This is a genomic window from Streptomyces sp. NEAU-174 (assembly GCF_052665095.1).
Genome location: NZ_JBQTCE010000012.1, coordinates 245,755 through 413,543 on the forward strand (window position 1 = coordinate 245,755; position 167,789 = coordinate 413,543).

The 167,789-nt window shown below is 71.8% G+C and carries 141 protein-coding genes, 2 tRNA genes and 1 pseudogene (1 of these 144 running past the window's edge); 71 read left to right on the top strand and 73 right to left on the bottom strand.

Features of this window, described 5'->3' with window-relative positions:
* The 3 genes from ACT2CW_RS31950 to ACT2CW_RS31960 form a co-directional block, all read right to left on the bottom strand.
* Window positions 1-14 carry the start of a sensor histidine kinase gene (locus ACT2CW_RS31950; RefSeq protein ID WP_233361809.1) on the bottom strand. Its footprint begins 1,207 nt before the window's first position, so only the first 14 of its 1,221 coding nucleotides appear in the window; it begins with the start codon at window positions 12-14; its stop codon lies beyond the left edge, outside the window.
* 138 nt (window positions 15-152) lie between these two features.
* The gene (locus ACT2CW_RS31955) at window positions 153-2,558 is read right to left on the bottom strand and encodes a TOMM precursor leader peptide-binding protein (RefSeq protein WP_445519128.1); all 2,406 of its coding nucleotides are present in this window, start codon (window positions 2,556-2,558) and stop codon (window positions 153-155) included.
* Between the two features lie 7 nt (window positions 2,559-2,565).
* A complete protein-coding gene (locus ACT2CW_RS31960; protein ID WP_164435935.1) occupies window positions 2,566-2,766 on the bottom strand; it encodes a hypothetical protein in 201 nt (66 codons plus the stop codon).
* 183 nt (window positions 2,767-2,949) lie between these two features.
* On the opposite strand from ACT2CW_RS31960, the gene ACT2CW_RS31965 reads away from it, so the two are divergent.
* From ACT2CW_RS31965 to ACT2CW_RS31985, 5 genes are all read left to right on the top strand, one after another.
* Window positions 2,950-3,774 (top strand): AfsR/SARP family transcriptional regulator, encoded by an 825-nt coding sequence (locus ACT2CW_RS31965; protein ID WP_037953152.1) that lies wholly within the window; start codon window positions 2,950-2,952, stop codon window positions 3,772-3,774.
* 298 nt (window positions 3,775-4,072) lie between these two features.
* Window positions 4,073-5,308: an FAD-dependent monooxygenase gene (locus tag ACT2CW_RS31970; protein ID WP_445519129.1), complete on the top strand. Its 1,236-nt coding sequence runs from the start codon at window positions 4,073-4,075 to the stop codon at window positions 5,306-5,308.
* A 92-nt stretch (window positions 5,309-5,400) separates the two neighbouring features.
* On the top strand, window positions 5,401-6,351 hold the full coding sequence (locus ACT2CW_RS31975; RefSeq protein ID WP_164435939.1) for a GlxA family transcriptional regulator: 951 nt from the start codon (window positions 5,401-5,403) through the stop codon (window positions 6,349-6,351).
* A gap of 103 nt (window positions 6,352-6,454) precedes the next feature.
* A complete protein-coding gene (locus ACT2CW_RS31980; RefSeq protein WP_445519130.1) occupies window positions 6,455-7,213 on the top strand; it encodes an SDR family NAD(P)-dependent oxidoreductase in 759 nt (252 codons plus the stop codon).
* 91 nt (window positions 7,214-7,304) lie between these two features.
* Window positions 7,305-8,633: a nucleotide disphospho-sugar-binding domain-containing protein gene (locus ACT2CW_RS31985; protein WP_445519131.1), complete on the top strand. Its 1,329-nt coding sequence runs from the start codon at window positions 7,305-7,307 to the stop codon at window positions 8,631-8,633.
* Between the two features lie 129 nt (window positions 8,634-8,762).
* Here the strand turns inward: ACT2CW_RS31985 and ACT2CW_RS31990 are convergent.
* From ACT2CW_RS31990 to ACT2CW_RS32020, 7 genes are all read right to left on the bottom strand, one after another.
* Window positions 8,763-8,836, bottom strand: a tRNA-Lys gene (locus ACT2CW_RS31990).
* A gap of 56 nt (window positions 8,837-8,892) precedes the next feature.
* Complete coding sequence (locus tag ACT2CW_RS31995; RefSeq protein ID WP_445519132.1) at window positions 8,893-9,510, bottom strand: bifunctional DNA primase/polymerase; 618 nt, start codon at window positions 9,508-9,510, stop codon at window positions 8,893-8,895.
* A 114-nt stretch (window positions 9,511-9,624) separates the two neighbouring features.
* Window positions 9,625-9,990, bottom strand: coding sequence for a hypothetical protein (locus ACT2CW_RS32000; RefSeq protein ID WP_020871076.1), 366 nt, complete (start codon window positions 9,988-9,990; stop codon window positions 9,625-9,627).
* Window positions 9,991-10,202: 212 nt separating this feature from the next.
* Window positions 10,203-11,585, bottom strand: a complete 1,383-nt coding sequence (locus ACT2CW_RS32005) for an AAA family ATPase (RefSeq protein ID WP_445519210.1) — start codon at window positions 11,583-11,585, stop codon at window positions 10,203-10,205.
* A complete protein-coding gene (locus ACT2CW_RS32010; RefSeq protein WP_445519133.1) occupies window positions 11,585-13,282 on the bottom strand; it encodes a hypothetical protein in 1,698 nt (565 codons plus the stop codon). The genes ACT2CW_RS32005 and ACT2CW_RS32010 overlap by 1 nt, the downstream gene beginning before the upstream one ends.
* Window positions 13,273-14,589, bottom strand: coding sequence for a hypothetical protein (locus tag ACT2CW_RS32015; RefSeq protein ID WP_445519134.1), 1,317 nt, complete (start codon window positions 14,587-14,589; stop codon window positions 13,273-13,275). Before ACT2CW_RS32015 ends, ACT2CW_RS32010 begins: the two co-directional genes overlap by 10 nt.
* Before the next feature lie 31 nt (window positions 14,590-14,620).
* The gene (locus tag ACT2CW_RS32020; RefSeq protein ID WP_445519135.1) at window positions 14,621-15,637 is read right to left on the bottom strand and encodes a phosphatase PAP2 family protein; all 1,017 of its coding nucleotides are present in this window, start codon (window positions 15,635-15,637) and stop codon (window positions 14,621-14,623) included.
* 310 nt (window positions 15,638-15,947) lie between these two features.
* On the opposite strand from ACT2CW_RS32020, the gene ACT2CW_RS32025 reads away from it, so the two are divergent.
* A complete protein-coding gene (locus ACT2CW_RS32025) occupies window positions 15,948-16,541 on the top strand; it encodes a histidine phosphatase family protein (protein WP_445519136.1) in 594 nt (197 codons plus the stop codon).
* Between the two features lie 69 nt (window positions 16,542-16,610).
* Here the strand turns inward: ACT2CW_RS32025 and ACT2CW_RS32030 are convergent, their stop codons facing one another.
* On the bottom strand, window positions 16,611-18,056 hold the full coding sequence (locus ACT2CW_RS32030) for a tetratricopeptide repeat protein (RefSeq protein ID WP_445519137.1): 1,446 nt from the start codon (window positions 18,054-18,056) through the stop codon (window positions 16,611-16,613).
* A 204-nt stretch (window positions 18,057-18,260) separates the two neighbouring features.
* Here ACT2CW_RS32030 and ACT2CW_RS32035 point away from each other — a divergent pair, with 204 nt between their 5' ends.
* Both ACT2CW_RS32035 and ACT2CW_RS32040 read left to right on the top strand, forming a co-directional pair.
* Entirely contained in the window at window positions 18,261-18,857 is a 597-nt protein-coding gene (locus tag ACT2CW_RS32035) for a hypothetical protein (RefSeq protein WP_445519138.1), read from the top strand.
* 40 nt (window positions 18,858-18,897) lie between these two features.
* On the top strand, window positions 18,898-19,788 hold the full coding sequence (locus ACT2CW_RS32040) for a spermidine synthase (protein ID WP_445519139.1): 891 nt from the start codon (window positions 18,898-18,900) through the stop codon (window positions 19,786-19,788).
* A 355-nt stretch (window positions 19,789-20,143) separates the two neighbouring features.
* On the opposite strand, the gene ACT2CW_RS32045 is transcribed toward ACT2CW_RS32040, so the two are convergent.
* On the bottom strand, window positions 20,144-20,728 hold the full coding sequence (locus tag ACT2CW_RS32045; RefSeq protein WP_182471204.1) for a hypothetical protein: 585 nt from the start codon (window positions 20,726-20,728) through the stop codon (window positions 20,144-20,146).
* Between the two features lie 42 nt (window positions 20,729-20,770).
* Between ACT2CW_RS32045 and ACT2CW_RS32050 the strand changes: the two genes are divergently transcribed.
* The 3 genes from ACT2CW_RS32050 (at window position 20,771) to ACT2CW_RS32060 (ending at window position 24,067) form a co-directional block, all read left to right on the top strand.
* Entirely contained in the window at window positions 20,771-21,484 is a 714-nt protein-coding gene (locus tag ACT2CW_RS32050; protein ID WP_166484232.1) for a response regulator transcription factor, read from the top strand.
* Entirely contained in the window at window positions 21,481-22,875 is a 1,395-nt protein-coding gene (locus tag ACT2CW_RS32055) for a sensor histidine kinase (protein ID WP_445519140.1), read from the top strand. The genes ACT2CW_RS32050 and ACT2CW_RS32055 overlap by 4 nt, the downstream gene beginning before the upstream one ends.
* A 139-nt stretch (window positions 22,876-23,014) precedes the next feature.
* Window positions 23,015-24,067: a chitinase gene (locus tag ACT2CW_RS32060; protein ID WP_182471203.1), complete on the top strand. Its 1,053-nt coding sequence runs from the start codon at window positions 23,015-23,017 to the stop codon at window positions 24,065-24,067.
* 378 nt (window positions 24,068-24,445) lie between these two features.
* On the opposite strand, the gene qcrB is transcribed toward ACT2CW_RS32060, so the two are convergent.
* The 5 genes from qcrB to ACT2CW_RS32085 all read right to left on the bottom strand — a co-directional run bounded on the left by qcrB (window position 24,446) and on the right by ACT2CW_RS32085 (window position 31,097).
* A complete protein-coding gene (gene qcrB / locus ACT2CW_RS32065; protein WP_164435004.1) occupies window positions 24,446-26,128 on the bottom strand; it encodes a cytochrome bc1 complex cytochrome b subunit in 1,683 nt (560 codons plus the stop codon).
* 181 nt (window positions 26,129-26,309) lie between these two features.
* Window positions 26,310-27,716 (bottom strand): GH1 family beta-glucosidase, encoded by a 1,407-nt coding sequence (locus ACT2CW_RS32070; protein WP_138915512.1) that lies wholly within the window; start codon window positions 27,714-27,716, stop codon window positions 26,310-26,312.
* A gap of 81 nt (window positions 27,717-27,797) precedes the next feature.
* Window positions 27,798-28,712: a carbohydrate ABC transporter permease gene (locus ACT2CW_RS32075; RefSeq protein WP_445519141.1), complete on the bottom strand. Its 915-nt coding sequence runs from the start codon at window positions 28,710-28,712 to the stop codon at window positions 27,798-27,800.
* Window positions 28,713-28,729: 17 nt separating this feature from the next.
* Entirely contained in the window at window positions 28,730-29,755 is a 1,026-nt protein-coding gene (locus tag ACT2CW_RS32080; RefSeq protein WP_037953127.1) for a carbohydrate ABC transporter permease, read from the bottom strand.
* Between the two features lie 7 nt (window positions 29,756-29,762).
* The gene (locus ACT2CW_RS32085) at window positions 29,763-31,097 is read right to left on the bottom strand and encodes an ABC transporter substrate-binding protein (protein ID WP_164434999.1); all 1,335 of its coding nucleotides are present in this window, start codon (window positions 31,095-31,097) and stop codon (window positions 29,763-29,765) included.
* Between the two features lie 279 nt (window positions 31,098-31,376).
* Between ACT2CW_RS32085 and ACT2CW_RS32090 the strand changes: the two genes are divergently transcribed.
* Window positions 31,377-32,423 carry a LacI family DNA-binding transcriptional regulator gene (locus ACT2CW_RS32090; protein WP_445519142.1) on the top strand — a complete coding sequence of 349 codons (1,047 nt, stop codon included), beginning with the start codon at window positions 31,377-31,379 and terminating at the stop codon, window positions 32,421-32,423.
* A 132-nt stretch (window positions 32,424-32,555) separates the two neighbouring features.
* Here the strand turns inward: ACT2CW_RS32090 and ACT2CW_RS32095 are convergent, their stop codons facing one another.
* The 3 genes from ACT2CW_RS32095 to ACT2CW_RS32105 form a co-directional block, all read right to left on the bottom strand.
* Window positions 32,556-32,921, bottom strand: coding sequence for a hypothetical protein (locus tag ACT2CW_RS32095; protein WP_445519143.1), 366 nt, complete (start codon window positions 32,919-32,921; stop codon window positions 32,556-32,558).
* 145 nt (window positions 32,922-33,066) lie between these two features.
* Window positions 33,067-34,434: a glycoside hydrolase family 6 protein gene (locus tag ACT2CW_RS32100; protein WP_445519144.1), complete on the bottom strand. Its 1,368-nt coding sequence runs from the start codon at window positions 34,432-34,434 to the stop codon at window positions 33,067-33,069.
* A complete protein-coding gene (locus ACT2CW_RS32105; RefSeq protein ID WP_445519145.1) occupies window positions 34,431-35,612 on the bottom strand; it encodes a glycoside hydrolase family 5 protein in 1,182 nt (393 codons plus the stop codon). The genes ACT2CW_RS32100 and ACT2CW_RS32105 overlap by 4 nt, the downstream gene beginning before the upstream one ends.
* A gap of 330 nt (window positions 35,613-35,942) precedes the next feature.
* Between ACT2CW_RS32105 and ACT2CW_RS32110 the strand changes: the two genes are divergently transcribed.
* The 3 genes from ACT2CW_RS32110 (at window position 35,943) to ACT2CW_RS32120 (ending at window position 40,073) form a co-directional block, all read left to right on the top strand.
* On the top strand, window positions 35,943-38,834 hold the full coding sequence (locus ACT2CW_RS32110) for a glycoside hydrolase family 48 protein (RefSeq protein ID WP_445519146.1): 2,892 nt from the start codon (window positions 35,943-35,945) through the stop codon (window positions 38,832-38,834).
* Between the two features lie 162 nt (window positions 38,835-38,996).
* Window positions 38,997-39,269, top strand: coding sequence for a hypothetical protein (locus ACT2CW_RS32115; RefSeq protein WP_445519147.1), 273 nt, complete (start codon window positions 38,997-38,999; stop codon window positions 39,267-39,269).
* A gap of 54 nt (window positions 39,270-39,323) precedes the next feature.
* Complete coding sequence (locus ACT2CW_RS32120; protein ID WP_445519148.1) at window positions 39,324-40,073, top strand: Clp protease N-terminal domain-containing protein; 750 nt, start codon at window positions 39,324-39,326, stop codon at window positions 40,071-40,073.
* On the opposite strand, the gene ACT2CW_RS32125 is transcribed toward ACT2CW_RS32120, so the two are convergent.
* Entirely contained in the window at window positions 40,051-40,512 is a 462-nt protein-coding gene (locus ACT2CW_RS32125; RefSeq protein WP_445519149.1) for an STAS domain-containing protein, read from the bottom strand. The genes ACT2CW_RS32120 and ACT2CW_RS32125 overlap by 23 nt on opposite strands.
* Window positions 40,513-40,620: 108 nt before the next feature.
* Here ACT2CW_RS32125 and ACT2CW_RS32130 point away from each other — a divergent pair, with 108 nt between their 5' ends.
* Window positions 40,621-41,022 (top strand): helix-turn-helix transcriptional regulator, encoded by a 402-nt coding sequence (locus ACT2CW_RS32130; RefSeq protein ID WP_445519150.1) that lies wholly within the window; start codon window positions 40,621-40,623, stop codon window positions 41,020-41,022.
* 36 nt (window positions 41,023-41,058) lie between these two features.
* The gene (locus ACT2CW_RS32135; protein WP_445519151.1) at window positions 41,059-41,436 is read left to right on the top strand and encodes a MerR family transcriptional regulator; all 378 of its coding nucleotides are present in this window, start codon (window positions 41,059-41,061) and stop codon (window positions 41,434-41,436) included.
* A 65-nt stretch (window positions 41,437-41,501) separates the two neighbouring features.
* Here ACT2CW_RS32135 and ACT2CW_RS32140 read toward each other — a convergent pair whose 3' ends face one another.
* Complete coding sequence (locus ACT2CW_RS32140) at window positions 41,502-41,702, bottom strand: SCO3870 family protein (RefSeq protein ID WP_037953114.1); 201 nt, start codon at window positions 41,700-41,702, stop codon at window positions 41,502-41,504.
* A gap of 1,165 nt (window positions 41,703-42,867) precedes the next feature.
* On the opposite strand from ACT2CW_RS32140, the gene ACT2CW_RS32145 reads away from it, so the two are divergent.
* The 4 genes from ACT2CW_RS32145 (at window position 42,868) to ACT2CW_RS32160 (ending at window position 44,308) form a co-directional block, all read left to right on the top strand.
* Window positions 42,868-43,200 (top strand): hypothetical protein, encoded by a 333-nt coding sequence (locus ACT2CW_RS32145; RefSeq protein ID WP_445519152.1) that lies wholly within the window; start codon window positions 42,868-42,870, stop codon window positions 43,198-43,200.
* 4 nt (window positions 43,201-43,204) lie between these two features.
* Entirely contained in the window at window positions 43,205-43,486 is a 282-nt protein-coding gene (locus ACT2CW_RS32150) for a hypothetical protein (protein WP_445519153.1), read from the top strand.
* Window positions 43,487-43,542: 56 nt separating this feature from the next.
* The gene (locus tag ACT2CW_RS32155) at window positions 43,543-43,686 is read left to right on the top strand and encodes a hypothetical protein (protein ID WP_445519154.1); all 144 of its coding nucleotides are present in this window, start codon (window positions 43,543-43,545) and stop codon (window positions 43,684-43,686) included.
* Window positions 43,687-44,095: 409 nt separating this feature from the next.
* The gene (locus tag ACT2CW_RS32160; protein WP_445519155.1) at window positions 44,096-44,308 is read left to right on the top strand and encodes a hypothetical protein; all 213 of its coding nucleotides are present in this window, start codon (window positions 44,096-44,098) and stop codon (window positions 44,306-44,308) included.
* A gap of 82 nt (window positions 44,309-44,390) precedes the next feature.
* Here ACT2CW_RS32160 and ACT2CW_RS32165 read toward each other — a convergent pair whose 3' ends face one another.
* From ACT2CW_RS32165 to ACT2CW_RS32200, 8 genes are all read right to left on the bottom strand, one after another.
* Window positions 44,391-44,846: a hypothetical protein gene (locus tag ACT2CW_RS32165; protein ID WP_445519156.1), complete on the bottom strand. Its 456-nt coding sequence runs from the start codon at window positions 44,844-44,846 to the stop codon at window positions 44,391-44,393.
* Between the two features lie 83 nt (window positions 44,847-44,929).
* Window positions 44,930-45,286, bottom strand: a complete 357-nt coding sequence (locus tag ACT2CW_RS32170; RefSeq protein ID WP_445519157.1) for a hypothetical protein — start codon at window positions 45,284-45,286, stop codon at window positions 44,930-44,932.
* Window positions 45,287-45,886: 600 nt separating this feature from the next.
* Window positions 45,887-46,429, bottom strand: coding sequence for a hypothetical protein (locus ACT2CW_RS32175; RefSeq protein WP_445519158.1), 543 nt, complete (start codon window positions 46,427-46,429; stop codon window positions 45,887-45,889).
* 99 nt (window positions 46,430-46,528) lie between these two features.
* On the bottom strand, window positions 46,529-46,702 hold the full coding sequence (locus ACT2CW_RS32180; RefSeq protein ID WP_445519159.1) for a hypothetical protein: 174 nt from the start codon (window positions 46,700-46,702) through the stop codon (window positions 46,529-46,531).
* Window positions 46,703-46,827: 125 nt separating this feature from the next.
* A tRNA-His gene (locus tag ACT2CW_RS32185) sits at window positions 46,828-46,900 on the bottom strand.
* A 108-nt stretch (window positions 46,901-47,008) separates the two neighbouring features.
* Window positions 47,009-47,617: an oligoribonuclease gene (gene orn, locus ACT2CW_RS32190; protein WP_164434981.1), complete on the bottom strand. Its 609-nt coding sequence runs from the start codon at window positions 47,615-47,617 to the stop codon at window positions 47,009-47,011.
* A 5-nt stretch (window positions 47,618-47,622) separates the two neighbouring features.
* Entirely contained in the window at window positions 47,623-48,954 is a 1,332-nt protein-coding gene (locus ACT2CW_RS32195; protein ID WP_037953112.1) for a helix-turn-helix domain-containing protein, read from the bottom strand.
* Between the two features lie 520 nt (window positions 48,955-49,474).
* A complete protein-coding gene (locus ACT2CW_RS32200) occupies window positions 49,475-49,849 on the bottom strand; it encodes a hypothetical protein (RefSeq protein ID WP_311767011.1) in 375 nt (124 codons plus the stop codon).
* 499 nt (window positions 49,850-50,348) lie between these two features.
* Between ACT2CW_RS32200 and ACT2CW_RS32205 the strand changes: the two genes are divergently transcribed.
* Window positions 50,349-50,870 (top strand): universal stress protein, encoded by a 522-nt coding sequence (locus ACT2CW_RS32205; RefSeq protein ID WP_020871124.1) that lies wholly within the window; start codon window positions 50,349-50,351, stop codon window positions 50,868-50,870.
* Window positions 50,871-51,444: 574 nt separating this feature from the next.
* Here ACT2CW_RS32205 and glmS read toward each other — a convergent pair.
* The 3 genes from glmS to ACT2CW_RS32220 form a co-directional block, all read right to left on the bottom strand.
* A complete protein-coding gene (gene glmS / locus ACT2CW_RS32210; RefSeq protein WP_445519160.1) occupies window positions 51,445-53,277 on the bottom strand; it encodes a glutamine--fructose-6-phosphate transaminase (isomerizing) in 1,833 nt (610 codons plus the stop codon).
* 120 nt (window positions 53,278-53,397) lie between these two features.
* Complete coding sequence (locus ACT2CW_RS32215) at window positions 53,398-53,673, bottom strand: hypothetical protein (protein ID WP_037953108.1); 276 nt, start codon at window positions 53,671-53,673, stop codon at window positions 53,398-53,400.
* Window positions 53,674-53,783: 110 nt separating this feature from the next.
* On the bottom strand, window positions 53,784-54,710 hold the full coding sequence (locus tag ACT2CW_RS32220; RefSeq protein WP_445519161.1) for a DUF4429 domain-containing protein: 927 nt from the start codon (window positions 54,708-54,710) through the stop codon (window positions 53,784-53,786).
* A 103-nt stretch (window positions 54,711-54,813) separates the two neighbouring features.
* On the opposite strand from ACT2CW_RS32220, the gene ACT2CW_RS32225 reads away from it, so the two are divergent.
* Window positions 54,814-56,478 carry a beta-N-acetylhexosaminidase gene (locus tag ACT2CW_RS32225; RefSeq protein WP_445519162.1) on the top strand — a complete coding sequence of 555 codons (1,665 nt, stop codon included), beginning with the start codon at window positions 54,814-54,816 and terminating at the stop codon, window positions 56,476-56,478.
* Window positions 56,479-56,577: 99 nt separating this feature from the next.
* Here ACT2CW_RS32225 and ACT2CW_RS32230 read toward each other — a convergent pair whose 3' ends face one another.
* Genes ACT2CW_RS32230 through ACT2CW_RS32245 form a run of 4 tightly spaced genes read right to left on the bottom strand, consistent with a single transcriptional unit; the run spans window position 56,578 to window position 62,539 of the window.
* Window positions 56,578-57,744, bottom strand: a complete 1,167-nt coding sequence (locus tag ACT2CW_RS32230) for an acyl-CoA dehydrogenase family protein (RefSeq protein WP_171072702.1) — start codon at window positions 57,742-57,744, stop codon at window positions 56,578-56,580.
* Window positions 57,745-57,747: 3 nt separating this feature from the next.
* Window positions 57,748-58,680 (bottom strand): hydroxymethylglutaryl-CoA lyase, encoded by a 933-nt coding sequence (locus ACT2CW_RS32235; protein WP_445519163.1) that lies wholly within the window; start codon window positions 58,678-58,680, stop codon window positions 57,748-57,750.
* Window positions 58,680-60,827 (bottom strand): acetyl/propionyl/methylcrotonyl-CoA carboxylase subunit alpha, encoded by a 2,148-nt coding sequence (locus tag ACT2CW_RS32240; RefSeq protein WP_445519211.1) that lies wholly within the window; start codon window positions 60,825-60,827, stop codon window positions 58,680-58,682. The genes ACT2CW_RS32235 and ACT2CW_RS32240 overlap by 1 nt, the downstream gene beginning before the upstream one ends.
* 59 nt (window positions 60,828-60,886) lie before the next feature.
* Window positions 60,887-62,539, bottom strand: a complete 1,653-nt coding sequence (locus ACT2CW_RS32245; protein WP_445519164.1) for a carboxyl transferase domain-containing protein — start codon at window positions 62,537-62,539, stop codon at window positions 60,887-60,889.
* Window positions 62,540-62,641: 102 nt separating this feature from the next.
* Between ACT2CW_RS32245 and ACT2CW_RS32250 the strand changes: the two genes are divergently transcribed.
* The 3 genes from ACT2CW_RS32250 (at window position 62,642) to ACT2CW_RS32260 (ending at window position 65,506) form a co-directional block, all read left to right on the top strand.
* Entirely contained in the window at window positions 62,642-63,265 is a 624-nt protein-coding gene (locus tag ACT2CW_RS32250) for an SACE_7040 family transcriptional regulator (RefSeq protein WP_445519165.1), read from the top strand.
* A 130-nt stretch (window positions 63,266-63,395) separates the two neighbouring features.
* Window positions 63,396-64,553: an acyl-CoA dehydrogenase family protein gene (locus tag ACT2CW_RS32255; protein ID WP_086884053.1), complete on the top strand. Its 1,158-nt coding sequence runs from the start codon at window positions 63,396-63,398 to the stop codon at window positions 64,551-64,553.
* 59 nt (window positions 64,554-64,612) lie between these two features.
* Entirely contained in the window at window positions 64,613-65,506 is an 894-nt protein-coding gene (locus tag ACT2CW_RS32260) for an acyl-CoA thioesterase (protein ID WP_164436606.1), read from the top strand.
* A 55-nt stretch (window positions 65,507-65,561) separates the two neighbouring features.
* On the opposite strand, the gene ACT2CW_RS32265 is transcribed toward ACT2CW_RS32260, so the two are convergent.
* The 3 genes from ACT2CW_RS32265 to ACT2CW_RS32275 all read right to left on the bottom strand — a co-directional run bounded on the left by ACT2CW_RS32265 (window position 65,562) and on the right by ACT2CW_RS32275 (window position 68,392).
* Entirely contained in the window at window positions 65,562-66,371 is an 810-nt protein-coding gene (locus ACT2CW_RS32265) for a phosphatase (protein ID WP_375792364.1), read from the bottom strand.
* A 310-nt stretch (window positions 66,372-66,681) separates the two neighbouring features.
* Complete coding sequence (locus ACT2CW_RS32270; protein WP_445519166.1) at window positions 66,682-68,091, bottom strand: DEAD/DEAH box helicase; 1,410 nt, start codon at window positions 68,089-68,091, stop codon at window positions 66,682-66,684.
* Between the two features lie 97 nt (window positions 68,092-68,188).
* The gene (locus ACT2CW_RS32275; protein ID WP_020871138.1) at window positions 68,189-68,392 is read right to left on the bottom strand and encodes a cold-shock protein; all 204 of its coding nucleotides are present in this window, start codon (window positions 68,390-68,392) and stop codon (window positions 68,189-68,191) included.
* Window positions 68,393-68,688: 296 nt separating this feature from the next.
* Between ACT2CW_RS32275 and ACT2CW_RS32280 the strand changes: the two genes are divergently transcribed.
* From ACT2CW_RS32280 to ACT2CW_RS32315, 8 genes are all read left to right on the top strand, one after another.
* On the top strand, window positions 68,689-68,988 hold the full coding sequence (locus ACT2CW_RS32280; RefSeq protein WP_445519167.1) for an SCO5918 family protein: 300 nt from the start codon (window positions 68,689-68,691) through the stop codon (window positions 68,986-68,988).
* Between the two features lie 147 nt (window positions 68,989-69,135).
* Window positions 69,136-69,507: an ArsR/SmtB family transcription factor gene (locus ACT2CW_RS32285; RefSeq protein WP_037953097.1), complete on the top strand. Its 372-nt coding sequence runs from the start codon at window positions 69,136-69,138 to the stop codon at window positions 69,505-69,507.
* Window positions 69,508-69,510: 3 nt separating this feature from the next.
* Entirely contained in the window at window positions 69,511-70,143 is a 633-nt protein-coding gene (locus tag ACT2CW_RS32290; RefSeq protein WP_414081485.1) for an SRPBCC family protein, read from the top strand.
* Window positions 70,144-70,333: 190 nt separating this feature from the next.
* Complete coding sequence (locus ACT2CW_RS32295) at window positions 70,334-71,266, top strand: alpha/beta hydrolase (RefSeq protein ID WP_445519168.1); 933 nt, start codon at window positions 70,334-70,336, stop codon at window positions 71,264-71,266.
* Window positions 71,259-72,617 (top strand): acyltransferase family protein, encoded by a 1,359-nt coding sequence (locus ACT2CW_RS32300; RefSeq protein WP_445519169.1) that lies wholly within the window; start codon window positions 71,259-71,261, stop codon window positions 72,615-72,617. Before ACT2CW_RS32295 ends, ACT2CW_RS32300 begins: the two co-directional genes overlap by 8 nt.
* A gap of 10 nt (window positions 72,618-72,627) precedes the next feature.
* Window positions 72,628-73,983: a sensor histidine kinase gene (locus ACT2CW_RS32305; RefSeq protein WP_445519170.1), complete on the top strand. Its 1,356-nt coding sequence runs from the start codon at window positions 72,628-72,630 to the stop codon at window positions 73,981-73,983.
* Window positions 73,980-74,657: a response regulator gene (locus ACT2CW_RS32310; RefSeq protein WP_445519171.1), complete on the top strand. Its 678-nt coding sequence runs from the start codon at window positions 73,980-73,982 to the stop codon at window positions 74,655-74,657. Before ACT2CW_RS32305 ends, ACT2CW_RS32310 begins: the two co-directional genes overlap by 4 nt.
* A gap of 518 nt (window positions 74,658-75,175) precedes the next feature.
* Window positions 75,176-77,944: a glycosyl hydrolase family 65 protein gene (locus ACT2CW_RS32315; RefSeq protein WP_445519172.1), complete on the top strand. Its 2,769-nt coding sequence runs from the start codon at window positions 75,176-75,178 to the stop codon at window positions 77,942-77,944.
* Window positions 77,945-78,141: 197 nt separating this feature from the next.
* On the opposite strand, the gene ACT2CW_RS32320 is transcribed toward ACT2CW_RS32315, so the two are convergent.
* Together ACT2CW_RS32320 and map are read right to left on the bottom strand one after the other, a co-directional pair.
* Entirely contained in the window at window positions 78,142-79,173 is a 1,032-nt protein-coding gene (locus ACT2CW_RS32320) for a helix-turn-helix domain-containing protein (protein WP_445519212.1), read from the bottom strand.
* A 181-nt stretch (window positions 79,174-79,354) separates the two neighbouring features.
* Complete coding sequence (map, locus tag ACT2CW_RS32325) at window positions 79,355-80,122, bottom strand: type I methionyl aminopeptidase (protein WP_138915541.1); 768 nt, start codon at window positions 80,120-80,122, stop codon at window positions 79,355-79,357.
* 75 nt (window positions 80,123-80,197) lie between these two features.
* Here map and ACT2CW_RS32330 point away from each other — a divergent pair, with 75 nt between their 5' ends.
* The gene (locus ACT2CW_RS32330; RefSeq protein ID WP_445519173.1) at window positions 80,198-80,485 is read left to right on the top strand and encodes a helix-turn-helix domain-containing protein; all 288 of its coding nucleotides are present in this window, start codon (window positions 80,198-80,200) and stop codon (window positions 80,483-80,485) included.
* Between the two features lie 922 nt (window positions 80,486-81,407).
* Window positions 81,408-85,616: an ABC transporter transmembrane domain-containing protein gene (locus ACT2CW_RS32335; protein WP_445519213.1), complete on the top strand. Its 4,209-nt coding sequence runs from the start codon at window positions 81,408-81,410 to the stop codon at window positions 85,614-85,616.
* A 181-nt stretch (window positions 85,617-85,797) separates the two neighbouring features.
* Here ACT2CW_RS32335 and ACT2CW_RS32340 read toward each other — a convergent pair whose 3' ends face one another.
* Window positions 85,798-86,241 carry a hypothetical protein gene (locus ACT2CW_RS32340; protein ID WP_020871152.1) on the bottom strand — a complete coding sequence of 148 codons (444 nt, stop codon included), beginning with the start codon at window positions 86,239-86,241 and terminating at the stop codon, window positions 85,798-85,800.
* Between the two features lie 183 nt (window positions 86,242-86,424).
* Between ACT2CW_RS32340 and ACT2CW_RS32345 the strand changes: the two genes are divergently transcribed.
* Entirely contained in the window at window positions 86,425-87,831 is a 1,407-nt protein-coding gene (locus ACT2CW_RS32345; protein ID WP_182471174.1) for a S28 family serine protease, read from the top strand.
* Between the two features lie 369 nt (window positions 87,832-88,200).
* Here ACT2CW_RS32345 and ACT2CW_RS32350 read toward each other — a convergent pair whose 3' ends face one another.
* Window positions 88,201-90,135 (bottom strand): glycoside hydrolase family 3 protein, encoded by a 1,935-nt coding sequence (locus ACT2CW_RS32350; protein WP_445519174.1) that lies wholly within the window; start codon window positions 90,133-90,135, stop codon window positions 88,201-88,203.
* 257 nt (window positions 90,136-90,392) lie between these two features.
* Here ACT2CW_RS32350 and ACT2CW_RS32355 point away from each other — a divergent pair, with 257 nt between their 5' ends.
* Complete coding sequence (locus tag ACT2CW_RS32355; protein WP_445519175.1) at window positions 90,393-91,664, top strand: macrolide family glycosyltransferase; 1,272 nt, start codon at window positions 90,393-90,395, stop codon at window positions 91,662-91,664.
* Between the two features lie 153 nt (window positions 91,665-91,817).
* On the opposite strand, the gene ACT2CW_RS32360 is transcribed toward ACT2CW_RS32355, so the two are convergent.
* Window positions 91,818-92,732 carry a LysR family transcriptional regulator gene (locus ACT2CW_RS32360; RefSeq protein WP_037953081.1) on the bottom strand — a complete coding sequence of 305 codons (915 nt, stop codon included), beginning with the start codon at window positions 92,730-92,732 and terminating at the stop codon, window positions 91,818-91,820.
* 113 nt (window positions 92,733-92,845) lie between these two features.
* Here ACT2CW_RS32360 and ACT2CW_RS32365 point away from each other — a divergent pair.
* Window positions 92,846-93,751 (top strand): annotated as a pseudogene (locus ACT2CW_RS32365) (EamA family transporter); the annotation flags it as partial.
* Between the two features lie 112 nt (window positions 93,752-93,863).
* Here ACT2CW_RS32365 and ACT2CW_RS32370 read toward each other — a convergent pair.
* The 7 genes from ACT2CW_RS32370 to ACT2CW_RS32400 form a co-directional block, all read right to left on the bottom strand.
* Window positions 93,864-94,661, bottom strand: a complete 798-nt coding sequence (locus ACT2CW_RS32370; RefSeq protein ID WP_037953080.1) for a sugar phosphate isomerase/epimerase family protein — start codon at window positions 94,659-94,661, stop codon at window positions 93,864-93,866.
* Between the two features lie 392 nt (window positions 94,662-95,053).
* Window positions 95,054-96,196 (bottom strand): methyltransferase, encoded by a 1,143-nt coding sequence (locus ACT2CW_RS32375; protein WP_414081504.1) that lies wholly within the window; start codon window positions 96,194-96,196, stop codon window positions 95,054-95,056.
* Window positions 96,197-96,437: 241 nt separating this feature from the next.
* A complete protein-coding gene (locus tag ACT2CW_RS32380) occupies window positions 96,438-97,502 on the bottom strand; it encodes a CU044_5270 family protein (RefSeq protein WP_445519176.1) in 1,065 nt (354 codons plus the stop codon).
* Window positions 97,499-98,185 (bottom strand): RNA polymerase sigma factor, encoded by a 687-nt coding sequence (locus ACT2CW_RS32385; RefSeq protein ID WP_445519177.1) that lies wholly within the window; start codon window positions 98,183-98,185, stop codon window positions 97,499-97,501. Before ACT2CW_RS32385 ends, ACT2CW_RS32380 begins: the two co-directional genes overlap by 4 nt.
* A 71-nt stretch (window positions 98,186-98,256) precedes the next feature.
* The gene (locus ACT2CW_RS32390) at window positions 98,257-99,207 is read right to left on the bottom strand and encodes a bifunctional helix-turn-helix transcriptional regulator/GNAT family N-acetyltransferase (RefSeq protein WP_445519178.1); all 951 of its coding nucleotides are present in this window, start codon (window positions 99,205-99,207) and stop codon (window positions 98,257-98,259) included.
* A 61-nt stretch (window positions 99,208-99,268) separates the two neighbouring features.
* Entirely contained in the window at window positions 99,269-99,808 is a 540-nt protein-coding gene (locus tag ACT2CW_RS32395) for a cupin domain-containing protein (protein ID WP_445519179.1), read from the bottom strand.
* Window positions 99,809-99,902: 94 nt separating this feature from the next.
* Window positions 99,903-100,910 carry a LysR family transcriptional regulator gene (locus ACT2CW_RS32400; RefSeq protein ID WP_445519180.1) on the bottom strand — a complete coding sequence of 336 codons (1,008 nt, stop codon included), beginning with the start codon at window positions 100,908-100,910 and terminating at the stop codon, window positions 99,903-99,905.
* 115 nt (window positions 100,911-101,025) lie between these two features.
* On the opposite strand from ACT2CW_RS32400, the gene ACT2CW_RS32405 reads away from it, so the two are divergent.
* Genes ACT2CW_RS32405 through ACT2CW_RS32415 form a run of 3 tightly spaced genes read left to right on the top strand, consistent with a single transcriptional unit; the run spans window position 101,026 to window position 103,047 of the window.
* Entirely contained in the window at window positions 101,026-101,220 is a 195-nt protein-coding gene (locus ACT2CW_RS32405) for a ferredoxin (RefSeq protein WP_182471168.1), read from the top strand.
* Window positions 101,202-102,458 (top strand): NAD(P)/FAD-dependent oxidoreductase, encoded by a 1,257-nt coding sequence (locus tag ACT2CW_RS32410; protein WP_445519181.1) that lies wholly within the window; start codon window positions 101,202-101,204, stop codon window positions 102,456-102,458. Before ACT2CW_RS32405 ends, ACT2CW_RS32410 begins: the two co-directional genes overlap by 19 nt.
* Window positions 102,459-102,504: 46 nt before the next feature.
* Window positions 102,505-103,047 (top strand): VOC family protein, encoded by a 543-nt coding sequence (locus ACT2CW_RS32415; RefSeq protein WP_414081472.1) that lies wholly within the window; start codon window positions 102,505-102,507, stop codon window positions 103,045-103,047.
* A 60-nt stretch (window positions 103,048-103,107) separates the two neighbouring features.
* Here the strand turns inward: ACT2CW_RS32415 and ACT2CW_RS32420 are convergent, their stop codons facing one another.
* Window positions 103,108-104,157 carry a LacI family DNA-binding transcriptional regulator gene (locus ACT2CW_RS32420; protein ID WP_432047204.1) on the bottom strand — a complete coding sequence of 350 codons (1,050 nt, stop codon included), beginning with the start codon at window positions 104,155-104,157 and terminating at the stop codon, window positions 103,108-103,110.
* Between the two features lie 180 nt (window positions 104,158-104,337).
* Between ACT2CW_RS32420 and ACT2CW_RS32425 the strand changes: the two genes are divergently transcribed.
* The 11 genes from ACT2CW_RS32425 to ACT2CW_RS32475 all read left to right on the top strand — a co-directional run bounded on the left by ACT2CW_RS32425 (window position 104,338) and on the right by ACT2CW_RS32475 (window position 116,139).
* A complete protein-coding gene (locus tag ACT2CW_RS32425) occupies window positions 104,338-105,495 on the top strand; it encodes a Gfo/Idh/MocA family protein (protein ID WP_164427526.1) in 1,158 nt (385 codons plus the stop codon).
* A 7-nt stretch (window positions 105,496-105,502) separates the two neighbouring features.
* Window positions 105,503-106,450, top strand: coding sequence for a DUF6807 domain-containing protein (locus tag ACT2CW_RS32430; protein ID WP_445519182.1), 948 nt, complete (start codon window positions 105,503-105,505; stop codon window positions 106,448-106,450).
* A gap of 5 nt (window positions 106,451-106,455) precedes the next feature.
* Window positions 106,456-107,205, top strand: a complete 750-nt coding sequence (locus ACT2CW_RS32435) for a cupin (protein ID WP_138916125.1) — start codon at window positions 106,456-106,458, stop codon at window positions 107,203-107,205.
* A 59-nt stretch (window positions 107,206-107,264) separates the two neighbouring features.
* A complete protein-coding gene (locus tag ACT2CW_RS32440; RefSeq protein WP_445519183.1) occupies window positions 107,265-108,554 on the top strand; it encodes an ABC transporter substrate-binding protein in 1,290 nt (429 codons plus the stop codon).
* Window positions 108,551-109,513, top strand: coding sequence for a carbohydrate ABC transporter permease (locus ACT2CW_RS32445; protein ID WP_020871169.1), 963 nt, complete (start codon window positions 108,551-108,553; stop codon window positions 109,511-109,513). Before ACT2CW_RS32440 ends, ACT2CW_RS32445 begins: the two co-directional genes overlap by 4 nt.
* A complete protein-coding gene (locus ACT2CW_RS32450) occupies window positions 109,510-110,382 on the top strand; it encodes a carbohydrate ABC transporter permease (protein WP_445519184.1) in 873 nt (290 codons plus the stop codon). The genes ACT2CW_RS32445 and ACT2CW_RS32450 overlap by 4 nt, the downstream gene beginning before the upstream one ends.
* A 10-nt stretch (window positions 110,383-110,392) precedes the next feature.
* Window positions 110,393-110,977, top strand: a complete 585-nt coding sequence (locus ACT2CW_RS32455; RefSeq protein WP_445519185.1) for a hypothetical protein — start codon at window positions 110,393-110,395, stop codon at window positions 110,975-110,977.
* A complete protein-coding gene (locus tag ACT2CW_RS32460; protein WP_445519186.1) occupies window positions 110,974-112,791 on the top strand; it encodes a hypothetical protein in 1,818 nt (605 codons plus the stop codon). The genes ACT2CW_RS32455 and ACT2CW_RS32460 overlap by 4 nt, the downstream gene beginning before the upstream one ends.
* Before the next feature lie 114 nt (window positions 112,792-112,905).
* On the top strand, window positions 112,906-114,066 hold the full coding sequence (locus ACT2CW_RS32465) for a Gfo/Idh/MocA family protein (protein WP_037955119.1): 1,161 nt from the start codon (window positions 112,906-112,908) through the stop codon (window positions 114,064-114,066).
* 73 nt (window positions 114,067-114,139) lie between these two features.
* Complete coding sequence (locus ACT2CW_RS32470; RefSeq protein ID WP_445519187.1) at window positions 114,140-115,309, top strand: dihydrodipicolinate synthase family protein; 1,170 nt, start codon at window positions 114,140-114,142, stop codon at window positions 115,307-115,309.
* Window positions 115,306-116,139 (top strand): sugar phosphate isomerase/epimerase family protein, encoded by an 834-nt coding sequence (locus tag ACT2CW_RS32475; protein ID WP_445519188.1) that lies wholly within the window; start codon window positions 115,306-115,308, stop codon window positions 116,137-116,139. The genes ACT2CW_RS32470 and ACT2CW_RS32475 overlap by 4 nt, the downstream gene beginning before the upstream one ends.
* A gap of 108 nt (window positions 116,140-116,247) precedes the next feature.
* On the opposite strand, the gene ACT2CW_RS32480 is transcribed toward ACT2CW_RS32475, so the two are convergent.
* Window positions 116,248-116,511 carry a hypothetical protein gene (locus tag ACT2CW_RS32480; RefSeq protein WP_445519189.1) on the bottom strand — a complete coding sequence of 88 codons (264 nt, stop codon included), beginning with the start codon at window positions 116,509-116,511 and terminating at the stop codon, window positions 116,248-116,250.
* 246 nt (window positions 116,512-116,757) lie between these two features.
* Between ACT2CW_RS32480 and ACT2CW_RS32485 the strand changes: the two genes are divergently transcribed.
* The gene (locus ACT2CW_RS32485; RefSeq protein WP_445519190.1) at window positions 116,758-117,231 is read left to right on the top strand and encodes a hypothetical protein; all 474 of its coding nucleotides are present in this window, start codon (window positions 116,758-116,760) and stop codon (window positions 117,229-117,231) included.
* 36 nt (window positions 117,232-117,267) lie between these two features.
* Here ACT2CW_RS32485 and ACT2CW_RS32490 read toward each other — a convergent pair whose 3' ends face one another.
* The 8 genes from ACT2CW_RS32490 to ACT2CW_RS32525 form a co-directional block, all read right to left on the bottom strand.
* Window positions 117,268-117,627 (bottom strand): hypothetical protein, encoded by a 360-nt coding sequence (locus ACT2CW_RS32490; RefSeq protein ID WP_445519191.1) that lies wholly within the window; start codon window positions 117,625-117,627, stop codon window positions 117,268-117,270.
* Window positions 117,624-118,274, bottom strand: a complete 651-nt coding sequence (locus tag ACT2CW_RS32495; protein WP_138915562.1) for a SigE family RNA polymerase sigma factor — start codon at window positions 118,272-118,274, stop codon at window positions 117,624-117,626. The genes ACT2CW_RS32490 and ACT2CW_RS32495 overlap by 4 nt, the downstream gene beginning before the upstream one ends.
* 69 nt (window positions 118,275-118,343) lie before the next feature.
* Complete coding sequence (locus tag ACT2CW_RS32500; protein ID WP_445519192.1) at window positions 118,344-118,757, bottom strand: hypothetical protein; 414 nt, start codon at window positions 118,755-118,757, stop codon at window positions 118,344-118,346.
* A gap of 363 nt (window positions 118,758-119,120) precedes the next feature.
* Window positions 119,121-119,516, bottom strand: a complete 396-nt coding sequence (gene rbsD / locus ACT2CW_RS32505) for a D-ribose pyranase (RefSeq protein ID WP_445519193.1) — start codon at window positions 119,514-119,516, stop codon at window positions 119,121-119,123.
* On the bottom strand, window positions 119,513-120,439 hold the full coding sequence (rbsK, locus tag ACT2CW_RS32510; RefSeq protein ID WP_445519194.1) for a ribokinase: 927 nt from the start codon (window positions 120,437-120,439) through the stop codon (window positions 119,513-119,515). Before rbsK ends, rbsD begins: the two co-directional genes overlap by 4 nt.
* A gap of 19 nt (window positions 120,440-120,458) precedes the next feature.
* The gene (locus ACT2CW_RS32515; RefSeq protein WP_164427579.1) at window positions 120,459-122,408 is read right to left on the bottom strand and encodes an ABC transporter permease/substrate-binding protein; all 1,950 of its coding nucleotides are present in this window, start codon (window positions 122,406-122,408) and stop codon (window positions 120,459-120,461) included.
* Window positions 122,398-123,915 carry a sugar ABC transporter ATP-binding protein gene (locus tag ACT2CW_RS32520; protein WP_164427683.1) on the bottom strand — a complete coding sequence of 506 codons (1,518 nt, stop codon included), beginning with the start codon at window positions 123,913-123,915 and terminating at the stop codon, window positions 122,398-122,400. The genes ACT2CW_RS32515 and ACT2CW_RS32520 overlap by 11 nt, the downstream gene beginning before the upstream one ends.
* 146 nt (window positions 123,916-124,061) lie before the next feature.
* A complete protein-coding gene (locus ACT2CW_RS32525) occupies window positions 124,062-125,078 on the bottom strand; it encodes a LacI family DNA-binding transcriptional regulator (protein ID WP_164427581.1) in 1,017 nt (338 codons plus the stop codon).
* 199 nt (window positions 125,079-125,277) lie between these two features.
* Here ACT2CW_RS32525 and recD2 point away from each other — a divergent pair, with 199 nt between their 5' ends.
* The gene (gene recD2 / locus ACT2CW_RS32530) at window positions 125,278-127,521 is read left to right on the top strand and encodes an SF1B family DNA helicase RecD2 (RefSeq protein ID WP_164427583.1); all 2,244 of its coding nucleotides are present in this window, start codon (window positions 125,278-125,280) and stop codon (window positions 127,519-127,521) included.
* Between the two features lie 151 nt (window positions 127,522-127,672).
* Entirely contained in the window at window positions 127,673-128,962 is a 1,290-nt protein-coding gene (locus ACT2CW_RS32535; RefSeq protein ID WP_164427593.1) for a citrate synthase, read from the top strand.
* 575 nt (window positions 128,963-129,537) lie between these two features.
* Here the strand turns inward: ACT2CW_RS32535 and ACT2CW_RS32540 are convergent.
* The 3 genes from ACT2CW_RS32540 to ACT2CW_RS32550 form a co-directional block, all read right to left on the bottom strand.
* Window positions 129,538-131,847: a heavy metal translocating P-type ATPase gene (locus ACT2CW_RS32540; protein WP_445519195.1), complete on the bottom strand. Its 2,310-nt coding sequence runs from the start codon at window positions 131,845-131,847 to the stop codon at window positions 129,538-129,540.
* Window positions 131,848-131,934: 87 nt separating this feature from the next.
* Complete coding sequence (locus ACT2CW_RS32545; RefSeq protein WP_445519214.1) at window positions 131,935-132,201, bottom strand: heavy-metal-associated domain-containing protein; 267 nt, start codon at window positions 132,199-132,201, stop codon at window positions 131,935-131,937.
* A gap of 167 nt (window positions 132,202-132,368) precedes the next feature.
* Complete coding sequence (locus ACT2CW_RS32550) at window positions 132,369-133,028, bottom strand: TetR family transcriptional regulator (RefSeq protein ID WP_445519196.1); 660 nt, start codon at window positions 133,026-133,028, stop codon at window positions 132,369-132,371.
* Window positions 133,029-133,195: 167 nt separating this feature from the next.
* Here ACT2CW_RS32550 and ACT2CW_RS32555 point away from each other — a divergent pair, with 167 nt between their 5' ends.
* Window positions 133,196-135,583 (top strand): MMPL family transporter, encoded by a 2,388-nt coding sequence (locus tag ACT2CW_RS32555; RefSeq protein ID WP_445519197.1) that lies wholly within the window; start codon window positions 133,196-133,198, stop codon window positions 135,581-135,583.
* Between the two features lie 187 nt (window positions 135,584-135,770).
* Here the strand turns inward: ACT2CW_RS32555 and ACT2CW_RS32560 are convergent, their stop codons facing one another.
* The 6 genes from ACT2CW_RS32560 to ACT2CW_RS32585 form a co-directional block, all read right to left on the bottom strand.
* Window positions 135,771-135,980 (bottom strand): helix-turn-helix transcriptional regulator, encoded by a 210-nt coding sequence (locus ACT2CW_RS32560; protein WP_164427603.1) that lies wholly within the window; start codon window positions 135,978-135,980, stop codon window positions 135,771-135,773.
* 293 nt (window positions 135,981-136,273) lie between these two features.
* Window positions 136,274-137,293: a Gfo/Idh/MocA family protein gene (locus tag ACT2CW_RS32565; protein WP_020871201.1), complete on the bottom strand. Its 1,020-nt coding sequence runs from the start codon at window positions 137,291-137,293 to the stop codon at window positions 136,274-136,276.
* A 103-nt stretch (window positions 137,294-137,396) separates the two neighbouring features.
* The gene (locus tag ACT2CW_RS32570; RefSeq protein ID WP_164427607.1) at window positions 137,397-138,317 is read right to left on the bottom strand and encodes a sugar phosphate isomerase/epimerase family protein; all 921 of its coding nucleotides are present in this window, start codon (window positions 138,315-138,317) and stop codon (window positions 137,397-137,399) included.
* A 165-nt stretch (window positions 138,318-138,482) separates the two neighbouring features.
* A complete protein-coding gene (locus ACT2CW_RS32575) occupies window positions 138,483-139,358 on the bottom strand; it encodes an ATP-binding cassette domain-containing protein (protein WP_445519198.1) in 876 nt (291 codons plus the stop codon).
* A 5-nt stretch (window positions 139,359-139,363) separates the two neighbouring features.
* The gene (locus ACT2CW_RS32580) at window positions 139,364-140,434 is read right to left on the bottom strand and encodes an ABC transporter permease (RefSeq protein WP_164427611.1); all 1,071 of its coding nucleotides are present in this window, start codon (window positions 140,432-140,434) and stop codon (window positions 139,364-139,366) included.
* A 7-nt stretch (window positions 140,435-140,441) separates the two neighbouring features.
* The gene (locus tag ACT2CW_RS32585) at window positions 140,442-141,452 is read right to left on the bottom strand and encodes a substrate-binding domain-containing protein (protein ID WP_445519199.1); all 1,011 of its coding nucleotides are present in this window, start codon (window positions 141,450-141,452) and stop codon (window positions 140,442-140,444) included.
* Window positions 141,453-141,734: 282 nt separating this feature from the next.
* On the opposite strand from ACT2CW_RS32585, the gene iolC reads away from it, so the two are divergent.
* The 10 genes from iolC to ACT2CW_RS32635 all read left to right on the top strand — a co-directional run bounded on the left by iolC (window position 141,735) and on the right by ACT2CW_RS32635 (window position 157,567).
* Window positions 141,735-142,682 carry a 5-dehydro-2-deoxygluconokinase gene (gene iolC, locus ACT2CW_RS32590; RefSeq protein ID WP_138915578.1) on the top strand — a complete coding sequence of 316 codons (948 nt, stop codon included), beginning with the start codon at window positions 141,735-141,737 and terminating at the stop codon, window positions 142,680-142,682.
* A gap of 87 nt (window positions 142,683-142,769) precedes the next feature.
* Entirely contained in the window at window positions 142,770-143,657 is an 888-nt protein-coding gene (locus ACT2CW_RS32595) for a Cgl0159 family (beta/alpha)8-fold protein (protein WP_037955149.1), read from the top strand.
* 29 nt (window positions 143,658-143,686) lie between these two features.
* Window positions 143,687-144,592 (top strand): 5-deoxy-glucuronate isomerase, encoded by a 906-nt coding sequence (gene iolB, locus ACT2CW_RS32600; protein WP_414081443.1) that lies wholly within the window; start codon window positions 143,687-143,689, stop codon window positions 144,590-144,592.
* Window positions 144,589-146,475, top strand: a complete 1,887-nt coding sequence (gene iolD / locus ACT2CW_RS32605) for a 3D-(3,5/4)-trihydroxycyclohexane-1,2-dione acylhydrolase (decyclizing) (RefSeq protein ID WP_445519200.1) — start codon at window positions 144,589-144,591, stop codon at window positions 146,473-146,475. The genes iolB and iolD overlap by 4 nt, the downstream gene beginning before the upstream one ends.
* A 28-nt stretch (window positions 146,476-146,503) precedes the next feature.
* Window positions 146,504-148,000, top strand: a complete 1,497-nt coding sequence (locus ACT2CW_RS32610; RefSeq protein ID WP_445519201.1) for a CoA-acylating methylmalonate-semialdehyde dehydrogenase — start codon at window positions 146,504-146,506, stop codon at window positions 147,998-148,000.
* 190 nt (window positions 148,001-148,190) lie between these two features.
* Entirely contained in the window at window positions 148,191-150,989 is a 2,799-nt protein-coding gene (locus ACT2CW_RS32615) for a hypothetical protein (RefSeq protein WP_445519202.1), read from the top strand.
* Between the two features lie 94 nt (window positions 150,990-151,083).
* Window positions 151,084-151,548 carry a hypothetical protein gene (locus ACT2CW_RS32620; RefSeq protein WP_182471137.1) on the top strand — a complete coding sequence of 155 codons (465 nt, stop codon included), beginning with the start codon at window positions 151,084-151,086 and terminating at the stop codon, window positions 151,546-151,548.
* 84 nt (window positions 151,549-151,632) lie between these two features.
* Window positions 151,633-153,747, top strand: a complete 2,115-nt coding sequence (locus tag ACT2CW_RS32625; protein ID WP_445519203.1) for an FUSC family protein — start codon at window positions 151,633-151,635, stop codon at window positions 153,745-153,747.
* Between the two features lie 140 nt (window positions 153,748-153,887).
* Window positions 153,888-154,649: a thioesterase II family protein gene (locus tag ACT2CW_RS32630; protein ID WP_164427631.1), complete on the top strand. Its 762-nt coding sequence runs from the start codon at window positions 153,888-153,890 to the stop codon at window positions 154,647-154,649.
* A 101-nt stretch (window positions 154,650-154,750) separates the two neighbouring features.
* On the top strand, window positions 154,751-157,567 hold the full coding sequence (locus tag ACT2CW_RS32635; RefSeq protein ID WP_445519204.1) for an AAA family ATPase: 2,817 nt from the start codon (window positions 154,751-154,753) through the stop codon (window positions 157,565-157,567).
* Between the two features lie 30 nt (window positions 157,568-157,597).
* Here the strand turns inward: ACT2CW_RS32635 and ACT2CW_RS32640 are convergent, their stop codons facing one another.
* On the bottom strand, window positions 157,598-158,245 hold the full coding sequence (locus ACT2CW_RS32640; protein ID WP_445519205.1) for a response regulator: 648 nt from the start codon (window positions 158,243-158,245) through the stop codon (window positions 157,598-157,600).
* Entirely contained in the window at window positions 158,238-159,482 is a 1,245-nt protein-coding gene (locus tag ACT2CW_RS32645) for a sensor histidine kinase (protein WP_182471133.1), read from the bottom strand. The genes ACT2CW_RS32640 and ACT2CW_RS32645 overlap by 8 nt, the downstream gene beginning before the upstream one ends.
* A gap of 188 nt (window positions 159,483-159,670) precedes the next feature.
* On the opposite strand from ACT2CW_RS32645, the gene ACT2CW_RS32650 reads away from it, so the two are divergent.
* From ACT2CW_RS32650 to ACT2CW_RS32665, 4 genes are all read left to right on the top strand, one after another.
* Complete coding sequence (locus tag ACT2CW_RS32650; RefSeq protein ID WP_233361805.1) at window positions 159,671-160,216, top strand: hypothetical protein; 546 nt, start codon at window positions 159,671-159,673, stop codon at window positions 160,214-160,216.
* Window positions 160,217-160,293: 77 nt separating this feature from the next.
* On the top strand, window positions 160,294-160,794 hold the full coding sequence (locus ACT2CW_RS32655) for a PH domain-containing protein (RefSeq protein WP_086881339.1): 501 nt from the start codon (window positions 160,294-160,296) through the stop codon (window positions 160,792-160,794).
* Complete coding sequence (locus tag ACT2CW_RS32660; RefSeq protein WP_164427648.1) at window positions 160,791-162,338, top strand: PH domain-containing protein; 1,548 nt, start codon at window positions 160,791-160,793, stop codon at window positions 162,336-162,338. Before ACT2CW_RS32655 ends, ACT2CW_RS32660 begins: the two co-directional genes overlap by 4 nt.
* Window positions 162,339-162,656: 318 nt before the next feature.
* Window positions 162,657-167,789, top strand: a 5,133-nt coding sequence (locus tag ACT2CW_RS32665; protein WP_445519215.1) for a type I polyketide synthase, incomplete at its 3' end; no start/stop codon positions are given.

Genomic DNA, 167,789 nt, shown 5'->3' on the forward strand with positions numbered 1-167,789 from the left:
GCATCGTCGGGCAAGAGGCTCCCCTGCACTCGTCCTCCGGATGGTCGGGCCGGATTGGGTGGCTTGCCCGAGAGTATCCGATCTTCACCTGGGGTGGAGAGGCCCTGTGGAAGGCTCATGGTGTACGCGGAGTTACCGGATATCACGGGGGATCACAGGAAAAACGGAATCGGGTTGAGGTCCGCGTAGGGCGTGGGCCCCGGCAGCCGACCGAGCGACACGGGGGCGTCGAAGAGCCGGCCGGGCGCGAACCGGGCCCAGTGCGGGCGCATTCCGGGCACCAGCACCTTGGCCACCGGCAGCCCCACATCCGGCCGGGTCTGGTCCAGCACCAGCAGTTCCATCCCGTGTCCGCGCACCAACTCCCGCACGGTGGCCAGCGCATCGCCCTCCGGGGGCGGCGGCGGGCCGGATGTTCCCGTGGGCGGCGGGGCGGCCGGATCGGGGGTCAGATACGGGTGGTCGGCGAGGGTCGCGGTACGGAACCAGCGCAGCGCCTCGGGCTCGGCGGCGCCGTAACCCCCGCCGTCGGCGCAAGCCTCGACCACCGCCGGAAGCATCTGGTTCAGCTCGGCGAGGGCGTGGCACAGCGCGGTGTGCCGGTCGAAGTGGGCGCCGAAGCCGAAGGTGATGTCCTCGGCGGGCTTGTCGAGGCGCCGGGAGAGCGCGGCGACCACCGGGATGCCGAAGTCCGTGGTGAGGTCCAGGGCCCACACCTCGCGCCGCACGCCCCGGTGGGCGGCGCGCACTTCGGCCGGCCACGGGTCGTCGAAGGCGTCCAGGGCCACGGCGGGCTGCCGGGTGCGGTTGTACCACCACAGGGCGACCGCGTCCCGCTCCACGAGCTCCAGGAAGCCCCGTACGACGGCGTCGGCCAGGGTGCCGCCCGCTGCCGCGCCGTTGGAGTCCGCCCGGCAGCAGCGGTGGCCCGGGGGCTGCGGGGCGCCGTAGTACAGCAGCGCGGTGGGCAGCAGCCGGTGGCGTTCGGCGGTGAGCGACCACACCGGGGTCCAGTCCAGCTCCGCGCCCTCGTCGAACGGATCCTGGACGCGGTGGCGCGCGGGGAGGGCGGGGTCGAGGAACTGGCGCGGGTCGAAGAGCTGGACGGCGTCCGGGTGCACCGCGTCCTCAGGGCGCAGATCGCGGTAGCGGGCGCGCTGACGCGGCTCGTCCCCCTGGAAGTGGCCGCTGTAGTGCTCCAGGGCCTCGCACAGCGCGCTGGCCCGCGCCTGTTCGGCCGTGCGGCCCTTACCGTGGGCGGCGGCCCGCAGCCCGGCCCTTACGGCGTCCAGGCCGCTGTGGGGGCCCGCCCCGGCGTACGAAGGGTGGCGGGCGTGGAAGCAGTTGAGGACGGCGGGGCCGCGCGGATCGCGCCGGATCTCGGTGACCAGCCCGGTGACGGGGTCCACCAGATGTCCGTAGCGCTCCATGATCCCGCGCGGGGAGGTGTCGGCGGCGTCGGTGGCGGTACCGGTCGCGGCAAGTGGCTCCCGTGGCTCCCGTGGCGAGGGCAGCGACAGGGGCGCCCGTATCCGGGCCGCGACCAGCGCCGGATCGCCGCAGCCGGCGCACTGCGGGCGGCGGGAGAGCGGATGGCGGTCCACGGTGGCGGTGAGGCTGTCCAGGGTGCGCAGCTCCCGCTGGCCCGAGTGCCGGTACCCGGCCAGCCACTTGGCGGCCTCCAGGGCGGCGAGCTGGAGCGCGGCGGCGCGGCTCGCGGGCAGCGACGCGGGCGGCCGCGGCACCGGTCCGGGGCGGCCGAGCCGGCGCTGGAGATAGGCCTCGGCCTGCCGTCCGCGCCACAGCCGGTCGGCCATGCAGACCCAGCACGGATCGTCGGGGGCGCCGAGGAACGGGCCCAGCCACGCCTGGGTGCCCACCGGTTTGACGGGCAGCCAGCGACGGCCGGTGGCGCGGTGCGCGGCGTCCACGGCGGCGAGCCGGGGATCGAGGTAGTCATCGCACACCACAAGGGTGAGTTCTGCGGTGTCATGTTGACGGAAGGCGATTTGACATATCTCTCGCCGGGGGCTATTGGCCCCCGGGCCCGTCGGATCGCCGTCCACCGCCTCCGCGTTCACGGGCCTCGGATCCGCCGGTTCGCCGTCCACGGTCCTCAGCCCCGCGACGCGCAGCGCCCGGACTACCTCGTCCGGGTCGGTCGAGCCGAGGACCAGCGGGGCCACGGCGGGGCGGGGGGACGCGGGCGTGGGGGGCGCGGCGGGGCCGCCCGTGCCCAGCCCGGCCAGCTCCCAGTACGCCTCCTCGGGGGTCCAGGCGTGCTCCCGCTCGGAGACCAGCCCGGCCGCGCGGAGACGGGCGATGACGCGCTCGGCCTGCCCGGCCGGGACCGCGCCGGGCGGGCCCGCGGCGCGGCCGGGCGCGGCGGCCTCGGTGAGGATGTGGGCGAGGTCCCGCGACCCGTCGAGCAGCGGCGCCAGCGCGGCGATCGCCCGCCCGTGCAGCGCCGTGACGCCGTGCTCGGAGACGAGGTAGACGGCCTCGCCGGGCACCGGCTCGACCCGCAGATGTGGTGTGAAGCCCAGTTCGCCGGTCATGGCCCGGTCATTCGGCGCCGACGGTGCAGATGCAGATGCCGGGTGCGGGGATGGGCCAGGCGGCGTCGGAGAGGTCCTCGATGACCAGGTCGTCGTCCTCGGCGGGCGGGCGGACGGCCTCGGCGGTCTTGCCTGGCTTGGCCGGTTTGGCGGGATGAGCCAGGGCGGCGGGGCTCGGGGGCTCATGGGGGATGGGCGTATCGGTCATCGCGGACTCTCTCATCGCCAGGGTGTGAATTTGTCATGGTGCGGGGGCTCTGGAACTCATATCGAGCTCGTTACTCCGGCACTGGCCGCACAGGCCGCCCACAAGCGAGGCTCTTAGATGCCTCGGTGGCAGGGCCGCGCGGCCAGGAGGCACTTGACGGACCGTTGACGGAGGTACACGACCATGGACATCAAGGTGTTGGGGCCGCTGAGCGTCGAGGCGTGCGGTCAGTCGATCGTGCCCAGCGCGGGCAAGCCGCGCCAGATCCTTGCACTGCTTTCCGTCTACGCCAACCAGATGCTCCCGGTGCCCACTCTTATGGAGGAAATCTGGGGCACGCAGATGCCGCGCAGCGCGCTCACCACTTTGCAGACCTACATCCTCCAGCTGCGCCGCAGGCTGGCCGCGGCCTATGGCCCACAGGCCCCGCAGGCTTCCAAGGACGTGCTGGCCACGCGCTACGGCGGATATGTGCTGGAGGCCCAGCCGGGCGCGGTGGACATCCATGAGTACGACCGGCTGGTGGCCGCGGGGCGGGACGCGCTGGACGCCGGGGACGATGTCCAGGCGTCCCTGCTGCTGCGCGAGGCGCTGGCCGTCTGGCGCGGTCCCGCGCTGGTGGATGTGAAGGTCGGCCCGGTCCTGGAGATCGAGCTGGCCCGCCTGGAGGAGAGCCGGCTCGGCGTCCTGGAGCGCCGTATCGAGGCCGATCTGCGGCTGGGCCGCCATGCCGAGCTGCTCACGGAGCTCACCGAGCTGACCGCCCGTCATCCGCTGCACGAGGGGTTGCACGCCCAGTGCATGGCCGCGCTCTACCGCGCGGGCCGCCCCTGGCAGGCGCTGGAGGTCTACCAGGGGCTGCGCGCCAGACTGGTCGAGGACCTCGGGCTGGAGCCGTCGCCGCGGCTTCAGAAGCTCCAGCAGGCGGTGCTCGCCTCCGACCCGGCGCTCGATCTGGACCTCGACGGCCACTGGCGCCGCCCGGTGCTCGACCTGTTCGCCGCATAGCCCCCGGCCACTGCCCCCCCGGCCACCAACCCCAGCCCCCAGCCCCCGGCCCTCCAGCCCGCAGTCTCGACCCCCAGCCCCCGTACCAGCCGTCCCCGTCCGGCGAACCATCCCCCCAATACGCCCGGCGCCGCCCTTCAGCCGGGCCTGCTACGGCTCCGCTGCCCGATCCCCCCGCGCGGGCAAGCGGAGCCGTAGCGCGTCCAGGGGCTGTCACAGGCGCCCGATGCCCGATGCCCGATGCCCATGGCCTGAGCCCTTGAGCCCTGGACCCTGAGCCCGACCAGCAGGAGGCGCGATGATGCGCGAGATCGACACCGATGTGTGCGTGGTCGGGGGCGGCCCGGCCGGTCTGGTGCTGGCGCTGCTGATGCTGCGGTCGGGGGCTCGGGTGACCGTGGTGGAGTGCGCCCGCGCGCATCAGCGCGTGGTCCGCGGCGAAATACTCCAGCCCGGCGCGATGGAGCTGTTGGACGCGCTCGATGTGCTCGCCGGCGCCCGCGCCCGCGGCGCCCATGAGCACCACCGGTTCCTGGTGATCGAGGGCGAGCGGGTGCTGCTGGAGGCCGACTACCGGCTGCTTCCGGCCCCGTACGACCACCTGCTGAGCGTGCCGCGCCCCCATCTGCTGGACGAGCTCCTCGCCCGCTGCCGCCGCTCGCCCGGCTTCCGCTATCTGCCCGGGCGGCGGGCCGGGGCGCTACTGCGGCGGGAGGGGCGGATCGCCGGGGTCGTCGCCGAAGGCCCGCCGGGCCGCTGTGCCGTCCGGGCCCGGGTCGTGGTCGGCGCGGACGGCCGGTTCTCGCGGATCCGGCGGCTGGCCGGCATCGGGGCGGGCCGCGCCGACGCGTTCGCCCAGGATGTGCTGTGGTGCACCCTCAGCACGCCCCCGGAAGAGCCGCCGGTCCGCGATGTGCGGGTGTACCGCACCGGCGGCGGCCCGGTGCTGGTCTACGGCTCCTGGCCGAACCGGATCCAGATCGGCTGGACCCTGCCGCACCGGCGCTACGGCCATATCGCCGCCCTTGGCCTCGACCACGTCAAGGAGCGGCTGGTGCGTGCCGTGCCGCGGTACGCCACGCTGATCCGCGATCAGATCCGCACCCCCGCCGACCTCGGTGTGCTCGATGTCTTCTCCGCACGTGCCGAGCGCTGGGTGGCCGACGGGCTGGTGCTGATCGGCGACGCCGCCCACACCCACAGCCCGATCGGCGCCCAGGGCATCAACCTCGCCGTGCAGGACGCGGTGGTGCTGCATCCCCTGCTGGCCCGCGCCCTGGCCGAGGGCGACACCAGCGCCGAGCGGCTGGCGGAGTTCGAGCGGCGGCGCGGGCCCGATATCGCGGCGGTGATGCGGATGCAGACCCTCCAGAGCCGGGCGATCCTCTCGCAGGGCGCGTTCACCACCCGGGTGCGCCCCCGTCTCGCGCGGGCGCTGCGTCATACGCCGATCTATCGCAAGATCCTCCAGCGCATGGCCTACGGCAACCCCTCGATCCGTATCGCCGACGCCGGGGTGTGCGGCCGTACATGACACCGCCGGGCCGATGGCTGGAAACAAGCTCCACACCGACTTCTCGCCACCCCGGCATTGGCGCAAAACCCCATACGGCCTAGGTTGAGGCCATGCACACTGTCGTGATCCTGGCGCTGGACCAGGTCATCGCCTTCGATCTGGCCACCCCGATCGAGGTGTTCACCCGCACCCGGCTGCCGGACGGCCGGGAGCCCTACCGGGTCCGGGTCTGTGCCCCCGCGCCCACCGTCGACGCCGGGGTGTTCGCCCTCCAGGCTCCGTACGGGCTCGAGGCGCTAGCCGAGGCCGACACCATCGTCGTGCCCGGCCGCGCCGACCCCCTGCTCCCGCTCCCCGACGAGGTGATCGAGGCGCTGCGGGACGCGGCCGCGCGGGGCACCCGTATCGCCTCGATCTGCTCCGGGGCCTTCGTCCTCGCCGCCACCGGGCTGCTCGACGGACTCCGGGCCACCACGCACTGGCTCGGCGGCGCGCTGCTCGCCGAGCTCCATCCGAAGATCCAGGTCGACCCGGATGTGCTCTATGTGGACAACGGCCAGTTCCTCACCTCGGCGGGCGCCGCGGCCGGGCTCGATCTGTGTCTGCACATCATCCGGCGCGACCATGGCTCCGCCGTGGCCGCCGACGCCGCCCGGCTGTCCGTGATGCCCCTGGAACGGGAGGGCGGACAGGCCCAGTTCATCGTCCATGACCAGCCGCCCGTACCGCGCGGCTCGCTGTTCGAACCCCTGCTGCGGTGGATGGAGGACAACGCCGGACGGGACCTCACCCTCAACGAGATCGCCGCCCACGTCGGCATGAGCACCCGCACCCTCAACCGCCGCTTCCGGGAGCACACCGGGACCACCCCGCTCCAGTGGCTGCACCGCGCCCGGATCCGCCAGGCGCAGTATCTGCTGGAGGCCACCACCCACCCCGTGGAGCGCATCGCCGCCCAGGTGGGGTTCGGCTCGCCCACCTCCTTCCGGGACCGCTTCAAGCGCGTCGTCGGCACCAGCCCGCACAGCTATCGCTCCGCCTTCCAGCGAAACGCCGGATAGCCGCCGAGCGAGGCACCGGACGGGGTCGGGCGCGGGTCGAGGCGGGCTCGAGTCACGGCGGCGACCATGGCCTTCTCAGTGGGAACGACCGCGAGGAGCGCCCATGTTGGACCTCGGCCTTGAGGGGCGCACGGTCCTGGTCACCGGGGCCACCGGCGCCATCGGCAGCGCCGCCGCCCGCGCCTTCGCGGAGCAGGGCGCCCGGGTCGCGCTCGCCTTCCGGCACCGCCGCGAGGCCGCCGAGGAGCTGGCCGTCGAGCTGTCAGGACCGGATCGGGGCCGGGCCTTCGCCGTGCCGTACGCGCTGGACGACGCCGCGTCGCCGCGCTGGGTCGTGGCCGCCGTGGAGGAGCACTGGGGCGGGCTGGACGTGCTGGTGGCGGCCGCCCGGCGAAGGGGCGCGCGGCGTGAGCCGCACGCCCGGTTCGAGGACGTCCCGGAAGAGCACTGGCGGCCGCTGGTCGCCGACGCCTTCGCGCCCGCGATCCGCACCGTCCAGTGGGCCGTGGCCGGGATGCGGAAGCGCGGCTGGGGCCGGATCGCGCTGGTGACCCCGCCGCATGTGCCGGACGGCGACCCGGGCGGGGAGTTCCACGCGATCGCGCGGGCCGGGCTGGGGGGTCTGGTCCGCGGGCTGGTGGGCGAGGTGGGCGGGGATGGCGTGCTGATCAACGCCGTATGCCCCGGGCCCACCCCGCCCGACCGGCCGCCCACCGCCCCCGAGGGTTTCACCACGTGTTTCACCACGCCCGAGTCCTCCGCGACCGGCCCCGAGGACATCGCCCGCGCTCTCGTCTTCCTGTGCTCGGCGGCCAACGGCGCCATCACCGGCGAGACGCTGACGCTCGCGGGGCGCCGCTGAGCCCGCCGGCGGGTGTGAGGGGTCGGCTCGGTGTCATGTCCATCGTCCGGACGGGTCGGTCCGGCCCGCTCGACCTCCGCGGGAGGTGACCATGCGCGTCCTGTTCACGACCTGGGCCTCGGGCGCCCATCTCGTCCCCATGGTGCCGCTGGCCCGCGCCCTGCTCGAGGCCGGGCACCAGGTGCGGGTCGCGGTGCCGTCCGAGTGCGCGGCGGCCGTCGCCCGGACCGGCCTGGTGCCGGTGCAGATCGGCGCCCTGCCCATGGCGGTGGTCAGACCGCCGGACGCGGCGCGCCGACCGCGCGGCAGCTGGCCCACGGAATGGCCGGTGCGGCCCGCCGCGCTCACACCGGAGCAGCACGGCGTGCTGCGCGCGTGCGGCGACCGGCAGGTGCGGATCGCCGAGGCGATGGCCCAGGGCCTGGTGGCCTTCGCCCGCTGCTGGCAGCCGGAGCTGGTGGTGCATGACGCGGGCGCGTACGCGGGCACGGTGGCCGCGGGGGCGCTGGGCGTGCCCGCGGTCGGCCAGCTGTGGGGGAGCGCGGCCGTCCTGCGGCTGGACCGGCAGCGGCTCGAAGGCCCGCCGCTGCCCGGCTACGCCCGGCTGATGCGGCGTTACGGCGCCGATCCGGCGCGCGAGCCCGACCTGTGGCTCGACCCCTGCCCGCCGAGCCTCGCGCTGCCCTCGCGGGCGCGGCGGCTGCCGGTGCGCTTCGTGCCGCACGACGGGACGTCGCCGGACGAGACGCCGTCGCCGTACGAGGCCCGCCGCGCCTGGGCGCGCCCCGGGCACCAGGAGCAGCCCGGGCATCCCGGGCACCCTGGCCACCCCGGGCACCCCGGGCACCCAGGCCACTGGCGCCACACCGCCGCGTCGAACGGGCGGCGCGGATCGGACGGTGGCCCCAGGCGCTCCGGGCCGGTGCGGGTGTGCGCGGCGTGGGACGACGCCGGTGGCCCGCCGGACGCCGTACGGGCCGCGCTGTGGGCCGCCGAGGCACGGGGCGTGGAGGTCGTCCGGGTCGGAAGCGCCGCCGAGGGGCGGCCGCCCGCCGGGCCGCTGCACCGGGTGCTGCCGGGCTGCCGGGCACTGCTCCACCAGGGCGGGGGCGCGGCGATGCTGGCCGCCGCCATGGCCGGGGTGCCGCAGCTGGTCGTCGCGCCCCGCCTGGAGCACCAGCTGAACGGGGCGCGGCTGGCCCGGGCGGGCGCCGGGATGTATCTGCCCGCCGACGCGCTCGATGCCACCCGGCCCGGGGCGCGGGCGGCGGGCGCCCGGCTGGCCCTGGATCTGTTCACGCTGCTGGAGCAGCCCTCGTACGCCGTGGCGGCGCATGTCCTGCGCCGGGAGGCGCTCGCGATGCCCGGCCCGGACAGGGCGGTGAAGGCGGTCACCCGGCTCGTGGGCCCGGCGGTGTGAGTTCGCCGTCAGGCGCGTTCCGTGTCGCCGGGGTATGCGAAAGCCCCCGGTACGTGAAAGGCCCCGGTAGATGAAAGGTCCCGGTATGCGAAAGGCCCCCCACCGAGGTGAGGGGCCGTTCACTGTCTGTGCGCCGCCAGGGACTCGAACCCCGGACCCGCTGATTAAGAGTCAGCTGCTCTAACCAACTGAGCTAGCGGCGCCTGCTGACGTAGGAGACCTTAGCACCCGGACGCCACGGAGTGAAAATCGATAAGTTTCAGCCCGGAAATGCGGCGGGTGCGCAGGTCACGGCCGTGCTGACAAGATCACCACCGGCGGCGCGGGCCGCTCGCACACACGCCCACAGCAGCACCTCGGGGCCGGGCAGCCAGGGGCCGCGGACATCGGGCGCGACCAGCCAGCGCGGCGGCGGCATCGGGGCGACGCCGGATTCCGGGGCGTCGTGCTCCAGGGGCGCCGCCTCCTGCGGACCGGGGTCCGGCGGGAACAGCGGCGGCACGGTCACCGCGTCGCCCCGGCCGTAGCAGAGCAGCGGGGGAGCGGCCGCGCCCCACTCCTCCCAGCCGAGCAGTGCGGGCAGCCGCTGGGCGGTCCCCGGGGTGGCGAAGAGCATGACCCGGCCGCCCTGGGCCGCGACCGGTCCGGTGCCGGGCCCGTCGGTCCATAACCGGCCCACCACCCGGCGGCCGAAGAGCGCATCCATGCTGATCACGTCGAACGCCGTGCCGCACGGCAGGGTCACCGGGGCGGTCGGGGCAGCGGCCCACAGGGCCTGCACACCGCGCGGGGAGGCGCTGGCCGAGGCGAGCCAGTCCGCGCCCGCCGGGGTGACGAAGGCGGCGGTGTGAAGTGAGTCCTGCGGCGATCTGCTCATGTTTCCACCTTTACCGTCAGCGCGGACGGTGTAGAGAGATGAGACGAAACCGGGACATCGGATGGCGGTATCGGGTACCTTCCGCTCGCATATGCCCCGGGCTCACGCCTGCCGTCAGTCCAGCACCTCGCCGCCCCGCATCAGCTCACGACCGAATTCGACCATCTTCTTGGCGTAGTCCTCGGTCCACTCGGCACGCTCGGCGATCACGGCGGGGGTCAGCCGATCGAACCGCCTCGGGTCGGCGAGCTGCGCGGCCGCCATCGCCTGGAACTCCATGGCCCGGTCCGTCGCCGCGCGGAACGCCAGCACCAGCTCCGTCGAGCGGGACAGCAGCTCACGCGGGTCTTCGATCGACTCCAGGTCGAAGAAGTGCGCCTCGTCCGACGCGGCGGCGGCCGGTTCGAAGAGCAGGGGCGCGGGCTTCAGCCGCCGGGGCGCGGAGCCGTGCCGGCCGTGAGCCGAATCCGGCTCGGGCATGTGATCTCTCCTCCTGGCTCGTGAGACACGTACGGTTCGCGGGTCTTGCCGTCTCCATTGTCGCGCGTAGGGCAAGGGCGCCCCCGCCGTACGCCGCCGACCTGGGGTCTCTCCCCACCCCACCGCCCCCTGAACCATGGCCGCACCTCTCACCCCGATGACGCACCGTATGGCCAGGTCCTTATGACACCTGGGACGCCTCCCTCACGCCCTTACGGCTGCCATGCCACCCGGTGCTCGGCCAGGTGCGCCAGCACCGCGTGGTTGGCCTCCCAGCCGTCCGGGAACTTCACCGTGACGCCCAGCTGCACCGGCTCCGTGGACGGATGCTCGTCCAGCAGCTCGGCCACCCCCGCCCGGCACACCACCACACACGCCTGCCGGTGCCGCGACGCCAGTACGCACAGCCGCCCCGTCTCCAGGTGGAAGGCCGTGGCGTCCGGCCGCCCCGACAGCGGGTGCAGCACGACCGTGACATCGAACTCACGCCCTTGGAGGCGATTGGCGGTGTCGACGGTGACGCCGGAGACCCCGAGCCCCGCCAGCGCCGCTCGGATCGCCGCCGCCTGGTCCCGGTGCGCCGTGCCCACCGCGATCCGGTCCGCCGCGACCGGCTGCGGCTCGTCGGACCGCTCGCTGACCGCCACCGCGCCGCGGTCCAGCAGCCGCCGCACCACCTGGGCCACGGCCGCCACCGCCTCCGGGTCGGTGCGCGGGGTGCGCCGGGCGGGCAGCTCAAGCAGCCCCCAACCGGACGCGGCGGCCTCGTCCAGCACCCGGTCCGGGCCCGAGCCGTCGGAGGCCACCCCGAAGCTCAGCCGCCGCTCGCCGTGTCCGGTGCCGCTGCGGAAGGGGGTGTACGGATAAAACGCGTGCGAGACCAGCGGCGCGGCCGAGGCCGGGAGCCGCCAGGAGACCGGCAGCCGGTGCTGCGGAAGCCGCGGATTGTGGGCGAGCAGGGTGGTGACCGCGCTCGCCGACGGGTCGTACGAAAGCCCCGCCCACTGGTCGGCGCCGACCACGCTGAACGGGTCCAGCTGCCCGGGGTCGCCCACGAACAGCGCCCGCTCGAACAGCCCGGCGACCGCCAGCAGCGCGTCGGAGCGCATCTGGTACGCCTCGTCCACGATCGCGTGCCGCCACGGCTCGACGTGTTTGATGTGCGCCCACTTCGCGGCCGTGGAGACCACGATGTCGAGCCCGGCGAGGTCGGCGATCTTCGCGGAGGCGCGGACCGACTCATGGCCGTCGAGCACCGGGTCGTACGGATGCGGATCGCTGCTGTGCAGCCGTCCCACCGGGAGATCGGGGTCCGCCGTGGCCAGCCGGTCCACCAGATCGTCCACCTGGGCGTTGGTCTGCGCGACCACCATCAGCGGCCGCCCGGCGGCGGCCAGCTCCCGCGCCGCCCGCACCACCAGGGTCGACTTGCCCGCACCGGGCGGGGAGTCCACGACGACGCCGCGGTCCGCTCCGTGCAGCGTGTCGTGCAGGATCGCCTCGGTGGCGCGCGCCGCGGCGGCCGACGGGTCGAACGGCTCGCCCGCGCGGGCACGGCCCGGGTGGGCCGCGGCGGCGGCCGGGTCCGCGCCGATCACAGATAGTCCTCCTCGGTCATCGGGTCGGGCTGGGGGCCCTGGGCCGGGGCGGCGGCGTCCGGCGGGCCGCCGTGGGTCCATGGGGTGCTCTCCGCGTCGGGCAGCTCGGGGCCGCCGCGCGGGGCGTGCTCGAACAGCGTCCAGCACACCCGGTCGCCCTTCTCGGGCACCGTGCCCGGCTCGGGCTGCTTGCCCCGGCCCATCCCGCCGGTCAGCCGCACCACCAGGGCACGACCCGGGGCGTGCGCGTCGCCCGAGGCGTGCGCGTCGCCCGGGCCGCCCGTATCGCCCGGACCGCCCACGACATCGGCTCCGGCGGCCTCGCCGGGCCCGTCGGCACCGTCCAGGTCCGCGAGACCGGCGAACTCCCCGCTCTGCGCCCTGCCGTCGGCCGTGACCCGGTGCAGCTTGACCCGCTCGGCCAGGTGCGGACGGTCCTCGGTGCGGATCGTGACCAGCGGGCGCGGGCGCGGCACCTTCGCGTCCGACCAGGCCATCTCCACATCGATCACCTCGCCCGCGAACGCCTCGCCGGCCAGCCGCCGCTCCGCCATGACCAGCGGATCGTCCAGCGCCTCATGGGCGTCCAGCTGGGCCTGCGCGGTCTCGCGCGCGGCGAGCTTCTGCGCCGCCGTCACCGCGTCGTCCAGCTTGGGCTGCGGTGGCTCCCCGGCCCGGACCCGGTCCCGGTGGCCGGTGTACGACCAGCGGTCCCGCTTCCAGCGGTCGGCCACCCGCGCGCCCTCCGGGAGGGCGCGCAGCAGATCCACCCCGTGCCACAGCGCGTCCCAGGTGGGCCGCAGCTGCGACTCGATCAGCCCGCGCAGCTCCGCCTCGGCGAGCCGCAGCCGTGCCGCGCCCCCGGCCACGCCCTGTGACGCCTCGGCACGGGCCGCGTCATAGCGGGACATCGCCGGGGCCAGCAGCTTGGCGTCGAAGGCGGGGTCGGTGGACGGTCCGGCGGGCGGGCAGCGCAACTGGCCCCCCTCGTCCCGCTCCGACTCCGCCCGCAGCGCCGCCTCCGCGCCCGGCACGCCCTCCGGCGGGTCGATCCAGGCCAGCAGCGAGCCCAGGTGCTGATCCTCGAGATTGCTCTGCCCGGTCGCCCAGTGACGGCTCAGCAGCTCGGTGAGCGACAGCAGCAGACAGGAGCCGGGCACCCGGGCCCGCTCCCCGTAGTGGGTCAGCCAGCGGCCCAGCAGCGGAACGCGCGCGGGCGCGGGGAACGGCGTCTCCGGGTCCTGCTCGGCGGTCCGCCGGAACCGCATCGACCGGCCCAGCAGCCGTACGAACGCCACGCCCGCGGCGCTGGGCACCAGCAGCTGCGGCGCGTCCTGGCAGAGCTCGACCTGGACCGGCACCTTCTTACCGGTCTCCGGATCGGTCTCCTTGCGCTCCTCCAACTCGACCTCGTCCCCGTACGAGTCCAGATACGGCTGGATCTCCTCGGCGAGCTCGGCGAGGAACGCGAACCGCAGGTCGCGGTCGCGCGGCTGGGCCACGATCAGCAGCCGCGGCGCGTCCCGGTCGGTGCCCACCAGCGCCCCGAGCGGCGCCCCCGCCTCGCCGGCGGTGGTGAGCGGGACGAACGCCAGCGGACGCTGCGACAGATGGCGGTGGCGCACGGTGGTCAGGGGCTGGGCCCGCCCCTCCCGGATCGCCTCCATCCGGGCCAGGGTGGTGATCAGCGACATGCCACCGCCTCGGGGCGGGACGCGAGCGCCTCGGCGCGCAGGGCCGCCGCGCGGCGCAGGGCGTCCACGGCGGGGTCACCGGTGGGCGCCTCGTCGGCGGGGCCGTTCATGGCGGCCGTAAGGACGGCGTCCACGGTGGTGAGCCCGCCCAGCTCGCCCCGGACGCCACGGCCCAGCGCCTCGACCTGTCCCGCCGCGCGGGACCGCGTCCGGCAGTGGGCGGCCAGCTCGCACGTGGACAGGCACTCCGGCGCGTACGCCGCGTCCACCGCGTCCACGGCGGCCGTGAGCTCCTCGACCGGCCGGGTCGGGTTCCGGCCGTCGTCGGTGAGCCGGAGGTCGAAGGTGGTGCCCTCGGGGAGGGCGGCGGCGATCTCCTCGATCCGGGTCAGCCGGTCCAGCTGCCGCCGGGTGACCGCCAGCTGCTTGCGCACATCGACCAGTTCGGCGGTCGGCAGGTTGGAGAAGTCCTTGGGGCAGACGAGCAGCACCTGATGCCGCACCCGGGCCCGTACGGAAGCGGCCTCCGCCGGGGCCACCGAGCCCTCCCGCGCCGCCGTTTCGGCCGGGTCCGCCGAGGTTGCCGCCTCCCTCGTCCCAGCCGGGGCCGCCGCGTCCGCCGTCATCGCCGCGCTCGCCGTCTCCGCGACATCCACGGCCTCCACCGCCTCCGCGGCCTCCACCGCATCCACGGCCTCCACCGCCTCCGCGGTGTCGCTGCCGCCCTCCGGCGGCCGGCCGATCATCGACGCCACCCGCTCCAGCGCCAGCGTGTAGACCGCCGACTGCCGGGCGGCCGCGCCCACCTTGGCCGGGTCGGCGGAGCCGTCCACCATCGGGAAGGACTTGATCTCGATGACCGTCCACGACCCGTCGGGGTGCACCACGACCGCGTCCGGCTCCAGGAAGGCGGGTGAGCCCGCGACGTCCAGGCTCACCATCGGATGGTCCAGCAGCGCCCAGCGCCCCGCCTCCGTGGCCTCCCGCAGCGCGAGCGCCGTACGGGCCGTGCGGCCCTGCGGCCCGGGCGCGGTCAGATCGGGGGTCGCGACGGCGCCGGGGCCGGGCGGCTCCGAGCCGTCGCGCAGCCGCTCGTGCAGCAGCCGCACCAGATCCGCGCCGCCGTCGGCCTTGACCCGGGCCTCGAAGGAATTGCCGCGCTGATGCGCGAACTGCGACTGGCCGAAGTTCGCGGGAGCCCCCAGGGCCTGCGCCAGCGCGCCCTTGTCGACCCCGGCCCCGTCCAGCAGCGCGCGGCGGCGGCAGCCCGGATTGGCGGCCAGCGCCGCCAGCGCTCGGGCGTCCATCGGACGGGGAGCGGTGGCCGGGCCGCGCAGCTCAGCGAGCCGCTGCCGGAGCCCCGTCGTCTGCCGTGGAGGTCGCGCCGCCCCGGCCGCCGCTACCGGCACCGGCACCGGCTCCCCGGCCGCCGTCGTCCGCGGCACCGTCGGTGCGTTGCCTGTCCGCGCCCCTGCCCTGCTGTCGGGGGATCCGTTCCCGTTCACGCGCCGAAGTCTCGCACTTGTCACCGACATTCGCGGGCACACCCGCGTTTCGGGAGGTGACGGGGGCCTCCTGGACCGGGCGCAGCCTGGCGCGCAAGGTCTCCGTGAGGCGCAGCGCCGGGCCCGCCAGCAGCGCCCCGAGCCCCATGGTGGCCACGCCGGCGGCTGCGTCCAGGAAGTAGTGGTTGGCGGTGCCCATCACCACGAGCGTGATCGCCAGCGGATAGCCGACCGCGAGGACCTTGGTCCACATCGAGCGCCCGTGCCGCCACAGGGCGACGCCGCACCACAGCGCCCACCCCACATGGAGGCTGGGCATCGCCGCGTACTGGTTGGTCAGCCCGCCGAGCCCGCGCGGTGCGCTGGCGTCGCCGCCCCACCAGCCGTACGAGCCGTACTGCGCCATGGTGTCCACGAAGCCGTGGCTCGCGTCCAGGAGCCGTGGCGGGCACGTCGGCAGCAGGGTGAAGCCGATGAGTCCGATGACCGTGGAGACCAGCAGCCAGGTGCGCAGAAAGCGGTAGTCCGACGCCTTACGGCGCTTCCACAGCCACATCAGGATGACCGGGGTGAGGACGTAGTGCAGCGAGGCGTAGGCGAAGTCCGCCGGTATGCCTATGACCGCGTTGGTGGTGAAGAGGTCGTTCAGCGGCGACTCGAAGTCGATGTTCAGACGCTGTTCGAAATGGAGGATCGCCAGACCGTGGTCGACGGCGGTGGACACATCGCCGCGGGCCAGGAGCCGACCGGCCGAGTACGCGGCGTACACCACCGCTATGAGCGGCAGTTCGGTCCACCAACGGGGCCGACTGCCCGGTGCTGCTCCGGCACGGGGCACGGTGTGGGGCATTCGGACGCTCTCCAAAGTTCAGGCGGCCAGAAAAAGGCGCGCGGTCAACCGTACGGTGTAGGCGAAGCGACCCACGCACCGCCCCCGTCCGCGAGCGCGCCCACTGTCGGGACCCCCCTGGCGGACTCGCGCGCAGCCTGGAAGACGCCAGGACTGACCCGGAGGTTGCCTGCCGATCACGTGCGCGATGATGGAGGGATGGTGATCGGCCATGTGCCGGTCCCGTGATGTGCACGAAACCGCAGGCAGCGACGTGTAATGGCGCACGGCGGCGCGGCGGTGCGGAACCGGTGAAAGAAGGCGCTGCCCCATGGCCCCACGCATCCTCCTGGCCCGGCACGGACAGACGCGGTGGTCGCTGGCCGGGAAGCACACCGGCCGTACGGACATCCCGCTGCTGGACGAGGGGCGGCGCGGCGCCGAACTGCTCGGCGGGCGGCTGCGCCACGGCCCCTGGGCGGGCCTCCCGGACGCCGAGGTGCGCACCAGCCCGCTGGTGCGGGCGAAGGAGACCTGCGCGCTGGCGGGCTTCGGCGACCGGGCGCGGGAGTGGGACGCGCTCCTGGAGTGGGACTACGGCGCGTACGAGGGGATGACCCCCGCCGAGATCAAGGCCATCCGGCCGGACTGGCTCATCTGGCGCGACGGGGTGCCCGAGGGCGAGTCGATCGCCTCGATCGGGGCGCGGGCCGACGAGGTCGTGGAGTGGGCGCGCTCGGCCGACCGCGATGTGCTGGTCTTCGCGCACGGCCACATCCTGCGGACGCTGGGCGCCCGTTGGCTCGGCCATGAGGTCTCCTTCGCCGCCCGTATCCGGCTCGATCCCACGTCCCTGTCGGTGCTCGGCTGGGCGTACGGCGAGCCCGCCATCGAGCGCTGGAACGACACCGGCCATCTCGACTGAACCGGCCATTGCACCGGCCACTGAACCGCCCATCGAACCGGTCATCCCGACCGAGGGCCCGAACCGGCGTCAGACCGGGCTGGTGAGGCCGGTCGGCTCGGGACGGGCGGCGGCCTCGGGGCGCGCGGCCGTCTCATAGCGGGCGAGGAAGTCCGCGACCGCCGCATCGCGACCGTAAGGACGAAGTATCCGGGCCGTGTCGTCGAGCATCCGGCGGATCCGCGACGACTTCACCTGGTCCAGCAGGCCGAGCGCCCGGCCGGCCGAGGCGGCGGCCGCGTCCGGTGCGCCGTCCGCCACCAGATCGCTGGCCAGCTCCGTGGTGAACAGCGCGATATTGCGGGTGAAGTGGGGGTTCTGGAGGGCCACCGCGCGCCGCGCGTGCTCCACGGCGCGTTTCCAGTCGCCGAGCGCCGACCAGCACTGCGCCTCAAGACCCTCCAGTTCGGCCTCCCCGAAGAAGCTCATCCACTCGGGGTCGGCGTCGCAGGGCCCGCGCCCGAACAGCGTCCGGGCGCGCAGCAGCGCCCGCTCACAGCCGCCCCGGTCGGTCAGCCAGGCGAGCCCCCCGGCCTCGCGCAGCGCGAGCAGCGACAGCAGCCGTGGCGAGGCGAGCCGCTCGGCGACCCGCTGGGCCGCCTGTGCCGCCCTTACGGCCTCGCGGGGGTGTCCGGCGTCGCGGGCGAGGAAGGCGGTGTTGCAGAACGCGTGCGCTTCCAGGGCGGCGTCGCCGGAGACCCGCGCGGTGGCCAGGGCCTCGGCGTAGTGGGACCGCGCGTCGGACAGCCGCCCGGAGTCATGGGCCAGCCAGCCCACCGAGATGGCCAGTTCGCCCGCGCCCGCGAAGAGCCGCTCGGCGATCGAGCGGCTGTAGCCGCCCGCGTCGAGCAGCGCGTAGGCGGCGCTCAGCGGTTTGGCGGTGTGTGCGTAGAGGGGGTCGGCGCCGTGCCGGTCGTCCAGCACCCGGATCCGCCGTACGGCCTCCTCCACGGCGGCGGCCTCGGCCTCGCCCACCCGCCGCCCGGTCCGCCGGGGCGGCGTCCCGGCCCGGGGCGCGGCGGCCACGGCGGCGGCCGCCGCCCCACCGGCCACCGCCGCCCCGCCGGCCATGAACGAGCGGCGCAGCAGTTCGCTCTCCTCGAAGATGTCGACGGACCCCTTGCCCTGGGGCTCCCAGGGCCCGGGGCGCGGGCCGGGTAAGGGGACGGGGACGGGAGGGCCCGCGGGGCCGCGCGCCTGGTGGCCGCGTACCGACTCACGGGAGGCGAAGCCGAGATCCGTAAGGGTGCGGCCGGGGAACATATGGCGGAAGACCCGCTCGTACGCGTAGTTGGGGCAGCGGATCGCCCCCGACTCGACACGGCCGATATAGCGGGCGTCGCAGGAGACCTGCTCGCCGATCTCACGGGCGGCACGACGCACGGACGCCGCGAACTCGGAGGGCGAGAGCTGTCCGCGCAGTCGGCGGAACGCGGTGTTCGGCCGGGGCGGCGGGGGCTCTGGAAGCGGCGTCATCTGAGCCTCTCCCTTGGTGATGCCAGGTGGGCGGGGGAGAACCGTACCGGCTGTGAGATCCACGACACTCGGAGATTTCCGGCAAATGTGACGTCTCGCCCACGATCTGCCATGAACTGCCATCCTTTACGGCGGCATTCGGCCGTAGCCGTTGACACCGCCGCGCGTTGAACCAGGTGCTACCCGATGAAGAGGGAGGTCGGAGTGGATACCAGCCGCTCACGGACGACTGCCCAGCACCCCCAGCACCCCCAGCGCCAGGACTGCGATCTCGTCACCGTGCCCGCCCGCCAGGGGCTGGAGGCGGTGGACATCCTGCGCCGTGCGTGCGACGGCCTCGGTCCGGTCCTGCATGACAACGCCTGCGACACCCTCGGCTTCCTGGTCCCGCCCGGTACGGCGGACGGCTGGGACCTGCCGGGCTCGGCGTGTACCCAGACATCCGGGCGCGGGATCCGGATAAATATCGGCTCCGGCACCGGCGCCCCCGCCGAGGCCGGAGACACCCGAACCGGAGACTCCGCGTCCGGAGACCTCCCCCACGGAAACAACGGACCCGGAGCCCCCGAATCCGAAGACACCGCGTCCGCAGACGGTGACTCCGGAGACGGTGACTCCGTAGGCACCGCATCCGGAGACGGCGCGTCCGGCGCGGCCGAGAACGAGGCCCCGCCGGGCATCGGCACCGGCTGGCTGGTGCCGCCCCACGCGGCGTACACGGTGGCGACCGACCCCGCCGAGCTCCGGGCGGCACTCGGTGAGGCGGCCCGCACGATCGAGGCCGTCGACCGCTGCCAGTGAGCCCCGGGGGCTGTCAGTGGTCGGCCCCATACTGGGACACATGGCGAAAGGCACGAACAAGCGAGCCGCGCGCGGGCGCGGAGCGGCGCGGGGACGCAGCCCCGAGCCGGTCACCGCATCCGTCGACGGGGGGCTCGCCGAGCTCGTGCCGGACCGGGACCGGCCGCGCGGCTGGACGCTGCTGCTCGACGGCAAGCCGCAGTCGCATGTGGACCTCGACGACCCCGCGTATCTCGACTTCGAGTACCAGCGCAGATTCGGCCATGTCGCCGATCTCGCCGCCCCTCCCGGCCGTCCCCTGCACGCGGTCCATCTGGGCGGCGGCGCCTTCACTCTCGCCCGCTATATAGCGGCCACACGCCCCCGCTCCACCCAGCAGGTCATCGAGATCGACGCCCCGCTCGTCCAGTTCGTCCGGCGTGAGCTGCCGCTGGACCCCGGCGACCGGATACGGGTGCGCGGCGCCGACGCCCGCGCCGGGCTCGCCAAGGTGCCCGACGGCTGGGCGGATCTGATCATCGCGGATGTCTTCAGCGGGGCCCGTACGCCCGCCCATCTCACCAGCGTGGAGTTCCTCGCCGAGGTGCGCCGCGCCCTGCGCCCGGACGGGTGCTACGCCGCGAATCTCGCCGACGGCCCGCCGCTGGCCCATCTGAAGGCCCAGATCGCCACCGCCCGCGCCGCCTTCGCCGAGGTGTGTCTGACCGCCGACCCCGCCCTGCTGCGCGGCCGCCGCTTCGGCAACGCCGTGCTGCTGGCCGCCGACCGCGAGCTGCCGCTGGCCGAGCTCACCCGCCGCGCCGCGAGCGATCCGCACCCCGCCCGAGTCGAACACGGCCGCGCCCTGGCGGACTTCACCGGCGGCGCACCCCCCGTCACCGACACCACCGCCGCCCCCTCCCCGCCCCCGCCACCCGCAGTCTTCGCCTGACCGTCCCGGCGGGTCTTTCCCCTCCCCGCCCCTTCCCGCAACCATGGGCTCCGCCCCTGGACCCCGGGATCTGGGGCGAAGCCCCGCCTTCCAGCCCCCTCCGGGGGCACCTCCCAGCGGTTGCTGGGGAAGTTCGAGGAGCGGGGCCCGGGGCGGAGCCCCACCATCCACCCCCTCCGGCGTTTGGCCTTCCAGCCCCTCCAGGGGGCACCTCCCAGCGGTAGCTGGGGGAGTTTGAGGAGCGGGGTCTGGGGCGGAGCCCCCCACGCGGCGGAGCCGCATATCGTCAGGTGTCGGGAAGGGGCGGGGAGGGGAAAGCAGCCCGCCGCAGGCGTACGCGTACCGACAGACACCCCTAGTGCTCGTCGATGCGAACCTGTGGCGGCCCGTCATGCCACGTGCAGAAGATGGTCGTCGTGTCGGCCCCCGAGACGAAGTCCACCCGGATCCACTCACTCTGCTTCCACACCTGCATCTGCCACCCGCCATCCGGCGTCGCCGACACCAGATCCGCCGACGCCGCCCGGATGTCGAAAACCGCCCGCCCGCCCTTGGCCGGATAGCTGCGCACCTCCCCGCTCTCCTCCGGCCGCGCCGACTCCTTCCGGGACGGCGTCTGCGTCGGCTTCCGGGTGCGCCCGGCCGAACCGGACTCCTTGCCTTTGTCCCCGCCGGACCCCGCGTCCGTCCCGGGAGGCGAGGCCGAGGACGGCGAGGACGGCGAGGACGGTGAAGTGGCCGAGGGGGACGGCGGTTTGGGCCGATGCGTGGAGGAGGACCAGGCCCCGTTCGCCGACCCCGAGCCGTCCGTGATCGGCAGCGCGCGCGGCGGGTCGTAGGCCGTACCGGTCAGCACCGTTCGCACGCCGTACCACGACAGCGTGACCGCGGCGCCGGTCGCCAGCACCCAGGCCAGACATTGGACCAGACCTCTTTGCATCTTCCTCATCTTGCCTCACCCGAATGGCGTACGGTGCCGCTCATGGCAAGTGTGCTTGTGGTCGAGGACGACCAGTTCGTGCGCTCAGCCCTCATACGGCAGTTGACCGAGGCGTCCCATACCGTGCGCAGCGTCGGCACCGCCCTGGAGGCGTTGCGCGAGGTGGCGCAGATCGGATTCGACGTCGTCATCCTGGACCTCGGCCTGCCCGACCTGGACGGGGCGGAGGCGCTCAAGATGCTGCGTGGCATCACCGATGTGCCGGTCATCGTGGCCACCGCCCGCGACGACGAGGGTGAGATCGTCCGCCTGCTCAACGACGGCGCCGACGACTACCTGGTCAAACCGTTCTCCGTGGCCCATCTCTCCGCCCGGATGACCGCCGTCCTGCGCCGCGCTCGCGGCGGCGGGCCGGGCGAGCCGGGCGGCGCGGCGGCGCCCCCGGCGGTGCTCCGGGTCGGCGGGTTGGCCGTCGATCCGCTGCGCCGCCAGGCCCAGTTGGACGGGGTGACGCTCGATCTGACCCGGCGCGAGTTCGACCTGCTGGCCTATCTCGCCGGGCGGCCCGGTGTCGTGGTGCCGCGCCGGGAGCTTCTCGCCGAGGTCTGGCGGCAGGCGTACGGGGACGACCAGACCATAGACGTCCATCTCTCCTGGCTGCGCCGCAAGCTGGGCGAGACCGCCGCCCGGCCGCGCTATCTCCACACGCTGCGCGGGGTCGGCGTCAAACTGGAGCCCCCGGCGGAGCACACGTGAGATGGGCCCTGGTCAAGGTCTGTCTGGCGGTCACGGCGATGGTCGTGGTCGCCTTCGCCGTACCGCTCGGACTCGTCGTCAAGGAGCTGGCCCGGGACCGGGCGTTCGCCGACGCCGAGCGGCAGGCCGCCACCATCGGCCCGGCGCTCGCCATCACCACCGAGCGGGCGCGGCTCCAGCGCGCTGTCGCCAGCACCCAGGCGGGCGGGGACGGCCGGATGGCGGTGCATGTCCCCGATGAGCCGGGGGACCGGGGGAGCGGCTACGACCTGGGCAAGAGCCATGCGCCCAAGGGCGAGCTGGCCATCGCGCGGCGGCTCGGCCGCGCCTCGGTGTCCGGCGCCCCCGGGGGCTACGCACTGCTCCAGCCGACCGCGCTGAGCAGCGGTCAGGTCGCGGTCGTCGAGGTGTATGTCCCGCGTGGCGTGGTCACCAGCGGGGTCACCACGTCCTGGCTGGTGCTCGCGGCTGTCGGCCTGGCGCTGATCGTCGGCGCGGTGGCCATCGCCGACCGGCTCGGCACCCGGCTGGTGCGCCCCGCGGGGCGGCTCGCGGAGGCCGCGCACGACCTGGGCCGGGGCGAGCTCGGGGTGCGCGTCCCTGAGGACGGCCCGGCCGAACTCCGGGCGGCCGCCGCCGCGTTCAACTCCATGGCCGACCAGGTGGTCCAGCTCCTGGCCGGCGAGCGCGAGCTGGCCGCCGACCTCTCCCACCGGCTCCGCACCCCCCTCACCGTGCTGCGCCTCAACGCCGCCTCGCTGGGCGAGGGACCGGCGGCCGACCAGACCCGCGCCGCCGTCGCCCAACTGGAGGGCGAGGTCGACCAGATCATCCGCACCGCGCGCCAGCAGAAGACCCACACCCCCTCCGGCTGTGACGCCTCCGAGGTGATCCGGGAGCGGATGGAGTTCTGGTCCGCGCTCGCCGAGGACGAGGACCGTACGGTGCGGCTGGCCGGGGTCGAGCGCACCGTAAGGGTGCCGGTCGCCCGCCCCGAACTGGGCGCCGCGCTGGACGCCCTGCTCGGCAATGTCTTCCGGCACACGCCCGAGGGCACGGCGCTCGCGGTCGATGTCCACAACGGCGAGGACAGCGTGATCATCCTGGTCTCGGACGCGGGCCCGGGCATCGCGGACCCGGACGCGGCGCTGCGCCGGGGTCATGGCGACGGCGGCCCCGGCTCGACCGGCCTCGGCCTGGACATCGTGCGCCGGGTCGCGGAGTCCACGGGCGGCGATCTGCGGATCGGGCGGTCCGTGCTGGGCGGCACCGAGGTACGGGTGTGGCTCTCGCTGAACGGCGCCGGCTCCGCCGACCCGGGGCAGCGGCGGCGCGGCCGTAAGAAGAGGACCCGGGGCCGCGGCAGGGCCAAGGAGGCCGCGGAGCATTAATCGCCGCCGATGGGTTCCTTAAGACAGCCATAAGATCCGTGGCCCGTGCACGGATCCTGCCGTTTGTCCGACTTCCCCTCGCTAGCGTGTCGCCCGCACCACCAACCCCCCACATCCGTACAGCGAAGGCAGGCACCTGATGAGCAGTACGCACCGTCGCAAGGCGAGCCGGACCACCAAGGTGATCGGCGCGACCGCCGCCGCCATCGTGGCCGGCGGCACGGCGTTCGCGCTCAGCGGGGCGGCGAACGCGGGAACCGTCTCCGAGAAGACCTCCGCCTCCGAGAAGCCCGCCGCGGCGGCGGGCGGCTTCGCCCCGTACATCGACACCTCGCTCTACCCCGCCTACGACATGGTGGGCACCGCCGACAAGACCGGCGTCAAGGAGTTCAACCTCGCCTTCATCACCTCCGGCGGCGGCTGTACCCCCAAGTGGGGCGGCGTCACCGAGGTCGGTGACAACGAGGTGGCCAAGCAGACCGAGGCGCTGCGCGCGAAGGGCGGCGACGTCCGGGTCTCCTTCGGCGGCGCCTCCGGCTCCGAGCTGGGCCTGGCCTGCACCTCGGCGGACGAGCTCGCCGCGGCCTACGGCAAGGTCGTGGACGCCCTCAAGCTCACCAAGGTCGACTTCGACATCGAGGGCAGCGCGCTCCCGAACAAGGAGGCCAACACCCGCCGCGCCCAGGCGATAGCCAAGCTCCAGCAGCAGCATTCGGACCTGGACGTCTCCTTCACCCTGCCGGTGCTGCCGACCGGCCTCACCCAGGACGGTGTCGACCTCGTCGCCGACGCCAAGAAGAACGGCGTGAAGGTCTCCGCCGTCAACATCATGGCGATGGACTACGGCGCGTCCTTCGACGACGACATGGGCCAGTACGCGATCGACGCCGCCACCGCGACGCAGGGCCAGATCAAGGACGCGCTCGGGCTGAGCGACGACGAGGCGTGGAAGACCGTGGCGGTCACCCCGATGATCGGCGTCAACGACGTCAAGAACGAGATATTCAAGGTCGACGACGCCTCCCAGCTGGTGGAGTTCGCCAAGTCCAAGGGCCTGGCGTGGCTGTCGATGTGGTCCGCGACCCGCGACAAGCAGTGCCCCAGCCCGCAGGACACCGCGTCGCCGACCTGTAGCTCGATCGACCAGGAAGAGCTCGCGTTCACCAAGGCATTCGGCGCCTTCAACGGCTGACGGCGACGCAGCCGCGTAAAGCCCCGCATTCGCCACCCCCCACGGAAACCCCCCACACGGCGGGGCGCGGAAGGAATCCCCCACCCACCGCGCCCCGCCGTTTCCGCCGCCTTGGCGCTCTGCGGGATGTCCGGCGGCCCGATGCTTTCCCCTACCCGCCCCTTCCCGCAACTGGGGCTCCGCCCCAGACCCCGCTCCTCAATCTCCCCCAGCTACCGCTGGGAGGTGCCCCCTGGAGGGGCTGATTTCAGCCCGTCCGGCGATTGAGGACACGCCCGAAGGGCGTCCCGGGGTCCAGGGGCGAAGCCCCTGGTAACGGGAAGGGGCGGGTAGGGGAAAGCAGCCCGCCGCAGGCGTACGCGTACCGTCGGACACCCCCTACGGCCGCTGCGGTTCCTCCGCCCGCTCCTCCGCCCCATGCGCCTCGTGCTCCGCCACCTGCTCCTCCGTAACCTTGGCAACCTGCCCATCGCGCCCGAAGTAGCTCCGGGACAGCGAGACCCGCAGCCGCTCCTTGAAGGAGAGCTTCCGGGCGACCCCGGCCTCGTCGACCGACGGCGGCAGCTCCAGCGGCAGATACTGCTCATACGCGGTCAGCGTGTACTTCTCCCCGGGCGAGAGCGGTTCGTGCACCTCGACGTACTCGCCGTGCGGCAGCCGCTGAATGGTGCCGGTCTCGCGCCCGTGCAACAGCTTCTGCCGGTCCTTGTGCTGGAGGCCCAGACAGATCCGCTTGGTGATCACGAAGACCACGACCGGCACCACGAAGAAGCCGATCCGGCAGGTCCAGGTGATCGCGTTGATCGACAGCTGGAAGTGGGTGGCGATGAGGTCATTGCCGCCACCCGCCAGCAGCACCGCGTAGAGGGCGGCCCAGGCCGCACCGAAGGCGGTGCGGGTCGGGGCGTTGCGTGGGCGCTCGTTGAAATGGTGCTCGCGCCGGTCCCCGGTGATCCACGCCTCCAGGAACGGATAGAGCCAGATGACCAGCAGCACCGTGGGGAAGACCAGGAACGGGATCAGCACCCCGAGCACCAGCGTGTGGCCCCAGAGATTGATCTCCCAGCCCGGCATCAGCCGGATCAGCCCTTCGGAATAGCCCATGTACCAGTCGGGCTGGGCGTCGGTGGACACCTGGTCGGGCCGGTAGGGGCCGTAGGACCACACCGGATTGATCTGGGCGATGGCCGACATCAGCGTGGTGACGGCGAAGACCAGGAAGAAGAAGCCGCCCGACTTGGCCACATAGACCGGCCAAAAGGGCGGCCCCACGATATTCATGTTCTTCTTTCCGGGCCCCGGGTGATGGGTGTGCTTGTGATAAACGAGCAGGATCATATGGAGCGCCAGCAGCCCGAGCATGATGCCCGGAATGAGCAGCACATGCACGGTGAACAGCCGTGGCACGACCGCCGTTCCCGGGAATTGGCCGTCGAAGAAGAAGAACGACAAATAGGTGCCGACGATCGGGATGGACAGGATCGCGCCCTCCACGAAGCGCAGACCGGTGCCCGACAGCAGATCGTCGGGCAGCGAATAGCCCATGAAGCCGTCGAACATCCCGAGAATCAGCAGACCGGCGCCGGACAGCCAGTTGATCTCGCGCGGTTTGCGGAAGACCCCGTTGAAGAACGTCCGCATCATATGGACGATCATGCTGGCGATGAAGACGATCGCCGCCCAGTGGTGTACCTGCCGCATCAGCAGTCCGCCGCGCACATCGAAGCTGATGTCCAGCGTGGACGCGTATGCCTGCGACATGCGGATGCCGTTCAGCGGCGTCCACCGGCCGTCGTAGACCACCTCATTCATCGCCGGTTTGAAGAACAGGGTCAGATAGACGCCGGTCAGAATGATGATGACGAACGTATAGAGGGCGATCTCACCGATCAGAAAGGACCAGTGGTCGGGGAAGACCTTACGCAGATTGGCCTTGGCCATCGTGAAGAGGCCCACCCGGCCGTCGAACCAGCCGGCGAGGGCCTCGCCTTTTCCGGCGGGCGCGCGCCGACCGGATGGCTCATCGCGGAACCTCTGCCGGCGCTCCGGAAATGCTCTCATGTCTCAATGGGTTTACCAGGCATTCTCACGCGGTGACGGTGTCCTTCCGCCGGGTGGATCAGGGCGTAACCCCATTGAAGGAAGAACGCCCCGGCCGGCTTGCGCCCGGCTGCCCGCCTCCGCCGCCATCCCCGGCGCCGCCCGCCCCCCAGCGGGCGGTGCCGTGGACTTAAGGCCCCGGTCAGGCCGCCGGAAGCTCTCCGGTGCGGGCCACCCGGGCGTACCAGCGGGCGCTGGACTTCGGTACCCGCGCCTGCGTCGGATAGTCGACGTAGACCGCGCCGAAGCGCTTGCTGTAGCCGTACGCCCATTCGAAGTTGTCCATCAGCGACCAGAGGAAGTAGCCGCGCAGATCGGCGCCGTCCGCGATGGCCTGGTGGGCCACGGCCAGATGGGCCTGGAGGTAGTCGATCCGCCGCGGGTCGTGGACCGCGCCCTCCGCGTCCGGTTTGTCGTCGAACGCGGCGCCGTTCTCGGTGATGTACAGCGGTACGCCCGGCGCCTCACGGCTGTAGCGCATCAGCAGGTCGTGCAGCCCGGTCGGGTCGATGGTCCAGCCCATCTCGGTGCGCTCGCCCGGGGTCTGGTGGAACGCCACCCGCTCCGAGCCCGGCCACGGGGAGTGGGCGCTGGCTCCGTGGCCGTCGTGGCGGGCGGGCGAGCCGTCGTTGTCGGTGGCGGCTGATACCAATGACGGTGTGTAGTAATTGATGCCCAGCGCGTCCAGGGGGTGCTTGATGACGGCCAGATCGCCATCGCGGACGAACGACCAGTCGGTGATCGAGGCGGTGTCCTTGATCAGGTCGCTGGGGTACGCACCGCGCAGCAGCGGCCCGGTGAAGACGCGATTGGCCAGCGCGTCGATACGCCGCGCCGCGTCCTGGTCCTCGGGCTTGTCGCTGAGCGGCCGGACCACGGCCGGGTTGAGGCTGATGGCGAGCTGGGCGCGGGCGGGGAGCGCGGCGCGCAGCGCCTGGGCGCCCAGGCCATGGGCGAGGTTCAGATGGTGAGCGGCGCGCAGCGGGGCCAGCCGCTCGGTGCGGCCCGGGGCGTGCACCCCCGAGCCATAGCCCAGGAAGGCGCTGCACCACGGCTCGTTGAGGGTGGTCCAGAACTCGACGCGGTCGCCCAGCGCCCCCGCCACGATGCCCGCGTACTCGGCGAACCGCTCGGCGGTCTCGCGCTCCGGCCATCCGCCCGCGTTCTCCAGCTCCTGGGGCAGGTCCCAGTGGTAGAGGGTGACCACCGGCTGGATGCCCGCGCCCAGCAGCTCGTCCACCAGCGAGCGGTAGAAGTCGAGCCCGCGCTGCACGGCCGGCCCCCGGCCGGTCGGCTGCACCCGTGACCAGGACACCGAGAAGCGGTACGCCCCCAGGTTCAGCTCCGCCATCAGCCGGACGTCCTCGCGGAAGCGGTGGTAGTGGTCCACCGCCACATCACCGGTGTCACCGGCGAGCACCTTGCCGGGGGTGTGGCTGAAGGTGTCCCAGATGGAGGGGGTGCGGCCGTCCTCCTGGGCGGCGCCCTCGACCTGATAGGCGGCCGAGGCCGCGCCCCACAGGAATCCGGGCGGGAAGGTAAGAGTCATGGAAGCGCTCCCATTCGAGGTCGTGGGGAGGGGAAACGGGGCGGAACGGGGAGGGAGGACGGAGTGGTGGTGGCGGGCCGCTCAGCCCTTGACCGCGCCCTGCATGATGCCGCCCACGATCTGCTTGCCGAAGAGGACGAAGGCGATCAGCAGCGGCAGGGTGCCCAGCAGCGCCCCCGCCATGATCAGAGATTGATCCGGGGTGTATCCCCGGCTCAGACCGGTCAGTCCCACCTGCATGGTCGGGTTGCCGTTCTGGGTGAGCGCGATGAACGGCCAGAAGAAGTCGTTCCACGATTGGACGAAGGTGAGCATCCCCAGCACCGCCATCGCCGGACGCGCTGCCGGGAAGACCACATGCCAGATGATCCGCAGGCTGCTGGCGCCGTCCATCCGCGCCGCCTCGATCAGCTCGGTCGGCAGCGCCTGGGAGAGGTACTGCCGCATGAAGAAGACCCCGAAGGCGCTGACGAGCGTCGGCACGATGACCGCCTGGAGCTGGTCGGTCCACTCCAGCTTGGCCACCATCATGTACAGCGGCACCACGCTGAGCTGGGGCGGCACCATCATCGTCCCGATGGTGAGCATCAGCAGGATGTTCTTGAAACGGAAGCGCAGCTTGGCGAAGGCGAAGCCCGCGATGGTCGAGAACAGCACGGTCGACGCCGCGACCGTGCCCGCCACCACCGTCGTGTTGAGCAGCGCGGTGCCCATGTTGGCGCCGTTCCACGCCTTGTCCAGGTTGTTGAAGAGGTTGCCGCCGAACCACAGGGGAGGGGGTGTCTGGGCCAGCCGGGTGTTGGTGCGGGAGGCGGCGATGGCGGTCCACACCAGCGGGAAGAGCGAGCCGATGGTGAACAGGATCAGCACGGCGTAGGTGATCTTGCCCCCGTGCAGCTGCCTGCCCGCTCGGCCGCGGCCCTTCTCACCCCGCGGAGTGGTGGGCGCGGGAGCTGCCGGATCGAGTGGCTGCCGGGAAGAGACAGTGACGCTCATGGTTCTCCTCGTCTCCCTCACTGGCTCTTTCGCAGCCGCCGCGCGAACAGCGCGTTGGCCGCGGCGATCAGCAGCAGGATCAGGAACATCGTCCAGGCGATGGCGGAGGCCCGGCCGAGGTGCAGGTTCACCCAGCCCTGCTCGTACATGTACAGGCCGAGCGTCTGGTACTGGTGATCGGCGCCGCCGGTGGCCGTCCCCGCGGTGTTGAACAGCAGCGGCTCACCGAAGAGCTGGGTGGCCCCGATCGTGGAGACGACGACCGTGAAGAGGATGGTGGGCCGCAGCGACGGGACGGTGACATGCAGGAACTGCTTCCAGCGCGAGGCCCCGTCCAGCGCCGCCGACTCGTACAGATCGTTCGGCACGGCCTGCATGGCGGCCAGGTAGATCAGCGCGTTGTAGCCGGTCCACCGCCAGATGACGATCGTGGAGACCGCGATCTGCGAGGTCCAGGTGCCGTTCTGCCAGTCGATGCCGTCCAGTCCGACCAGCCCAAGGGACCAGTTGACCATGCCGTAGTCATGCCCGAAGAGCAGCGCGAACACCAGCGTGGCGGCGGCGACGGAGGTGGCGTACGGGGTGAGGATCGCCACCCGGAAGAACATCGAGGCGCGCAGCCGGTAGTTGAGCAGATGCGCGATCCCGAGGGCCATCATCAGCTGGGGAACGGTGGAGATCACCCCGATGGTGAAGGTGTTCCGCAGCGCTTTCCAGAAGAACTCGTCTTCCCACAGCCGGGAGTAGTTGTGCCACCCCGCCCACTCCATATGGGTGGGGCTGGTGAGCTCCACCTGGTGCAGCGAGGCCCACCCGGTGTAGAGCAGCGGGAAGAGACCGAAGGCGGCGAAGAAGACGAAGAAGGGGGCGACGAAGGCGTACGGGCTCCATCGCACATCCCAGCGGTAGCGGCGGCTGCGCCGGTCGCGACGCCGCTGCTCGGCCGGGTCGGGCGCCGGCGCGGTCGCGGCGCGCGGGGCCGCGCCCCCCTGCCCTGCGGGGGGCGCGGCCGTATCAGGGGTAAAACCGGAAGGTGCGGTCATGTCCGGGTCACTGATCCAGCGCGTTGTCGTTCGTCTTGATCGCGGCCTTCCAGCCTTCGGCGGCGGACTTGCCCTGCTGCTCGACCTGGAGCAGGCCGACATCGGTGAAGTTCTGCTTGATGATGGCGTCCTTCGGGCCCAGGACCTGCGTCGGACTGTCCTTCGCGGCCTGGGAGAAGATCTTGCCGATGGGCGCGTTGTTGAAGTAGGGGAGCTTGGCGTCGGCCACCTGGGGAAGGCTGTACGCGGCCTGGGCGCTGGGGAAGCTCGCCTGCTTCTCGAAGAGCTTGGCCTGCTGCTCGGGCGCGGTCAGCCAGGTGGCGAGCTTGACCGCCTCGTCCTTGTTCTTCGCCGCCTGCGGCACGGAGAGGAAGGAGCCGCCCCAGTTGGCGGGCTGGGGGGCGGCCGCGACGTCCCACTTGCCCTTGTACTTGTCCCCGGCGTACTCCTTGATCTGGCCGAGCATCCAGGCCGGGCAGGAGACGGTGGCGAACTTGCCGTTGGCGAGCGCCTGCTGCCAGGGCTTGGTGAACTCCTGGAGCTTGGCCGAGAGTTTGGACGCGGACGCGTCGGTCGCCAGCTTCCACGCCTTCTTGACGGCCGGACCGTCCTTGTAGATGGGCTTCCCGCTCTTGTCGTAGTAGACCTCCGAGCCGCCGGAGACCGCCGCGTTGAACAGTCCGCCGGCCGAGTCCAGGAACGCGGCTCCGCCCGGCGCCTTCTTCGCGTAGTCCTTGCCGGCCTCGAGGTACTTCTGCCAGTCGCCCGCCCAGAGCTTGGAGACCGCGTCCCGGTCGGCCGGGAGCCCGGCCTGCTGGAAGAGGTCCTTGCGGTAGCAGATCGCCATCGGGCCCACGTCCGTGCCGAGGCCGATCGTCTTTCCGTCCTTGGCGGTGGCCTGCGCCCACTTCCAGTCGAGGAAGTTTTCTTTTTTGACGCCGTCCGCCTTCGAAAGATCAACGAACTTGTCGGCCTGGGTGGTGGTGACCTCATTGATGTTGCCCACCTCGACCGCCTGGATGTCGGCGAGCCCGCTGCCCGAGCCGAGGTGGGTGAGCAGCTGTGGGTAGTAGTTCGAGGCCGGATCGATCACATTCTCTTCGATCTTGATATCGGGGTGCAGCTTTGTGTATTCGTCATAGAGCCCGGCCTGCTTGAAACCCATGACGCCGTACGTGCCGACGGTCACGACCGTCTTGCCCTTGCTGTCGCCGCCGCCGGACGAGCCGGCGGATCCGTCGTCGCCGTCATCGGCGCACCCGCTGAGCACCCCGGCTCCTAAAGCGGCGACGGCCGCGAGGACCACGGCTCTGCTGCGGTGACTACCAGTGTTCCTGCGCATTCCGTCCTCCTAGCGCCCCGCCCAACGGCTTCCGGCCAAAAGTGGTGATACATGGCTCTTTGAGATGCATCGAGTCGGGTGGGCATCGTGCGGGTTGTGTATGGCTCAGGTACGGTGGGAGCGCTCCCAGCTGTGATGTGTTGAAGGGTCGCGGCTCCCCGCTGGGGTGTCAAGGGAGTGCGCGAAACAACTTCCCGAAACCACACTGCTGTTGAATGTCCCCGCAGCCGCCCATTTGGGGGGTTGGAGCTGCTGGGCATGGACGGCTGGAGGCGCGATATGGCAGGAACGCGGCGGCATGGCGCGGGACGGGGACGGCCGACCCTCGAGGAGGTGGCGGCCCGCGCCGGAGTCGGCCGCGGCACCGTGTCCCGGGTGATCAACGGTTCGCCCCGGGTCAGCGACCGCACCCGCACGGCCGTCGAGCAGGCCGTCGCCGAACTCGGCTATGTGCCGAACCGGGTGGCCCGCGCCCTCGCCGCCAACCGTGCCGACGCCGTCGCCCTGGTCATCCCCGAGCCCGAGACCCGGGTCTTCGCCGAACCGTACTTCTCCGACATCATCCGCGGTGTCGGCGCCGAGCTCGCCGACACCGATCTCCAGCTGCTGCTCACCCTCATCCGCACCCCGAAGGAGCGGCAGCGGCTCGCGGACTACCTCTCCGCGCACCGGGTCGACGGGGTGCTGCTGGTCTCCGTCCACGCGGACGACCCGCTGCCGGATCTGCTGGAGCGGATCGAGATGCCCGCGGTGCTCAGCGGCCGCCGTTCGGCACATGAATCGGTCCCGTACGTCGACTCGGACAACACCGGCGGCGCCCAGTCCGCCGTGGAGCACCTCATCGGCCGCGGCCGCGAGACGGTCGCCACCATCACCGGCCCGCTGGACATGTATGTCGCGCAGTGCCGACTGGAGGGCTACCACGCCGCGGTCCGGGCGGCGGGCCGGGAGGTGGCGGCGGAGCTGGTGGCGTCCGCGGACTTCACCGAGGAGGGCGGCCGCCGGGCGATGCGTCAGCTGCTCGGCCAGCGCCCGGACCTGGACGGGGTCTTCGCCGCCTCGGACGTGATGGCCGCGGGCGCCCGTCAGGTGCTCCGCGAGAACGGGCGCCGCGTCCCGGACGATGTGGCGCTGGTCGGCTTCGAGGACTCGGCCGTCGCCCGCCATATGGACCCTCCGCTCACGAGCGTCCGGCAGGCCACGGAGGAGATGGGCCGGGCGATGGTGCGGGTGCTGCTGGAGGAGATCGCGGGACGCTCGGACCGCACGGCCAAGCGGCCACAGATGGTGCTGCCGACGCAGCTGGTGCGCAGGGAGTCCTCCTGAAGCGGCAATGGGTGTGGGGCCGGTGGACAGTGTCCACCGGCGCTTGCGGCGCTACCGGCGCCAACGCTGGCGTACAGGAGGCCAGGCCGATGCCCAGTTCCTGGCGTTGAGCATGGACCGCACCAAGACGCTCTACATACCGCTGAGGGCAATCATCAGAGCAACGACTGACAGCAGCGTGCCGACGACGTAACCGACGCCACCGGCCACCACCGCCTGGATACCCGTCAGGTGTCGGCGCATGACCAGATAGACCGCCAGCCCGACCACGCAACCGACCAGCACATGGAAAAGCGCCAACACCCAGCCGACGCACACGGCCACGGCAAGACACCCGGTGGCCAACAGCGCTGCCCTCGGGCTGAGGTCACGTCGAACAAGTGGATACACCACTGCGCCGGTGACCACCGCTATGACCGCGGTGACGATGTAAAACGTGATCACGACGAATGTCCCGTTCCCCGAGGGCAATTGGTTTACCGGCAACGACATCGGCATGTCTACACCAAGTGGCGCATTGGCGGCCCGCCGTCTCCAGACGCGCGGCTTGATACGCCGACGGGGCCGGCGGAGCGCGCGTGCGCGTCCACCGGCCCCGCATTTCAGGGGACGGGTCGTGCGGTTGCAGCGCCGGGTAGGCGGATTACAGCGCCGGGTAGGCGTTCTTCAGCAGCTCCTGGAACTGGGCCGAGAACCAGTGGCCCGACAGCGGAGCGTTCGGCAGCGCACCCGACATGTTGTTGCCGTTGCGCGGGTTGCCGGTGTACGTCGGGTCGCACATCCGGTCGAAGCCCTTGCCCTCGTCGTTCGGGATCTCGGAACTCGCCCCGTCCGACTCGCCCGGGGGCTTCATCCACACGTACGCGTCGATCCCGGCCGCGGGTGCCGCCTTGGGCCGCTCACCGAGCCCGGCTCCGGACTGGTTGCACCAGTTGCCGACGTGGATCCGGCGGTCGTAGCGCCCGCCGTTGACGTATGTGTCCACGTCCGTCTTCGCGCCGGGGCCGCTGGGCCGGGCTGAGCCGCCCCATCCGTTGCGGGAGGTGTCGATCAGCGCGCCGATGTTGCTCGGGAAGCCGACGTTGACCAGCTCCTGGCGGAACGCCTGGGCGTAGGAGAGCTCGTCCACGTACCGGTTCCAGTCCACCCACTTCGACTGGCGCACGGTGGTGCCGTTGACCGAGTCGTTGATGGTGAAGTTGTTCTCCTTCAGCGCGCTGAAGTTGGCCGTGTTGGTGATGATGCCGGCCACCTTGTCGACCGTGCTGCCCTCGGCCGTCGCCGCCTGCTTGATCACCTGTGCGGTGGGGTTGAAGTTGTCGTCCCAGCCGATCCAGCCGTGGTGCCCGGCGTCGATGTAGTTGTAGACGTTGCCGATCGAGCCCAGCTTGTTCAGGGCGTAGCCGACGCCCTTCACATAGTTGCCGTTCGCCTTCATCGTGTCGCACTCGGGCGTCGCGGTGGGCTTGCCGCCGGTGTTGGTGACCAGGTTGGGCAGCGAGTCGACCTCGATCGTGTTGACGATCCGCAGACTCGAGTTGGCGTACTTGGACTCGGAGAGGATCGCCGCGATCGGGTCGATGAACTGCGTCTTGTACTTGTCGATCTCGGTCGGGCCGAGCTCGCCGTTGGACGCCAGTGCCGAGCAGTCACGGCCGGGCAGGTCGTAGACCACCAACTGGACGACGGTCGGGCTGCCGCCCGACTGCTGGAGCGCCCGGTCGAGGTGGGCGCGCAGCCCCATCGCGCCGCCCGTGCCGTTGATCGCGGCGATCCGGTCCAGCCAGATGCCGGTCGGCTGGTTGGAGATCTTGCTGCCGCCGGGCTCGGCGGCGGCCTTCGCCGACCAGTCGGGGTTGACGTACACCTTGGCGCCCGAGTACGGGTTGTCGACCTTCGCGGCGGCCGCCCTGCCGCTGTCCACCTGGGCGGACGCCACGCCGGTCAGCGCCCCCATGGTCAGCGCGGAGGCGGCGAGCAGGGTGCCCGCCATTCGGATTCTGCGGCTCATTGCATTCCTTTCAAGTGATCGCGGAGTCCCACGCCGTAGTTGGTCGGCGTGCCGTTGTAATCGCTGATCAGGGACGGGCCCGAGGAACAGTCCCAGGTGTTCCAGGTCCACCCCAGATACGAGGCGCCCTTGGCGTCCAGCCAGGCCATGACCCGGTCGACATAGCCGTGGGAGCAGGTGTTCTCGCCGATCTCGCCCGCCACGAACGGGACCTGGGCGATGACCGGGGCCAGCTGTTCGTTGAAACAGCTCTCGCCGGCGCAGGTGTTGAAGTTGTAGGTGTGCCAGGCGGCGGCGAGATTGCCCGCCGGGTCGTTCGGCTTGTACGTCAGCCACTGGCGCAGATCGTTGGAGTAGGCGACCCCGGGGATCAGCACCAGGTTCCTGGCGCCGGTGGTCCGTACGGCGTTCAGCAGGGTCTGCATCCCGGCGACCTGGAAGTCGATCCCGGGGCAGCTCCCGCCGTCGCGCCAGCACTTCCACGCCGCCGTGAGGTCGGAGGTGGCGCGGTCCGGGAACGGCTCGTTGAACAGGTCGAAGACCACGGCCTGGTCGCCCTTGAAGGTCTGGGCGACCGAGGTCCAGAAGGCCGGGGTGTACTGCGCGTCCGGCATCGGCTTCTGGCAGGTGGCGTACTCGGTGTCGGCGCAGTGGCTGTCCCCGCCGGTGTATCTGCCGTGGCTCCAGTGGAGTTCGACGATGGGCGTGATGCCACGGGCCTCCAGCCGGGCGACGAGTGCCTTGACGGCCGCGATGTAGTTGGCCCCTCCGTAGGCCGCGTTGATATGGGAAAGGCCCAGCCAGCACTCCTCGTTGAGCGGGATCCGGACCGCGTTGACCTTCCAGTCGGCGATGGCCTTGACGGCCGCGTCGTCCACGGGGCCGTCGAAGATGCCACGCCCCTGGACGCACATGAACTCACCGCCGGAGCGGTTGACGCCCAGCAGCCGCCGGGTGGCTCCGTTCTCGTCGACGAGCTTGTTGCCGGCGGCGCGGAGCTTCGGTGGTGCCGCGTTGGGCACGGTCACCGCTGGGGCGGTCGCGGCCGAAGCGCTCGCGGCCGAAGCGGTCGTGGCCGGGCCGCTCGCCGCCGAGGCGGTGGCAGGCACCAAGGCGGTGCCTGCCACGGATAACACCGCGGAGGCCACCAAGGCATAAAGGCGCGGGGGTGCTCGCATGGAGCGACTCCTCGTGGTCCAAGCGCCGTTCGACGCGGCGCAGACTGCTGGAACCGCTCCCACTGGTTGAAGTGAAGGTAGCGCTCGACGGGCGCATGTCAACAGACCCCGTTCACGAATTATCGGTCGAGGGTGCCTGGCGACCCGCTGTTGTTCAAAGACTTGACACTTCTTCGGGCTGACACGAACCTTGGGAGCGCTCCCACTGGTTCGCACACATGGTTCGCACATCCCCCACCACCCGCACGAACCGCGAGGAGGTCCCCCCAGATGCGCGTACAGCGTGGCTCGCCCTTATCCGGTCCACGACGATCAGGGGCACGACGACGAATGAGACGACTGGTGACCGCCCTCGCCGCCGCCCTCTCGCTCCCCGTGGCCATGACCGCGGCGGGCGGCGCCGCCCCTGCGCACGCCGCGGCGGTCCAGTGCGGGGTCGACTACAAGACCAATGACTGGGGCTCCGGCTTCACCGCCGATCTCACCATCACCAACCCCGGCACCGACGCCATCGACGGCTGGACCCTCACGTACGACTACGCGGGCAACCAGAAGCTCGGCAACGGCTGGAACGGCAGCTGGTCGCAGTCCGGCAAGACCGTCACCGTCACCAACGCCGGGCACAACGCGAAGATCGCGGCCGGGGGCAATGTCACCACCGGCGCCCAGTTCACCTACAGCGGCACCAACGCCGCCCCCACCTCCTTCGCCGTCAACGGCGTGGCCTGCCGGGGCGCCCATCAGCCGCCCATTACGGTGCTGAGCAGCCCGTCCCCCGGCGCCGTCTTCACCTCCGGCGACACCGTCCCGATGACGGCCACGGCCGCGGCGGCCGACGGGGCGACGATCAGCAAGGTGGAGTTCTACAGTGACACCAAGCTTCTCGGCACCGACACCACCTCCCCGTACGCCTTCGACTACCGGGACGTCCCGGCCGGCGACTACTCGCTCTACGCCAAGGCGTACGACAGCCAGGGCGCAGCCGCCGAGTCCACCCCCGTCGGCATCCATGTGGCGGCCGGGCCCGCGCTGGTGGCCAGCCCCGGGCAGCTCGGGGTGCAGCAGGGCAAGACCGGGACCTTCGGCGTCAAGCTGTCCACCAAGCCGTCCGGAGACGTCACCGTCTCCGTCGCCCGCACCTCGGGCAACACCGGCCTGACGATCTCCTCGGGCGCCACCCTCACCTTCACCCCCGCCAACTGGGACACCGCCCAGCAGGTGACCGTCGCCGCCGCGAACTCCGGCACCGGCGCCGCGACCTTCACCGCGACCGCCGCCGGCCACACCAAGGCCGAGGTCACCGTCACCCAGCTGGCCGCCGCGAAGGACTACGACGCCCGCTTCCTGGACCTCTACAACAAGATCACCGCACCCTCGGCGGGCTACTTCTCGCCCGAGGGCGTTCCGTACCACTCGGTGGAGACCCTGATCGTCGAGGCCCCCGACCACGGCCATGAGACGACCTCCGAGGCGTACAGCTATCTGATCTGGCTCCAGGCGATGTACGGCAAGGTCACCGGCGACTGGTCCAAGTTCAACTCCGCGTGGGACACCATGGAGAAGTACATGATCCCCACCCACGCCGACCAGCCCACCAACAGCTTCTACAACGCCTCCAAGCCGGCCACCTACGCCCCCGAGTGGGACCAGCCCTCCCAGTACCCCTCGCAGCTCAACGGCAATGTCCCGGTCGGCAACGACCCCATCGCCGCCGAGCTGAAGAGCGCGTACGGCACCGATGACATCTACGGCATGCACTGGATCCAGGACGTCGACAACGTCTACGGCTACGGCAACGCACCCGGCAAGTGCGAGGCGGGGCCGTCCGACACCGGCCCGTCCTACGTCAATACCTTCCAGCGCGGCCCGCAGGAGTCCGTCTGGGAGACCGTGACCCAGCCGACCTGTGACGGCTTCAAGTACGGCGGCAAGAACGGCTACCTGGACCTGTTCACCGGCGACGCCTCGTACGCCAAGCAGTGGAAGTTCACCAACGCCCCCGACGCCGACGCCCGGGTCGTCCAGGCCGCCTACTGGGCCTCGGAGTGGGCCAAGGCGCAGGGCAAGGGCGGCCAGATCTCCGGGAACATCGCCAAGGCCGCCAAGATGGGCGACTATCTGCGCTACGCGATGTACGACAAGTACTTCAAGAAGATCGGCAACTGTGTCGGGGAGACCGGCTGCCCGGCCGGAAGCGGCAAGAACAGCTCCCACTACCTGTTGTCCTGGTACTACGCCTGGGGCGGCGCCACCGACACCTCCGCGGGCTGGTCGTGGCGCATCGGCTCCAGCCACGCCCACGGCGGCTACCAGAACCCCATGGCGGCCTGGGCCCTGAGCTCGTACGCCGACCTCAAGCCCAAGTCCGCGACGGGCGCGAGCGACTGGTCCACCAGCCTCAAGCGCCAGCTGGAGTTCTACCGCTGGCTCCAGTCCAGCGAGGGCGCCATCGCGGGCGGTGCCACCAACAGCTGGCAGGGCCGCTACGCCACGCCGCCGTCGGGCACGTCCACCTTCTACGGCATGTACTACGACGAGAAGCCGGTCTACCACGACCCGCCGTCCAACCAGTGGTTCGGCTTCCAGGCGTGGTCCATGGAGCGCGTCGCGGAGTACTACAACCGCACCGGTGACGCCTCCGCGAAGACGGTCCTGGACAAGTGGGTGAAGTGGGCGCTGTCCAAGACCACCGTCAACGCCAACGGCACGTACCAGATCCCGTCCACCCTCCAGTGGTCCGGCCAGCCCGACACCTGGAACGCCTCCAGCCCCGGCGCCAACGCGAACCTGCACGTCACCGTCGCCGACTACACCAACGACGTCGGCGTGGCGGCCGCGTACGCCAAGACCCTGTCCTACTACGCCGCCAAGTCCGGCGACACCAAGGCCAGGGACACCGCGAAGGCGCTGCTGGACGGCATGTGGAACAACTACCAGGACGCCCTCGGCATCGCGGTCCCCGAGACCCGCGCCGACTACAACCGCTTCGACGACCCGGTGTACGTGCCCAGCGGCTGGACCGGGACCATGCCGAACGGTGACAAGATCGATTCCAGCTCCACGTTCATGTCGATCCGCTCCTTCTACAAGAACGACCCGGCCTGGTCGAAGGTCGAGGCGTATCTGAAGGGCGGCGCGGTGCCCAGCTTTACGTACCACCGGTTCTGGGCCCAGGCGGATATCGCGCTGGCGATGGGGTCGTACGCGGACCTCTTCGAATAGCCGGTTTCAGCGTCTGAGAGGCGGGGCTCCCGGAGCGGGGGCCCCGCCGCACGTGCGGGGGAGGGCGGCCTCCGGGGACGGGGCGGCCTCCGGGGATGGCGGCCTCACGCCTCCGGCGCCTCCGAGGTGCGACGGGAGGGCGCCGGGCGCAGCCTGGGACATATGACCGAATCCCAGGCGCCGCGCATCCACCGGCCTCCGATCGTGGTGCTCGGCGTCCAGCAGAACGACCCCCCGTTCCGTCTGGTCGAGATCGGCGGTGAGCTGGTGGGCAAGGCGCACTCGGTGCTGGACGTCATCGAGATCGCGCGGGAGGTCGGCCTGGACGACGTCGATCTGGACGATCCGGATGTGGTCCGGTGGGTGGGCGGCGACAAGTTCACCTGGACGTCGTTCTGGCCCCCGAACCGGCCGCACCGCGAGCACCGGGGATAGATGTGCTGTCAACCCGCCGTTGACACCTAGGGGGCGTCAACCTATGGTTGACACATGACGAAACCAGTCGGACTCACCCATCCCGTGCGCCTCGACGACCTGATCGAGGCCATCAAGAAGGTCCACCCCGACGCCCTCGACCAGCTCACCGACGCGGTGATCGCCGCCGAGCACCTCGGCGACGTGGCCGACCACCTCATCGGCCACTTCGTGGACCAGGCCCGCCGCTCCGGCGCCTCCTGGACCGACATCGGCAAGAGCATGGGGGTGACGCGGCAGGCGGCCCAGAAGCGCTTCGTCCCCAAGGCGTCCGGTGAGCCGTCGGACCTCGACCCGAGCCAGGGCTTCGGCCGCTACACGCCGCGCGCCCGGAGCGTCGTGGTCGCCTCCCAGAACGAGGCCCGCGCCGCCGCCAACGCCGAGATCCGCCCGGAGCACCTCATCCTGGGCCTGCTGGCCGAGCCCGAGGGTCTGGCCGCCAAGGCGATCGTCGCCCAGGATGTCCCCCTGGACGCCGTCCGCCAGGCCGCCACCGCCGCCCTCCCGGCCGCATCCGACTCCATGCCCGCGCTGGTCCCCTTCGACGCCGACGCGCGCAAGGTCCTCGAACTCACCTTCCGCGAGGCCCTGCGGCTGGGCCACAACTACGTCGGCACCGAGCACATCCTCCTCGCCCTCCTCGAACACGAGGACGGCGCGGGCCTGTTGACCGGCCTCGGCATCGACAAGGCCGCCACGGTGGACATCATCACCAAGACGCTGACCCGGATCGCCGAGGCCATCAAGGACGAGATGGAGGCGTGACCGCGCGGCCCTCGAGGGCCGAGGGCCGGAACAGCCGTGCGGTGCCGGTCAGGTCGAGGACCCGCCTGGCCGTGCGGCTCGGGGAGCGGACGATGACCGTCTTGCCGTGGGCGAGCGCCTCCCGGCGGAGCCTCAGCAGCGTGTTGAGCGCCGCGCAGTCCCAGAACCGCACCGCGCTCAGGTCCACGTCAACGCCCTCGGCGGAATCGCGGAGGGCGTTGCGCAGGGCGGCGGACATGACGGGGGCGGTCTCGTAGTCCACCTCTCCGTTGACCACGACAACCTTCCGGGGTCCCTCCGGGTAGCTGTCGGTGAGGAGGATGGACGAGGGGCTCCGCGGCGTCGAGCTGTCCGGTATCCCCGGTGCCGCCATGCCGATCACGGGCCTGTACGGCGAGCGATGTCCAGGCTCGGGCACGGAGATGTCTCGTGCGTGCACCTGTCTGTCTCCCCTCGAGGTCGCCTCGCTGGCGTCACACGGCCTGCTATATACGAAGTCGGATTCATGTTTCCAGATGCGCTATTGTTTCGGCAATATCATGAGGCCATGGGAGGAGTGCCTGAATCGCACACCGGATGGACGTTCTTGACCAACCACGCTCGCGTGCTGGCCGCGATCGCCGATGATCCGAACGTACGGATCCGCGACATCGCCGCGCATTGCAGGCTGACCGAGCGTGCCGTCCAGAAGATCATCGGTGACCTGGAGCAGGACGGATATCTGTCCCACACCCGTGAGGGGCGGACGAACACGTACCGCATCGAGCCGGGGAAGGTCCTGCGCCACCCCGCCGAGGCCGGACTCCCTGTGGCCTCGCTCCTCTCCCTGCTCGTCGAGGACGAGGACCGGCGCAAACACGTCGACGGCCCCCTCGGCGACGGGGGGCCGGCAGCGGACGAGGCTCCCGCCCAACCGACCTCCGCCTCCCGCGCGCCTCGACTACGCTGAAGCGCATCCCTGACGTCAGAGCCAGGAGGAGTCACGGTGCGCATCGGCGAACTCGCCGCCAAGACCGGCGTCAGCGTACGAGCGCTGCGCTACTACGAGGAGCAGGGCCTGCTCGCCTCGGAACGCAGCCCCAGCGGCCAGCGCCACTACGCGGACACCGCGGTCGACCGCGTGCTGTGGATCCAGTGCCTCTACGCCGCGGGCCTGTCGAGCAAGACCCTCCGCGAATTCCTCCCCTGCACGTACACCGGCGTCGTCACCCCCGCCATCATCGACCGCCTGACCACCGAACGCGACCGCATCAACGCCCAGATGGCCGACCTGGCCATCACCCGCGACCGCCTCGACGCCGTCATCGCGTCGGCCAGTGGCACGGTCGCGGACGACGTGTGCTGCGTCGCGCAGAGCGCCTGACCAGGCAACCACGCCCAGCGGTATCGCCGTTGGGCCAGGGCCTTCGGGCAGCTGACCCCCGTGACTCAGTTCGCGTGCGGCCGGCCGTCTCGGACCCACGTCACCATGACCAGGGCCGCGGTGACGTACATCAAGACGCTGAAGGTGGCCACGGATTCGACGTACTGCTCGTAGCCGTCCGCGCGCAGCTGGAGCGCAAGGGAACCGAGCGCGGTCCCAAGCGCCGCGGTAGCGGCGGACATGGCGACGAACGGGGCCTTGGTCATGAGTGCTTCCTCCAAGCCGCGAGATGACTGAACAGTGCCGAGAGTACATGGATGGCGATGTCACCCTCGGAATCGGCTGTGGACGGTCGGCCAAGCGCCAAATCCCGCGCCGCGGCTGGGCGTTGCACGAGGCACTGTATTGACGCCTGGCGCGGCAAAAGCCCCCGGACCGGAGCGGATCCAGGGAGTGACGCACGGGCGGGGCTCGGCGCGGTCCTCACGCGGGGAAGCCCAGGGGCAGGCACCGGCACCACACAGGCACCGGCACCTGAGTGTCCAGGATCGACCGACTGCGGTCATTCAGGATGCATAGGGCTGTATGGGCGATCCGGGCCGACCCCCGCTCGCCGGGTTGGGCGCAGGGGCGGAGCGCATCCTCATGCCGAAGGGCCTGATCCGCGGTGCTGCCGTCCTCGGGACAAACGGGCGAGATGCGATGCCACTCGGTGACGCTGGATGACGGTGCGAGCGGGTGTGTGGGGCGTTGTGTTCCCGTGGGAACAGGCCGTCCGGCGTTGATCCACGATCCCAAGAGGTGAGTGGAAAAAGGCCCAACCGCAACAGGTGAGCCCCCGACTGGTGGCCGGGGGCTCGGAGCCCTCCCCTGCGCCTGGGGAGCGATGAGGGGGAGGGCCGATCGGGTGACCCGCGTGGGCGGGTGTACGCGCGCCAGGGGTGTCGCACCTGCGCGCCTACCGCTCGGTAGAGGCTGCCGCACATCTGCGGCAGACAAGATGATCACGACCCGTCGAGCGTTGACGGGTGCCGACCGATCCTCTCCCCACCTGGGTGCCACGCGGCGCAGGCGGCCTCCAACTCGGCAGCGCGGTCCCACGAACCCCCGATGACTCCGCCCGACCACTTGGGCTCACCAAAGTTGTGGAAGTGGCCGGCGCCGATCTCGCTCAACTGCTGTGCAATACGGGAAGCGTCGGGTCGGGCTTGTCGTGCAACGCCCGCACCGTGCCGAGTTGATGGGCGGTCTAGTGGGCGATGAAATGCCCGGGGCGGCCGCTTTGCGACTCCATACCGCCATGATGCGACGTTGTGCAGATCGGGCATTGCAGGGCTTCGAGTGCCCTCCACAGGGGTGGTTTGGCTTATACGTCTTTCGTATGCGGCCGATCGGGTGAGTGTCAGTTTCTCTTCTCTCGTGGAGGCATCCATGAAGTCCCGTGTAGTGCTCGCTTTCAGTGCGGCGGCGGTGGCGTTGACGACAGTGCTGGCTGCCCCAGCGGCCCTGGCCGCCACGGCTGACCCGGCGGGTAAAGGTCGGGCCGCTGTCCCGACTGCTCAGGCTGCACTGCCGGAGTACCGGTGTCAGGGGATCGATGACAGGCAGGCGCCGAGCCAGGTCATTGGCGTCGGCTGCACGCCCAACAACTGGCCTGAGGGGCACTTCGTCATGCAGGGACGCGAGCGCACCTACGTGTGCTATTCCGGGTACTACGCCTACGACGGAAACCTGGTGGGGAACAACTGCATCAGGCTCTACTAGTGAGATGGTCCGGGGCGGTCTGGTGCTGGCAGGCGCGGCCGCCCCGGGAGTCCGTGGGCTACCGCTTCGTCAGTTCGTCCGCGCAGCAGGTGCCGAGGCGGCCGTCGCCGTCCTCCTGGATCTGGACCAGGTCGACCGGTGCGCCACCGACGACGGTGGTTTTGGTGTCGACGACGGCGCCGGTCTCTCCGCCCTGGTGGCCGGTGGGCTGGACGGGGTTGGTGACGGTGACGTCGGGTGCGCTGTGGCGGCGGCGAAGATCAGCGCTGCGAGGGCTGCGGTGTAGAGCCAGGGCACTGGCCAGCGCATCATTCGCGCCTTCGCGAGATCAGGCAGAAGCGCGTGAACGCTCTGAAGGACCAGGGCAAAACCTGGCAGGAGATCGGGGTCATCCTCGGCGGGGTCTCTGCCGCACGCGCTCAGCAGATCGGTGCCGGGCTGCGCGGCACCAAGCGCCCCCCGAAGAAGACCGAGGCGGCCGAGTAGCCGCATGGCAGAGAAGCCCCACCCGATCCGATCTCGGGTGGGGCTCCGTCGTACGCGCGCCCGTGCGGGCGCGGAGATTTGAACCCGCGTCTCTACCGGGCATGACCCCGGCTGCTCTGAGCTGGCTGAGCTACCCAACGGGCACGCACTCCGCCCAGTACGGCCGTGACCCCGATACCCGTACGGCGGTTGGTCAGCGCATGGACGAAGTGCACCTATGGGCGCTGATCGAAACACCCCGGCGAGCGGCGGCCGCTGCTCACGATCGGCGAGGCGCGGGCCGTGGTGCAGCTGCTGCGCCGCGAGGGCTCGCCCGTCGCCGACGAGCTGGCTGCCAGCTCGCCCGCCGCCTGCCCGCCGAGGAGTAGCCCCGCATGCGCCCGGCCCCGCCCCGGCGGACGCTGGACGCATGGCCCGCCGCCCGCCGCGCATCGTCGTCCAGCCGCCCTCACCGGGCGGCGGCCGGCGGGTGCGCGTGGACGGGGTGATCCTCGGCGTCGCGTACGGGGTAACCGACTTCTTGGAGTTCCTCCGTAGGGCCGGCCTGGAGGACGTGGAGTCCCTGGATCTGGAGACGTCGCCGCTGATCGAGTGGCGGGGCGGCGGCCCCACCGTCTGGTGATCTGTAGAACGCAAAAAGCAGCCCCGCTCGGTGGGGTACCGAGCGGGCCGCTTTTACATGCCTTGGCGATCAAAGACCGAGGTTAGACGTACCTCTGGTCAGAGCACCAGTCCCAACCGATTGTGTCCTCACAGACCTGGATGGCGGTCACTGCGCCGAGTACATATGCCTGGTCGCCGCACCCGGAGGCGGAGCCGTTGCCGTCTCCAAACTCGTCGTAACCGTCCCTTAGCCAGACCTTGACGTAGACGCCGTTACCGTCCCTCTCCCTGTCACATACTTGGACGTAATCTTCGAATCCACCATCGTTGGTCCACGAGGCGTAGTCGTCCCCTTGGAAAACTTCGGCGGTGGCCGCCTGCGCGGGTGACGCCAAGCCGCCAAGGGCCAACGCCGAGCCGATGCCAACGGCCGCGATGGCATTACGGATACGCATCTGTTCCCCCTGTGGTACTCGCTTTTCGGTGGTGGAACGACCGTGCACGACCGGGCTTGCCGAAACCTGCAACGAACCTTGAATCAGCTGATGGCGGGCCATGCGTACCCGATCGCTACCACGATCGGACCAGCTTTGGACACGGCTCGGCGGCGGCCCCGACGTGTGGTGACTCCGGCCCTCGGTCAGCCGGTGCCGCTGGGATTGTCGATCTGGTCCTGGAGCTTCTTCTGCTTGGCCTCGTTGACCTGCCGGGTGGCCTCCCGGATGGCGTCGGCGTACTCGGCGTCGGACAGCGGTTCACACACCTTGGGCAGGGTGGCGCCGACTGTGCCGGACGGGTCGTCGGCGGCCTTGTCGAAGAGGGCGTCCGCGCAGCGGCTGGTGGCCTCGGCCTTGTTGAGCTTCGCGGGGGCCTTGGTGGGCGCGACCGTGGGCGTCGGCTTACCGGGCTCGTCCTTGCTGTCGTCGCCGCTGGAGCAGCCGGTGAGTAGGAGAGCGGCGGTGATGACGGCTGCGGCGGCGGTGATGCGGACGTGCATGATTCCCCCAAGGACGTAGGGGTGCATCATGAAGGATGCAGCGGGCGGCGTGGGGATGTTGTGACTGAACGGTGACAGGGCAGACGTGCAGGTGAGCCGGCTCCGTACACCGCTCCGGAGCGGGCCGCAGACTGCCGTCGGGCTGCGGTGGGCTCCGGCTCGTGCCAGGTGCGTCCGCAGCGCCCGCACCACACCATCGGCCGCGCCCCGCCCCCGGCCTCGATGACCAGCTCGCCTCGGCAGTCTGGGCAAGGGTGGGCGAGCGCGACCTTGTGGTCGGTCATGTCCAGCGCGGTCTCGACGCGGCGCGCGGCTCGGCCGGCCACGGTCGCGGTGCGCAGCAGCTGCTCGTCGGTGAGCCGCTCGAACGGGCCCGGCCGGTGCTCGACGCGGGCGAGGAGCCAGGCCGCGGCGTGCCGGCCGGTGCGGGTGCCGACGTATCGCCAGCGGCGCGGGTCGGCGGCGTCCTCGTGGGCGAGCTGGTCGCGGCGGGCGCGGTCGGCGGGCGGCCATCCGCGGGGGCGTGGCTCATGGGTGAGCGCTGGACGGCGGCGGCGATGTGGTCGGCCAGCTCGATGAGGTCGGCCTCGACTGCGGTCGTCACGTCCAACAGCTGGAGCCGGGTCGGGGCGCGGGTCTCGCCGATCTGGTCCGGGCTGCGCTCGAGGTCGAGGAGCGCCCGGGCCTGCCATACGGAGGCTTCGACCTCCTCGCCTCGGGAAGCTGGCCGGCCGTCAGGCGCCGCGCGAGATCGGCCTGCGCAGGGGCCAGGGCGACGAGCCGCCGGGCCTTACGGGTCTTGGGCGGCCCGAGGTAGTACGCGCCGCCCTCGGCGCCCTTCTTGGCCTTCTTCCACGCCCGCTGGACGCTCGCCGTCGGGACGGTGGCGGCCAGGTTGATGTCCTTCACGCGGAGCGCGGTGGCCTCGCCCCAGCGCATGCCCGTGCCGACGAGCCAGTCGGCGAGGTCGCGCGCGTCCGAGTCGGTGATCTCGGCGGCGACGCGCTGGTATTCGTCGTGCTCGAGGAAGCACATTTCCTCGTCCACGTGGTCATCGACCTGGGGGAGACTGGTGCCTTTGCAGGGGTTGTCGGTGCGCAGCTGCGGCTTGGCCTCCATGGCGGCCTGGAAGACGCAGAACATCAGGCCGTGCCTGTTCGCGATCGACTTCGGGTCAGCCTTCCGCCGGAGCCACCTGCCGGCACCGTCGGGGTCCGGTTCGCCTTTCTCCTCGAGGCGCACTCAGTCGGTGATGTCGTCGGACTCCACGTTGCAGATGGTCGCCGGGACGACGCGCCCGGTCGGCTCGGCGTGCTGCAAGAGGGATAGGTGGATCCGGATCTCGCGGTGGTAGTCCTCGCGGGTGCGGTCGTCGATGCCGGTGAGTCGATCAACGTACCGCTCGGCGTACTTCACACACGATGCTCGCCATGTCCTGAATGTAGGACTGGTCAGGGGTGTTGTGTTCCCGTCGTGTTCCCACAATCTCGGGAACGACGAAGGGCCGACCTGTTTTCGCAGGTCGGCCCTTGATCATTAAGGGTGAGTAACGGGACTCGAACCCGCGACATCCTGGACCACAACCAGGTGCTCTACCAGCTGAGCTATACCCACCATGACCGGCGCTTTCCGCACCGGCCGAGAAAAAGTGTACAGGGTCCGGAGGGGTGCTCGCTCCCGGCTTTCGGGGAGTCGGGAGCGAGCACCGGGATGGCGGTGGGGTCAGGCGGGCCGGGCGGGCAGGACGTGCTTGGTCGCGATGGCCTTCGCCGTGTCCGAGTCCGGGCCGGGAGCGGGTACGAAGATCGCTTCCCGGTAGTAGCGCAGCTCGGCGATGGACTCGTGGATGTCCGCGAGCGCGCGGTGGTTGCCGTTCTTCTTGGGGCTGTTGAAGTAGGCCCGCGGGTACCAGCGGCGGGCCAGCTCCTTGATCGAGGAGACGTCGACGATCCGGTAGTGGAGGTAGCTCTCGAGCGTCGGCATGTCCCGGAGGAGGAAGCCGCGGTCGGTGCCGACCGAGTTTCCGCACAGCGGGGCCTTGCCGGCCTCGGGGACGTGCTCGCGGATGTAGGCCAGGACCTGGTCCTGGGCGTCCTCGAGCGTGGTCCCGCCCTCGAGCTCGGCGAGCAGGCCGGAGGTGGTGTGCATCTCGCGCACCACCTCGGGCATGGTGACCAGCGCTTCCGCGGGGGGCCGGACAACGATGTCCACTCCGTCGCCCTGGATGTTCAGCTCGGAGTCCGTGACCAGCGCGGCCACCTCGATAAGCGCGTCGTTCGCCAGCGAGAGCCCGGTCATCTCGCAGTCGATCCACACCATGCGATCGTTCATACGTCTCACCCTACGGGGCGTTCCCGCTGGCCGGGCAGGGACGGACGGCCCGGGGCCCGGCCGGCTGCCTGTTCGGGCAGGCGTGGGGCGTAGGCGTCCGACTCCGGTTTGCCAGGTTCCGGATGCGGAGCGTGATGGTGGTGCGGAGGGTGCCCCGAGTGGCCGGTGGAGGCGCCGGGCGGGCCCGGCCGCCGCAGCGGCAGGGAGTGGTCGCCGGCCCGGGGTTCGATCACCTCGGCGCGGTCGGGCCGGTCGGCCCGCTCCAGCCGCTCCAGCCGCTCCAGGCGGTCGGGGCGGTCCGGGCGCTCCGCGGGCCCGCCCTGGGGCCTGCGGGCGCGGTACGCGGCCCGGTAGGCGGCCGGGGAGGACCCCAGCTGCCGCCGGAAGTGCCCGCGCAGCGCGACCGGCGAGCGGAAGCCACAGCGCCCCGCGACCTCGTCGACCGAGTAGTCGGAGGTCTCCAGGAGCCGCTGCGCCTGTAGCACCCGCTGGGTGATCAGCCACTGGAGTGGAGCGCTCCCAGTGAGCGAGCGGAACCTGCGGTCGAAGGTCCTGCGGCTCATATAGGCGCGGGCCGCCAGGGCCTCGACGTCGAACTGCTCGTGCAGATGCTCGAGCGCCCACGCCACCACCTCGGCGAGCGGATCCGCCCCGATTTCCTCTGGTAACGACCTGTCCAGATAGCGCTCCTGCCCTCCGCTGCGGCGTGGCGGGACGACCAGGCGCCTGGCGAGTGCGCCGGCGGCGTCCGCGCCGTGGTCGGTGCGCACGATGTGCAGGCACAGGTCGATCCCGGCGGCGGTGCCCGCCGAGGTCAGTACGTCGCCGTCGTCCACGAAGAGCTCGCGGGGGTCCACATGGACCGACGGATAGCGCTTGGCGAGCGTCGGCGCGTACATCCAGTGGGTGGTCGCCGGGCGGCCGTCCAGCAGCCCGGCGGCGGCCAGTACGAAGGCCCCGGTGCACAGGCCCACGATCCGCGCGCCCTCCTCGTGCGCGCGGCGCAGCGCGTCGAGCGCGGCGGCCGGTGGCGGCTGGGTTATCGACCGCCAGGCCGGTACGACGACGGTGCCGGCCCGGGAGAGTGCCTCCAGGCCGTATGGTGCGGTCAGTTCCAGTCCGCCAGTCGTTCGCAGTGGCACATCTTCGCCCGCGCACACCAGAAGTCGGTACCGAGGAACTCCGGCGTCCTGCCGGTCGATACCGAAGACGGAGAGCGGGATGGAGCTTTCGAAGATGGGGCCGCCGCTGAACAGCAGCACCGCGACGATTTCTCGTCGCCGGCGTCCGGAGAGCTTGCGCGAGGTCTCCGGTACGGTCGTGGAGTCCTGGCTCATGGCACTAAGCCCCCCTCGGTGGTCGCGTCCTCTCGGTCCTGCACGTTTCCCCTCGGTCCTGAACGGTTCCCCCGCCGGTCATGGCCAAGATCGAATCTACTGTGTCGCGTGTGGTCGCCGTGACCAGTTCACCACCCGCCACTATGTCGACATGACAACTTGGCGCGAAGCATTCGATCACGAAGCGTTGCACTCGTAGCCCTCGCTGTGAAGTACGCCTTGTGCGGACACCCACTTCCCGTAGGGGGTACGTGCGCCCCGGACCCCTTTCCACGCTGGCCGGACGGGGGTTGAGCACGGCGTTTGCCAAGGAAAGAAGTGTGGCCGGAAGTTGGCTGAAAACAAGCGGGCGCAGACGTACGGATGCGTCATACGACCGGCGTACGTCCCCCTCGTACTTCTTCAGGGGGCGAGCGGCCGTCTTCCGGGCTTGAGCGGTGCTATAGCGACGCTCCATCGGCGCTGAGTGCGCGGAGCACTACGCACCGCTTCCCCGGCTCCGATCCTTTCCGGTCGGCCCTCAGACGCGGCGGCCGCCACGGTGCGCGCCGATCCCCGTACGGCCGTGGCGGCCCCGGTGCGGGGAGACGCCGTCCGCGTCCAGCCGGGCCGCGATGCGCTCGGAGTGGCGCAGCAGGGCGCGGCTGGCGGCCGTCACGGCGGCGAGGCCCGCGGCGGCCCCCAGGGCTGCGCCGAAGGGCGATCCGCACAGGAGCAGGACGACGGGGACCACGGCGCAGCTGAAGGCCGCCCAGCGGATCACCTCGCTCACCGCGTCGCTAGCGGGGGTCTGGACCTGGGCTCGAGGGGGGCTCGGAAGGTGGGGCCGTCCGGGTGTCCCGGCCCCGCCGCCGGGGGTGGAGCCGGGGGCGTCGTACTCGGGGGCGACGGGCACGGGCGGGGCTCCTCTCGAGCGGCCGGCGAGGTGCCGGCGCGGGGCTCGGCGCGGGGGTGGCGAGGGTGCGGCGGGCGGGGGATCCGGGCAGGTGAGCCGGGCGGGCCGGGACCGCCGCACCCGGTGCCGCTACTACAACGCCCGGCCCGCGCCCAGGTCACTGCCGGGCGGCCGCACGGCGTACCGCGGCGGCCCCGCCGGGCCGGTCCGCCGCCCGGGGCCCGGGCCGACGGGGGACCACTTGGGGCATTGCGTTACGGGCCGCCCTCCGGCATGCTCCGGGGAACGCTTCGGGCGCTCCGCTCCCGTGGCGACCTCTGGGCAGGTGGTGAATGCCGCCGTACCCTTGGGGGTAAGGGCTTGGAAAGATGAATCCCGGACGGATTTCGACTCCTCGAGACCGCCCCCCGAGCTCCAGCGGAGCTCACGTCCCCCGACAGCCCTCTACCTGAGCCCCCGCCGATCCCTCCGCACGAGGACATCCTTCGCCGAGACACCGATGGCCGGTCACGAAATCCCCGAACCCGCGGACCGCAAGCGGGTCGCCGATCACATGGCGCACCCCGAAGCGGCGGAAGAAACACGTCATTCCTGCGATCCAGCGTTCCAGCACGGCGTCGTGGTGGGATTCGACGGCTCCATGTCGAGCGAACGCGCCCTCGCCTATGCGATCGGCATGGCCCGGCGCTCCGGCTCCGGGCTGATCATCGTCCATGTGGCCAACCGGCTGCCGACGACGGTCTGGGCGGGCTGTGAGCCGCCGGTCTTCGTCGACGTCCCCGATCACCGCACCGAGGTGCTGGGGCTCGAGCTGGCCTGCGCCGATCATCTCTCCGAGGTGCCCTGGATCCTCGTCGAACGGGGCGGGGACATCTGCCATGAGCTGGAGGAGGTCGGCCGGGAGTACGCGGCCGACGCCATCGTGGTGGGCTCCACGCACGGCTTGGTAGGGCGGATCTTCGGCTCGGTCGCGGGGCGGCTCGCACGGCGGGCGCAGCGGCCCGTCGTCGTCATCCCCTGAGCGTCCGTCCGTCGTCATGCGCTGAGCGCCCGCCCGGCGTCATCCCCTGAGCGCCCGTCCGTCGTCATCCTCTGGGCATCTCCCGAGCGCCCTCGGCCCCGTTCTCGCGGGCCGTCGTGCCCGCCGTCGTGCCCGTCCTCGTGGGCCCTCCTGGCCGCTTCCCGGGCCCGTTCGGCCCTTCTTGGCTCTGCCGGGTTCCTGGGACTCTGGACGCACCGTGCCCGGTGTGCCTCCTCGTCAAGTGACGTTGTTCAGTCTGAAACCTTTTGTGTCGGCGCGACGTGGCGCGGGCGCCTGGAACCGGACACCCTCAACTCCCCTTGACCGCAGGTGAGATGGCGTCAGTCCATCTTGACAACGGACAAACCTACCCGTGCGTAGAGGTGGATTGTGCGTTTGTGAGGGGTACAAACCGTTCAATCGTGCTGTCGCGCGGGAAGTGACGGTTCCCGCGCGACGGCCAGCCGCCGGCGTGTTTAGGGCGACGTCGGCGTAGGGGAGGCGGCCCCCGCGTGCGTGGTGGCACACGCGGGGGACCGCCGAAGGATGTGCCCAGGTCGCGGGCGGTGCGGGCCTACTCGACGGTCACCGACTTGGCGAGGTTGCGGGGCTTGTCGATGTCCCGGCCGAGCGCCAGCGCCGTGTGGTAGGCGAGCAGTTGGAGCGGAATGCCCATCAGGATCGGGTCGAGCTCCACCTCATTGCGGGGGACCAGGATCGTGTGGTCCGCCTTCTCCTGCTCCCGGTGGGCCACGGCCAGGATCCGGCCGCTGCGGGCCTTGATCTCCTCCAGCGTCGCCCGGTTCTTCTCCAGCAGGTCGTCGTCGGGCAGGACCGCCACGGTGGGCACCTCGGGCTCGATCAGCGCGAGCGGCCCGTGCTTCAGCTCGGAGGCCGGGTACGCCTCGGCGTGGACGTAGGAGACCTCCTTCAGCTTCAGGGACGCCTCGCGCGCGACCGGGTAGCCGCGGACCCGTCCGACGAACATCATGCTCTTTGCGTTCGCATATTCCGCGGCCAGCTTTTTGATCTCCTCCTCGCCGCGCAGCACCTCCGCGATCTGCTCGGGCAGCTTGCGCAGCCCGGCGATGATCCGCTTGCCGTCGGCGACCGAGAGATCGCGGATCCGGCCCAGGTGCAGGGCGAGCAGCGCGAAGGCGACGGCGGTGTTGGTGAAGCACTTGGTGGAGACGACACACACCTCAGGACCGGCGTGGACGTACACCCCGCCGTCCGTCTCCCGGGCGATCGCGCTGCCCACGACGTTGACGACGCCCAGCACCCGCGCGCCCTTGCGCTTGAGCTCCTGGACGGCCGCCAGGGTGTCGTAGGTCTCGCCGGACTGGCTGACCGCGATGTAGAGGGTGTCCGGGTCCACCACCGGGTTGCGGTAGCGGAACTCGCTCGCGGGCTCCGCGTCCGCCGGGATCCGGGCCAGCTCCTCGATCAGCTGGGCGCCGATCAGACCCGTGTGGTACGCCGAACCACAGCCGAGGATCTTGACCCGGCGCACCCCGCGCGCCTCGCGGGCGTCCAGGTTGAGCCCGCCCAGGTGGACGGTGGAGAAGCGGTCGTCGATCCGGCCGCGCAGCACCCGGTCCACGGCGTCGACCTGCTCGTGGATCTCCTTGTGCATATATGTGTCGTGGCCGCCCATGTCGTACGACTCGGCCTCCCACTCCACGGTGGTGGGGGAGGTGGAGGTGCGGCTGCCCTCGGTGGTGTAGGTGCGGTAGTCGTCGGCCTTGAGGGTGGCCATCTCGCCGTCGTCCAGGGTGACCACCTGGCGGGTGTGGCGGACCAGCGCGGCGACGTCCGAGGCGACGAACATCTCCTTCTCGCCGATCCCCAGCACCACCGGCGAGCCGTTGCGGGCGACGACGATGCGGTCGGTGAAGTCCGCGTGCAGCACGGCGATGCCGTAGGTGCCCTCGACCATCGCCAGCGCGTGGCGGACCTTCTCCTCCAGGGTGGGCGCCTGGGAGCGGCCGATGAGGTGGGCGAGCGCCTCGGAGTCGGTGTCGGAGGCCAGCTCCACGCCGTCGGCGGCCAGCTTGGCGCGCAGATCGGCGGCGTTGTCGATGATGCCGTTGTGGACGACGGCGACCTTGCCGTCCGCGTCCTGATGCGGATGGGCGTTGACGTCGTTGGGCGCGCCGTGGGTGGCCCAGCGGGTGTGGGCGATGCCGGTGGTGCCCGCGAACCGCTTGGGCAGCTTGGCCTCGAGGTCCCGGACCCGGCCCTTGGCCTTGGCGGTCTTCAGCCCGGCGCTCTGGGCGCCCTTGGCGGGCTTGCCCTGGATCGCGATGCCCGCAGAGTCATAGCCGCGGTACTCCAGCCGCTGCAACCCCTCCAGCAGCAGCGGTGCCACATCGCGTTTCCCGATGTATCCGACGATTCCGCACATGGTGTTCAGGCCCTCCCATTGGATCGCTCGTGCATGCTCGTGCTCGTGTCCGGCGGTGGCGGCCGCCGTCGTGACCGGCGTTGTGGACCGGCGTCGTGGACCGGCGCGGCGCCGGCGTCGTCAGCCGTAGACGATGCGGCGCAGCTGGCGCAGCGAGAGTTCGGGCGGGGCCACCGCGCGGTACGGCAGCTCGGCCGTGATCCGCTCGAAGATGTCCGCGTTGGTCAGCCCGCCGGACTGGAGCTCGCGGTGGCGGCGCCGGACGAACTCCTCCGTCGTCTCGTCGAAGTACGCCAGGACGTCCAGCACCACCCGGCCCGCCTCGCCGCGGCTGAGCGGCGTACTGCGGACCAGGTGGTCGATGAGGTCATCGTGGGACATGCGGCGGTCGAGCATCCGTAGATACTGCGATGCGGCGCGGTGTTTCGCAACATTCCTGCCCGATATCGGGCAGGGTTGGGTCTCGGTGACGGAAATCCTGTCCTCGGTGGCGGGGAAGCCGTCCCTCAGGCGTCGGAGAAGCGGCGGAGCACGGCCTGTTTGGCGATGGTGAACTCCTCCTCCGTGAGGATCCCGCTCTGGTGAAGATCGCCGAGTTCGCGCAGCCGTCGCAGCAGAACGTCGTGATCCACCTCACCCTCGTCACCCCTGGCGGGCTGGGCGTCCGCGGGCACCGGCTCGGGGGCGGGTGGCTGGGTGGCGGGCGACTGGGCGGGGAGCGCCTTCGCCGGGGCGCCCGGATGCGGCATCCGCGCCATGACGGCCGCCGCGACCAGCGCCATCAGCGGATCCTTCTTGAATCCGTACAGCACCACGGCATGCGGGTCGTACTTGGGCGCGGCCGTCGCCGTGGCCTTCGCCGTGATGAAGCGGAGGTAGCCGTTCTCCAGCCCGGCGGCCGGGACCCACTCCACCATCTCCAGGTCCGGCAGGAGGATCGTGCGGGGGCCGCCGGACTTCTTCGACTCCTCGGTCTTCCAGTTCCAGTCCAGCCGGACCCGCTCCCCGTCGAAGGACGCCGTGGCGTCGCCCGCCGACGCCGAGATCGGCACCGAGGGGCCGGGCAGTACATAGCGGTCGCAGGGGCCCGCCGGCACCTGCTCCAGGATCAGCGCCTGGCGGACCTCGTCGACCAGATACTCGGCGAGGTCCCTGCGGTCCGGCTCCACCGGGAGCTGATACGGATCGGCGGCGTCCGGCAGCTTGCCGCCGGTGGCCTGCGACAGCGGGTCCGCCCCCTCGCGCAGCCGCAGCCGCAGCCGGCCCGACTTCCGCCCCGGCTCGTAGGCCACCCCGGCCAAGGCCACCAGGGGGACGGTCAGTTCGCCGAGCGCCTGCCGTACGACATGCACATTGCGGTCCCGCCCCGGGACGATCCGGATCGCTTCCCCGTCAAAGCTCCAGGCGCCATCGCGCTGGGTGATTTCCGCCATGCGGTGAATTCTGACAGGCAGACAGCGACACATTGGTCTACACCTTGACCGCAACTGACCCTCGCGGTACCCAAGATGCCACGTTTCGTTGAAGGGATCCCCTGTGAGACGACGCCGTGCTCGACTTCTGTGTTCCCTGCTGCTGACCGTGGTGGCCGGGGCGGGGACCGCGGCCTCCTCCGCCTCCGCTTCTCCAGCTTCCCCCTGGTCCGCTCGCTCGTCCTCCGCTTCCGCTCAGGGCGCCGCCGCGGCCGCCCCGACCCCGCTGGACCGGGTCGTGCCCGCGCCCGCGTCCGTACGGCCCGCGGCGGGCTCGTACGCGATCCGCCCGGACACCCGCGTCCGGGTGTCCGGCTCCGACGGCTCGGCGCGTTCGGCGCGTTCGGCGCGCCGGGTGGGCGACTATCTGGCGAAGGTGCTGCGCCCCTCCACGGGCTTTGCGCTGCCCGTCACCACGCGATCGGGTGACGATGGCATCCGGCTGCGGCTGACGCCCAAGGCGGCCGGGGTGCGGACGCTGGGCGAGGAGGGGTATCGGCTCCAGGTCACCGGCCGCGCGATCACCCTCACCGCACGCGGCTCCGCCGGGCTGTTCCACGGCGTCCAGACGCTGCGGCAGCTGCTGCCCGCGTCCGTCGAGCGCACCACCCGGCAGCCGGGCCCCTGGCGGGTCTCCGGCGGCACCATCACCGATGTGCCGCGCTACGCCTGGCGGGGCGCGATGCTCGATGTCTCCCGGCACTTCTTCGGGGTGGACCAGGTCAAGCGCTATATCGACCAGCTGGCCCTCTACAAGATCAACAAGCTGCATCTGCATCTCTCGGACGACCAGGGGTGGCGGATCGCGATCGACTCCTGGCCGAACCTGGCCAGGCACGGCGGCTCCACACAGGTCGGGGGCGGGCCCGGCGGCTACTACACCAAGGACGACTACCGCGAGATCGTGGCTTACGCGGCGAGCCGTGAGCTGACCGTCGTCCCCGAGATCGACATGCCGGGCCACACCAACGCGGCGCTCGCCTCCTACGCGGACCTCAACTGCGATGGCGTCGCCCCGCCGCTCTACACCGGCACCGAGGTCGGTTTCAGCTCGCTGTGCGTGCCGAAGGAGGTGACGTACGACTTCGTGGACGACGTCATCCGCGAGCTCGCCGCGCTCACCCCCGGCCCCTACCTCCACATCGGCGGCGACGAGGCCCACTCCACCAGCCATGAGGACTATGTGGCCTTCATGGACCGGGTGCAGCCGGTGGTCGCCAAGTACGGCAAGACGGTGGTCGGCTGGCACCAGCTGACGGGCGCGCACCCCGCCAAGGGTGCGATCGCCCAGTACTGGGGGACGGACGGGAGCGAGAAGGAGGTCGCGGACGCGGCCAAGGCGGGCACCCGGCTGATCCTCTCCCCGGCCAACCGCGCCTATCTGGACATGAAGTACAACGCGGATACTCCGCTGGGCCAGAGCTGGGCCGGATACGTCGAGGCGAAGCAGTCCTACGACTGGGACCCGGGCACCTACATCAAGGACGCCCCGGCGTCCTCGGTGCTCGGTGTCGAGGCGCCGCTGTGGTCGGAGACCCTCCAGACCAGCCCGCAGATCGAGTACATGGCCTTCCCCCGGCTCCCCGGCATCGCCGAGCTCGGCTGGTCGCCCGCGAGTGCGCACGACTGGGACGACTACAGGGTGCGGGTGGCGGCGCAGGGGCCCCGCTGGGACGCGATGCGCATCGCGTACTACCACTCCCCGCAGATCCCCTGGCCCACGAGCTGAGGCCTCCTCCGCTCGGCCGAGGCCCGGGGCTCCCGCCCCGGGCCGCGTTGCCGGGGGCTCCGCCCCTGGCAACGGGAAGGGGCGGGCCCCATTGGGGGCTCAGCTCGCGAAGCCCAGCTCTCGGGCGATCAGGGTGCGCTGGACCTCGCTGGTGCCCTCGCCGATCTCCAGGATCTTGGAGTCCCGCCACATGCGGGCCACCGGATACTCGTTCATAAAGCCATAGCCACCGTGGATCTGGGTGGCCTCGCGGGCGTTGTCCACCGCGACCTCGGAGGAGTAGAGCTTCGCGATCGACGCCTCCTTCTTGAACGGCTCGCCGAGCACCAGCCGGGACGCCGCGTCGCGCCAGGCCACCCGGGCCATATGGGCGCGCATCTCCATGTCGGCCAGCTTGAATTGGATGGCCTGGTTGGCGCCGATGGGGCGGCCGAACGCCTCGCGGGTCCTGGCGTACGCCACCGACTCGTCCACACAGCCCTGGGCGAGCCCCGTGGCCAGGGCGGAGATCGCGATCCGGCCCTCGTCCAGTATCCGCAGGAACTGGGCGTAGCCCCGGCCCTCCGCGCCCAGCAGGTTCGCGGCCGGGACCCGGCAGTCGGCGAAGGACAGCTCGCGGGTGTCCGACGCGTTCCACCCCACCTTGGAGTAGGGGGCGGCCACGCTGAAGCCGGGGGTGCCGGACGGCACGATGATCGAGGAGATCTCGGGGCGGCCGTCCTCCTTGCGGCCGGTGACGGCGGTGACGGTAACCAGCGCGGTGATGTCCGTACCGGAGTTGGTGATGAAGCACTTGGTGCCGTTGATCACCCACTCGCCGGTGGCCTCGTCCAGCCGGGCCGTGGTGCGGGTGGCGCCCGCGTCCGAGCCGCCGCCGGGCTCGGTCAGGCCGAACGCGCCCAGGGTCTCCCCGGAGCAGAGCCCCGGCAGCCAGGTGCGCTTCTGCTCCTCCGTGCCGTAGAGGAAGATCGGCATCGCGCCGAGCGAGACCCCCGCCTCGAGCGTGATCGCCACCGAGGAGTCCACCCGGGCCAGCTCCTCCAGGGCGAGACAGAGCGCGAAGTAGTCCCCGCCCATACCGCCGTACTCCTCCGGGAAGGGCAGGCCGAACAGGCCCATCCGGCCCATCTCGCGGATGATCTCGTACGGGAACTCATGGTGCTCCCAGTACTCCCCGATCTTGGGGGCGACCACATCGTGCGCGAACGCCTCGACGGTGCGGCGCAGTTCCTCGTGTTCGGGGCTGAGTCGGTGGTCGATCGGCATGGCTCAGATCTCCTTCTGGGAGAGGGCGCGGACGGTGCGGGACGGGCTGGGCCGGCCCAGATGCCGGGCCATCCACACGCTGGTGGCGGTGAGACGGCCGATGTCGACCCCGGTCTCGATGCCGAGGCCGTCGAGCATCCACACGAGGTCTTCGGTGGCGAGGTTGCCGGTGGCGCTCTTGGCGTACGGGCAGCCGCCGAGGCCCCCGGCGGAGGCGTCGACGGTGGTCACGCCGTGCTCGAGCGCGGCGAGGGTGTTGGCGAGTGCCTGGCCGTAGGTGTCGTGGAAGTGCACGGCCAGCCGGGCGTCGGCGACGCCCGCCTCGTTGAGCGTGTCCAGCAGCTCCCGCACATGGCCCGGGGTGGCCACGCCGATGGTGTCGCCGAGGCTGATCTCGTCGCATCCCATGTCCATCAGGCGGCGGCTGACCGAGACGGTCTGGGAGATCGGGACCTGGCCCTCCCACGGGTCGCCGAAGCACATGGACAGATAGCCCCGCACGGCCGCGCCCGCGTCCTTGGCCTTGGTGACGACCGGCTCGAACATCTCCAGCGCGCCGTCCACCGTGCGATTGAGATTGGCCTTGGCGAAGGACTCCGTGGCGCTGGCGAAGACGGCGATCTCGCGCGCGCCCAGCGCGAGGGCGCGGTCCAGCCCCCGCTCATTGGGCACGAGCACGGGGAGCCGGGCGTCCACGTCGTCGATGAGCGGCATCAGCTCCTCGGCGTCGGCCAGTTGGGGCACCCACTTGGGGTGGACGAAGCTGGTGGCCTCGATGGTGGTGAGACCGGCCTCGGCGAGCCGGTGGATGAACTCAGCCTTGACCGGCGCCGGGACCAGCGCCTTCTCGTTCTGGAGTCCGTCCCGGGGGCCCACCTCGTGGATCCGGACCCGGGTGGGCAGCCCGGGGGCGGGGACGGTCATGGGGAGGGTCATCACTCACGCTCCTCGCTCTGCTGCGGCTCATGCGGGGTGACGACCGCCAGCAGCTGATCCATGGCGACCGTGCTGCCGGGGGTCACCTCGAGCTCGGTGACGGTGCCGTCGTGCGGGGCGGAGATGAGGTGCTCCATCTTCATCGCCTCGACCACCAGCAGGCCCTGACCCGCGGTGACCTCGTCGCCGACGGCCGCCTTCACGACGGTGACGGTGCCGGGCATGGGCGCGGTGAGCTCCCCGGCGTGCGCCGTCGCGGCCCCGCCGCGCAGCGCCTCCTCCACGGGGTCGTGCCCGACCACACGCCAGGCGTCCCCGTCCCGCCCCAGCCAGTGGCTCGCGCCGTGCCCGGCATGCCGGAAGCGGTGGGTGACCCCGCCGAGGTCCAGCAACACGGAGCCCTCTTCGAGGGCAATGAGCCGCGCCCGCACGGCGGTGGTCCCGGCCGCTGCCGGGCTGCCGTCAGCGTGCTCGATGCGGAGCTCCGCGTCGTGGGCGCGGCCGCGCACGCGGACCGTGACCGGGGGGTGGCCCGCCACGCGGAGGCGGTGGACCGTCCAGGCGGGGGCGCCGCCGAGGCGCCAGCCGGTGGGCACCGAGAACGGGTCGACCCAGACGTCCGGGGCCGGGCCGCCGAGGCCGGGGCCGGCGGGCTCCGGGCGCCCGCCGGAGCCGCCGCCGCGCGGGGCGGCGGGCTCCAGGGCCGCCTGGCGCAGCAGGGCCGCCGTCGCGTAGACCTCCTCCGGTATGGCCGCCGGGATCAGCTGGGCCGCCGCGCGGTCGACCAGGCCCGTGTCGAGCTCGCCCGAGGCGACCGCGGGGTGGGCGGCCAGCCGGCGCAGAAAGCCGGTGTTGGTGTCCACGCCGAGGACGGTCAGGGAGCCGAGGGCGGCGCGCAGCCGGCGCAGGGCGGTGGGGCGGTCGGGGCCATGGGCGATGACCTTGGCGAGCATCGGGTCGTAGACCGTGCCGACCTCGGTGCCCTGGCTCAGCCCGGAGTCGACCCGCACCCCCTCGCCCGCCGGTTCGTCCAGCGCCAGCACGGCCCCGGCCGAGGGCAGGAAGTCCACCCGGCCGTCGGCCGCCGCGCGGGCGGTCTCGGCGCAGATACGGGCCTCCACGGCGTGGCCCGCGAAGGCGATCTCGTCCTGTCCGAACGGCAGCGGCTCGCCCGCGGCGACGCGCAGCTGCCACTCCACCAGGTCCAGACCGGGCCGCCCGCCGACCGACACCGTCAGCTCGGTCACCGGATGCTCCACCTGGAGCCGGGTGTTCATCTCCATGAAGCAGTACGCCGACGGATCGGCACCCGGGACGATGAACTCGACCGTCCCCGCGCCCACATAGCCGCAGGACCGGGCCGCCGCCACCGCGGCCTCGCCCATCCGCGCCCGGGTGGCCTCGTCCAGCAGCGGGCTGGGCGCCTCCTCGATGATCTTCTGATGGCGGCGCTGCAAGGAGCACTCGCGCTCCCCGAGGTGGACCACGTGTCCCCGACCGTCCGCCAGCACCTGGATCTCGATGTGCCGGGGCCGGTCGATCCAGCGCTCCACCAGCAGCGTGTCATCGCCGAAGGCGCCGCGCGCCTCCCGCCGGGCGGCCGCGATCTCGTCGGCGAGCAGCGCCTCGTCGCGGACGAGCCGCATGCCCTTGCCGCCGCCGCCCGCCGAGGGCTTCAGCAGCACCGGCATCCCGATCTCCCGGGCGGCGGCGGTGAGCTGCTCGTCCGTCAGCCCGCTGCCCGAGGAGCCCGGCACCACCGGCACCCCGGCCGCGCGCACGGTCTCCTTGGCGCGGATCTTGTCGCCCATCAGCTCGATGGCCCCGGCGGGCGGGCCGATGAAGGCGAGCCCGGCGTCGGCGCAGGCGCGGGCGAACGCCCCGTTCTCCGCGAGGAAGCCGTAGCCGGGGTGGACGGCCTGGGCGCCGGTGCGCGCCGCGGCCTCCAGCAGGCGCTCGATGGACAGATAGCTCTCCGCGGCCGGCGCGGGGCCGATCCGCACCGCCGTGTCCGCCTCGCGCACATGGCGGGCGTCCGCGTCGGCGTCGCTGTAGACGGCGACCGAGCGGACCCCGAGCCGCCGCAGGGTGCGGATGACGCGCACGGCGATCTCACCGCGGTTGGCCACCAGGACGGTGTCGAACATCGCGGGCGACGGGCCGGTCGCCTTCGTACCGCTCATGCCACTCATCGGGTGCATCCCCCTCACATCCGGAAGACGCCGTAGCCGGGCGCCGCGGGCTCGGTGGCCGTACGGCCGGGCAGCGGTGCGTTGGCGCAGGCCGTAAGAGCGAGGCCGAGCACCGTGCGGGTCTCCAGGGGGTCGATCACACCGTCGTCCCACAGCCGGGCGGTGGCGTAATAGGCGTTTCCCTGCGTCTCGTACTGCTCGCGGACCGGGGCCCGGAACGCCTCCTCGTCCTCGGCGCTCCACTCCTCACCGCGCGCCTCCATCTGGTCGCGCTTGACGGTGGCGAGCACGGAGGCGGCCTGCTCACCGCCCATCACCGAGATCTTGGCGTTGGGCCACATCCACAGGAAGCGCGGCGAATAGGCCCGGCCGCACATCGAGTAGTTGCCCGCGCCGTAGGAACCGCCGATGACGACCGTGAGCTTGGGGACGCGGGTGCAGGCCACGGCGGTGACCATCTTGGCGCCGTGCTTGGCGATACCGCCCGCCTCATAGCTGCGGCCCACCATGAACCCCGAGATGTTCTGGAGGAAGACCAGGGGGATGCCGCGCTGGTCGCACAGCTCGATGAAGTGGGCGCCCTTCTGGGCCGATTCGGAGAACAGGATGCCGTTGTTGGCGACGATGCCCACCGGGTGGCCCATGATCCGCGCGAAGCCCGTGACCAGCGTGGTGCCGAACTCGGCCTTGAACTCGGCGAACCGCGAGCCGTCCACCACCCGCGCGATGACCTCCCGCACGTCGTACGGCGTGCGCGAGTCGACCGGGACCGCCCCGTAGAGCCCCGCCGGGTCCACCGCGGGCTCCTCGGAGGGCTCCAGCGGCCACGGCGGCGACCCCTGCCGCATCGGGGACGGCGGCAGGGTGGCGACGATGGAGCGGACGATACGCAGCGCGTGGGGGTCGTCCTCGGCGAGGTGGTCGGTCACGCCCGAGACCCGGGAGTGGACCTCGCCACCGCCCAGCTCCTCCGCCGAGACCACCTCACCGGTGGCCGCCTTCACCAGCGGCGGCCCGCCCAGGAAGATCGTGCCCTGCCCGCGCACGATCACGGCCTCGTCGCTCATCGCCGGGACATACGCCCCGCCCGCCGTGCAGGACCCCATCACGGCCGCGACCTGCGGAATCCCGGAGCCGGACAGCCGGGCCTGGTTGTAGAAGATCCGCCCGAAGTGGTCGCGGTCCGGGAAGACCTCGTCCTGCATGGGGAGGAAGGCGCCGCCGGAGTCGACCAGATAGACGCACGGCAGGTCGTTCTCCAGCGCGACCTCCTGGGCGCGCAGATGCTTCTTCACCGTCATTGGGTAGTACGTGCCGCCCTTGACCGTGGCGTCATTGGCGACCACGACCACCTCGCGGCCCGACACCCGCCCGATCCCGGCGATCACCCCCGCCGCCGGGGCCTGGCCCTCGTACATCCCCTCGGCCGCGAGCGGTGCCAGCTCCAGGAACGGTGAGCCCGGATCCAGCAGGGTGTCCACCCGGTCGCGCGGCAGCAGCTTGCCGCGCGCGGTGTGCCGCGCCCGCGCCTTCTCCCCGCCGCCCAGCCGCGCCACGGCCAGCCGCTCGCGCAGCCGCGCGGCCAGCTCGCGGTGCCCGGCCTCATTGGCCTTCCAGGCGTCGGACCCCGGGTCGGCGCCGCTGCGCAGCGCCGGTGCCTGCTCCATGGCTACGAGCCCCCTCGCTCGGTCCCGCTCGGTACCGTTAGTGAACGTTAACTCTCTCCACCAGGTTAACGACCACTAACCCCGCTGTCTAGAATTGATTTCATGAGCACGCAAGCACCCGCCCCGAGCCGCCGCGAGCAGATCCTCAAGGAGGCCGCCCGCCTCTTCGCCGAGCGCGGCTTCCATGGCGTCGGCGTCGATGAGATAGGCGCCGCGGTCGGCATCAGCGGCCCCGGTCTCTACCGCCACTTCCCCGGCAAGGAGGCGATGCTGGCCGAGCTGCTCGTCGGGATCAGCGGCCGGCTGCTGACGGGCGGCAAGCGGCGGGCCGCGGAGGGGGAGGGGGCCGGGCGCGCCCCCGCGGAGGTGCTGGATTCGCTGATCGAGGGGCATATCGACTTCGCCCTCGACGACCGTCCGCTGATCATCCTCCACGACCGCGAGCTCGACCGGCTCCGGGACACCGACCGCAAGCTGGTGCGCTCCCTCCAGCGGCAGTACGTGGAGCTGTGGGTCGAGGTGGTGCGCAAGGTCTACCCCCGGCTCGCCGAGGCCGAGGCCCGCGCGTGTGTCCACGCCGTCTTCGGGCTGCTCAACTCCACGCCCCACCTCGGCCGCCCCGGAGCCCTCCCGGGGCGCGCGGCCACCGCCGCCCTGCTGCACCGGCTGGCCCTGGGCGCCTTCGACGGCGCCCATAGCGCGGACGGCTCTGGACAGGCTGGGTAACTGGCGGGTAGCTTTCACTGAGCAAGCGCTTAGGTGAGCGTTGCCAAGTCATCATCGAGGAATTCACGACGGCGGCCGGGCGGATCCGCGAGAACGGCGGCGGCTTAGCCGCGAGGAGGGCCGCGCCAATATGCGCCGTACGGTGTTCAACGAGGACCACGAGGCGTTCCGGGAGACCATCCGCGACTTCATCGCGGCCGAGGTCGTGCCGTACTACGACGAGTGGCGGGAGGCCGGCCAGGCCCCGCGCGAGTTCTACAAGAAGCTGGGCGAGCTCGGTGTCTTCGGCATCGAGGTGCCCGAGGAGTACGGCGGCGCCGGCGAGACCAGCTTCAAGTTCAACGCCGTGATCACCGAGGAGACCGCCCGCGCCGGGGTCAGCTTCGGTGGCAGCAGTGTCCACACCGCGCTGTGCCTGCCGTACCTCCTCAAGTACGCCAACGAGGAGCAGAAGCGGCGCTGGCTGCCCTCCTTCGTCACCGGCGACATGATGACCGCCATCGCCATGACCGAGCCCGGCACCGGCTCCGACCTGGCGGGCATGAAGACCACCGCCAAGCTCTCCGAGGACGGCACCCACTACGTCCTCAACGGCGCCAAGACCTTCATCACCGGCGGCGTCCTGGCCGACCGGGTGCTGGTCTGCGCCCGCACCGCCCCGCCCACCCCCGAGGACCGCCGCGGCGGCATATCCATCCTCGTGGTGGACACCAAGAGCGAGGGCTACGCGGTCGGCCGCAAGCTGGAGAAGCTGGGCCTGAAGACCTCCGACACCGCCGAGCTCTCCTTCACCGACGTCAAGGTGCCGGTGGAGGACCTGCTGGGCGAGGAGGGCAAGGCGTTCGGCTACCTCGCCCACAATCTGCCGCAGGAGCGCCTGGGGATCGCCGTCGGGGCGTACGCACAGGCCGCGGCCGCCGTACGGTTCGCCACCGAGTACGTCCGGGACCGCACCGTCTTCGGCCAGCCGGTGGCGTCGTTCCAGAACACCAAGTTCGTGCTGGCCGACTGCAAGTCCGAGGTGGACGCGATGCAGGCGGTCGTGGACCGGGCCCTGGACGCGCATGACGCCGGTGAGCTGACCGCCGCCGACGCCGCCTCCGCCAAGCTCTTCACCACCGAGCGCGCCGCCGTCGTCATCGACCGGTGCCTCCAGCTCCACGGTGGCTACGGCTACATGATGGAGTACCCCATCGCCCGGCTGTACGCGGACACCCGCGTCAACCGGATCTACGGCGGCACCAGCGAGGTCATGCGGTCCATCGTCGCGAAGTCCATGGGTCTGTGACGACCGTCATGACCAGTGGCAACAGGGCCGCAATCCGGGTCTGCAAGACTGCTTGAATCATGAATGACGCACTTCAGGGCCTTCTCGATCTGCTCGACCTCGAGCAGATCGAGGAGGACATCTTCCGCGGCACCAGCGACGCCGCACCCCTCGTCCCCAGGGTCTTCGGCGGTCAGGTCGCCGCCCAGGCCCTGGTCGCCGCGGGCCGTACCGTTCCCGCTGACCGCTTGGCGCATTCGCTGCACGCGTACTTCCTGCGGCCCGGCGACCCCGGGGCGCCCATCGTCTACACCGTCGACCGGATCCGGGACGGCCACTCCTTCACCACCCGCCGGGTGGTCGCCGTCCAGCACGGACAGCCGATCTTCCATCTCTCGGCCTCCTTCCAGCTGCACGAGGACGGCCTCGAGCACCAGGAGCGGATGCCGGACGTCCCCGACCCGCTCTCCCTGCCCACCGCCGAGGAGCTGCTGCCCCGCTACGAGCACCTCTTCCTCGGCCCCGGGGTGACCGAGCGGATGCTCCAGGCGCGGGCCGCGGTCGATGTGCGGTACGTGGACGAGCCGCCCTTCGGCAGCGTCGGACGGCCGCGCGAGCCCAAGTCGCAGGTTTGGTTCCGGACCAACGGCAAACTGGACGGCACCGCCGACCACCCCCTGCTCCACGTCTGCCTGGCGACCTATGTCTCCGACATGACGCTGCTGGACTCCATCCTGCTCGCCCATGGGCGCGGCGGCTGGGCGGTCGGCGACATCGTCGGCGCCAGCCTGGATCACGCCATGTGGTTCCACCGGCCGTTCCGGGTGGACGACTGGCTGCTGTACGACCAGGAGAGCCCCTCCGCGTCCGGCGGCCGCGGGCTCGCCAAGGGCCGTATCTTCACCGCCGACGGGCGGCTGGCCGTCTCCGTGATCCAGGAAGGGGTCATGCGGGTGCCGCGCGGGAAGAAATGAGCGCGGCGGGCGGCGGCCCGGAGCCGTCCGAAACCGGGCCGTCGGGACCAGGCCGTCAGAACTGGGCCGTCAGCCCCGCCGCGTCCAGCAGGTACGCCGTCATCGCGTCGTAGAACCTCGGGTTGGTGACGTGGTCGTCCAGCGGGACCACCACCGACAGCGTGCCCTCGGACTCGCCGAGGAAGAGCGCCGGGTCGTTGCAGTCCGCGTAGCCCACCGCGTCAATGCCCCGCTGCCCCGCGCACCCCGCCCAGCCGTGGTCGGCGACCACCAGATCGGGCAGCGGCCGCCCCTCGTGGGCCAGCCCGTCGAGGATCGCCGCCATGGGCGCGGGGGAGTGGGTGTGCCATAGCGTGGCGCCCCGCTCCAGCATCGCGACATCGCAGAACTGGAAGACATACCCCTCGTCCGCCTGTAGCCCGCCCGGGATCTCCACGATCTCGCATCCGGCTGCCCGCAGCGCCGCCGCCGTGGCCCGGTGGACCTCCAGCAGCCCGCCCGGGTGCCCGGTGGCGAACAGCACCCGCTCGCTCGCCTCCGCCGCCTTCCGCAGCACTGACGCCATCCGGTCCAGCGCGCCGATCGTCAGCTCCGGGTCGATGGTGTCCTGCCCCGAGCGGTGCTGCGGGTCGTCCACCACACCGCAGCGCTCGGCCATGACCGCCAGCACATCCTGCTCATCGGTCCAGCGGTCGCCCAGCTCCAGGCCGAGCCAGTAGTGGCGGTCGCCGTTCGCGAGCTTGCGGTAATGGGAGAGGTTGTTCTCACGAGGGGTGGCGACATCGCCCGCGATGCGCGTACGGACGAGATGGTCGATCAGTTCGGCACGGCTGGGCACGGCGCTGGGTATCGGCATGTGGCCCATTGTCGCCTCTCCGACGGGGGAATGGGGACATCCACCGCCGGTCGGGCGTGACACGCTCATGGCGAAATGCCGGACGTCCCCCCGGACCGCCACCGCCCGGGCCACGCGGCGGAGCCGCGCCATCCAGCCTCTCCAGGGCCCCTCCCGGCGGTAGCTGGGGGAGCTTGAGGAGCGGGGTCTGGGGGCGGAGCCCCCCATCCAGCCCCTCCGGCGCTTGAGGAGCGGGGTCTGGGGCGGAGCCCCAGTTTCGGGAAGGGGCGGGGAGGGGAGCAGCCCGCCGCAGGCGCCACGCCCCGCCGGAGGACGCCCCTCAACGGCGAGGCCGACGGCTCCTGGCGGGGCGACGGGCAGCCTTGCCCGCCCGGTGCGGCTGCGGCGGCACAGGCGCGCTGATGGTCACGGGCACACCGGACGGGTCCTGCGCGCCGGTAATACGGGCGAGTTCGGGGTCGGCGGAGTGGACCCGCGCGGTCCGGGGCGTAATGCCCGCGTCGGCCATCAGACGGACCATGTCCCGGCGCTGGTCCGGAGTGACCAGCGTGATGACGCTGCCGGATCCGCCCGCACGGGCGGTACGCCCGCCACGGTGCAGATAGTCCTTGTGGTCGGCGGGCGGGTCGACATTGACGACGAGATCGAGATCGTCCACATGGATGCCCCGGGCGGCAACGTTCGTGGCCACCAGCACCGTGACATGGCCGGACTTGAAGTGGTCCAGGGTCCGGGTGCGCTGCGGCTGCGACTTGCCGCCGTGCAGCGCGGCCGCCCGTACGCCGCTGGTCAGCAGATGACGGGTCAGCCGGTCGACGCCGCGCTTGGTGTCCAGGAACAGGATGACGCGCCCGTCCCTGGCGGCGACCCGGGTGACGACGGACCGCTTGTCGGTGTCCGCGATGTGCAGCACATGGTGCTCCATCGTGGTGACCGCACCGGCGGACGGGTCGAGCGAGTGCACGGCCGGGTCGTGGAGGAACTGGCGCACCAACTGGCTGATGTTGCGGTCGAGGGTCGCGGAGAACAGCAGGCGCTGGCCGTCGGCGGGGACCAGTCGCAGCAGCCGGGTCACCTGGGGCAGGAAGCCCATGTCGGCCATTTGGTCGGCCTCGTCGAGGACCGTGATGTCCACCTGGTCCAGCCGGCAGTCGCCGCGTTCGATCAGGTCCTGGAGGCGCCCGGGGGTCGCGATGACCACTTCCGCGCCGCCGCGCAGGGCCTCGGCCTGGCGGTTGATCGACATCCCGCCGACCACGGTGGCCGGACGCAGCCGCAACCGCCGGGCATAGGGGGTGAGCGCGTCGGTGACCTGCTGGGCCAGCTCCCGGGTGGGGACCAGCACCAGCGCGAGGGGACGGCCGGGCTCCGCGCGCCGCCCGGCGGTGCGGGCCAGCAGGGCGAGGCCGAAGGCGAGGGTCTTGCCGGAGCCGGTTCGGCCACGGCCCAGGACGTCCCGGCCGGTGAGGGCGTTGGGGAGGGTGGCCGCCTGGATCGGGAAGGGCACGGTGACGCCCTGCTGGGCCAGCTCCTTGTGCAGCTCCTCCGGCATGTCGAGCTCGGAGAACGACGCGACGGCGGGCAGCACCGGGGCGGAGCCGGGCGGCAGGGCGAATTCGTTTCCGCCCTCGTTTCCGCCGTTGTTTCCGCCGGTGGAGCGGGGGCGGCGGGGGCCGGCGGAACGGGAGGGCGCGGGTTTTTTGCGGTACGAGCGGGCTGAACGGCTCAATGCGGTGCCTTCTGCTGGGCGCGGTGTGCGGAAACGCGCACGAGCCGAGGCCCGCACCCCTTCAGGTACGGGCCCCGGCTCGTGACAGGGGCTGCGATCAGGCGGGAACGATGTTCTCGGCCTGGGGGCCCTTCTGGCCCTGGGTGACATCGAAGGTCACCTTCTGGCCTTCCTGGAGCTCACGGAAGCCGCTGGTGGCGATGTTCGAGTAGTGGGCGAAGACGTCGGCGCCGCCGCCGTCCTGCTCGATGAAGCCGAAGCCCTTTTCCGCGTTGAACCACTTCACGGTGCCAGTAGCCATGTCTTTCTCCTTCATATGGGGATCGGTCCGGAATGCGTGGGTAATGCATCCCGAGTCGCCGAAATGACCCCATCCGGAAATGACCGGCAAAAACAAGAAATGCGCCTGCGGCTACATACCGCCAGGCGCACACAAAGTCCATGGGTACCAAAACTGCAACTGAAGGAGAGCCTATCACGTACGGCTCCGGAACGGCGGGAGTCGGGTGGACGATTTTCCCGCCGGGGCTGTGCCCTCCCGCTTCGAGGTGTGACACGCTGGCGTTTCCGACACCCTTCTCTCCCCGTGGGGGCGCCATGCGCTGCATCATCGCCAACTTCGCCTTCAACCTGACCGCGCGCGAGGTGACGGACGCGATGAGTGGCGTCAGCCCCGAACCGATTACCGGCCCCTCGGTCCAGATCGGCGGCCAGCTCTACCCGGCCAAGCAGGTCGGAGCGGTGGTCACGCGCCAGGACCGCCGTGACTTCACGGCGGGAGAGGTGACCCGGGCCATGACGCGCCTCGGCTTCACCTGCCATCCGGCGCCCCCGGTCGCGGCGTCCGGCGTCGTCGAGACCGCCTCCGAGCTTCTGGGGAAGCCGACGGAGGGCTGACCCCCGCCGGGCCGCGCGGGCGCGAGGGCTCCGGGGCCGTGTGGGCGCGAGGACTCGGGGGTCGCGCGGGTGCGAGGGCTCCGGGGGCGCGCGGGGAAGTCATGTTAAGCGTTGACTTATATAAGCGGGGGCTGGCATAGTCCGGGCGTGCACGCACTCGATGTCCTCGGAGACCCCGTCCGGCGCCGGATATTGGAGCTGCTCGCCGAGGGGGAACGGTCCTCCGGCGAGGTCAGCTCCGTCGTCCGGGCAGAGTTCGGCATCTCGCAGCCGGCCGTCTCGCAGCATCTGCGGGTGTTGCGGGAGGCCGGATTCGCCTCCGTACGGGCCGAGGGCACACGGCGGTTGTACGCCGTCGAGGCCGCGCCCCTGCGGGAGGTCGACCGGTGGCTCGACCGGTTCCGGGGCTTCTGGGAGCAGCGGCTGGACGCGCTGGGGACGGAACTGGCGCGGGGCAAGCGGCAGCGGCGGCTCGATCAGGAGCGCGGCGGCGGCAGCGGAACCGATGCGGAGACATGACTCATGAGCGAGATCGTCGACCAGATCAACCACGTCCATCGCCAGGTCGGCACCCGTGAGGTGCCCGACGGCGAGGCCCGTACCGTCCTGCTGCGGCGCACCTACGACGCCGCGATCGAAGACGTCTGGGACGCGTGCACCGACCCGGAGCGGATCGGCCGCTGGTTCCTGCCGGTGAGCGGCGACCTGAAGCTCGGCGGCCACTACCAGCTGACGGGCAACGCGGGCGGCGAGATCCTGCGCTGCGAACCGCCGCGGCTGCTCGCGGTGAGCTGGCTGTTCGGCGAGAACCCCGGCTTCAGCGAGGTCGAGGTCCGGCTGACCGCCGAGGGCGAGGAGCGGACCGTCTTCGAGCTGGAGCACGTCGCCGTCGTACCGCCCGAGATGTGGGACCAGTTCGGCCCCGGCGCGGTCGGCGTCGGCTGGGACGGCGCACTGCTCGGCCTCACCCTGCACCTGACGGGCGAGGGCGCGCCCGCCGATCCGGAGGCATGGCAGGCGTCGGACGAGGCGCGGGAGTTCATGACCCGCAGCAGTGAGCGCTGGGGCGCGGCGTACGAGGCTTCGGGGGCCCCGGCGGAGGTGGTGGCGGCGACGACGCGCGCCACGACGGAGTTCTATGTGCCCGCGCGCTGAACTCTGTCCGTAAGGGCCGTAAGGTCGGCGGCGCTGTCCGTAAGAACGACGGCCGCCGTGAGCGCGGCCACCCCCTACCCGTCATACCTGGGAGCTACCCCGGAGATGCACTCCCCGGTGGGACGCCAACCACACGGCCCGCTCCATACCTTCCGTATTCACGACATCCGTTGGTACGGAAGGAACAGCCATGGCGTCCCGTCTTCGCCGCGCCCTGCTCGCGGCGCTCGTCACCGCCTCGGTGGTGGCGCCCCTGGTGGGGGCCGCCGGTCCCAGCGAGGTGCCCGCGCCGACGCCGGTGGCGCTCGGGCCGGTGCGCGTCGCAGGCCTTGAACACCGGTACGCGGCCAACCGGGAGGGGATCCGGGCGGCCGAGGTGATGGCCGCCCGGCACGGGGACCGCAAGCGGGCGCGGGCGCTGCGGAAGATGCGGGGGACGTCGCGGCACTTCCTGTCCTTCGACGGGCGGAACGGGGGCCGTGCCGTCGAGGTCTACGGGGATCTGGGCCGCGCCGCGCATATCGCCGTGCTGGTGCCGGGGTCGGACACCAACCTGGAGACATACGGCCGGTTCCGGGACGGGGCGCTCGCGCTGAGCCGTCAACTCGGGCGCCGTACGGCTGTCATCGGCTGGCTCGGGTACAAGACGCCCGGCACCGTGGCGCCGGAGGTGCTGACTACCGGCCGGGCCGCCGGCGCGGCTCCCCGACTGGCCGCGTTCGTACGGGAGTTGAACGCGGCCACGCCCCGGGCCCGGATCTCGCTCCTGTGCCACTCCTACGGCTCGGTGGTCTGTGCCCGGGCCGCCCGGGGGCTGAACGCCGCGGACATCGTCCTGTACGGCAGCCCCGGGACGGGGTACGACGACGCCCGGCAGCTGCACACCCGGGCCACCGTCTGGGCCGGGCGGGGCGGGAACGACTGGATCGGCGGGGTGCCGCATGTCCGGATCCCGCTGCTGGGCACGACCATCGGCTTCGGGACCGACCCGGTCTCCCGGCGGTTCGGCGCGCGGACCTTCGACGCGGGGGACGTCGGGCACAGCGACTACCTCAAGCCCGGGTCCGCCGCCCTGGTGAGCATGGGACGGATCGTGGAGGGCCTGGAGGGCCGCGATGCGTGAGTCGGCCCGGTTGAGTGAGACGTCCCGGCTGGGTGGTGACAAGACGCGGCTGAGTGACACGGCCCGGCCGCGTGGGACGGTCCGCGTACGTGACCTCGTCCGGCGGATCGAGGCCGCCACCCCGCCCGGTCGTGACCGCGCCGTGGACGGCCTGCGGGCCGTCGCCATCCTCGGCGTGGTGCTCGGTCACTGGCTGGTGACCGCTCTCGTGGCCGACAGCGGCACCCTGCGCGCGGCCAGCCCGCTGCTGTACCAGCCCGGACTCACCCCCGTCTCCTGGGTGTTCCAGACCCTCGCGGTGTTCTTCCTGGTCGGCGGGCAGATGGGCGCCAAGAGCCACGACAGCGCCCGCGCCCGGGGCATCACCTACCGGCGGTGGCTGCGCGCCCGGCTGGCGCGGCTGTTCCGGCCCGTGGCCGCCGTGCTGACCGTATGGGTCGTGGCGGCGGGGGCGCTGCTCGGCGCCGGGGTGAGCCTGCTGACCGTGTACACGCTGCTCAAACTCGCCCTGTCCCCGCTGTGGTTCCTGCTGGTCTACGCCGTGCTCACGGCCGTAACCCCGCTGGTGGCGCGGCTGCATCCGCTGTGGCCGCTCGCCGTCGTGCTCCATGTCGACCTGATCCGCTTCGGCTTCGACGGCCCCGCCTGGCTCGGCTGGGTCAACCTGGCGGCGGGCTGGCTGGTGCCGTACTGCCTGGGCGCCGCCTGGGGCCGCGGCAGGCTGCGCGGGCGGACGGCCGGGTGGGTGCTGCTGAGCGGCGGCGCGGCGGTCACCGCCGGGCTCGTCCTGCTCGGCGGCTATCCGGCGGCGATGGTCGGCGTGCCCGGCGCCCCGGTCTCCAACCTCAACCCGCCCACCCTGGCGGCCGTCACCTTCGGGCTCGCCCAGTGCGGCGCGGCCCTGCTGCTGCGCGGTCCACTGCGCCGGGTGCTGACGCGCCCCGCCGCGTGGGCGGTGGTGGCGCTGGTCAACCTCGCCGCGATGACCGTCTTCCTGTGGCACCAGACCGCGATGATGGCGGTCAGCGTGACCACGCTGCGGCTCGCCGGACCGCAGCCCGGGCTGCACACCGTGCCCGAAGGACCCGGCTGGGTGCTCGCCCGGCTGTGCTGGCTGCCGGTGTTCGCGGGGGCGCTGCTGATCTGCTGGGCGGCGTTCCACGCGTACGAGGCGGGGCGGCCACGGAAGGGCGGTGGCGGGGCCGTCCGCGGTGACGGCCCTGGAGTGGGCGGTGGCAGCCGGGTCGTTCGCGAGGGACGTCCCGGGAAGCGGGCGCAGCAACAGGCACATCAGGCACAGCTGGCGCAGCAGGCAGGTCAAGCCCGGAACGGGGAGCGGCGGAGTGTCTAGAGTCAAGGGCATGACAGGCGACAAGGTCGCGGACCGGCTGGCGAGCGGCCTGCGCGCCCTGCCGCGCACGGTGGGCGAGGCCCTGCGCGCGGTGCCGGGCATCCTGCGCGAGGACCTGTGGACGGTGGCGCGCGACCCGCTGCCGCGCATGCGCTGGCTGGGGCGGCTGCCCCATGGCCATGTGGTGTTGTTCGCGGTGCTCATGGCCTGGCTCGGCATGGCGCAGTTCCAGGAGCCCGCCCGCCCGGGGACGGCCCAGGACCCGCTGCCGATCCTCTGGTTCGTCGTGCTCGAAGCGCTGGCCGTCCAACTGGCGCTGACCCGCCCGATACCGGCGTGGTGGCTCTCGACCGCCATGCTGGCGGTGACGGCAACGGCCGTGGACGACCGCGTCCCCGCATATGTGCTCTACCCCTGGAACTACGGCCAGATCGCGCTGCACACCACCGTCCTGTTCCTCCTCGCGCTGCGGGTCCGCCCGCGGATCGCCGCCGAGGCGCTGGTGCTGACCCTGCTGGTGGGCGCGGTCACCTCGGCCCTCGCCTCCCAGCCCCACGACGACGGCCTCGATGACGCCATTACGGTCTTCACCACCGCCGTGGTGGTGGGCGCCGCGCTGCGCGGCCGCCGGGTGGCGCGGACCCGGCTGGTCGAGCAGGAGGAGCTCACCGCGGAGGAACGGGCCCGGCGCACCCTGCTGGAGGAGCGCAACCGCATCGCCCGCGAGCTGCACGACGTGGTCGCCCACCACATGTCGGTGATCTCCATCCAGGCCCAGGTCGCCCCGCACCTCGCCGAGAACCCCTCGGACGAGCTCAAGGAGAACCTCGCGGGCATCCGGCAGAACGCGGTCGAGGCGCTGGCCGAACTGCGCCGTGTGCTGGGCGTGCTGCGTTCCGAGGATGCCCTGGCCGACGGCGCCCGGCACGCCCCGCAGCCCACCCTGGACCGGCTGGACGAGCTGGTGGGCACGGTGCGGGGGACCGGGATCGCGATCCTTACCGATGTCACCGGGGAGCGGCGGGCGCTGCCGCCGGGCGTGGAACTGTCGGCGTTCCGCATCGTCCAGGAGGCGCTGAGCAATGTGATGCGGCACGCGCCGGGCGCCGAGGCGCGGGTCGAGTTGGGGTACCGGCGGCACGGGCTGACCGTCCGGGTCGTCAACACCGCGCCGGACCGGCCCGCTCCGCCCTCGCCGGGCGCCGGGCACGGGCTGCTCGGGATGCGGGAGCGCGCTGCGATGCTAGGGGGCGAGCTGACCACCGGCCCGACGCCGGACGGCGGTTACGAGGTGATCGCCGTACTGCCCACGGACCACCCTGCCCCGTCCGCCGCCGCGCCCGAGACCGCCGAGGACCCCGTATGACGACGACCATCCGCGTTCTGATCGCCGACGACCAGATGATGGTCCGCCAGGGCTTCACGGTGCTGCTCAACGCCGAACCGGACATGGAGGTCGTCGGCCAGGCCGTGGACGGGGCCGACGCCATCGCCCAGGTCGCCCAACTGGCGCCGGACGTGGTCCTGATGGACATACGGATGCCCGGGGTCGGCGGTATCGAGGCCACCCGCCGGCTCACCGAACCCGCCGACGCCACCGTCAAGATCCTCGTCCTCACCACCTTCGACCTGGACGAATATGTCTACGAGGCGCTGCGCGCGGGCGCGTCCGGGTTTCTGCTGAAGGACGCCTCGGCGGATGAACTGGCCCATGCGGTACGGGTGGTGGCGGCCGGTGACGCGCTGCTGGCGCCGAACATCACCAAGCGCCTGATCGGCGAGTTCTCCCGGGTGACCGCCGCCGCCCCGCGCGGGCCCCTCCAGGCCCGGGTGGGCGATCTGACGGAGCGCGAGACCGAGGTGCTCACGCTGATCGCCCAGGGGCTGTCGAACGCGGAGATCGCGGCGCGGCTGGTGGTGGCCGAGCAGACCGTGAAGACCCATGTGAGCCGGATCCTGTTCAAACTGGGGCTGCGCGACCGGACCCAGGCGGCGGTCTTCGCGTACGAGTCGGGGCTGGTACGCCCGTCGGCGTCCTGACGTGGTTCTCCCAGGGGAGGGGTGTCCGGCGGACCTTTCCCCTCCCCGCCCCTTCCCGAAACTGGGGCCCTGCCCCAGACCCTGGAGGACCGGGGCTGTGCCCCAGGCCCCGGAGACCGGGGCTGTGCCTCAGGGCCCGGATGGGTCGGGGTTGTGTCTCAGGGCCCGGGCGGGTCGGGGTTGTGTCTCAGGGCCCGGGCGGGTCGGGGTTGTGTCTCAGGGCCCGGGCGGGTCGGGGTTGTGTCTCAGGGCCCGGGCGGGACGGGGTTGTGCCTCAGGGCCCGGGCGGGACGGGGTTGTGCCTCAGGCTCCGGGGTCCAGGGGCGGAGCCCCTGGTATCGGGAAGGGGCGGGGAGGGGAGCAGCCCGCCGCAGGCGTCACTATTCGTCGGGCCGTGCGGGCGTTCTCGCATAGGGACTCGTGTTCAGGTATTGAAGGCATCGCGCCATCCATTGACCCGCCGCGTTCACCTCTTTATGGTCACTGCGACCGTCACCGGCGAACCACGACGGAGAACAATGACGTACTCCCCCCTCCGGCCGCCCCGGCCCGCCCGGCTGATCGCCCCGCTCCTCGTCTGCGGGCTGATCGCCGCCGTGCCCCCGGCGTCCGCCGCTCCCGAATCCGATCCCTCCGCGGCGGCCGACGCCACCGCCGGAGGGGACTGCACGCGCGGGCCGTCCGACGGCTGGGCGCTCTCCTCCAGCCGTATCGACCCCAAGGACAGCTCCCACGCGTATGTGGGCAACGGCTATCTGGGGCAGCGGGTGCCGCCCCAGGGGACCGGGTACTCCGGAGGGGGTGACAAGACCGGTTGGCCGCTGTTCACCCCCCGCTACGACGGCGCCTTCGTCTCCGGCCTCTACGCGCACAACGCGAAGACGACCGAGAACCGGCAGGTGGCCGCCGCCATCCCCACCTGGTCCACGCTGAACGTGGCCACCGGGGGCGACCGTTCGGAGACCTTCGGCTCCCAAACCTCCGCCGGGCGGATCTCCCACTACCGGCAGACGGTCTTCATGCGCTGCGGTCTGGTGCGGACCTCCCTCACCTGGACCGCGTCCGACGGGCGTGCCACCGACCTCACCTATGACATCGTCGCCGACCGCGCCAACGCGCACGTGGGCGCCGTAAGGATGCGGATGACCCCGCACTGGGGCGGGGACGCGACCGTCACCGATCTGCTCGACGGGCGTGGTGCGCGGCGGATGAGCGGGACCGGCGGTGGCGCCCATAAGGGCGGCACGGTCGATGTCGCCTTCCGTACGGATGGCACGAAGACCGACGGAGCCGTGGCCTCCACGCTGCGCCCCGGCCCGGGCGTCCGGGCGGCCGGGACGAAGCCGGACGGTACGAAGTCCGGCGGCACGGAAGCCGGTGGTGGTACGGACGCGGCGCGCGACCTGTCCGCGCGCCAGGGTCTCCGCTTCCCCGTACGCCCCGGCCGTTCCTATGAGTTCACCAAGTACGTGGGCGTGGACACCGCGCTGACCTCCCACGCCCCGCGCGCCGACGCCCTCGCCGCCTCCCGCCGCGCGGCGGACCAGGGCTGGGACGGGCTGTTCGCCGCGCACAGCGCCGCCTGGAAGCGGCTGTGGCGCTCCGACATCGAGGTGGCCGGGCGCCGTCAGCGCGACCTCCAGGACTGGGTGCGCTCCGCGCAGTACGGCCTGCTGTCCGCCACCCGCGCCGGCTCCCGGAACAGCATCTCCCCGACCGGGCTGAGCAGCGACAACTATGGCGGGCTGATCTTCTGGGACGCCGAGACCTGGATGTACCCCGGGCTGCTGGCCACCCATCCCGAACTCGCCAAGTCGGTGGTGGAGTACCGCTACAAGACCCGCGCCGGCGCCCGCGCCAACGCCCGCAAGCTGGGCTACCCCGGACTGTTCTACCCCTGGACCAGCGCGAGCAAGGGCGGGCTGTGGACCGAGTGCCACAGCTGGGACCCGCCGCACTGCCGCACCCAGAACCACCTCCAGAGCGATATCGCCGTCGCGGCCTGGCAGTACTACCAGTCGACGGGCGACACCCGGTGGCTGCGCGGACGCGGCTGGCCGGTGCTCAAGGGGATCGCCGAGTTCTGGGCCGGGCGCGCCACGCACAACGCCGACGGCAGCTACTCCATCAAGAACGTGGCCGGTCCCGACGAGTACAGCAACGGTGTGGACGACGCGGTCTTCACCAACGCCGGGGCCGCCACCGCCCTGCGCGACGCCGCCCGCGCCGCCCGCCTCCTCGGTGAGCCGGTGCCCGCCGCCTGGAACCGGATCGCCGACCGGCTGCGCATCCCGTACGACAAGAAGAGCCAGGTCTTCCAGCAGTACGACGGCTACAAGGGCTCGCTGATCAAGCAGGCCGACACGGTGCTGCTGATGTACCCGCTGGAGTGGCCGATGTCCGGTCAGGCGGCCGCCAGGACGCTGGACTACTACGCGGCCCGCACCGACCCGGACGGCCCGGCCATGACGGACTCGGTGCACGCCATCGACGCCGCCGCCATCGGCGAGCCCGGCTGCTCCACGTACACCTATCTCCAGCGCGCCATCAGGCCGTTCGTCCGCGGCCCCTTCGACACCTTCTCGGAGGCGCGGGGCGAGAAGGCGGGTGCGCAGGACCCCCTGTCCGGCTCCCCGGCGCAGGACTTCCTCACCGGTAAGGGCGGCTTCCTCCAGGTCTTCACCCACGGTCTGACCGGGATGCGGATGGACGAGGACGGTGTGCGGCTCGACCCGACGCTGCCGCCGCAGCTCCACGACGGTGTCACCCTGCGCGGGCTGCACTGGCGGGGCCGCACTTACGACGTGGCCATCGGCCCGCACGATACGACCGTAAGGCTGACGGCGGGCGCGCCGATGCGGATCGAGACCCCGCACGGTGGCGAGCGGGTCGTGAGCCGGGGCGCGCCCGCGGTGCTCAAGACCCGCCGCCCCGACCTCGAGCCGACCGACAACGTCGCGCGCTGCGGTAAGGCAACGGCGAGCACGGAGGAGCCCGGGATGTACGCGGGCGCCGCCGTGGACGGCAACGCGGCCACCGCCTGGGTGCCCGACGCGGCCGAGGGCACTCTTACGGCCGACCTCGGGCGCGCCGTGCGGCTGGCGAAGGTCAGCCCGGAGTGGACCCGTACCCGCCCCGCCTCCCACGAGGTGCGGACCTCGCTCGACGGCCGCCACTGGCGCGAGGGGACGACCGGCCCGGCCCGTTTCGTACGGGTCACCGTGCGGTCGGCGGACGACAAGAAGCGCGCGGGGATCGAGGAGTTGCGGGTGACGCGCGCCAAGTGAACCCGTGGGGGCCGGGACGCGCGGTCCGTGCACAGCGGGCGTGGTCCATGCACCGCGGACGTGGTCCATGCATAGTGGACGTGGTCCATGCACGCAGGATCAAGACAGTGTGCACAGGAGGCCAACGACATCCCGGCCCCGGCGGGCCCATGCTGATCAGTGACGGGTGAGCAGGGTTGCTACGGGGGGAGCCCCGCTCACCTGTTAGCCGCATGCGCCCTATGGCGGAAGTCCCGCGGGGGCACGCCATAGGCGCTGCGGAAGGCACGGCTGAAGTCCGCGGCGTGGCTGAAGCCCCAACGGGCGGCGATGACATGGATGGGGGTGTCGCCCAGAGCGGGATCGGCGAGGTCGCGGCGGCAGCGTTCCAGGCGCTGGGCGCGGATCCACGCGGAGACGGTGTGCCCCTGCTCCTCGAAGAGGCGGTAGAGGTACCGGAGCGAGATGTGATGGGCCGCGGCGATCGAGGCCGGGGTGAGCCCCGGGCGGTCCAGGTTCTGCCGGACGAATTCCTGGATGCGTAACCGCAGAGTACGCCGACGGCTCTCGGGGGTGAGCCGGTCCTCGGCGCGCGCCTCGGCACCGTCGAGCTCATGCGCTTGTTTTGGGGAGTGTGCTTGGAAACGGGGGGGCAAGGGAGAGAGCAGCGCGTTGAGCAGATCGACGGCGACGGTGCCGAGGCGCGGTGCGTCGGCCGGGCCGTAGGCGTCGGACTCGGTGGCCAGCCGGGTGAGGAAGTCGGCGAGCATGGCCCCGATCCCGGACCGTCCGGACAGCCGCCGCCCGAGCAGCAGTTGGAGCTGGGCGGGCGGGAACGGCAGCAGTGAGGGGCGGAGGGTGACCGTCATCCCGTCGACCCTGCCGCGTTCGCACACCGCCAGATACGGCGTGGAGGTGGAGGTGAGCATGAACTGCCGGGCGCCGACCGTGGTTTCGGCGCCCCCGTGGCATACGTCGCTCTCCCCGCTCAGGGTGAGCCGCAGATGGTAGAGCTCCGGGTCGGAGCGCCGGATGTGGGCCGCCGTCCGCTCGTTCCGCAGTGACGGTACGGAGGTGTAGGTCAGCATCACCTCGCCGATGTCCACTCCGCCCCGTACGTTCGCGCGGAAGTCGTGCTCATGGTCGCTGCGCAGCTCCATGGGGATCGACGTCAGCTCGCACAGGGCGCGCCATGCGGCGAACCGTTCCGCGGGCGGGATGTCGTCGATCTGGGGCACCGTCACGATCATCATCCTTTCGCCTGGCCAGTGGTGCGCATTTCGATGGGCGCGACCTTAGACAGCCCTGCTAAGTGTTTGATGAACGGTCCGGTATTGAACAGTCCGCTTTTGGGCGATTCCGCGAGCGTGTGTCCGGACGGGGTGATGTGTCTTCTCGGAGTGATGTGTCTTCTCAGGATGATGCGTCTTCTCAGAGCGCGGTCAGGATCCGTGGGCCGTCGTCCGTGATCGCCACGGTGTGCTCGCTGTGGGCGGCGCGGCTGCCGTCCGTCGTCCGCAGCGTCCAGCCGTCGGCGTCGGTGGTGTACGCGTCCAGGCCGCCCGCCAGGAACATCGGCTCGATGGCCAGCACCAGCCCGTGCCGCAGCGGAAAGCCGCGGCCGGGCCGCCCCTCGTTGGGGACCGGCGGGTCCTCGTGCATCCGCCGGCCGATGCCGTGGCCGCCGTAGTCCTCCATGATGCCGTAGCCAGCGGCGCGCCCCACCGTGCCCACGGCATGGGAGATGTCGCCCATCCGGCCTCCTGCGACGGCCGCCGCGATCCCCGCCTCCAGCGCCTGCCGGGTGGTCTCGATCAGCCGCACGTCGGCCGGGCGCGGGGTGCCGACGGTGAAGCTGACCGCGGCGTCGCCGCTCCAGCCGTCCAGCGTCGCACCGCAGTCGACGGTCACCAGATCGCCGTCGCGCAGCCGGTAGTCGCCCGGGATGCCGTGGACGATGGCGTCGTTGACCGAGGCGCAGATGACCGCGGGGAAGGGGGTGGGCGCGAACTGCGGCCGATAGCCGAGGAACGGGGAGCTCGCCCCGGCCTCGCGCAGCACCTCCCGCGCCGCCTCGTCCAGCTCGCGCAGCGAGACGCCGACGGCCGCCGCCCGCTGTGCGGCGTCGAGCGCCGAGGCGACGACGCGGCCCGCCTCGCGCATGGCGTCCAGGGACGCGTCGGTCTTGATTTCCACCATGGGTGAGCCCCTTCGCATGACCGAACCGCCGGTTCGGTGTGCACCAATTACTATACCGGTATTAGTATCACGGTCATGGTGCGCACCCCTCTCACCCCGCTGGAACGTGAACGCGGCCGCTTCCTCGGCGCTCTGCTGCGGCAGGCCCGTGGCGAACGGAGCATGGCCGATGTCGCCGCCGGGGCCGGGATCTCCGCCGAGACCCTCCGGAAGATCGAGACCGGCCGGGCCCCGACCCCCGCCTTCTTCACCATCGCGGCCCTCGCCGCGACCCTCGGACTGACCCTGGGCGAGATCGCGGAGCGCTGCGCCGCGGTGACCGCTCCGGAGCGGGGGGAGGGGGCGACGGAGGAAGCGGCCTAAGCGCTCCGCTGGAAGTGTCGCGATGGGTCGTCGGCCGACTGCGGCGCCGTCGTGGCTGGTCGCGCAGTTCCCCGCGCCCCTTCGGGGCGCTGCCCGAACCGTAGCGGACTTCCTCCGACCTGCTTAGCCGGGACCGCCCGGCTCGCGCCGCCTGCGGCGGGCTGCCTCCCCTCCCCGCCCCTTCCCGAAACTGGGACTCCGCCCCAGCCCCCGAAACCGGGGCTCCGCCCCGGGCCCCGGAGCGGGCGCTCCGTCCCGGGCCCCGGAGCGGGCGCTTCGCCTCAGGTCCCGGGGCGGGTGCTTTGCCTCGGGCTCTGGAACAGGTGCCTTGCCCCAGGCCTCGGAACGGGGCTTCGCCTCAGGTTCCGGAACGGGTGGTCCCCTCCAGGCTCCGGGATGGGTGCTTCGCCCCGGGCCCCGGAGCGGGTGCTCCCGTCCAGGCTCCGGAACGGGCGCTCCGCCCCAGCTCTCGGAGCAGGCGCTTCGCTCCGGGCGTCGGAACGGGTGCTTCGCTCCGGGCCCCGGAACAGGGGCCTCGCCTCCCTGGGTCCCCAGCCCCCTGGGCCTCCAGCCCCCCGGGCCCCGGGCTTCCCGGACCCCCGGGCCCCCGGACCCCCGGACCCCCCGGACCCCCGGGCTTCCCGGGCCCCCGGGGTTCCAGGGGCGGAGCCCCTGGTATCGGGAAGGGGCGGGGAGGGGAAAGATGCCCCGGGCGACCCACGGCCGGCCGCGCCCCGATCCATTTGTTGCGACAGGATGAAATCCGCACATCAGTGTGTTGGTGCCTTCCGGAAGCGTGTGCGGATCGGGAGGTTCACGGGTGGCGGACGTAGCGGCGGGCGCATCGGGTGAAACGGGCAATGGGGGTGCCGGGGGGACGGGCGCGGATGGTCCGGACGTCGGGCAGGGCTGGGTAAGGCGGCTGTTCGGCTACTGCTGGCAGTACCGCAGCGACGTGCTGCTCGCCCTCGGCGCCTCGCTCGCCGGAATGGCCGTCATGGCCCTCGTCCCGCTGGTGCCGAAGCTGATCATCGACGATGTGATCGTCTCGCACGACCGGTCCCTCGCCCCCTGGGCCACCCTGCTGATCGTCGCCGCCCTCGTGGTGTACGTCCTCACCTACATCCGCCGCTTCTACGGCGGACGGCTCGCCCTCGACGTCCAGCACGCCCTGCGCACCGAGATGTTCGCGGCCATCGCCCGCTTCGACGGCAGACGGCAGGACAAGCTCTCCACCGGCCAGATCATCGGCCGCGCCACCAGCGACCTCCAGCTGATCCAGGGCGTGCTCTTCATGGTGCCGATGATGATCGGCAACATTCTGCTCTTCCTGGTCTCGCTCGTCGTGATGGCCGTGCTCTCGCCGCTGCTCACCGTCGTCGCCCTCGCCGTCGCCCCCGCCCTGTGGATCCTCGCCTCGCGCAGCCGCATCCGCCTCTTCCCCGCCACCTGGTACGCCCAGGGGCAGGCGGCCGCCGTCGCGGGCGTGGTCGACGGGGCCGTGACCGGTGTCCGGGTGGTCAAGGGGTTCGGGCAGGAGGCGCAGGAGACCGACAAGCTGCGCGAGGTCGGCCGGCGGCTGTTCGCCGCCCGGCTGCGGACCGTACGGCTGAACTCCCGCTACACCCCGGCCCTCCAGGCCGTCCCCGCCCTCGGTCAGGTCGCCATGCTGGCGCTCGGCGGCTGGATGGCCACGCGGGGCCAGATCACCCTCGGCACCTTCGTGGCGTTCTCGACCTACCTCGCCCAGCTCGTGGGCCCGGTGCGGATGCTCACCATGCTGCTGACCATCGGGCAGCAGGCGCGGGCCGGGGTCGAGCGCGTCTTCGAGCTCATCGACACCGAGCCCGTCATCGACGAGCGCCCCGACGCCCGGGAGCTTCCCGAGGACGCCCCGGCGACGGTCGAGTTCGACCGGGTGAGCTTCGGCTACGACCCCGAGCGGCCCGTGCTCTCCGAGGTGTCCCTGCGCATCGAGCCGGGCGAGACCCTGGCCGTCGTGGGCGCCTCCGGAAGCGGCAAGTCGACGCTGTCCATGCTGCTGCCGCGCTTCTACGACGTGTCGTCGGGCGCGGTGCGGATCGGCGGCCACGACGTGCGGGAGCTGACGTACGACTCGCTGCGCGGGGCGGTCGGGCTGGTGCCGGAGGACAGCTTTCTCTTCTCCGACACCGTGCGCGCCAACCTCGCCTACGGGCAGCCGGACGCGAGCGAGGAGCGGATCCTGGCCGCCGCCCGCGCCGCGCAGGCCGACGGCTTCATCTCCGAGCTGCCCGACGGCTATGACACCGAGGTCGGCGAGCAGGGGCTGACCCTCTCCGGCGGCCAGCGCCAGCGGCTGGCCCTGGCCCGCGCGATCCTCACCGACCCCCGGCTGCTCGTCCTGGACGACGCCACCTCGGCGGTGGACGCGCGCGTCGAGCACGAGATCCACGAGGCGCTCCGGGGCGTCATGGCAGGCCGCACCACCCTGCTGATCGCCCACCGCCCCTCCACCCTCGCCCTCGCCGACCGCATCGCGGTGATGGACCGGGGCCGGGTCGCGGACGTGGGCACGGACGAGGAGCTGAGGGCCCGGAGCGAGCTGTACCGGCGGCTGCTGACGGATGACGCCGAGGGCGTCGCCGCCCCGGGCGGCGGTCCGACCGGGAACGGCCACCGGCCATCGGCCGGGGCCGACGGCCCGGCTCCGGACCATGCCGAGCCGCGTGGCGGCGGCGCCACGCACGCGTCGGGGTTCGCCGCCGCGTTCGGCGGGGAGGCCGCCGTGACGGGGTTGGCCGAGCCGTGTCTCGACGGTGAGCCGTCCACGGACGGCGACCGCCCGGCGGAGGGCCGGGCCGAGCCGCGTGGCGCGGCGGCGGATCCGTCCGCGCGCTTGTGGCCGCGCGGCGGGGATGACCCGGCGCACGCCGTCGGCGAAACGCGCCGGGGCGGGCTGACGCCCGAGCCCTGGGCACCGTCTGCCGCGGACGGGAGCGGGGACGCCGGTGCCGCGGCCACGGAGAGGGTGCGGGGGCGCTCCCACGGTGGGGACGACCCCGACCACGCCGGCGCCGGGGACCGGGCGGGGGCGACGGGGTTCGCCGGGGCGTCCGGCGGTGAGCCGGGCGCTGAGGGCCCGAGCGAGCCGTGTCTCGCGAGGGGAGCCCGGCCCGACGGGGCCGGGGCGGGCCGCGAGCTTCGGGTGACCCCGGAGCTATGGGTGCGGCCCGATGGTAACGGCCGTAAGGGCGACACGGCGGCGGGCGCGGGGGCCGGTGCCGTGGCCGGGCCGGGGCTCGCGGGGGCGCTGTCCGGGATGCCCGCCACCCCCGAGCTGCTCGCCAAGGTCGCCGCCCTGCCGCCCGCCACCGACACCCCCGACATCGACGAGGAGCGGGCCGCCCGCCCCGAGGAGGCGTACGGGCTGCGGCGGCTGCTGCGCGGTTTCGGGGCACCGCTCCTGGTCGCGCTGGCGCTCGTGGCCGTGGACGCGATCGCCGGGCTGCTGCTGCCCGTGCTCATCCGGCACGGGATCGACCAGGGCGTCCAGCGGCTCTCGCTCGGCGCGGTGTGGGCCGCCTCCGGGCTCGCGCTCCTCGTCGTCCTCGCGCAGTGGGCCGCCCAGATCGGCGAGACCCGGATGACCGGGCGGACCGGTGAACGGGTGCTCTACGCACTCCGCGTGAAGATCTTCGCCCAGCTCCAGCGGCTCGGTCTCGACTACTACGAGCGCGAGCTGAGCGGCAAGATCATGACGCGGATGACCACCGACGTCGACGCGCTGTCCACGTTCCTCCAGACCGGCCTCGTCACCGCCGTGGTCAGCCTGCTGACCTTCTTCGGCATCCTGGTGGCGCTGCTCATCATCGACGTGGAGCTCGCGCTGGTGGTCTTCCTGACCCTGCCGCCGCTCATCCTCGGCACGGTGGTCTTCCGGCGCCGCAGCGTCAAGGCGTACGAACTGGCCCGCGAGCGCGTGAGCGTGGTCAACGCGGACCTCCAGGAGAGCGTGGCGGGGCTGCGGATCGTGCAGGCGTTCCGGCGCGAGCGGTCCGGCCGGGAGCGGTTCGCGGCGCGCAGCGACTCCTACCGCCAGGCGCGGATCCGTGGCCAGCGGCTGATCTCGGTGTACTTCCCGTTCGTCCAGCTGCTGTCGTCCGTGGCCTCCGCGCTGGTGCTCATCGTGGGCGCCGGGCGGGTCGGTGACGGCACGCTGACGGCGGGCGCGCTGGTGGCCTATCTCCTCTACATCGACCTGTTCTTCGCCCCCGTCCAGCAGCTCTCCCAGGTCTTCGACGGCTATCAGCAGGCCACCGTTTCGCTGGGCCGCATCCAGGAGTTGCTGCGCGAGCCCACCACCACACCGGTGGCCGAGGCCCCGCGCGAGGTGCGCGCGATGCGTGGCGAGATCGCCTTCGACGATGTGCGGTTCCGGTACGGGGACGGCGAGGAGGCGCTGGCGGGCATCTCGCTCACGATCCCCTCGGGGCAGACCGTGGCGTTCGTCGGGGAGACCGGGGCCGGTAAGTCCACTCTGGTCAAGCTGGTGGCGCGGTTCTACGACCCGACGGAGGGCGCCGTGCGGGTGGACGGTGTGGATCTGCGCGAACTCGACCTCACCGGATACCGCGGCCACCTCGGGGTGGTCCCGCAGGAGCCGTATCTCTTCCCCGGGACGGTGCGCGACGCCATCGCCTACGGACGGCCCGGCGCGAGCGACGCGGAGGTTGAGGCCGCCGCGCGGGCGGTCGGCGCCCATGCCATGGTGGCGTCGCTCGACGGTGGCTATCTGCACGAGGTCTCCGAGCGCGGGCGCAATCTCTCCGCCGGTCAGCGGCAGTTGATCGCGCTGGCGCGCGCCGAGCTGGTGAACCCGGACATCCTGCTGCTCGACGAGGCCACGGCCGCGCTCGATCTGGCCACCGAGGCCCTGGTCAACCAGGCCACGGATCGTCTGACCGGACGGCGCACCACATTGGTCGTCGCCCACCGGCTGACCACCGCCGCCCGTGCGGACCGGGTGGTGGTCCTGGACCACGGCCGGGTCGTCGAGGACGGCACCCATGAGGAGCTGGTGGCGCGGGATGGGCGGTACGCCGCGCTGTGGCGCACCTTTTCGGGTGAGACGGCTCCCGCCGTGGCGTAACCGGTGCTTGGCCGTCTGCGGCTCCGTCGTGGCTGGTCGCGCCCGCGCGGCGGAGCCGCACATCGACACAGCCCCGCGCCCCTTCGGGGCGCTGTCGAACCGCAGCGGACTTCTTCCGCACCGGTCATCCGGCTTACGACCGGTAACGCTCAGCGTTCGCCCGTTGTTACGTACGGTAACGTCACGGTTCCATGCCGCTGGCCCTCGCTATGCCCTCCACCTCCCGCCGGTCCCGCTCGCGCTGCTCCGCCTCGGCCGCCACCCGCTGCTTGTGGCGGTGCAGGAAGTCGGGGTCCCCGGCCCGCTCCTGAGGCACCAGCACCTTCATGCCCTTGGCGTGCGGACTGTCGCCGAGGTCGACCACCACACGCTCGTCCTGGGAGGTGAGCAGGCCGAACAACACCAGCAGCTCAGCCTGGAGAGCGGGGGTGAAGAGCTCCTTCTCCTCCGGTCCCATCCCGAGCTCGTACGTCCCCCCGCGGACGGCCGGTGAGGTGCTCAACTCGCGCAGCAGCCGCATCAGCAGCTCGAGCGAGCGAGGATCGATCCGTTCCTGCAATTCGTTCAGATACCGCGTCAGCCGCTCGGCCCGTTCACTCCGGTCGTGCCGTTCGTCTCGGTCCATACAGGCAGCATGAGCCATCACAGCCCGCTACGAAAGAGGGCGGGGGTAACAACTCTCCGTATTCGGCCTCGGGTTGGAGCGTTGACGGCATCTGGCGACGCGAGTGTGTGCCCGGATAGGTTCTCGGCGACCTGTGCGAATTCACGGGGCAAAGGGTCTACACGGCAACAATGGGGAGGGTGCATGCGCAAGATGCTCAGATGGCTGTTGTCGCTCGCGATACTGGTGGGGGCGGTCGGCGCGGGCGCCGGAAGCGCGTCCGCGGCACCGGCCGCCCCCGCCCAGCCGGACATCAAGGAGCGTGTCCTGGCGATTCCCGGAATGCGTTTCGTGGAGGAGCAGCCCTACGAGGGCTATCGGTTCCTCGTCTTCAGCTACGCCCAGCCGGTGGACCACCGGCATCCCTCCAAGGGCACCTTCCAGCAGCGGTTCACGCTGCTGCACAAGGCCACCGACCGGCCCACGGTCTTCTACACCTCGGGCTACAACGTCACCACCGCACCGCGCCGCAGTGAGCCCACGCAGCTGGTGGACGGCAATCAGGTGTCCATGGAGTACCGATTCTTCACTCCCTCCCGGCCGCAGCCCGCCGACTGGTCCAAGCTGGACATCTGGCAGGCCGCGAGCGACCAGCACCGCCTCTTCCGGGCCCTGAAGCCCATCTACGGCAAGAAGTGGCTGGCCACCGGCGGCAGCAAGGGCGGGATGACGGCCACCTACTACCGGCGCTTCTACCCGAACGACATGGCGGGCACCGTCGCCTATGTCGCGCCCAATGACGTCGTCAACGACGAGGACTCCGCCTACGACCGCTTCTTCGCGGGCGTCGGCACCGCCGAATGCCGCACCAAGCTCAACGCGGTGCAGCGCGAGGCGCTGGTGCGGCGCGACGAGATCGTGAAGCGCTACCAGAAGTGGGCGGACGACAAGAAGCAGACCTTCACCGTCGTCGGCAGCGCCGACAAGGCGTACGAGAACGTGGTCCTGGACCTGGTGTGGGCCTTCTGGCAGTACCACCTGCTGAAGGACTGCGCGGACGTCCCGGCCCCGACCGCGTCCACCGACGAGCTGTACGGCTTCATCGACGAGATCTCGGGCTTCTCCGCCTACACCGACCAGGGCCTGGAGACCTACACGCCGTACTACTACCAGGCGGGCACCGAGCTCGGCTCGCCCACCTTCGAGACCCCGCACCTGGCCGGGCTGCTGCGCTACCCCGGCATCTACGCCCCGCGCAACTATGTGCCGCGTGACATCCCGATGCGCTTCAAGCAGGGCGTGATGCGGGACATCGACCGCTGGGTCCGGCACGACGCCCACCGGATGCTCTTCGTCTACGGCCAGAACGACCCGTGGGGCGCCGAGCGCTTCCAGGTCGGCAAGGGCGCCAAGGACGCGTACGTCTACACGGTGGCCGGCGGCAACCACGGCTCCAGCATCGCCCAGCTGGCGGGCGACCAGAAGGCCAAGGCCACCGCGGAGGTGCAGCGCTGGGCGGGCGTCAGCCCGACGAGCAAGCCCCTCGCCCGGCACAACGCGAAGCTCGACCGCCGCGAGACCGAGCGCGAGCCGGTGACGCTGCGCCCGTAGGGCGCGTCCGCGGGGCCCCGGTCGGGCCCGGGCGCCAGGGGGTGCCCTGCGGGCGATGCTTTCCCCTCCCCGCCCCTTCCCGTACCAGGGGCTTTGCCCCTGGACCCCGGGGTCTGGGGCGGAGCCCCCACGCGGCGGAGCCGCACATCGACGCCGCGTGGGAAGGGGCGGGTAGGGGACCAAGCCCGCCGCAGGCGTACGCGTACCGTCGGAGACCGTTAAGCAGGTCGGAGGAAGTCCGCTACGGGTTCGGGCAGCGCCCCGAAGGGGTGCGGGGCTGTGTCGATATGCGGCTCCGCCGCGTGGGCGACCAGCCACGATGCGGCCGCAGACGCACGACGGCATCTCGTGGCACTTCCCGCGGAGCGCTCAGTAGCTCAGCCCGTGTCCGATCGGGTACAGAACCCGGGACGGGTCGTCGGCGTGCCGGATCGCCACCGGCAGTTTGCCGTGCGGGGTGGTCCGGCCCGCGATGACGCGGGCGGCGGCGCGCAGTTCCACATCCGTCCAGCAGTAGGCGGCCAGCGAGGCGCCGGGGGCCGTGTCGCGGCCGTTCAGGCGCGCGATGTCGTAGGGGTTGCGCAGGGCCAGGTGCACCACCGGCACGCCGGTGGCCACCAGCCGTGCCACCAGGGCGCGCTGGGCGGAGCCGGCGGCGATGTCGTACGTCGTCACGATCACCGCGTCCCGTTCCCGCGCCGCGGCGACCGCCGCCTCGATGCGCTGCGGGGAGGGGCCGGGGGAGCTGGCGGTGCCCGTGGTCAGCGCCTCCGTGCGGAAGCCGAGGCCGGACAGGGCGCGGGCCAGGACGGACGTCGGCGGGCCGCCGGTGCCGGAGGGCGCCGCCGCGTCCACGCCCACCACCAGCAGATCGCGGTGGCGGCGCGGCGACAGCGGCAGCAGCCCGCCGCGGTTGGTGATCAGGGTGGTGGTGCGCTCGGCGATGCGGTCGGCGGTGGCGCGGTGCTCCCGGGTGCCCACGGTGCGGTTGACCGCGCGGTCGCTGGTGTACGGCTCTTCGAACAGGCCTCGGCGCACCTTGAGTTCGAGGACGCGCCGCAGCGAGCGGTCGATCCGGTCCTCGCTGAGCTCGCCCGCCTTGACGGCCTTGCGCACGCCCTCGAAGGCGAGGGACAGGCTCGGCGGGTTGAGCAGCTGGTCCACGCCCGCCTTGAGCGCCAGCACCGGCACCCGGTCGTCGCCGTACTTCTTCCGCACCCCCGCCATGCCGAGCGAGTCGGTGACCACGACCCCGTCGTAACCCAGCTCCTCGCGGAGCACACCGGTGAGGATGGGGCGCGAGAGGGTTGCGGGGTCGTCGGCCGGGTCGAGCGCGGGGAAGAGCAGATGGGCCGTCATGATCGAGTCGATCCCGGCCTCGATCGCGGCCCGGAACGGCGGCGCGTCCAGCCGCTCCCACTCCTTCCGGGAGTGGGTGATCCGCGGCAGGCCCACATGGCTGTCCACGCTGGTGTCGCCGTGGCCGGGGAAGTGCTTGGCGGTGGCCGCGACCCCGGCGCTCTGATAGCCCTCCACCTGCGCCGCCACCATCCGGGCCACGGCCTTCGGATCGGCGCCGAAGGAGCGCACGCCGATCACCGGGTTGGCGGGGTCGACGTTGACGTCCGCGATCGGGGCGTAGTCCTGCCGGATGCCGAGCGCGGCCAGCTCCGCTCCGGCGGTGCGGGCCGCCGTACGGGCATCGGCCGCGCTGCCGCCCGCGCCGAGCGCCATGGCGCCCGGGAACAGCGTGGCGGGCGCGCCGACCCGGGCCACGGTGCCGTACTCCTGGTCGGTGGAGAGCAGGACGGGGACCGGCACGGAAGTGGCCAGCGCGGCCTTCTGGATGCCGTTGGAGAGCGCGGCCACCTGGTGGGGATCGCGGATGTTGTGTGCCCATCCGATGTACATCACCCCGCCCACGTGATACTTCGCGATCAACTCGGCGGCGTTGTCGACCCCGATCTCCTTGCGGTTGGCCGCGACATCGGCCGGGTCGGGGCGGGTGGCCGAATGGCCGTACACCCGCATCACGAAGAGCTGGCCGATCTTCTGGTCCAGCGTCATCCGCCCGATGAGCTCGTCGATCCGCCGGCGGTCGCGCTCGTGGTCCCGGCCGGGCTCCGTGGTGGGCCGGGAGGCGGTCGCGGAGGGGCTGCCGGAACCGGCGGCGGTGCGGCGCGCGGGGGCCGCGGGCGCGGGGGAGCTGTTCGTCGGTCCGCTGCATCCACCGGCCGCCGCGGCGGCCAGGGTGGCGGTGAGCAGGGCGCGGCGAGACGTCGTGTGCACCCGCACTCCTTCCATGGTGACGTTCGGAGGGGGCGGCCATAGGTGTGCAGGACACGCTGGGACACAAACCGCGGCCGGGTCAAGGAAAGTTGGCCTTTCCCACAGCATCGCGGCAGCGGCGGAATGCGGCTCCGCCGCGTGGCCCGGAAGCCTAAAGGAAAAGACTGGTTAAAGACCGTGATCTGGTGCCTGCACGAAACCGGTACTAAACTCTCGACCGGGTATGCGCGATATTTGTATGAGGCATCCGTTCTCGCTTATGTTCCGTTTTCATGACCCCACCGACGGGTGCCAAGCCCCCCACACACATCGCCATGTTCGGCATCGCGGCACACGGGCACGTCAACCCGAGCCTGGAGGTGATCCGCGAGCTGGTGACCCGCGGCCACCGGGTTACCTACGCCATCCCCGAGTCGTTCGCCGAGAAGGTGGCCGAAACCGGGGCCGAGCCGAAGACCTACACCTCGATCCTCCACGGCGAGAATGTGCCGGGTGCCAGAGGCTCCGATCTGATCGACTACATCGAGCCGTTTCTCACTGAGGCGGAGCAGGCACTTCCGCAGCATCTGGCGGCCTACGAGGGCGATGAGCCGGATCTGGTGATGTACGACGTCACCGCCTACCCGGCGCATGTCCTCGCCCATCGGTGGGGCGTGTCCGCCGTCGAGCTCGCGCCCAGCTTCGTGCCCTGGGACGGCTACCGCGAAGAGGTCTTCGAGCCGATGTACGCCCATATGCGGCGGTCGGAGCGCGGCCGGGCCTACTACGCGCGCTACCGCGCCTGGCTCGAGGACAACGGCCTGGCCGGCACCGACCCCGACCGGCTCATCGGCCGCCCCAGCCGCTGTGTCGCCCTCATCCCCGAACTGCTCCAGCCCAACGCCGACCGCGTCGACACCTCCGTCTACAGCTTCGTCGGCGGCTGCCAGAGCGCCCGCCGCGACGTGGCGGAGTGGCGCCGCCCGGAGCGGGCCGCCGGGACCGACCGGATCCTGCTGATCTCGCTCGGCTCCACCTGGACCAGGGAGCCCGGCTTCTACCGGGAGTGCGTCGCGGCGTTCGGTGAGCTGCCGGGCTGGTACGTGGTGCTCCAGATCGGCGAGTTCGTCGACCCGGACGAGCTCGGCGAGATCCCGCGCAATGTCGAAGTGCACACGTGGATACCTCAGTTGAGCGTGTTGCGGCAGGCCGACGCGTTCGTCACCCACGCGGGGGCGGGCGGCGCCCAGGAGGGGCTGGCCTGCGGGGTGCCGATGGTCGCCGTACCGCAGGCCGTCGACCAGTTCCGCAACGCGGACACGCTCGAAGGGCTCGGGGTCGGCCGCCATCTGCCCAAGGAGGAGGCCACGGCACCGGCGCTGCGGAAGGCGGTGCTCGATCTGGTGGACGACCCCGAGGTGGCCGCCCGGTGCGCCGCGCTCAAGGCGCGGATGGCCGCGGAGGGCGGACCGGACCGGGCGGCGGACCTGATCGAGGCGGAGCTGCCGGTCCGGCACCCCGCGCGGAACCGGCGCGGGTCGCGATGCGTCGAAGCGGCGTGCTGATGGGGAGTCTCCGCACGGCGGTACCCGGCCTCGCCGCTGGCTGCGTCGCCGACCACCCTCTCCGCCGCCCGCGGCCAGCAGCACCCCGCCGCCGACGCGACACCCCTCCCAGAGCGTCGGCGGCGCGCAGGGGGCTCGCGGCTCGTGGTGTGCTCAGCCCGTGCGGCGCGGCCAGAGGTCGCCCAGGAGCCGCACCGTCTCGGTGATGGCGGGGCGGCGGGCCGCGCCCGGCCGCCACAGGGCGTACAGCCGCCGTACCGGGACCGGCTCCAGGGGCAGCGCCAGCACCCCGTCCGGCAGCGGACCGCGCCCCAGACGGGGCATGAGCGCGACGCCGAGACCGGCCGCCACCAGGGCGATCTGGGTGTGGTTCTCCGCCGCCTGGTACGCCAGGTCCGGCTCATGGCCCGAGGCGCGCAGCGTACGGACCAGCCAGTCGTGGCACACCGACCCCGGCGGCTGGCAGATCCACCGCCGGCCCGGCAGATCCTCGCGGCGCAGCGGGCGCCGTGCGGCCACCCGGGCCAGCGGATGTCCGGCCGGGACGAGCAGATCGCACAGATCCTCCCCGATGACCGCCCGTTCCTGCCCCTCCGGGGCGGGCAGCGGGGCGATGTCCCAGTCATGGGCCACCGCCAGGTCGATGACCCCCTGCGCCACCAGGTCCACCGACAGATGCGGGTCCACTTCGAGCAACCGGGCGTCCAGGGAGGGGTGTTCGGCCCTGAGCGCGGCCAGCACCACGGGCATCAGCCCGCGCGCCGCCGAGGCGAAGGCGCCGATCACCAGTCGGCCGGTCGGCTGTCCGCGCCGCTCCTCCAGCGTGGTCTCGGCCTCCTCGACGATGGCGAGCAGCTGCTGGGCGGTGGCGGCCAGATGCCGGGCCGCGTCGGTCAGCGCGATGCCCCGGCCCTGCCGCTCCAGCAGGGTCGTCCGGGTCTCCCGCTCCAACTTGGCGATCTGCTGCGACACGGCGGACGGGGTGTAGCCGAGCGCGATCGCCGCGGCGCTGACCGAGCCGTGCACGGACACCGCGTGCAGAGCCCGCAGTCGACCCAGATCCAGCACTTCGGCCTCCTCCTGGCACCTTTAACCGTTACTGCATCCAAGCATGAAGACATCCGCGCTGGTGCTACAAGGTCCGGGCGGCCGATCCTCGACGCATGCGATCGACGCAACCCATGCGACCTGTGCACATAGCCCTCGCCGTGCTGGTCACGGCCTTGTGGGGGGTCAACTTCGTGGTCATCGAGGTGGGCCTCGACCACTTCCCGCCCTTGCTCTTCTGCGCCCTGCGGTTCCTGGTGGCCGCGCTGCCCGCCGTCTTCCTGGTCGGCCCGCCGAGGGTCGCCTGGCGATGGGTCCTGGGGGTGGGGCTGGCCCTGGGCGTGGCGAAGTTCGGGCTGCTGTTCATCGGGATGCACGAGGGGATGCCCGCCGGGCTGTCCTCGCTGGTGCTCCAGATCCAGGCGGTGTTCACGGCGCTGTTCGCGGCCGTCTTCCTCGCCGAACGCCCCGGTCGGCGGCGGCTGCTGGGCATGGCCGTCGCCCTCGCCGGGATCGCGGTGGCCGCCGTGGACGAGGGCACCTCGGGGCCGCTCCTCGGCTTCGTCCTCGTCATCGCGGCGGCGGCCTTCTGGGGCGTCTCCAACGTCCTCACCCGCAAGGCGGCGCCGCCCGACGCCCTGAACTTCATGGTGTGGGTGAGCCTGGTGCCGGTGCTGCCGCTGCTCCTGCTCTCGCTGCTGTTCGAGGGCGCGCGGCCGGATGTCGAGGCGCTGAGCCGGCTCGACTGGGCCGGGGTGGGCGCGATCGTCTATGTCGCCTGGGTCACCACGGTGTTCGGCTTCGGGGTCTGGGGCTTTCTGCTGCGTACGTACGACGCCTCGGCGGTCGCCCCGTTCTCGCTGCTGGTACCGGTCTTCGGGATGTCCTCGGCGGCGCTGGTGCTGGGGGAGGGGATCAGCGCGGCGCGCTGGCTGGCGGCGGCGCTGCTGGTGGGTGGCGTGGCGCTGACGTCGCTTCCGGCGGGGAGGCTGAGCCGGATGCGCTTGGGGGCGCGCCGCCACCCCGAGTCGCCCGAGCCGTCCGAGTCGCCCGAGCGGACCGAGTCGCACGAGTCGCACGAGCTGACCGGGTCGCCCGAGCCGCCGGAGCCGAACGGTCACGACGGGCCGAGGGAGACCCCGGGCCCCGGGCTCAGGCCGCGTCGGCGAGCAGCCGCAGCAGATGTTCCCGGCCCGGCGCCAGCAGCTCCGGGAACGCTCGTGCCTGCGGATACCACCGCTTCTCGTACTCCCAGCACAGCCAGCCGTCCCAGCCCTCGCGGCTGAGCAGCTCCACGCACTCGGTCAGCGGCAGCACCCCCTCGCCCAGCGGCAGCGGGGTGGTGTCCTCGGCCGAGGCGATGTCCTTGACCTGGACGTACCCCAGATGCGCGAAGAGCGCCGGATAGCTGGTGGCCGGGTCCTCGCCGCCCAGCCAGGTGTGCATCACATCCCAGATCGCCCCCACGCTGCCATGGCCCACGAGCCCGAGGACCCGGGCCGCGTCCGCGCCGGTCCGGTGCGAGTCGTGGGTCTCGAGCAGCAGCCGTACGCCGAGGTCGGCGGCGCGGGGCGCGGCCGCGGCGAGCCGCCGGGCGGCCGTGGCGTCGGCCTCCTCGGCGCTCTGCTCCCCGCCGCCGGGGAAGACCCGGACATTGCGGGCGCCCAGGTCGTGGGCGAGCTCCAGCAGCTCCCCGAGCCCGGTCAGCACCGGCTCGTCCGGCCCGGCCTGGGCGGCGCGCACATATCCGGCGACGGTGAGGATCTCGACCCCGGCGTCCCGGAACTCCGCCGCCACCCGGGCCCGTTCGTCCGCCCCGATCCCCGGGTGCACCGGCTCCTCGGGGTGGGCGCGCAACTCGACGCCGTGATACCCGGCCCCGGCGGCGAGCCGGGCCACGTCGGGCACGGGCATACCGGGGACGCCGAGGGTGGAGAAGGCGAGCTTCATACGGGCTCCCTTGGTGGGGGTCGTGCGGGATGTGGGGATCTTCTTGCCCTTCATCGGGGACGCTAAGCAGGGGTGGGGGCCGAATCAATCCTGCCGTGCCGATCACGCCTGCGGCGTGTCTTGTCGGACGGGGCCGGCCGTCGTGCGCCTACGAGGCGTCCGGCGGTACGCGCACGCCTGCGGCGGGCTGCTTTCCCCTCCCCGCCCCTTCCCGAAACTGGGGCTCCGCCCCAGACCCCGCTCCTCAATCGCCGGAGGGGCTGGAAGACCAATCGCCGGAGGGGCTGGAAGACCAAACGCCGGAGGGGCTGGAAGACCAAACGCCGGAGGGGCTGGAAGGCGAGCCGCCGGTGCGCCCGTCCGGGGGACGTCCTCTGGTGGCTGAGGGGCGCTCACTCCGCCGTCAGGCGCCACAGTGACGTCACCTCCGCCGCGCGGGCCGAGTGGAGGGGGTCGGTGGGGTCGAAGGCGCGGGGGTGGACGGGGCGGACGTCCAGGCGGTCCAGGACCGTCAGGCCCGCCGAGTCGAAGGCGGTCAGGAGTTCGGCGCGCGGCCGCAACCCGAGGTGTTCGGCGAGGTCGGAGAGGATCAGCCAGCCCTCGCCGCCGGGGGTCAGATGCCCGGCCAGCCCGTTCAGAAAGCCGTGCAGCATACGGCCGGACGGGTCGTAGACGGCGTATTCGAGGGGTGAGGAGGGCCGGGCCGGGACCCAGGGCGGGTTGCAGACCACCAGCGGGGCGCGGCCCGGCGGGAAGAGGTCGGCCTCGACCACCTCGACCCGCTCGGCCAGGCCCAGCCGGGCCACGTTCTCCCGGGCGCACACCAGCGCCCGCGCGTCCTGGTCGGTGGCCACCACCCGCTCGATGCCGCGCCGGGCGAGGACGGCGGCCAGGACGCCGGTTCCGGTGCCGATGTCGAAGGCCAGCTCGTGCGAGGGCAGCGGGGCCTCGGCCACCAGATCGACATACTCGCCGCGCACCGGCGAGAAGACCCCGTAGTGCGGATGGACGCGGTCCCCGCCCAGCGCCCGCACCTTGACGCCCTTCTCCCGCCATTCATGCGCGCCGATCAGCCCGAGCAACTCGCGGAGCGAGACCACCGAGGGGCCTTGCGCCGGGCCGTACGCCTCGGTGCACGCCTGCCGTACGTCCGGCGCCCGGCGCAGCGGAACGCCGAAGTCCGCGTCCAGCGGCACCAGCACCATCCCCAGCAGCCGGGCCCGCCGGGACTGGGCCTGGCGGTGCCGGTGGAACGCCTCGGCCGGGGACGCCGCCGGTGGCCGCCGCTCCTTGGCCCGGCGCGGGCCCCGGTCGATCCGGCGCGCCAGCGCCGTCAGCAGTTGGCGGGCGCCCTGGTAGTCGCCGCGCCACAGCAGCGCGGTGCCCTCGCAGACGAGGCGGTGGGCGGTGTCGGCGGGCATCCGGTCGTCCGCGGTCGCGACCCGGCGGGGCGGCGGCGTGCCGCTCTCGGAGCGCCACTGGGCGGTGCGGGTCCGGCCGTCCTCGGTCCACTCGATGACCTGCTGGGTACTCAGGGGTACGCCCTTTGCTCTTGTGCCGTTCCGACGCGCGCCGCGAGCACGCTGCACGGATGCGTCGTCCGTACGGCGCCCGTGCGATGCCCGGGCGCGGTACGGGCCGGTGTGTGTGCGCCGATCCTTCCGGTACCGGGCCTTCCGCGCGAGCGGTTTTCCGGTCGGGGTGACGCCGCGTCACCTGCTCGGCGGAGCAGGGCGCCCGCCGGAGCGGGCGCCCTGTGACCGCTGGACGGCCGGCTCAGGACGCGCCGGCCGCCGTCTCCTTCCCCTTGTCATCGGTGACGGCGACGTCGAGGAGCGCGCTCCGGTCCGTCCCGAGGTAGGCCAGGCTCTTCGCGTCGAAGACCCAATAGCCGTGCGTGGTCTTCGAGGGGTTCCTACGGTTGGTGTATGTCAGGCCGATCCCGGTCCGGCCCGCGCCGTCCTTGACGTTCTTCACGACGCGCACGTCCGGCAGCTTGGCCACGGCGCGGTAGAGCGCGGCGCTGAGATCGGGCAGCAGGGTGGCCTGATCGAGGATGGCTCCGACGTTCTCGAAGACGGTCTCCGTCAGCCGGGACGTCACCACCCCGTTGCCGCTCTCGAGCTTCCTCAGCAACGCGTCGGGGTCGGTGGGGAGGGCCTGGAGCTGCCGGAAGGTCAGATATCCGGTGCCCGGCGCCATGGTGATGTCCTGCTTCCGGGAGGGGTCGAATCCGTCGTCCGGGGTGAGCGCGGTGAGGCGCCGGAGCCCGTCCCGCTCACCGGTCACGGGCCGCCACTCGTCGCTCTGGACGTTCCCCTTATAGGTCTTGGTGCCGATGATGTTCCCCTTGGCGTCCCGTACGGGCTTCGTGGGGCCGCCCCATACGGCCGAGGACCCCCGGGACTTGGTGTGGATGAACTGGTCGTCGCGGACCGTGACCGCCGGGCGGTCGGCCGCCACCACGGCGATCCGGCCCAGCAGCTGCGCGGCTTGCCGGTGCTCGGCCGTGGTGCCGCCGACGCCGGTGGCGGTGGTGCCGCTCTTGCCGTCGTCCCGTACGGCGTCGACCGCCACCGCTCCCACGCCCACGACGGCGGCCAGCGCCAGCGGCGCCGCGATGAGGACGAGGCGGCGGCGTGCGGGGGGTGCGGGGGAGGTGCTCGTCGTACCGGACCGCTCGTGGACGGTCTCGTCGCTGTTGCCGATGTGCTCCATCAGATGTTCCCTCAGGACGCGGTGGCGGTCCCGCCGGAGCACCGGACGGCCCGGTGCGGGCAGCAACGTGGCCAGCTCCTGGTGGTCGACCGGCTGATCGGGTCGTCGCGGGTCGGTGTTCATCGCTTCTTCTCCTGCGTGGACCGAGCCGCCTGCCGGCGGCTGACCGGTAACTGTCCGACCGTGGCCGCGCGTTGCATCGCGGCTTGGCTGCCGTCCGCGTCCTGGTTGCCGTCCGCGCGCTGGTCGCCGTCCGCGCCGCCGATGAGCTCGAGCTCGGTGAGCTTGCGCAGGCGCTTTCGCGCGCGCGAGAGCCGGGCCCGTACGGTGCCGACGGCCACACCCAGGGCCTCGGCCACCGTGGCGGCGTCCAGGCCCTCCCACACACAGAGCGTGAACACCTCCCGCTCCCCGCGCCGCATCCCGCGCAGCGCCCGCTGCGCGGCGGCCAGCTCCTCGGTGTCGGCCAGGCGCTGGGTCACCTCGTCGGCGAAGTCAGGCACCGGGTCCGGGGGCGGGAGTTTGGCGAGCGCCGCCTGGTGTCTTCGGGCCGCCCGCGCGGTGTTGCGCGTGACGTTCGTCGCGATCCCCAGCAGCCACGGGCGCAGGCCGCCGTCGCCCGGAAGCAGCCGCTCGCGCAGCCGCCACGCCTCCAGGAAGGTCAGCGACACGATGTCGTCGGCCATGACCCAGTCGCCGGTCAGCCGGACGGCGTGCCGGTAGATCACCGAGGCGTGCTCGTCGAAGAGCTGCCCGAAGGCATCCGGATCTCCGGACCGCACACGTGCGCGCAGTGAAGTCTCCACACTCCTCCCTGTCCGCCGCGCGCACCGCGCTGCCGGTGATCCGCGTCACACCGGGCCGCGCCCACAGGCTCTCAGCCCCGCGCGGGCTCCCGCAGCGCCAGCCGCCAGTCCTGGCCGACCAGCGGCGACCCGTAGCCCCCGTGCCGCTTCTCGGCGACCAGCTCGAATCCGGCCCGCTCATAGATCCGGCGGGCGGAGGTCAGGACATCGTTGGTCCACAGCACCAGCTCGCGGTAGCCCGCCTCGCGCGCGAAGTCGATACACGTGCCCACCAGCCGCTCGCCGAGCCGCCGCCCGCGCGCCTCCGGCTCCACGAGCAGCAGCCGCAGCCGGGCCGTATCGGGCCGCTCGTCCCGTACGCACATCACCGATCCGACGGGGCGGCCGTCGAGCTCCGCGATCCACGCCCGCTCACGGGCCGGGTCATGGCTCGCCCCGAACTCCCCGACGATCCGGGCCACCAGGGCCTCGAACTCGGCGTTCCACCCGAACTCCCGGGCGTACACGGCGCCGTGGCGCTGCACGATCCAGCCCAGGTCCCCCGGCTCCAATCCGCGCAGCCGCACCTCGGGTTCGGCCGGGCCGGTGAACACGCCACGGGCGGTGGCCAGCGCCTCCCGCAGCCGCCCCAGCTCGTTCCGGGGGACCTTGGCCAGCAGCCCGGTCACCGCCTCCCGCGAGCGCCGGTCCAGGTCCTCCGCCGCCGCCCGGCCCTCCGCGGTGAGCAGCACCTCCTGGAAGCGGGCATCGCGGTGGTGGCGCTCGCGCGTCACCAGCCCGCGCTCCTCGAACCGGCTCAGCGTCCGGCTCAGATGCGCGGCGGTGACCCCCAGGTGCTCCCGGAGCGCCGAGACATGGGTGCGCTCGCGCTGGGCCAGCTCGTAGAGGATGCGGGCCTCGCCGAGCGTGTACGGGGTGTTGAGCTGCCCGGGGTAGTCGAGGACGCCGATCAGGCGGGTGTACATCCGGTTGAAGCCGCGGACCTCGTCCACGGCCAGGTCGAGATCGTCGCGCGGCTCCATCCGGCGTCCCTCCGTGCCTCTGTGGTCGATGCGATTTGCTTGACCACATAGTTGCGCCGGATCAAGTATTTGGGAAGGGGGAGGGCCCACCCCCACCGCGCAGCGGGGTGAGCTGCTCTATGTCGTAGCGGCGGCGCAGCTCGGCGATGTCCTCGGGGTCCGGCCGGTCACCGGCGCGCAGCAGCGCGGCCAGCTCCTCGAAGTAGTTCTCGTGCCCGGACGGAGCGGACTGGAACAGCATCGTCGCCGGTCTCCCCGTGGGGTTGGCGAACGCGTGGGGGCAGCCCGCCGGAACGAACATCAACGAGCCCGGACCACCGCGCATATAGCGCCGGCCCGAAGCGGTCTCCCAGGTGTGCCAGTCGCCCTCGGTACGGGCGACGGGCTCGAAGGCGAGGAGGTCCAGCTCGCCGTCGACGACGTAGAACAGCTCCTCACCGGTGGTGTGGACGTGGGCGCCCACGTCGTACCCCGGGGGCACGACGACCTCGAACGTCGAGGTCAGCGCGCCGGCACCGCCGGGGACCTTCAAGGTGGCTTGCAGGGCTCCGCCGGCGATCTTCCGGCCGGCGCCCGGCTCCAGCATCGCTGCCGTCGACATCGTCACACTCCTCCATCGCGTTTCTCGGGGAGTGTGCGGTCCGCCGGGCCCCACGTCCAACAGGCTTCGGATGTGCCCTGACAGATCGTCGCTGTCACCGCCGCGGCCGGGTGTCGTCGGCCGGGGCGGCCGTACGGGGAAGCCCGCTCGGCACGGACAGGGAGCCGCGCCGGTCGGCGGTCGGCAGCCACCAGTCGTCCCGCGGCGGCACCAGCCAGCCGTGTTCGGTGGCGATGTCGTAGATGGTGGTGATGGCGTGGCGAAGCGGGATGGACTTGCTCCCGGCCCGCCAGAACACCGAGAACGGGTAGAGGGGCACGGGGTCGACCACGGGTCTGACCACCACGCCGTCCGGCATGGGCGCCTCCAGCGGCCCGAACGAGGGAGCCCGGTAGGCCAGTACGGCCGCGTTGGCCGCGCCCCGGCCGTGGCCGTGCAGGCTCCGTCCGACGCGCAGGCCGAACGCGGTGGCGAGCTCCTGGTTCCAGTCCAGCCATTCGGCCGCCTCCTGCGCGGTGTGCAGAAGGAGCGGGTACGCGGCGAGCTCCGCCATCGGCACCCGCGCCCGGTGGGCCAGTTCATGCCCGGCGGGGAGAACGACCCCCATGGGCTCCAGGCGCACCAGCTGGTACCGCAGTGACCTGGGCAGCGGCTCCCCCGTGCCGTTGATCCGGCCGAACGCGAGATCCACCACCCCTTCGACCAGGGCCGAGACCGTTCCCGCGAACCCCTGTCCCTGGATGACCTCCAAGGTCACATCGGTCAGCCGCGGCCGGAGCTCTCGCGCGATGACACCCGAGGTGAGCCCCTCGGTGATCACATCGACGCGCAGCGGAGGCGCGCTGCGCCTCAACTCACCCAGCAGGTCGGACGCGTCCGCGAGCAGTTCCCGGCCGCGGCGGACGAACAGCTCGCCCTCGCGGGTCAGCTCGACATGACGCCGGTCCCGGAGGAACAGCGTGACGCCGAGCCGGCTCTCCAACCGGCTGATCTGCGACGAGAGGGTCTGCTGCGCGATCAGCAGCCGCGCGGCCGCGCGGGCGAAGTGCAGCTCGTCGGCCAGGACGACCGCGTACCGCACAAGTCGTAAGTCCAAGTCCACGAGTCGGTAACAGTAGATGACTGTCACCGGCCGCTCAAGAGTGTTGGACCGCCCGGTCCCGGCGGGCCTCGAATGGAGACATGACGAGGCACGACACCGCACAAGGAGCGTCACGATGAAGCTGCACCTGGACCGCGAAGCCTGTCAGGTCACCGGAATGTGCACCGGGCTCGCGCCCGAAGTCCTCGAACTCGACGAGCGGGGCGAACTGGTCGTACTCGACCCGACACCGCCGCCCGAGCTGCTGGACGATGTGCGCCAAGCGGTGCGCGGCTGCCCGGTGCAGGCCCTGTGGATCACGGAGGACTGAGCGTGGTGGCCCGGGACCGGCTCCGGCATGTGACCGTCGTCGGTGGCTCCGCGGCCGGTCTGGCCGCCGCGCACGGCCTGCGGCGGCGCGGCTTCGACGGGCCGATCACGGTGTTCGGCGACGAGCCGCGCGCCGCCTACCAGCGGCCCGCGCTGTCCAAACGCTTCCTGACCTCGCCGGACATCGGACCCGACGACATCCTGCTCCGGGCCGACGCCGAGGACGTGACCCTGGAGCCGGGCGTCCGCGCGACCGGTCTCGACCTCGGCACCCGCCGGCTGCGCCTGCGCGACACCCACGGCGGCGTCGAGCGCCACCACACCGTCGACGGCCTGGTCATCGCCACCGGCGCCACGGCCCGGAGGCTGCCGGTGGATACCCCCGAGGGGGTGCATGTCCTGCGCACTCTCGCCGATGCCGCCGCCTTCCGCGCGGATCTGGCGGGCAGCCCCCGGGTGGCCGTCGTCGGGGCCGGTTTCGTGGGCAGCGAGGTCGCCTCGTCCTGCCGCGCGCTCGGCCTCGATGTCACGCTCGTCGAAGCGGGTACGGCTCCCCTGGCACGGGCCCTCGGCGATGTCGTGGGCGCGGAACTGGCCGCGCTGCACCGGGAGCACGGTACCCGGCTGCGACTGGGCGCCGGTGTCGCCGGATTCACCGGCGACGGGCGCGTCACCGGGGTACGCCTGACCGACGGCCATGTGGTGCCCGCCGATGTCGTCCTGGTCGGCGTCGGCGCCCGGCCCGCCACAGGCTGGCTGGAGGGAAGCGGACTGCCGCTGGAGGACGGTGTGGTGTGCGGGCCGGATCTGGCCGTCGCCGACCGGATCGTGGCCGCCGGGGACGTGGCCCGCTGGCCGCACCACCGCGGTGGCGCCCTCATCCGCGTCGAGCACTGGGACAACGCGCTGCGCCAGGCCGACGCCGCAGCGGCGACGCTGCTCGCACCCGCCGGGGCCGCGTCGCCGTTCACCGCGGCCACGATGTTCTGGTCCGACCAGTACGACTGCAAACTCCAGCTGGTCGGCCATCCGCTGCCCGGCGACGAGGCGACCGTCGTCGAGGGCGAGCTGGGGGAACGCCGCTGCGTCATCGCCTACCGACGGGCCGGGGAGCTCACGGCCGCGCTGCTGTGCAACAGCCCGCACCGGCTGCGCGCCTATCGGCAGGCCGTCGCGACCGGCCACGCCGCGTCCGGGGCCGCCGACGCCCCACCGCCCGTACCGCAAGCCGCGCCCTGAGGCGCGGCACAACACATCACGCAATGCTCACGAGGAGAGACGGACCATGCCCGGCATCACCCACCGTTCCACCAAGCCGCCGCTGCTGATGACCCGCTTCCTGTCCCACGGCACCCTGGAGTGCCGGGACATCGCCGCCACCCGGCGCTTCTACGAGGAGGTGCTCGGCCTCGAAGTGGCGCAGCAGGCGCCCATGGCGCTGTTCGTACGGCTGGGCGGCAACCATTGCTACGCGGTCGTCGAGACCCCCGGCTCCGGCCAGGACATGCCGCTGATGAACCACAACGGGCTCGACCTGGCGAGCGAGGAGGAGGTCCGGGAGGCGTACGAGACGCTCCAGCGGGTCAAGGACGAGTACGGGATCAAGAAGCTGACCAAGCCCGTCCGCCAGCACGGCACCTACTCCTTCTACCTCCAGGACCTGGACGGCAACTGGTGGGAGATCTGCCACCTGCCCAAGGGCGGCTACGCGTTCCGCTTCGAGCACCCCGAGGTGGACCTCACGGGCCGGGAGGACCTGTCCCCGCAGGAGATCCGCTCCCGGTACCAGCGGCCGCTGGACCATGTGCCGCCCGAGGCCGCGCGGTAGGGGCCAGCGGCCGGGCGGCGGTCCGGAAGGGGCAGTGGTCGGGCGGCGGTCCGGCAGGGCTCAGCCGCGCGGCGGCGCCGTGGAGGCGCGGGCCATCAGCTCGGCCCGGACCATCGCCACCCCGCCCGGCGGCTGCGGCTCGCGGCCCAGGGCCAGCCGTCCGGCTCGCGCGCCCGCCTCGTGCAGCGGCAGCCGCATCGTGGTGAGGGCCGGGACCGCGTCCGCGCTGAACGGGAGGTCGTCGAAGCCCGCCACCGAGACGTCCTCGGGGATCCGCAGCCCCTGGTCGCGCAGGGCCGCGCAGACGCCGAGCGCGATGGTGTCGTTGGCGGCGACTATGGCGGTCAGGTTCCGGTCGCGGCGCAGCAGTTCGAGGGTCGCGTCATAGCCGGAGGCGCGGTCGTACAGGCCGTGGACGGTCAGCCGCTCCGCGTCCTGGTCCACCCCGGCGGCGGCCAGCGCCGCCCGGTGGCCCTCCAGCCGGTGGCGGGTCGTGGTGCGCTCGGCGGGGCCCGCCACATAGCCGATCCGGCGGTGGCCGAGGGTCAGCAGATGCTCGGTGAGCCGACGGGCGCCGCCGCGGTTGTCGAAGGCGAGAGTGGTGGCGTCCTCGATCGGCGGGCGGCCGCACAGCACCACCCGGGTGCCGGACGCGGCCAGCCGGGACGCCTTGGTGGCCACGGCGGCGGCGTGGTCGGGGTGCTCGACCGCGCCGCCGGTGAGCACGACGGCGGCCGCGCGCTGCCGCTGGAGCAGGGTGAGGTAGTTGAGCTCGCGCTCGGGCGAGCCACCGGTGTTGCAGATGACCGCGAGCTTCTCGCCGCCCCGGCCCGACTCCCCGGCCGGGGTGACCATTTCGGCTTGGACGGCGCCCGCGATGATCCCGAAGAAGGGGTCCGCGATGTCGTTGACGAGCACCCCGACCAGATCGGACGTGGCGGCGGCGAGAGCGCTTGCCGGGCCGTTGACCACGTACTCCAGCTCGTCGACCGCACGCAGCACCCGGGTCCGGGTCGACTCCGCGACCGGGTAGTTGCCGCTCAGGACGCGCGACACGGTGGCCGCCGAGACCCGAGCCCGTGCCGCCACATCGGCCAGGGTCACTGCCATATTTCCTCCGTTGGGTGGTCACCTTCTGGGACACCGTGCGCGCTGGTTGGGCGCCTCCATGCTCTCACTCCATGAGCGGCGCGATTCTGCACTCCAAGGTCTTGTCCTGTCATCCGGACCATGCCTAGGGTCCTCTCCAGCAAGCGCTTACCCCTGGCGACGGCGAGGAGACCTCAGCCCATGGCCGCAGCAGCCACCGCCCGTATCCGTGCCGCAGTGGTCGGCACCGGAGGAATCGTCAGCGGCAGCCATCTGCCCGCACTGCGTGATCACGCCGACCGTGTCGACCTCGTCGCCGCCGTCGACGTGGCCGCGGACCGGCTCGACGCCTTCCGCGCCGCGGCGGCCGAGGGCGGCACCTTCGACGTCACCGGCTACTCCGATGTGGCCGCCATGCTGGAGGCCGAGCGCCCCGATCTGGTCCTCATCGGCACCCCGCCCTCCCTGCACCGCGAGCAGACGGTGGCCGCCCTCGAGGCCGGCGCCTGGGTGCTGTGCGAGAAGCCGCTGTGCCTCACGCTCGCCGAGTACGACGAGATAGCCGGGGCCGAGAAGGAGGCGGGCGGCCCGTACGCCTCGGTGGTCTTCCAGCACCGCTACGGCTCGGGCGCCGTCCACGCCCGGGAGCTGCTGGCCGAGGGCGCCCTGGGCCGGCCGCTGGTGGCCCACTGCCAGACCACCTGGCACCGCGACACCGCCTACTACGCGGTGCCGTGGCGCGGCCGCTGGGAGACCGAGGGTGGGGGCCCCTCCATGGGCCACGGCATCCACCAGATGGATCTGCTGCTCCACCTCCTCGGCGACTGGACCGAGATCCGCGGCATGGCCGGACGGCTGGTCCACGCCGTGGAGAGCGAGGACGTCTCCACCGCGCTGGTGCGGTTCGAGAGCGGCGCCATGGCCACCGTCGTCAACAGCGTGCTCTCGCCCGACGAGGTCAGCCGGATCCGCATCGACTGCGCCGACGCCACCGTCGAGCTGACCCACCTCTACGGCCACCGCAACGACGACTGGGTCTACACCCCCGCCCCGCACGTCCGCGACGAGCCCGACCGGCAGCGCCGCTGGCGCACCCCGGCCGCCGATCTGCCCAGCTCCCACGGGGCCCAGCTGACCGGACTGCTGGACGCGATGCGCGACGGCGTACGGCCGCCCGGCAGCGGACAGGACGCCCGCCGCACCCTCGAGTTCATCGCCGCGCTCTACAAGGCGGCCTTCACCGGACGGCCCGTGCGCGCGGGCGAGATCGTGCCCGGGGACCCGTACTACGACGCCATGCACGGCGACCACCCCGCATGGGCGCCGAAGGCAGCGACCGCCACCACGAAGGAGAGCTGAGGCCGCCATGACCCAGCGCATCACCGTCACCCACACCCACGGGACACGGATCTCGGTCGCCGCCGCCGGCGTCGAGCTGATGGCCTACGTCTACCGGCCCGACCCGGACGCCTTCGAGGCCCGTAAGCCCTACGCCCACCCGCTGCGCACCCTCGCCGGGAACCCGGTCTCCGGCTACCGGCCGAACGACCACCGCTGGCACAAGGGCCTCCAGATGACCTCCAGCCATCTGTCCGGCCAGAACTTCTGGGGCGGCAACTCCTACCTCGGCCCCGACCAGGGCTACCAGCGGGTCGAGGAGCGCGTCGGCTCGATGCGCCACGACGGCTTCGAGGAGTTCACCGTCGCAGACGACCGGCTGCGCTTCATCGAGAAGCTGACGTGGGTAGAGAACGGCGGCCAGGAGTGGGCGCGGGAGCGGCGCACCATCGAACTCCACTCGGTGGAGCCGGAGGAGGGCACCTGGGCCCTGGACTGGTCCATCCACCTCACCAACATCCGCGGCGAGGCCCTGCACTTCGGCTCCCCGACCACCGCGGGCCGGGAGATGGCCGGGTACACTGGGCTCAACTGGCGCGGCCCGCGCGACTTCACCGGCGGCGATGTCATCGGCCCGGACGGGCGCGGCGGCGACGGCGAGAAGGGCGCGTCGGACCTGATGGGCACCCCGGCCGCCGACGCCCCCTGGGTCGCCTTCATCGGTGAGCACGACGACGTGGACGGGCACTCCACGCTGCTGTTCGCCCACGCCCCGGAGAACGCCGAGTCCATCCACGCCTCCCACTGGTTCGTGCGCTCCGAGCCGATCCCGTCGGTGGCCCCCTCCTGGGCGTTCTTCGAGGAGTTCGAGCTTCCGCCGGGTGAGTCCTTCGGCTACCGCTACCGGGTGGTGGTCGCGGACGGCGCCTGGGACCGGGCGCGGGCGGAGCACTACCTCAAGAACCACGGCTGGTGAGCGCGATGACCGCGATGTCCGCCCCGCTGCCGGGTGGTGTGGGGCTCTCCCACATCAGCGCGTACGAGTGGGAGGCCGCCGACGGGGTGTGCGGCGGCAGCCCCCATCTCCATCTCGCCTGCACCGAGGCGTATGTGGTCACCGCAGGACGCGGCGCCGTGCAGACCCTGACCCTCGCGGACGGCTTCACCGAGACCCCGCTGGAGCCGGGTTCGGTGGTGTGGTTCACCCCTGGCACCATCCACCGCATGGTGCAGGGCGGCGGCCTCAAGGTGACCGTGCTGATGCAGAACAGCGGGCTGCCGGAGGCCGGGGACGCCGTCTTCACCTTCCCGCCCGAGGTGCTGGCCGACCCCGAGCGCTACGCGGCCGCCGCCGCGCTCCCCGCCAAGGAGGGGCCGGAGGCCGACGCGGCCGCCCGGCGCCGCCGGGACCTCGCGATCGAGGGCTATCTGACGCTGCGGGCCGCCGCCGAGAAGGGCGACGACGCACCGCTGCGCGCCTTCCACGAGGCGGCGGCGCGGATCGTGGCGCCCAAGGTGAAGGAGTGGGAGCCGCGCTGGCGGGACGGGGCGCTCGCCGCCGCGCGGCGCACCGGTGAGCAGCTCACCGCGCTCGCCGCGGGCGACCCCGCGCACCTCGCCGAGGCGCGGGTCACCGCGACCGGGCCCAGCCGCCGGGGCGGCTACGGCATGTGCGGCCGCCGGGACGAGTACGAACTGCCCGGTGTCACGCTCCCGTACTACGGCGAATAGCCGCCGTAGACACCCACGCACGCTCAACGAAATGATCATGGAGGGAGGTCGGCTCCGGTATGCGCGGAAACAGGACAACGACGTCCTGCGCCCTGGCCCTTGTGCTCACGCTCGCAGGGACCCTCACGGGCTGCGGCGGCGATGGCGGCGGCGGCTCGGGCGGCAAGGTCAGCCTGCGGTTCACCTGGTGGGGAAATCCCGACCGGGCCGCCCGCACGGAGGAGGCCGTCAAGCTCTTCGAGCGGCGCCACCCCGACATCGACATCGCGACGTCCTTCGCGGGCTTCGACACCTACAAGGCGAAGCTGGCCACCCAGGCGGCGGGCGGTGACGCCCCCGATGTGATGCAGCTGGACTACCGGCAGATCAACCAGTACGCGACCTCCGGCATCCTGCTGGACCTCGGCGAACACCCCGAGCTGCGCACCTCGGAGATCGACAAGGGGCTGCTGGCCACCGGGGTGGTCGACGGCAGGCAGTACGCGCTGCCGGTGGCCCGCGGCACCGAGACGGTGGCGTACGACGCCGCGCTGTGGCGCGAGGCGGGCGTCCCCGCGCCCACTCTGACCTGGACCTGGAACGACTGGGCCGACGCCATGCGCAAGCTCTCGGCGTCCAAGGCGACACAGGGGCGGGCGGGCTCCACCGACCCGGGCCAGAGCGAGGACGTCTTCGAGATCTGGCTGCGGAGCCGGGGCAAGTCCCTCTACGCCAAGGACGAGAAGCTCGGCTTCACCGCCGACGACCTGACCCGCTACTGGGAGTGGTGCACCAAGCTCCGCAAGGAGGGCGCGGTCGTGCCCGCCGAGCAGACCACCCAGATGGACGGCACGGTGGAGAACACCCCGCTGGGCCGGCTCAAGTCCGTATCCGACTTCAACTGGGACGCCCCCTCCAGCGGCTTCGCGCCCATCGTCGGCGAGGGGCTGAAGCTGGCGCCACTGCCGGTGGGCGAGGACGGCACCCCCGGGCAGTACTTCAAACCGTCGATGTTCTTCGGCGCCTCGGCCGAGACCGCACACCCCAAGCAGGCGGCCCAGTTCATCGACTTCCTGCTCAACGACAAGAAGGCGGGCGCCATTCTCGGCGCCACCCGCGGCATCCCGGCCAACGACGCCATCCGGCAGGACGTACTGCCCAAGCTGGAGGGCTTCGACCAGGTGATCTCCACCTACCAGAAGCAGTTCGAGGGCAAGCTCGAGGACCCGCCGCCCGCGCCGCCCAAGGGGGACGCCTCGCTTCAGTCCACCTTCTCGCGCGACTACGACCAGGTCGCTTACGAGCGCATGTCGCCGCGTGAGGCGGCGGAGAACTACATCACCGAGGCGAAGGCGGAGCTGAGGCAATGACCGCGACCGCGACCCGCCCCCCGGACGCCGCGCCCCCCGCCACCGGCGGCAAGCGGGCGCCCAAACGCGAACGGCAGGGGGCCGCCTGGGTGTTCCTGTCCCCATGGGTGCTCGGCGCCGCCGTGCTGACGCTGCTGCCCATGGCCGTATCCCTGTATCTGTCGTTCACCGACTACGACATGTTCGACGCGCCCCGGTGGATCGGCTTCCGCAACTACACCCAGATGTTCACCGAGGACCCCCGCTACTGGCGGTCGGTCATCACCACCCTGACCTACGTCGTGATCGCGGTACCGCTCCAGCTCCTGCTGGCGCTGGCCGTCGCGATCGCGCTGAAGTCGGTCAAGCGCGGCAAGGGCTTCTACCGCTCGGCGTTCTACGCCCCCTCGCTGCTCGGCGCGTCGATGTCCATCGCCCTGGTCTGGCGGGCGATCTTCAACGACGGCGGCTCGGTCGACAACCTGCTCTCCGGCATGGGCATCGACATCGGCGGCTGGATCAACAAACCGGGCTGGGCCATCCTGTCGGTCGCGCTGCTCACCATCTGGCAGTTCGGCGCCCCCATGGTGATCTTCCTGGCCGGGCTCCAGCAGATACCCGCCGAGCTCTACGAGGCGGCGGCGGTGGACGGGGCCTCCTGGTGGCGGCAGTTCCGCTCGATCACCATCCCGATGCTCTCCCCGGTGCTCTTCTTCAACCTGGTGCTCCAGATGATCCAGGCGTTCCAGGTCTTCACCCCCGCCTTCGCGGTCAGCGCGGGCAAGGGCGGACCCGCCGACTCCACACTCGTCTACACGCTCTACCTCTACGACCGCGGCTTCACCGCGTCCCACATGGGCTACGCCTCCGCCATGGCGTGGGCGCTGCTGCTGGCCATCGGGGTCGTCACCGCGGTGCTCTTCCGCACCTCCCGGGCCTGGGTCTTCTACGCCAACGACAACAACGAGGGGGCCCGATGACCACCGCCCCGATCACCACCGCCCCGGCGGCGCGGCGGCGTCCCACCGGCCGGATCGTGCTGCACATCTGCCTGATCGCCGTGCTGCTGGTGATGCTCTATCCGCTGGCCTGGCTGCTGGCCACCTCGTTCAAACCCGCAGACGAGGTCATCGCCAGCCTCAAGCTGCTGCCCAGCCACTTCGAATGGGGCAACTACTCCACCGCGCTGGACGGGGTCAACGAGGTCAGCGTCGGACGGCTGCTGTGGAACTCGCTGCTCATCGCGTGCGGCGCGGTGCTCGGCAACGTCATCAGCTGCTCGCTCGCCGCGTACGCCTTCGCACGGCTGCGGTTCCGGATGCGCGGTCCGCTCTTCGCGTTCATGATCGCGACGATCATGCTGCCGCACCACGCCATCCTCATTCCGCAGTACATCATCTTCAACCAGCTCAGCATGGTGAACACCTACTGGCCGATGATCCTGCCGAAGTTCCTGGCCACCGACGCCTTCTTCGTCTTCCTCATCGTGCAGTTCATGCGCGGACTGCCGCGTGAGCTGGAGGAGGCGGCGCGGATCGACGGCTGCGGGCCGTTCCGCTCGTTCTTCAGCGTCATCCTGCCGCTGACCCGGCCCGCCCTGATCACCACCGCGATCTTCACCTTCATCTGGACCTGGAACGACTTCTTCACCCAGCTCATCTACCTCTTCGAGCCGGAGAAGTTCACCCTGACCCTGGCCCTGCGGTCCTTCGTGGACGCCTCCAGCCAGTCGGCCTTCGGCCCGATGTTCGCGATGTCGGTCTTCGCGCTGCTGCCCATCGTGCTCTTCTTCCTCGCCTTCCAGCGCTTCCTGGTCGAGGGCATGGCGAGCTCCGGATTGAAGGGGTGACCGACTGACCATGGATACCGCCACCAAACGCGAACCCGGTGAGCTGTTCGGCCCGCGCTTCGCGCTCTTCGCCGACGTCCTGGCCGTGGGCCTGGCCACCGCCGCCGCCGCGCTGCCGCTCCTCACCGCCCCGGCCGCGATGTCCACGGCCTGCGCCGTCCTGGACCGGCGGGTGCGGGAGGACGTGCCCACCACGGCGGGCGGCTACCTCCGCGCGCTGCGGGACCGGCTGCGCACCGGCGATCTGCTGACCGGTGCGGGGCTGCTGGCCGGCGGCGCCCTGCTGCTGTTCAACGCGCTCGCGGCGGGGGCGGGGCTGCCGGGCGCGGTGGTCTTCCGGCCCGTCCTGCTGATCGCGGGCGGGCTGCTCGCCGTCGTGCTGCTGCGGGCCTGCGCCCGCCCCGAGTCGGCCACGAGCTGGCGGTTGGCGCTGCGCTCGGCGGCGTACGACAGCGTGCGCGGGCCACGGGCGAGCGGTGTGCTGTTGCTGGCCGTGGCCACCGCCGCCGTCTGCGCCTGGGCCTATCCACCGCTCGCCTTCCTCGTCCCCGGCCCCCTCGCCCTGGCGGCCCGAGCCACGGAGCACCACCTATGACACCCCTGCCCCGCCGTCATCTGCTCGCCGGGACCGCCGCGGCGGGCGGACTGCTGGCCGTCGGCGCCCCGGGCGGCGCCTCGGCCGAGGCGGCCCCGGGTGCGGCCGGGGGCCGGGTCGACGAGCCGTTCCTGGCCCTGCTCACCGAGGCGGCCGACGCCCGGGTGGCCGAGGTGGTGGACGGGCTGGATACGGTCCTGGGCCAGCTGAACAACCTCGGCCAGGCCCGCCCCGCCGCCCGTGGCCTGCGGCTGCTCACCTCCGTCCACGCGTGGGGCGACGCCGCCCACCACCACGACGGCGCGCTGATCGCGCCGATGACCCGGCTCGTGGACGCGCTCGCCGCCGCCCAGTTCGACGACGGCCTCTACGACCAGGGCGCGGTCCACTCGCCCCCGGACACCGCCTTCTCGATCGTCGATCTGGGGCTGGTGTACGGCCTGCTGGACGCGGACGGCCACTCCGGCACCCGGGCGATCCGCGCCACCCTGAAGAAGATCCTGCTCAAGGCGGGCAAGGGCCTGGCCGCCGGCGGGGTGCACACCCCCAACCACCGCTGGAAGGTGTGCGCCGCGCTGGCCCGGATCAACTCCTTCTGGCCCGACGCCCGCTACACCCGCCGTATCGACGCCTGGCTGGCCGAGGGCGTCGACCAGTACGACAGCGGCCAGTACAGCGAGCGCAGCGCCACCTACGCGCCCATCGTCACCAATCCCTCGCTGCTGACCCTGGCCCGGCTCACCGAGCGCCCGGCCCTCTACGCGCACGTACGCCGCAACCTGGACGCCACCCTCCACCTCCTGGAGCCCGACGGGGAGGTGGAGACGGTGCACTCGCGCCGCCAGGACCAGAAGACGGTCAAGCATCTGTCCGAGTACTGGATGCAGTTCCGGGCCCTGGCGCTCCGGGAGCGGGACGGCCGGTTCGCGGACGTGGCCGCCACCATCCAGCGGCGCGGCGCGGATCAGACCTTCGACGAGACCCCGCTCGGGGACTTCCTCGCCGAGGTGCTGGACCATCCGGAGCTGGCCGCGCCGCTGCCCGAGGCCACGGCGGTTCCGGACGAGTTCACCTGGCGCGACAAGGACTGCGGGCTGGTCCGGATCGCGAAGGGGAGGACACGGACCACGATCTTCGGTGGCACCGACTTCCCCGACGTCCACGCGATCTCCTCTGGCCTGTCCACCAACCCGACGTTCTTCAAGTGGCGCAAGGGCGCGGCCGTCCTCGACTCGCTCCGGCTGTCCCCGCAGTTCTTCTCGCTCGGCCACTTCCGGGCCGAGGACGTGGAGCGCACGGCGGACGGCTGGCGGCTGTGGGCCGAGGTGCGGGCCGGATTCCACCTCCCACTGCCGCCGCAGCACCGCCGCCCCGACGGTCGGTATCCGCTGACCGACGACGGCCGGTTCTGGTCCGCGATGGACTTTCCGCACCGCCCCAAGGAGTGGCGCACCCTGCGCACCGAGGTGCGGATCGAGGAGGCGGACGGCGGCTGGAACCTGGACCTCGAGATCGGCGAGTCCGAGGTCCCGCTCGCCCTCGAACTGTGCTTCCGCGGCGGCGGAAAGCTGACCGGGGTCGACCCCGTGCCCGGCCAGAAGGACACGTATCAGCTGGTCACGGGGTACGGGACCTATACGTCCGGCGATGACGTGATCACCTTCGGGCCCGGCAACGGCAGCGGCCCGCGCCAGCCCGCCGTCGTGGAATCCGGCGAGCGCTACAGCTGGATGGGCGGCGATCTGACCCCGGCGGGGCAGCGGGTCCTGATCACCGGGCGTTCGCCGCTGCGCTACCGGCTGACCCTGCGCTGAAGCGCTGACCGGCCCCGCCCCTCTGTTCGGTCCTCTGTACAGGGATGGGGCGGGGCGGTTAGCGTGGAGCTTAGAAAGCGCTTACTATCACTCGCGGTGAGGAGAAGAACCCACGTGACACGCAAGACAGTGCGGATCGCCATGAACGGTGTGACCGGCCGGATGGGCTACCGCCAGCACCTCGTCCGCTCTCTCCTCGCCCTTCGCGAACAGGGCGGCCTCGACCTCGGCGACGGCACCGTGCTCTGGCCCGAGCCGCTGCTCGTCGGCCGCCGGGAGCACGCGCTCAAGGAGATCGCCGAGCGCCACGGCCTCGACCCGGTCGCGGACGTCTCGACCGACCTGGACGCCGTGCTCGCGGACGACGGCGTCGACATCTACTTCGACGCGCAGGTCACCGCCGCCCGCGAGGAGGCCATCAAGAAGGCCGTCGCGGCGGGCAAGCACATCTACACCGAGAAGCCGACCGCCACCGGTCTGGAGGGCGCCCTGGAGCTGGCCCGGCTCGCCGAGGCGGCGGGCGTCAAGCACGGGGTGGTCCAGGACAAGATCTTCCTGCCGGGGCTGCTGAAGCTGAAGCGCCTCATCGACGGCGGCTTCTTCGGCAGAATCCTTTCCGTACGCGGGGAGTTCGGCTACTGGGTCTTCGAGGGCGACTGGCAGGCCGCCCAGCGGCCCTCCTGGAACTACCGCGCCGAGGACGGCGGCGGCATCGTCTCCGACATGTTCCCGCACTGGGAGTATGTGCTGCACGAGCTGTTCGGCCCCGTGCGCACCGTCCAGGCGCAGGCCGCCACCCACATCCCGACCCGCTGGGACGAGCGCGGCAAGCCGTACGAGGCCACCGCCGACGACTCGGCCTACGGCGTCTTCCAGCTCGAGGGCGGCGTCATCGCCCAGATCAACTCCTCCTGGGCGGTCCGGGTGAACCGCGACGAGCTGGTGGAGTTCCAGGTGGACGGCACCGAGGGCTCGGCCGTCGCGGGCCTGCGCAACTGCCGCGTCCAGCACCGCTCGCACACCCCCAAGCCGGTCTGGAACCCCGATCTGCCCGCCACCGAGGCGTTCCGCGACCAGTGGCAGCAGGTGCCGGACAACGAGGAGTTCGACAATGGCTTCAAGGCGCAGTGGGAGCTCTTCCTGCGCCATGTCGCGCTCGACGAGCCCTGGCGCTGGGACCTGCTGGCCGGCGCGCGCGGCGTCCAGCTCGCCGAGCTGGGCCTGAAGTCGTCGGCGGAGGGCCGCCGGCTGGACGTACCGGAGCTGAGCCTTTGAACCCTCCACCGCCTGGACGTACCGGAGCCGAGCCTGTGACCATCCATCGCCTGGACGCACCGGAGCCGAGCCTGTGACCATCCACCTTCCCGCGCCGGGCGGTACGACCCGCCCCTACGAACCTCGCACCGAGCCGCTGTCGCCGGCCCCCGGGGCCCCCTTCACTTCCCGCGTCGTGTTCTCGGCCGCCCATGTCGTGGCCGACCCGTACGCCGACGTCAGCCCCGACAGCCCCGCGGCCGTCGACTGGGACGCCACCCTGGCCTTCCGCCGCCACCTGTGGTCCCACGGGCTGGGCGTGGCCGAGGCCATGGACACCGCCCAGCGCGGTATGGGCCTGGACTGGGCGGGCGCCGCCGAGCTGATCCGCCGCTCGGCGGCCGAGGCGAAGGCGGTCGGCGGCCGGATCGCCTGCGGCGTCGGCACCGACCAGCTGTCCGCCACCGAGATCGGCTATCCGTACGGCCTGGACGAGGTCCGGGCGGCGTACGAGGAGCAGCTGGCCGTCTGCGAGGAGTCCGGCGCCCAGGCCATCCTGATGGCCTCGCGCGCCCTGTGCGCCGTGGCCAAGGGCCCCGAGGACTACCTCGAGGTCTACGGCCATCTGCTGCGCCAGTCCGCCGAGCCGGTGATCCTGCACTGGCTGGGCCCGATGTTCGACCCGGCCCTGGAGGGCTACTGGGGCAGCACCGACCTGGACGCCGCCACCCGCACCTTCCTCGACGTCATCGCCGCCCACCCCGACAAGGTCGACGGCATCAAGGTCTCCCTCCTCGACGCCCAGCGCGAGATCGACCTGCGCCGCAAGCTGCCGGACGGGGTGCGCTGCTACACGGGCGACGACTTCAACTACCCCGAGCTGATCGCGGGCGACGACCGGGGCTTCAGCCACGCCCTGCTCGGCATCTTCGACCCGCTGGGCCCGCTGGCGGCGGAGGCCGTGCGCAGGCTGGACACCGGCGATGTGGCCGCCTTCCGCGCCCTGCTGGACCCGACGGTGGAACTCTCCCGTCACCTCTTCCAGACCCCGACCCGCTACTACAAGACGGGTGTCGTGCTGCTGGCATGGCTGGCGGGCCACCAGTCGCACTTCACCATGGTCGGCGGCCTCCAGTCGGCCCGTTCGCTGCCGCATCTGGCGCGGGCGTACGAACTGGCGGACGGGCTGGGCCTGTTCCCGGACCCGGTGCTGGCGGAGTCCCGTATGAAGCACCTGCTGTCCGTGTACGGAGTCACCCAATGAGCCCCGTTGTGCCCCGCCTGAGCCTCAACCAGGAAACGATCAAGCAGTGGTCGCTGCCCGAGCTGGCGGAGGGCTGCGCCAAGGCGGGCGTCACCGGTGTGGGCCTGTGGCGCGAGCCGGTCCAGAAGTACGGCGTGGAGGAGGCCGCCGAGCTGGTGCGGAACGCGGGCCTGACCGTCACCAGCCTGTGCCGGGGCGGCTTCTTCACCGCGAGCGAGCCCGAGGCGCGCGCCACGGCCCTGGCCGACAACCGCCGGGCCATCGAGGAGGCCGCCGCCCTGGGCACCGACACCCTGGTCCTGGTCTCCGGCGGCCTCCCGCCCGGCAGCCGCGACCTCTTCGCCGCCCGCGAGCGCATCGCCGACGCGCTGGGAGAGCTCGCCCCGTACGCCGCCGACCACGGCGTCCGCCTGGCCATCGAGCCCCTGCACCCCATGTACGCGTCCGACCGCTGCGTGGTCTCCACCCTCGCCCAGGCCCTGGACCTGGCGACACGCTTCCCGGCGGACCAGGTGGGCGTGGTCGTGGACACCTACCACCTGTGGTGGGACGACACGGTCGCGGACCAGATCGCCCGCGCGGGCGCGACCGGCCGCATCGCCGCCTTCCAACTCGCCGACTGGGTCACCCCGCTCCCGGAGGGCGTCCTGCTGGGCCGGGGCCAACTCGGCGACGGCGCGGTGGACTTCCGCTGGTTCCGCGAGCGGGTCGACGCGACGGGCTACACCGGCCCGATCGAGGTGGAGATCTTCAACCCGGCCCTGTGGGCCCGGGACGGCGCGGAGGTCCTGGCGGAGGTCGCCGAGCGGTACCGGACGCTGGTGCTGTAGGGATCGCTTCCGGGTGCGTTGGGCAGGCGTACGTCCATCCAGCCGAACGCACCCCGGCGCGGGGAGCCCTGAGGGCCGCTGAACCATGCCCGGCGCCGCTTGGCGGCGTCATGCGAGGGCGCCGACGCGCTGAGCGAACCCACGTACGCCGGGAAGGGCACGGTCGTGCCGCATCAGCCCGGCGGCCATCGTGCGCACGGAGCCGCGGCGGATCTCCTGCGGTGCGGCGTGCTCCGCGGCCAGCAGCGCGCGGTAGGCACCGGAGGTCGCCCCGGCGCAGCGGCCCGGCTCACTTGCGGCGCACGGCTCGGCCTCCCTGGGTGGGTGGCCGCCTCCCAGGACGCAGCAGCGGCGGCTCTCACATCGAGCCATGAGAAGCAGCGTGCGCTTCTCATGCTCGACCTGGCCGCCGCGCAACTGGCGACTGGTCGGCTGGATGGTGCGTTCGCTCTGGCCGGGCGGGCACTTGAGACAGGGGCACGGTATCGGTCAGCCCGGATCACCGAGCGCGCCCGTGCGCTCCGACGGTCCTACACTTCGACGACTCCGCCCAGGGTTGTCCGCGAGTTCGACGACCGACTGCACGGCATCTACTTGTGATCACGAAAGGAGCGGCCCATGCGCCTCGGCATCACCGGCCACCGCGGCTTGCCCGCAGAGACTGAGCAGTTGGTCCGCCGGGCCCTTCAAGCGGAAGTCGCGCGCCACGGGCCTGATCTGGTCGGGGTCTCGTGTCTCGCCGACGGCCCGGACGCCTGGTTCGCTGAGCTGGTGCTGGAGGCTGGCGGTCGCCTTGAAGTGGTGGTTCCTGCGGAGAAGTACCGCGAGGGCCTGCCGGAAGAGCACCACCAGACCTACGACCGCCTCATCCAGCAGGCCGCCGACATCCACCGCACGGGCATGGCGGAGTCGGACTCCCAGGCGCACATGGCCGGAAGCGAGATCCTGGTGGGTCTGGTGGATGAGTTGGTCGCTGTGTGGGACGGGCAGCCGGCCCGCGGGTACGGCGGCACGGCCGATGTCGTGGCCTACGCCGAGCGCACCGGTGTTCGTTCTCGGGTGATCTGGCCGGAGGGTGCTACCCGGGACTGACCGAGAGCGCGGCTGGCAGGGGGCGAGGCGGCCGGATCAGGGCTGGGTGGCCGTGGAGGTCGGGGGCGGGGTGTCGGGCGGAGAGGTCGGGGAGGGCTCGGACGTGGGTGAGCCGTGCGTCGACGGGGCCGAGGTGGTCGGTGGGGAGGTGCGGGGGTCCCGTGCGGGCGGTGTCGGATGCGGGCGATCCGGGGAGCCGGACAGCAGCAGGAAGGCGACGGCCGCCGCTGCCGCCACCGTCACCGCGACGGCGGACACGACCCGCCGGATCCGCCGCGTGCCCCAGGCCGGGCCGGTGGGAGGCCGGTACGGGGACAGATCGTGGGCGTCGATGAGCCGCGCCCGGGCGTCGAGCGCGGCGCGCAGCCGTTCCTCGGTGGGGGAGGGAGTGCTCATCGGGCCGCCTCCAGCAGCTTCTCCAGGGTGACGAGCGCACGGCTCGCGGTCGACTTCACGGTGCCTCGGGAGACGCCCAGCGCCTCGGCTATCTGGGCCTCGGTCAGCTCCGACCAGTAGCGCAGCACCAGCACCTCGCGCTGGCGCGGGGTGAGCCGCGCCAGCGCGTCGAGGACCTGGCGGTGCTCCTCGGCGAGCAGCAGCGGCTCGTCCACGGGTGCCCCCGGCCCCTGGTACGGCGGGGTGTACGCGCGCGCCGTACGCCGTCGGCGCAGCACCGAGCGGGCGGCGTTGACCACGGCGGTGTGCAGATAGGCGTGGGCGTCCTGGAGGCTGTCCAGCCGTGAGCCGTGCCGGCGGCAGACGGCGGCGAAGGCGTCCTGGACGACGTCCTCGGCGGTGTGCAGGTCGTCCACCAGGAAGACCGCCAGCCGGATCATGTCCAGCCGCCGGGCCCGGTACAGATCGTCCAGGGTCGGGCCGGGCTCCCCGTCGCCCCGGCCGCCCACCGGCCGCAGCGCCCGCAGCCGCCGCCCGGCGCGCGGTGTCTCCACCGGTGGCGTCGAGGCGGTCGTCCGGGCACGGCGGAGCAGCCGGGCCCACCAGGGCGACCGGGCCCACCAGGGCAGGACAAGAGTGAGCTGCATCGTCCTCGTTCACCTCATCGGTGCGGCGGGACCGGCTCCGGATCCGGTCCCGCCCCACCCCTGGTCGGGCTAGCGGCTGGCCTTGGTGGGCGCGGGCTTGGTGGTGGGCGGCTTCGTGGGCTCGGGCACGCTGGTGGGCGGCAGGGTTGGGGCGGGCTTGGTGGGCTCCGGCACGCTGGTGGGCGGAAGCGTGGGCTCGGGCTTGCTCGTGGGCGGCAGCGTGGGCTCGGGCCTGCTCGTGGGGGGCTTGGTGGGCTCGGGCTTGCCGGTCGGCGGCTTCGTGGGCTCCGGCTTGCTGGTGGGCGGCTTGGTCGGCTCCGGCTTCGAGGTCGCCGTCGGGGCCGGCTTGGCCGGGCGGGAGTGGTCGGAGGTGGCCGCCTGGGCGGCGATGCCCCCGCCCACGATCAGGGCGACTCCGGCGGCCGACCCCACGATCCAGGGGCGCAGACGGCGGTTCGGCTTCTTGGCGCGGACGTGCTGCATACGGAACGACTCCCGAAAGGATTGAGCGAACGCTGATGGGCGAGGCGTGCGCCGAGGATCCGAGGACCACGAGGTCCACGAAGACCCGAGGACCACGAGGGCCCGAGGACCCGTTCCGGAACCCGCCTTCACCCCACCAGACGTGCGGCCCCACCCGAGGTTGTCGCGCCCCGGAAAAATCTTTCGCCGATCGCCGTGCAACCGTTCCGCCCCTTGGCGGGTCGTACCTGGCATCGGGCTTCCGGGGGGATCCGGGGGGATTCGAGAGGAAGCCCTGGGAGGGGAAAACGAGGGGCCCGGACCACGGCCGGGCCCCTCGAAATATCACACCGCGCCCCCGGGGGCGCCCGCGCGTCGTACGCCTCAGAACGGCACCCCGCACCGCAGCAGCACATTCGCGTACGGCCGCGCCTCACCCGTACGCACCACCAGCCGCGCCCCCGCCGTCAGCGTCTTCAGCTCCTCATGCGGGACCAGACCCAGCGCGGGGGCCGGGAAGAGGCGGTCGAGCAGGGCGGTCGCCCCGGGGTTGTGGTCGCGCACCTCGCGCGCCGCCGTGGCCCCTTCGACCACCAGCTCGTCCAGCAGCCCGATGAGCACCCGCTCGAAGGACGGCACCCCGGCCGTGAAGGCGAGGTCCACCACGAACGGCCCGTCCGGTATCGGCAGGCCCGCGTCGCACACCATCACCGTGTCGGTGTGGCCCAACAGGGCGATGCCCGCGCTCAGATGGCGGTTGAGGATCCCGGACCGCTTCACAGGGCCGCCACCTCCTCGGCGCTCGGGAAGGACGCCTGCGCCCCGGCCCGGGTCACCGCGGCCGCGCCCACGCGCACCGCGAACCGCACCGCCGTCACCAGGTCGTCGCCCACGCCGAGGCGCCAGGCGAGCGCGCCGGTGAAGGCGTCCCCGGCGCCCGTGGTGTCCACGGCGGTCACCGCGGGGCTGGGCACGAGCACCGTACGGTCGCCGTCGGCGACCAGCGCGCCCTCGCCGCCCAGGGTCACCACGACCGAGCGCGGACCGCGCGAGAGCAGGGCGTCGGCCCACTCCTCGGGGTCGTCGGAGGAGCCCACCTGATCGTCGCTCAGCAGGAACCGCGCCTCGTGCTCGTTGACCACCAGGGGGTCACAGACGGTCAGCACATCGGTGGGCAGCGGCGCGACCGGCGAGGGGTTGAGCACCACCCGCGGCCCGGGGCGGCCGCCGAAGCCCGCGGCCGCCGTACGGACCACCTCGGCGACCGACTCGAGGGGGATCTCCAGCTGCACCGAGACCACCCGTGCCGCGGCCAGCAGGCTCGCCGCGGCCCGGACGTCGCCGGGGGTCAGCCGGGCGTTGGCCCCCTGGGAGACCACGATGCTGTTGTCGCCCGAGGGGTCCACCGTGATCAGCGCGACCCCGGTGGGCGCGCCGCCGACCAGCACACCCACCGTGTCGACCCCGGCCGATCGCTGCGAGTCCAGCAGCAGCCGGCCGTAGTCGTCGTCGCCGACCCGGGCCAGCAGGGCCGTCCGGGCCCCCAGCCGGGCGGCGGCGACGGCCTGGTTGGCGCCCTTGCCCCCCGGGTGGACCACCAGGTCGGACCCGAGGACCGTCTCCCCGGCCTCGGGGCGGCGGTCGACTCCGATCACCAGATCGGCATTGGCCGACCCCACGACCAGCAGGTCGTAGTCGTGCATCCGCACGTCCTTTCGTTTGTCACTTCGCAGTGACGACCTTCACCGGCACCTTCACCGTGCCGTCGATCTTCTGCCCCTTGGCGGCCTTGACGGCGTTCTGCACCACCATCCGGCCCAACTCCTTCGGCTGCTGGGCGACGGTCGCGGCGAGGGTGCCGTTCTCGACGGCCTTGAGCCCGTCCGGGGTGCCGTCGAAGCCGACGACCGCGACGGACTTGCCCGCCTTGGACCCGAGCGCCTTGACCGCGCCGAGCGCCATCTCGTCGTTCTCGGCGAAGATCCCGTCGATGCCCGGGTGGCCCTGGAGCAGATTGGTGGTCACATCCAGTCCCTTGGCCCGGTCGAAGTCGGCGCTCTGCTTGCCGACGACCTTGATGTCCGGGTACGCCTCGAGGCCCTCCGCGAAGCCCTTACCGCGCTCACGCGAGGCCGAGGTGCCGGGGGTGCCCTGGAGCACCAGGATCGTGCCCTTCTTTCCGAGCCGCTCGGCGAGCGTCTTCGCGGCCAGCTTGCCGCCCGTGATGTTGTCGGAGGCCACCAGGGTCGAGATCTTCGCCTTGTTGACGCCGCGGTCGGCGGCGAGCACCGGGATGCCCGCCTTGTCGGCGGCCCGGACGGACGGGCCCGCGGCGTCGGAGTCGACCGGGTTGATGATGATCGACTTCATGTTCTGGCTGGTGAAGTTCTGGATTTGATTGGCCTGCTGGGAGGCGTCGTTCTGGGCGTCGGTGACCGTAAGGCTGACACCGGCGCGCTTGGCCTCCTCCTGGGCGCCCGCCTTCAGCTGTACGAAGAAGGGGTTGTTCAGGGTGGAGACCGAAAGACCGACCTTGGTGGACGCGCCCCCGGAGGAGCCGGAGCGCCAGACGGAGGCGCCGAGGGCGATGGCGGCGACGACCACGGCGGCCAGCGCGAACTTGCCCGCGTTGACGGCCTTCTTACGGCCGCCACCGGACGGTCCGCCCGCCGCGGCCCCGGGCGCGCCCGGCCCGGCCCCGGCGCGTCGGCGCACCGTGTCCAGCAGCACCGCGAGCGCGATGACGACACCGATGACGACCTGCTGCCAGAAGGCGGACACCTCCAGCAGGTTGAGCCCGTTGCGCAGTACGGCGAGGATCAGCGCGCCGATGAGCGTGCCGGACGCCTTACCGACGCCACCGGACAGGCTCGCGCCGCCGATGACCACCGCGGCGATCGCGTCGAGCTCGTAGCCGACCGCCGCCTGGGGCTGTGCGGAGGACAGCCGGGAGGCGAGCACGATGCCCGCGACGGCCGCGAAACCGCCGGAGAGCGCGTAGACGACCAGCTTCTGACGGGTCACCCGGATCCCGGAGAGCCGGGCGGCCTCCTCGTTGCCGCCGATGGCGTACATCGCCCGGCCCGGGTACGTACGGCCCAGCACACCCGCGGTGATCAGGCCCATCACGACCATCACGATCACCGGCACCGGCAGCCAGCCGCCGAGGGTGTCGCCGAGCCCTGACACCGAGTCGGGCACGGCTATCGGGCTGCCCTGGGAGATCACCAGGGCCAGGCCGCGGCCGATCGACAGCATCGCGAGCGTGGCGATGAACGGCGGCAGCTTCCCGAAGGAGACCAGCGCCCCGCTGACCAGACCGCAGGCGACACCGGTGGTGAGCGCCAGGAGCGCCGCGAACCAGACCGGCAGCCCCTGTGAGCTGGCGGACCAGGCGAGCACGGTGGCGGACAGCGCGGCCACCGAGCCGACCGAGAGGTCGATGCCCGCGGAGACGATGACGAAGGTGACGCCGAAGGCGAGGATCGCGGTGACCGCCGCCTGGACGCCGACGTTGAGGAGATTGTCGGTGGTGAGGAAGTCGCCGGACAGCAGCGCCATGGCGGCCACCAGCAGCACCAGGGCGCTCAGCGCGCCGTTGTCGAGCAGCACGCGGCGCAGCGCCGTCGGGCTCCCGGGGTCCTTCGTGGCGTCAATCGTGTCAGTGGCCACGGGAGCCCTCCTTTTCCTTGCCGCCGACCCCTTCGTCGGCGTCCTTGACGTCCTTCACTGCCAGGGCCATCACGGCGTCCTGGGTCGCTTCCCGCGCGGTCAGCTCGCCCGCGATCCGGCCCTGGGCCATGACCAGGACCCGGTCGCTCATCCCCAGTACCTCGGGCAGATCGCTGGAGATCATCAGCACGGCGTGGCCGGACGCGGTGAGTTCGTTGATGAGCTGGTAGATCTCGACCTTGGCGCCCACGTCGATGCCGCGGGTCGGCTCGTCGAGGATCAGCACCTTGCTGTCGGCGAGCAGCCACTTGCCGATGACGACCTTCTGCTGGTTGCCGCCGGAGAGGGTGCGCACCCGCTGGTCGAGACCGGCCATCCGGACGGCCAGCCGCTCGGCGACACCGGCCGCCGAGCGCCGCTGGGCGGCCCGGTCGACCAGCCCGGCGCGGGTGGCGGCGCGCAGTGTGACCAGGCCCAGGTTCTCCTGTACAGAGCCGTCCAGGACCAGGCCCTGGCCCTTGCGGTCCTCGGGGACGAGGCCGATCCCGGCCCGCATGGCGGCCACCACGTCATGGCCGGGCAGCGGGCGGCCGAGCACCTCGACGGAGCCGGAGTCGTACGGGTCGGCGCCGAACAGCGCCCGGACGACCTCCGTACGGCCCGCGCCGACCAGCCCGGCCAGGCCCACCACCTCCCCGGCCCGCACCTCGAAGCCGATGTCCTGGAAGCTGCCGTTCCGGCTGAGCCCCCGGACCTTCAGCAGCGGCTCACCGGCGTCCCCGCGCTCGCGCGGGTACTGCTGCTCGATGGAGCGGCCCACCATCAGCCGCACCAGCTCGTCCTGGTCGGTGCTCGCCGGGACCTGGGTGACGCTGCGGCCGTCGCGCAGCACGGTGACCCGGTCGCCCAGGGCGGCGATCTCCTCCAGGTGGTGGGTGATGAAGACGACGCCCACACCGTCCGCGCGCAGGGTGCGCACGATCCGGAAGAGCTTGTCGACCTCCTCCGTGGTGAGCACGGCGGTCGGCTCGTCCATGATCAGGACGCGGGCCTCCAGGCTCAGCGCCTTGGCGATCTCCACCATCTGGAGCCGGGCGATGCCGAGGTCGCGGACGCGGGTCCGGGGCGAGACGTCCACCCCGACGCGGGCCAGCAACTCGGCGGCCCGCGCGTCCATGGCCTTGCGGTCGATCATGCCGAAGCGGCGCGGCTGTCGGCCCAGGAAGATGTTCTCGGCCACGGTGAGGTCCGGGACGAGGTTGAACTCCTGGTAGATGGTGGCGATCCCGAGCCGCTCGGCGTCCTGCGCGCTGTTGATCCGTACCGGCTCGCCGTCGACCAGGATCCGCCCGCCGTCGGGGCGGTGGGCGCCGGAGACCATTTTGATCAGCGTGGACTTGCCCGCGCCGTTCTCGCCCAGGAGGACGTGCACTTCGCCCCGGCGCAGCTCGAAGTCCACCCCGTCCAGCGCGACCACCCCGGGGAAGGTCTTACGGACCCCCTCCATGCGCAGCAGCTCCGCCCCGGAGACCGGGGTTGACGCGCCCCCGCGGGAGGGCGCGGACGGGGCGCCCGGGGGCGTGGGGTCCGCGTTCTGCGCCGCCGACGCGCCCGCGTCGGCGGGGCCGGGGGAGGACCGCTCGGACTCGGCACTCATGGCTTGCTCCCTTCGGGCTCGCCGCACGAGCGGCGGGTGACCAGACGGGCGGACAGGGTCACCGACTCGGCGGGCCGCCCCTCGACGAGATCGATCAGCGCCGTCACGGCGGCACGGCCGAGCGCCCCGGTCGGCTGGGCGATGGCGGTGATCGGCGGATCGGTGTGGACGAACCAGGGGATGTCGTCGAACGCGGCGAGCGCCACGTCGTCCGGCACCCGCAGCCCCCGCGCGCGGATCTCGTCCATCGCGCCGAGCGCCATCAGGTTGTCCGCGGCGAAGATCGCGTCCGGGGGGTGCGGCAGATCGAGGAAGCGGGCGGTCACCCGGCGGCCGCTGTCCGCCTGGAAGTCGCCCTGGCCGATGTGGTCCTCGCGCAGCTCCAGGCCGAACTCGCGCAGCGCGGAGCGGAAGGCGTCCACCCGCTCGCGGCCGGTCGTGGTGGCCGCCGGGCCCGCGATGATCGCGACCCGGCGGTGGCCGAGAGCGCACAGATGGGCCACCAGAGCGCGGATGGCTCCCCGTCCGTCGGTGCGGATCACCGGCACCCGGTCCAGGCCCGCGCCCTCGATCCAGCGGTCGACGAAGACCATGGGGGTGCCGGCGCGGGCGGCGGCCAGCATCATCGGGGAGCCACCGTCGGTGGGGCTGACCAGCAGTCCGTCTATGCGGCGGTCCATGAGGGTCCGCACATGGTGGTCCTGGAGGTCGGGCCGCTCGTCGGCGTTGCCGATGACCACGCTGTAGTCCAGCTCGCGGGCGGCGTCCTCGACCGAACGGGCCAGCTCGGTGAAGAACGGATTCAGCACGTCGCTGATGACCAGCCCCAGGGTCCGGGTCTGGTCGGTGCGCAGCGAGCGGGCCACCGCGTTGGGGCGATAGCCGAGGTCGGCGACCGCGGCGAGCACCCGTTCGCGGGTGTCCGCGCGGACGGAGGGGTGGTCATTGAGCACCCGTGAGACCGTCGCCACGGAGACCCCGGCACGCCGCGCCACATCCTTGATGGCCGGCATCGTCCACCTCCTTGTGGAATCGATTACATGAGATTGGAATCGATTACATGGAGAGAGGCAAGGGGTCGGCCCCCGGCGAAACCGGATCGTGATATTCCGCGGCCGGACGCATCCCCGCGTTCCTTCCCCGCGCTCCTTCCCCACGGGCGTTGTCCACAGGCCCGAACCGCCTGTCGGCTCCCGGCGGTACGGTCGGGGCATGCTCAAACTCGCGGTGGTGGAAGGGGTCCTGGAGCGGATCACGTACGCCAATGAGGAGAACGGCTACACGGTCGCGCGGGTCGACACCGGCCGTGGCTCCGGCGATCTGCTCACCGTCGTCGGCTCGCTGCTGGGCGCCCAGCCGGGCGAGTCGCTGCGGATGGAGGGCCGCTGGGGTTCCCATCCGCAATATGGCAAACAGTTCACGGTCGAGAACTACCAGACCGTCCTCCCCGCCACCGTCCAGGGCATCCGGCGCTATCTCGGCTCCGGGCTGATCAAGGGCATCGGCCCCCGGATCGCCGACCGCATCACCGAGCACTTCGGCGTCGACACCCTCGACGTCATCGAACAGGAGCCCAAGCGGCTGGTCGAGGTCCCAGGGCTCGGCCCCAAGCGCACCAAGATGATCGCCGCCGCCTGGGAGGAGCAGAAGGCCATCAAGGAGGTGATGGTCTTCCTCCAAGGGGTCGGCGTCTCCACCTCCATCGCGGTGCGGATCTACAAGAAGTACGGGGACGCCTCGATTTCGGTCGTGAAGAACGAGCCGTACCGGCTGGCGGCCGACGTCTGGGGCATCGGCTTCCTCACCGCCGACAAGATCGCCCAGTCGGTCGGCATCCCCCATGACAGCCCCGACCGGGTGAAGGCCGGCCTTCAGTACGCGCTGTCCCAGTCCGCCGACCAGGGCCACTGCTATCTCCCCGAGGAGCAACTCATCGCGGACGCGGTCAAGTTGCTCCAGGTGGACACCGGCCTGGTCATCGACTGCCTGGGCGAGCTCGCGGCCGAGGACGAGGGCGTGGTGCGCGAGCCGGTCCCGGGCCCGGAGGGCGGCGAGCCGGTCTCCGCCGTCTATCTGGTGCCCTTCCACCGTGCCGAGATCTCCCTCGCGGGCCAGGTGCTGCGGCTGCTGCGCACCGAGGAGGACCGGCTGCCCGCCTTCCGGGGCGTGGACTGGGACAAGGCGCTGGGCTGGCTGGCCGGCCGCACCGGCGCCGATCTGGCGCCCGAGCAGAGCGAGGCGGTGCGGCTGGCGCTGACCGAGAAGGTCGCGGTGCTCACCGGCGGGCCGGGCTGCGGCAAGTCCTTCACCGTGCGGTCGGTGGTGGAGCTGGCCCGCGCCAAGAAGGCCAAGGTGGTGCTCGCGGCGCCCACCGGCCGGGCCGCCAAGCGGCTGTCCGAGCTGACCGGCGCCGAGGCGTCCACCGTCCACCGGCTGCTGGAGCTCAAGCCCGGCGGGGACGCGGCGTACGACAGGGACCGCCCGCTCGACGCGGATCTGGTGGTGGTCGACGAGGCGTCCATGCTCGATCTGCTGCTGGCCAACAAGCTGGTCAAGGCCGTCCCGCCCGGTGCCCATCTGCTCTTCGTCGGCGATGTGGACCAGCTGCCCAGCGTGGGCGCAGGGGAGGTGCTGCGCGATCTGCTGGCCCCCGGCAGCCCCGTCCCGGCGGTGCGGCTGACCCGGATCTTCCGCCAGGCCCAGCAGTCCGGAGTGGTCACCAACGCCCACCGGATCAACGAGGGGGTGCCGCCGGTCACCCAGGGCCTGTCGGACTTCTTCCTCTTCGTGGAGGACGACACCGAGGAGGCCGGGCGGCTCACGGTCGATGTCGCGGCCCGCCGCATCCCCGCGAAGTTCGGCCTCGACCCCCGCCGTGACGTGCAGGTTCTGGCCCCGATGCACCGCGGCCCGGCGGGCGCAGGCACGCTCAACGGACTGCTTCAGCAGGCCATCACCCCGGCCCGCCCGGACCTCCCGGAGCGCCGCTTCGGCGGCCGGGTCTTCCGCGTCGGCGACAAGGTGACCCAGATCCGTAACAATTATGAGAAAGGGGCCAACGGGGTCTTCAACGGCACGGTTGGCGTCGTCACCTCACTCGACACCGATGAGCAGCGGCTGACCGTGCGGACGGACGAGGACGAGGAGGTACCGTACGACTTCGACGAGCTGGACGAGCTGGCTCATGCCTATGCGGTGACCATCCACCGGTCACAGGGCAGTGAGTACCCGGCCGTCGTGATCCCGGTGACCACCGGGGCCTGGATGATGTTGCAGCGCAACCTCCTGTACACGGCCGTGACCCGTGCCAAGCGCCTTGTGGTGCTGGTCGGCTCGCGCCGCGCGCTGGGGCAGGCGGTGCGCACCGTCTCGGCGGGCAGGCGCTGCACCGCGCTGGATCACCGACTCGGCGGCGATGTGACAGTCGAGCGTGTCAGATGGGTTTCCGAACGATGACGAACGGGGCAGGATGGCCGTGAAGGCGGCACTGAGTGCCGCCAAAAGGCTCTTCGGCCGACCCCGAGTGCACGTTCGCTACCCGAGTAGGGGAAGGTGGGGGGAGTCAGGGCACCTCGAAGAAGAGAACCAGACGTCGGTGAGGGATGACGTGAGCGACAACTCTGTAGTACTGCGGTACGGGGACGGCGAGTACACCTACCCGGTGGTCGACAGCACCGTCGGCGACAAGGGCTTTGATATCGGCAAGCTGCGCGCCCAGACCGGTCTGGTGACCCTGGACTCCGGTTACGGCAACACCGCCGCGTACAAATCCGCGATCACCTATCTGGACGGTGAGCAGGGCATCCTGCGTTACCGCGGCTACCCCATCGAGCAGCTGGCGGAGCGCGCCTCCTTCCTGGAGACCGCCTTCCTGCTGATCAACGGGGAGCTGCCGACCGTCGATGAACTGGCGGCATTCCGTGAGGACATCACCCGCCACACGCTGCTCCATGAGGACGTCAAGCGGTTCTACGACGGCTTCCCGCGTGACGCCCATCCGATGGCGATGCTGTCCTCCGTGGTCAGCGCGCTGTCGACCTTCTACCAGGACAGCCACAACCCCTTCGACGAGAAGCAGCGCAACCTCTCGACGACCCGGCTGCTGGCCAAGCTGCCGACCATTGCCGCGTATGCGTACAAGAAGTCGGTCGGCCACCCCTTTGTCTACCCGCGTAACGACCTCGGCTATGTCGAGAACTTCCTCCGGATGACCTTCTCGGTCCCCGCGCAGGAGTACGACCTCGACCCGATCGTGGTCTCCGCGCTCGACAAGCTGCTGATTCTGCATGCCGACCACGAGCAGAACTGTTCGACCTCCACGGTCCGGCTGGTCGGCTCCTCGCAGGCCAATATGTTCGCCTCCATCTCGGCGGGCATCAACGCCCTGTGGGGCCCCCTGCACGGCGGCGCCAACCAGTCCGTGCTGGAGATGCTCGAGGGCATCCAGGCTTCGGGCAGCGACGTCGACACCTTCATCCGCAAGGTGAAGAACAAGGAAGACGGCGTGAAGCTCATGGGCTTCGGGCACCGCGTCTACAAGAACTTCGACCCCCGGGCGAAGATCATCAAGTCGGCGGCGCACGATGTCCTCTCCGCGCTCGGCAAGTCCGACGAGCTGCTCGACATCGCGCTCAAGCTTGAGGAGCACGCGCTCGCGGACGACTACTTCGTGGAGCGCAAGCTCTACCCGAACGTGGACTTCTACACCGGTCTGATCTACCGGGCGATGGGCTTCCCGACCGAGATGTTCACCGTGCTGTTCGCGCTCGGCCGGCTGCCGGGCTGGATCGCCCAGTGGCACGAGATGATCAAAGAGCCGGGCTCCCGCATCGGCCGCCCCCGCCAGATCTACACGGGTGTGGTGGAGCGCGACTTCGTCCCGGTCGAGGAGCGCTAGAGCAACCCTTGCGCCCCCGGGTGCCCCCGCCCTGCTTGGGCCGGGGGCACTTCGCGTATGTGGGTGCTGGGACCCCGGTCGGGTGCCCCTCTGAGAGGGCCGGGCACCTTCGCGTATCCGGCCCCTTGGGTCTTCCGGCTGGGGGCACCTCCCAGCGGTAGCCGGGGGAGAACCGAGCCTCAAAAAGAAGGTGCGAGAAGCGCCCCGCTGCCGATCCCCCCACGGGTCGGAGCGGGGCGCTTCCCTTGCCCCGGAGCGGATTCCCCCCACGGGATCCGGCCGGGCGTCTACGGGCCCTTGCGGGCCGTATGGTGACGCGATCTGCCGGGACGCGTACCTACGGGAGGGCCGCTCAAAGCTCCCCGAGTACGTCGTCCCGGCTACGCGTAGCAGGATCCGTCCCCCAAGACGTATCCCCACCGTCCCATTAGACTCGCGACCCCCCTCGATGGTTACGTTGGGTTGTCTGTGATCTGCGTCTCTTGCCATAAGGGCCATAAAAGGGCAAGAGCCTCGATTTGAAGATCGAGGCTCTGCCGTATGGGTGTTGTGCGGCTTATGGGGACTTGGTGAATCTATGGAGATGCCGTGAAGGTCCGCAGTCGCAGGCTGTTCGTCACGACGAACACGGACGAGAACGCCATCGCCGCTCCCGCGATCATCGGGTTCAGCAGTCCGGCCGCCGCGAGCGGCAGCGCGGCGACGTTGTAGCCGAAGGCCCAGAAGAGATTGCCCTTGATGGTGCCGAGGGTTCTGCGCGCCAGCCGGATCGCGTCCGCCGCCACCCGCAGATCGCCCCGGACCAGGGTCAGATCCCCGGATTCGATGGCCGCGTCCGTGCCCGTGCCCATCGCGAGCCCGAGGTCGGCGGTGGCGAGGGCGGCCGCGTCGTTGACCCCGTCGCCCACCATGGCGACCGTACGGCCCTCGTCCCGCAGCCGCTTCACCACGTCCACCTTGTCCTGCGGCAGCACCTCGGCGATGACGTCGTCGATGCCGACCTCGCGGGCCACCGCCTCGGCGACCAGCCGGTTGTCGCCGGTCAGCAGGATCGGGGTGAGGCCGAGCGCCCGCAGCTGGGCGACCGCCTCGGCGCTGGTCTCCTTGACGGCGTCGGCCACCAGGAGGACGCCGCGCGCCGCGCCGTCCCAGGCCACCGCGACCGCCGTCTGGCCCTCGGACTCGGCCGCGGCCTTGGCGGCCGCCAGGTCCTCGGGCAGCTCGATGGCCCAGGCGCCGAGCAGCTTCTCGCGGCCGACCAGCACCGCGTGGCCGTCCACCATGCCCTGGACGCCGAGGCCGGGCTCGGAGCGGAAGTCCGCGGGCGCCGGGAGGTCGCCGATCCGCTCGGCCGCGCCGTCCGCGATGGCCCGCGCGATCGGGTGCTCCGAGGCGTGCTCCAGGGCGCCCGCGAGCCGCAGCAGCTCCCGCTCGTCCACCCCGGGCGCCGTGACGGCTCCGCGCAGCCGCATCTGCCCGGCCGTCACCGTGCCGGTCTTGTCCAGGACGACGGTGTCCACCCGGCGGGTGGACTCCAGCACCTCGGGCCCCTTGATCAGGATGCCCAGCTGGGCGCCGCGGCCGGTGCCGACCATGAGCGCGGTCGGGGTGGCCAGGCCCAGGGCGCAGGGGCAGGCGATGATCAGGACGGCGACGGCCGCGGTGAAGGCGGCGGCCGCGTCGCCCGTGGTGAGCAGCCAGCCCAGCAGGGTGCCGACGGCGATCAGCAGCACGATCGGTACGAAGATCCCCGAGACCCGGTCGGCGAGCCGCTGCACCTCGGCCTTGCCGTTCTGCGCGTCCTCGACCAGCTTGGCCATACGGGACAGCTGGGTGTCCGCGCCGACCCGGGTGGCCTCGACCACGATCCGGCCAGAGGCGTTGACGGTCGCGCCCGCCACCGCGTCGCCGACCCCCACGTCCACGGGCACCGACTCGCCGGTCAGCATCGAGGCGTCCACGGCGGAGGAGCCCTCGACCACCGTGCCGTCGGTGGCGATCTTCTCGCCGGGGCGCACCACGAAGCGGTCGCCGACGGCCAGCTCGCCGACGGGGATCCGTACCTCGCGGCCTCCGCGCAGCACGGCCACGTCCTTGGCGCCGAGCTCGAGCAGCGCGCGCAGCGCCGCGCCCGCCCGCCGCTTGGACTTCGCCTCCAGGTAGCGGCCGAGGAGGATCAGCGCGGTCACTCCGGCCGCCGCCTCCAGGTAGATCGAGGACGATCCGTCGGTGCGGGAGACGGTGAGGTCGAAGCCGTGCCGCATCCCGGGCATGCCCGCGTGGCCGAAGAACAGCGCCCAGGCGGACCAGCCGAGGGCCGCCAGGGTGCCGATGGAGACGAGGGTGTCCATGGTGGCCGCGCCGTGCCGGGCGTTCGTCCAGGCGGCCTTGTGGAAGGGCGCGCCGCCCCAGACGACGACCGGCGCGGCGAGGGTGAGCGAGAGCCACTGCCAGTTGTCGAACTGGAGGGACGGCACCATCGCCAGCACCACGACGGGCAGGGACAGCGCGAGGGAGACGAGCATGCGGTGGCGCAGGGGGTCCGGCGCGGCCTCGCCGCGCGGGTCGGCCTCCGGTGCGGCGGCGCCCTCGGGGGTGCGGGGCTCGGGCACGGTGGGGCGCGGTTCCTCGGCGGTGTACCCGGTTTTGACGACGGTGGCGATCAGGTCGGCGACCTCGATCCCCGCGCCGTAGGACACCTTGGCCTTCTCGGTGGCGAAGTTCACCGTGGCGGTGACGCCGTCGAGGCGGTTGAGCTTCTTCTCGACACGGGCGGCGCAGGACGCACAGGTCATTCCGCCGATGGCGAGCTCGACCTGCGAGGGCCCGTCGGCCGTCGCCGTGGTGTCGGCGGCGGACCCGGCGGGGGGTGCCGTGCTGGTCATGTCTGGTCTCCTGGGAGGAGGGCCGGGCCGTGCGGCGACTGTATGAGCAGGGCGGCACGGTCCGGCGGGGGTTTGGTGAGGGCTCGCTCAGGCCCGGCCGGCGAGCTCGTAGCCCGCCTCGTTCACGGCGGCGCGGACGGTCTCGTCGTCCAGCGGGGCGGCCGAGACCACGGTGACCTGGCCGGTGGAGGCCACGGCCTTGACGGAGGTGACGCCGTCGAGGGCGCCGACCTCCTCGGTGACCGCGCCTTCGCAGTGGCCGCAGGTCATACCGGTCACCTTGTAGACGGTGGTGACTGCCTCGGAGCTCATGGGGTTCTCCTGTGTGGGGTGAGCGTGACGGTCGGTGCGCAGGAGGCACCGGAATGCCTCAGCGTCTCCTGGCAATCCCCACTCTATACCCCTAGGGGGTATGGATGGAAGCCGGTGGTGCGCCGGTCGGTGACGGGCGCGGTGCGCCCGCGCGCACCCCTCCGCGGGCCGGGGCGGGGGAGGGGTGCGCGGCGAGGTGTGGCCCGGGGTCAGGGCCGGGCGGGGACTCCCTCGGTGCCCAGCACCGGGGCGAGATAGCCGTACAGGGCGGTCTTCAACTCCGCTACGTACGCCTCCCGTTCCGCGCCCTCATGGCCGAGGATCAGTCCAAGACCGGCCTTGAACAGGGCGAACGCCATGTTCGCGGTCTGGGTGCGACGCTCGGGGGAGAGGTCGGGGCTGCGGGCGCCGATCAGTTCGCTGATGCGGTCCTGGATCGAGTCGTGCAGGGTGGCGTGCTCCTCGAGGAAGTGGCCCGGGGCGTCGGAGGACTGGAGCAGGGTCAGGAAGGCGGGGTTCGCGCAGTTGAACTCGATCATCGGATCGAGGACCGCGTCGAGCAGTTCGCGCAGTGGCAGCGCGGCGTTCTCGAGGGTGAAGGCCACCCCGTGGGTCTCCAGCATCCGGCGGTTGAGGCGGTCGCCGAGCTCGACGGCGATGGCCTCCTTGTTCGGGAAGAACTGGTACAGCGTGCCGGGGGAGACCCCGGCCTCGCGGGCGATGGCGTTGGTGCTCGCCGAGGTGTAGCCGGTGCGGCAGAAGACGCTGGCGGCGGCGTCGAGCAGCTGCTGGATCCGGCGCTCGCCGCGCGCCTGTCTGCGGCGCGGCTTCGCCGTCTCGTCGGGCTGGTCCGCCTTGCTCTCGCTCACCTGTTTTCCCCGGCTCTCCGTGTTCGATTGACAAACACGAGCGCCCGCTCGCATTCTTGAAAAACGCGAGCGGTCGCTCGTGTTTACCGTCCATGGTAATCAGCGACCCGTGCTGCCTACGGACATTTGGTGGCGGCATGGGGCACAGGTGAAGGGGACACCGCGCCATGACCGATGTCAACCGCCCACCCGAGGACCGGATCGGAGGGTGGACCCGCCTGGTCACGGCGCGTCCTCGGCTGTCTCTGCTGATCGCTTTGATCTTCACCGCGCTGGCCGTCGTAGCCGGCAGTGGGGTCGCCGACCGGATGGGAAGCGGCGGCTGGGAGGACCCCGCGTCCGAGTCCGCGTATGCCACCAAGGCGCTCGAGAAGCGCTTCCCCGCCTCGCAACCCAATCTGATCCTGCTCGTCGACAGCGGTAAGAAGACCGTGGACGATCCGGCCGTCGCCGCCGAGGCCCGGACACTGGCCAAGAAGCTCTCGGGCGAGAAGGCGGTCACCGGGGTCACCTCGTACTGGACCACCGGCGCACCCTCGCTGCGCGCCCATGACCGGGGCGAGGCGATCATCGCCGCGCGGATCCTGGGCGATGAGTCGGCCGCGGGCAAGGCGCTGGAGCGCATAGCGCCCCACTACCGGGGTGCCCACGGCCCGGTCGAGGTGCGGGTCGGCGGGATGGTCGCGGTCCGCCATGAGCTCCAGTCCACCATCCAGGAGGATCTGCTGCGGGCCGAGATGATCGCCCTGCCCATCACCCTGGTGCTGCTCGTGATGGTCTTCGGCAGCGCCGTGGCCGCCCTGCTGCCGCTCGGGGTCGGCATCATCGCGATCCTCGGCACCGACGCGGTGCTGCGCGGGCTCACCGAGTTCACCGATGTCTCGGTCTTCGCGCAGAACCTGACCACCGCGCTCGGCCTCGGACTCGCCATCGACTATGCCCTGTTCATCGTGCGCCGCTTCCGCGAGGAGCTGGGCCGGGGCGCGGAGAAGCTGCCCGCCGTCGCGGCCACGCTGCGCACCGCCGGGCGCACCGTGCTCTTCTCGGCGCTGACCGTCGCCGCCTCGCTCGCCGCCATGCTGGTCTTCCCGCAGTACTTCCTGCGCTCCTTCGCCTATGCGGGGATCGCGGTGGTGCTGATCGCCGCCACCGCCGCCCTGGTGGTGCTGCCCGCGGCGCTCATCCTCCTGGGCGACCGGGTCAACGCACTGGATCTCACCCGGCTGCTGCGCCGCGGCCGCCCGGCCCGCGGCGGTGAGCCCGGGGCGGGCTGGGCGCGGCTCGCCCGGCTGGTGATGCGGCGCGCCCCGGTGTTCGCGCTGGCCACCGTCGCTGGTCTGGTCGCGCTGGGACTGCCGTTCCTGAGGGTGGAGTTCGGCACCGCGGACGACCGTCAGCTGCCGTCGAGCGCCGAGTCCCATGTGGTGCAGCAGCACATCCGGGAGGGGTTCCCCGGTGGTCCCGGGGGCGCGGTGGAGGTCCTCGCCGAGGGCGGCTCCATCGGCACCAAGGCCCTCGCCGACTACAGCGCCAAGGTCTCCGCCCTCCCCCAGGTGCTGCGGGTGGACAGCCCGGCGGGCCGGTTCGCCGACGGGCGGCAGGTGGCCGAGCCGGGGCCGACGGAGGCGGCGCGGCTGTCGGATGGCTCGGCGGAGATCACCGTGCAGCCCAGGGGCGAGGCCGTGGACACTGCCAGCCAGGAGCTGGTGCGGACGATCCGCGCTCAGGAGCCGTCGTTCACCACCTCGGCGACCGGCACCGCCGCCGTTCTGGTGGACACCAAGGACTCCATAGCCGACCGACTGCCCTGGGCCGCGGCCATCATCGTCGCCGTCACCCTGCTGCTGGTCTTCCTGCTCACCGGAAGCGTGCTGATACCGATTCAGGCCGTGCTGCTCAACGCGCTCAGTCTGACCGCGATGTTCGGCGCGGTGGTGTGGGTCTTCCAGGACGGGCATCTGTCCGGCCCGCTCGCCTTCACCACCTCCGGCGATATCGAGACCACCCTGCCCGTCCTGATGTTCTGCGTCGCCTTCGGGCTCTCCATGGACTACGGGGTCTTCCTGCTCTCCCGGATCAAGGAGGAGTACGACCGCACCGGGGACCATCAGGCGGCGGTGGAGTTCGGACTGCGGCGCACCGGCGGCCTGATCACGGCGGCGGCGCTGATCCTCGCCGTGGTGATGGTGGGCATCGGCACCTCGCGGGTCACCAACACCAAGATGCTGGGGCTGGGCATCGCCCTGGCCGTGCTGATGGACGCGATGGTGGTGCGCGGGCTGCTGGTGCCGGCGGTGATGAAGCTGACCGGCCGGGCCACCTGGTGGGCCCCGGGCCCGCTGCGGCGGGTGCATACCCGGTTCGGGCTGAGCGAGGGGGAGTCCACGGATGCCGCCACCGGCGGCGAGGCCGACGGTCGCCGGTGCGCCCGCAAGGGCGGCGGGCCTGACGGCAAGAGCGGGCCGCACGGTGAGGACAGGCCTCACGGTGAGGACGGGGTTCGGGGAGAGGGGGAGAAGGCGCGGGACCGGGACCGGGTGAGCACGGGCCGCTAATGGCTCACGCGGGCGTGGCGGCACCGCTAAGCAAGCGGCACCGCTAAGCAAGCGGCACCGCTAAGCAAGTCGCAGGAAGTCCGCTACGGCTCGGGCAGCGCCCCGAAGGGGCGCGGGGAACTGCGCGACCAGCCACGACGGCGCCGCAGTCGGCCGACGACCCATCGCCACACTTCCAGCGACGCGCTTAGTCCTTGCCGTCACGCCGGGCGCGGCGGTTGCCGGGTCTGCGGACCACCCAGGAGCGGATCGTATCCGCGTACCAATACGGTTTGCTGCCCTCCACATGATCGGGGGGCGGCAGCAGACCGTGCTTGCGATAGGACCGTACGGTGTCGGTCTGCACACCGATATGCGCGGCGATCTCCTTGTACGACCACAGCCTCCGGTCGGTCATCTCTTCTGCCCTTCCGCAGGGCGTCGCGGTCACGGCCCGGTGGGGCCGTCGGGGGAGCCACGGCGCGCCTGCTCACATTCCATCAGCCTGTGCACGGTCAACGACGCTGAGTGAAGGGGGGTCCGGGGCTGTTGAACAGCTGTGACGGAGGCGTGTGGAGATGTGACCGCTGTGACGCACGGGTGACGCACCGGACCAGACCCGGACGCCATGACCACAGCGGGCCGGCCGTGAGGTCACGGCCGGCCCGCTGGGCCTCAGCTGGAGGCAAGGCGTCAGCTGGAGGCGGGGCGTCAGCTGTAGAGGGCGGGGCGCTCGATCATCTCGACCGCCGTGCGCTGCCCCGTGGCCTGGGCCCGGACCCCCGCCTCGCTGACGGCGGTCGCGGCATAGCCGTCCCAGGTGCTGGGGCCCTCGACCTCGCCGCGCCGGGTGGCGTTGACCCAGCTCTGCACCTCGCGGTCGTACGCCTCCTCGAAGCGGGCCACGAAGTCGGGGGCGATCTCCCCGCCCCAGGTGCCGGGCCGGTTGACCAGCATCCCGTGGGCATCGCCGACGCGGGCGGTGCCCCGCTCGCAGACCGCCTCCGCCTGCACCTGGTAGCCGAAGCCGCAGGTGGCGAAGATCTCCACATTGACGATCGCCCCGCCGGTGGTCTCGAAGACCACCAGCTGGGGGTCGCTGAGCGGTTCGGGCGACAGCGAGCTGGGGGTCGGCTTGAGCACGGTGACCGCGGCGATCTCCTGCTCCAGCAGCCAGCGCGACTGGTCCATCTCATGCACCACCGAGTCGGTGATCATCATCTCGTTGGTGAAGTACGAGTGCACCGAGGCATTGCGGTGGCGGCAGTGCAGCAGCAGCGGGCGGCCCAGCTCACCCCCGGCCAGCAGCGCCTTGAGCTTCATGAACTCGGTGTCGTAGCGGCGCATGAAGCCCACCTGCACCCGGCGGTGGCCCAGCCGCTGCTCGGCCTCCAGCACCCGCAGCGCGGACGCGGAGTCCGGGGTGAGCGGCTTCTCGCACAGCACCGGCAGATCGCGTTCGAACGCGCTGAGCAGCGCGGCCTCGTGCGCGGGCCCCGGCGAGGCGATCAGCACCGCGTCCACGCCGGGCGCGGCCATCGCGGCGGCCGGATCGGTGAACGCCTGACAGCCGTCGGCGGTGTCGGCGACCGCCTTGGCCCGCGCCTCGTCGATGTCGACCACGGCGGCCACCCGGGCGCCGCTGATCACGTCGTTGATGCGGCGGACATGGTCGGCGCCCATCTTGCCGGTCCCGATGACGGCGACCCCGAGCGTTCCCTGCTGGGTCATAAACTGCTCTCTCTTCTCTCTCTGCTCTCTGGACGGTTCGAAGGCCCGTGGGGGCGAAGACCTGTGGGGGGCCAGGGCCCGTGGGGGCCGGGAGGGGGAGGCGTCAGGCGCCGCAGGAGCGCAGGAAGCGCCGGGTGCGCTCGGCGATGGGGAAGGGCTGGCTTGGCGGGCAGGGGTACATGTCCTGCTCGACGATGGCGAACAGATCCACATCCAGGTTCTGGGCCGCGGTCAGGACCGGACCCAGCTCCGGAACGCCGTTCGGCGGTTCGCACATCACACCGCGCTGGACGGCGGGGCCGAACGGCACCCCGTTCTTCACCACATCGGCGAGGATCTCCGGGTCGACCTGCTTGAGGTGGAGATAGCCGATGCGCTCGCCGTAGGTCTCGATCAGCTTGACGCTGTCGCCGCCGCAGTAGGCGTAGTGGCCCGTATCCAGGCAGAGGTTGACCAGGTCCGCGTCGGTGGCGTCCAGGAAGCGGGCCACGTTCTCCTCGGTGTCGATATGGGTGTCGGCATGCGGGTGGACGACGATGTCGAGCCCGAAGCGCTCCCGCACCTCGCGGCCGAGCCGCTCCATCCCGGTGGACAGATGGCGCCACTGCTCGGCGGTGAGCTTCGGGGGCTCGATCAGCTCGGCGGTCTTGTCGTCCCGCCAGAAGGAGGGGATGACCACGAGGTGCTTGGCGTTCATCGCCCGGGTCAGCTCGGCCACCTGGGAGACATGCTCCCAGGTGGCGTCCCAGACCTCGGGGCCGCGGTGCAGCGAGGTGAAGACGGTCCCCGCGGAGACCGTGAGACCGCGCCGGCCGGTCTCCTCGGTGAGCCGGGCCGGGTCCGTGGGCAGATAGCCGTACGGACCCAGCTCGATCCACTCGTAACCGGCCTCGGTGACCTCGTCGAGGAAGCGCTGCCAGGGGACCTGCTGATCGTCGTCGGGGAACCACACCCCCCAGGAGTCGGGGGCCGAGCCGACCCGGATGCGGTCCAGGGCGGGTACGGGGGAGGCGTCGGCAGTCATGGCAGAGGGTCTCCTCGGTGTGCTGGGGTGCCCGCGTCGTACTGTTTTGGGCAGCTTCACCGGCCGGGCGGGCGGCCGTCAAGGCTTCGTCAGGACATTCGGACGTCTTGTCAGGGAAAGGGGAGGGAAAGACGTCGGAGGATGGCGTCCGTCAGGTGGTGTCCGTCAGGAGGAAGGAGCGGTCACCTCCTCCGGCAGCTCGTCCACATCGACCCCGCGGACCTGGGCCAGCTCATGCTTGAGCGCGGCCAGTTCGGCACCGCCGGCCATATGGTTGGTGAGCTCTTCGAGGCTGACGTCCTCGCGCGCCGCGTTCAGCTCCAGGGCGCCGAGCCGGAGCACCGCGAAGTGGTCGCCGACCATATAGGCGTGGTGCGGGTTGTGGGTGATGAAGATGACGCCGAGCCCGCGCTCACGCGCCGCCGCGATGTACTTGAGCACCACACCGGACTGCTTGACGCCGAGCGCCGCGGTCGGCTCGTCCAGGATCAGCACCCGGGCGCCGAAGTGGACCGCCCGGGCGATGGCCACGGACTGCCGCTGGCCGCCGGAGAGGGTGCCGATGGGCTGCTCCAGGTTGTCGAGGTGGATGCCCATGGCGGACAGCTCCTCGCCGGTGATCTGCTTCATCCGCTGGATGTCCAGCCGGCGCACCGGCCAGGGGCCGCGGGTCAGCTCGGAGCCGAGGAAGAAGTTCCGCCACACCGGCATCAGCGGCACGGTGGCCAGGTCCTGGTAGACGGTGGCGATGCCCAGGTTCAGGGCGTCGCGCGGAGTGTTCAGCCGTACCGGCTTCCCGTCCACGAGGTATTCGCCCTCGTCATGCTGGTGCAGCCCCGAAATGATCTTGATCAGGGTGGACTTGCCGGCGCCGTTGTCGCCGAGCACACAGGTCACCCGGCCCGGCCGGACGGCCAGGTCGATGCCCTCCAGGGCGCGGATGTTCCCGTAGAGCTTGCCCACGCCGCGCAGCCGGATCACCGGCTCTTCGTCCGGCGCGGCACCCTGTGCGGCGCTGTCCTTGGTGACGTTCGTTGCCATTCCGATCACCTCCTGGCGGCCTGACGGCGCACCCACAGATTGACGAGGGTCGCGAGCAGCAGCATCACGCCGACGAAGAACTTGAACCAGTCGGGGTTCCAGTTGGCGTAGACGATGCCCTGGTTGACCATGCCGAAGATGAAGGCGCCGAGGACCGCGCCGATCGCGGAGCCATAGCCGCCGGTGAGCAGACAGCCGCCGATCACGGCCGCGATGATGTAGTAGAACTCGTTGCCCACGCCCTCGCCGGCCTGCACGGTGTTGTACTCGAAGAGCAGATGCATGCCCACGAACCAGGCCGCGAAGCCCACCGTCATAAAGAGGGCGATCTTGGTGAGGTTCACGGGCACGCCCACGGCCCGGGCGCTCTCCTTCGAGCCACCGGCCGCGAAGATCCAGTTGCCGAACTTGGTGCGCAGCAGCACCCAGGTGGCGATGGCGGCGAAGAGCAGCCACCACAGCACGGTGATCTTCACATCGACGCCGAAGATGTCGATCTCGGAGGCGAAGAGCGACTTGGCCTGGTCGAAGCCGTCCATGTCGCTGATGGTGTCGGTGGCGACATTGCCGGTCAGCAGCTTGGTGATGGCCAGGTTGGCGCCCTGGAGCATCAGGAAGCTGGCGAGGCTGACCAGGAAGCTGGGCAGCCCGGTCTTGATCAGCAGCAGTCCGTTGATCAGCCCCACGGTGAGCGAGACCAGCAGGGCGACGAGCACCCCCACCCAGACATTGGTGGTGAGCTGGAAGCTGAGCATGCTTGCGGCCAGCGCCGAGGAGGTGACGGCGACTCCGGCCGACAGGTCGAACTCGCCGCCGATCATCAGCAGGGAGACGGCGAGCGCCATGATGCCCATGGTGGACGCCTGGTAGAGGACGGTGGCGAAGGAGTCGGCCTGCCGGAAGGTGGGGGCCACGGCGAAGAAGAAGAGATAGACGCCGACGGCCGCGACCAGCGCCCCGATCTCGGGGCGGGCCAGCGCCCGCCGGGCCAGCGAGCGCTCGGCGGTGCGGCTCTTGGGCGGGGCCGCGGGGGAGGCCGGCGGTGTGGCCGCCGCCGGGGTGGCGGTATGGGTCATGACCGGCTCACCGCGTTCCCTTCTGGGCGAACTTGGCGATGGTGTCCACGTTGTCCTTGGTGACGAACGCGGGCCCGGTCAGCACCGGCTTCTCGCCGCCGCCGCTGAAGTTGCCGTTGTTCTTGTAGAGCCACAGGGAGTCGATGGACAGATAGCCCTGGAGATACGGCTGCTGGTCCACGGCGAACTGGACATCGCCGCTCTGCACGGCCGAGACCAGGTCCTTGTTGAGGTCGAAGGTGGCCACCTTGGCCTTGTCGCCCGCGTCCTTCGCGGACTGCACGGCGGTCAGGGCGAACGGGGCGCCCAGGGTGACGACATAGTCGATGCTCGAATCCTGCTTGAGCTTCGCGGAGATCGTCGACTTGACCGACGGCATATCGGTTCCGTTGACGTACAGGATGTCGGTCTTGCCCTTGAAGGTCTTCTTCACGCCGGCGCAGCGGGCCTCGAGGGCGACATGGCCCTGCTCCTGGATCACACAGATGTTGTGCTTGGCGCCGACCTCGTTGAGGTGCTTGCCGAACGCCTGGCCCGCGATGTTCTCGTCCTGGCCGAAGTACTCCAGCAGACCCATGTCCTTCCACTGGTCGAGTCCGGCGTTGAAGGCGACGACCGGGATCCCGGCCTTCTTCGCCTTGGCTATCGCGCCCTTCATGGCGTCGGGCTTGGCGAGGGTGACGGCGATGCCGTCGACCTTCTGGTTGATCGCGTTCTGGATCAGGTTGGCCTGGTCGGCTCCGTTGGGGTTGCTGGAGTAGACGAGGTCGACGTTGTCCTTGGCCGCCGCGGCCTTGGCGCCCTTGCGCACCGTGTCCCAGAAGGTGTCGCCCGGGGCCGCGTGAGTGATCATCGCGATCCTCATCCGCGGGGTGTCGGCCTTCCCGGCCGCGAGGCCGGCGTCGGCTTCCTGGGCCTTCTTGCCGCCTTGACTGCTGCACCCCACCGCCAGGAGGGCGGCTGCGGTGGCGAGTGCGGCGAGGCCCGCTCTGCGGTGTCGATTGAGTCTGAGGTCCATCCGTTCCAGCACCTCTCAAAGCCAGGTCCGTCGAATTGCACGGCCGTTGCAGAACGGGAGCCTCTTCCCCGTGGGTGGCCACTGTCAAGGTTTTGTCATGACAACATTTCATCCGGACGTAACGAGGCGATAACACGCCCCATGGGCTTGGATGATGACGTCCGTATGTAAGGACAAAGTCTTGACAGTGGGTGGGGCACACGTCTAGACCTGAAGGGCCGGGGTGGATCCCGGAGTTCTGAGCACCAGACCCTGAGCTGCGTCTTTCCCGAAGGGGCAGGCATGAGTGAGCCGTACGACCTGATCACGATGGGCCGCATCGGAGTGGACCTCTATCCGCTCCAGACCGGTGTGCCGCTGCCGCAGGTTGAATCGTTCGGAAAGTTTCTCGGCGGCTCGGCGACCAATGTCGCGGTCTCCGCGGCCCGCCTCGGCCACCGCTCCGCGGTGATCAGCCGCACCGGGGCGGATCCGTTCGGCGACTACATCCACCAGGAGCTGCGGGCCTTCGGGGTGGACGACCGCTTCGTCACTCCGGTCGAGGAGTACCCCACCCCGATCACCTTCTGCGAGATCTTCCCGCCGGACGACTTCCCGCTGTACTTCTACCGCCGCCCCAAGGCGCCCGATCTGGAGATCCACGCCGATGAGCTGGACCTCGACGCCATCCGTGCCGCCCGGATCTTCTGGATGACCGGCACCGGGCTCAGCGAGGAGCCCAGCCGCACCAGCACCCTCGCCGCGCTCGCCGCCCGCGCCAAGAGCGGCACCACCGTCTTCGACCTCGACTGGCGGCCGATGTTCTGGGCCGACCCGGAGACCGCCCGCCCCTTCTACGCCGAGGCGCTGCGCCACGCCACCGTCGCCGTCGGCAACGTGGACGAGTGCGAGATCGCCACGGGTGCGCGCGAGCCCAAGGCGTGCGCGCAGGCGCTGCTGGACGCGGGGGTGGAGATCGCCGTCGTCAAACAGGGTCCGCGCGGGGTGCTCGCCGTGCACCGCGACGGCACCACCGCGGAGGTCCCGCCGGTCCCGGTCGAGGTGGTCAACGGGCTCGGCGCGGGCGACGCGTTCGGCGGCGCCCTGTGCCACGGGCTGCTCTCGGACTGGCCCCTGGAGCGCGTCATGCGGTACGCCAACGCGGCGGGCGCCATCGTCGCGTCCCGCCTCGCCTGCTCCTCCGCGATGCCCACGGAAGCGGAGGTCGAGGCTCTGCTGGCGGGGGACTGACCGCCGACGTCAGGCCCTTCCCCTCGTCGGCACGCGGTCCCCGCGCTCCGTGTGCCCTTCAAGAATCGCGAATGCGAGGAAAAACCCTTGAGCATCAGCATTTCGGACCTCGTGACGGTGCGCAGCCGCCATCCGGAGGCCATCGCCGAGGCGGCCGCCCGCCGGGTCCGCCGCCCCCTCATCGGCGACAGCGGCCGTCTGATGATCGTGGCCGCCGATCACCCGGCGCGCGGCGCCCTCGCCGTCGGTGGCCACAAGCTGGCCATGGCCAACCGGGGCGATCTGCTGGAGCGGCTGTGTGTGGCGCTGTCCCGGCCCGGGGTCGACGGGGTGCTCGCCACCGCCGACATCCTCGAGGACCTGCTGCTGCTCGGCGCCCTCGACGGCAAGGTCGTCATGGGCTCGATGAACCGCGGCGGTCTCGCCGGGGCCTCGTTCGAGCTCGACGACCGGTTCACCGGACACCGCCCCCAGGACATCGAGCGCCTCCGCTTCGACGCCGGCAAGCTGCTGCTGCGCATCGACTACGAGGACGCCGGTTCGCTCACCACCATGGTCACCACGGCCCGCGCCATCGACGACATGGCCGAGCGGCGGCTGCCCGTCTTCGTCGAGCCGTTCATCTCCCGGCGGACCGGCGGAAAGGTCGTCAACGACCTGTCCGCCGAGGCCGTCACCAAGTCCATAGCCATCGCCTCCGGCCTCGCCGGAACCTCCGCCTACACCTGGCTGAAGGTGCCGGTCACCGACGACGCCGACGAGATGGCGGCAGTGATGGAGACGAGCACCCTTCCGGCGGTGTTGCTCGGCGGCGACGTGGGCAAGTCTCCGCAGGACCAGGAGGAGGCGTACGAGAAGTGGCGCAAGGCGCTGGGCCTGCCCACCGTGCAGGGGCTGGTCGTCGGCCGCTCCCTGCTGTATCCGGCGGAGGGCAGTGTCGAGACCGCCGTGGACACCGCCGTCGGCCTGCTGTGACGCTGTAAGAAAGGCAGAGACTTCACGCCATGACCACCACCGATCCGTTCCCCGGCTTCCATGTGCAGGCCGGCAAGGCGGCCGCCGGGCCCTACGCCGTGGACATCGACCCCGAGCGGGCCGGCTGGGGCTACTCCAGCCTGCGGGTCCTCGATCTGCCGCCCGGCGGTTCGCATTCGCTGGCCACCGGCGACAGCGAGTGGATCGTGCTGCCGCTGAGCGGCGGCTGCACCGTGATCGCCGAGGGCGAGACGTTCGAACTGCACGGCCGGGAGAGCGTGTTCAGCGGGGTGAGCGACTTCGTCTATCTGCCGCGCGACTCCCACGCCCAGATCGCGAGCGGCGCGGGCGGCCGCTTCGCGCTCACCGGAGCCCGCTGCGAGCGCCGGCTGCCCGCGCGCTACGGACCGGCCTCCGCCGTCCCCGTCGAACTGCGCGGCAGCGGCAACTGCTCGCGCCAGGTGAACAACTTCGGTGCGGCAGGCGTCTTCGCATGCGACAAGCTCATCGCCGTCGAGGTGCTCACCCCGGGCGGCAACTGGTCCTCGTACCCGCCGCACAAGCACGACCAGTGCCGCCCCGGCGAGGAGAGCGAGCTCGAGGAGATCTACTACTTCGAGATCGCCGAGGCCCACGGCAACGAGGGCATCGGCTATCAGCGGGTCTCCCCGTCCGGCCACGGCCGCGGCACCGACGTGCTCGCCGAGGTCCGCTCCGGTGACACCGTCCTGATCCCCGACGGCTGGCACGGCCCCTCGATCGCCGCCCCCGGCCACGACATGTACTACCTCAACGTCATGGCGGGCCCGGAGGCGGAGCGCGCCTGGCTCATCTGCGACCACCCCGACCACGCCTGGATCCGCTCCACCTGGCCCGACCAGGCCGTCGACCCCCGTCTGCCCCTCTATCAAGCACCCGCTGGAGACCCACGATGAACGGTTCGGCAGTGCGTCGCCTCACCGTCGCCCAGGCGCTGGTGGAGTTCCTGGCCCACCAGTACACCGAGCGGGACGGGCGGCGGCATCGTCTGATCAACGCCACCTGGGGGATCTTCGGCCATGGCAATGTGGCCGGGCTCGGCCAGGCGCTGCTGGAGTCCGGGCCGGACACCATGCCGTACCTCCAGGGCCGTAACGAGCAGGCGATGGTGCACGCAGCGGTCGGCTACGCCCGGCAGAACAACCGGCTCGCCGCCCAGGCCGTCACCACCTCCATCGGCCCCGGCGCCACCAACCTGGTGACCGGTGCCGCGCTCGCCACCGTCAACCGGCTGCCGGTGCTGCTGCTGCCCGGCGACATCTTCGCCACCCGGCCCGCCGACCCGGTGCTCCAACAGCTCGAAGTGCCCTACGCGGGCGACATCTCGGTGAACGACGCGCTGCGCCCGGTCTGCCGCTACTTCGACCGGGTGACGCGCCCCGAGGCGCTGATCCCGGCCGCGCTCCAGGCCATGCGGGTGCTGGCGGACCCGGCCGAGACCGGCGCCGTCACCCTGGCCCTGCCGCAGGACGTCCAGGCCGAGGCGTTCGACTGGCCCGAGGAGTTCTTCGCCGACCGGGTCTGGCACGTCCGCCGCCCCGCCCCCGAGGCGGCCGAGGTGGCCGCCGCCGCGCGCGCCGTCCGCGCCGCCCGCCGGCCCCTGATCGTCGCGGGCGGCGGGGTCCACCACAGCGAGGCCGAGGACAGCTTGCGCGCCCTCGTGGACGCGACCGGCATCCCGGTGGCCTCCACCCAGGCGGGCAAGGGCTCGCTGCGCTACGACCACCCCGCCGACATCGGCGGCATCGGCCACACCGGCACCGCCGTCGCGGACGACCTGGCCCGCACCGCCGACCTGGTCATCGGCGTGGGCACCCGCTACAGCGACTTCACCACCGCCTCCGCGACCCTCTTCGCGGACCCGGCGGTCCGCTTCCTCAACCTCAACATCACGCCGTTCGACGCCCACAAGCTCGGCGCCACCACCGTGGTCGCCGACGCCCGCGCCGCGCTCGAAACGCTCACCGCCGAGCTGGCGGGCCACCGGGTGGACGAGACGTACGAGGCCGAGTACCGCACCGGGAAGACCGCGTGGGAGCGCCGGGTGGACGCCGCGTACGCCGCCGAGGACGAGACCGCCCGCCCGTCCCAGACCCAGGTCCTGGGCGCGCTGGACGCGGTCGTCGGCGACGAGGACGTGGTGATCAACGCGGCGGGCTCGCTGCCGGGCGACCTCCACAAGCTGTGGCGCGCCCGCTCCCCGCGCCAGTACCACCTCGAGTACGGCTACTCCTGCATGGGGTACGAGATCCCAGGCGCCATCGGCGTACGGCTCGCGGCGCCCGCCACCCCGGTCTGGGCGCTGGTCGGGGACGGTACGTATCTGATGATGCCCACCGAGATCGTCACTGCGGTCCAGGAGGGCATCAACATCAACGTCGTGCTGCTCCAGAACCACGGCTACGCCTCGATCGGCGGTCTGTCGGAGACCACCGGCGCCGAGCGCTTCGGCACCGCCTACCGCTTCCGGGCGGCCGACGGGCAGTACACCGGCGATCCGCTCCCGGTCGACCTGGCCGCCAACGCCGCCTCGCTGGGCATGGATGTGCTCCGCGCGAAGAGCGTGGGCGAGCTGCGGGCGGCGCTCGCCGAGGCCCGCGCCTCGGATCGGCCCACATGTGTCTATGTGGAGACCGAAACGGCCGACACAGTGTCCGGCGCACCCGAGGCACAGGCGTGGTGGGATGTGCCTGTCGCCCAGATCGCGACCCGTCCGGCCGCCGTGAAGGCCCGCGAGGACTACGACCGGCAGGCCGCCGCACGCCGCCGCCACCTCTGACGTTTTTCGAGAGAAAGGCTCCGCACCCATGAAGACCGTCAACCACTGGATCGGCGGAAAGACCGTCGAGGGCGCGACCGGCGCGTACGGGCCGGTCTACAACCCCGCCACCGGCGCCCAGGACACCCAGGTCGCCCTGGCCTCCGTGGACGAGGTCGACGCGGCCGTGGCCGCGGCCAAGGAGGCGTACCGCTCCTGGGGCACTATTTCGCTCTCCAGGCGCACCGCGATCCTCTACAAGTACCGCGAGCTGCTGGACGCCCACCGCGACGAGATCGCCGAGCTGATCACCGCCGAGCACGGCAAGGTCCACTCGGACGCGCTCGGTGAGGTGGCCCGCGGTCTGGAGATCGTGGAGCTGGCCTGCGGGATCGCCGAGAAGCTGAAGGGCGAGCTGTCCACGCAGGTCTCCACCGGGGTCGACGTCTCCTCGATCCGCCAGCCGCTGGGCGTGGTCGCGGGCATCACTCCGTTCAACTTCCCGGCGATGGTGCCGCTGTGGATGTTCCCGGTGGCCATCGCCTGCGGTAACACCTTCGTCCTCAAGCCCAGCGAGAAGGACCCCTCGGCCTCCCGCCGGCTGGCCGAGCTGGCCGCCGAGGCGGGGCTGCCGGACGGGGTGCTCAACGTGGTCAACGGCGACAAGGTGGCCGTCGACCGGCTGCTGGAGCACCCGGACGTCGCGGCCGTCAGCTTCGTGGGCTCCACGCCGATCGCGAAGTACATCCAGTCCAGGGCCGTCGAGCACGGCAAGCGGGTGCAGGCGCTCGGCGGCGCCAAGAACCACATGCTGGTGCTGCCCGACGCCGATCTGGACTTCGCGGCGGACAACGCCATCAACGCGGCCTACGGCTCGGCCGGTGAGCGCTGCATGGCGGTCTCGGTCGTGGTCGCGGTCGGCGACGCGGGCGACGACCTGGTGAAGAAGATCGCCGACCGGGCCACCAAGTTGCGGATCGGCCCCGGGAACGACCCGGCCTCCGAGATGGGCCCGCTCATCACCAAGGAGCACCGCGACAAGGTCGCCTCCTATGTGCACGGGGCCGCGGCCCAGGGCGCCGAGGTGGTCGTGGACGGCACGGGTTACACCGTGGAGGGCCATGAGAACGGCTTCTTCATCGGCGTCTCGCTGCTGGACAGGGTCCCGCCGACGGCCGACGCCTACCGTGACGAGATCTTCGGCCCGGTGCTGTGCGTGGTGCGCGCCGAGACCTACGACGAGGCCATCGCGCTGATCAACAGCTCGCGGTGGGGCAACGGCACGGCCATCTTCACCCGCGACGGCGGCGCCGCCCGCCGCTTCCAGCTGGAGGTGGAGGCGGGCATGGTCGGCGTCAACGTGCCGATCCCGGTGCCGGTGGGCTACCACTCCTTCGGCGGCTGGAAGGACTCGCTCTTCGGCGACCACCACATCTACGGCAACGACGGGGTGCACTTCTACACCCGCGGCAAGGTCGTCACCACCCGCTGGCCGGAGCCGTCGGAGGAGGTCGGCATCAACCTCGGCTTCCCGAAGAACCACTGAGGCGTCTCCGAAGAACCTCTGAGGACGCAGATGAAGAACCACTGAGGCGTATGTGACGTGTGATTCGCACGTTTGAGTGGTTTCCCCGCCCCCTGCCGGACCCGGTCCGGCAGGGGGTTTCGCCGTTGTGGCGGGCGGGGATCCCAGGCGCAACAAGCACGGGAAGCCGGGGGAAAGCGGGGGAGCCGACGTGCCTGGGTTCACGGAGGGGGAGGGGACCGAGGAGTTCATCGAGGCGTTCAAGGGCGCCGTGGTGCCTCGGGACCGAAAGGCCACGGCGCGGGATCTGCTGCCGCCCGTGCTGCTGCTCGCGAGCGGCGAGGGGGCGCCGGGCCGCGCCCACCGGGCGATGCGGGGGCTGCGCCGGATGCTCTATCCGGACGGCGCCAAGCGGGTGCCGTACGCGGCGCTGGGCCCCGATGAGATCCGCGCGGCCGCCGGGCGGCGGCCGCTGACGCTGGACCTCGGCCGTGAGCTGTGCGTCGATGTGCCCCGCCGCACCGGCGGCCTGCGGCTCACCGACTTCTGGCTGATGCGGGACATCGTCGAGCAGGCGCTGGACCCCAGGGCCGCCGAGCCGGACGGCGGCGCGCTGCGCGACCACGCCTACGCACAGCGGCTCAGACGAGGGCCGCTGCTGCGGGCGTTGTGGACGCTCGGCGGCGAAGCCGGTGACGGCGCGGCGGGCGGCACGACGGGGCCGGGCTGGATCGCGGAGCTGCGCCGGCTGCTGGTGCGCCCCCTCTTCCAGCTGCTGCCGCGCTGGTGGTGGGGGCGGCGCAGGACCCGTCACCTGCTGCGCTCCACCCGGCGCGGCTGGTACGCGGACTGGCGGCGCATCAGCCATGGCCGCACCGCCGAGGAGTTCTTCGACAACGCCGCGCGGCTGGTGCGCGCCGAGCGCGCGCGGGACGCGGAGGCGGCGGTCGGCCGCTGGGAGGAGCTGCTGCTGCGCGCGCTGCTGGCGGATCTGCGGCGCGCGGCGCGGCCGGGCCGGATCTCGCCCTGGCGGCGCCGGCGGCGCACCCGGTGTGTCTTTCTGCTGGAGCTGCCGGAGGACGCCGCCGGTGCGGCGGCCGGGGAGCGCTTCCTGGAGCGGTACGGGGAGGCCGCCCGGGACACCCGGTGCGCGGCGGTCGTGGTGGTGGCGGTGGCTCCGGCGTCCTCGGTGTCCCCCGCGTCCCCCGCGTCCCCCGCGTCCCCCGCGTCCCCCGCGTCCCCCGCGTCCTCGGCGGGCGAGCCCCCGGAGGGCGCGTCCCGGGCCGGCGGGGTGACCGAGGGGGAGGGCGGCGGGCTGGGCCGGGCGGCCGCCCGGCTGCGCGGTGCGAGCGGGATGCCGTCGCGGGCGCCGAGGCCGCTGCGGGCCGCGCTGCCCGGGCCCATGCCGGATGCGGAGGCGCTGGACCTGGACCCCGTCTCGCCGCGCGCCTTCCGGCTCGGCCCGGCCGCCGAGCTGGCCCTGACCGGGGCCGTGGTGGCGTCCCTGCTGAGCGCGCTGGGCGTATGGCTGGTCGGCCGGATCACGGACGAGCCGGACCGCGGCTGTCTGGGCGGGGCGTCCAGCGAGGTCGTCGCGGGCCGCCCCGAGCTGAGCGCGGACTCGCCGCGGAAGCAGTACGAGGACGCCCGGCGGCTGATCCGCGAGGAGAACGCACGGGTGGACCGCGAGGTCGCGGACCACGGCGGCACCGCCCGTACGGTGGTGCACATCGGCTCCGACGTGGCCGCCGACCAGGAGGGCCAGCGGTACAACGCGGCCGTGCCCGAGCTGCGCGGTATCGCCCTGGCCCAGCGCGCGCTGAACGACGAGGCGGGCAACGACTCCCAGAAGGTGTGGCTGCGCGTCGACAGCCGTAACGCGGGGGACGACTTCGCGGGCGCGCCGCGCATCGCCCGCCAAGTCGCCGAGGACGCCCGTGAGAAGGGCTCCGGGATCATCGGCGTGGTGGGCTTCTCCAAGAGCCTGAAGCAGACCCAGGAGGCCGTGCGCATCCTGGGCGCCGCGCGGATCCCCGTCGTGGGCACCACGGCCACGGCGGATCTGATGCAGGTGGACGGGTACTACCGCAGGGTGGCGCCCACCAACAGCCGCGAGGCCGCGGTCGAGGCCGACTTCGCCCACCGGGGCAACATCATGGACGACGGCACCGGGAGCTGCTCCCCGGCCCGCGCCGCCGTGGTCGTCAAGGATCCCCGGGATCTGTACAGCGACGAGATAGGGACGCTGTTCGCCGAGCGGTTCGGCGCCCGGCCGTTCACCCTGGAGTACACCCCGGGCGGCCGGGGCGGCGGGCTCGCCCAGGGGCAGCCGCCGAAGGACGGTGTCGCCCGTAAGGAGAGCATCGGCGAGCTGGCCGACGCGGTGTGCGAGCGGATCACCGCCAACCCCCGGACGGTCGTCTACTGGGCCTCCCGCGCCCTCCAGTTCAGCGCGTTCCTCGACGACTTCGGGGACAACACGGCGTGCGAGGGCAGGAAGCTCACGGTGCTCGGCGGCAATGACCTCACCACCGCCGCCCTCGCCGGTGAGTACGCGGACCGGCCCTGGCTGCGGCTGTACCACACCGTCCATGTGCTGCCCGCGGGCCATCCGCGGCTGAGCGACATCGCCAAGAAGTTCAACGCTGACTACGCAAGGGACTTCGGCTCCCATGACCTGTGGCGCGATGACGGGCGGGCCGCCCTGGCGTACGACGCGATGCAGCTGATGGCCGAGGCCGCCAACCGGGCCTTCCGCAGTACGGACAACGTGGAGCGCTCCAATGTGCAGATCGGCCTCGACAACGGCATACGGAAGCAGGGCGCCAGCGGCTATCTGGACGTCGGGCGGGGCCGCTCGGTGCCCCGGGACAAGCCGGTGGTGATCCTGCACCACACCGACCGGGGCTCGGAGCCGGTGCTGTACTGCGGCGCGTTCACCCAGAACCCGGCGGGACGGATAGCGACCTGGGGGCCGGATGGGAAGTTCTCATGTCCCAGGGACAGTTGAGCACAACCCTTCGAGGGGCTGAGGGGTCTTCTTGTGTGCTCGCCCGGCTAAGGGGCGAATCATCAGTGCAAGACCGTACACAGGGGGATTTTCCATGCTTCGTTCCACTCGTGCGCTTCGCTCCCGCGCCGCGGTGGCCGGCGGCTGTGTGGCCGCGCTCGGCCTCGGGCTCGCCCTGGCCGCCGGGTCGCCCGCCTCGGCCACCGAGCGGACCGACCCGAACGGCCGCTACACCGCCGAGGAGATCCACCACTTCCTGGAGGGCTTCTACGGAAACCACGGCCCGCGCCCCTGGGAGCGAGAGCACCTGGTCTCGGACCAGCTCAAGGAGGAGGCCGCCCAGACGCCCGACTTCGACCTGCTGCTGTGCGCGCAGAACCAGCCGCAGGACATCGAGGTCGGCGAGGTGACCACGGCCCAGTCCGCGCGCGTGGGCTGGGCGACCATCACCACCCACTGGGGTCAGACGCCGACGACCCGGTCCTTCACCGCCTATGTGGACCTCGACGCCTCCCGGCCGATCCAGCTCCTCCAGGTGGACTGCGCGCCCGGGGACTGACCCCTCCGGCAGGGGCCGCGCTCGGGAGACCCGGACCGGAACGGCTGGTTCAGTTCTCCCGGGGCCACCCCGTAGTCTCGCCGTATGACCTGGTCGCACGCGTTGAAGGAGACCGCCCGGACGGGCCTCGCGATCGAGCGCACCAGGACCGAGCCCATGGTCGCGGTGCGCGGCGCGTGCGGGGTCGCGCTCGTCGTCGGGGTGGCGCTGTGGCTGGGCTCGCCGACGCTCGCCGTCTCGGCGGCCTTCGGCGCCTTCTCCGCCGGGATCGCCACCTTCCAGCGCAGCTGGCGCCCCCGCCCCTGGCTGGCGCTGGCCGCCGCGAGCGGTCTCGCGGTGAGCACCTTCCTCGGCTATCTGGCCGCCGCCCACACCCTCACCTTCGTCCTCATGCTCGCCGTGTGGACGCTGATGACGGGCATGTCGTGGGCGGTCGGCCCGGTCTCCGGGCTGGTCTCCACCCAGATGGTGGCCGTCATGCTGATCACGGTCACCCTCCCGACCTCGGTCATGGGCGCCCTGGGGCACGCCCTGCTGGTCGGGCTCGGCGGGGTGGTGCAGGCCGCGCTGATCGTGCTCTTTCCGGTGCGGCCCTGGGGTGTGCAGCGCGACGCCCTCGCCGACGCGCTCGCCGCCGTGGCGGACTACGCCCGCAGGCTGCGCGACGAGCCGGTGGCGCCCTTCGACCCCAAGCCGCTGATGGACGCCCGCAGCGCCGCCGCCATGACGCCCCGTCAGGCCCGGCGGCGGCCCCGCCAGCTGAGCGGCTACCGGCTGCTGGCCGAGCGGATCCGCCCGGTGCTCGCCTCACTGGCCGACCCGGTGGTCGGCGCCCCCGCGGAGGGGCCCGAGCGCGACCGGGTGCGGGAACTGCTGGCCGCCACCGGCACCGTGCTGGACGCGGTGGCCCACGCCATCCGCCGCGGCACACCGGTGCGGGTGCCCTCCGAGGCCATGGCCGTCCTGCGGATGCCGGAGGACGGGCCCAAGCTGACCGGCGCCGCCCGCCGCGCCGCGCTGCGGCTCTTCTCGCTGGTGGCGGACGTGGTGGAGGCGTCCGACGAGCCGGTGGAGGAGGTGTCCGCCGAAGGCCGGATGGTGCACCGCTTCCGGCCCCGCCCCGGTCTCGGGGGCACCGCCGCCATGGCGCTGCGCGCCGTCCGCCGCGAGGCCCGCTGGTCCTCACCGGTGCTGCGGCACGCGGTGCGGCTGTGCGCGGTCAGCGTCAGCGGCTATCTGCTGAGCACGACGCTGCCGCTGGGGCACGCCTATTGGGCGCCGCTGACCTCCACGATGGTCCTGCGGCCGGACTTCGCCCAGACCTACTCCCGCGGTGTCGCCCGCTTCCTGGGCACCCTGGCCGGGGTGCTGGTCGGCGGCGGGGTGGTGGCGCTGGTCCACCCCGGCTCGTATCTGAGCGCCGGGCTGGCCGTGCTGTCCGTCCTGTCGATGTATCTGCTGCTGCGCACCGGCTTCATCGTGACCTCCGCGTGCGTGAGCGCGTACGTGGTCTTCCTGCTCAGCATCGCGGGCGAGGCATGGCACCAGACCGTGCAGGCGCGGGTGGCGCTGACGCTGCTCGGCGGGGTGCTGGCGATGGTCGCGTACGCGGTCTTCCCCGCCTGGGAGACACCGCGGCTGCGGGACCGGCTGGCGGACTGGCTGGCCGCCAACGGCGCCTTCGCCACCGCCGTCTTCGACGCCTACGCCCACCCCGCCGAGCGCCGTCCCCGCCAGGTGCGGGACGCCCTGCTGGACGCCCGCGCGGCGCGGGCGGCCTGGGAGCAGAGCGAGACCCAGGCGCACCGGGAACCGGTGCGCCACCGCGGGCTGTCGCGGCCCGCGGCGCGGGCCGCGCAGACGGCGCTGTCCATGATGGGCCGGGTCGCCATGCTGCTGGAGGCGCATCTGCCGGAGCGGGACGCGCCGCCGTCGGAGGAGGCCGGGGACTTCGCCGCGGCACTGCGGCAGGCGCTGCCGGACGCGGTGCGGGCGGTACGGGAGCGGCGGCCGCTCGACTGGTCGCCGGTGCACCAGTCGCTGGAGCGGTGGCGGCGGGAGTCCGGGGACCGTCCGGGGGTGGCGCTGCGCGACGCGGAGCAACTCGTCGACGCCCTGGACGATCTGACGGAGGCGCTCAACAAGGGTGCACGGCAGTCGCGCACGCCCCGTGACCCCAGTCAAGAAGAATCCCCCTAGACTAGGGGTGCCCCCTACATCATTGGGCGTGTTAATCATGAAGGGGCGGTGCTTGCCGATGCGTCCTCGGGCGCGTGCCCGGTACGCTCTGCCGTCTGTCCCCCACATTTTGCTTGACGAGTGAAAGACTTTCCCTACGCATGGGTGCACAGCGAGAAGACAGCGTCTGGATACGACGATTCCATCCGATGCCCGAGAGTCGCGCCCGTCTGGTCTGTCTGCCCCACGCCGGGGGTTCGGCGTCGTTCTTCTTCCCGATGTCCCAAACGCTTTCGTCGTCCGCCGATGTCCTGTGCGTGCAGTATCCGGGGCGTCAGGACCGGCGTCAGGACCCGCTGATCGAGAACATCGACGAGTACGCCGACGCCATCGCCGCGGAGTTGAAGCCCTGGCTCGATCTCCCGGTCGTCTTCTTCGGACACAGCATGGGCGCCGTTCTCGCGTTCGAGGTGACCCGCCGGCTGGAGGAGGCCGACCCGGAGTTCGCCGCGCTCGCCCTCTTCGCCTCGGGCCGCCGGGCGCCGTCCCGTTACCGCGACGAGAATGTGCACCGGCGCGATGACGACGGCGTCGTACGCGAGATGAAGCTGCTGAGCGGCACCGATTCCCGCGTCCTCGGAAATGAGGAGATCCTGCGCATGGCGATGCCTGCGATTCGCGGTGACTACAAGGCGATCGAGACCTACCGCTCGGTGCCGGGTGCCGCGGTCCGCTCGCCGATCACCGTGCTGACCGGTGACAACGACCCCAGGACCAGCCTCGAGGAGGCGGAAGGCTGGCGGTCGCACACCAGCGGCGCGTTCGACATCCGGGTGTTCCCGGGTGGCCACTTCTTCTTGGCCGGGCATCAAGAGCCGATTATGAGTCTCGTCGCGGAGGCGCTTTCGGGGTCGAGACCCTGAGCCGACCGCCTCAGGAACCTGCCCGACGCACTGGAAAAACCACTCGTCATGCTTGATGCCCCCGGCGGTCCGTTGGGGGCATCAGCTGGCTTCATCGGGGGATGAATTCTTTGCCTGCGAACCTCTTCGAATGGGAGAACCACCTCTCCGCGCTGCGTGAAATGCTGCGCGGCGCGACGCAGGGCCGGGGCCGGCTGGCTCTTGTCAGCGGTGCGGTGGCCAGTGGCAAGACCACCCTGCTGAACACCTTTGCCGAACAGGCCATCGAAAGCGGTGCGTTGCTCCTGGAAGTGACCGGTTCGCGGGCCGAGCGGGACCTTCCCTTCGGAATTGTCCGAAAGGTTTTCGATAACGGCGCGATGCCCGCCGATGTGCGATCCGAAGTGATCGCGCTGCTTGACGGAAACGCGCTGGAAAGCACCGCCGCGGGACGCATGCACGTGATGTCCCAGATTTCCTCGGCGCTGCTGCGAATGGTCGACGATCGCACACTTGTCGTCCTTGTCGACGATGTGCACTGCGGCGACGACCAGTCCCTGCAATTCCTGCTCCACCTGGCCCGGCGGGTGCGTCAGGCGAAGGTTCTCATCGTCCTCACCGAATCCCCCCGGCTTCGCCAGGAACAGTTCACCTTCCACGCCGAACTGCTCCGCCAGCCCAACTGTGTGCGCATGCGGCTGCACATGCTCACCGAGTCGGGCGTCGCCGAGGCGCTCTCCGGCACCCTCTCCGCCACCGTCGCCGCCCGCCTCGCCCCCGAATGCCACCGCGTCTCCGGCGGCAACCCGATGCTGCTGCGCGCCCTGCTGGAGGACTGGCGGACCGTCGGCGAACACGGCGAGGCCCAGCAGCGCCCGGCGCCCGGCGAGGCGTTCGCCCACGCCGTCCTCGGCTGTCTGCACCGCGGTGAGCCCGAGGCGCTGGAGATCGCCCGCGGGGTCGCCGTCCTCGGCGACGCCCGCTCCCCGCGGCTGCTCGGCCAGCTCCTGGACCTCGGCGCCAACACGGTCCAGCAGGGCGTCCAGGACCTGCACCAGTGCGCCATCCTGGAGCACAACGCCTTCCGCGACGAGGTGGCCCGTACCGCGGTGCTCGACGCGACCCCCGCCACCGCCCGCGGCGCCCTGCACGCCCGCGCCGCCCGGCTGCTGCACGCCGACGGCGCCTCCGCGCTCGACGTGGCCCGCCAGCTGGTCTCCGCCCGGCAGGACGCGGAGGCCTGGGCCGTTCCCGTTCTGCGCGAGGCCGCCGAATTCGCCTTGGTCGAGGAGGAGTTGGAGTTCGCGCTCCGCTGCCTCGAATGCGCCCACCACGCCTGCGCGCCCGGGCCGGAGCGCACCGCGCTCAAGGCCCGGCTGGTCAGCATCGCGTGGCGGATCGGCCCGGCCGCCGCCGAGAGCCATCTGCCGGAGCTCATCGAGGACGCCGGGCGGGGCCGGCTCGCCCCGCGCGACGTCGCCCCGATCACCTCCTACCTCGCCTGGTCGGGACGGCTGGACGCGGCGGCCGGCGCCGTCTCCGCGCTGGCCCGCTCGGCCGCCACCGGCGACGACCCCGCGATGACCGCCGCCGTCTCCGCCTCCGCCCAGTGGCTGACCATGCTCAGCCCGCCGCTGCGCGACCGCCTCCCCACCGTCGGGACCGGCACCACCGGGGCCACCGCCGGAGCCCCGCGCGACATGGCCGACCTGGCCCACGCCCACGCCGCCGCCACCATGTCCGCCGTGCTCGCCGAGGGCCAGGCCGACCGGGCCGTCATCGAGGCCGAGCGGGTGTTGCAGCGCTACCACCTGAGCGACAGCACCCTCCAGCCGCTGGTCGTCGCGTTGATGGCACTCGTCCTGGCCGGCCGGCTCGACCTCGCGCTGTCCTGGTGCGAGCGGCTGCAAGGCGAATGCTCCTCCCGCCGCGTCCCCACCTGGCAGGCGCTGCTGTCCGCCGTACGGGCCGAAATCGCGCTGCGCCAGGGCGATCTCCAGGTCGCCGCGCACCAGGCGCGCACCGCGATGTCACGGATCTCGGTCCAGGGCTGGGGCGTGGGTCTTGGGCTGCTGCTGTCCACCCTGATCCAGGCCGAGACCGGGATGGGCCACTACGACGAGGCCATGGCGCTGCTCGAACAGCCCCTGCCCGAGGAGCTCTTCCAGACCCTCCCCGGGCTGTTCTACCTGCGCGCCAGGGGCCGCTGCCACCTGGCCACCGGCCGCTACCACGCCGCGCTCGGCGACTTCACGGCCGCCGGTGAGCTGATGGGCGCCTGGCGGATGGACGTCCCCCTGCTGACCCCCTGGCGGCTGGACGCCGCCGAGACGTGGCTGGCCCTCGGCGACCCGGGGCGCGCCCGCGCCCTGGCCGAGGAGCAGCTGCGGCTGGGCCCGGAGGACGCCCGGCTGCGCGGCGCCCTGCTGGTCGTGCTCGCCCGCACCGACGAGCTCAAGCGCCGGGTGCCCCGGCTCAAGGAGGCCGTGGAGATCCTGGAGGGCGGCGACGACCGCGTCCAGCTGGCCGTCGCCCTCGGTGAACTTGGCCGCGCCTACCGCTCGCTGGGCGACTTCAACCGGGGCCGGGTGCTCGTCCGCAAGGCATGGCACGTGGCCAAGACGTGCGGCGCCGATCCGCTGTGCCGTGAGCTGATGCCCCGGCACGCGGACCCCGGCGAGCTCGCGGCGGCCGCCGCCCAGCAGGGCCAGGCGACGACCGAGGCGCAGCGCGATGTGGAGGCGCTGACCGAGGCGGAGGTGCGGATCGCGGTGCTGGCCGCGCACGGCAACACCAACCGGGAGATCGCCTCCAAGCTGTTCGTCACCGTGAGCACGGTGGAGCAGCACCTGACCCGCATCTACCGCAAGCTGAACGTCAAGCGCCGCCGCGACCTCCCCGCGAAGCTCTCCGACAGCAGCCTCACGGGGACGGTGTGAGGGCCCTCAGCAGGGCCCTCAGTAGGGCCCTCAGTTCAGCAGGCCGTGTTCCATCGCCTTCATCACCGCCGCCGTGCGGTCGGAGACGCCGAGCTTTTTGAACGAGCGCAGCAGATGCGTCTTGACCGTGGCCTCGCTGACGAACAGCTCGGCGCCGATCTCGGCGTTGGTCAGCCCCCGGCCGACCAGCCGCAGCACCTCGCGCTCACGGCCGGAGAGCGGGGACGGCTCGGGTGCCCGGGTGCGGAAGAGCTTGCCCGCGAGGGACGGGGTGAGCACGGTCTCGCCACGCGCCGCGGTCTGCACCGCGTCGATCAGCTCCTGGCGTGAACTGCCCTTCAGCAGATAGCCCGCGGCGCCCGCCTCCACCGCGCGCAGGATGTCGGAGTCGTCCTCGTACGTGGTCACGATGACCACCTTGCAGCCCGGCACCTGGCGCAGGATCTGCCCGGTGGCCTCGACCCCGTCCATCCCGCCCATGCGCAGGTCCAGCAGGATGATGTCCGGCCGCAGCGCGACCGCCTGGACCACCGCCTCCTCACCGGAACCGGCCTGCCCGACCACCGTGATCCCCTCGGCGGACTCCAGCATGGCGCTCAGCCCCTCCCGCACCACGGGATGGTCGTCGGCCAGCAGGACCCTGATCGGGCTCGGCCCGCCCGGCGTACCCTCAGCCACTCACTGCCTCCCCGGCCAGCGCCGTCATCGGCACGCTCACCTCCACGGTGGTGCCCCGTCCGGGGCTGCTGGTGACGGACGCGACCCCGTCGATCTCCGCCACCCGGGCCTGCATCCCGCGCAGCCCGTAGCCTTCCTGGGTGCCGTCCGGGGTGAACCCCTCGCCGTCGTCGCGGACCAGCAGCCGGACGCCACCCTGGTCGAAGACCACGATCACATCGACCGTACGGGCCTGCTTGGCGTGCTTGCGCACATTGGCGATGGCCTCCTGCACCGTACGCAGCAGCACCACGCTCACCGCCATCGGCAGCGACTTCTCCTCGCCCATCACCGAACACCGCACCTCCAGGCCGGTCTCGGCGATCAGCCCCTCCGCCTGCCGCCGCACCGCCTGGGAGAGCGAACCGCCGCGCAGCGCGGGCGGGGTGAGGGCGGCCACGAAGTCACGGGCCTCGGCGAGCGACTCCTTGGCCACCCGGCCGGCCAGCGACAGATGGTTCACCGCCTGGTCCGGGGCCTCGCGCACCTCCGACTCGGCCGCCTGCACCAGGCTGATGATGCTGGTCAGGCCCTGAGCCAGGGTGTCGTGGATCTCCCGGGCCAGCCGCTCGCGCTCGGCCGAGATACCGGCCTCGTGGGAGAGCCGGGCCACCCGCTCCCGGCTGTGCCGCAACTCCTCGATGAGCAGCCCGCGCTCCTTGCTCTGCCGCACCACCCGCTTGATCCACATCCCCAGCAGCACCGACAGCGCGATGCTCAGCAGCGAGATGGGCAGCACACCCAGGACGCTCAGCCCCAGATCCGCACCGGTGAACGCCACCACCAGCACGGGGCAGAGATTGGCCACCGTGGCCAGCACCACCGCCGAGGCCATCGGCAGGCTCATGATCAGCATCGGGATGACGGCGAACAGCGCGAACGCGCCGACGAGGTTGAACGCGGTGGTGAGACAGAACAGCGTCACCAGGCCCGCCGCGAAGACCAGGTTCCGCGGGCCGTAGGTGTCCTCGATCATCAGCGTCCGGCCGACCGCCGCGTACCAGGGCACGATGAGGGTCAGGGCGGCGATCGGGATGGAGTGGTTGACCTGCGAGCCGCCGGAGAGGAAGAGCAGGACCGCCGTAACGAGATAGGAGACGGCGAAGAAGCCGTCCCACAGGCCGAACCAGCGGGTGCCGGACTCGGGACCGTAGTACGCCCCGGTCTGCGAGCCGTCCCCCGGAGAGTGATTGCGCACGGCTCAGTACTACCACGCGTGTCCACCGTGTCCACCGGACGGTTGACAGCCAGAACCCACCGTTCAGTCGTCTCGCGGTGGCGCGCCCGCTTCTAGCGTTGAGCTAGGTGAGGCGGAGAACCGTCACACCGAACGCACATCCCCGCTCGGCTTGGAGAACGTCGCATATGCCACAGATGAGCCAGTTCATGTCCGCACTGATCGCCAGTGGCACGATCCTGATCATTATCCTGGCGACCGACATCGGCCGCCGCCGCATCACCACGATGCGGATGGTGCGCTCGGTCATCGCCGTGGCCGTGGTCATCGCGATCTTCGTCGAGTCCTTCCCGACCAAGGGCAACGACATCTCGCTCCAGCTCGTGGGCGTCGGCACCGGCGTCATCTGCGGTCTGATCGCCGGAGTGCTGCTGCCCGCCTACAAGGACGCCACGTCCGGTGAGCTCTACACCATCGGTGGCATCGGCTACGCCCTGGTGTGGATCGTCCTCTCCGGCGGACGCATCCTCTTCGCCTACGGCGCCGAGCACTGGTTCACCATGGACCTGGTCAAGTTCTCCATCGACTACAAGATCAGCGGTCAGGACACCTACGCCAACGCCTTCGTCTTCATGTCGCTGGCCATGGTGCTGACCCGAACCGCCGTGCTGCTGGCCAAGATGCGCAAGCTGAAGGGCCAGAACACCGGAAGCGGTCAGCTGCCGCAGCAGACCGTCACCGGTGCGTCGGTCTGAGCCGCCTGATTTCATAGTCCACCAACCCCGCCGGGCCCCGCCCCGGCACCCGTCAGACGCAAGAGCAGGGTGAAGCAGTGGAACGCCATGACAACCTGAGGCTCCGACCGCCTCGGCACCGGGTCGACCGCCGAGCGATCGGCTGGTGGACGCTTCAGTCCGCACTCTTCGCCCTGCCCCTGCCACTCGTCTTCGGGATCCTGTGGGCCTCCATTCCCCCCACGCGTGAGTTCTTCATGTGGGCCACGCTGATCTCGCTGGTCCCCGGGCTGCTCTACATGGCCGTCATGCCGGCCTGGCGGTACCGGGTCCACCGCTGGGAGGCCACCAACGAGGCGGTCTACGCGGCCTCCGGCTGGCTCTGGCAGCAGTGGCGGGTCGTGCCGCTGTCCCGGGTGCAGACGGTGGACACCCTGCGCGGCCCGATCCAGCAGCTGTTCGGGCTCTCCGGCGTCACCGTGACCACCGCCTCCGCCGCGGGAGCGGTGAAGATCAAGGGCATCGACCACAAGCTCGCCGGGGACCTGGTGGAGTACCTGGCCAAGTCCACCCAGGCCGTGCCGGGAGACGCCACATGAGCTCCGAGACCACCATGCGGCCGGACCTGCACGCGGCCGGCCGCGGCTGGGGACGGCTCAACGGGCGGCTGCTCCTGGTCAACCTCTCCATCCTCGCCGCGCCGGTGGCCATGTTCCTGGCCAGCCTCGCGGTCACCGGAGGCGATACCAACCTCCAGGTCATCATCACCCTCGGCTCGCTGTTCATGACCTTCCTGGTCATCAGCGGCATCGGGCTGATGCGGCTGTTCACCACCCGCTACCGGCTCACCGAGGACCGCTTCGAGCTCCACACCGGGCTGCTCTTCCGCAGTGAGCGCTCGGTCCCGATCGGCCGCATCCGCGGTGTCGACGTCACCGCCAACCCGGTCCACCGCCTCTTCGGCCTCACCACGCTGCGCATCGACAGCGGGGACCAGAGCGACGCCGCCGCGCGCAGGCTCGCCCTCGACGGCATCACCAAGGCCGAGGCCGTGGAGCTGCGCCGCCAGATCATCGCGCTGCGCGACGCGGGCCGGGCCCGGCCGGTGGCCGACAGCGACGGTGTGCTCAGCCGGCTGGACTGGTCCTGGCTGCGCTACGGCCCGCTGACCGTATGGGGCGTGGGCGGTGTCTTCATCGCCGCCGCCAGTACGTACCGCACCCTGAGCGAGCTCCAGGTGAACCCGCTGGACCTCGGCGTCGTCAAGGACCTCGAGGACCGCTTCGGCACCATTCCGCTCTGGTACGGAGTCCTGCTGGCCGCCGTCGTCATCGTCGTCCTCGGCATGATCGGCTCCACCGCCACCTACATCGAGAACTGGGCCGGTTACGAACTGCGCCGCGAGGACGGCGGCATCCTCCGCATCCGCCGCGGCCTGCTGGCCACCCGCTCCGTGAGCATCGAGGAGCGCCATCTGCGCGGCCTCGAACTCGTCGAGCCCGTCCCGCTGCGCTGGGCCAGGGGTGCCAAGCTCAACGCCGTCGCCAGCGGCCTGGGCAACCAGGAGGACAACCGCAGGCGCCGCGGGCTGACCCCGCCCACCCCGCGCGACGAGGCCATGCGGGTCGCCGCGCGGGCGCTGCCGACCGGCCCCGGGCTGATCGAGCGCAAGGGCCTCCTCCCGCACCCCAAGGCGGCCCTGCGGCGCCGGATCAACCGCGCCCTCATGTGGTCGGTCCTGATCGCGGCCGTCCCGGTGGGCCTGGGCCTGTGGCTCGGCCGGTGGCTCGTCATCACCGGCGTGATCACCGGTGTGGTGCTGGTGCCGGTCCTGGTGGCGTTCGCCTTCAGCGCCTACCACAGCCTCGGCCACCTGCTGCGCGGCCGCTTCCTGGTGATGTGCTCCGGGGCGTTCGCCCGCCGCACCGTCGCCCTCCAGCGCGACGGGGTCATCGGCTGGAAGCTCTCCCGGACGCCCTTCCAGCGCCGGGCCGGGCTGATCACCCTGGGCGCCACCACCGCCGCGGGCGAAGGCGTCTACCGCGTGCACGACCTGACCGAAGGCCAGGGAATCGCCCTCGCCGAGACCGCGGTACCGGGGCTGCTGGCCCCGTTCATCGAGAGAGCCCCCGACCGCGGCTGACCACCCCGAGACCAACTGGCGATCCCCCGAGAGGTGGAGGGGCGGACCGAAAGGCCGCCCCTCCACCTCTGAACCCCTCCACCTCCGAAAAACTGAATAGTGGGCGCATTATTTGCTCGAGATCCTTGTCGCCACCGGAATTCTCATGCACTCTGGTGAATTAACGGTGGCCATTGCGCGAGACCCCTCGGATACGGGACCCCAAAGGGATGATAGGGGTCCATAGGGGGTTTGAAGGGGTTTCTGGTCGCCCTGCCCTGTGTAAAGCTGACGTACGGTCTTGGTGTTATGTCTGCGAGGGTAATGGGGCGCGCGATGGTGAGTGAGTCCGTGGATTTCACGCCCGAGCACACCGAAAAGGGGGGCACGAGCCCCGAAGGGGCGTCCCCGTGGCGTGACCGGCTCGCCGCGCTCCCCGAGGCCGAGCGCGCCGAGGCCCTCACCGCCTGGGTCGTCGAGATCGTCGAACAGGCCCTCAAGGACAAGGCACCCGACCTTCTCGACCCCGAGCGTCCCTTCCTCGACCTGGGCTTCGACTCCCTCGCCACGGTCGATCTGCACGCCCGGCTGACCGCCGCCACCGGACTGCGGCTGCCGGTCACCCTCGCCTTCGACCACCCCACCCCCGCCGACCTCGCCCGCCATGTACGGGCCGAACTGCTCGGTGCGGACGACGACTCCGACACCTCCCCGGCCGACGCCGGAATGGGCCCGGCAGCCGCCGACGAGCCCATCGCCATTGTCGGAATGAGCTGCCGGTTCCCCGGTGAGGTCGGCTCCCCCGAAGAACTCTGGGAAATCGTCGCGGGCGGAAAGGACGTCATCTCCGAATTCCCAGTGAGCCGGGGCTGGGATCTCGCCGGACTTTACGACCCCGACCCGGACCGGCCGGGCAGCAGCTATACCCGCGAAGGCGGATTCCTGCACGACGCCGATGAGTTCGACCCGGCGTTCTTCGGCATCTCCCCGCGCGAGGCGCTCGCGATGGATCCGCAGCAGCGGCTGCTGCTGGAGACCTCCTGGGAGGTCTTCGAACGCGCCGGTATCGACCCCGCGGTCCTCCGGGGCGGCCGGACCGGTGTGTTCGTCGGCGCCGAGACCCAGGACTACGGCCCCCGGCTGCACGAGGCCGAGCAGGGCTTCGAGGGCTATCTGGTCACCGGCAACGCCGCCAGCGTCGCCTCCGGCCGGATCGCCTACACCTTCGGCTTCGAGGGCCCCACCGTCACCGTCGACACCGCCTGCTCCTCCTCCCTGGTGGCGCTGCACCTGGCCGTCCAGGCGCTGCGCGCGGGCGAGTGCACGATGGCGCTCGCCGGTGGCGCGGCGGTCATGGCCAACCCCGGCTCGTTCATCGCCTTCAGCCGCCAGCGCGGCCTCGCCCCCGACGGCCGCTGCAAGCCGTTCGCCGCCGCGGCCGACGGCACCGCCTGGGGCGAGGGCGTCGGCATGCTGCTCGTCGAGCGGCTCTCGGAGGCCCGTCGCTACGGCCACCGGGTCCTCGCCGTCGTCCGTGGCACCGCCATCAACCAGGACGGCGCCAGCAACGGCCTCACCGCCCCCAGCGGCCCCGCCCAGCAGCGCGTCATCCGCCAGGCCCTCGCCAACGCCGGACTCACGCCCGCCGAGGTCGACACGGTCGAGGCCCACGGCACCGGTACGACGCTCGGCGACCCCATCGAGGCCCAGGCGCTGCTCGCCACCTACGGCCGGGACCGCGAGGCCGACCGGCCGCTGTGGCTCGGCTCGCTCAAGTCCAACATCGGCCACACCCAGTCCGCGGCCGGTGTCGGCGGCATCATCAAGATGGTCATGGCGATGCGGCACGGAGTGCTGCCGCGGACGCTGCACGTGGACGAGCCGACCCCGCATGTCGACTGGACCGCCGGGGACATCGAGCTGCTGACCGAGGCGCGGCCCTGGCCGGAGAGCGACCGCCCGCGCCGCGCGGGCGTCTCGTCGTTCGGCATGAGCGGCACCAACGCGCACGCCATCATCGAGCAGCCGCCGGTCGAGGACGCGGAGCGGAACGGGACCGAGGAGCCCGAGGAGTCCCAGGGTTCCGCCGAACCCGCCCTGCTGCCCTGGGTCCTCTCCGCGAAGACCACCGACGCCCTCCAGGGCCAGGCCGAGCGGCTGTACGCGCTGCTGGAGGCCGACCCCGGCCTCGCCCTCACCGACGTCGGCCACTCCCTGGCCACCACCCGCGCCACCTTCGAACAGCGCGCCGTGCTCCTCGCCGGCGACCGCGACGGCTTCCGCTCCGCCCTGCGCACCCTCGCCGACGGCGGCGACGGGCCGTCCGTCGTGCGCGGCGCCCCCGCCGCGGGAAAGCTCGCCCTGCTGTTCACCGGACAGGGCAGCCAGCGCCTCGGCATGGGCCGCGAGCTCCACGCCGCCTACCCGGTCTTCGCCGAAGCCCTCGACGACGCCTGCTGGTACCTCGAGGAGCAGCTCGAACTCCCGCTCCTCGACGTGCTCTTCGCCAAGGAGGGCAGCCCCGAGGCCGCCCTGCTGGACCGCACCGACTACACCCAGCCCGCCCTGTTCGCCATCGAGGTCGCGCTCTACCGCCTCCTCGAGTCCTGGGGGCTGCGCCCCGAACTGCTCGCCGGACACTCCATCGGCGAGCTCGCGGCCGCCCATGTGGCGGGTGTGCTGTCCCTGGAGGACGCCGCCGCGCTGGTCGCCGCCCGTGGCCGGCTGATGCAGGAGCTCGCCGAGGGTGGCGCGATGGTCGCGGTGCAGGCGTCGGAGGACGAGGTGCTGCCGCTGCTCGCCGGGCGCGAGGACCGGATCGGCATCGCCGCGATCAACGGCCCCCAGTCCGTCGTCGTCTCCGGCGCCGAGGCGGACGCGCTGGAGATCGCTTCCGGTTTTGAGGCGCGGGGTCGGAAGACCAAGCGGCTCACCGTGAGCCACGCGTTCCACTCCCCGCTGATGGACGGCATGCTCGCCGAGTTCCGGCGGGTCGCCCAGGTGCTGGAGTACGCGCCGCCGCGCATCCCCGTGGTCTCCACCGTCACCGGGCGCGTCGCCACCGCCGAGGAGCTGTGCTCGCCCGAGTACTGGGTGCGCCACGTCCGCGAGGCCGTCCGCTTCCTCGACGGTGTGCGCACCCTGGCCGACAAGGGCGCCACCACCTTCCTGGAGCTCGGCCCCGACGCCGTGCTCACCGCCATGGCTCAGGACTGTCTGCCCGACGCCGACGCCGACGCCGACGGCACCGCGTACGCCGCCGTGCTGCGCGGCGGGCGCCCCGAGGCGGAGACCCTGACGGCGGCCGTGGCGCTGGCGTACGTCCGGGGCAAGAAGGCCGACTGGGCCGCCCCGTACGCCACCACCGGCGCCCGCACGATCGACCTGCCCACCTACGCCTTCCAGCGCCAGCAGTACTGGCTCAACGCCCCGGCCCCGGCTCAGGCCGGAACGGCGTCGGAGGCCGGGCCGGGCTCGGCGGTGGACGGGCGGTTCTGGGATGTGGTGGAGCGCGGGGATGTGGCCGCGCTGGCGGCGGAGCTCGCGGTGGATCCGGAGCTTTCGCTGGGTGAGGCGCTGCCCGCGTTGTCGTCGTGGCGGCGGCAGGAGTCGGTGCGTTCGGCGGTGGACGGCTGGCGCTACCGGGTGTCGTGGCAGCCGGTGACGGAGCGGTCCGGGGCTGGTGTTTCGGTTTCGGGTGGCTGCTGGGTGGTTGTGGTGCCCGGCGGTGCGGCCGAGGGTGCCTGGGCCACGGGTGTGGTGCGGATGCTGGCCGGGCGTGGTGTGGATGTGCGCGTGGTCGAGTCGGACGCGGCGGACCGCGCCGGGGTGGCGGATGAGCTGCGTACGGCGGTGGGCGATGGCTCGGTGACGGGTGTGGTGTCGCTTCTCGCGGTGGGCGAGGGCGATGGCGCGTCGGGGCTGTGGCGTACGGCTGCGTTGGTGCAGGCGTTGGGTGACGCGGGTGTGGGTGCGCCGTTGTGGGTGGCGACGCGGGGTGCGGTGTCGGTCGGGCGTTCCGATGGTGTCGTGAGCCCGGCCCAGGCGATGGTGTGGGGGCTTGGCCGGGTGGCGGCGTTGGAGCTGCCTGAGTGGTGGGGTGGTCTGGTCGATCTGCCGGAGTCGGTGGACGAGCGTGCGCTGGGGCGGCTGGCGAGTGTGCTGGCCGGGGCTGTGGCTGGTGGCTCGGGTGAGGACCAGGTCGCGGTGCGTGCCTCGGGTGTCTTCGGGCGCCGGCTGGTGCGGGCGGCCGGGTCCCGGACATCGGGCGACGAGGGCTGGCGGGCCTCGGGTTCGGTGCTGGTGACGGGCGGTACGGGTGCGCTGGGTGCGCATGTGGCCCGTTGGCTGGTGGCGAACGGTGCCGAGCATGTCGTGCTCACCAGCCGCCGGGGGCTGGAGGCTCCGGGTGCGGTGGAGCTGCGGGATGAGCTCGTGGCTTCGGGTGCTCGGGTGACGGTGGCCGCGTGTGATGTGGCGGACCGGGACGCGCTCGCCGAGCTGCTGGCTGGGCTTCCGGCGGAGCTTCCGCTGACCGCCGTCGTGCACGCCGCCGGTGTGCTGGACGATGGCGTACTCGACTCGCTCACGCCCGAGCGATTCGCCTCGGTACTCCGCGCGAAGGCCGACGCCGCGCTCCATCTGGACGAGCTGACGCGTGACCTGGACCTTTCGGCGTTCGTGCTCTTCTCCTCGATCACTGGGTCGGTGGGCGCCGCCGGTCAGGGCAACTACGCGGCGGCCAACGCCTACCTGGACGCGCTGGCCGAGCGGCGGCGCGCCCAGGGCCTGCCCGCCACCTCGATCGCCTGGGGCCCGTGGGCGGACTCCGGGATGGCCGGTGACGACGCCATGGAGCGGCGGATGCGCCGCGAGGGCATGCCGCCGATGGCGCCCGAGTCGGCCGTCGCCGCGCTGCGGCAGGCGCTGGACCTCGATGACACCGCCGTGACGGTCGCGGACATCGACTGGGAGAAATTCGTCCGCACCCTCACCGCCGTACGGCCCAGCCCGCTGATCGCCGCGCTGGCGGCGGAGGCCGGGCCGGGCGCGGCGACCGGCGCCGACACCGCCAAGGTCGTCACCGACGCCGACTCCGCTTCGCCGCTCGGCGAGCGCCTGAGCGGCCTGCCGAAGGCAGAACAGGACCGTGCGCTGCTGGAGTTGGTGCGTACGCAGGTCGCGTCGGTGCTGGGGCACGGTGGGGCCGAGGCGGTGGAGGCCGGGCGCGCCTTCAAGGAGCTGGGTTTCGACTCGCTGGCCGCGATCGAGCTCCGCAACCGGCTGAACGCGGCGACGGGCCTGCGCTTGGCCGCCACGCTCATTTACGACTACCCGAATGCCGCCGCCCTCGCCGACCATCTGCGCGCTGAACTGCTGGGCGCGGACGCCGTGGCGGCGGGTGGCGTGGTGGCTCCGGCGGTCGCGGTGGCCGACGATCCGATCGCGATCGTGGCGATGAGCTGCCGTTTC

What these genes read in the sequence shown, in the direction of transcription:
- ACT2CW_RS31955 (WP_445519128.1), bottom strand. Translation starts at nt 2,558, where the DNA reads ATGACCGGCGAACTGGGCTTCACACCACATCTGCGGGTCGAGCCGGTG.
- ACT2CW_RS31960 (WP_164435935.1), bottom strand. Translation starts at nt 2,766, where the DNA reads ATGACCGATACGCCCATCCCCCATGAGCCCCCGAGCCCCGCCGCCCTG.
- ACT2CW_RS31965 (WP_037953152.1), top strand. Translation starts at nt 2,950, where the DNA reads ATGGACATCAAGGTGTTGGGGCCGCTGAGCGTCGAGGCGTGCGGTCAG.
- ACT2CW_RS31970 (WP_445519129.1), top strand. Translation starts at nt 4,073, where the DNA reads ATGATGCGCGAGATCGACACCGATGTGTGCGTGGTCGGGGGCGGCCCG.
- ACT2CW_RS31975 (WP_164435939.1), top strand. Translation starts at nt 5,401, where the DNA reads ATGCACACTGTCGTGATCCTGGCGCTGGACCAGGTCATCGCCTTCGAT.
- ACT2CW_RS31980 (WP_445519130.1), top strand. Translation starts at nt 6,455, where the DNA reads ATGTTGGACCTCGGCCTTGAGGGGCGCACGGTCCTGGTCACCGGGGCC.
- ACT2CW_RS31985 (WP_445519131.1), top strand. Translation starts at nt 7,305, where the DNA reads ATGCGCGTCCTGTTCACGACCTGGGCCTCGGGCGCCCATCTCGTCCCC.
- ACT2CW_RS31995 (WP_445519132.1), bottom strand. Translation starts at nt 9,510, where the DNA reads ATGAGCAGATCGCCGCAGGACTCACTTCACACCGCCGCCTTCGTCACC.
- ACT2CW_RS32000 (WP_020871076.1), bottom strand. Translation starts at nt 9,990, where the DNA reads ATGCCCGAGCCGGATTCGGCTCACGGCCGGCACGGCTCCGCGCCCCGG.
- ACT2CW_RS32010 (WP_445519133.1), bottom strand. Translation starts at nt 13,282, where the DNA reads ATGTCGCTGATCACCACCCTGGCCCGGATGGAGGCGATCCGGGAGGGG.
- ACT2CW_RS32015 (WP_445519134.1), bottom strand. Translation starts at nt 14,589, where the DNA reads ATGGACGCCCGAGCGCTGGCGGCGCTGGCCGCCAATCCGGGCTGCCGC.
- ACT2CW_RS32020 (WP_445519135.1), bottom strand. Translation starts at nt 15,637, where the DNA reads ATGCCCCACACCGTGCCCCGTGCCGGAGCAGCACCGGGCAGTCGGCCC.
- ACT2CW_RS32025 (WP_445519136.1), top strand. Translation starts at nt 15,948, where the DNA reads ATGGCCCCACGCATCCTCCTGGCCCGGCACGGACAGACGCGGTGGTCG.
- ACT2CW_RS32030 (WP_445519137.1), bottom strand. Translation starts at nt 18,056, where the DNA reads ATGACGCCGCTTCCAGAGCCCCCGCCGCCCCGGCCGAACACCGCGTTC.
- ACT2CW_RS32040 (WP_445519139.1), top strand. Translation starts at nt 18,898, where the DNA reads ATGGCGAAAGGCACGAACAAGCGAGCCGCGCGCGGGCGCGGAGCGGCG.
- ACT2CW_RS32045 (WP_182471204.1), bottom strand. Translation starts at nt 20,728, where the DNA reads ATGCAAAGAGGTCTGGTCCAATGTCTGGCCTGGGTGCTGGCGACCGGC.
- ACT2CW_RS32050 (WP_166484232.1), top strand. Translation starts at nt 20,771, where the DNA reads ATGGCAAGTGTGCTTGTGGTCGAGGACGACCAGTTCGTGCGCTCAGCC.
- ACT2CW_RS32060 (WP_182471203.1), top strand. Translation starts at nt 23,015, where the DNA reads ATGAGCAGTACGCACCGTCGCAAGGCGAGCCGGACCACCAAGGTGATC.
- qcrB (WP_164435004.1), bottom strand. Translation starts at nt 26,128, where the DNA reads ATGAGAGCATTTCCGGAGCGCCGGCAGAGGTTCCGCGATGAGCCATCC.
- ACT2CW_RS32070 (WP_138915512.1), bottom strand. Translation starts at nt 27,716, where the DNA reads ATGACTCTTACCTTCCCGCCCGGATTCCTGTGGGGCGCGGCCTCGGCC.
- ACT2CW_RS32075 (WP_445519141.1), bottom strand. Translation starts at nt 28,712, where the DNA reads ATGAGCGTCACTGTCTCTTCCCGGCAGCCACTCGATCCGGCAGCTCCC.
- ACT2CW_RS32080 (WP_037953127.1), bottom strand. Translation starts at nt 29,755, where the DNA reads ATGACCGCACCTTCCGGTTTTACCCCTGATACGGCCGCGCCCCCCGCA.
- ACT2CW_RS32085 (WP_164434999.1), bottom strand. Translation starts at nt 31,097, where the DNA reads ATGCGCAGGAACACTGGTAGTCACCGCAGCAGAGCCGTGGTCCTCGCG.
- ACT2CW_RS32090 (WP_445519142.1), top strand. Translation starts at nt 31,377, where the DNA reads ATGGCAGGAACGCGGCGGCATGGCGCGGGACGGGGACGGCCGACCCTC.
- ACT2CW_RS32095 (WP_445519143.1), bottom strand. Translation starts at nt 32,921, where the DNA reads ATGCCGATGTCGTTGCCGGTAAACCAATTGCCCTCGGGGAACGGGACA.
- ACT2CW_RS32100 (WP_445519144.1), bottom strand. Translation starts at nt 34,434, where the DNA reads ATGAGCCGCAGAATCCGAATGGCGGGCACCCTGCTCGCCGCCTCCGCG.
- ACT2CW_RS32105 (WP_445519145.1), bottom strand. Translation starts at nt 35,612, where the DNA reads ATGCGAGCACCCCCGCGCCTTTATGCCTTGGTGGCCTCCGCGGTGTTA.
- ACT2CW_RS32110 (WP_445519146.1), top strand. Translation starts at nt 35,943, where the DNA reads ATGAGACGACTGGTGACCGCCCTCGCCGCCGCCCTCTCGCTCCCCGTG.
- ACT2CW_RS32115 (WP_445519147.1), top strand. Translation starts at nt 38,997, where the DNA reads ATGACCGAATCCCAGGCGCCGCGCATCCACCGGCCTCCGATCGTGGTG.
- ACT2CW_RS32120 (WP_445519148.1), top strand. Translation starts at nt 39,324, where the DNA reads ATGACGAAACCAGTCGGACTCACCCATCCCGTGCGCCTCGACGACCTG.
- ACT2CW_RS32130 (WP_445519150.1), top strand. Translation starts at nt 40,621, where the DNA reads ATGGGAGGAGTGCCTGAATCGCACACCGGATGGACGTTCTTGACCAAC.
- ACT2CW_RS32140 (WP_037953114.1), bottom strand. Translation starts at nt 41,702, where the DNA reads ATGACCAAGGCCCCGTTCGTCGCCATGTCCGCCGCTACCGCGGCGCTT.
- ACT2CW_RS32145 (WP_445519152.1), top strand. Translation starts at nt 42,868, where the DNA reads ATGAAGTCCCGTGTAGTGCTCGCTTTCAGTGCGGCGGCGGTGGCGTTG.
- ACT2CW_RS32150 (WP_445519153.1), top strand. Translation starts at nt 43,205, where the DNA reads ATGGTCCGGGGCGGTCTGGTGCTGGCAGGCGCGGCCGCCCCGGGAGTC.
- ACT2CW_RS32160 (WP_445519155.1), top strand. Translation starts at nt 44,096, where the DNA reads ATGGCCCGCCGCCCGCCGCGCATCGTCGTCCAGCCGCCCTCACCGGGC.
- ACT2CW_RS32165 (WP_445519156.1), bottom strand. Translation starts at nt 44,846, where the DNA reads ATGGCCCGCCATCAGCTGATTCAAGGTTCGTTGCAGGTTTCGGCAAGC.
- ACT2CW_RS32170 (WP_445519157.1), bottom strand. Translation starts at nt 45,286, where the DNA reads ATGCACGTCCGCATCACCGCCGCCGCAGCCGTCATCACCGCCGCTCTC.
- ACT2CW_RS32175 (WP_445519158.1), bottom strand. Translation starts at nt 46,429, where the DNA reads ATGTTCTGCGTCTTCCAGGCCGCCATGGAGGCCAAGCCGCAGCTGCGC.
- orn (WP_164434981.1), bottom strand. Translation starts at nt 47,617, where the DNA reads ATGAACGATCGCATGGTGTGGATCGACTGCGAGATGACCGGGCTCTCG.
- ACT2CW_RS32195 (WP_037953112.1), bottom strand. Translation starts at nt 48,954, where the DNA reads ATGAGCCAGGACTCCACGACCGTACCGGAGACCTCGCGCAAGCTCTCC.
- ACT2CW_RS32205 (WP_020871124.1), top strand. Translation starts at nt 50,349, where the DNA reads ATGGCCGGTCACGAAATCCCCGAACCCGCGGACCGCAAGCGGGTCGCC.
- glmS (WP_445519160.1), bottom strand. Translation starts at nt 53,277, where the DNA reads ATGTGCGGAATCGTCGGATACATCGGGAAACGCGATGTGGCACCGCTG.
- ACT2CW_RS32215 (WP_037953108.1), bottom strand. Translation starts at nt 53,673, where the DNA reads ATGCTCGACCGCCGCATGTCCCACGATGACCTCATCGACCACCTGGTC.
- ACT2CW_RS32220 (WP_445519161.1), bottom strand. Translation starts at nt 54,710, where the DNA reads ATGGCGGAAATCACCCAGCGCGATGGCGCCTGGAGCTTTGACGGGGAA.
- ACT2CW_RS32230 (WP_171072702.1), bottom strand. Translation starts at nt 57,744, where the DNA reads ATGCCGATCGACCACCGACTCAGCCCCGAACACGAGGAACTGCGCCGC.
- ACT2CW_RS32235 (WP_445519163.1), bottom strand. Translation starts at nt 58,680, where the DNA reads ATGACCCTCCCCATGACCGTCCCCGCCCCCGGGCTGCCCACCCGGGTC.
- ACT2CW_RS32240 (WP_445519211.1), bottom strand. Translation starts at nt 60,827, where the DNA reads ATGTTCGACACCGTCCTGGTGGCCAACCGCGGTGAGATCGCCGTGCGC.
- ACT2CW_RS32245 (WP_445519164.1), bottom strand. Translation starts at nt 62,539, where the DNA reads ATGGAGCAGGCACCGGCGCTGCGCAGCGGCGCCGACCCGGGGTCCGAC.
- ACT2CW_RS32250 (WP_445519165.1), top strand. Translation starts at nt 62,642, where the DNA reads ATGAGCACGCAAGCACCCGCCCCGAGCCGCCGCGAGCAGATCCTCAAG.
- ACT2CW_RS32255 (WP_086884053.1), top strand. Translation starts at nt 63,396, where the DNA reads ATGCGCCGTACGGTGTTCAACGAGGACCACGAGGCGTTCCGGGAGACC.
- ACT2CW_RS32260 (WP_164436606.1), top strand. Translation starts at nt 64,613, where the DNA reads ATGAATGACGCACTTCAGGGCCTTCTCGATCTGCTCGACCTCGAGCAG.
- ACT2CW_RS32265 (WP_375792364.1), bottom strand. Translation starts at nt 66,371, where the DNA reads ATGGGCCACATGCCGATACCCAGCGCCGTGCCCAGCCGTGCCGAACTG.
- ACT2CW_RS32275 (WP_020871138.1), bottom strand. Translation starts at nt 68,392, where the DNA reads ATGGCTACTGGCACCGTGAAGTGGTTCAACGCGGAAAAGGGCTTCGGC.
- ACT2CW_RS32280 (WP_445519167.1), top strand. Translation starts at nt 68,689, where the DNA reads ATGCGCTGCATCATCGCCAACTTCGCCTTCAACCTGACCGCGCGCGAG.
- ACT2CW_RS32290 (WP_414081485.1), top strand. Translation starts at nt 69,511, where the DNA reads ATGAGCGAGATCGTCGACCAGATCAACCACGTCCATCGCCAGGTCGGC.
- ACT2CW_RS32295 (WP_445519168.1), top strand. Translation starts at nt 70,334, where the DNA reads ATGGCGTCCCGTCTTCGCCGCGCCCTGCTCGCGGCGCTCGTCACCGCC.
- ACT2CW_RS32300 (WP_445519169.1), top strand. Translation starts at nt 71,259, where the DNA reads ATGCGTGAGTCGGCCCGGTTGAGTGAGACGTCCCGGCTGGGTGGTGAC.
- ACT2CW_RS32305 (WP_445519170.1), top strand. Translation starts at nt 72,628, where the DNA reads ATGACAGGCGACAAGGTCGCGGACCGGCTGGCGAGCGGCCTGCGCGCC.
- ACT2CW_RS32310 (WP_445519171.1), top strand. Translation starts at nt 73,980, where the DNA reads ATGACGACGACCATCCGCGTTCTGATCGCCGACGACCAGATGATGGTC.
- ACT2CW_RS32315 (WP_445519172.1), top strand. Translation starts at nt 75,176, where the DNA reads ATGACGTACTCCCCCCTCCGGCCGCCCCGGCCCGCCCGGCTGATCGCC.
- ACT2CW_RS32320 (WP_445519212.1), bottom strand. Translation starts at nt 79,173, where the DNA reads ATGATCGTGACGGTGCCCCAGATCGACGACATCCCGCCCGCGGAACGG.
- map (WP_138915541.1), bottom strand. Translation starts at nt 80,122, where the DNA reads ATGGTGGAAATCAAGACCGACGCGTCCCTGGACGCCATGCGCGAGGCG.
- ACT2CW_RS32330 (WP_445519173.1), top strand. Translation starts at nt 80,198, where the DNA reads ATGGTGCGCACCCCTCTCACCCCGCTGGAACGTGAACGCGGCCGCTTC.
- ACT2CW_RS32340 (WP_020871152.1), bottom strand. Translation starts at nt 86,241, where the DNA reads ATGGACCGAGACGAACGGCACGACCGGAGTGAACGGGCCGAGCGGCTG.
- ACT2CW_RS32345 (WP_182471174.1), top strand. Translation starts at nt 86,425, where the DNA reads ATGCGCAAGATGCTCAGATGGCTGTTGTCGCTCGCGATACTGGTGGGG.
- ACT2CW_RS32350 (WP_445519174.1), bottom strand. Translation starts at nt 90,135, where the DNA reads ATGGAAGGAGTGCGGGTGCACACGACGTCTCGCCGCGCCCTGCTCACC.
- ACT2CW_RS32355 (WP_445519175.1), top strand. Translation starts at nt 90,393, where the DNA reads ATGACCCCACCGACGGGTGCCAAGCCCCCCACACACATCGCCATGTTC.
- ACT2CW_RS32370 (WP_037953080.1), bottom strand. Translation starts at nt 94,661, where the DNA reads ATGAAGCTCGCCTTCTCCACCCTCGGCGTCCCCGGTATGCCCGTGCCC.
- ACT2CW_RS32380 (WP_445519176.1), bottom strand. Translation starts at nt 97,502, where the DNA reads ATGAACACCGACCCGCGACGACCCGATCAGCCGGTCGACCACCAGGAG.
- ACT2CW_RS32390 (WP_445519178.1), bottom strand. Translation starts at nt 99,207, where the DNA reads ATGGAGCCGCGCGACGATCTCGACCTGGCCGTGGACGAGGTCCGCGGC.
- ACT2CW_RS32395 (WP_445519179.1), bottom strand. Translation starts at nt 99,808, where the DNA reads ATGTCGACGGCAGCGATGCTGGAGCCGGGCGCCGGCCGGAAGATCGCC.
- ACT2CW_RS32405 (WP_182471168.1), top strand. Translation starts at nt 101,026, where the DNA reads ATGAAGCTGCACCTGGACCGCGAAGCCTGTCAGGTCACCGGAATGTGC.
- ACT2CW_RS32415 (WP_414081472.1), top strand. Translation starts at nt 102,505, where the DNA reads ATGCCCGGCATCACCCACCGTTCCACCAAGCCGCCGCTGCTGATGACC.
- ACT2CW_RS32420 (WP_432047204.1), bottom strand. Translation starts at nt 104,157, where the DNA reads ATGGCAGTGACCCTGGCCGATGTGGCGGCACGGGCTCGGGTCTCGGCG.
- ACT2CW_RS32425 (WP_164427526.1), top strand. Translation starts at nt 104,338, where the DNA reads ATGGCCGCAGCAGCCACCGCCCGTATCCGTGCCGCAGTGGTCGGCACC.
- ACT2CW_RS32430 (WP_445519182.1), top strand. Translation starts at nt 105,503, where the DNA reads ATGACCCAGCGCATCACCGTCACCCACACCCACGGGACACGGATCTCG.
- ACT2CW_RS32435 (WP_138916125.1), top strand. Translation starts at nt 106,456, where the DNA reads ATGACCGCGATGTCCGCCCCGCTGCCGGGTGGTGTGGGGCTCTCCCAC.
- ACT2CW_RS32440 (WP_445519183.1), top strand. Translation starts at nt 107,265, where the DNA reads ATGCGCGGAAACAGGACAACGACGTCCTGCGCCCTGGCCCTTGTGCTC.
- ACT2CW_RS32445 (WP_020871169.1), top strand. Translation starts at nt 108,551, where the DNA reads ATGACCGCGACCGCGACCCGCCCCCCGGACGCCGCGCCCCCCGCCACC.
- ACT2CW_RS32450 (WP_445519184.1), top strand. Translation starts at nt 109,510, where the DNA reads ATGACCACCGCCCCGATCACCACCGCCCCGGCGGCGCGGCGGCGTCCC.
- ACT2CW_RS32455 (WP_445519185.1), top strand. Translation starts at nt 110,393, where the DNA reads ATGGATACCGCCACCAAACGCGAACCCGGTGAGCTGTTCGGCCCGCGC.
- ACT2CW_RS32460 (WP_445519186.1), top strand. Translation starts at nt 110,974, where the DNA reads ATGACACCCCTGCCCCGCCGTCATCTGCTCGCCGGGACCGCCGCGGCG.
- ACT2CW_RS32475 (WP_445519188.1), top strand. Translation starts at nt 115,306, where the DNA reads ATGAGCCCCGTTGTGCCCCGCCTGAGCCTCAACCAGGAAACGATCAAG.
- ACT2CW_RS32480 (WP_445519189.1), bottom strand. Translation starts at nt 116,511, where the DNA reads ATGGCTCGATGTGAGAGCCGCCGCTGCTGCGTCCTGGGAGGCGGCCAC.
- ACT2CW_RS32485 (WP_445519190.1), top strand. Translation starts at nt 116,758, where the DNA reads ATGCGCCTCGGCATCACCGGCCACCGCGGCTTGCCCGCAGAGACTGAG.
- ACT2CW_RS32490 (WP_445519191.1), bottom strand. Translation starts at nt 117,627, where the DNA reads ATGAGCACTCCCTCCCCCACCGAGGAACGGCTGCGCGCCGCGCTCGAC.
- ACT2CW_RS32495 (WP_138915562.1), bottom strand. Translation starts at nt 118,274, where the DNA reads ATGCAGCTCACTCTTGTCCTGCCCTGGTGGGCCCGGTCGCCCTGGTGG.
- ACT2CW_RS32500 (WP_445519192.1), bottom strand. Translation starts at nt 118,757, where the DNA reads ATGCAGCACGTCCGCGCCAAGAAGCCGAACCGCCGTCTGCGCCCCTGG.
- rbsK (WP_445519194.1), bottom strand. Translation starts at nt 120,439, where the DNA reads ATGCACGACTACGACCTGCTGGTCGTGGGGTCGGCCAATGCCGATCTG.
- ACT2CW_RS32520 (WP_164427683.1), bottom strand. Translation starts at nt 123,915, where the DNA reads ATGGAGGGGGTCCGTAAGACCTTCCCCGGGGTGGTCGCGCTGGACGGG.
- ACT2CW_RS32525 (WP_164427581.1), bottom strand. Translation starts at nt 125,078, where the DNA reads ATGCCGGCCATCAAGGATGTGGCGCGGCGTGCCGGGGTCTCCGTGGCG.
- recD2 (WP_164427583.1), top strand. Translation starts at nt 125,278, where the DNA reads ATGCTCAAACTCGCGGTGGTGGAAGGGGTCCTGGAGCGGATCACGTAC.
- ACT2CW_RS32540 (WP_445519195.1), bottom strand. Translation starts at nt 131,847, where the DNA reads ATGACCAGCACGGCACCCCCCGCCGGGTCCGCCGCCGACACCACGGCG.
- ACT2CW_RS32555 (WP_445519197.1), top strand. Translation starts at nt 133,196, where the DNA reads ATGACCGATGTCAACCGCCCACCCGAGGACCGGATCGGAGGGTGGACC.
- ACT2CW_RS32560 (WP_164427603.1), bottom strand. Translation starts at nt 135,980, where the DNA reads ATGACCGACCGGAGGCTGTGGTCGTACAAGGAGATCGCCGCGCATATC.
- ACT2CW_RS32565 (WP_020871201.1), bottom strand. Translation starts at nt 137,293, where the DNA reads ATGACCCAGCAGGGAACGCTCGGGGTCGCCGTCATCGGGACCGGCAAG.
- ACT2CW_RS32570 (WP_164427607.1), bottom strand. Translation starts at nt 138,317, where the DNA reads ATGACTGCCGACGCCTCCCCCGTACCCGCCCTGGACCGCATCCGGGTC.
- ACT2CW_RS32575 (WP_445519198.1), bottom strand. Translation starts at nt 139,358, where the DNA reads ATGGCAACGAACGTCACCAAGGACAGCGCCGCACAGGGTGCCGCGCCG.
- ACT2CW_RS32580 (WP_164427611.1), bottom strand. Translation starts at nt 140,434, where the DNA reads ATGACCCATACCGCCACCCCGGCGGCGGCCACACCGCCGGCCTCCCCC.
- ACT2CW_RS32585 (WP_445519199.1), bottom strand. Translation starts at nt 141,452, where the DNA reads ATGGACCTCAGACTCAATCGACACCGCAGAGCGGGCCTCGCCGCACTC.
- iolC (WP_138915578.1), top strand. Translation starts at nt 141,735, where the DNA reads ATGAGTGAGCCGTACGACCTGATCACGATGGGCCGCATCGGAGTGGAC.
- iolB (WP_414081443.1), top strand. Translation starts at nt 143,687, where the DNA reads ATGACCACCACCGATCCGTTCCCCGGCTTCCATGTGCAGGCCGGCAAG.
- iolD (WP_445519200.1), top strand. Translation starts at nt 144,589, where the DNA reads ATGAACGGTTCGGCAGTGCGTCGCCTCACCGTCGCCCAGGCGCTGGTG.
- ACT2CW_RS32610 (WP_445519201.1), top strand. Translation starts at nt 146,504, where the DNA reads ATGAAGACCGTCAACCACTGGATCGGCGGAAAGACCGTCGAGGGCGCG.
- ACT2CW_RS32620 (WP_182471137.1), top strand. Translation starts at nt 151,084, where the DNA reads ATGCTTCGTTCCACTCGTGCGCTTCGCTCCCGCGCCGCGGTGGCCGGC.
- ACT2CW_RS32625 (WP_445519203.1), top strand. Translation starts at nt 151,633, where the DNA reads ATGACCTGGTCGCACGCGTTGAAGGAGACCGCCCGGACGGGCCTCGCG.
- ACT2CW_RS32630 (WP_164427631.1), top strand. Translation starts at nt 153,888, where the DNA reads ATGGGTGCACAGCGAGAAGACAGCGTCTGGATACGACGATTCCATCCG.
- ACT2CW_RS32635 (WP_445519204.1), top strand. Translation starts at nt 154,751, where the DNA reads ATGAATTCTTTGCCTGCGAACCTCTTCGAATGGGAGAACCACCTCTCC.
- ACT2CW_RS32650 (WP_233361805.1), top strand. Translation starts at nt 159,671, where the DNA reads ATGTCCGCACTGATCGCCAGTGGCACGATCCTGATCATTATCCTGGCG.
- ACT2CW_RS32660 (WP_164427648.1), top strand. Translation starts at nt 160,791, where the DNA reads ATGAGCTCCGAGACCACCATGCGGCCGGACCTGCACGCGGCCGGCCGC.